We start from the raw sequence: 230,686 nt of genomic DNA, 5'->3' as shown, positions 1-230,686 counted from the left end.
GCAAGGCGCCGCGCCTGCCCCGCTGTCTGAGCCGTGAGGGCGCCGGGGCCTTCTGCGTCGATCAGGGGGCCACGATGCTGTGCTGGCTTTGTCAAGGTAGGCGAGGTCCGTCCGTCGAGTACCTCTGAGGCAGCCGGTTGTCATCTGACCGTGCGAGCGGAGCTGTTCAGAACTTCTTTACTCGATCAAGGGCGTCCCGCTGACGCGGGCCGCTGCCCGCCGGCGGTCGGTGACCGCCGCCCGCTCCTGTCTGCCGCCCCGCTGGCGACGGCCACCGGCCCCTCGGCGCGCAGAGCCCGAAAGCGTTCGCCGGGCCACCCGTCGGAAGCCACGGTCCGAACGCTCAGCAGAAAACTGGCCGGGCACCTGAGAGGCCGCCCGGCGGGCTCGCGCCGTCCCGGGGACCATGGTTGCTGCCTGGCTTGGGGCCGTGACGATGGAGACAACGGGGCTGATGCCGGTGCGGGGCTGGGCTGGGCTAGACACCCGTGACGGATGATCGGTCGGCGTGCCCACCGTCGTGGCTGACTTTCTGTGGCAGAGGCCAGAGCCTCACAGCCATGAGCACACCACGCACGTGGGCCCCGCCCCTGCCGGGGCTGACGAGGACGGGGGAGCCTCGAACGGTTGCGCCCGGCAGGTACGGGAGTCGGGTGGGTCAGCGTGGTGCGGCGCCTGGGCGAGCGGGGCGGGTCACGTCTGGCGCCAGGTCCGCCAGGGGCGGGTGATGGTCTCCCGGTAGGTGTGGTGGGACGGGTTCTGGCCGCAGTGCCGCAGCACCCAGTTTTGCGGTTCGGCGAAGTCCTCGCTTGTCGGTGAGGTCTCTCCGTCCACGGCGCACTGCATCGCGTACAGGACTGGCTCCGCGTCCGGTTCGCGGTCGGGCTGGACCGTCCAGGTCTCGTAGCGCAGGACCGGGCGAGGGGTCACCGTCCCCACCTCCGGTTGGCCACGGCCACCTTCGCGCTCAACTCCTCGGCCTGGGTCGGCGGGCGAACGTCCTCGGGCGGTACGTCCCACTCCCGGCCACCGCGCGGTGGCCGAAGCTGCATGTACGGCCCCACGTGCCCCGTCACCACGCCCATCTTGCCGCTCCGCCGGTCGACCACCAGGGCGTCGGCATCGGGCGAGACGGTGTGCCCGTCGGCATCTGGGGTGGGGGCCGTCATCGTGACCACCCTGGCGAGGCGGTCCGCGACCGGGCGTGCAGTCGCAGGGCGGGAGCACATGGGGTGGCGCTCATTCGCACGGTGACGCTCCTCGGCGGCGTTGATGCGTGCCCCTGGGCCTGTTGGTGCCGCAGGGTCGGCACCGATCCTCACGCCGGTCACCGGGACGAAGGAACCTCCCCCCAAACCCACTTCGGGACGTCCCGCGCCGTGTAGAACGTCCCTGGTGCCGTCCCGCGACGAAAGGGGAGACTCGTGCCGAACGAGAGACTACGAGCCGTCATGGCGGCGGGAGGTTGGACGTACGCCGCACTCGCCCAGCAGGTCGAGATCGACCCCAAGTCGGTCGAGCGCTGGGTAAACCTCGGGCGCACCCCACGTCGTGCCACCGCCCTCCAGGCGGCCAAAGCCCTGGGAGAAGACGTGCACGCACTCTGGCCGGCACTCCGCCAGGCCCGCCCCGCCCGCGCCATCAGCCCCGAACTGGTCGCGCTCTACCAGCAGCGGGCCGACATCCCCGTCTCGGCGTTCACCGACCTGATGGCCCAGGCCCGGGAACGGATCGACATCCTCGTCCACGCGGCCGTCTTCCTCCACGAGGCGTACCCGCGGCTGAACGAACTCCTCACCGAACGCGCCGCCCACGGCTGCACCGTCCGCATCGCGATCGGGGACGCAGCCAGCGACAACGCACAAGCCCGCGGCCAGGAGGAGCGGTTCGGCCACGGCATCGAATCCCGCTGCCGCCTCGCACTCATGCACTACAAGCCGCTCACCGGCACCCCCGGCATCGAAGTCCGCACCCACAGCACCACCCTCTACTGCGCCGACGATCAGCAACTCGTCAACGCCCATGTCTGGGGCGTCAACGCGTACGCCGCCCCCGTATGGCACCTTCGCCGACACGAGACAGGCGGCATGTTCGACACCTACGCCGAGAGCTTCGACGCGGTGTGGGCGACGGCAACCCCCGTACGAGAGGAAGGCTGACCGTGGCCCGCACCGAGTTCTACGACGACCCGAACGCGCCCAAGCCGAACAGCATGGTCGTCGCCGCCTCCGCCGTCGTCACCGACGACCACGGCCGCATCCTCCTCCAGCGCCGACGCGACAACGACCTGTGGGCCCTGCCCGGCGGAGGCATGGACCTCACCGACTCCCTGCCAGGCACGGCCGTCCGCGAAGTCAAGGAAGAAACCGGCCTCGACGTCGAGATCACCGGTTTGGTCGGCACCTACACCGACCCGAAACACATCATCGCCTACACCGACGGCGAGGTCCGCCGCCAGTTCAACGTCTGCTTCACCGCCCGCATCACCGGCGGCCGACTGGCAATCTCCGACGAGTCCACCGAACTTCGTTTCATACCGCCGGAAGAGATCGAGCAGTTGCCGATGCACCACACCCAACGGCTCAGGCTCCAGCACTTCCTGGAACAGCGCGCGACGCCCTACCTGGGCTGAACCGCCTGACGGCAGTAGCTGACGGCAACAACCCCGCACAACCACAGACGCCCACGCACTTCAACGGACCAGCAGATCTCCAAGCTGCCGAGCGCGGTGCTGAGGGTGTCGATGGCGTCGCGCTGGAGGCGGAGTCGGACGTGGGCGTAGACGGTGGCGGTGACGCCGATGTGGGCGTGGCCGAGGAGTTCCTTGATGACGACGAGTTCGACTCCCTGTTCCAGGAGCAGGGTGGCGGTTGAGTGGCGGAGGTCGTGGAAGCGGATGCGTCGGAGTCCGGTCCGGCCGAAGAAGCTGTGGAAGCGGCGTGTGAGGTTGGCAGGGGCGAGAGGCCGTCCGGTTGGCGTGGTGAAGACGAGGCTGCTGTTTCTCCAGGCTGATCCTGCCGTTTCGCGTTCCTCGTCCTGCCGTCCCTTGTGCTCCTTGAGGGAGAGGAGGCATTCGGCGGGGAGGGCGATGCGACGCTCAGACGCCCGGGTCTTGGTGGGCAGGTGGGTGAGGCCGCCGGTGCGAGTTCGCTGGAGCGAGTGGCGGATGCTGGCCGTTCCGGTGGTGAGGTCGAGGTCTTCCCAGTGGAGGCCGAGGAGTTCACCCTTGCGGAGGCCGGTGCGCAGGGCGAGTTCGTACAGCGCGTGGAGCCGATCGGCGCGGGCCGCGTCGAGGAACTGACGGGCTTCTGCCGCAGTGAGCGGACGGAAACGCCTGGACTGGTGCGTGGTGGTCTTGACGTTGCGGGCGACGTTGCGGGGCAGCTCGTCTTCGCGGACAGCGTGTTCCAACGCCGACTTGAGGACCGAGTACACGTAGGTCGGTCGAGGGAGACAGCCGGTTGTGGCAGCACTCGCCGACCGCGCAGCATGCCTTCCGTTCAGTGTCCGGCCCCTGGGCACAGCACTGGCAGGTCGTGCGGAGCTGGTTGAGCCAGGTGCGGATGTCCTTCGCGTCTGACCCCGCCGACTTGAAGGTGAAGTACAGGGAGACCGCGCGCGGCCTCGCGGTGAACATCATCGAGTGCTCACGAGATAGGCTCTGATCAGCAGTTTCCCGTCTTTAGCACGGGCACGTCGGCGTTGGGTGCCCCTATCTCTTTGGTCAAGCTGTTGGGGTGTCCCCGGTGGCGGCGGGGGCGTGCGTCAGCCGTCCGCCGTTGTGTCGATGCCTGCGTATTCGTAGGTCCAGCCCGCAGTGGTGTCGGGGGCTCGAACTGCCAGGTAGATGTGTTTGGCGGCGGAGTTCCAGGGTCCTGATGTTCGACCGGGGCGACCTCGGAAGCCTGCGGGCGGCAGTCCTGATGGGTCGAGTTCGACGATTTTGGTCCGTCCGTGGAAGGGGCCGCTGACGACCTTGATGCCGATGGTGTTGTTGACGGTTTCGCCCGCGAGCCAGCGCCGGATGAGTGCCAAGTGCTCGGAATTCTCGTCCCCCATGGCCGTAGCTGACCATGGGCTTGGGCGGAGGGCAAGCAGGTCTCAAGTGGCTCGGATGGGCTGGGGTTCGTAGAAAATTCCGTCCCGGAGCATCGCGAAGGGGATGTCGGCCCGGCGTCGTGCGAGGCAGAGCAGGGCTTGGGTGTTTGTGTCCTGAACGCGAAAGGGATCTGTTTGTAGGGCAGCTCCCAGAAGCGATGCTGTGCGAGAGATGAAGGTGTGGCCCTTCGAAGTCGCCCTGCGGGGGGAGGCTTCAAACCGCCTCATGCTGCGTTGGCTGAAGACCGTCGTGGTGAGCGATGAGGAAAAGGCATCCAAGAGGTGTCAGGTGGGGACTGGGAAGACGAGTGCAAACGATTTACCGCTGACGTGTCGTAAGACCTTCAGATGGCATCAAAACCGGGGTGTATACCCAGCTCCGGGATAAGCCTGGCGGGTGCCCGTCTATTGGCCAGGTGGTGTCCGGCATGCAGGTGACGTGAGCCCAGTCTGCTGCTTTCGAACGGAACAGGAGAAGGAATGTCCCGACACTGTCCGCCTTTCTGGGCGGGCGACAGGGAGAGCTCCAAGCGGCCGAAACCGTGAGGGGTTGAGTACCGAGGCGGGACATGCCGGCGGACCGGTCCGTAGTAGTGGTGAAGCCCCTGTAACGGGGGTGGAGCGAAGGGACCGGGTCGTTCGTGACTGAGTGTGTCGTATCAACCGGAGCTATCCGGGAGGAGTCCGATGGACCAGTTGAAGTCACCAGTCAAACCGTTCGATATCTCGAAGTGGGAAGTCAAGGAGGCGTGGGAGGAAGTCAGAGCGAACAAGGGCGCACACGGAGTGGATGGGCAGAGCATCGACGACTTCGAGAAGGACCTGAAGAACAACCTCTATAAGGTCTGGAACCGGATGTCATCGGGCTCATACTTCCCCCCTCCCGTGCGTGCGGTGGAGATTCCAAAGCCTCATGGCGGCGGCATGAGAATGCTCGGCATTCCCGCAGTCGCCGACCGTGTGGCCCAGACCGTGGTGGCCAGGCATCTGATGCGAAGGGTGGAGCCTGTTTTCCACCAAGATTCCTTTGGATACCGGCCCGGGCGGTCTGCGCTGAACGCGGTGGAGCGTTGCAGAGAACGCTGCCGGAAACGGGACTGGGTGGTGGAGTTTGACATCGCCAAGTTCTTCGACAGTGTGCCCTGGGACCTCCTCGTCAAGGCGGTGGAAGCTCACACCGATGCCGTTTGGGTGAAGTTGTATGTGGAGCGGTGGCTTGCTGCCCCGCTCAAGATGCCCGACGGCTCCCTGATGGACCGCGAGTGCGGGACTCCGCAAGGGGCTCCTGTCTCGCCTGTTCTGGCGAACCTGTTCCTGCACTATGCGTTCGATCTCTGCATGGACCGGGAGTTCCCCACCGTCTGGTTCGAACGGTATGCGGACGACGCGGTGCTGCACTGCATCTCGGAGCGGCAGGCCGTCAAAGTGCTGTCCGCTCTGGAGAACAGGATGGCCGAGGTCGGATTGCGACTGCATCCGGACAAGACCCGGATCGTATACTGCAAGGACGGGAAGCGCCGGGGCTCCTTCGGAGTCACGGCATTCACCTTCCTCGGGTTCACGTTTCGCGCCAGGTGCAGTCAGGATCGCAACGGCAAGCTCTTCTTGTCGTTCGACCCCGGCATCAGCAAGGACGCTCTGAAGAAGATCAGCGGCGAAGTGCGGTCCTGGCACCTGCACACGCGCTCGGATCTGTCCTTCACCGACCTCGCCCGCAGGATCAATCCTGTGGTGGCGGGGTGGATCAACTACTACGGCCGGTTCAGGCCGAGCGAGTTGACCCGCTTCTTGAAGCGCATCAACGCCTACTTGGTGCGTTGGATCCGCCAGAAGTACGAACGGCTCGCGCCACTGCGGAAGGCCCTTGCGAAGCTGCGGGAGATCGCTCAGCGGTATCCCCGCATGTTTACGCATTGGCGCTGCACGACGGTGGCCGCGTCAGGTTGGTGATCAGAACGGCAAGAGCCGTGTAACGGGAGACTGTTACGCACGGATCTGTGAGAGCCGAGGGGTGAGACTCCCCTCGGCTACTCGGCGGTGCTTGCCCTGGGCGATCTTCTTGTCGTCGTAGTCCCCGGATGCCGGGTCGCCCGAAGCGGCGAACGCGGAGAGAAAGAATGCGCGTTTGAGCTGCTTGTTTCCCCGTCTGGAGGGCTGTTCGCCGCGGATCGATGAGCCCGAACTGCGGGTCGCCGGTGCAAGTCCTGCGTAGGCGGCGAGGTGGCCGGCGGTCGGGAAGGTGCTGCCGTCGCCGACCTCGATCAGGATCCTGGCTCCGGTCCTGAGGCCGACTCCCGGCATCGACCTCAGGACCTTGGAAGGAGGGTGTGCCTCCGGGAGTTCCTCGATCCGGCCGGCCAGCAGCTTGCGCTGGTCAAGGACGGCGGCGAGCGATCCCGCCAGGCTCGGGACGATCAGTGGGGCCGCCTCGGTGCCGGGGACGGTGACGGTCTGCTCGTCCAGGGCGGTGAAGATGTCCTCGACCAGCCGCTCGGCCGTCCTTGGGGCCTTGGGCCGTGACAGCGTGACCAGGCGTCGCCTGCCGGCCTTGCGTATCTGTGCCGGTGACCCGAACCGCTCCAGCAGCATGAGGACGGCCGGATGTTGCGGCCGCGGCCCCGGCACCCGTTCCAGCGACGGATGGATCTGGGTCAGCAGACCGTGCAGCCGGTTCGCGACTCGCGTGGCCTCGCCGGCCAGATCGTCGTCGAAGCCGACGATCATCTCCAGCTCGGCGGTCGTCTCGTCCTCGCCGTCGGTGGCCCGCAGCGTGTCGGGCATCGCGCGGGCCGCGTCCGCGATGATGAACGCGTCCTTCGCGTCCGTCTTGGCCTCGCCCGGGTAGAGGTCGGCGATCCGCCGCATCGTCAGCTCCGGAAGGTAGGCCACGGGGCAGCCCATGTCCCTCGCAACGGCCGGCGGCAGGGCACCGATCGAGGTCGGCTGATCGACCACGACCAGCACCGTTCCGTGCTTGGCCCGCAGCTTGGCGAACAGCTTGCGGAGCTTGGGTTCGGTGTTGGGCAGCCGTTTGTCGAAGGCCTTCTTGCCGGCCGGGGTGACGGCGGTGGCGTGGTGTTCGCCCTTGCCGATGGCCAGGCCGAGGAAGACGTCGATGTCGCCGGTGTCGATCACGTGCAGGTCTCTCCATCACGCCTTCGTCCGGCCTTGCCTCGGCACCGAGCTGCCACATCCACGTTACGGAGAGCTCTTCCGGCCTAGGTGAAGCCGGTGCTCAAGCCCCTCATCAGCGGTCCGTCGACGCCTCCGGGCCCGGTGACACCACCCCCCGGATCATCAGCAACAAGGGGGGGAAGTCATGCCGGACCCGAAGGCCGGTAGCCCCATTGCGGAGCCACGAAAAAGGTAACGGGGGGCGGATCGACGGCGGCCCCGTACTCGGCGGTGCGGCTGGTCAGGACGAGGGGCGCTCCCGGAGGCAGGGCGCGGTTCACGGCGTCCAGAGCCACGGCTCGGGTGTGCGCGGGCAGTTCGTCCAATCCGTCGAGCAGGGGAACGATCAGGCGCTGGTCCAGCAGAGCGCGGGCACGCGACGTGACCTGCCTGGGTCCGCCTGCGGCTGGAGCTGGAGCGGGAGCGGCAAGCCCGGGGAGTTGGTGGCGAGACGTTCGGCCAGCCATGCGTCGTGTTCCCGGCGGTCGGGGTCCCAGGAGGCCAGCGGGAAGATGACCGGGACCGGTGAGCCCGCCTCGCGTGACTGGAGCAGACCCAGTAGGAGACGTACGGGCATCATCGTCTTGCCCGCGCCCGGCTCACCGAGGATCAGCAGGCGTCTGCCCGGTACACGGGTGGTGAAGACCTCGACAATCTCGTCGTCGCTGCCGGCCAGGCTCTCGGGGCCGCCGGCCCAGGCGGGTGGCAGTGCGGCCCGGGCGGCGGGTGCCCCGGTAGAAGTACGCACGAGTGTGTCCCGGGGTTCCACCACGTCGGCACGGGCAGGCCGCCAAGGGACCGGCAGTGCGTACGCTTCAACGAGGCGCCGGACTCTCGCCTCCGCCTGCCACTGCGTGCGCACCGCCGGCGCCAGTTCGTCGGCCATGGCCGTCAGACCGAGGCTGTCGGCGTGTTCGCGCCGGTCGGCCCGGCAGCCGAGCCACGAAATGCACAGCGACGCCACACCGACGACGAGGCCCGCGGCGGTGCCGACGACCCCCAGCAGGTGTTCTGCGCCCGCTCCTCCGCCCCAGTGAGCCGACTTCGCGAAGATCAGTCCGACAGCGGCGACAGCTCCCGCAACCAGGGCCCATGCTCTGTAGTGTCCGCGCCTGCTGTTGCCGCCGTCTCCACGTGTGTCCCCCGTTCGCACGGGCATGAGGATGCCCTATCGCGCCGCAGGGCGAGGACGAAGAGCGGGGTTGGGGTTTTCCGAGGAGCCTCAACAGTGTCAAGGAGTCTGGTCACCCGGCCCACAGCCCCCCGCCAAGTCCAGAAGGATCTCCTTACGGGCCTGGGCGTCCACTGCCTTGTCCCAGCGGTCGGCCTTGTCCCAGCGGTCGGCGACGGTGTCACCTGTCGGCCGGCGCACCATGCCCGGCACACGCTGCGGCTCGGCCGCAAGTGCCGCCCGTTCTCGCCCCATTGCGGCATACCGATCACGAAACCACTTGGCATCGTCGGGCGCGTCGTACAACCCCGCCTCGCGGTCAGCACGAAGCCGCTCCCGATTGGCCCGGACCTCAGCGACACGCTCCGGCACCCCATTCCCCGGGTCATGGACCGTCTCGAAAATCGCGCCGTCACCGAACTTCCGCAGAAAGCACTCTTCCACGTACGCGTCCAGAGGATGTTCCGCAAGCCTGTCGCGGCTATACCACAGGAGGGTCGAGCCGCCCCGTCGGCTCAAAGCTTGGTTCACCCTCGACAACAGGGAGGAACAGCTCCTCCTGGAGCGCCTTCCACAGGAAGTCCGTAAAGGAAAGATCGAAAACAGCCCACTCACCCATATCCACCGCCACTCCCCAGGAACCCTTCTCAGCATGAGGCGGCACAAGGTAGAGTGTATTGCCGGAAATTGACCTGCCTACCGCAACGAACCCGCCGACGGCCGGATGCAGTGGATATGGAAATTCCTCCGAATTATCCTGCGAGAGTGCGTCATGAGCAAGGGCTGTCTGGTCCCACAATTCCACCAACCGCAGCCCCGCCCCGCCCGCCTCGCCCTTCGGATGGTACAGATAGAACTGCTCATTAACACACCCCGGACCGTATGCCGAGATAAATCCCTTGTAATCTTCCGGGAACTCGATTCCAGCGTCCCGCTCAGTCGCTCCCCAATCCCCCTCGACTTCGCGGTTGCACTGCGGCGATCCAAGCAAATCACGGAATTGAGAGAGTTCCACCGGATAACCTTTCCGTACACAAGCACCCGTCGACCGTGCGATTTTATACGGTGCAGTTAAATCGATAGCCCTTGTCGTCGACAGCATACATCTTGATCTCGTCGGTATCGCGGGATCGTTTCCGTTGCACACCGGAACAACTCCGAAAGCAGACGTCTGACCATTTTTCACGGCCGCAGTTATATCATTTTCGAGTCCACGCATGTGCGGAGTATTGGCAGGACTCTGATATCCGGGACGAAGTTGTACAGGGTATCTCTGGCACCACCCATCTGGTTACCTATCAGATGCAATGCGGCCCTATTGTCCACAGGTAGTCTCTGAAATCCCGCCGGCTGCCACTTCGGATCCAATCACCAAGGCCTCAGGTCGAAAGTGTCCGTGTGCGCGACAGCTCCCGTAGCACGGCAGTCCTCAGCGTCAGGACCGAAACGCGTCATGTGCGCACACCTGAATCTCGGTCCTCCAGGAAAAGACGATCGGCCTCGATCGTATGCCCCCCCAGAAGCATGCCTCCACGCCGCAAGCCCCGTCCTGCGGAAGGACGACGTACTTTTAGAACATGTCCTAGTCGAACTCTCCCGCGTAAGGATCCGGCAGCCCGGTCCACGGATCAACACCCTCATTCATCAGGCGCTCCTCCTCGCGCACATTCAAGAATCGCGGAGATTCCGCACCCCAGAGACTCAGATCGCTGACCGGGCAGGAATCGAACTCCGCTGTTAGGACACGGACCAGAAACTCCACCATGCCGCAGTCGTAGAGGCTCCAACCACCACCTTGCCGTGCCCAGACGGCAACCGGCCATTCCTGCGGATCCTCAGACTCGGTCAGCCAGCCCATGGTGTCGGCTGATGCTGTCAGGCCCCAGACCAGTACGTCCTCGACCGAATGTCCCCGGCCCTGTTCCGGGCTGTTCCAGCGCCTCATCGTAGGTTCCGCCAGTTGCTCCGCCCCGAGCCACGAGACCGGCATCACTGACGGAGCCTCGGGATCGGGGCTCAGCACGATGAGAGACTCATCCACCGTGCCGGCCCCGTAAGTCGCCAGGAACCGGCGGTAGTCATCAGGCAGCGGGACACCAAGCCGGTCCGTGGCCGCTCTCATGTCCACGATGTCGCCGGCGCCCGCATGCGGAGGCAACAACCGCAGCAGTCGGTCCAGCGATCGATCGGCTCGCTCGCCCTCAGCCATTGGCGCAATTCCTTTCACTCGACCCACGGTCGGTTCGCAACATGCTCATTGCATCCCGCCCGTCGGTACAGGCTGTCCATTGTGGGACACAAGACCAAGATTGAAGTGCAGCTTATTTTTCGTGCTGTACATCATGTTGGGAACGACCTCGTCAAGCACCAGTCCGAGCCGACCGCCGGCCGTGATTCCACGGGCAGCGATCTCGTAAGAGACAGGCACCGTACGAGTATCCGCGTACTTCGGCACGACGTGGTAGCTGACCGTTTGCCCCTGGACAACGGCTTCCTGTACCTGACTTTCAAAGGTGTACATGTGCTGAGGAAGCCCGGGATCACCTGAGGCTACCGGATTCGCGTTGGCGGCACGCGAGCAGGTGGACAGGTTTCTCAGGTCCAGACCGTCACCGCCAAGCTGCTTGCCCAGCAAATGGCAGGCGCTGCGCCAGAAGTAAGGCGACTTATTGCCGTGAAAGGCGGCCGCCCGATTCGCCCAGTGGTATCCGGGGGGAGCCACCTTCTTGGTGTTGGTGTCCGATCCTGGGTTTTCCTTGATGAATACCGTGTTCAGACATGCCTCCACACCGGTGGACCGGTTGCCGTTCGCGACATCAAGGTCGCCATATTCGCGCCACCCTTGGCGGGCGGACGGGTTTGGTCGGGGTGGAGCCGCGGGGGGTGCTCGCGGAGGGGCTGGTGGGGGTGGTGGCGGGGCGTACGCCGGTGCCGCAGTTGTAGGTGCAGCGGCCGCCTCCGGAGGAGCGTCCGGTCCCACTGGCGCGTGCGGTGGTGTACGGCTTGCCGGTGTATGAGTACGACATCCCGACGCCGCCCCGCGGCACGCCGCCCAGCGCGATGCTCTTGTGCCCGCTGGGATCGATGCCGTTGAGCGGGTCGCCGTTTCCGTAGAGATAGAGGTTGGCCTGCGCCGACGGACCCGATTCGGGCCGCAGGGTGTCGCGGGAGCTGAAGCCGCCCGTCCCCGGCTGGTACCAGCGGGCGGCCATGTTGACGTCGCCCGAGGCGGGGTCCGTCCAGCCGGACTGGTAGCCGAGGGCGGATGTGGTGCCGGCCGAGGCGGTCTGCTCGCCGAAGGGGTCGTAGGACGTCGAGCCCGTCACCGTCGTTCCGTCGGGTGAGAGACCGGCGACCAGATCGGTGTGCTGGTCCGTGACGGCCCACTGTCTGGTCGTGCCCTTGGCGATGGCCAGCAGGGAGCCGTCGGGGGTACGGGAGTAGCGGCCCGTGCCGTCGGTTGCCAGGTTGTTGGAGCCGCCGTCGTAGCTGAAGGACGTCTGCCCGCTGCGGAGCACGCGGTCGAGTGAGTCGTAGGCGAAGGTGGAGGCGCCGTCGGTGATCTTGCGCTCGAAGGCGTCGAACGACACGGTGCGGGTGTCCTGGGCCGGTGCGGTCACCGAGGACAGGGTGCCGCGAGGCGTGTAGCCGTATGCCGAAGTGCCGTCGGTCAGCAGGCGGTTGCGTGCGTCGTACGTGGAGACCGCGTTCCCGGCCCCGGTCCGGTTGCCCGCGTCGTCCCACTCGTAGGACGTGGTGGCCGGGCCGTTCGTCCAGGCGGTCAGCCGGCCCGCCCGGTCGTATGCGTAGGTGTGGTCGGAGGCTCCGGCGACGCCCTGGGTGGACTTGCTGGTGAGCCGGTCGTCGAGGTCATACCCGTAGCTCGTCGACGCGGTCTGCGTGACGCCGGTCGGGTCGGTGATCCTGTCGCTGGTGAGCCGGCCCAGGCTGTCATAGCCGTAGCTGCGGCGAGCGGATACCGTCCAGTCCGTGGAACCCGCCGGCAGTACGGCGTACTGCTCGACGGTCGGGCGTCCGGCCGCGTCGAAGTCGTACCAGATGTCGTTACCGGTGATCTCGTCCCACAGCCAGTCGATCCGGCCCGCGCTGTCGTAGCCGTACTCGGTCGTCCAGCCCCCGTTGGTCCGCGCGGTCATGCCGCTGTCGGCGTCGTACGTGTACGAAGAGGTGCCACTCGGCCCCTGCGCGGTCAGCAGCAGGCCCCGGTCGTCGTAGGTGAACGTGTCCTGGGCGAGGAGCGAGTCGGTGCCCTGGGAGATCATCCGGTCCGCCAGGTCGTAGGCGAAGGTACGGGTGCTGGTGGCGGCTTCCGCGCCGGTGCCGGTCTCCCCGGTCAGCCGGCCCAACGCGTCGTAGGTCCGCTCCCGCCTGACTCCGCCGGGCAGCAGCTCGGCCACATCCTGGCCCGCCGCGTCGTAGACGGTGGTGAAGGTACGGTCGGCCAGGGCCGGGTGCGCGGCCGTCACCGGTTCGACGGTCGACTCCGGCAGCCCCCAAGGAGTGTAGGTGTACGTGGTGGTGTTGCCGCGGCCGTCGGTCGTCCGTGTGCGGTTGCCCGCGGCGTCGTAGCCGAAGGCCATCGTGATCGACCGGCCGTCGGCGACAGGCTCCGCCTGCCCGGTCATACGGCCCAGGGCGTCGTACGTGTATGTGGTGCGCGCACCGGTGGCGGAGACGGCGGCGAGAAGGTTGCCGTTGACGTCGAACTCCGCCTCGGTGGTACGCAGTACGGTGCTGCCGGTGCCGTAGTCGGCGATGCTGGTGACGTTGTCGAGCGCGTCGTAGGCCATCATGGTCCTGCGCCCGGTGGGGTCGGTGGTTTCCGTTGTCCGGCCCAGACCGTCGTAGCCGAACCTGGTCACTCCCTGGGCCGCGTTGGTCACCGTCACCGGCTCTCCCGCGGCATTGAACGTGCCGCGAGTGATACGGCCGGCGGGAGTACTGGAGTCGGTCTGGTTGCCCGCGTCGTCCCAGGTGTAACGGCTCGTCAGATTCCGAGGCGATGGATAGCGCTCGACCACCGTCGCGGTGAGCTGCCGACCGAGTTCGTCGTACGTGGCCTCCGCCCTGGCCCCGGTCGGATCGGTCACGGAGAGCTGGAGACCGGTCGGCGTCCAGGCGTACCGGGTGATCCCGCCTCCGTCGAGCGAGAAGGACCCGCCTGGCAGGAGCGGGGACTCCTCGTACAGCTGGGAGGCCGGCGACTGCGCCGCCGGGTCCGTCCGCTCGACGATCCGGCCGAGCTGGTCGTACGCGTAGCGGGTCGTGCGGCCCAGTGCGTCCGACTCGGCGATGACCTGCCCGAGCGCGTCATAGGTGGTGTGTTCCACCGCGCTGATCCCGCTGCCGCCCGGAGGGGTGTAGTCCGGCAGTGTCACCGAGGTCGGGCGGCCTGACCGGTCGAGCGCGGTACGGGTCACGGCGCCCCGTTCGTCCCGGCTCCCGGTCTCCTCCCCGAAGGTGTTGTAGCCGGTCAGTGGAGGCGGGGGCCGGACCGGGCCGGGTGGCGCGGCCGACTTCGCCCCGGCCCTCCGCCCGAAGCAACGCCCTAGCCCAGGAAGCTCAGTCGAACCTGGCGGTCGGGGTTGTCGGTGTTGGTGTCGACCAGGCAGACCGACTGCCAGGTGCCCAGGGCCAGGCGGCCGCCGATGACGGGGAGGGTGGCGTGTGGGGGGACCAGGGCGGGGAGTACGTGGTCGCGGCCGTGGCCGGGGGTGCCGTGGCGGTGGCGCCAGCGGTTGTCGGCGGGGAGCAGGGAACGGAGCGCGGTGAGCAGGTCGTCGTCGCTGCCGGCGCCGGTCTCGATGAGGGCCACCCCGGCGGTGGCGTGCGGTACGAAGACATTGAGCAGGCCGTCCCGGCCCGCCGCGGTCTGCTGGAGGAACTCCTCGCAGACATGGGTCAGATCGGTCACGGCCTCATGCGTGCCGGTGGTGATGTTCAGGATTCTGGTGGTGAACGCGTCGGACATGCCCCCCATCCTGCCGCCCGGTCCATGGGATCGCTCGTCCGCGTGCCGAGACACCATTGACCGGATCCGGAAACGCTCGCTACGTTCTGCGCCATGTTGCGTTCAGCTCTGCTCACCACGCGCGGTCATATCGACCTGCTGCGGGTGGCGTCCGCCGCGTGTTGTCGCGGCCGCTGATCCTTTTCAGGCGTCCGCGCCGTTCTTCTCGCCGGTCATGCCCCGGCTTCCTTCCCGGATGAGTGCCGTAACCCCCTGACCGTGTGCCGTCGTCGTACCGGCGCACACGGACGTCGAGCCGCGTCTTCCCCCTTCCGCGTGCTGTCGCCCCCCGTGGAGCTGTTATGACTCTCGGCCATGCCCCGCCGGATATTTCCGTCCTGTCCAAGAGCCGGCAACCCGATCTGGAGCCGATCGTCCCCGCCTCCGCGCCCGGCTCCCGGCGGCGCTCCGTACCCCGGTGGCTGCGCCGCACCGTCGGGCCGCTGCTGCTTCTGCTCGCCTGGCAGGTGCTCAGCGCGACGGGCGTGCTCCACGAGGACATCCTCGCCTCACCCGGCACGATCGCCGGCGCCGCGGGCGATCTGATCGCGGACGGGACCCTGCCCGCCGCCATGGGTGTCTCACTCCAGCGTGTCGCCGTCGGGCTGCTGCTCGGCGGGGTCATCGGTATCTCCCTCGCCCTCGTCTCGGGGCTCTCCCGGCTCGGTGAGGATCTGGTCGACGCGACCGTACAGATGCTCCGTACCGTGCCGTGGGTCGGGCTGATCCCGCTCTTCATCATCTGGCTCGGTATCGGCGAGGCACCCAAGATCGCGCTCATCGCGCTCGGTGTCGCCTTCCATCTCTATCTCAACGTGTACGCGGGAATTCGCGGAGTCGACGAGCAGCTCATCGAGGCGGGGCAGTCGTTGGGGCTCGGCCGGTGGGGACTGGTCCGGCATGTCGTACTGCCGGGCGCGCTGCCAGGGGCGATGACCGGTCTGCGGTACTCGCTCGCCACCGCCTGGCTCGCGCTGGTCTTCGGCGAGTCCATCAACGCCGACGCCGGTATCGGCTTTCTGATGAACCAGGCCCGGGAGTTCTTCCGTACCGATGTCATCGTCGTCTGCCTGGTCGTCTACGCCTTTCTCGGTCTGCTCGCCGACGCCGTCGTCCGCACTCTCGAAAGGCTGCTGCTGCAATGGCGACCGACCTTCCAGGGCCAGTGAGTCCGAGTCCGCGCGGCGGCGCGGCCGACAGCACCGCGGTACGGGTCGAGGGACTGACCCGCGCCTTCGACGGACGGCCCGTGATCGACAAGCTCGATCTGACGCTGCGCCCCGGGGAGTTCACGGTGCTGCTGGGCCGCAGCGGCTGCGGCAAGTCGACGCTGCTGCGGGTGCTCGCGGGACTCGACCGCGATATCGAGGGCACGGTGCTCGTACCGAAACGGCGTGCCGTCGCGTTCCAGGCACCACGGCTGATGCCATGGAAACGGGTCTGGCGCAACGTACTGCTCGGTCTCGACGGCAAGCCCCAACGAGCCGTCGCCGAGAGCGCGTTGGAGGAGGTGGGGCTCAGCCATCGCTCCGGTGCCTGGCCCAAGACACTGTCGGGCGGCGAGGCCCAGCGCGCCTCGCTGGCCAGGGCGCTCGTACGGGAACCCGATCTGCTGCTGCTCGACGAGCCGTTCGGCGCGCTGGACGCGCTGACGCGGCTCAACGCCCAGCGGCTGGTGGCCGAGTTGTGGCAGCGGCGCGGCTGCGCGGTCCTGCTGGTCACCCATGACGTGGAGGAGGCGTTGCTCCTCGCGGACCGGGCGCTGGTGATGCGTGACGGTGTCATCGCGTACGAGACGGATGTCGCGCTGGACCGTCCGCGCTCCGTGGGAGATCCCGGCTTCGCGGCGCTCCGCTCACGCCTGCTCACCGAACTCGGAGTCGACGAACCGGCCGCCCCCAGCGCCGTCGCGTAGTGGTGGACGACACCCGCGCGGTGCCGCGCACCACCGCCCCGCGCACCACCGCCCCGTTCGACACCACCTCGATCGACACCGCCCCATTCGACACCGCCCCGTTCGACGTCCGACCTTCTCGCGCGCTCCGGCGCACTCTCCCCACTCCCCGCGCCCCCTCCCCCCTCCCCAGAAAGCGACTCGCCCCATGAAACGCTTCCTGCCCGCCGTCCTCCTCCCCCTCACGCTCCTGCTCGCCGCCTGCTCCGGCACCTCGTCCGCCGACGACTCGGGCGGCGGGGGCGGCTCCGTCGACGGCAAGGGTTCCCTGACCCTCAACGTGGGTGACCAGAAGGGTGGTTCCGAGGCCGTCCTGCGCGCCGCCGGTGAACTCGACGATCTTCCCTACAAGATCAAGTGGTCGACCTTCACCTCCGGTCCGCCCATGCTCGAAGCCGTCAACGCCAAGGCCGTGGACGTCGGTTCCGTCGGCAACACTCCGCCTGTCTTCGCCGCCGGAGCCGACTCGAAGATCACGATCGTGGCCGCGACCCACGGTTCCTCCCGGGGCGAGGCCATTCTCGTACGCGAGGACTCGCCGCTCACCAGGACCACCGATCTCAAGGGGAAGTCGGTCGCGGTCGCCCAGGGCAGCTCGGCGCACTACCAGCTCATCGCCTCGCTCAAGGAGGCCGGTCTCACACTGGACGACATCGAGGTCACGCTGTTGCAGCCGGCCGACGCGCTCGCCGCGTTCACCAGCGGCAAGGTGGACGCGTGGGCGGTCTGGGACCCGTACACCTCACAGGTGCTCCAGGCCGGACAGGGGCGGGTGCTGACCGACGGCGAGGGCGTCGTCAACGGTCTGAACTTCCAGGTCGCCGCGCCCTCCGCCCTCGCGGACAAGGCGAAGGCGGATGCCATCGGTGACTATGTCGAGCGGCTGCGCCGGGCCCAGGACTGGGTCTTCGACCACCCCGAGGAGTGGGCGAAGGTCTGGGCGAAGGAGACGGGACTGCCGTACGAAGTGGCCCTGGACGCCGTGAAGCTGACCCATGGCACCCGGGTGCCGGTCGCCCTCGACCAGCTCGCCGTCGACTCCGAGCAGGTCATCGCCGACACCTTCGCCGATCTGAAACTCATTCCCCGCCGGTTCGACATCGCCGACTACGTGGACGACCGCTTCAACAAGGACCTGCCGCCGTCGACCTCGCCGGCGCGCAGCTACGGAAAGGCCACTTCCCGATGAGCATCCATCTGCACTGGTTCCTGCCGACCGGCGGCGACGGACGTACGCTCGTGGACCGTCACGCGTACACCGACGGCGGCATCAAGCGCTCCAGGATCACCCCGGTGAGCGGGGTCAGGGCGCCCGACATCGAGTATCTCGCGCAGATCGCCAAGGCCGCCGAACAACTCGGATTCGAAGCGGTGCTGACACCGACGGGCACCTGGTGCGAGGACTCCTGGCTGACGACGGTGGCGCTCGCGCAGCAGACGGACCGGCTCAAGTTCCTGGTGGCCTTCCGGCCGGGGCTGATCTCGCCGGTGCTGGCGGCGCAGATGGCGGCCACGTATCAGCGGGTCACCCGTGGCAGGCTGCTGCTCAATGTGGTGACCGGCGGCGACTCGACCGAGCAGCGGCGCTTCGGGGACCATCTCGACCACGACCGCCGCTACGCCAGGACGGCGGAGTTCCTGTCCGTGATCCGGGGTGTCTGGGGCGGGCGTCCGTACGACTTCGACGGCGAGCACTACCAGGTGGAGGGCGGGCTCACCGCGCTGCCGCCCGACCCGCTGCCCGAGATCTTCTTCGGCGGTTCGTCCGCCGCGGCGGGACCCGTCGCCGCCGAGCACGTGGATGTGTATCTGACCTGGGGCGAGCCCCCGGCCCAGGTGAAGGAGAAGATCGACTGGATCCGGGGGCTGGCCGAGGAGCGTGGCCGTACGGTCCGCTTCGGCATCCGGCTGCACACCATCTCGCGGGACAGCGCGAAGGAGGCCTGGGCGACGGCCGACCGGCTGCTGGCCGATCTCGATCCCGACACGGTCGCGGCGGCCCAGCAGGCACTGGGCAGGAGCGAGTCGGTGGGCCAGCAGCGGATGCTCGCCCTGCACGGCGGATCCCGTGACGACCTGGAGATCTCGCCCAATCTCTGGGCCGGGGTCGGTCTGGTCCGGGGCGGCGCGGGCACGGCGCTGGTGGGCAGCCATGCCGATGTCGCCGACCGGATCGAGGAGTACCACGAGCTGGGCATCGAACACTTTGTGCTCTCCGGCTATCCGCATCTGGAGGAGGCGTACTGGTTCGGCGAGGGCGTGACCCCGGAGCTGGCGAGCCGTGGACTCCTGGCGCAGATCCCGGCCTCGCCGCTGCTGGGCGTGCCCGCGGCGAACGGCCGTCCGGCGTCCGCGCCCGGTGGCGCGCCCCTGCTGCTCGCCGGGGGCCGCTGAGCGGGCCGGGCCGACCGAACCCGAGCCGTAACGGGCCGGGCCCTGGCCGAGGCACACGTCTCGCATCACGAGCCGACGCACACGTCGCGCATCATTGAGCCGGGGCAAACCGGCACCCCTCCGATGGGCGGGAAGATTCCCCGTCCCGACGCTGTTCGTAGAACCGTGAACGACTTCGGGGTACGGGACATCGATGTGGTGGTCGTGGGCGCCGGACAGGCAGGACTGTCCGGCGCCTACCATCTGCGGCGGTCCGGGCTCGAACCGGACCGCGACTTCGTCGTGCTCGACCATGCCCCCGGGCCGGGCGGCGCCTGGCAGTTCCGCTGGCCCTCGCTGACCTACGGCAAGGTCCACGGCATGCACGCGCTCCCCGGTATGGAGCTGATCACCGGACCGGCCGACGACGGCCGTCCCTCCTCCGAGGTGATCGGCGGCTACTTCACCGCGTACGAGAGTCGCTTCGGCCTCCGGGTCCACCGGCCCGTCGATGTCACGGCCGTACGCGAGGGCACCGGCGGCCGGCTGCTGGTGGAGACCTCCGAGGGGAACTGGTCGGCCCGTTCGCTGATCAACGCCACCGGGACCTGGGACCGCCCGTTCTGGCCGCGCTATCCGGGCCAGGAAACCTTTCTGGGACGCCAGTTGCACACGGCGAACTACCCGGGCCCCGAGGAGTTCGCCGGTCTGCGGGTGATCGTGGTGGGCGGCGGGGCCTCGGGCACCCAGCATCTGATGGAGATCGCGAAGGTGGCGGCGGACACGACCTGGGTGACCCGGCGTCCGCCCGTGTTCCGCGAGGGTCCGTTCGGCGAGGAGCAGGGGCGGGCCGCCGTCGCGCTCGTCGAGGAGCGGGTACGCCAGGGGCTGCCCCCGCAGAGCGTGGTCTCGGTGACCGGACTGCCGCTGAACGACGCGATCATCAGGGCGCGTGAGGAGGGCGTACTCGACCGGCTGCCGATGTTCGACCGGATCACCCCCGCCGGGGTGGCCTGGGACGACGGGCGGACGGTGGAGGCCGATGTGATCCTCTGGGCGACCGGCTTCCGTGCCGCCGTCGACCATCTCGCACCGCTGCGGCTGCGGGAGCCGGGCGGCGGCATCCGGGTCGAGGAGACGCGCGCGGTACGGGACGAACGCGTCCATCTCGTCGGATACGGCCCCTCGGCGTCCACCATCGGCGCCAACCGGGCGGGCCGGGCGGCGGTACGGGACATCAAGCGGCTGCTGGAGCGGGCGCCCGCGGCGGCGGTCTGAACACGGCCGCTCTCAGCCGTCCGTGTCGCCGTCCGTGTCGCCGTTCGCGTGGGCACGTTTCTCGTTGAACTCCTCCACGTTCTTCTGGTGCTCGGAGTAGTTGTTGGTGAAGCGGGTGTCTCCCTCCGCCACGGTGACGAAGTACAGCCACTCGCCGTGTGAGGGGTTGAGCGCCGCGTTCATCGCCTCCTCGCCCGGATTCCCGATCGGTGTCGGCGGCAGCCCCTTGCGCTGATAGGTGTTGTAGGGGTTGTCGATCTTCGTGTCGGCGTGCGTGGTGTCGAGTGTGTTGCGGTTGAGCGCGTAGTTGAGGGTCGAGTCCATCTGAAGCGGCATGCCCAGGGCGAGCCGGTTGTGCACGACCCTGGAGACCTTGGCCATATCGGTCGGTGAATCGGCCTCGGCCTGCACGATGCTGGCGATGGTGACCGACTGATAGGCCGTCATACCGTTGCGCTCGGAACCGGCGGTGACCTGGTCGCCCGTGAACTTCTGGTTCGCGGTGTTGACCATATAGCTCAGCAGCCCGGCCGGAGTGGTCGAGGAATCGATGGGATAGGTGGCCGGGAAGAGATAGCCCTCGGGGTTGCCCTTGGCCGCCCCCGGCAGTTTGAGCCGCGCGGCCTTCGCCGCGGCGGTCGCGGCGTCCTTGGTGGTGCCCATCGGCAGTTCCAGGGCCTTGTCGACGGACGCGAACACCTCGGAGGCGCGTCGCCCTTCCGTAATGACCAGTCTGGAAATCTTCTCGTCGCCGCTCTCCCCGCCCATCAGGAGTACGGGCACCAGCACCGCCGCCCCGACGGCGAGGGTGGTGGCCACCAGCAGGACCAGCCGGCCACGGCGGGTCAGACGGAGTCTGCGACCGGGTCTCGCCCCCGGAGGCTCGTTCATCATATGGGCACGGTAACCCGGAGTGATCACCGATCCCGGTACCTGAGGTGCGGCGACACGGATGGCATACGTACGGGGGTGGTCCGCCTACGGGAGGTATCCCACGGGAGCTGTCCCATGGGAGTGGCGGTGCTGCCGCGTTCACGCCGGGAACGCGGCAGAGCGACGACCACGCTCAGGTGGTGACCGGCGCCAGGTCATCGGCGTGTCCCGGCAGGCTGTCCCTGCGGACCAGGGCCGCATAGCGCCCGTCCTGGCGGAGCAGCTCGTCATGGGTGCCCCGCTCGGCGACACGGCCCCCGTCGAGAACGACGATCTGGTCCGCGTCCCGGACGGTGGAGAGCCGGTGCGCGATGGTGATGGTGGTACGCCCCCGGGAGAGCGCGTCGATGGCCTGCTGCACCGCGTGTTCGGTACGGGTGTCCAGCGCGCTGGTCGCCTCGTCCAGGATCAGCACCGGCGGGTCGCGCAGGATCGTACGGGCGATCGCGAGCCGCTGCTTCTCTCCTCCGGAGAAGCGGTATCCACGCTCGCCCACCAGGGTGTCGTAACCATCGGGGAGCGAGACGATGTGGTCATGGATCTGGGCGGCCCTGGCGGCCGTCTCTATCTCCTCGTCCGTGGCCGCCGGTTTGGCGAAGCGCAGATTCTCGGCGACGGAGGCATGGAAGAGATAGGTCTCCTGGGAGACCACGCCGACAGCGCGGGCGAGTGTGTCGAAGTCCAGCTCGCGCACATCGACACCGTCGAGCAGGACCCGGCCGCCGGTCACGTCGTACAGCCGGGGTACGAGATAGCTGAGGGTCGATTTGCCGGAGCCGGTGGGCCCGACCACGGCGAGGCTGCCGCCGGACGGAACGGTCAGATCGATCCCCTGGAGATTCAGCTGTCCGCCCTTCTCGTCATAGCTGAAGTCGACTCCGTCGAACCGCACCTCCCCGCGGGCCCTGTCGATACGGACCGGCCGCTCGGGCTCGGTGATGTCGACCGGCAGGTCGAGATACTCGAAGATGCGCTGGAACAGGGCGAGCGAGGTCTGCATCTGCACCCCGGTGGCGAGCAGGCTGACGGCGGGACGGAACAGGCCCTGCTGGAGCGAGACGAAGGCGACGAGCGTACCGATGGAAACAGCGGTGCCGCCGGCGCCCATCGCGAAACCCGCGGCCCAGTAGATGACAGCGGGCATGGCGGCCATGACGATGCCGATGGTGGACATGCGCCAGCGCCCCGCCATGTTCGAGCGCACTTCCAGATCGACCATCCGCTCGGACTCGTCGGCGAAGGACTTGGTCAGCGAGTCGGCACGCCCCATCGTGCGGCCGAGCAGAATGCCGCTCACCGAGAGTGATTCGGTGACGGTGGCCGCCATCGTGGCCATCTGACGCTGGCGCTCCGTGGTGATCTTCTTCCGCTCGCGGCCGACGATACGGCTGATCCAGACGAAGAGCGGCAGCAGAAGCAGTGAGACGACGGTGAGCCGCCAGTCCAGGGCGAGCATCGCGACGACCGAGGCGACGACGGCCGTGAGATTGGAGACCAGGGAGGTCGCGGTCGAGGTGACGGTCGCCTGCATTCCGCCGATGTCATTGGCGATACGGGACTGGACCTCGCCGGTCCTCGTCCTGGTGAAGAAGGCGAGCGGCATGCGCTGGAGCTGGGTGTAGACACCGGTGCGCAGATCGTGCATGACCCGCTGGCCGACCGTCGTGGAGATCAGCGTCTGGAGCACGCCGAAGACGCTGTTGACGACGGCGGTGGCGATCATGCCGAGGGCGAGCAGGCTGAGCAGTCCGGTGCGGCCCTGCGGGATCGCGGTGTCGAGGATCTCGCGGAGCAGGAACGGAGAGGCTACCGAGACCAGCGACGAGGCGGCGACCAGCAGCCCCACGATCGCGAGCCGGCCGCGATAGGGGCGGAAGAGACCGAAGATGCGCCGGAGCTGCGCGGGCGGCTCCGACTGCCCCTCACGCTTCGGCCGGGGCGGGGGTGTCCAGGTGGATTCGTCGGGTTTCATGGGCTCCTTCGAAGGGCGGGAGGGCTTCCGCGGAAGCGTGGATCGGATACGTTTTCCAAGGTCGGCTTCAGAGCCTAGCTCACTGTTACCTATGTACACAATGAACGGGGTCCTGATATTGTTCCCGTATGAGCACCCCCGACGCCGACGGCATGCTGGCCGAGCAGTTGCTGCGGTTGACCCGTCGGCTCCAGCGCGCCCAGAAGCGGCAGATGGAGCCGATCGGTATCACCCCCGCGCAGGCGCGGCTGCTGCGCACGGTCGCGTATTACGACCAGCCGCCGCGGATGGCCGATCTGGCCGAGCGCCTCGAAGTGGTGCCCCGGGCCGTGACCAGCCTCGTCGACGGGCTGGAGGCGAGCGGCTGGGTCCGGCGCGCGCCGGACCCGACCAACCGCAGGGTCGTCCGTATCGAGCTGACCGACAGCGGCCGGGCCACGCTGAGGTCGCTGCGCGGCGCGCGGCGGACCGCGGCGGAGGACATCCTCGCGCCCCTCACCGCCGATCAGCGCGAGGTGCTCGGCGGACTGCTGTCGACACTGGTCGACGGGGGTCGCCACCACCACTGTTGAGCCGCGCCGCCGCCGAGCACCCGGGGCGGGTGCCCCGGGGAGCGGTCGGCCTTCCTCGCGGCTGCCCGCCGTAGACCCGCGCCGCTGATCCGCACCACAGATCCACGCTGGGACCACAGATCCACGCTGGGACTACCACCGGGACACCTCACAGGTAGGGGCGGAAGCGCGCCGGCCGTTGCCGGATCGGACCAGGCCGACGGGTTCCGGCCAGCCCTCCGGGTTGTCTCCGGAATGTCCCCCCGGCATGGCCCCAACTGGCTCGATCTGGCGCTCAGCGCGGAAAACCCGTTGCCCCCGGCCCTCCACCAGGGCGAACCTTGCACGGTTTGGGCCACTCCACGAGTCATGGGACATCATGCAGATTCGCGACCTTCCGTATCCCGATCCAGGGATCCCCGACGCTCGGTCAGGCCCCCGGTTCCTGCTGTGGCTCGGACGTAAACAGCTCGGCGGCCAGCTCAAGGCCCTCGCCTGGGGGCTGGTGCACTTCACCGGTATCGGCGGTCTCTCGGTGGGCGCCGGCCTCGCCGTCCAGGCGGTCGTCGACCGCTCCGGCGGCCGGCTCGCCCTCGCCGGCGCCCTCATCGCGCTCTTCGGAGCCGCCATCGCCGTCGGTGACACCATGCTGCACCGCTCCGCCGTCACCAACTGGATCACCGCCGCCGCGCGTCTCCAGCAGCTGCTGGCCCGCAAGACCGCGGACCTGGGCTCCGCGCTGACCCGCCGGGTGGCCGCCGGTGAGGTCGTAGCCGTTTCAACCGGCGATGTGGAGAAGATCGGCTGGTTCGTCGAGGCGCTCTCGCGCTTCCTGGCCGCCGCCATCGCGATCGTGATGATCTGTGTGGGTCTGGTGCTCTATCTGCCCGAGCTCGGGACGCTGGTCGCCGTCGGTGTGCCGGTCCTCGCCCTCGCCGTACTGCCGCTGCTCCCCCGCGCCACCCAGCGGGCCGATGTCCAGCGCGAGAAGGCCGGCAAGGCCACCGAACTGGCCTCGGACACCGTCGCCGGGCTGCGGGTACTGCGCGGCATCGGCGGCGAGGAGCTGTTCCTCGGCCGCTACCGCGCCGCCTCGCAGGAGGTGCGCGAGGCCGCCGTCCGCAGCGCCCGTATGTGGTCGCTGATCTCGGCGATCCAGGTGCTGCTGCCGGGCGTCATGCTGATCTCCGTCATCTGGTACGGCTCCCGCCTCGCCCTGGACGGACGGATCGAGGTCGGCGGTCTGGTGACCGTCTACAGCGCGGTGACCCTGCTGCTCTTCCCGCTGCGGCACTTCGAGGAGATCGCCATGGCGTACTCCTTCTCCCGGCCCTCCGCGAAGCGCGCGGCGCGCGTGCTGTCGCTGGAGCGGACGGCGTACGAGGACGAGCGCGGCGGTCTCGACGACGCCAGGCCGACCGGGGATCTGTACGACCCCGCCACCGGGCTGCTCGCCCCGGCCGGACTGCTGACCGTCGTGGTCTGCGGCGATCCGGACGCGGCGGGAAGGCTCGCCGAACGGCTCGGGGGCCATGCGGCCGAGGAGGAGAAGAGTCCGTCCGTACTGCTCGGCGGGGTGGCGCTGGACGATCTCCCGCTGGACGCCGCACGGGCCAGTGTTCTCGTCCAGGACAAGGATCCGGTGCTGCTGTCCGGCACGCTCACGGAGCTGCTGGACATCCCGGCCTCGGGCGCGGTCGATCCGGAGAAGGCACTCACCGCCGCCCAGTGCGCGGATGTCCTCGACGCGCTCGCCCAGGCGTCGGTGGACGGCAGCGGTGACCCGATGCGGTCCAGGATCACCGAACGCGGCCGTTCGCTCTCCGGCGGGCAGCGCCAGCGGCTGGCGCTGGCCCGTTCGCTGGTGACCGACCCGGAGGTGCTCGTGCTCGACGAGCCGACGTCCGCCGTGGACTCGCACACGGAGGCACGGATCGCCCAGGGCGTGAAGGAGCTGCGGGCCGGCCGTACGACCGTGGTGTTCGCCTCCTCACCGCTGCTGCTGGACCACGCGGACCGTGTGGTCTTCCTCCACGACGGCGAGGTCGCGTCGGTGGGTGTCCACCGCGAGCTGGTGCGGAGCGACGCCGCTTACCGGGCGGTCGTCACCCGCGAGACCGAACACGAACAAGACCACGCACAGGATCAGGGACGAGAACAGGAACGAGAACAGGCACCGGAACAGCGGGAAGAGACCGGACGGGAACAGCGCCCGGAGCGAGAGCACATCATGGAGCCGGCGTCGCCGCGGGCCCGGGAAGAGATCGAGGAATCAGCATGATCGGCGTGGCGCCACCGGCGTACGACCCGGCGGCACCGGAGTCGGCGACGACCCTGCCGGTCGGGACCCCCGCGACCGTACGGGCCTATGTGAGCGAGCTGCTGAGCCGGCACCGCAAGGCGTTCATCCTGCTGGTCGCCGTCAACGCGGTCTCGGTGATCGCCTCGATGGTGGGCCCGTTTCTGCTGGGCGGCATCGTCGAGGATCTGGCCGACGGGGCGCGTGAGCTGCATCTGGAGCGCACGGCGGCGGTGTTCGCCGTCGCGCTGCTGATCCAGACCGTGTTCACCCGGCTGGTACGGCTGCGCGGGGCGATGCTCGGCGAGGAGATGCTCGCGGATCTGCGCGAGGACTTCCTCGTCAGGGCCGTCGGGCTGCCGCCCGGTGTGCTGGAACGCGCGGGGACCGGCGATCTGCTCTCCCGTATCACCACCGACATCGACCGGCTCGCGAACGCCATGCGCGAGGCCGTACCGCAGCTCGCGATCGGCGTGGTGTGGGCCGGACTGCTGATCGGCGCGCTGGCCGTCACCGCGCCGCCGCTGGCGCTCGCGGTGCTGGTGGCGCTGCCGCTGCTGATCGTCGGATGCCGCTGGTACTTCCGGCGGGCGCCCTCGGCGTACCGCTCGGAGGCCGCCGGGTACGCGGCCGTCGCGGCCATGCTCGCCGAGACCGTCGACGCCGGCCGGACCGTGGAGGCGCACCGCCTCGGGGAGCGCCGGGTGGCGTTGTCGGAGCAGCGGATCGCGGAGTGGACGGCGTGGGAGCGGTACACGCTGTGGCTGCGGTCGGTGCTGTTCCCGGTCATCAATCTCACCCATACGACGATCTTCCTGGCCGTGCTGGTGATGGGCGGCGTCTTCGTCCTCCAGGGCTGGATCTCGGTCGGGCAGCTCACGACGGGCGCGCTCTTCGCCCAGATGCTGGTGGACCCGGTGGGTCTGATCCTGCGCTGGTACGACGAACTCCAGGTCGCGCAGGTGTCCATCGCCCGGCTCGTCGGGGTACGGGACATCGAGCCGGAGGCCGGCGACGCGTCGGTCGTGCCGGACGGCCGGGACGTCAGTGCCGACGAGGTCCACTTCGGCTACCGCGAGGGCGTCGACGTACTGCACCAGGTGACGCTGGACGTCAGCCCCGGCACCAGGCTCGCCCTGGTCGGCCCCTCGGGAGCGGGGAAGTCGACACTGGGCCGGCTGCTCGCGGGGATCTACGGGCCGCGACGGGGCCGTATCACCCTCGGCGGGGCGGAGCTGTCCCGGATGCCCGCCGAGCGGGTGCGGAAGCATGTCGCCCTGGTCAACCAGGAGCACCATGTGTTCGTGGGCTCGCTGCGCGACAATCTCCTGCTGGCCCGTACGGGCGCGGCGGACGCCGAGCTGTGGGCGGCCCTCGGGGCGGTCGACGCGGACGGCTGGGCGCGGGCGCTGGACGCCGGTCTGGACACCGGGGTCGGCTCCGGCGGTACGGCCCTGACTCCGGCGCAGGCCCAGCAGATCGCGCTGGCGAGGCTGGTGCTCGCGGATCCGCACACCCTGGTGCTCGACGAGGCGACCTCGCTGCTGGACCCGAGGGCGGCCCGGCATCTGGAGCGCTCGCTGGCCAAGGTCCTGGACGGCCGTACGGTCGTGGCGATCGCCCACCGGCTGCACACCGCGCATGACGCGGATGTGATCGCGGTGGTCGAGGAGGGCCGGATCAGCGAGCTGGGCAGCCACGACGAACTGGTGGCGGCCAACGGCGCCTACGCGGCGCTGTGGCGCTCCTGGCACGGCTGACGCGAGCGGCGTCCGGTGCGTGGAGGTGCCGGACGCCCCGCCGCCGGACACGGCGGTGGCGGACCGCTCCCCGGACCGGGCCCGCGGCCCGGCCCGGTCCCGGTCTGCCGCCAGTCCCTATATGACGCCCAGTGCCGCCGCCGCGCCCGCGCCGCCCAGGAGCATGAACGCCGGCATCAGTACCTTCAGCTCCACCCAGCTGCCGGCCCGGAATCGCATCGCCTTCGGCGGGCCTATCGGGTACCAGCGCTTGCGGCCCAGCGGGATGGGCCACAGGATCGGGCAGCCCGACACCGTCAGCGCGTCCCCGATGTCGTGCACCAGCGCGCCCAGGACGATCGGCAGGCCCAGCCAGAGGTACTCCTGTCCCGGGGCGGTGAACAGCCAGTCGGCGCCGTTGCCCGGCTTGTCCAGGACGTCGGCCAGGATCCAGGCGCTGGTGGCGCCGAGCAGCCAGACGAGCACATCGCTGGAGACCCGCGCGGCCCGCCACAGCAGGCCCTCCACGGCGAGCACAAGATGGACGAACAGGATCGCGAGCACCGCCCAGCGTCCGCCCGCGTACGCCACCGCCGAGGCGCCGGCCCCGGTCAGCACCGCCCAGAGCCAGGTGTGGGTCAGTGTGCGGTGGCCGCCGCTCCTGCGAGGGTCGCCCGGCTTCCTCGTGGCCTTGTAGACGGCGTACGAGAGCTTGTCCACGATCTCGCAGAGCGTCCGTGACACCGGGCCGAACGCCCGGGAGATCGTCGCCGCCTTGTGGTCCAGATCGGGGGCGAGCGCGGCGCCCGCGCAGATCAGCGCGCCGACCACCAGGACCGGCCAGGGCATACCGTGGCCCGCGGCAGCCGTCGCCGCGCCCACCCCCAGCCAGGCCGCGGCCCCCGACAGAGAGTGTGCCGGTCCCATCATGCTTGTACCCGCCCCGGTGCAGTTGTGGTGAAGCCCCGCGTACGGGGGCCCAGTTGACAGGCCAGGGTACCGTCCGTGATCTTCGCTTCCCCGGCCGGTTCCCGTATCCAGGGGGAAGACAGGCAAGATGGGGGCGTGACCCTTATCGATCAGCTCCCGCCGGACGCCGACCCCGATGCCCTCTTCGAGGCCTTCTCCTCCTGGGCCGAAGGCCAGGGCATCACGCTCTATCCGGCTCAGGAGGAGGCGCTGATCGAGGTGGTCTCCGGAGCCAACGTCATCCTGTCCACCCCCACCGGCTCCGGAAAGAGCCTGGTCGCGGCGGGTGCGCACTTCACGGCGCTGGCTCAAGACAAGGTCACCTTCTACACCGCGCCGATCAAGGCACTGGTCTCGGAGAAGTTCTTCGACCTCTGCAAACTCTTCGGCACGGAGAACGTCGGCATGCTGACCGGCGACGCCTCCGTGAACGCCGACGCCCCGGTGATCTGCTGCACCGCCGAGGTGCTGGCGTCGATCGCGCTGCGCGACGGCAAGTACGCGGACATCGGCCAGGTCGTGATGGACGAGTTCCACTTCTACGCCGAGCCGGACCGCGGCTGGGCCTGGCAGATCCCCATCCTGGAACTGCCGCAGGCCCAGTTCATCCTGATGTCGGCGACCCTCGGCGATGTCTCACGCTTCGAGGAGGACCTGACCCGCCGTACGGGCCGGCCCACCTCCGTCGTTCGGTCCGCGACGCGCCCGGTCCCGCTGTCGTACGAGTACCGCCTCACCCCGATCACCGAGACGCTGACCGAGCTGCTGGAGACCAAGCAGGCGCCGGTCTATATCGTGCACTTCACCCAGGCCGCAGCCGTCGAGCGGGCGCAGTCGCTGATGAGCATCAATATGTGCACGCGCGAGGAGAAGGACCGGATCGCCGATCTGATCGGCAACTTCCGCTTCACCACCAAGTTCGGCCGCAATCTCTCCCGCTATGTGCGCCATGGCATCGGGGTGCACCACGCGGGCATGCTCCCCAAGTACCGGCGACTGGTGGAGAAGCTCGCCCAGGCCGGTCTGCTGAAGGTCATCTGCGGTACGGACACACTCGGCGTCGGTGTCAACGTTCCCATCCGTACGGTGCTGTTCACCGCGCTCACCAAGTACGACGGCAGTCGCGTCCGCACCCTGCGCGCCCGGGAGTTCCACCAGATCGCGGGCCGGGCGGGCCGCGCCGGATTCGACACGGCGGGGCTGGTCGTGGCTCAGGCGCCCGAGCATGTCGTGGAGAACGAGAAGGCGCTCGCCAAGGCGGGGGACGATCCGAAGAAGCGCCGCAAGGTGGTGCGCAAGAAGGCCCCCGAGGGCTTTGTCGCCTGGTCGGAGACCACGTTCGAGAAGCTCATCGGTTCCGATCCCGAGCCGCTGACCTCGCGCTTCCGGGTCACCCACACCATGCTGCTGTCGGTGATCGCGCGGCCGGGCAATGCCTTCGAGGCGATGCGCCGGCTGCTGGAGGACAATCACGAGCCGCGTCGACAGCAGCTCCGGCACATCCGGCGGGCCATCGCGATCTACCGTTCGCTGCTGGACGGCGGGGTCGTGGAGCGGCTGGAGACCCCGGACGCGGAGGGCCGTATCGTCCGGCTCACGGTCGATCTCCAGCAGGACTTCGCGCTCAACCAGCCGCTGTCGACCTTCGCGCTGGCCTCGTTCGAGCTGCTGGACCCCGAATCCCCCTCGTACGCGCTGGACATGGTCTCCGTCGTCGAGTCCACGCTGGACGATCCGCGGCAGATCCTCGCGGCCCAGCAGAACAAGGCGCGCGGTGAGGCGGTCGCCGCGATGAAGGCGGACGGTGTCGAGTACGAGGAGCGGATGGAGCGGCTCCAGGACGTCTCGTACCCCAAGCCCCTCGAAGAGCTGCTGGTCCACGCGTACAACACCTACCGCAAGAGCCATCCCTGGGTGGGCGACCATCCCGTCTCGCCCAAGTCGGTGATCCGGGACATGTACGAACGGGCGCTGTCCTTCACCGAGTTCACCTCGTTCTACGAGCTGGCCAGGACCGAGGGCATTGTGCTGCGCTATCTGGCGGGCGCGTACAAGGCGCTGGAACACACCATTCCGGACGATCTGAAGTCGGAGGACCTGGAGGATCTCACCGCGTGGCTCGGTGAGATGGTGCGTCAGGTCGACTCCAGTCTGCTCGACGAGTGGGAGCAGCTCGCCAATCCGGAGGTGGAGACGGCCGAGCAGGCGCAGGAGAAGGCCGATCAGGTCCGGCCGGTCACGGCCAACGCCCGCGCCTTCCGGGTCCTCGTACGCAACGCGATGTTCCGCCGTGTCGAGCTGGCCGCCCTGGACAAGGTCGGCGAACTGGGCGAGCTGGACGGCGAGTCGGGGTGGGACGCGGATGCCTGGGGCGAGGCGATGGACGCGTACTGGGACGAGTACGAGGACCTGGGCACCGGGCCCGACGCCCGTGGCCCCAAGCTGCTCGCCATCGAGGAGGACCCGGCGCACGGTCTGTGGCGGGTCCGCCAGACCTTCGCCGACCCCAACGGCGACCATGACTGGGGCATCAGCGCGGAGGTCGATCTGGCGGCCTCCGACGAGGAGGGCCTGGCCGTGGTGCGTGTCACATCCGTGGGGCAGCTCTGAGTGCGGCGGACGGCTCCGGGCACGGCCATGAGCCGCCGGCCGGGCACCCGGCGGCACGGGGGAGACGGGACCGGGACGAGACCTGGACCGGGAACGGGAACGAGACGGAGAACGGAGCACACCGCGTCATGACGAACCCCGCCGAGCGGCTGGTCGATCTGCTCGATCTGGAGCGGATCGAGGTCGACATCTTCCGCGGGCGCAGCCCTCAGGAATCGCTGCAACGGGTCTTCGGCGGCCAGGTGGCGGGCCAGGCCCTGGTGGCGGCGGGCCGTACCACCGACGGGGACCGGCCGGTCCACTCGCTGCACGCGTACTTCCTGCGGCCGGGCCGCCCAGGTGTGCCGATCGTGTATCAGGTCGAACGGATAAGGGACGGCCGGTCGTTCACCACCCGCAGGGTCACCGCCGTCCAGCAGGGCCGCACGATCTTCAATCTGACGGCGTCCTTCCACCGTCCGGAGGAGGCCGGCTTCGAGCACCAGCTCCCGCCCCGGCTGGAGTTCCCCGACCCGGAGACCCTGCCGACGGTCAGCGAGGAGGTGCGCGCCCATCTGGGCCGGCTGCCCCAGCCGCTGGAGCGGATGGCCCGGCGCCAGCCCTTCGACATCAGATATGTGGAACGGCTGCGCTGGACCCAGGAGGAGATCAAGGACGCGGATCCGCGCAGCGCGGTGTGGATGCGCGCGGTGGGGCCGCTGGGCGACGATCCGCTCGTCCACACCTGCGCGCTGACGTACGCGAGCGACATGACGCTGCTGGACGCGGTACGGATCCCCGTCGAGCCGCTCTGGGGGCCGCGGGGCTTCGACATGGCGTCGCTGGACCACGCGATGTGGTTCCACCGCCCGTTCCGCGCGGACGAGTGGTTCCTGTACGACCAGGAGTCCCCGATCGCGACGGGCGGCCGGGGACTGGCGCGGGGCCGGATCTACGACCGCGAGGGCCGGCTGCTGGTCTCGGTGGTGCAGGAGGGTCTGTTCCGGCGGCTCGACCCGGCCGTGCCGTAGGTCTCAGACGCCGGGGAGCGGATCCTGGTCGGCCTCGCGCCGACGGGTCCTGATGTCCGGCGCGGGCGGATGGAGCTTGGCGTCACAGGCGGGCCCGAGGCCGGTACGGCGCGATGCCGTACCGGTGAGCGGCCGGCCGCACATACCGCATCTGATCTCGCGGCGTGGATCCGGCGGGCCGGGGTCGGGCTCCGAGCCCGGCAGCCGTCCGAAGTCGTCCGGGCCCTCGCCCGGACCGTCGTCGTCGATCCCGGATACACGCATGTCCCAAGATCTATCAGCCCGCCGGAGGCGGCCGTCGTGCGCGGGTCCACAATGGGGAGGAACGCCGGAGACCGAGGAGATCTTGATGACTCTGTACGACATCCCGCTGCACACCCTCACGGGTGAACCCACCTCCCTGGCCGCCTACGAGGGCAAGGCCGTACTCGTGGTGAACGTCGCGTCCAAGTGCGGCCTCACCCCCCAGTACGCCGGTCTGGAGCGGCTCCAGCAGCAGTACGGCGAGCGGGGCTTCACCGTCCTCGGCGTACCCAGCAACCAGTTCGCGGGACAGGAGCCCGGCACCGCGGAGGAGATCCAGACCTTCTGCTCGGCGACGTACGGTGTCACCTTCCCGCTGCTGGAGAAGACGGATGTGAACGGGGAGACCCGGCATCCGCTCTACGCGGAGCTGACGAAGTCGGCCGACGCCCAGGGCGAGACGGGGGACGTCCAGTGGAACTTCGAGAAGTTCCTGCTCTCCCCCAAGGGTGAGGTCGTCGCCCGGATCCGGCCGCGTACGGAGCCCGAGGACCCCGAGGTCATCGCGGCGATCGAGGCGCAGCTTCCCGGCTGACCCGTCCTCGCCGGGGCCGCCGCGCGCGTGGCGGCCCCGGTGCGTGGCCGTAGCAGTAGCAGTAGCCGCGGCATCGGCTTCGGCATCGACTACGACCCTCAGCGGATCGGCATGCCCGACAGGGTGCGGGCGATCACCAGACGCTGGATCTCGCTCGTCCCCTCGAAGATCGTGTAGATCGCGGCGTCCCGGTGCATGCGCTCCACCGGGTACTCACGGGTGAAGCCGTTGCCGCCCAGTATCTGCACGGCCTGGGCCGTGACCTGCTTCGCCGTCTCGCTGGCGTACAGCTTGGACATCGAGCCCTCGGCGGAGGTGAACGGCTTTCCGGTGGCCGCCATCCAGGAGGCCCGCCACACCAGCAGCCGGGACGCGTCGATCCGGGTCCGCATGTCGGCCAGTTGGAAGGCGATGCCCTGGTTGTCGATGATCGGGCGGCCGAACTGGCTGCGTGTCCTCGCGTAGTCGAGCGCGACCTCGTACGCCGCACGGGCCGTGCCCACCGCCATCGCGCCGACCGCGGGGCGTGAGGCCTCGAACGTGGCCATGGCCGCGTTCCTGACCCGCTCACCGCCCGGCGCCGTCCTCGCCCGCTCACGGGCCCGTGCGAGCCGCTCGTCCAGCTTCTCCTTCCCGCCGAGCAGACAGTGCCCGGGGACCCGGACGTCCTCCAGGACGACCTCGGCGGTGTGGGAGGCGCGGATACCGTGCTTCTTGAACTTCTGGCCCTGGGAGAGACCGGGGGTGGCCGGCGGGACGATGAAGGAGGCGTGGCCCTTCGAACCGAGTTCCGGGTCGACGACGGCGACCACGACATGGACATGGGCGATGCCGCCGTTGGTCGCCCAGGTCTTGGTGCCGTTCAGCACCCACTCGTCCTTCGCCTCGTCGTACACCGCGCGGGTGCGCATGGCGCCGACATCGGAGCCGGCGTCGGGCTCCGACGAGCAGAAGGCGGCGAGCTTCACCTCGTCCACGTCGCCGTACATCTGCGGAATCCAGGTACCGATCTGCTCGTCGGTACCGTTGGCGAGGACACCCACGGCCGCCAGGCCCGTACCGACGATCGACAGGGCGATGCCCGCGTCGCCCCAGAACAGTTCCTCCATGGTCATCGGGATACCGAGACCGGTGGGGTCGAAGAACTGCTGGGCGTAGAAGTCGAGGGAGTAGACACCGATCTTGGCGGCCTCCTGGATGACCGGCCAGGGGGTCTCCTCACGCTCGTCCCACTCCGCGGCGGCGGGACGGATGACGTCCGCGGCGAAGCCGTGCAGCCAGTCACGGACCTGCTTCTGGTCGTCATTGAGTTCAAACGTGAACTCGGCCACGGTTCCCCTCCCACACTGCGTCACCACGGTGCCGCTCACACATGTTACCCACGGTAACGCCAGTCTGTTACCGGTAGGTAGAAAATGTCAACCGGCCATGGTCTGATCAGCATTGATCTCGGCCAGGGTGTTACGTTGCCGGTGCGTCAGGCAATCGCATGGGCGGGGAGACATCAGCTATGGAGACCACACAGCAGGCCGAACAGCAGCGGTCGGCGCGACAGCGCAGACGCCAGTTGCTGGAGGCCGCCGACCGGGTCGTGCTCCGGGACGGCCCGCACGCCTCCATGAACGCCATCGCCGCCGAGGCGGGCATCACCAAGCCCATTCTCTACCGTCACTTCGGCGACAAGGGCGGGCTCTACCGCGCGCTCGCCAAGCGCCATACCGACGCGCTGCTCGACGCCCTGCGGACCGCGCTCGACGCGCCCGCCGAGCGCCGCCGGCGCGTGGAGGCCACGCTCGACACGTATCTCGCCGCGATCGAGGCGCGCCCCCAGGTCTACCGGTTCCTGATGCATCCCGCCGAGGACACCCAACTGCCCGAGCAGGGCTTCGACGTGGGCCGCCACTCGGCTCCGCTGCTGCGGCGTCTCGGCGAGGAGCTGGCCAAGGTCATCGAGGAGCGGGTCGACCTCGGTCCGGACAGCGGGCAGCTCTCCCGGGTCTGGGGCCATGGCATCGTCGGGATGATGCACGGGGCCGGTGACTGGTGGCTCGGTGAACGGCCCTGCTCACGCGAGCAGTTGGTACGGAGCCTGGCGGATCTGCTGTGGGGCCGGCTGGCCTCGGTGGACGACCGCGAAGGCGGACCCGGGTTCTGAACGCTCCATCAGACGTACGAGTCCGCCGTGGCGGCGGACCAGGGCGCGCGGCGTGCGGCGCGCAGCACTCTGGAGCGGCGCCTGCCGGTGAGCCGGTCGGGGTAGACCGTGCCTTCCAGATGATCGCACTCGTGCTGGAGACAGCGCGCGAAGAAGCCCGTTCCCTCGATCCGCAGCGGTTCACCGTGCCGGTCGACGCCCTCCGCCACGGCATGGTCGTACCGCTCCGTACCCGCCTCGATGCCCGGCAGCGAGAGACAGCCCTCGGGGCCGCGCAGAACGATCTCGTCCGCCCGGGTCAGCCGCGGATTGACGAGGTGTCCGAGATGGCGGACGTCCTCGTCGTCCGGGCAGTCGTACACGAACACCCGGAGCGGTACGCCGATCTGGTTCGCCGCGAGCCCGACCCCCCGAGCGGCGTACATCGTCGCGAACAGGTCCTCGATCAGCTCCGACAGCGCGGGACCGAAGTCCGTGACAGGCTCACAGCGGGCGTGCAGCACCGGATCGCCCAGCATTCTCAAGGCACGTACTCGTCCGGTGCTGCCGGGGATCGAACGGTTTCGCATGCCGGTCAGGGTACGGTCACGGTGACCTCCGCCTTCCCGCCCGGTGCCGCGGTTCGGGCCCTTGGCCGGATCTCGATAGGCTGACCCCGGACCGACGCAAGGAGGATCAAGGACGATGGCAGGCAACACGGACCCGCTGACGCCACGGGCCAAGCTGGCCGTGACGGCGGGCAAGGCCGCTGCGGCGGTGTCGCGCGCCGCCGGCCGCGGCAGCGGATCGGTGATCGGCGGCAAGGTGGCGCTCAGACTCGACCCCGATCTGCTGGGTCGGCTCGCGCAGCACCTCGACGTCATCCTCGTGTCGGCGACGAACGGCAAGACCACCACCACCCGGCTGATCGCCGAGGCACTGCGGGCCGCCGGGCCCGTGGTCTCCAACGCGCTCGGCGCCAATATGCCGGCCGGCATCACCTCCGCCCTCGCGGGCGGTTCCGACGCCAAGTACGGCGTGATCGAGGTCGACGAGAAGTATCTCGCCGGTGTGGCGCGGGACACCACGCCGAAGGCGATCGCGCTGCTCAATCTCTCCCGCGACCAGCTCGACCGCGCCGCGGAGACCCGGATGCTCGCCGAGAAGTGGCGCGAGGGCCTCGCCGGCACGAAGGCCGTCGTCGTCGCCAACGCCGACGACCCGCTGATCGTCTGGGCCGCCTCCTCCTCCCCCAATGTGGTCTGGGTGGCCGCGGGACAGGAGTGGAAGGACGACGCCTGGTCCTGCCCCGCCTGCGGCGGTGTGATGCAGCGCCCCGGCGACGACTGGTTCTGCGGTGAGTGCGGCTTCCGCAGGCCGTCCCCGAGCTGGGCGCTCCACGGGGACCATGTCCTCGACCCGCACGGCTCCGCCTGGCCGATCCATCTCCAGCTCCCGGGGCGCGCCAACAGGGCGAACGCCGCCACCTCGGCCGCCGTCGCGGCCACCTTCGGGGTGCCGCCGCAGGTCGCGCTGGAGCGTATGTACCAGGTACAGGCCGTGGCCGGCCGGTACGACGTGGTGTCCTTCCTCGGCCGGGATCTGCGGCTGCTGCTCGCGAAGAACCCCGCGGGCTGGCTGGAGACGTTCTCGCTGATCGACGCGCCCCCGACCCCGGTCATCCTCGCCGTGAACGCCCGTGGCGCCGACGGCACGGACACCTCCTGGCTGTGGGACGTCGACTACACCCGGCTCGCCGGCCATCCGATCTTCGTCATCGGCGACCGCAAGCTGGACCTCGCCGTACGCCTTGAGGTCGCGGGGCTGGACTTCCGGGTCTGCGAGACGCCCGACGAGGCCGTACGGATGGCACCGCCGGGGCGGATCGAAGCCATCGCCAACTACACATCGTTCCAGGATCTGCGCAGACGGGTGGGGAACTGACGCCATGTCGGGATACACAGGCTCACGGACGTCCGAGGGACGAGGGAGAATGAGCGACAACAGCCTTCGGCTGGTGTGGATCTACCCCGATCTGCTCAGTACGTACGGGGATCAGGGAAACGCTCTGGTGGTGGAGCGCCGGGCACGGCAGCGCGGTCTGAACGTCACCCGCGTGGACGTACGCAGCGACCAGCCGGTACCGACCTCCGGCGACATCTATCTGATCGGCGGCGGCGAGGACAGGCCGCAGCGGCTGGCCGCGGAGCGGCTGCGCCGTGACGGCGGGCTCAGCCGGGCCGTCTCCAACGGCGCCATCGTCTTCTCCGTCTGCGCGGGCTATCAGATCCTGGGCCATGAGTTCATCAACGACCTGGGCGAGCGTGAGGCCGGGCTCGGACTGCTCGATGTGGTCTCCACCCGGGGCGAGGGCGAGCGGTGTGTCGGCGATGTGCTGGCCGACATCGATCCGCGGCTGAATCTGCCGCAGCTCACGGGGTTCGAGAACCACCAGGGCATCACGCATCTCGGGCCGACGGCGAGGCCGTTCGCGCGGACCCGGCTCGGCCGCGGCAACGGCACGGGCGACGGCACGGAGGGCGCGTACAACGACACCGTCTTCGGTACGTACATGCACGGACCGGTGATGGCCCGCAATCCGCAGATCGCGGATCTGCTGCTGAAGCTGGCCCTCGATGTGAACGCGCTGCCGCCGACGGACGACCGCTGGTACGAGGCGCTGCGCACCGAGCGGGTGACGGCCGCGATGCAGCCCTCCTGACCGTCCCCGCCACCGCTCCCGCCCTCCGTGCCGGCTTCCGGGGCCGGGCGGGCGGGGTGGTGGCGGGCGGGGTGCGGAAGCCGTACGTCCGCGCGCCGGGACCGTACGGACGCGTGTCCAGCAGTCGGACGTGGGTTTCGGTCACGCCGCCGCCCGCCGGTAGGCTGATAAAGATCTGTCCGGACGATGGGGTCCGGCCGTCGGCCCACGTTGCAAAGGTATCCCGGGCAATGCGAATTGGTGTGCTCACCTCAGGCGGCGACTGCCCCGGCCTCAACGCCGTGATCAGGTCCGTCGTACACCGCGCCGTCGTCGACCACGGCGACGAGGTGATCGGATTCCACGACGGCTGGAAGGGCCTCCTGGAGTGCGACTACCGCAAGCTCGACCTGGACGCGGTCGCCGGCATCCTGGCGCGCGGCGGCACGATCCTGGGCTCGTCACGGGTCCAGCCCGCGCATCTGCGGGACGGTGTGGAGCGGGCCAGGGGCCATGTGGCCGAGCTGGGGCTCGACGCGATCATCCCGATCGGCGGTGAGGGCACCCTCAAGGCGGCCCATCTGCTCTCGGAGGCCGGGCTGCCGATCGTCGGTGTACCCAAGACCATCGACAACGACATCGCCGCGACCGATGTGACGTTCGGTTTCGATACGGCCGTCGGTGTCGCCACGGAGGCGCTCGACCGGCTGAAGACCACCGCCGAGTCCCATCAGCGGGTGCTGATCGTCGAGGTCATGGGCCGGCACACCGGCTGGATCGCACTGCACTCCGGGATGGCCGCCGGTGCCCACGCCATCGTCGTGCCCGAGCGTCCCTTCGACATCGGCGAGCTGACCGCGCTGGTCGGCAAGCGCTTCTCGGCGGGCAAGCGGTTCGCGATCGTGGTGGTGGCGGAGGGCGCGAAGCCGCGCGAGGGCTCGATGGAGTTCGACGTGGGCGGCAAGGACGTCTACGGCCACGAGCGGTTCGCGGGTGTGGCCCGGCAGCTCTCCATCGAGCTGGAGGAGCGCCTCGGCAAGGAGGCCAGGCCGGTGATACTCGGCCATGTGCAGCGCGGTGGCACCCCCACGGCGTACGACAGGGTCCTGGCGACCCGTTTCGGCTGGCACGCCGTCGAAGCCGCGCACCGGGGCGAGTTCGGGATGCTGACGGCGCTGCGTGGCACGGACATCGTGATGGTGCCGCTGGGCAAGGCCGTGGAGACGCTCAAGACGGTGCCCGCGGAGCGGTACGCCGAGGCGGAGTGCGTGCTCTGACCGGCCTGCCGCCCGGTCGCGAGGCTCCAGGTGCCCGGCCGCGGCGGCGAACCGCCCCCGGTCGCCGTCGCGGCCGGGGGCGGTTCTAGGCTGGTGCGGACAACCGGCACGAATCCGGCCGGGGTGAGCGGTCACGTCCCACGGGAGCACACGGATGGATCACAGCGGGCACGGCACGACCATGGATCTGCCGCCGTTCACGCTGGGACGGGCGCTGGAGTACTCCCCGGACCTCTTCTTCCTGATCGGATGCCTGCTGGCGCTCGCCCTGTACGGCTGGGGGGTGCTGCGGCTGCGCCGGCGCGGTGACGCCTGGTCCGCCGGCCGTACCGTCGCGTTCACCGCCGGTGTGCTGACCGTGGCACTGGTGATGTGCACCAAGCTGAACGACTACGGCATGGTCATGTTCAGCGTGCACATGGTCCAGCACATGGTGATCAGCATGGTCTCCCCGATCCTGCTGCTGCTCGGCGCTCCGGTGACCCTGGCCCTGCGCGCGCTGCCGGTGGCGGGCCGCGGCCACAAGGGACCGCGCGAGCTGCTGCTCATGGTGCTGCACAGCCGTTACGCACGGATCGTCACCCACCCCGCGTTCACCATCCCGCTCTTCATCGCGAGCCTCTACGGGCTGTACTTCACCCCTCTCTTCGACTTCCTGATGGGGTCCAGGACCGGGCATGTCGCGATGATGGTGCACTTCCTCGCGGTCGGTCTGATCTTCTTCTGGCCGATCATGGGCATCGACCCGGGGCCGCACCGGCCGGGCCATCTCATGCGGATGCTGGAGCTCTTCGCCGGGATGCCGTTCCACGCCTTCTTCGGGATCGCGCTGATGATGGCGAGCGAGCCGATGGTCGCCGCGTATCGCGATCCCCCGGGCTCGCTCGGGATCGACGCCCTGACCGACCAGAACGCGGCGGGCGGGATCGCCTGGGCGTTCAGCGAGATCCCCTCGGTGCTGGTACTGATCGCGCTGGTCTACCAGTGGTACCGCTCGGAACAGCGGCAGGCGCGGCGCTCCGACCGGGCCGCCGACCGCGACGGTGACAAGGAGCTGGCGGAGTACAACGCGTATCTCGCCTCGCTCCGGGCCCGGAGCCAGTAGCGCGAACCCCTTGTCGCGGGCGACGATGGGCGTCACAGCCCCGGCCCGGAGGAGGACCAGATGTCCGGATCCACCAAGACGATGGGTGTGGTGACCGTCGGTGCGCTGGTCCTGGTGACGGGTTACACCGCGGTGCTCGGCAGCAACGGGTGGCTCTGGTTCGGGTGGGTGGTGCTGGGGCTGATCACCATCGCCATGATCGCCTCACGCGGACGCTGACAGGTCACTGACGGACGCTGACGGGCGCTGACCGGCGGTCCCTCGGCCACAGCACCAGGGACGCTAGAGCGCTCCGGCGTCCCTGGCCGTCCAGACCGACGGGTAGAGCGGGCGGAAGCCCAGTTCGTCCCGGATGCGGAGGGTCGAGGCTATGCCGTACCAGGGGTCGGGATCGGTACGCCCGGCCAGTCCCGGGGGTACGGGGACGCCGTTGATCTGGTGTGCCTCCACTGCCGTCAGCGGCGCGTCGTCCGCGATGTTGTACTTGCCCGCCGCCCTCCCCGGTGCGTACAGCAGCCGGATCAGCCCCTGTGCCACATCGGCGTGGTGGACCATCTGGAGCCGCTGGTTGCCCGCCCAGTGGGCCGCCCACCGGAGCGCCTGCGCGAGATGCGGGTCGCCGTCCCCGTAGACGAAGGCGAGCGCGCCGATCCGTACGGCCATGCCCTGCCCGTCCGTGACCCGTCCGTCCACAATCCGCTCGCCGTCGTGCAGCGCGAGCAGTCCCGCCTCCGCCTCGGCCTTGGACTCGCTGTACGCGCCCCACAGCGGGCCGCCGGGCACGGGCTCGTCGTCCTCGGTGAGCGGTCTGCCCCGGCCCGCGCCGTACACGAGATTCGTGCTCACCTGGACGAACCGCCGCACCCCGCTGTCACGTGCGGCCCGTCCCAGTGTGAGCGCGCCGTCGCGGTTGACGGCCCACGCCTCCTCGTCCGGCACGCCGCGGAAGGCCGCCGCGATGTTCACCACCGCGTCCGCTCCCCCCAGGGCGGCCAGGACGCTCTTCTCGTCGCGCAGATCGCCGACGGCGACCTCCGCGCCCAGGGCGGCGAACGGCGCGCCGCGCTCCTCGTCCCGTACCAGCACCCGGACGGTGTCGCCCGGGGCCGTACGCCGGAGCAGCCGCGGTACGAACCGGCGGCCGACCTCACCCGTCACTCCTGTCACCAGAGTCAGCATCGCTCTCTCCTTCTCCCCTTCTCCGTCTTTTCCGTCTTTCCCGCCCCGCCTCTCGGCCGTCGCCTCTCCGGCAGTTGCCGAGTGGTCCCGGCGTGGCGAGTGGTCCCAGCGTGGGCGGGGCGCGGCGGCGACGGGAGAGACGTCCCTGTCCTGGGACCGGCTCTCCCTGGATAGAGCGCGGGCGAGGGCCCATGCTGGGGATGTGGACCGAGAAGAGACCGCGGACTTCCTGCGCCGCTGCCGGGCGCGGCTGGATCCCGGGGACGTGGGGATGGAGGCCGGGCCCCGGCGCCGTACACCCGGGCTGCGGCGTGAGGAGGTGGCCCAGCTCACCGGGATGTCCGTGGACTACTACACACGGCTCGAACAGGGCCGTGGCTCGCGTCCGTCACGGCAGATGCTCACCGCGCTCGCGCGGGCGCTGCGGCTGAGCGAGGACGAGCGCGACCATCTCTTCCATCTCACGGGCGAGGAACCGCCGCGCGACACCCATGCCTCCACCCATGTGCGGCCGGGGCTGATGATGATCCTCGACCGGCTGTACGACGCGCCCGCGCAGGTGATGAGCGACTGGGGCGAGGTGCTCGCGCAGAACGCCATGGCGGCGGCGCTGACGGGCGAGTCGGAAGTGGGCCGCAACATCGTCCTCCGCTACTTCACCGAGCCCGCGGTCCGTGCGCTCTTCCCGCCCGAGACCCATGAGGAGCACGCGAGAAGCCATGTCGCCCAGCTCCGTTCCGTGCTCGCGGCCCGGCCCGCGGATCCGGGCCCCGCGGCTCTGGTGGCCCGGCTGCGGGCGGTGAGCGAGGAGTTCGCGGCGCTGTGGGAGGAGCACGAGGTGGCCATACGGCGGTCTTCGGCGAAGAGCTTCGTCCATCCGGTGGTCGGACGGCTCGATCTGGACTGCGAGGTGCTGCTCAGCGGCGATCAGGGCCAGTATCTGATCGTCCACTCGGCCCGTCCGGGTACCGGGACCCATGAACGGCTCCAACTGCTGCGTGTGGTGGGCCTCCAGGATCTGACGCCGGAACGGTAGCCGCGCAGGAGTCGGCGGGCCCGCCCGAGTGGGCGGACCCGCCGGAACTTCGGGGGTCAGTTGGACTCGGTGACGCGGAGCGCGGGCTTGCCGTTCACGCTCGACGCCTTGGCGGCCCCGAGCGCCCCGCTCCGCAGCGAGTTGAGGATGGCCATGCCCTGGCCGACCAGACCCGCCGCCATGTCGTTGACACCGTCGGTGCCGTTCAGCACGGTCAGGTTGGCACCGGACATGCCCCGGGATGCCGCGTCGGCCAGCACCGGCAGATTCTCCACGAGGCGGTTGGCCGCGATGAGTTCCTGGTTGCCGTCCTTCAGCGACGCGGCACGGGCGGTGTTCGCGTCGGCCTGCGCCTGGGCGAGGGCGCGCTCGGTGTACGCGCTGCCGTCCGCCTCGAACTTCGCCCGGTCACGGGCCGCTTCCGCGAGGGTGCGCTGCCGGTACGCCTCCGCGTCGGCCGGACGCCTGACCTCGGCCTCCAGCCGCTGTGCGGCCAGCTGCGCCTGCCGCTCGGCCAGATGCGTCTGCTCCTCGATGGTCTCCTGCGAGGAGCGGGCCTCGGCCAGCGGTCCCGCCTGCGCGGCACGGGCGTTGACCTGTTCGGTCTCGGCGTGGAAGCCGGCCCGTTTGATCGCGGTGTCCCGTTCGTACTCGGCCTTGAGCGCGGCGGCCTGCTGCTCGCGCTCGGCCGCCTGCTGGTCCGACCTGGCCTGCGCGATCCGTGCCTGGCTCGCGACGGCCGCCGCGTGCGGGGCGGCCAGATTGTCGATATAGCCGGTGGTGTCGTCGATCTCCTGGATCTGGAGCGCGTCCACGACGATGCCGAGCTTCTCCATCTCGCTGTGGCTGCCCTGCTTCACTTCCTGGGCGACCCGGTCACGCTCGCGGATGATCTGCTCCACGGTCAGTCCGCCGACGATGGAGCGGAGGTGACCGGCGAAGATCCGGCCCACCAGTTCCTCCATCCGGTCCTGTTCCGCCAGGAAGCGGCGGGCCGCGTTGGCGATGGACACGGCGTCGTCGCCGACCTTGAACACCGCGACCGCGCGGACCCTGAGCCGGATGCCCTGCTGGGTGACGCAGTCCTCGACGATCTCCGCCTCCCGCAGCGCGAGGGACAGCATCCGCGCCTTCTGCTTGATGGGCATCACAAAGCTGCCGTGCCCGGTGACGATACGGAACTGAGTGTCCTGCGCCTGCCGTTTGGAGCCGGATATCAGCATCGCCTCGTTCGGCGCGGGAACATGCCAGAACAGCATGGTGGACTCCTGTCGTACTGCTCAGTCGTACTGCTCGTACTACTCAGTCGTACTGCTGAGAGGAAAGCTCAAGAAAACTCAGGCGGGGAAGGGCTCCACGATCACCGAACGCGCCGAGATGCACTCCACGACGATCACACGAAGGTTTATGCCGATCGGGTGGTCCGCCCAGGCCGCGTACGCCTCCGAACCGCCCCGTACGGACACCAGGACCTCACCGGGTCCGTCCGCCGGGATCGGGACGGTCACCCTGCCGATCGCGCCGACCGGGCTCTGCGCGGATTCATCTGCCGCGCACATACGTCGTTGCCCGCGCCCGTACGCCGCCCGGTTCATCAGCCGCGATCATGGGACCACGCCTCCTGGAGGGCTGTGCCTCCGACCTCGTCCTTCATCGAGGACGCCCCCGGCGGAGCGGCCGACGGCGACATCCCCTCGATAAACTCACAGTACTCCGCGGCCATCGGGAGGGCGTCCCGACGGCGTACCGGCCGAACCGACGGGATTGGCCGCAGCGCCCTCCGTGCTCAGCAGAACGACCGTCGCGTCGGGTCCGATCCCAAGGGCGTCCCTGCGGCCGGCGCCGGTGCCGGTGCCGACCAGGACGGCGCGGGCCCCGGCCAGCGAGGCCGCCCCGCAGGGGCCCGACGAGACTCCGAGCGCGGCGAGGTCACGGACCGCGAGCGCGCTCTCCTCGTCGGTGACGGCGACAGCGGCGTCCAGACCGGCGCGCAGCAGGGGCCAGGCGAGGGTGGAGGGGGTGCCGCAGTTCAGTCCCGCCATGCTCGTGGCCCCGGTCGCCACGGCGACCCGCCGCCCCTGGACCAGGCTCGCCAGCACACAGGCCGCCGTGTCGGGCTCCACCGACAGCAGGGCGGGCCTGGCGGGACGGCCGCGGTGGCGGGCACCGCCGCGGTAGTGGGTGACGGCGGCCTGGGCGAGCGAGCCGACCCCCACCGGGACGGCCACCAGGCCGGGCGGCCCCGCCCCCGCCCCCGCTGCGGACAGTTGCGCGTCGATCTCGGTGAAGAGCGTGGAGTAGCCCTCGACGATCCAGCCGGGAATCTCCTCGTAGCCGGGCCAGGCGGTGTCCTGGACGAGCACGGCGTCCGGCCCCGCCGCCGCGTCGGCGGCGCGGCGTACGGCTTCGTCGTACGGTCCTGGGACCAGGGTGATCCGCGCTCCCTCGGCCTCGATGGCGGCCACGGCCGCCGGGTGCACACTCCGGGGCACGAACACATGGGCGCGCTGTCCGAGCAGCCGCGCCGTCCGGGCCACGGCCCGGCCGTGGTTGCCGTCGGTGGCGGTCACCAGTACCAGGGGCGGGCCGGGCGTCCGGCCCGCCGGTGGGCCGGGTGCCCGCCGCGCGAGCACCCGACGGACCGCCCAGGACGCGCCGAGCGCCTTGAACGCGGGCAGCCCCAGCCGGGCCGACTCGTCCTTGACGAACACCCGCCCGACCCCCAGTTCGGCGGCGAGGGAGGGGAGTTCAGTCAGCGGGGTGGGGGCGTAACCGGGGAGCCCGGCATGAAAGTCAGGTACCTCGGCCGGGGCGGGTGCGCAGATCCAGCCCCGGTCGGCGGGGCGTGCGAACCAGGTCGTGGCGGGAGCGGGGGGCACAGGAGCCACAGTGCCGCCCCGCCCCGCCATCGGTCCAGCACACCGTGGCCGTGGCCGGTCCGCTTCTCAGCCGGCCTTCTTGACGAACTCCGTGGTGAAGGTCTTGCTCAGATCGACCGTGGCGTTCTGGAGGTTGGGGTTGAACGCCTTCAGTACGCGCTCGACGGTCTCCGGGCCGTCGGCCGGCATGACACCGTCCGTGGTGAACATCGGCAGGGTGCTCCTGATGGACTGCGCGTACAGTTCCTTGCCGCCCTGCGCGTAGTCGGCGGGCATCTTGGCGGCGATCTCCTCCGGCGAGTGCGTGGACATCCACCGGAGCGTCTTCACAAAGGCGTTGGCCAGCTTCTGCACCGTCTCCTTGTGGCCGTTGACCCAGTCGGTGTTCATATACAGGCTGGAGGAGGGGTAGGGGCCGCCGAGCGCCGCCTTCGAGCCTTCGGGCGTCCGCATGTCGATCAGGACCTTGCCGAGCTTCTTGTCGAGGATCTGCGCGACCGTCGGATCGGTCGTCATACCTCCGTCGATCGAGCCCTGTTGGAGGGCCGAGATGAAGGTCTGGCCCGCTCCGACCGCTACCGAGGTGAACTCCTCCGTCTGTACGCCGTCGTTGACCGCCAGGTACTTGGTGAGGAAGTCGGTGGACGAGCCGAGGCCGGTGACCCCGAGCTTCTTGCCCTTGAAGTCCTTGGGTGAGGTGATACCGGCGGCGGCCTTGTTGGAGACCACCTCGACCTCACCGGAGGCGTGCGAGAACTGCACGACGGACTCCACCTGCTTGCCCTTGACCTGGAGGTCGAGCGTGTGGTCGTAGAAGCCGACGACGCCCTGCACATCACCGGAGACGAGCGAGGTGGTGGCCTGCACACCGGCGGGCTCCGTGAGGAGTTCGACGTCGACGCCCTCGTCCTGGAAGTAGCCGAGCTTCTGGGTGAGCATCGCGGGCATGTAGATGACCTTGTCGAGACCGCCCACCATGATCTTGACCTTGCCGCCGGAGCCGGAGTCCGAGGAGTCGCCGCCACAGGCGGTCAGGGTGCCGAGGGCGAGCGTCGCGGCGAGCGCGGCGGCCGGGATCCCGAGATGTCTGTGCATGGTTCACGTCCTTGTGAAGAGGTGCTGGGGCGCGGAAGGGCCCGGGAGGGCTGGAAAGGCCTGGAAGGCCCTGGAAAGGGCAGGGAGAGCAGGGGCGGGGCAGGGAAGTGGGACGGGACGGCCCGGGGTCAGCGATCGGTGCCGGCCTCGACGGGCTTCCAGCGGAAGAGCCGCCGCTCCAGGAACGACAGCAGCCCCTCGGCGAGCAGCGCCACCACGGCGAGGATCACCATGGCCGCGTACACACCGGCCGCGTTGAAGGTGCCCTGCGAGGCGGAGACCAGCAGGCCGAGCCCCTTGGTCGCGCCGATGTACTCGCCGACGATCGCGCCGATCAGCGCGAAGCCGAAGCTGACATGCAGGCTGGTGAAGATCCATGAGGTGGCCGACGGGATGACGACCTGGAGCGTGACCTGCCGGTTGCTCGCGCCGAGGATCCGGGCGTTGGAGACCAGATTGCGGTCGACCTCCCGCGCGCCCTGGAAGGCGTTGAAGAAGACGGGGAAGAAGACGAGCACGACGGCCGAGGCGATCTTCGAGGCCGGGCCGAGACCGAACCAGATCAGGAAGATCGGGGCGAGGACGATCCTCGGCAGCGCGTTGAGCACCTTGATGTACGGGCCCAGGACCTCGGCGAGAAAACGGATCCGGCCGAGCGCGATCCCCAGCACCACTCCGCCGATGACCCCGATGATCCAGCCGAGGAGCGCTTCGTAGAGCGTGTACCAGATCTGCTCCCAGAGGGTGCCCTGCGGGGTCCCGTGCAGGGCCCACTGGCGCATCTGGTCCCAGATCTTCGACGGCATCGAGAAGTTGAAGGGATCGATGACGGCGCTTCTGGCCAGCCACTCCCACAGCCCGATCAGCGCGATGAGAAGCAGTACGCGGGCGCCCTGGACCACGATCCGGTGCTGACGGGCGGCCCGCGCCCTGGCCTGGGTGCGCTCCCCGCCGCCACCGCCGCTGGTGGCGGCTTCGGCCTTGCCGGTCTTCCCGGGCTTCTTCCCGGTCTTGCCGGGCTTGCCGGCCTTGTCCGCCTTGCCGGCGCCGGCGGACGGAACAGTGACGGTCTCAGGCGGCATCGGCCGCACCCCTCTCGCGGGTGATCCGTACCTCTTCACCGAGCGAGGACCAGATCTCCCGGTAGATCTCGACGAAGCGCGGTTCGAGCCGTACGGACTCGACCTTGCGGGGACGCGGCAGGTCGATGGTGAAGACCTCCTTGACGGTGGCGGGGCCCGCCGTCATCACCACGACCTTGTCGGCGAGGGCGATCGACTCCTCCAGGTCATGGGTGACGAAGACGACCGAGGCGCCCGTCCCCGCCCACAGCTCCAGCAGTTCGTCCGACATCAGGGCCCGGGTCTGCACATCGAGGGCCGAGAAGGGCTCGTCCATGAGCAGGAGTTCGGGATCGTTGACAAAGGTCGCCGCGAGCGCGACGCGCTTGCGCTGACCGCCGGAGAGCTGGTGCGGATAGCGGTCCTCGAAGGACGAGAGCCCGACCCGGGCGAGCCACTCACGGGCCCGCTCCCTCGCCTCGCCCTTCGGTACACCGCGGAAGCGCGGTCCTGCCATCACATTGGAGAGGACGGTGCGCCAGGGGAAGACCGCGTCCTGCTGGAAGACGAAGCCGATCTTGTCGCCGATACCGCTGACCGGCTCACCGGCCACCAGCACCTCGCCCTCGGTGGGCTCCTCCAACCCGCTGACCAGCGTCAGCGTCGTCGATTTACCGCAACCGGTGGGGCCGACCACCGCGACGAACTCGCCGCGCTCGACCGTCAGATCCAGATCCCTGACGGCGGTGTGCAGCGCCCCCGACGGAGTCCGGAATGCCTTGCTCGTTCCCCGCAGCTCGATGGCGGGGCTCGTATTGCTGCTCATGGGCCGGGAGGCTAGGAGCGTCATGGGCCGGGGCGGCAGTCTTGTGGGCGCAATCCGTCTTTGTGCGCGCAAACCCCGTTCTGCTCATTCTGCTCACCCGGGAACCACAAAAGCGTGGCACGGGGCTGGGCAGCCGCTCCCCGGCGGCTTACGTTGCGTGCACAGCGATGTTAAGCGGACCGGCCTGTTCCGCGCGGGGAGCGGCCGGGTGATCCCGAGGGCCGGGAGCGATCCGGAGAGCCGGTACTGATCCGGAGAGCCGGGGAGAGGGAGGGAGACGGGATGCGGTTGCGCTGGCCCCGGCGGGTCGCCGCCCAGGTCCTGGTGGTGCAGCTCGCCATCACCACGGGGGTGATGGTGCTGGCCACCGGGCTCTTTCTCGCCCCGCTCGGCTCCGAGCTGGACGACGCGGCCACGCGCCGCGCCCTGGCCATCGCCGAGACCACCGCCGCCGATCCGGACATCGCCGAGGGTCTGCTCACCAGCGCGCCGACTCCGGCCGGTCCGGTGCAGACCGAGGCGGAGCGGATCCGCCGGGCGACCCAGGCGCTCTATGTGGTGGTGCTGGACACCCATGGTGTGCGCTGGTCCCACACCACCACCGCCGAGATCGGCCGGCATGTCTCCACCGACCCGAGCGTCGCGCTCTCCGGTCATGAGATCCGCCAGATCGACAACGGCACACTGGGCCGCTCCGCCCGCGCCAAGGTGCCACTGCTCGACAGCGGCGGAAGGATCGTCGGCGCGGTGTCGGTGGGTATCGCGTACGACAGTGTGCGCCAGCGGCTGATCGGTGCGATTCCCGGACTGCTGCTGTGCGCGGGCGCGGCGCTGGGCGCGGGCGCGCTGGCCGCGCTCGCCGTCTCGCGGCGGCTGCGCCGTATCACGTACGGTGTCGCCTTCGCCGATATCTCGGCGCTGCTGGACGAGCGGGAGGCGATGCTCCACGGGGTCCGTGAAGGGGTCGTCGCCTTCGACCGGCAGGGCCGGATCCGGCTCGCCAACGACGAGGCGGTACGGCTGCTCGGGCTCGACGCGGACGCCACCGGCCGCGCGCTGGACGAGGTGCTGGCGCCGGGCCGTACGACGGACGTACTGGCGGGACGGGTGGACGGCACGGATCTGCTGACCGTCAGCGGCGGCCGGGTCCTGGTCGCCAACCGGATGCCGACCCGGGACGGCGGGGCCGTGGTGACCCTGCGGGACCGGACCGAACTGGAGCTGCTCGGGCGTGAGCTGGACAGCACCCAGGGGCTGCTCGACGCGCTGCGCGCACAGGACCACGAGCACGCCAACCGGCTGCACACCGTGCTCGGACTGCTCGAACTCGGCCGTCATGAACGGGCGGCGGAGTTTGTCGCCGGTGTCGCCAACGCGCACCGGGCCTCGGCGGAGCAGATCGCCGAGCGGGTACGCGATCCGCTGCTCTCGGCGCTGCTCGTGGGCAAGGCGGCCGTCGCGGCCGAGCGCGGTGTCTCCCTGCGGGTCTCCCCCGCCACCCTGCTGCCGGACCGCGTGGTCGATCCGCGCGATCTGGTGACCGTACTCGGCAATCTCATCGACAACGCGCTGGACGCCACCGCCGGGTGCCAGGCCGAGCCCTTCGTGGAGGTCGAGCTGCGTGCCGAGCGCACCACCGTGGTGATACGGGTCTCCGACTCCGGTCCGGGAGTACCGCCGGAGCTGCGCGAGCGTGTCTTCGCGGAGGGCTGGTCCACCAAACGGCCCGCCGCTCCCCCGCTGCCGGAGGAGCCGTCCGATCCCCCGCGTCCGGCCTTCCGGCGCGGCAGGGGCATCGGGCTGGCCCTCGTACGCCGGCTCTCCGAGCGGTACGGCGGTATGGCCCGGGTGACGGCACGCGCGGGCGGCGGCGCGGTCTTCACCGTCGTACTGCCCGAGGCACTCGCCCCGGACGACCTGGCGGGGGACGCTCCGCCCGTCGCCGGGGACGCCTCCCCCGCGCCTCAGCTCACTCCGGCGGGAGAGTCACGGTGATCGATGTACTCGTGGTGGACGACGACTTCCACATCGCCGAGATCAACGCCGCGTATGTGGCGCAGGTGCGGGGCTTCCGTGTCATCGGCCGCGCCCATACCGCCGCCCAGGCCCTGGCCACCCTGGAGCGCGCCCATGTCGATCTCGTCCTGCTCGACCACTATCTGCCGGACGAGACGGGCCTGACGCTGGTGCGGCGGATGCGGCAGCTCGGCCACCACGCCGATGTGATCATGGTGACGGCGGCCCGTGATGTGGCCACGGTGCAGGCCGCGATGCGGTACGGAGCGCTCCAGTACCTGGTCAAACCGTTCAGCTTCGCCGGGCTGCGGGCGCGACTCGACGGCTATGCCGCCATGCGCCGCACCCTCGACGGTGTCGGTGGGCGCGGGGAGGCGGGCCAGGAGCAGGTGGACCGTATCTTCAGCGCGTTCAAGATCGCGGACGCCCCTCGCTCGGAACTTCCCAAGGGCCACTCCGTGGCGACCGTCGCCCTCATCCGGCGCACGCTGGGCGAGGCCGAACACCCGCTCTCCGCGCACGAGGTCGCCGAACGCACCGGTGTCAGCCGCTCCACGGCCCAGCGCTATCTCAAGTATCTGGAGCGGACCGGGCATATCAGTCTGACCCTGAAGTACGGCGACACCGGCCGCCCGGAACACCGCTACGCGTGGGCGCCCACGAGCTGAGAGCGGCGCCGACGAGCGGGCGCCGACGAGCCGGGACCCGTGGGCACGCGTCGTACCGGGCCGGCTCCGAAGGCCGGCGCGGTACGACGGAGGCGCGGGTGGTCAGCCGCTCTTGCGGGCGACGGCGCCGTACATGGCTATGTCACGGTCGTCTATGGGTTCCTGGTCGGGGTCGGGCCGCCAGTGATGGACCTGCGTCAGCCCGGGTTCGACCAGATCGAGGCCCGCGAAGAAGCTCTCCGCCTCGGCATGGGTACGGAGCTGCATGGGCATACCACGGCTGGCGTACTCGGCGGCGACCCGGCCGACCTCGACCGGAGCGAAATCGGCGGTGCCGATGGTCATGGCCAGAAAGCTGCCCACGGGCAGCGGGTCGAGCAGCCGCTGGACGAGGCCGTGATCGTCGTCGCTGTCGAGAATGAAGTGCAGAATGCCGATGATCATCAGTCCGACCGGCTCCTTCAGATCCAGGAGTTCCTGAAACTGGGGGGAGCCGATGATGGCCTCGGGGTCCCGCATATCGGCGTCGACATACGCCGTACGGCCCTCGGGGGAGCTGGTCAGCAGCGCGCGGGCGTGGGCCAGCACGATCGGGTCGTTGTCGACATAGACGATCCGGGCGTCGGGGCGTTCCTGCTGCACCACCTCGTGCACATTGGGCGAGGTCGGCAGGCCTGTGCCGATGTCCAGGAACTGCCCGATGCCCTCCTCCCGCGCCAGATGGCGGGCCGCGCGGTGCATGAACTCCCGGTTGGCGCGCATATGGACCGGCAGCGCCGGCCACCCCTCGCACATCGCGTCACCGGCCTCCTGATCGACCGGATAGTTGTCCTTGCCGCCCAGGATGTAGTCGTAGACGCGCGCCGAATGCGCCTCGCCGGTGTTGAAACGGTCGTCCGGAGAGCCCTGCGGTGCCACCTTCACTCCTCCCGGGTACCGGGACCCGCGTCATGGGGTACCCGTGTACCAGTCCCGGTCCCATCGGCGCCCGGCCAGGCCCGGCCCCGATCAAAGCCTTGGCCCGAGTCTAAGCGCTCAGTGATCTTTTGCGGTATGGCCGGTATGGCCGGACCGGCACCGCAAGGGGAGTGACGGAGGGTGGCGGCAGGGGCCGGGGAGGGGCCGTCATCGGCGAGCGCCCGGCGTGACGCCGAGCGCGCTGGGTACCGGTGCGCCGCGCGTGCTATTTCGCGAGCGCCGCGCGTTCGATGCTGGCGGCGAACAACGGGGTTTCACGGTTGTTGTGGTCACTGGAGGCCAACTGACGCTCGTGCGCCGCCTGTTCGAAGGAAATGTCATGTTCCTTGAGGAAGACGAGGAATTCCTCCGTGGGATGCGAGACCACCGAATTGGCGTATTCGCAGCGGTCGTCGTCGATCGGCCTGGCGCTCAGATCCCAGACCACCTGCACCTGCGTCCGCCCCTGGAGGGTGTAGACATCGGAGGTGGAGACCATATGGCAGTGGTCGGCCTGGGTGATCTCCCCGACATAGTGCTGGATCACCAGTCCGGTACCGATCATTTCGACATTGATCGACATAGGACGCCCGTCGTCGGTCGTGGTGGCTCCGGCGGCTATGTGATCGGGGGGCGCGCAGCGCTGATATTCGGCGTCCGGAAGACCGAAGAGCCAGGTGGCGATATCCACTTTCCCGATCGGCGCACGGATCGGGGCGTGGACGGTCGATTCCGAGAGAACGAGATCGGAACGCACGGTCGTCATGTCCTTACCTCCTTGACATGGACTGTCGGTGGCAAGGACGTCGTTCTTCGCATTCTCTGCCGCCATACGGGCCCATTTCCGTATCACTTTATTTTGCGGGCCGACCGTCCACATCTTGAGCGCCCCGAGCCGCCCGGCACGACCACGCTCCGCGACCGGACACTCACGGAGCGGCGGCTTGACAGACAGTCAGGTGCGCCACTAAATCTAGCGACATGACATTCATTTCCAATAGAAGAGACCAGTGATGCGTGTCGCGTTCGTCGGAAAGGGCGGCAGCGGCAAGACCACGCTGTCGGCCCTCTTCTCCCGTCATCTCGCGCGCTCCGGCGCGCCCGTACTCGCCATCGACGGCGACATCAACCAGCATCTCGCCGATGCTCTCGGCTCCGGTGCGGACGAGGGCGCGGGCGGAGACGGAGGCGGGAGCGGCTCCTTCACCGCCCCGCCGCTCAGTGCGCGGCTGGCGGAGATCAAGGACTGCCTGCGGGGCGGCAATCCGCTCATCGCCTCACGGGAAGCCATGATCAAGACCACTCCGCCGGGACGCGGCTCCACCCTGCTCCGTCTGCTCGGTGACGATCCGGTGCACACCCGCCATGTACAGGAGGTGGGCGGGGTTCCGCTGATGGTGACCGGTGAGTTCGACGAGAGCGATCTGGGAGTGGCCTGCTACCACTCCAAGCTCGGCGCGGTGGAGCTGTATCTCAACCATCTCGTCGACGGGCCAGGCGAGTATCTCGTCGTCGACATGACGGCGGGCGCCGACGCCTTCGCCTCCGGTCTGTTCACCCGGTTCGACCTGACGTTCCTGGTCGCCGAACCCACCCGTAAAGGTGTCTCGGTCTACCGCCAGTACCGCGACCACGCACGGGAGTTCGGGATCCCTCTCGCGGTCGTCGGCAACAAGGTCACCGGGGAGGACGATCTGCTCTTCCTCAAGGAGCATGTCGGCGACGATCTGCTGGCCCACTGTGTGCACTCGCCGTTCGTACGGGCCCAGGAGCAGGGGCGGGCCCGGGGAGATCTGGAGGCGCACAATCTCCACGCCCTGGAGCGGCTGCGCTCCGCGCTCGACGCCCGTACGAAGGACTGGACGGCCTTCCAGAAGCATGCCGTCGAATTCCATCTGCGCAACGCCACGGCCTGGGCCAACCGGGCAACGGGCATCGACCTCGCCACCCAGATCGACCCCGGCTTCGAACACGGCCCGGCCGCCCTGATGTCCGCGCTCTGACGCCGACGGCCTGACGTCGATGGTCTGACGTCGACGCTCCGATGGCCACGGTCCGATGCCGACGGTCCGGCCGCACTCCGGCCGCGCCCGTACCCCCATCAACACCTAGCGAGAGGACACCTCCTCATGTCACTCGATGTCTCCCCCGAACTGCTCGCCGACGCCGAGCGGGGCGAAGTCCGCGAAGACGACTTCGTGACCACCGTGCGTACGTCCCTTCCGTACGCGTACGACCTGATCGCCGGACTCGTCGAAGAACTGCGGGCCGGTACGGGCGAGTTCGCCGACAACCACACCCCGCCGCCCTCGGAGAAGGACCGCGGCCAGCTTCTGCGGGCACTGTCCAGCGACGCCATCCGCGGCAGTCTGGAGCGGCACTTCGGTGTGGGCCTGGCCTTCATGAACTGCCACCGGGTCGCCGTCTTCCGGCCCGAGGCGGTCGGCGGCGGTACGCACACCCGGTTCACCTCGCTGCGCTCGCAGATCCTCAACCAGTCACCGGAGTTCCGCGACTGCTGAGCCCGCCGCGGGTGGCGGGCGGCGGGCGGCCTGGGCAAGGGCCGTCCGGGCAGGGACCGTCCGGGCAGAGACCATCTGTGCGAGGACCACCCGAGCGAGGAGCGGGCCCCGGCTGCGCCCCGGGGCCCGGTCTCCTTCAGTGTCGCAGTTCCCGGTACGACGGTGCCACCTGGTGAGCGCGCGTATCCTCTCCGACACCTGTACGCATACCGGCAGTGCCCACCCTCCGGAGTGAAAGGCTCCGAACTCCCTGTCGCGGCAAGGCGGTCTGTCTAGGCTGAGGCGCCCATGGAGCGACAAGGGGAGGCCATGCCCATCCCGATCATCACCGCGGACCCGGCGCGGGCGGGGAACGCGGACGGACGGCGAAGGTCCTCGGCAGGCGGCCGGAAGACCGCCCGATGACACTGCCCGACCCCGCCGCCTCCCGCGCCGTGCTCATCGGCGTCGACGAGTACACGGTCCTGGACCCACTGCCCGCGGTGGCCAACAACATCGCCGGTCTCGCCAGGCTGCTCACCGGACCCGGCTCATGGGGCCTGCCGGCCGAACACTGCGTCGTACTGTCCAACCCGCGGACTCCCGGCGAGGTCCTCGACGCGGTCCACACCGCCGCGGCCCAGGCGAAGGACGCGTTCCTCGTGTACTTCGCGGGACACGGACTGCGGGCGCGGGACATGGATCTCCATCTGGCACTGCCGGACTCGCGCCCCGGTCGTCTCTACCACGCGGTGGACTACGACGACATCCGCGAGCAACTGGTCCATGAGTGCAGGGCGCTGAGCCGTGTCGTCATCCTGGACTGCTGCTACGCCGCCGCCTCCATGCGCGGCTATATGGGCCGGCCGGACGACCTCGCCGATCTCGCCGACCGCAGCAGTGTGGAAGGCACCTATGTGATGGCGGCGTCGGGCGAGACGAAGCCCGCCCTCTCCCCGGCGGGCGAGCACCACACCGCGTTCACCGGCGAGTTGCTGAAGGCGGCCACCGAGGGGGTGCCCGACGGCCCGGAGATCCTCGATATGAGGACGCTCTTCCGGCATGTGCGGCGGGAACTGGTCGCGAAGAGCCGCCCGGTGCCCCAGCAGCGCGCCCGCAACGGCGGCCACAGCATCGCCCTCACCCGCAATCGCTGGTCCCCCACCCCGGGTCCCGAGGCCGCCGCCTACGCCTCGGCGCTTCGGGAGCTGTTCCGGTCGGCCACCGAACGAGGCGCCGCTGCCGGTCCAGGGACTCCCGCCGGTCGGGGAGCTGACGCCAGGTCAGAGACCCCCTCCGGTCGAGGAGCTGACGTCGGATCAGGGACCCTCGCCGGTCGAGGAGCTGACCTTGGACCGCTCGCCGCCCGAGCCTCGGTCACCGTCAGCACCGTTCAGCGGTATTTCCGGGGAGAGCGCGTCGCCCCGAGGGAGTTCCTGGCACGGCTCGCCGAGATGTCGGCCGCCCATGGTGCCGTACCGTCCGCGGCGGAGCTCGACCGTATCCACGGCCTGCGGCGTGCGGCGCAGAAGGCCGCGCCTGACGACTCGACGCGACTGCTGTACTGGCAGGAGGAAGTCGAACGGCTCCAGGCCGCACTCGCCATGGCGCTCGACCGGCTTCATGGTCAGGAGCGGAGCGCCGGCCGTGCACTGGCCCTGGTCGAGGAGCGGCTGGCCGGGCTCGGCCGTGAACTGGCCGACGCGCACGTCCGTATGCGGCGCGCGGAGAGCGAGCGGGACGAAGCGATCGCGCTGGCCGACGCGCGACGGCACCAGCTCGATCACGCGCGCGACTACACCCGCCGGATCGAGGACGAACTGACGCGGCAGACGGGCCTGGTCCAGCGGCTGGAGACAGAGGTGAAGGTGCTCCAGGGGCAGGTGGGCCGACTCCTCGCCGCGGAAGCCCCGCCCCGGACCGGGGAACCGGAGTCTCTGGTCGGCGCCGTTCCCCGGGCCACCGACGCGCACGCGACGGCGGGCGCCGGGACGCGGACGCGGGAACGTCCGCCGCAGGCCTCCGGGCAGCCTTCCGCCCCCGGGGAAGGAACCACCACATCCGCCACGGGACCGGTCAGGGGCGGCTGTCTGTTCGGCGCCCTCATCACACTCGGCCTGCTCTACACCGTGGCCTCCTGCGAGGTCAGTACCTGGGACGTACCGCTGAGGTTCGACAGTGGCAGAAAGCCCGCCTCGGTGGAGAAGCCGCACTACTCCGCCGTGTCAGGACCGCGCCATGTCTGGGATGTGACGGAGCGGGTCGACAGTACCTTCCGGCCCGACGGCGACGGCGCGGCCGACACCCTGCGCGGCGACCTCACCGTCTCGCTGCCCGCCGGGTGCGAGGACAGGACCGTCGACTGGGAGATCGCCGTCGACGGCGTGCGTACGGGACACGGCTCACTGACCGGGAAGCGGGAACACCTGGTGCCCGTCGAGTACGGCCTGCCGCGCACCCCCGAGACCGTCACACTCACCGCCCGGTGGGACGGCGGCACCGGCTCCTGCGGCGACTTCGGCCTGGTCTGGAACATCCCTCGGCTGACCAAGGACTTCACGTTCCTCGGCTTCTGAGCCGGTCGAGGACAGCACGGGCGGCGACCGACGAGGAAGGGCGAGCGGGGAACGCGGGTGGGGGCACGGGTGGAACACGGAAGCAAGCGGGGAGAGTTCTGGGGAGCGGGCGCTCTGGGCCTGCTCGCCTGTACGGTCTTTCTCGCCATCAATCTGGGGTCCTGCACCACCACCCCGCTGCCGCTGGAGCACTCCGGCGGCGCGTCGCCCCTCGTCGAGTCCAGGACCGTGGGGTCGAGACCCGCCGCTCGTACGGTGGATCATCACCTATGGGACGTACGAAAGCGTCTCACCAGCTCCTTCACGGTGGAACAGCTCTTCGGCGATGGTGAGATCACCCGTCTGCTGGGCCACTTCGACATCTCGGTGCCGCCGGGCTGCGCCGACCGGACCGTCCACTGGGAGATCACCGCCGACGGCGAGCGGATCGGGCAGGGCCGGCTGCGCTGGCTCCGGAAGTACGAGGTCCCCACCGAACTGCCGGTCCACGGCGCCCCTGCCACGATCACGGTCACGGCGTGGTGGAACGGCGGCACCGGTACCTGTCCGTCGTTCGCCCTGGGCTGGGACGACGCGGGTCTGGACCGGGAGGCGGACTTCAACTTCCTGGACCCGGACTTCTACCCCGGCTGAGACCCGGGCCCCTGCCCCGGCCACGGACTCCTGCCCCGGCTGAGATCCGGACTTCCACCCCGGCCGCGGACTTCTGCCCCGGCAGGCCCCGCCGCCGATGCGGTGGATACGGGGCCTGGTGCCGGGGCAGGCAGGCCCTACCGGGCTCCCGCCGGAACCGGTGTGCCGCCGGGGACGTTGTTGAGCGGGCGGCTTGCCCGGTCCTTCTCCGCCGACCGCGTGAGCGACGGCGTCGGTGACGGTGACGGTGACGGGGCGAAGACGCCCGTGACGCACCGGCCCTCGACATCGGCGCGCGGTGCGAACACCACGTCCAGGCAGTCGTCGTCGGTCGGCGACCAGGTGATCGCCGTCCAGTGGCCGAGGCGGTCGCCCAGCTGGTGGAACTCCTCCGGGTCCGGGGCCGGGGGCCTGGTCCCGGGAGCGCGAACGGTGCCCACGTCAGCACCCGCGCCGGCGCCGGCGCCGGACAGTTCGTCCAGCGTGGCGAGGTCTTCGCGCAGGCGGGTGTTGGGCACTCCCGTGACACGGACCGGAAGGGTCCGCGCGAGTCGGGCAGCGAGGTCGTCCAGGGTCGTCACCTCGGTACCCCAGGCGAGCGTCGGCACGGAGGCCATCGGGACGGTATCGGCCGGGGGCGTGGCCAGGAGCACGTCGTAGCGGTAGCGGTTCAGCTCGTTGTGGGCCGCGCCCCGCTTCGTGCGTACGTCGACGGCGACGACCCCGCCCGACCGCTCGGCGAAGGCCGTGAAGTACGCGGGATCCAGCAGCAGTTCGTTCTCCGTCTCCATCGCCCGGTCGACCAGGGCGCGCCGCGTCACCGCGTCGGTTCCGGCCGGTGCCCGTCGCCGCTGCACCGCGCTGGTGAAGCACTCCTGGAGCCGCAGGTTGCGGACATCGCCGATGAAGACCCGGCCGCCGGCGGCCAGCAGGGGCAGCACGCCCGTCAGCACACCGGTCAGATAGTCGCCGCTCGGGAAGTACTGGACCACCGAGTTGATCACCACAGTGTCGAAGTAGCCGTCGGGCAGTCCGGTGGTCACATGGGCGGGCTGGGCTCGCAGCTCCACCCGCTGCCGGAGCGCGGGATGGGCTTCGAGTTGCCGGTCGAGTGTCTCCACGGCGACCGGCGACAGGTCGGTACCCACGTACTTCTCACAGTGCGGGGCGATACGTGCCAGGAACACCCCACTGCCGACGCCGATCTCCAGGACCCGGCGCGGGCGGGTCTCCAGGATGCGGTCGACGGTGGCGTCCCGCCATTCGCGCATCTCCGCGACGGGGATGGCCGATCCGTCGTAGCTGCTGTCCCAGCCGGTGAAGTCCTCCCCCATCGCGTCCCAGGAGCCGGCGTACGAGGTGTCGTACACCGTGCGCCAGGTGTCGAGCCACTCGTCCTCCGCCGTCGCCGTGGTGCCGGTCGCGATGGTGCCCGTCGCAGTGGCGGGAGCCGTGGCGGAACCCGCCGCGGAAGCCGTGGCGGGAGCCGGGACGGCGGGCGCTCCCGTCGGCGGGGGGCCGTCGAGCGCCGGCAGCAGTCTCTCGTCCGCGCGCCGCTGCTCGGTGTCGCGGTCCTCGATCTCCGGGTCCGGGACCGCGTCCGGCAGGGCGTCCTCGACGAAGCGCAGCTTGCGGTTGAACCACGCCCGGACGGTCCAGAGCGTGAGCAGCAGACCGCTGACGACGACGACCAGGGCGAGGCCACGGCCGGGGCCCGTACCCAGCACGGTTCCGAAGGAGCCGGCCAGCGCGCCGTCCGGCATGAGCATCGGACGGAAGACATGGTCGGCCAGCGGCCCGACGACCAGATAGCCGAGCGGCATGGTGGCCGTGACGACCGTGATGAAGATGGCCAGTACCCGGCCCTGGAGTTCCAGGCCGACCTTCCGCTGGAGCAGCGCGATCCAGTGGCCGTTGATGAGCGACTCGGTGAAGGCCATGCCGAACATGCCCGCGACCAGCAGCCACGGCCGGCCGGCCAGCCCGATCACCAGCAGCCCGAGGTTGTTGGCGCCCATGAAGAGGAGCATGCCGTCGGTACGGCGGCGGGTACCGCCCCACACGCTCATGGCGAGGGAGCCGAGCAGCGCGCCGAGGCCACCGCCGCTGAGCACCACACCGAGGGTGGCGGTGTCGTACTCGATCAGCACCAGCGGGGTGATCAGCGCGAACCCGACGGCGTACAGGGAGTGGTCGACGACGAAGTACCAGAGGACCGACTTCAGTCCGGGCCGCCGGGTGATGTAGCGCCAGCCGTTCAGCATCTCCGAGCGGACGGGCTCCTCACGGCGGCGGAACAGCCGGTCGGGGAAGCGGACCAGGAGCAGTGTGGCCACGGCCACGCCGAAGGTGGCCAGATCGATCAGAAGGATCACCGGCAGCGGGACGACGCTCAGCAGACCCGCGCCGAGCATCGGGGCGAACAGCGCGCCCGCTCCCGTACCGAGCTGGGTGATACCGCCCGCGTGTCCGAGGAACGGTTTCGGTACGAGCTGGGCCACGGCCGCCAGATACGCGGGCCGTTGGAAGGCGCTGGTGACGGAGGTCAGCCCGCAGAGCAGATATACGTAGGGCATGCTCACGCGGTCTCCGGTGAGCAGCCCGATCATGCCCAGCACGGCGAGTCCGGCGGCCAGGTCGCTGAAGAGCATCACCTTCCTGCGGTCGTAGCGGTCGGCCACCACACCGGCGAGCGGTCCGACCAGCAGGCCGGGCAGCAGCGAGACCGCGGCGACGAACGCGAAGGCGGTCACCTGGCCGGTCCGCTGGTACACCCACAGGCTCATGACGAGCTGGCTCAGCGCGCTGCCGACGGTCGACACGAACTGGCCCGCCGCGACGGCCGAGAACCGGCCCAGACTCGGCTCGGGTCCGGACGGCGCCGGACGGGCGGCCGGAAGCGGTGCCGCCCGTGAGGCCCGCGCGCTCCGGGCCGCCCGCGCCGCCTGCCCGGTCGGGACCGCCTGCCCGGTCCGGGACGCCTGCCCGGTCTGGGCCTTCTGCTCGGTCAGGGCCGTCCGCTCGGTCCGGGCCGCCTGCCCGGTCAGGGCCGCCTGCTCGGTCTCCTCCGTCGCGGGGGCCCGTGTCCGTGCGCCGGGGTCCTGCGGGGAGGCGTCCGGTGCGGCTCGGCGCCCGGCCCAGGCCGCCACCTCCTCCGCCAGTTCCACCGCCTGGTGCTTGAGGAAGCCGTGCCCCGCCTTCGGGATCACCGCCAGTTCGACATCGTCCGCGTAGTGCTCCCACTCGCGGAAGCGTTCGGTGTACAGCTCGGTGACGCGGTCCTTGGAGCCGACCACGCTCAGCAGCGGGGCCTTCAGCACCTGGCTCCGTCCCCGGCTGAGCGTCCGGGCGTAGTAGTGCTCGGAACCGCGCTCGTCATGCCGTACCGAGCGCATCGCGAAGGCGTACTCCGCCGGGTCGTCGAATTCCGACATCCCGCCGCCCAGCGCGCGGATCTCCTCCAGGATGGCGCGGTCCGACACCAGCCGGTCGACCGGGAAGTGCCGGTAGACCCAGTCGAAGAACCGTCCGGGCAGCCGGGCCATCGGGAACATCGCGCCGATCGCCACACCCGCCAGCGGCAGACCCGCCGCCTCGGCCCGCATACCCAGTTCGAGGGTGATCGCCGAGCCGTGGCAGTGCCCGTACAGGTACACCGGGCCCGGCAGTTCACGCATCTCGTCCAGGCAGCGGTCGATCAGTTCGTCGAACGGCAGCGCCTCCTCGTCCGGACGGCTCCAGTCACGGCCCGGACTCTGGAGCGCGTACAGCGACCAGTCGTCCGGCAGCGCCTTGGCGACCGGCTCGAAGGCGAGCGCGTGGCCGCCCGAGTACGGGATGCAGACGAGGGTGGCCGCGGCGGGGCGTTCGCGGTCCGGGGTGAGCCGGTGGAGCAGTGATCCCTCACCGCCGGAGCCGGCCGTCCCGGCCCGCGCCGGGTCCACGGGGTTCGCGGGGTTCACGGGGTTCGCGGGGTTCACGGGGTTCGCGGGGTTCACGGCACCGGTGCGCAGAGCGATGTGCTCGGCGAGCCGCTCGACCGTCGCGTTGCGGTACAGGTCCAGCAGCGCGACCCGGACACCGCAGCGCTGCTCGACGAGGCGTACCAGGCGCAGGGCGGCGAAGGAGTCGCCGCCGAGATCGAAGAACCCGTCGTTCAGCGCGATCCGCTCGCGGCCCAGCACCTCGGCCCAGAGGGCGGCGAGTTCCTTCTCGGTGCCGGTGCGCGGCTCGGTCCTGGCGCCGCTCTCCAGTTCCTCGGGAGGCTGCGGCAGCGCCTTGCGGTCCACCTTGCCGTTCGCGCCGAGGGGCAGCGCGGGCAGGATCACCGTCCTGGCGGGTATCGCGTAGTGCGGAAGGATCTCCTGCACGCCCCGGCGCAGCGCTTCCGCGGTCGGCGGCAGCGCCGGGTCGGCCGGAACGGCGTACCCCACGAGCCGGGAGACGCCCCGGGTGTCGGGACGGACCGCGACCGCCGCGGCACGCACGCCGGGCTGGGCGGCCAGCGCCGCTTCCACCTCGTCGAGTTCGATGCGATGACCGTTGATCTTGACCTGGTCGTCCAGACGGCCGAGGAACACCATCACCCCGTCGGCGCGCAGCCGCGCGCCGTCGCCGGTCCGGTACATCCGGCCGCCGGGCTCCGGGGCGAACGGGTCGGGGCGGAAGCGCTCCTCGGTGAGGTCAGGCCGGGCGTGGTAGCCGGTGGCCACGCCCGGCCCGCCGATCCACAGCTCGCCGGGGACGCCGAAGGGCAGCGGACGGCCGTGCGTGTCGAGGACGTACAGCCGGTTGCCCGGGTACGGGCGGCCGATCGGCAGCGGTGCCTGCGCCGGTTCACCGCTGACGTCGCCCTCGAAGTAGGCGTTGTCGACGGTGGCCTCGGTGACACCGTACGAGTTGACGACCCGTCCGCCGGGGCCGACCAGGGCCAGGGCGCGACGGTACTCGTGGACGTACCACTTCTCGGCGCCGCCGGCGAGCAGCCTCAGCTCGGGCAGCGGCTGCGGGGTCGGCGCTGATGGGCCCGCTCCGTGTCCGCCTTCGTGCCCGGCTCCCTGTCCGGCTCCGTGTCCGGCTCCCGACCGGGTCTCGGCGTGGTCGAGGAGGCCGCGCAGCACGGTCGGTACCAGCTCGGCGACATTGACCCGCTCGTCGCACAGCAGGCTGTAGAGCGCGTCCGGGTCGAGCAGGGTCTCGTGCGGGCAGACGACGATCCGGCCACCGGTGCCGAGGGCACGCAGGGTCTCGCCGACGAAGACGTCGAAGGAGGAGTTGGCGGCCTGGAGATGGGACAGGCCGGGAGTCAGCCCGTACGCCTCCCGCCACATGGCGACGGCGTGGTGGAGGTTGCCGTGCGAGACGACGACGCCCTTGGGCAGGCCGGTGGTGCCGGAGGTGTAGAGGACGTACGCCGGGTCGGCGGCCGTGATCCGGTGTCCGGCCGGGGCGGCCGGTGTTCCCGGTGCGACCCGTGTTCGTGCGGCGTCCGGTGTTCCTGCGGCGTCCGTGTCCGGGGCGGCGGGCTCAACTCCGGCTCCGGGTCCGGGTCCGACCACGGCTCCGGCTCCGACCACGGCTCCGGCTCCGGCGCCGACTCCGGTCGTGAGGATGACCGGGACACCGTCCGGTGCGACGAACCCCGTCGGGTCGCCGGGCCCGTCGGTGAGCAGCACGCACGCACCGCTGTCCGTGAACATGTGCCGCAGCCGCTCGGCCGGGTAGCGGGGATCGAGCGGGACATATGCCGCGCCCGCCTTCCAGACCGCGAGCACCGCCGCGTACACCGCCGGGCCCTGCGGCAGATGGATGGCGACCCGGTCGCCGTTGGTGACGCCGGCGGCGCGCAGCGCGCGGGCGAGCCGGTCGGCCTCCTGGTCCAGCCGGGCGTAGCTCCAGTGCAGGCCGCCCTGGGTGACGGCGGGGGCGTCCGGAGTGCGACGGGCGTGTTCCTCGAACAAGGTGTGTACGCCGCCCTGCTCAGGCACGGCCGAAGCGCTCTGCCGCCCGTCCGCCGGGACCGTCACCTGCTCACTCGCCGGAGCCGTCGCCTGCCCGTCCGCCGAGGCCGTCATCTGCCCCTCCGCCGGGGCCGTCGGCGCGTGGCCCGCGGCCAGCACCTCCTGGCGCCTCTCCGGCGACAGCAGCGTAAGGCGGCTGATCGCGGCGGTGGGCTCGTCGAGCGCGCTCCCCAGCAGTGTCAGCAGGTTTTCGAGCAGCCGCTGTGCGGTGGCGCGGTCGAACAGCTCGGTGGCGTATTCCACGGACAGCACCGGCCCGGCGGCCGGGAAGTCCAGGGTGACGGTGAGGTCGAGCTTCGTGGTTCCCGGGAAGGTGTCGCCGAGGTGTTCCACGGTCACCGCGCCGTGCCGGGCCACCGAGGCGGGTGTGTTGACGACGATCAGCATCACCTGGGTGAGTGGTCCGCGGTCGGCGCGAGGCGTCACCGGCAAGGCGCGGACCAGCTCGGACAGTGACTGGTCCGGGTGGCTGAGCGCGTCCACGACCGTTTCTGTCGCGCGGCGCAGCGCCGTCCGGAAGTCGGGGTCACCGGAGAGATCGGTGCGCAGCGGAAGGATGTTGATGAAGGCGCCCACACCGCGCTCGCTGTCCGGGGCGTCGCGGTGTGCGACCGGGGCGAGCACGGTGATGTCGGTGCGCCCCGTCAGCCGGGCGACGAGGGTCTGCAGCGCGGCGAGAACGAAGGTGTGCGTCGTGGTCCCGGACGCGCGCGCCGCTTCGTCGACGCGGGTCAGCAGTGCCGGGTCCAGCCGGTGTTCGATCTTGGCGCCGGTGAAGGACCGTACGGCGGGACGCGGCCGGTCGGCCGGTATCTCCGCATCCGTGTCGACACCGTTGAGCCGGTCGGTCCAGTGGCTCAGCAGGGCGGCCCGCCGGGCGGGGTCCGAGGCGGACCGCAGGGCCCGGCGCAGATGCGGGGAGAAACGGTCTGCGGGGGCGGGCGGGGCGCCGTCGAGGAGGTGCGCGAGGTCGTCGGCGAGGACGGAGGCGGACCAGCCGTCGAAGACCAAGTGGTGCACGGCGACGACGAGTTCCCGGACATCGTCGTCCAGCCTCAGCCAAGTGGCGGCCAGCAGCGGGCCGGTGGCGAGGTCCAGGACCGTACGGCCGCGGGCGTCGGCGAGTTCGCCACGCCGGATCTCGCGTTGTTCGGGCGGGAGTTCCCTCAGGTCGTGGGCGGAGACCTCGATGTCCGGCGTCCGTCCGCCGAACGCCATCAGCGGCCCGTCGTCCGACCGGCCGAAGACCGCGCGCAGCGCCTCGTGCCGCTCGGCCAGTCGCCGCAGTGCGGCGGTGAGGGCGTCGGGGTCCACGGGGCCGGTCACGCGGTAGCGCAGCCCGAGGGTGTGCATGGGCGTGCCGGGGTGCAGTTGTTCGGCGAGCCAGGCGTCCTGCTGGAACGGTGTGAGCGGCAGCCGGTCGTCGGCCCCGGCCCCGGTGCCGGCCCTGGCACTGGCCTCAGGGCCGGTGCCGGTTTCGGACACGGACTCCCCCGGGTCCGGGACGGTGTTCGGCTCGGCCTCGGCCAGAAGGGCGGACAGTGCCGCCACCGTGGGGTTCGCGTACAGGTCGGCGAGGGTGAACCGGACACGGAACGCGCGCTCGATCCTGGTGACGATACGAATCGCGGTCAGTGAGTTCGCGCCGAGCAGGAACACGGAGTCGGCCGCGCCGACGGACTCCACGCCCAGTACGTCGGCGATCAGATCCGCGAGCGTCCCCTCGGTGCCGGTCAGGGCGTCCGGCGCCCCGGGGCTGGAGGCGGCGCCGGTGGGGTGGCCGGTGGGGCGGAGGGCAAGCGCGGCGAGCGCCTCGGCGTCCACCTTGCCACGGGAGTTGAGGGGGAACGCCTCGACCGGTACGAGCCGGGACGGAACCGCGTACGCGGGCAGCCGGTCCGACAGGTGCGCGGTCAGCTCGGCCAGGTCCGGATCCGTCAGCGCGGACGGGGCCGCCGAGCCGTCTCCGGCGGGCAGCAGATAGCCGACGAGCGTGGCCCGTCGGGCGTCGTACCGCACGACGGCGTCGCGGACCCGGGGATCCGCGAGGAGCACCTGCTCAACCTCGGTGGGCTCGACCCGGAACCCGCGCACCTTGATCTGCCGGTCCATCCGGCCCAGATAGACGAGGCTGCCGTCGGACAACTGCCGGACCCGGTCGCCGGTGTGGTAGTAGCGGACGCCGTCCGGGCCGGTGCCGAACCGCTCGGCGGTCAGCTCGGGCAGATTCACATACCCGACGCCGACGGTGGGGCCGCCGATGTGCAGCTCACCCTCCTCGCCCGGGGCAACGGGACCCTCGCTTCCGACGATCCGTATCCGTACACCCGGCAGCGGGCGGCCGATCGTCGCCGGCGCGTCCACGGGGCGGACCCCGGCGAGCGGTCCTGCCAGATCGTCCCAGGTCGCGACGACGGTGGTCTCGGTCGGACCGTAGACGTTGACGAGGCGTACCGGGGACCCGGCGTGCAGCCGGCGCCAGTCGGCGACGCGGTCCTGCCGGATCTCCTCACCGCCGACGCTGACGATACGGGCCGAGCCGGGCAGCCGCAGACCGTCGTGGACCATGGCGTCCACGACCTCGTGCCAGTACGCGGTCGGTATGTGCAGGACGGTGAGGCCCAGTTCACCGCACCGGTCGAGGAACGCGCCGGGGGACGCGAGCATCCCCTCGCCCCGTACGACGACGGTGGCGCCCGCGTACAGCGGCGGGAAGATCTCCTCGACGCTGCCGTCGAAGGAGATCGAGGAGAACTGGAGCACCCGGTCGCCGGGCGACAGACCGTACCCGGCGGCGATCTCCCGGCTGAAGTGGTCCAGCGCCCGTCGGGGGATGGCGACGCCCTTGGGCTGTCCGGTGCTTCCGGAGGTGTGGATGATGTACGCGAGATCGTCCGGACCGGGGTCCGTGTCTGGGGACGCGGGCGGTGGCACAGTCGCTGGTACGACCGGGGGTACCAGCGGAGGCACAGTCGGTGGTACGACCGGGGCTACCAGCGGCGGTACGGGTGGCAGCACACGCAGCCCGGCCCGCTCGAAGTCCGCCGCCCAGCGCTCGGGGGAGACGGCCGCGCGGACACCGCCGCGCTCGGCGATCGACCGCAGCCGCTCGGCCGGATCGGCCGGGTCGAGCGGTACGAACGCGGCACCGGCCCGCAGCAGACCGAGCATGGCCACCACGGTGGCCGGTCCGCGCCGGGCGCACAGACCGACGTTGTCGCCAGGCCGGACACCCGACCGCCGCAACTCCTCGGAGTAGCGGTGGACCAGTGCGTACAGCCGCCCGTACGAGATCTCGTCCGTACCGTCGGTGACCGCTATGCCGTCGGGACGGCCCTGCGCGTGCCGGGCGATGGCCGCCAGTACGTCGAGGGCGGCCGGCGGGCCATCGGGTCCGGGGGGAGAAGGCGGGGCGGGGGTCGGTGGGAGGAGCACGGTGGTTCCTTGCCTTCGGTACATGACGGGCGGGGTGGGGCTCGAAACGCGGGGTGGGACAGTGCGGGAGGGAACAGCGCGGGGTGGCCGGCGCCGGGCGCGGACCCGTGGCACTTCGGGACGGGACGGGACGCCGTGCGGCGGGAGCACGGTGGAGCGGTGGCCGGCCGGTGCCGCAGTGAGCGGTCGGTGGCGTGGTGAGCGGTCGACAGCCGGCCGTCGACGGTCGGTGACCGACCGTCACGGCAAGGGTCGGCCGTCCCCGCAGGGGCCGGCGGGCACGGCAGAGGCCGGCTGTCATGGCAAGGGCCGGCGGGCAGGGCTCAGCCGTCAGCCGGCGTCGGTGTCCCGGGCGGCCAGCAGGTAACCCAGTTCGAGCGCGGTGGAATCGACGCGTACGTCCGGGTGCGCGAAGTCGACGACGTCCAGCCGTGCCCGGTCGAACAGCTCGTCCCAGAACGCGCGCTTCTCCAGCCGCTGTTCGGTGATGACATGCAGCAGGAAGTACGGGTTGTAGTACGAGAGCCCGAGCGCGTGGGCCATGGTGCCCGGGTCGTCCAGCTGATGGTCCACCTCGATGACCAGCCAGTGGGCGCCCGGGTGGTTCTCCATGGTCTTGCGCAGCAGTTCCTCGACCGCCGCCTCGCTCTCCTGCTCCAGCATCTCCTGGAGGACGAAGGCGGTCAGGAAGCAGAGGGTGCCGTCGGTGGGCAGTTCGAAGGCCGCGGCGTCGGCCGCCCGGCCCCGGTGGATGGTGATCCGGTCGGACAGCCCCTCGGCCTCGACGCGCTCGGCCGCCAGCCTGCTGCCCACCTCGTCGGGCTCGATGCCCACCCCGCGCAGACCGGGGCGGCGGCGGACCAGCTCGGTCAGGAACGCCGCGTCCCCGCAGCCGAGGTCGACCACGGTGAGGCCCTCGCCGGGCAGCATGTCCAGCAGCCGGTCGGCCAGCGGCAGCGCGTCGAACATGCTCATCCCGCACGATCCGGCGCCCACCTTGGCGCCGTCACGGCTCGCGAACGGAGCGCCCTTCTTCAGTACGTCGCCGAGCTGGCCGAACGTCTGCGCGTATCCGCCCACCAGAAGTGTGTACCAGGGCTGGAACGGCGCGAGGGCCGCCGCCTTGTCGGTGAGGTGCCAGCCTTCGTCGGCGTCTTCGTCCGCGCCTTCGGTCCGCCGGGCGAGGTAGCCCTCGTTGGCGAGATAGAGACAGAAGCCGGCGAACCGCTCGGCATCGAATCCGTGCCGTTCGGCGAGGGCGGCGGAGGTGAGGCCGGGTACCGCGGTGAGGGTTCCGTACACCCCGCTGTCCATCATGGTGTACAGCGCGTGGGCGAGCGCGAGGTGACGGATCGGCTGGATCGCCTCGACGAGCCGGTGCTCGAAGTCGGTCGGTACGGCGGTGGCGTCGTTCATGAAACGTTTCTCCAACTTGCTGGTGGCGAGGTCAGACGCGCTGGGGCGCGGTGCGCGGGGGTGTGTGCGCAAAATCGATCGCGCTCAGCTCGTGGATGAGCCGATCGAGGTCGTCAGGGGTCCCGACGGAGATACGCAGCCATCCGGGCAGGCCGAGCGGCCCGCAGTCCTTGACCCATACGTCCCGGTCGCCCAGCCGCCGGACGACATCGGCCGAGGACAGTCCGTCCCGGCAGCGGGCGACGACGAAGTTGGTGTGCGTGTCGCGCGCCTCGGCGAACACCGGATGCGAACCCAGCGCCTCGACATACCGAGGACGGTCGGCCAGCACCTGGGCACACAGCCGCAGCCGGTGTGCGGGGTCTTCGAGGGAACCGGCCAGGGCGTGCAGGGCGATGGAGTTGACGGAGTGGAAGCGCTGCCGGGGGCGCAGCCGGGAGATGAGTTCGGGCGTGCCGATCAGCGCGCCGAGCCGCACACCGGCCAGGCCGTGGCTCTTGGAGAAGCTGCGGAAGAGCAGTAGCCCGGGGTGGGTGCCGAGGGGGTACGGATCGGTCAGCGCACTCCGTACGTCCGGGGCGGCGAAGTCGGCGTACGTCGTGTCGAGGAAGGCCACCTCCGCGCCGGCGACCACCGCGTCGACCCACTCGGAACGGAACAGATGACCGGTCGGGTTGTGCGGCTGGGCGAGGAACAACGCGCCTCCGCGGGCGAGTTCGGCGGGCGCGACAGCGGGTTCCCAGTGCTCGTCCAGCGGGATCGCCCGAGCCGTACGGCCGAGCACCAGGGCCCGGTCGAGGTAGGCGTCGAAGCCGGGCGAGACGAAATACGCGGTGTCGACCAGGGACAGCGCGAGGTCGACGGCCTCGTCCACACCGTTCGTCAGGAGTACGGACTCCGCCTCCACCCCGTTCTCCCGGGCGACGGCCTCGGTCACCTCACCCAGCAGCCCGCGCGGATACCGGTGGAGGTCGGCCGCGTTGGCGACGACGCGGGCGACCGCCGCCGGAGAGGGTCCGGTGGCGCACTCGTTCCAGTCGAGGCGCAGGCCGGAGGTCCCCCCGTGAACAGTGCTCTGCATATTCGTTCCGTTCCATGGGGTGTTTCCGCGGCCACCGGAGAGTTTCTGCTCAAGGTGAACTCCCCCATGGAGAAGGGTGAATTGCCGACCACGGGGCGAAGATCATTTCCGCGCCCGACCTGGCGGTTCTCAGCTGTCGGCGGCCGTGATGTGCACGTGATCGATGTCTTCGTCCAGGAAGGTGGCCAGGGCTTGGCCTTCGGTGTGGACGGCTTCCTGTTCCGCGGTGGAGAGGGAACGAAGTGGGGTGATGGCGAGTCGGCTGTCGCGCACGGTCCAGGTGGCGGAGACGCGTCCGTCGACGAGAACGGCGCGCAGACCGGCGACGGACAGACCGAGGTGGGCGTCGTCGATGATGCGACCGCGGTCGTGGTAGCCGAGGATCACATTGTCGAAGGCCGGGAGGAAGCGGACGGGTGCGGGGGTGTCGGGGTGCGGGCGCGGCGCATCGGGCAGGTCGAGGAGTTCGCGGCCGCGTTCGTCGCGGAAGGTGACGAGTTCCTCGCGGACGGCCCTGACGGCGGCGGGGAGTCCGGCGAGGCCGCACCAGGCGCGGATGTCCGCTGTGGCGGCGGGCCCGTGGACGGCGAGATAGCGCCGTACGAGCTGTTGCCCGGCCGGGTCGGTCGCGTCTGCCGGGTCGGCCGGGTCGGTCCCGTCGGTCGCGTCGGGGGAAAGCGGATCGATGTCGCGTCCGAGCCAGGTGGCCAGGGGCAGGTTACGCACGCCTGACCTGCTGTGCCACAGCCCGCGGGGCGGGAGCTGGACCATCGGAATCAGGGCGGCGACGAGCAGTTCGCCCAGGGCGCGGCGTGGTGGCGTGGGCCAGCGGTCCTGGAGCGCCTGCACGAGTTCGGCCATGGTGCGGGGCCGGTGGTCGGCCATGACCGCCCTGCCCGCCGCGGCGACCTCGTCGAGGTCGATGCCGGCGAGTTCGCGTCGATAGGTCGCCAGCACCCGCCGGCGCAGCATGGAGTCATGGCGGGCGCGCCAGGCCAGCGCGTCGTCGGCGGTGACGAGATGGACGGTACGGCGCATCAGATGTGTGCGCACGACCTCCCGCCCTGTCAGCAGATCGTCCAGCGCGTTCGGCTCGAAGCCGCGGAGCCGGGACCACAGACCGATGAACGGCTCCTGCGGTTGTTGTGCCTGCATCCCGCACAGATGGGCCACGGCGTCGCGGACCGGTGTGTCGGCACGGTCGAGCAGATACTGACGGGCGAGGGTCGCGCGGTTGAGGGCGCGGCTGTCAAGGATGGTCATGTCTCCCTCGGACAGCGCCCCGCGCGCCAACGGGACGCCGGCGCGGAGCGGTTCGGGCGTTGGAGGGGTCGGCGCATGGACCACGATCACAGGGATAGCGGACAGACCGTGTCCTATACAGAAGACAGAACGGCGGACGGCGGAAACGTCCGTGGGGTTCGCGGCGCGTCGTACTGGTGGTGCTCGGTACCGCCGGTGAGGCGCTCAGTCGGGCGGCCGGTCAGGCCCGGCTCCCGTGCTCGTGCTCGTGCTCGTGGAGGATGGCTTCGACGATCCGGCGCGACTGTGCCACCCGCGCGGGGTCGGAGCCGGCGAACTCGACCCAGGTGATCAGGGCTTTCCACAGTGCCCAGCCACGGCCACGGACCCAGGTGCCGTGGTCGGCCCGCAGCGCGGTCCGGAACGCCTTGCGGCTCGTCCCCGACAGCAGCGTCCAGGCGATCACCACATCGCAGGCCGGATCACCGACACCGAAGCAGCCGAAGTCGATGACGGCGGCGAGCCGGCCATCCCTGACCAGCAGGTTCCCCGCCGCGACATCTCCGTGGAACCAGACCGGCGCCTCCTCCCGGACCGCCGCGAGAGCCGCCTCCCACACCGCCGTGGCCGCCGCCCCGTCGATCAGATCCCCCAGCGTGCCGATCGCCCGCCGGGTTTCCTCGTCGTAGACCGAGGGCGGAGCACCGCGGAAGCCGGAGTGCGACGCGGGCGGCGGTCCGCCGGACGCGTCGATCCGCGCCAGCGCGTTCAGGAACCCGGCCAGCGTGACGGCGAACCCGGTCAGGTCGTCGATACGACCGGCATCGGCGCTCTCCCCCTCCAGCCAGGGGTAGACGGACCAGTGCAGCGGATAGCCCTCGCCGGGCGCGCCCTTCGCCAGCGGAACGGGCACGGGGAGCGGGAGGCGCGGTGCGAGGAACGGCATCCACCGCTGTTCCTGGCCGACCTGCCCCGCGTACCCGGGACCGCTGGGAAGCCGAACGGTCATGGTGTCACCGAGGTGAAAGGTCCGGTTGTCGTTCCCGCCGACCGCGACAGGCCTCACGGGGAGCCCGGACCACCGGGGAAACTGCGTGCCGACCAGCCGCCGTACCAGCGCCGTGTCGATCGGCGGCACAAGGAGTCCCGTCGCCCCGTCCCCCGACCCGTCCCCCGGTCCTGCGCCCCGACTGTCCCCCGGCCCGTGCCCCGGTCCGTGCCCCTGCCCGTCCTCCGGCCCGTCCTCCGGTCCTTCGCCCGCTCCGGGCTGTCCGTTGTCGCTCATACGCCCCAGAGTGGTCAGCCTGCCCGCCGGCTGACAACCGAATTCCGCAGGTGCCGAGTCGTCAAAAGCCGGTCCTGGTCTTCTCGTCGTAAGGGACGCGAGGGATACGGATGTCCGCGACGTCGTCCGTGCGTGCTCCCGAGCCACGGCTCCCGCATAGGCTGGGACAGTGCCGAGCCTGCCAGTGCGAGATTACGGTCGAGTCGTAACTGTTGGGGCGTGGGCGGTCATCGCGACGATCTTTCTCGGATGGGCGAGCTTTCTGGTCGCCTTCGGCGTCTTCGAGCTCGGCCGGACGGGCGAGACGGAGCGCGTCAAGATCTCGTCGTGCCACTCGGAAGGGGGCGGGCGAGGGCCGAGCTACGTCGTGTGTGTCGGACGCGCTGTGGATGGCGGGACACAGGACGAGGTATCGGTGCGTTACGACGGCAGGCCGGGCGAGACAGTGGTGGTGGAGGAGACGCTGTTGGGCCCCAGCCCGGTTGTCGAGAAGGGCTTCGTCGAGTGGGCGGTGATCCTGGTCTTCCCGCTGCTCCCGCTGGGGATCGGCGTCCTGTGTGTGGCTCTCGCCGTGCTTGCTGCCCGGAGGCCGTGACTCCGTTCAGGCGTGCGCCGTCTCCCGCGAGCGCGTGAGCCGGACCGGGGCACTCCGACCGGGGCACCGGTCACGTACGGCCGCCCGCCCGGGACCGCTCCGCACCCGGTCACGCCCCGCACCCGGTCACGCACAGTTATCCGGATCGACCGCGTGTCTCATGTCACATTCCGGAATGTGAACAGAGGTGACCAGGAGGTTGCCCGCGCTCTAGCCTGGCTGGTGCAGCTGGTTCGCCCTGCCCGCCAGGCAGACGCGTCGTAAGAGGGAACCCGGTGGGAATCCGGGACTGCCCCGCAGCGGTAAGTGGGAACGACCGCCGTCATACGCACTGGATCCGGGCCGGATCTGGGAAGCGACGGCCAGTAGGAATCTGTCTCGGCAGATGTGCCCACGAGTCCGAAGACCTGCCCGTTGCCCGTACGCGAACGATCGCGTGCGGCCATCCCGGTGACCTCGTGGGCGGGTCGGCGTACATACCAGACGGACAGGCGCGCGCGACGGCGCGGAACTGTGCCGCTCGGTTCGTCACCCCTTCGCGCTCGCGTCCCGTCTCCGGGATCCAAGGAGACATCTCGCGAAGGAGATTTCCGTGACAGCGAAGTCCGCGGCCGCGGCAGCACGGGCCACCGTGTACGGCTACCCCCGCCAGGGCCCGAACCGGGAACTGAAGAAGGCCGTCGAGGGGTACTGGAAGGGCCGCGTCACCGCCGACGCCCTCCGGGAGACGGCGGCCGGCCTGCGCCGGGCCAACTGGCGGCAGCTGGCGGACGCCGGCGTCCACGAGGTGCCGACCGGCGACTTCTCGTACTACGACCATGTCCTGGACACCAGCGTCATGGTCGGTGCCGTACCGGCGCGGCACCGTGACGCCGTCTCGGCCGACGCGCTCGACGGCTACTTCGCGATGGCCCGCGGCACCCAGGACGTGGCGCCGCTGGAGATGACCAAGTGGTTCGACACGAATTACCACTACCTCGTCCCCGAACTCGGCCCCGACACGGTCTTCACCGCCGACTCCGCCAAGCAGGTCGCCGAGCTCAAGGAAGCCCTCGCGCTCGGTCTCACCGCCCGCCCGGTGCTCGTCGGCCCCGTCACCTATCTCCTGCTCGCCAAGCCCGCCCCCGGGGTGGCCGCCGACTTCGAACCGCTCACCCTGCTGGACCGGCTGCTGCCGGTCTACGCCGAGGTGCTCGCGGACCTGCGCGCCGCCGGCGCGGAGTGGGTCCAGCTCGACGAGCCCGCCCTCGTCCAGGACCGCACCCCGGCCGAGCTGAACGCCGCCGCACGCGCCTACCGTGATCTCGGCGGCCTCACCGACCGCCCGAAGCTGCTCGCCGCTTCCTACTTCGACCGGCTCGGTGACGCCCTGCCCATCCTCGCGAAGGCCCCGATCGAGGGCCTGGCGCTCGATTTCACCGACGCCGCGGCGGCCAACCTCGACGCCCTGGCCTCGGTGGGCGGACTGCCCGGCAAGCGGCTCGTCGCCGGTGTGGTCAACGGCCGCAACATCTGGATCAACGACTACGAGAAGTCCCTGTCCATCCTCGGCACCCTCCTCGGGCTCGCCGACCGGGTCGATGTGGCCGCCTCCTGCTCCCTCCTGCACGTACCTCTCGACACGGCCGCCGAACGGGACATCGACCCGCAGATCCTTCGCTGGCTCGCCTTCGCCGTGCAGAAGACCACCGAGATCGTCACCCTGGCCAGGGGACTGGCCCGGGGAACCGGCACCATCGCCGCCGAGATCGCGGCCAACCGCGCCGACCTCGCCTCCCGGACGAACTCCCCGATCACCCGCGACCCGGCCGTACGGGCCAGGACCGCCGCCGTCACCGACGCCGACGGCCGCCGCTCCCAGCCCTACACGGAGCGTGCGATCGCCCAGCGCGCCCATCTCAAGCTGCCGCTGCTGCCGACGACCACCATCGGCTCGTTCCCGCAGACCGATGACCTGCGCACGGCCCGCGCCGCGCTGCGCACGGGACGTATCGACACCGCCGGATACGAGGAGCGCATCAAGGCCGAGATCAACGAGGTCATCGCCTTCCAGGAGAAGACGGGCATCGACGTCCTGGTGCACGGCGAGCCCGAACGCAACGACATGGTCCAGTACTTCGCCGAACAGCTCACCGGCTACCTGGCCACCCAGCACGGCTGGGTCCAGTCCTACGGCACCCGCTACGTCCGCCCGCCGGTCCTCGCCGGCGACATCTCCCGTCCCGAGCCGATGACGGTGCGCTGGACCTCCTACGCCCAGTCGCTCACCGGGCGCCCCGTCAAGGGCATGCTCACCGGACCCGTCACCATGCTGGCATGGTCGTTCGTCCGCGACGACCAGCCGCTCGGCGACACCGCCCGCCAGGTCGCCCTCGCCCTGCGCGACGAGGTCGACGACCTTGAGGCGGCAGGCACGTCCGTCATCCAGGTCGACGAGCCCGCCCTGCGCGAGACGCTCCCCCTGCGCGCCGCCGACCACGCCGCCTACCTCGACTGGGCCACCGAGTCGTTCCGCCTCACCACCAGCGGCGTACGCCCGGACACCCAGATCCACACGCACATGTGCTACGCCGAGTTTGGCGACATCGTCCAGGCCATCGACGACCTCGACGCCGACGTCATCAGCCTGGAAGCCGCCCGCTCCCATATGCAGGTCGCGCGCGAACTCGCCGTACACGGCTACCCGCGCGAAGCGGGCCCCGGTGTGTACGACATCCACTCCCCGCGCGTGCCCGCCGCGGAGGAGGCGGCGGCCCTGCTCCGCAAGGGACTGGAGGCCATTCCCGCCGAACGGCTGTGGGTCAACCCCGACTGCGGGCTGAAGACCCGCGGCTGGCCCGAGACCCGCGCCTCGCTGGAGAACCTGGTCACCGCGGCCCGCACAGTCCGCGCGGAACTGCCCGCCTCCTGATCAGGAGCTGCCCGTCTCCTGACCCCCCGGCGGCCGGGGAGGACACGTCTCGTGTCCTCCCCGGCCGTCCCGCGGAGCTTTCCGCGGCGGAGGGCAGGGAAGCCAGGCCCCCCGCCAGGCCTCTTGTGCGAAGGCCGGGGTAGGCGGACGGCACCGAGCCGCTACCTCCCGGAGGACGAGTGAACCCCAGCGACACATCCCCAGAAGCCGCTTCCCCGGAGGCGCGGTCAGGCACCGGTGCCCGGAGAGGCCGCGAGGAGACCGCCGATGAGCGGGCCGACAGGCGCTGGCAGGAACTCATCCAGGAGATACGGGTGACGCAGACCGGGGTGCAGATCCTCTTCGGATTCCTGCTGACCGTGGTCTTCACACCGCACTTCCAGGCCCTGGAGCAGACCGACAAGACCATCTACATCGTCACCGTGGTGCTCGGCGCGCTCGCCACGGGAGCGCTGATCGGGCCGGTGGCCTTCCACCGGATCGTCTCCGGACGGCGCATCAAACCCCAGGCCGTCGTGTGGGCTTCGAGGCTGACGTTCACCGGTATGGTCCTGCTGCTGGCCACCCTGACGTCCGCCCTCTTCCTGGTACTCCGCGCGGCCACCCACAACGGGTTCGTACCATGGCTGGTCTCCACCGTGGTCGCCTGGTACCTGCTGTGCTGGTTCGCCCTCCCCCTGTGGGCCCGCTACCGCCTCACCGACAACGACTGACCGAAGACACCTGTCGGTACGGCGCGACCGGCCGGGCCTGAGCAGACCCGGCCGGTGCCGTCAGGGCAGGGCGGCCAGTGTGAAGGGGTGTCCGGCCGGGTCGGAGTAGATCCGTGTGTCGCGCGGGCCGCCGTTGTCCTTCGTCTCCAGCGGCCTGGCGCCCAGGCTGATCGCCTCGCGCTCCGCCTCGTCCATGTCGTCCCGGGCCACCAGGATCCGCAGATGCGCCTGCTGGGAGCTCTCGGGACGCGGCCAGCTGGCGGGCGCGTGGCCATGATCCCTGCGGATCGCGAGATGGACCCCGTCATGGCCGACGATCTCCACGAAGTCCGGGTTCTTCCCGATCCGGGTCTCGGCGTCGAGGAACGTCGCGTAGAAGCCCGCGAGTTCGACAGGTTCGGCACTGTCCAGGACGAGCACGCTGGTCTTGGTCACCGTCATGGGGGAACGCCTGCCCGCTGTTACGGCGCACACACGTGGCGCAGCTCCGGCCCGCTCGGCGTGGGCGGCGGATCCCGCCGGGGGTCAGCGGCCGAGGGCCTTGGCGAGCTGCTCCTTGGTCATGGTCGAGCGGCCTTCGACACCGCGCTTCCGCGCCTCGGCGTAGAGCTGGTCCTTCGTCGGCCCCTGAGCGCCGGTGTGGGAGCGCTGTCCGCCACGCTGGGACGCGGACTTCGGGTCCCGGAGCGATGTCCGGCTCGCCGTCCTCGACTCGCCCGCCCTGGCACGTTCCTTGTTCACGGTGCGCGCCGCGATCTCCTTCGCCCGGCCCTCGGACTCTCCGCGCTCCTCCGCGCTCTCCTTGATGTGCTCGTACTGACGCTCCCGCTTGGGACTCGAACCACGCGGCATGACGCTCCTCCTCCTCGCATTCGCGTTCGGCCCGTCGTGGACCGAAAGCTTCCACCACGGGCGCGTACCCGCGGAAGCACGGGGCTCACATCCATCCGTCGATCGTCCCGCTCCTTCCCACTGCACATCCTCGGCCCGGCCGCCGCCACAGGAGAGGGCCATGCGCGAGAGGGCCATGCGCGGACACCACACGCCGCCGACGCCATGGCTGCCCGGAGACGGTTACAACTGACGACACCTGCACATACACTTGCGTCCGCCGGGAACCCGGTTGACCTGGGACAACGCCGTCCTGGAGCCGGTCGGGCCAGTGAGGAGCGCACCCTGTGTTCTACTACGTGCTCAAATATGTGCTGCTGGGTCCCCTGTTGCGCGTGCTCTTCCGGCCCCGGATCGAGGGGCTCGAACACATTCCGGCCGAGGGCCCGGCGATCATCGCGGGCAATCATCTGTCGTTCTCCGACCACTTCCTGATGCCCGCGATCCTCAAGCGGCGTATCACCTTTCTCGCCAAGGCCGAGTACTTCACCGGTCCCGGTCTCAAGGGGCGGCTGACCGCGTTCTTCTTCCGCGGCGCCGGGCAGATCCCCGTCGACCGCTCCGGGAAGGAGGCCGGAAAGGCGGCGATCCGGGAGGGGCTGGGGGTGCTGGCCAAGGACGAGCTGCTGGGGATCTATCCGGAGGGCACCCGCTCGCACGACGGACGGCTCTACAAGGGCAAGGTCGGGGTCGCGGTGATGGCGATCAGGGGGCAGGTGCCTGTGGTGCCGTGTGCCATGGTCGGTACGTTCGAGATCCAGCCGCCCGGTCAGGTCGTACCCCGGATCAGAAGGGTCACGATCCGCTTCGGTGAGCCGCTGGAGTTCGCGCGCTACGCCGGTCTGGAGAACCAGAAGGCCGCGGTACGCGCGGTCACCGACGAGATCATGTACGCGATCCTCGGGCTGTCCGGACAGGAGTACGTCGACCGCTACGCGGCCGAGGTGAAGGCCGAGCAGGCGAAGAGCGAGCCGGCGCGAAAGTTCCGGCGGCGGCCACGCTGACAGCGGATCCGCCACCGGCGAAAGCCCCTGGGCGCGCACCGCCGTCTGCCTTTAGCGTCCCCGTATGACCAGGGGAAACGCAGTGGTGATCGGTGCGGCGGGACAGACGGGCCGCGTCGCCGTACAGGCTCTCGCCGAGGACGGCTGGGAGGTGACCGCCGCCTCCCTCAGCGGCGGCAGGGACGAACGCTGGCCCGGTGAGGTACGGGCGGTACGGCTGGACCGGGAGGACGGCACGGCACTGTCCGCCCTGCTGGGCGACGGCACCGATGTGCTCGTCGATCTGGTGGCCTACGGGCGGAAGCACGCCCATCAGTTGACGGGACTCGCGGACCGGATCGGCTCCGCGGTCGTCATCTCCAGCGGCGCGGTGTACGAGGACGGCCAGGGCCGTGGTTTCGACACCCAGGACGCGCCGGACGGCGCTCCGCGCTACCCGGTGCCGATCCCGGAGACCCAGCCCACCGTGGCCCCAGGCGACACGACGTACAGCACGGGAAAGGTGCTGCTGGAGCGGGAACTCCTCGCCGCGGGCGAGGCGTTGCCGGTGACCCTGCTGCGGGCGGGCGCGATCCACGGTCCGTACTGCCGTTCACCGCGCGAGCTGTACTTCGTCAAGCGGCTGCTGGACGGCCGTACACGGCGCGTGCTGGCGTACGGCGGCCGGAGCCGCTTCCATCCCGTCCATGTCGCCAATCTGGCCGAGCTGATCAGACTCGCCGCGCTGAAGCCCGGCTCCCGGGTGCTCAACGCCGGGGATCCGCAGGCGCCGACGGTCGCGGAGATCGGCGGGGCGATCGACGCGGTGCTGGGCCGGGAGACGGAGACGGTGCTGCTGGACGGGCCGCCGCAGGGCACCGTCGGGGACCACCCCTGGGCCATCGAGCACCCGGTGATCTACGACATGACCGCCGCGGAGCGGGAGCTGGGGTATCGGCCGGTCAGCGGCTACACCGAGTCGCTGCCGGAGACGGTCGCCTGGCTGACCGGCGAGCTGCGCGGCCGGGAGTGGACGGACGCGTTCCCCAAGATGGCCAGGAACTACGGGCCCGACGCGCTCTTCGACTACGCGGCGGAGGACGCCTGGCTGAAGGGGTACGACCAGGGCGCCGGGTGACGGAGAAGCCGGGTCACGGAGAAGCCGGGTGACGGAGAAGCCGGGTGACGGAGAAGCCGGGTGACGGAGAAGCCGGGTGACGGAGAAGCCGGGTGACGGAGAAGCCGGGTGACGGAGAAGCCGGGTGACGGAAAGGGGGCGGCCGGTAGGACCGGCCGCCCCCTCGTTTCGGCTCCTGGGACAGGTGCTACGGCTTCGGCGTGGCGTGCGGAGCGCACGTCACATCGGCGCGGTCCAGCGCGCCGGTCAGCAGATAGGCCTTGACCCGGTCGTTGATGCACGGGTTGACCACATTGGTGATGCCGTGCGAACCGGCGTCCCGCTCGGTGATCAGACGCGAGCCCTTGAACCGCTTGTGCAGCTCGACCGCGCCCTCGTACGGCGTGGCCGCGTCACGCGTGGACTGCGTGATCAGCACCGGCGGCAGTCCCTTGCCGGTCTTGACCTCCACCGGGGTCTGCTGCTTGACACCCCAGGTGGCGCAGGGCAGGTTCAGCCAGGCGTTGGCCCAGGTGAGGAACGGGTGATCGCGGTGGAGCCGGGTGTTGTCCCGGTCCCAGGTCCGCCAGCTCGTGGGCCACTGGGCGTCGGCGCACTCGACGGCGGTGTAGACCGCGTTGCCGTTCTCCGCCGAGGCGTTGCCCTTGGTGTCGGACAGATCCGGCGCGGCGGCGTCGATGAGCGCCTGGGTGTCACCGGCGAGATAGTCGCTCCAGACCGAGGCGACCGGCACCCAGCTCGAATCGTAGTAGGGCGCGCCCTGGAACAGACCGATCAGCTCGGCGGGACCGACGACCCCGCCGATCGGGCTCTTCTTGGCCGCGGCCCGCAGCTTCTCCCACTGCCGCTCGACCTGGGCGGCGGTGGCACCGATGTGGAAGGTCGCGTCGTTCTGGGCGACCCACTTCATCCAGTCCTGGAACCGTGTCTCGAAGGCGACGTCCTGGTCCAGATTGGCCTGGTACCAGATCTTCTCCTTCGACGGGTTCACCACACTGTCGACGACCATACGGCGCACATGGGTCGGGAACAGCGTGCCGTAGACGGCGCCGAGGTAGGTGCCGTAGGAGACACCCAGGTAGTTGAGCTTCTTCTCACCGAGCGCGGCCCGGATGACATCCAGGTCCCGTGCGGTGTTGGGCGTCGTCATATGCGGCAGCATCCAGCCGCTGCGCTCCTTGCAGCCGTCCGCGTACTCGGCCGCCAGCTTGCGCTGGGCGCGCTTGTCGGCCTCGCTGTCGGGGACGGGGTCGAGCTTGGGCGCCTTGACGAACTCCGTCGGGTCGACACAGGAGATGGGTGTCGAGCGGCCGACTCCGCGCGGGTCGAAGCCCACGAAGTCGTACGCCTTCGCCGCGTCCGCCCAGATGGCGTTCTTGGTGACGACACGGCGGGGGAACGCCATGCCGGAGCCACCGGGACCGCCGGGGTTGTAGATCAGCGCGCCCTGGCGCTCGTCCGCTGTGCCGGTGTTGCCGATACGGTCGACGGCGAGCTTGATCTGCCGGCCGTTCGGCTTGGCGTAGTCGAGCGGCACGGTGACATAGCCGCACTGGATGGGCTGCTCCAGTGACCAGTCGGCCGGACAGTCCTGCCAGTCGATGCCCTTCTTCGCGGCCCGGTCCGCGGCGACCGTGACGCCGGACGCGGCCGGATCGCCGTGGTGACGGCCGTCGGCGTTCGCCGGAACGGTCATCGCGCTCGCTATGAGCGCGCCCGCGAGCAGAGTGCCGGCCGAACCGAGCACTGCTGTGCGTCTCAAGTGGAACCTCCCCCTTGTGTGCCGCGCGCCGCTCACGCAACGCGCGTCGATAGGACTCCCCGGGATCCTTTCTCTGTGAGGTCACTGAGAACAGGCCGTACCGGCGTTTCTTTACCGAAGCGATAACCGGTGAACGCCGTCCCGCTCAGCGGTACGCGACGGTGCCCAGCGCCTCGTCCAGTACACGCCGCAGCCGCAGGGCGTCGGGCGCGACGGCCGTGATCAGTACGGCGGGTCCGGCGAGCGGGGTGAGTACGGCGGTCTCCCCCAGCAGCCGCGGCACGCCCGGTTTCTCCTCGAACTCCGGTCCGGCGAGGAGGAGTTGGCCGACGGCCCGGTGGCCGCCGAGGACCGCCCCACCGTCCCAGCCGACGGGTGCCCCGGGGCCGTAGGCGAGTTCCTGGTCGAGCAGGGGACGCCCGGCGCGCACCACCGTGAGCCGGGTGAACAGGGTGCCTGGCTCTTCACCGTGGCGTCCGAGGATCTGTTCCTCGCGCAGTGTCAGGCGCCCGGTGGCGGCGAGTTCGACACGGGTACGCATCCGCAGCTCGCTGCCGTGCGCGGAGACGAGCTGCTCCGGCAGCCAGCTCAGCTCGGCGTTCTCACCGACCGTCAGCCGCACGTCGTAGTGGGCGGGTCCGGCCGCCCGGCCGGGCAGGGCGACCGTCGCCGCGGCGGCGTCGACGGTCAGCCGGGCCCCGTCGCGTACCTCGGTCTCGATGGCGAGCCGGTCGCCGCCGAGCGGTGCGCTCATCGCGCCGACGACGGTGACACGGGCGCCGGGGCCGGTGGCGCGGGTACGGCGCAGCGCGAGCGGTCCCTCACCGGCGAGCACCGGCAGTCCGGCGGGGGTCGCGACGATACGGGCGGTGGCGCGGACGCTCATGCGGTCCAGTCGGACAGCCGCCCGAGCACCCAGTCCGTGACCGGCCCGACCCCGCCCTCGTCCTTCAACGAGGTGAAGGCCACGGGGAGTTCACCCCGCTGCTCCTTGGCGTCGCGGGCCATCCTGCCGAGGTCGGAGCCGACATACGGGGCGAGGTCCGTCTTGTTGACCACCAGCAGATCGGCGGTGGTGACACCGGGCCCGCCCTTGCGCGGGATGTCGTCGCCGCCCGCCACATCGATGACGAAGATCTGCGCGTCGACGAGGCCCTTGGAGAAGGTGGCGGTGAGATTGTCGCCGCCGGACTCGACCAGGATCAGATCGAGTGGTCCCACCGCGTCCTCCAGATCCTCGACGGCTTCGAGATTGGCGGAGATGTCGTCGCGGATAGCGGTGTGCGGGCAGGCGCCGGTCTCCACGGCCTGGATCCGCTCGGGCGGCAGAACGGCCTCACGCAGCAGGAACTCGGCGTCCTCGCGGGTGTAGATGTCGTTGGTGACGACGGCGAGGGAGAGCCGGTCGCGCAGGGCTCGGCAGAGCGCGGCGACGGTCGCGGTCTTGCCCGAGCCGACGGGGCCGCCCAGACCGATACGGAGCGCGCGCCGCCGGCCGTCCGGCCGGGTGGCGTCCGCGCTGACGGCGGCGGGGCCGTGGTGACTGTGGTCGAGATGCATGGTGCGGCTCCTGTCGGGGGTTCGCGGGGACGGTACGGGGGGCCGGGATCAGTCGGGAGCCCGGAGGCGCGGTGCCGGCGGCGGGGAGCCGGGAGACCGGGTACCGGGCGGGGTCATGAGGCGAACAGCCTTACGGGCCAGGCGGCATGGGCCTCCGCGGTGATGTCGAGCAGGGGCGCCGAGGCGGCGGGCAGCGCCCCGGTCCCCTCGTGCGCCGCGCGCCGCGCGTACCCGGCGGCCCGCTCCACGACCGTGTCGAGGTCGGGTGCGAGCCGGGCGAGGACCGCGGTGGCCTCGAACGGGTCGAGGCCGAGGAGCCGTACGACCGCGGTCGTGGGCCCGCTGACCGTCTCGTACACCGCGCAGTGCGCGGCGTCCTCGGCGGTGAGCCCGGCGGAGCGCGCGGTGAGGCCCAGCACCACCGGCTGGTGCGCCCCGCGCGGCCGGGCGGCGGCGAGCGCCTCCAGCTCCGGTCCCGGCCAGACGGCGCGGGCGGCGCGCATCAGCTGACGGCCGAGTCTGCGCCCGGTCGCCCGTAGCGCGGGTGAGGGGGTACGGGCGTCGGCCGCCTCGTCCAGTTCCAGCGGATCCATCCCCCCGGCCGCCGCGGCGGCCAGTGCCGCCGCGGTCAGTCCGGTGGTGTGCAGCCGGCCCCGGCAGAAGACGGCCAGGTCCCGTGCGTCACGGATCCTGCCCGCCTTCACGGCCGCCTCCGCGCCGCCCGAGTGGGCATGGCCGCCGGCGGGGAAGCGTCCGTCGGCGAGCACCAGCAGCGCGGCGCGGCCCGCGGGGGCCGGAGACACGCTCATCAGAAGAGGAAGTAGCGCTGGGCCAGCGGCAGTTCGGCGGCGGGCGCGGGCTCGACCGGCTCGCCGTCGATGGTCACCGTGAAGGTGTCGGCGTCGACCTCGACCCGCGGCAGCGCGTCGTTCTCCCGCATATCGGCCTTGGTGATCCGCCGGGTGTTGCCGATCGGCGTGAACTCCTTCGCCAGACCGAGCCGTTCGGGCAGTCCGTCCTCGATCGCCGCCTCCGCGACGAAGTTGAACGAGCCCGCCGCCGCCGCCCGGCCCAGCGCGCCGAACATCGGGCGCGGCAGCACCGGCTGGGGGGTGGGGATGGAGGCGTTGGCATCGCCCATCTGCGCGTAGGCGATCTGTCCGCCCTTGATGACGAGCTGGGGTTTCACCCCGAAGAAGGCCGGGTCCCAGAGCACCAGATCGGCGAGCTTGCCGGTCTCGACGGAGCCGATCCGGTGGTCGAGGCCCTGGGCGATCGCCGGGTTGATGGTGTACTTGGCGACATAGCGGCGCGCGCGGTGGTTGTCGGCCCGGCCGTCCCCGGGCAGCGCGCCCCGGCGCTTCTTCATCACATGCGCGGTCTGCCAGGTCCGCATGATCACCTCGCCGACCCGGCCCATGGCCTGGGCGTCGGAGGAGATGATCGAGATGGCTCCGAGGTCGTGCAGGATGTCCTCGGCGGCGATGGTGGACGGCCGGATACGGGACTCGGCGAAGGCGAGATCCTCGGGCACGGCCGGGTTGAGATGGTGGCAGACCATCAGCATGTCGAGGTGTTCCTCGATGGTGTTGACGGTGTGCGGCCGGGTCGGATTGGTGGAGCTGGGCAGTACGTACGGCTCCCCGACGACGGTGATGATGTCCGGCGCGTGCCCGCCGCCCGCGCCCTCCGTGTGGTAGGCGTGGATCGTGCGCCCCGCGATCGCCGCGAGGGTGTCCCCCACGAAGCCCGCCTCGTTCAGGGTGTCGGTGTGGATGGCGAGCTGGACACCGGACTCCTCACAGACACTCAGACACGCGTCGATGACGGCGGGGGTGGCGCCCCAGTCCTCATGGATCTTGAACCCGAGCGCGCCGCCCCGCAGTTGGGCGCGCATCGCGTCGCGCGACATGGTGTTGCCCTTGCCGAGCAGACCGATATTGACGGGAAAGGCCTCCAACGCCTCGAACATCCGGGCGAGATGCCAGGCTCCCGGTGTGACGGTGGTGGCCTTGGTGCCCTCGGCGGGTCCCGTACCGCCGCCGACCAGGGTGGTGACCCCGGTGGCCAGCGCCTGGTCGACGATGGTCGGCGAGATGAAGTGGACGTGCGCGTCGATCGCCCCCGCGGTGACGATCTTCCCGTTGCCCGCGATGACCTCGGTCTCGGGACCGATGACCAGATCGGGGTGGACCCCGTCCATGGTGTCGGGGTTGCCGGCCTTGCCGATACCGGTGATCCGGCCGTCCCGTACCCCGATGTCGGCCTTGACGACGCCCCAGTGGTCGATGATCAGGGCGCCGGTGATCACGGTGTCGGGCGCGCCCTCGGCCCGGGTCGTACGGGACTGGCCCATCGACTCGCGGATCACCTTGCCCCCGCCGAACACCGCCTCGTCCCCGGCGCGTCCGGGCCCGCCGGAGCGGTCCTCCTCGATCTCGACGAAGAGATCGGTGTCGGCGAGCCGGATCCGGTCGCCGGTGGTGGGGCCGAAGAGATCCGCGTACACGGCGCGGGACAGCTCAGTCATCGAGAGGACCTCCGGTCTCTCCCCGCAGTCCCGGTACGACACGCAGACCGGCGAGGGGTACGAGTGCGATGTCGACGGGGATTCCGGGTTCGAAGCGGACGGCGGTACCCGCGGCGATGTGCAGCCGCTTGCCGCGCGCGGCGGCGCGGTCGAACTCCAGACCGGGGTTGGCCTCGGCGAAGTGGTAGTGGGAGCCGACCTGGACGGGGCGGTCGGCGACATTGAGCACGGTGAGCCGGGTGACCTCACGGCCCTCGTTGAGGGCCACGGGTTCGTCGGCGTACAGGATCTCCCCGGGAATCATCGGCGTTCCTTCCTCACACGATCGGGTCATGGACGGTGACCAGCTTGGTGCCGTCGGGGAAGGTGGCCTCCACCTGTACGTCATGGATCATCTCGGGGATGCCTTCCATGACATCGGCCCGGCCGAGCACCTTCCGTCCCGATGCCATGAGTTCGGCGACCGTACGGCCGTCCCTGGCGCCTTCGAGGATGTGCGAGGTGATCAGCGCGACCGCCTCGGGGTGGTTGAGCCGCAGCCCACGCGCCCTGCGCCGGGCCGCCACATCCGCTGCCACATGGATGAGCAGGCGTTCCTGTTCGTGCGGGGTCAGTTGCACGCTTCCACCTCATCGTCTCCGGCCCGGTGACGGCCGGGCGCAGCGGAACCCCAGCCAACATCAACACTCTGTTGAACCGCAACAGGGTGCCGGGAATCGCCGGCGGTCAGGGTTGGCACGTTAGGGCGGAAGTTTTTCCGGCGCGTTAACTGGCCTCCGGTGCGACCGTGGCCGGTCCACCCATGGACATCAGACCCCGTACCCCGTTCTGAAGCACCTTGATGGGCACCTCGCCGAACAGCGCGTGCTGAGCGGCGAACCCCTGGCAGGTGGCGATCATGGTCCTGGCGATATCACCCGCGGGGATGTCCGCGCGCATCAGCCCGGCCTCCTGATAGGCCTCCACCACCTTGATCCACGCCGCGCGGACCTTCTCGAACCCTTCGCGCATCAGCGCCGCCAGTTCCTCGTTGCGCAGCGTCTCGGTCCACACCTGGATGAGCAGACGCGCCAGGCCGGACGGACCGCCCACCTCGACCCCGGCGTCGGTGGCCAGCACCCGTTCCATCACGCGCTCGACCAGGATGTCGGGGGTCTCCGGCGGCCGTCGCTGCGCCGCCGTCTCGAACGCGTCCCTGATCTCGTCGAGCACCTCGGTGACGATGGCCCCGATCAGCTCCTCCTTGCCGCTGAAGTACCGGTAGACGGCGCCAGCGGAGAGATCGACCTCGCGCAGGACGTCCTGCATCGACGTGGCGTGGAAGCCGTTACGGGCGAAGCAGTGAGCGGCGCCGTCGAGAATCTGCCGGCGGCGGGCGTCGAGGTGTTCCTGGGATACACGGGCCATGCGGTCAACGTAAAACGAACATTCCTTCTTGACAAGATTCCGGCCCTCTGGGGACAGTGACGGAGTAAGAAAACGAACGATCCTTCTCTTTGATCTCCCCCCGACGATTTCTGAATCGAGGCGCACCATGTCCGCTCCAGCCATGTCCGCTCCAGCGATGACACGGCGCATGATCGCGGTGATGGTCCTTGTCCCCGTCGCCGTGGCGCTGGCCCTCTGGGTCTTCGCCTGGCCCGCCGCCCGGATCGCCCCCCAGGACCTGCCGGTCGGGATAGCGGGGCCGGCCACCGCGACGGCTCAGCTGGAGAAGGGTTTCGGGCAGCAGGAGGGAGCCTTCGAGGTCCACCGTTACGCCGACGAGGCCGCCGCCCGGCAGGCCGTCGAGGACCGGGTCGTATACGGCGCGGTGGTGGCCACCCCGGAGGGGACGCGGCTGCTGACGGCCACGGCGGCGGGGCCCATGGTGGCCCAGTTCCTCACCCAGGCGGTGACCGCGCAGGCCTCGGCCGGCGCGGAGATACCGGTGACCGATGTCGTGCCCACGCCGGCCGGGGACACCCGGGGCAGTGTGCTGGGCGCGAGCGTCCTGCCGCTGTCGATGGCCGGGATCGCGACCGGCGCGGTGGTGACCCTCCTGGGACTGCGCGGCGCGCGGGCGGCCGTCACCCTCGTCGGCGCGGCGGCACTCGTCGGGATCGCCGCCACCGCGGTGGCGGGCAGCTGGCTGGAGGCGATCACCGGTGACTGGTGGACGGAGGCCGGGGCGATCGGGCTGACCGTTCTGGCCATGAGCGCGGGGGCCGCCGGGCTCGCCGCACTGCTCGGACAGGCGGGGCTCGGCCTCGGGGGTCTGCTGATGGTGTTCCTGGGCAACTCGTTCTCAGGGGTGACGAGCGCGCCCGAGATGCTGCCGGAGCCCATCGGGCTGATCGGCCAGTTGCTGCCGCCGGGCGCCGGAGGCTCGCTGATCCGTTCGGTCGCGTTCTTCGACGGCGCCGGCGCCGGGGCGTCGCTGCTGACGCTCTCGGTATGGGTGGTGCTCGGTCTCTCGGCGGTGCTGGTGGGCGCGCGCGCCCGGAGGCCGGCCCCCGCCGCCGTGGAGACCCGCGCGGCGGAACCGGCCCTGGTCGGCTGAGCCCCGGCCGAAGGAGTCCTGTCCGGCCGGAGGCCGACGAATCCAGGCCAGCCTCCAGACGAGGCCGCGCGCCCCCGTTCCAGCGGACGGGGGCGCGCGGTCTTTCCGTACGCCCTCGCCCGCCTCGCCCCGCCCGCCGGAGCCGTCCGCGCTTCCCGGCGCTTCCCGGATCTACTCGCGCTCGGGGCCGCGGTGTTCCGAACGGTGCCCGGGGCGGGCGTCGGACCGGGTCTCGGACCGGAGCTCGGTGCCGTGCTCGGCCGCGATGCCGAAACGCCGCCGTTCGCCCGGAGCGGACGGCGCGGAACGGATCGCGGAGACCGCGCTGATCACCCGTTCCTCGGCCGCCTCCTGCTCGCGTTCGAGTCGTTCCAGGTCAGCGGCGGAGACCAGGGCGACGAGCGGCTTTCCGTGCCGGGTCACGACCACTCGCTCACCGCCGTACACGACACGGTTGATCAGATCGGCTAGCTCTGCTCGGGCTTGCGTCACCGGAATCTCGTAGGCCATGGTTCCATCATAACTGTCTGTACGTCCTGTACATTTTTTACAGGGCCGTGCATGAGGAGAGGTACGCCATGAACCATCCTTCGGCCCGCTATGTCCTGCCCGAGTTCACCGAGCGGACGGCCGGCGGGACCCGCACCCTCGATCCGTACTCCAAGCTCCTGGAGGAGCGGATCATCTTCCTCGGCACCGCCGTCGACGACACCGCGGCCAACGATGTGATCGCGCAGTTCCTCCATCTCGAGTACGCCGCGCCCGACCGGGACATCTGCCTCTACATCAACTCCCCCGGCGGCTCGATCAGCGCCATGTCCGCGATCTACGACACGATGCAGCTCGTCACCTGCGACGTGGAGACGACCTGTCTCGGGCAGGCCGCCTCGACCGCCGCGGTACTGCTGGCGGCCGGCACCCCCGGAAAGCGGATGGCACTGCCCGGCGCCCGTGTCGTCGTCCAGCAGCCCGCCATCGAGGAGCCCGTCCGGGGCCAGCCGTCCGATCTGATGATCCACGCGGAGGAGATTCTGCGGCTGCGCGCCGTGCTCGCGTCGCTGCTCGTACGGCACACCGGCCAGAGCGAGCCGCGAATCGCCGAGGACATCGAACGGGACAGGATCTTCACCGCCGCCGACGCGAAGGCGTACGGTCTGATCGATCACGTGGTCCAGAACCGCAAGACGTCCCTCGGCGCGACCCACCCCTTCGGATCCCCCGGCGGGCGGTGACACGCCGATGCTGCCACCGGAACTGCCCCCGCTGCCCGCACTGACCCGCGCCGAGGGAGATCTCGTCGACAGCTTTCTCCATGTCCTCGATCTGCTGGGCCGGATCAACCCGGCGCGCGGCTCGGACACCTACAGCGCACTGCGCGCGGCCCAGGCGCTGCCCGCGCAAGCGGTCGCGCTGCGGGACGCCCTGACGGCGATGCACATGCGCGGTGAGACAGAACTGCACGCGGCGACGCTCGCCCGTGCGCTGCGCGTGCTCGACGGTGAGCGACGCGCCGGGCGCGTCACGATGCCCCCCGAAGACACGACTTGAGCCCGTTTCCGTTCCCGTATGGACGCGTCCGTACGGGAGCGGCTCGGCCTTTCGGGGGACGGATCTTCCGGACACTCCGGGGGACCCAAGTTGCGCGAAGCGGCCGGACGCGGGAAGCACCTCCCAACCGCCGCGCAGGTATGGGCCTCATCAGGGTCCGGGCCCCCGGTACGACACACCGCTTCGCCACCCGTACGGATCAGACGTGACGAACTTCACATAACGTCGTTGCGTCTCGGAAATCATCTGATTACGCGTCAAGATCCCTGGGACGACAAGCCCCCGCCACCCCCGGCGGGGCGGTCCGGGCGGACGCCGAGTCCTGCCGCCGTTCCGGATGTCTGGTCGACAGGAGTGGATCGGCAGGAGTGGAGGACCCGAGCAGTACGGGACGACCACGTATGCGTACATGGGCCGTCCCTTGGGGTGAAGCCGCTCACGCGGCCGGGCATCTTCGCCTGTCCGAACCCGACAGGTCATCCTTCACAGGCGGCTGACGAAGGGTTGCGCATGAATGCGCAGACATATGTCCCGTCTCTGCTGTCCCGGGCCGGTGCCGTATCGGTCCTCACCCTCGCTACGGTCGGGGGAACGATACTGGCACCCGGCGCCACGCCCGAGGCCCATGCCGCCGCACGCGCCGTCAAGGCGCTCCGGGTGGCCGCCTCCAAGGAAGGTTCGCCGTACCAGTGGGGGGCCACCGGACCCCATCGCTTCGACTGCTCGGGCCTGACGCTCTACTCGTTCAAGAAGGCCGGCAAGAAGCTCCCGCGCACCGCTCATCAGCAGTACAACGGGACCCGCCATATCTCGGCGTCCCACCGGCGCAAGGGCGACCTGGTGTTCTTCCACGCGGGTGGCTACGTCTACCACGTCGGTATCTACGCGGGCCGCGGGAAGATCTGGCACTCGCCCAAGACCGGTGCCCTGGTAAGGCTCGAACGGATCTGGTCCCGGAGCGTCATGTACGGCCGGGTGAACTGAGCGTGGCACGTTCCGCACCGGCCGGTGCGCGCCCGGCCGGTCCGGAACGGCCCCCCGAGAAACATGTCCGGTCCCCCCCTGGACCGGCGCACGGCACCCGCCCGGTCCTGACCGGGCGGCCCACCACCCCGCCGGTGACCACCGGCGTACGGAACACACGCGGCCGGTCCCAGGCCGTCGTGGAACAGCACGCGTTCCGTCCCCCCGCCGGCACGGGGACGGAACGCCCGGATCCCCGGCCGCACCAGGCCGGTACAAGGAACACACGCGGCCCGTCCCAGGCCGCCGCGGAACGCCCCGTGTCCCGTCCCTGGCCAGGACGGGACACGGGCCCGCGCCGACAGCACAGCGCCGGACACGGACCGTGCGCCGGCCCGTCCCCCGCCCTCTCCCCACCGGGAGGCGGGACATGGGACACCGGACGTGCGGCACGGGACACGCACGCGGATGTCCGCCGCCGTGGGCCGGTCAGCTCTGGACCGGGACCGTCCAGGGCAGCGCGATCCAGACCGTCTTGCCGCCCTCCGAGGTCGGTGTGACGGACACTTCCCCGCCGCTCTCCGCCGCCAGCGAGCGGACGATCACCATGCCCCGGCCGTTGTCCTGCTGCACGGCCGCCGGCAGCCGCTGCGGCCAGCGCGGATGGCTGTCGGTGACTCCGACACGGAGTCGTTCGTCCCGGTCGAGCACGATCTCCACGGTGAACGTGGGCGACTGGCCGAAGGTGTGCTGCACGGCGTTGGTCGCGAGCTCAGAGACGATGAGCCGCACCGTGTCGGCCGTCTCCGCCCGGCCCGGCAGACCCCACTCCGTCAGCAGGTCCGCGACATATCTTCGCGCCGCCGGTACCGACGCGGGATCGCTCGGAAGCGTGATGGATGCTTCCTGATGGTCTGCCATGGCGACGCCGTCCCTTTCCCGCCGGACCTGACTCCGCCGCAGTGCGGATGACTGCGCGGACGGCCTCGGACTGTGCTCAGCGTGCCACTCATCCTGCCGTTCACACGGCCGATCCACCGAGATCTGCATATATCTGTCGCTCGAAGTGGTGAACTCTGCTACGCGAGACCGTATTTGGGCGGCGAAAAGATAACTTCTCCGCCGCGGCGCACTCGGCGCCCACGGACGCTTACCGGAGCGGGTCGGCGAAGGGATCTATTCATGCGGCATATTCCGGCGGTACGCCGGCGCAGGCTCGGGGAGGAATTGCGCAGACTGCGCCAGCGGGCGGGGCTGACGAGCGGCGAGACGGCGCGGCTGCTGGGCTGGCACCAGTCGAAGGTGAGCCGGATCGAGACGGGCGTCAGCGGGGTCAAGGACGAGGACCTGGAGGGGCTGCTCGACGCCCTGGGTCTCACCGATCCCCAACTGCGGGCGCTGCTCGGCGCCTTGGCGGGAATCGCGGGCGGCGGCCCCGGGTGGTGGAAGGCGTACGGAGGGGTGATCCCGCCCCGCTACCGGGACTTCATCAGCCTGGAGTCACAGGCCTCCACGGCCCGTACGCTGGAGACTTCGGTGATGCCGGGGCTGCTCCAGACGCCCGACTACGCGCGTGCGGTGACCAGGGCGGCGCTGGACGGTCTGCCCGCCACGACGGTCGACTCCCTGGTCGAGGTACGGCTCGCCCGCCAGGAGTTGCTGCACTCCGCGACCCCGCTCGAACTCCACGCCGTACTCGACGAGGCGGTGCTCCGGCGCGAGGTGGGCGGTCCCGGGGTGATGCGGGGTCAGCTACGGCGTCTGTCCGAGCTGGCCCGGCTTCCGCAGGTCTGTCTCCAGGTCCTTCCGTTCACTTCGGGCGGCTATGTGGGACTCACCGGTCCTTTCGTTATCTTCTCATTCCCGGGCATTACTGATCTGGATTTGGTCGTTCTCGACCATTTGACGAATAGCCTCTATCTGGAACGGAAAGAAGACCTTGAGGCGTACTGCGCCGCGTTCCGTACGATGCAGGCGCATGCCCTCTCGCCCGAAGAATCATTGGATCTCATCGCCGGGATCGGTGACGGCGCGTAGGGAGCATCATGACCGCTTACCTCGCACAGCCCCCTGTCCAGACTCCATCCTCCGCCCCCCTCACACCCCCCGCCCCTACAACGACTTCCCCGGTGGCCCCCCTGGCCACGGCCGCCACGGCCGCCCGCTGGCGGCGCAGCAGCTACAGCACCGGGGCGAACAACTGCGTCGAGTCCGCGCGCGTCGGCGCGGACGCACTGGCTGTACGGGACTCGAAGAACGTGACCCGGCCTCACCTCTCCTTCTCGGCCGCCGCGTGGACGTCCTTCGTCACCGCGCTGCGCGAGGAGGACATCGCGTACTGACCGACCTGCCCGACCGGCCCGACCGGGCAGGACCAGGTCAGACGGCGGTCGCGTCCGCGGGCGCGACCGCCGTGATCGTCCGTACCGCCGTATCGATCTGATCCTCCGTCAGATCAGCGCGCGCGGTGAGCCTGAGCCGGGAGATGCCGTCCGGCACCGACGGCGGGCGGAAGCACCCCACGGCCAGCCCTCCGCCCCGGCAGTCGGCGGCCCAGCGCACGGCCGCCTCCGGTGACGGCGCCTGTACGGAGACGACGGCGGCGTCCGGTGGCGCGGCGGTCAGCCCCGCCGCTGTCAGCCGTCGGTGCAGCGTACGGGCGACCTCACGGGCACGGTCCGCCCTGCCGGGCTCCCGGCGCAGCAGCCGCAGACTCTCCAGCGCGCCGCCCACGGCCGCCGGCGCGAGTCCCGTGTCGAAGATGAACGTCCGCGCGGCGTTGACGAGATGCTCGATGACCCGGGCCGGGCCGAGTACCGCACCGCCCTGGCTGCCCAGGGACTTGGAGAGGGTGAGGGTGGCGACCACGCCGGCCGCGCCCGCGATGCCCGCGGCGTGCGCCGTACCCCGGCCGCCCTCGCCGAGCACGCCCAGACCGTGCGCGTCGTCGACGACCAGCGCGGCTCCCCGGGCCCGGCAGACCCCGGCCAGTTCCGCCAGCGGCGCGGCGTCACCGTCCACCGAGAACACCGCGTCGCTCACCACCAGCGACCGCCGCCCCGGATGCGCTTCGAGTGTCTTGCGCACGGCGTCGGGGTCCGCGTGCGGTACTACCACGGTCTCGGCACGAGAGAGCCGGCAGCCGTCCACGATCGAGGCGTGGTTGCCCGCGTCGGAGAGGAGCAGCGAGCCACGGGCCGTCAGCGCGGTGAGGGCGGCGAGATTGGCGGCGTAGCCGGAGGAGAGGACGAGCGCGGCCTCGAAGCCGCAGAACTCGGCCAGTTCACGCTCCAGTTCGGCATGGAGGGCGGTGCTGCCGGTGACCAGCCGGGAGCCCGTGGCGCCCGCGCCCCAGCGGCGGGCGGCGTCCGCCGCCGCACCGGTCACCGCGGGATGGCGGGCGAGGCCCAGATAGTCGTTGCTCGCCAGATCCAGCAGGGCGGAGTCGGCCGGGCGCGGGCGGAGCGTACGGACGAGCCCCGCCGTCCTGCGGCGGCGCGCCTCGTCGTCGGTCCAGTCGAAGGGATCCGCCCGGTCGGAGGAATCGGTCCGGTCGGAGGAATCGGTCCGGTCGAGGGGATCCTGCGCCATGGTGCGGTCCTTTTGTAGGGTGCGCACAGACTTTAACCGTGGCCGGACCGGGTCAGGATGTGGCCATGCACACACTTCGTTCTGGTGGTGTTGTCAGGTTCCTCCCTGGCTTCGAGGTGCCCGGTTAGGCCAGGATCGGCACCATGGACCTGCTGAACACACTGGTGGAGAAGGGCCTGCGGCGCGAGCTGCCGACCCGCGAAGAAGCGCTCGCCGTACTGGCGACCTCCGACGACGATCTGCTCGAAGTGGTGGCCGCGGCCGGGAAGGTGCGCCGCCAGTGGTTCGGGCGGCGGGTGAAGCTCAACTATCTGGTCAATCTGAAGTCCGGGCTCTGCCCCGAGGACTGCTCGTACTGCTCGCAGCGGCTCGGATCCACGGCGGAGATCCTCAAGTACACCTGGCTGAAGCCCGAAGAGGCGTCGAAGGCGGCGGCGGCCGGTGTGGCGGGCGGGGCGAAGCGGGTCTGTCTGGTGGCGAGCGGACGCGGTCCGACGGACCGTGATGTCGACCGGGTCTCGCGGACGATCGAGGCGATCAAGGAGCAGAACGAGGACGTCGAGGTGTGCGCCTGTCTCGGGCTGCTCTCGAACGGGCAGGCGGAGCGGCTGCGGGCCGCGGGGGCCGACGCGTACAACCACAACCTCAACACGTCCGAGGGCACGTACGGGGACATCACCACCACCCACACCTACGCCGACCGGGTGGACACGGTGCGCCAGGCGCAGTCGGCCGGTCTCTCCGCCTGCTCGGGTCTGATCGCCGGCATGGGGGAGAGCGACGCGGATCTGGTCGATGTCGTCTTCTCGCTCCGTGCGCTCGACCCGGACTCGGTGCCGGTCAACTTCCTGATCCCGTTCGAGGGCACACCGCTCGCCAAGGAGTGGAACCTCACCCCGCAGCGCTGTCTGCGCATTCTGGCGATGACCCGGTTCGTCTGCCCGGATGTGGAGGTCCGGCTCGCGGGCGGACGTGAGGTGCATCTGCGCTCGATGCAGCCGCTCGCGCTCCATCTCGTCAACTCGATCTTCCTCGGCGACTACCTCACCAGTGAGGGCCAGGAGGGCAAGGCGGATCTGGAGATGATCGCGGACGCGGGCTTCGAGGTGGAGGGCGCGGGCACCACGACGCTGCCCGAGCACCGGGCGGGCGGCTGCGGGCCGTGCGGGGACGGTGAGGCGGGGGCCGGGGCCTGCGCGGATCTGTCGGACCGTACGCCCGCGGCAGCCGCGGCGACCGCGGCGGGCGGCGAGGAGCCGCCGGCCGGAAACGATCCTGCGGCCCGCCGGGATCTGGTCGCCGTACGCCGCCGTGGCGCCGGCACGGATCTGGCGCCCAATGCCTGAGCTGTCCCCCGGCGAACTGCTGGACCTGGACCGGGCCCATGTCTGGCATCCGTACGGGCCCATGCCGGGCCGCGTCGCGCCGCTGGTCGTGGAGTCCGCGTCCGGGGTACGGCTGCGCCTGGCCCAACCCGCGCACGGACAGCGCGAGTTGGTCGACGGCATGGCGTCCTGGTGGTCGGCGGTCCATGGCTACAACCACCCGGAGCTCAACGCGGCGGCGCGCGGTCAGCTCGACCGGATGAGCCATGTGATGTTCGGCGGGCTCACCCATGAGCCCGCCGTACGGCTCGCCTCCCTGCTGGTGGAGATCACGCCCGAGCCGCTGCGCCATGTCTTCCTCTCCGACTCGGGCTCGGTGGCGGTCGAGGTCGCGGCGAAGATGTGCCTCCAGTACTGGCGGTCACTGGGACGTCCCGAGAAGCGGCGGCTGCTGACCTGGCGCGGCGGCTACCACGGCGACACCTGGACGCCGATGTCGGTGTGCGATCCGGACGGCGGTATGCACGAACTGTGGTCGGGGCTGCTGCCCCGGCAGATCTTCGCGCGGACGCCGCCGGCCGGGTACGAGGAGACCTACGCGGAGGAGCTGCGCACACTGATCGCCCGGCACGCGGAGGAGCTGGCGGCGGTCGTCGTCGAGCCGGTGGTACAGGGAGCGGGCGGCATGCGCTTCCACTCCCCCGAATATCTGCGGGTGCTCCGGGAAGCGTGCGACACGCACGGTGTGCTGCTGATCTTCGACGAGATCGCGACCGGGTTCGGGCGTACGGGCACGCTCTTCGCCGCCGATCAGGCCGGTGTGTCGCCCGATGTGATGTGTCTGGGCAAGGCGCTGACCGGGGGCTATCTCTCCATGGCGGCGACGCTGTGCACCGCGCGGGTGGCCGACGGCATCTCGCGCGGGGAGGTGCCCGTACTGGCCCATGGACCGACCTTCATGGGCAATCCGCTGGCCTCGGCCGTCGCCCGCGCCTCGATCGAGCTGCTGCTCGGCCAGGACTGGGAGGGGGAGGTCAAGCGGATCGGCACGGGCCTGCGCGACGGGCTCGCCGAGGCCGCCTCCCTGCCGGGGGTACGGGATGTCCGTGTGCTCGGCGCGATCGGTGTCGTCCAGCTCGACCACGAGGTGGACATGGCGGCGGCGACCGAGGCGGCGGTGCGCGAGGGTGTCTGGCTGCGGCCGTTCCGCGATCTCGTCTACACGATGCCGCCGTATGTGACGGGTGACGACGATGTCGCACGGATCTGCCGCGCGGTGACCGCGGCGGCGCGGAAGGGCTGAGCCATGCCCGTGTTGATCGTGACAGGAACCGGGACGGAGATCGGCAAGACCGTGGTCACGGCGGCGGTCGCTGCGGCGGCGCTGGCGCGCGGACGGACGGTCGCGGTCCTCAAGCCCGCGCAGACCGGGATCGGTCCGGGCGAGCGGGGCGACGTGGCGGAGGCCGTCCGGCTGGCGGGCCCGCTGACGGCGGCCGAACTGGCCCGGTTCCCCGAGCCGTTGGCCCCGGCGACGGCGGCACGCCGGGCCGGGGCGGCGCCCGTGCGCCCCGACGAGGTGGCCGTGGCGGCCGAGAAGCTGGCCGCCGAGCACGATCTGGTGCTGGTCGAGGGCGCGGGCGGACTGCTCGTACGCTTCGACGAGCGGGGCGGGACGCTCGCGGACGCGGCCCGGCTGCTGGACGCTCCGGTGCTGGTGGTGGCCCCCGCCGGGCTCGGCACCCTCAATATGACCGCGCTCACCGCCGAGGCGCTGCGGACGAGATCGCTGACGCTCGCGGGGGTGGTGATCGGGAGCTGGCCGGCCGTGCCCGGTCTCGCGGAGCGCTGCAATCTGGCGGATCTGCCGGAGGCGGCGGGGGCTCCGCTGCTGGGCGCCGTACCGGAGGGCGCGGGCTCGCTGGATCCCGTCGAGTTCCGGGCGCGCGCACCGAGATGGCTGGCGCCCCGGCTGGAGGGCCACTGGGACGCGGCACGGTTCGAAGCCGAGGCGGGGGCCGGGGCGCGCTCCGGGACCAGATCCGGGCCGGGGCGGAAGTAGCCCGTACGACGGGGTACCGGACATCCGCCGGTACCCCGTCACCCGTCACCCGTCCCCCGTCACCCGTCCGTCCGCTGTCCGCTGTCCGCGGACGACCGTACGGGAAACGCCTGACAGCCTGGGGGCAATCGTGCGGTGACGCCTCCCCTCCTCCCTACCGAAGATCCGTTCGCGCCGTCACGCTGAGACGGGTGTGCCGTATGGCGAATGTGTGACGGCTGAGCGGGGGGACTGTGGTGGGGGTACTGGCGCGGGCGCGACTGGTCCTTGTTCTCATGTCGGCGCTGATGCTGCTGACCGGTCTGCTGTCCGACGCGACGTTCGCCGCCGCTCCACGGGAGGCCGCCCGCGCGGAGTCGGAGCCGCTGCCACCGGGCCGGGTGAAGGGGCCCGGCCGGCCGGACATCGACCGCGTCACCCAGCCTCCGGCGGCGCCGGGTACACCTCGGGACCGGGCGGCCGACAAGCTGCGTACCGCGGACGGTGACCGCCGCACGGCCTCGGACCCGGGTCCGTCCGTACTGCCCCGTCCGCTGCGCGAGGCCGCCGCCAGGGAGAAGATCCTCAGGGCCTCGGGCGTCGGGCCCGTCGCGGTGCTGCCCGGCGAGCCCGAGCACGACCGTGAGATCGAGCGGCGCGGGCGGAAGCCCGGCAAGGAACCGTCACTGGCCGCTCTGGCCGCCCCGCCGGGCGACCGGCCGGGCGACCGGGCGGGTGCGGGCGCGGTCGCCGCGGCCACGTACGGGGCCTCGTACCCCACCATCTCGGGCTGGGATCCCGCCCCGTCCTACGCGCAGTTCGGCCGGATCAGGGTGACGGTGTGCAACGAGTCCAGCTTCACCTGGACGACGTCGAACCACGCACTCGGCTATCACCTGTACAACGCGAACGGTGACGTCTACAACTTCACCGGCGGCTGGACGGCGTTCGCGAGCAATGTCGGGAGCGGCAGCTGCGCCGCCGTGTGGCTGTGGACGGAGGAGCTCCCGACCGGCTCCTTCAAGATCGTTTTTGATATGTACGAGTACTCCACGCACTCGTGGTTCAGCGAGCAGGGCGTGCCCGCGTCCCGGGCCGTGGCGTTCACGGTGCCGCACTACGCGCCGAGCGCGTCTCTGGAGTACCCCGCGAACCTGTCCACCACCGAGACCCTGAACCATCAGTTCATCGCGCTGGTGGAGCACGACGCGAGCCGTGCCGTCGACGTCTACTACGAGATGTGCGGCACCATCGAGCGCGTCCGTCAGTGCTGGAACTCCAACTGGCTTCCGGTCGACGTCTATCCGAGCTCCTACGACTCGCTCACCACCTGGAAACCGCCGGCCGCGGCGATGCGCTGGAACATCACCTACGAGTGGCGGGTCAGGGTGCGCGACAACTCCGCCACCACCCCGTTCAGCTCCTGGGCGTACTTCACGCCCGTCGTCACGCCCCCGACGGCCGGTCAGTTCGGCGCCGACCCCTCGTCCATCGACGCGGCGGGCGTCAATATCTGGCTCGGCGGTTTCACCCGGGTCGAGAAGGACCTCACCCTGCCCGGCATCGGGCTGCCCCTGGAGATCACCCGTACCTACAACAGCACCAACACCGCCGTCGGGCTGTTCGGCACCGGGTGGAGTTCCTTCCTCGACATGCGCTCGGTCCAGGAGACCGGCGGCTTCATCAGAATCGTCTACCCGGACGGCAAACAGATCCGTTACGGGCGCAATCCCGACGGCGGCTACGTTCCGCACTACGGGCAGGGCGCCGGAGCCACCGTGCTCGACGCGCAGAATGTGACGCTGCCCGGCGGCACCCGGTATGTCTTCAACACCAACGGAACCATCGCCCGGATCACCGCGCCGAACGGCGACGCCCTGGAGATCGGCTATTCCGGCGGTGTACCGGTCAAGGTGACCAGCACCCGGTCCGGCCGGGCGATCCATCTCACCGTGGTGGACGGCCACATCACCCGGGTGTCCACCCATCCGGCGGGCACCACCGGCGCGGACGTGATGACCTGGACGTACACGTACTCCTTCGACCTCCTGACGCGCACCTGCGACCCGCGGATCGAGACACGGTGCTGGACCCGGTACAGCTACAGCGGAGCGCAGGGGCAGCTGTCGGACATCGCCCTGGCCTCCAACCGGCATCCGGTCCGGATCACCTACGACGGTTCCCGCGTCTCGCACGTCGACCTCCTCGACACCTCCGACACGGAAGTGGACGGGGGCTGGAGTTATGTGCGTGAGGACCCGGACACCGACGCCGGTACACAGGTCGTGCGGGTCCTGGATCCGCGCGGCAACACCATGTCGTACGAGTTCGGTCCCGACGGCGAGCTCTGGCAGCGCTGGTACAACAGCCTCTCGCCGCTGGAGGGCAACACCCGGATCTGGCTGTACCACGGTGACGGCCGGCTCTGGGGAATGATCGACGAGAACGGCAACTCCACCGAGTACTTCTGGGATTCGCTGACCGGCCAGCTCGCCGATGTGAACCGCTGGCGCGACGACGTCACGATGACCAACACCCACACGGACCACCTGTGGTTCGCGGCGGGCGATCCGCGCAACGGGCTGCCGGAACTCGTGAAGGACGCCAACGGCAACGAGTCCCGGTTCACCTACGACACCAACGGGCGTCTGCTGACGCGTTCCGAGCCCGCCGCCCCTCCGGGTACCGGAGCACTCACCCGCTACACCTACACCTGTCAGGGCGGTGCCGCCGCGCCTCCCGTGGTCAACGCGCCCGACGCCCCTCCAGGAGCGCTCCAGCCCTGCGGACTGCTCGCGAGCGTCACCGACCAGGAGAACAGGGTCACCCGGTACGCGTACAACTCCCACGGCGACCGCACGCGCGTGGTCACCCCCACGGGGCTGACCACGGACACCACGTACCACGGCCTGCTGGGCCGTGTGACCTCCGTGATGACGGACGACCTCGACGGCTCCGCGATGATCACGGCCCATACCTACGATGAACTCGGCCGCCCGTATCAGACGACGGAATCCCCCGTGGTCAACCCCGTCAGCGGGGTCGCGCACCGCAAACAGACCACCACCAGATACGACCTGTACGGCAATCTCAGCGAGGTCACCACAGCGGACCTGACCCCGGCGGCCGAGGGCGGCGACCCCGCGCGCACGGTCGCCTACGCGTACGACGCCCGCAACCGGCTGACCCAGGTGACCGAGAACGGCACCATCACCCAGCGTATGCGGTACGACGGACTCGGCAATGTCATCGAGAGCTGGAGCCCGGAAGGCGCGCGCTACACCTTCTTCTACGACACGGCCAATCTGCTCTCCAGCGTATGGCTGAACGACTTCACCGACGACCCCGCCGGGGGCGGCACACCGCGTGACGTCCCTCTGGCCTGGTACGGCTACGACTTCGCGGGACGCGCGTCCTCGGTGACCGACGAGATGGGCGCGACCGTCCTCTACGACTACACGGCGGACGATCTGATGCTCCGTCAGAGCGTGCTGGGCGAGGGCCCCGGCGGTACGGACCTCCTGCTGCACGCCTACGCGTACGACGCCGCCGGGAACGTGGTGCAGGACACCACCGGAGCCGGCCAGGACGCCCGTACGGCCCGGATGGCGTATCTGGCGAACGGCCGGCTGTCGAGCACGACGGTCGCGCCCGGTGTGGACCAGCGAGTCACCACGTACTCCTTGACGGCCGCGGGCAATATCTCCAGGACCCTCTTGCAGGGCCAGGACTCGGTGCGCGAAGCCACCATCAACAGGTTCGGCCTGGCCGGCGTGCTCCAGTCCGCGGTTCTCACCGGCGAGAATCCCATCACTCTTCAGGCGACGCGGTTCACCCGCGACGCGGCCGGCCGGGTGACCTCCACCACCGACCCGCGTGGAGTCACCTTCCCCGAGTCCGGTACCGACGCGTCCTCGGCCCTGGGCACCACCGACCCGGCCTACACCACCACGTACACCTACGACCTGACGGGACGGCTCAGCAGCACGGTCCTCCCGCCCGTGCGCGCGGAGGACGGCGGCGAGCCGGTGACGGTCTCCCCGACGACCGTCAACGGCTACAACACCTTCGGTGAACTCACCCATGTCCGCGACGAGGCGGGGAAGGTGACGGTCCACGAGTTCGACGTCCGGGGCCGACGGACCAGCACCACACACCCCGCCTACACCCCGCCCGGCGCGAGCCAGGCGATCGTTCCCAAGGAGACGTGGAGCTACGACGTCTCCGGCAACACGAAGACGTACACCGACCGGCTCGGGCGCACCACCGACTACACGTACGACGTCCGCAACCGTCTCGTCAGGATCACCCGGCCCGCCGCCGAGGAAGGCGCCGAACGCGGTGTGATCCGGATGGTCCACGACGACGGCGGACGCCTGCTGTCGACCGTCGACGCGACCGGCGCCCAGGAACTGCGCGGTTACGACGGGCTCGGTCAGGTGACCAGCGTCACCCGCGTCGTACGCGACGGGGCGGCCACGCCCAAGAGGTACACGACCACCTATGCGTACAACCAGTTCGGCCAGGTCACCCAGGTCAGCCCGGCGCCCGGGGACTTCACCACCTACTCCTACGACCATCACGGCGACCTGTGGCAGATCCGCGACAACAACACCACCTACCTCTACCGCGACATCGCGGGACGGCTCACCAGCGCCGTCTCGGGGGACCGGGCCAGACACTGGGACCGGGACAGGACGGGGCGCGTCACCGCCGTATGGGACGACAACGGGGTCGGCCAACCGCTGGCGAGGACGGAGTACCGCCGTGACGGAGCCGGCAACGCCACCGAGGTGACCGACCCCAACGGCGGTGTGTGGAAGGCCGCGTACGACGCTCTCGGCCGGCTCACCAGTCTGACGGACCCGCCCACCACGGCGGCGGACGGTACCGTCCGGGCGGGCGCCCGGACCCAGCTCGGCTATGACGTCATGGGCAACAACACCCGGGTCACGGACGCCGGGAACCATGTCCGCGCCACGACGTTCAACACGCTCGGCCTGCCCGAGCGGGTGACGGAGCCCAGTACCGAGGCACATCCCGATCCCGCCCAGCGGACCTGGACGACTTCCTACGACGCGGCCGGCAACACGACCAGGACCGAGGCACCCGGCGGTGTCGTGCGCACGGCACGGTACGACCGTCTCTCGCGGCCCGTCTCCGTCACCGCGACCGGCGGGGACCGGAGCGGAGAGCGCCTCTTCGGCTACGACCTGGCCGACCGCCTGACCTCGGCGGGACTCGCCGGACAGCAGGCGCAGACCTTCGCCTACGACGACCGGGGGCTGCTGACGAGCAGCGGCGGCCCCGCCGGCGCGTCGTCGTTCGCCTACGACGCCCTGGACCGGGTCACCCGGCAGACCGACGCGGCGGGCACCGTGGACTACACCTACGCCCAGGGAATGGCACGGCTCGGTCCGAGCACCCGGACCGACTCGGTGACGGGCACGACCACCACGTACGGCTACGACCATTCGTACGGGCTGCTCATGAACGAGGAGACCAGGTCCGCGGCCGGCACGGTGGTCCAGAAGCGCGCCTACACCTATGACAACCAGCATCGCCTGCTCACGGACACGGCGACCGGACAGGAGAACGTCACCCAGAAGTACGGCTGGGACAAGGCCGGCAATCTCGTCTCCGCCACGTCCGGGGGCACCGTCGCCTCACCACGGACCGAGGAGTACGACTACGACGAGGCCGGGCGGCTGATCCGGGCGTCCGACACGACCCATGGCACCGGAAGCGACTACTTCTGGGACGCCGTCGGCAACCGCACCCGTACGGTCGACTGGACCGAGGACGCCCAGGGAGACCGCACCGACACCGGCACGGTCACGGCCGAGTACGACGCCCGGGACCGGATCCTGTCGGCCACCGGCTCCGACGGGACGGCCACCGCCTACGAGTACACCGCGCGCGGCACCCTCGACCGCACCACCGTGACGACGGAGGACGGCTCCACCACGACCGGCACGTCGTTCGACGCCTTCGACCAGCTCATCGCCGACGGCACCGCCCGCTACGGCTATGACGCCCTGGGGCGCCTCGGCGGCGCCGCGCAGGAGGGAACGGCCCCCGCCGGCTTCACCTACGCGGGCATGTCGAAGGAGGCGTCCACCGACGGAACCTTCGCCTATGTACGCGGACCGGACAGCGGACCGGTCGCGGCGAAGCCGCTGGCGGGCGGCGCCCCCTCGATGCTGCTGTCCAATCTCCACGGGGATGTGATCGCCCAGCGCGATCCGGCCACCGGGAAGATCACCGGATCGCGGGAGTACGACCCCTTCGGCGCGGTGGACGCCACCCTGGGGGATTCCGCGAACACCGGGTTCCAGGGGTCCTGGACCGATCCCGCCACCGGCCGGGTCAACGCCCAGGCCCGCTGGTACTCCCCGGACACCGGGACCTTCGCGTCGGCCGACAGCGCCGCCGTGCCCCTCACCGACGCGACATCGGCGAACGCGTACACCTACGGCAATGCCAACCCGGCCACCCTCAGCGACCCCTCGGGATACTTCTCCATCGGCGGATACGACGTCGGCATCGACATCGGAAAGTACGGCGGCCGGCTCCTCGGCGCGGCCGAGGACGCGGCGGGCAAGGTCGGCTGGCGCGGCGCCGTACGTGCCGGAGCACGCGTGGGCTCACGGTTCGTACCCGTCGTCGGATGGGTCATGCTCGCCGCGGACGTGGCCGGTGTCGTCGCGTACATCGTCAACGCGGACGGGTCGATGACCCGGACCAAGGACGCGTACGACCCGGAGATGGATCCCTGCTACATCACGCCCGACGACTGCCGCAGACCCACGGAGGCCGCCCCGCGGAAGATCCCCGTCCCCAAGGTCGAACCGAAGAAGGTCACCCCGCCCCCGGTCCATGTCACCGGGACGCGCACCACCAGCAGCACCAAGGCGTGGGACACCTCGAAGACCTGGTGGGACAACACCTATCTGTACAACCGCACCGACAACTACACCTACACCACGCAGTACTTGTGGACGTACTTCTCCAACGGCGACTGGAACAAGAAGGTCTCCGGCACCTCCTGGACCCACTTCTACGAGATCACCAGACGCCTGCTGATCGATCTGTCGGACCCGCTCGTCCTGGACACCCCGACCGTGGGCGCGCCGGTCGCGCCGGAGTCCCCCGACAGTGCCACGCCCACCGGCTCCTGCACAGGCGGCGGCAGCATGCTCGACTGCGCGGGACTGCAACGCGCCGGCACGCTCCCACCGGGCGCGCTCACCGGCGGCAGCGGCTGCTCCGGCGGAATGCTCGGATACCAGTGCACCGCGAGCGGCAACCTGCTCGACCCGGAGACCGGCACCACGTACTGCAACCCCGGCGGCGCCGCGACCGGTTCGGTCTGTACACCCTCGTCGCCGGGGGCGGGGCCCGGTCCGTCCGGCGGAGGAAGCTGCGAACGCAACAGCTTCACCCCGGACACCCCCGTCCTGATGGCCGACGGTACGACGAAGCCGATCAAGGACGTCGAGACCGGCGACCGGGTTCTCGCGACCGACCCGGAAACCGGGATCTCCGAGGCGAAGACCGTCACGGCGACGATCACGGGCGAAGGCGCCAAGCGCCTCGTCGAGGTCACGATCGACACCGACGGTGACTCCGGCACCGCCACGGCCTCGGTGACGGCCACGGCCGGTCACCCCTTCTGGGTGCCGCGACTGAACGAATGGATCACGGCGGACCGCCTCGAACCGGGCGCGTGGCTCCGCACGAACACCGGCACCTGGGTCCAGATCACCGCGGTCGACCGCCACGGGGAACAGGCCACGGTTCACAACCTGACGGTCGAGGACCTGCATACGTACTATGTGCTGGCGGGCGGCGTCCCGATCTTGGTCCACAACGCGGATTGTGGAGCGAACACCGATGGGTATCTCTATCGTGGTCTGGCCAAGGGGCACCATGCTTACGGTGACGCTGTCAACGGTCGCGCGACACCTCTCGGGAAACACACAGACATCGCGGATCATGTGGGCGCCAATAACACGGATTCCATTTTCACGTCGTGGACCGATGAAATTGAAACCGCCATTGACAGCGCCGAGCATCTGGATGACACGTGGGTCGGGGAAGGCGTCATGTTGCGTATCAAGGTGGCAGATATAGACCCCCTCATTGGGCCATCGAGAAATATCCAGATCCACGGCGGCAAGCATGACCAGCTCGAATACGAGCATCTCCTTGTCGGGGGAATTATGGCCAGTGATATCAGTTTCGACTTCGGGGTAACGTGGAGAAGCGTCACGGGAGAATGAGGTGAACCAGGTGTCCGCCAGCGACTTGATCTCCGCGTTCGGAATCGAATCCGAGGCCAGGGGGCGGGTGGAGGATGCGCTGAACTCCGGAGCGAACTTCCATGTCGGGCTCACACCGATTCCGGCATCGAGACTCCGGGGTATCTGTCAGGGGAGGGTGAGAGCCGCGCAAAGGCATGGCAAGCCGACGATCGGGGCTGCGGAATGCCTTGCGGGCCTCGCCGGAATGGGCGAGCGAGGCCTTCACGTGGTCCACGTGGACGATCGCAGGCGAGCGGGGTATTTCTTCAATCTCTACCTCGACCCGCACCCGCTCAAAGTCATCGGATGCTATGGAGTCAACATCTCCCCCGAAGACCCCGCCACCGCCCCGCTCTGAGCGGCGGAGGAACGGTTCACCGTCCGATGGTGCCCGCCCCCCGATGAGGACGCGCCCCCATGCCTGGCGCGCGGCGGGGTACGCACCTCAGCAGCGGCGGACGCGCCGAGTGAAGCCACCGACCGGCCGAGCCCCCGGACTCCACCGGGGCCGACGCCGCGCGGTCCTCCTGCCGCTGACCGAATATGGGACGGAGGTGAACCGATGACCGAAGTGCTGCTGCTCCTGGTGGCGATCCTGCTGTCGCTCGCCTGCGGGGCCTTCGTCGCGGCGGAGTTCTCCCTGACCACCGTCGAACGCGGTGAGCTGGAGCGGGCCGCCGAGCGCGGGGAGCGGGGCGCGGCGGGCGCGCTGAGAGCCGTACGGAGTCTCACCTTCCAGCTCTCCGGCGCGCAGCTCGGTATCACCGTGACCAATCTCGTCGTCGGCATGCTCGCCGAGTCGTCGATCGCGAAGCTCATCCGCGGTCCGGTGGAGGCCGTGGGGCTGTCCCCCTCGGTGGCCTCCTCGGTGGCGCTGGTCATCGGTACGGCCCTGTCGACGCTCTTCCTGATGGTCGTCGGCGAACTGGTGCCGAAGAACTGGGCGATCTCGTCACCGCTGGCCGTCGTCAAGGTGGTCGGCACCCCGCAGCGCTGCTTCTCGTCGGCCTTCCGCCCGTTCATCCGCCATCTCAACAACATGGCGAACCGGATCGTACGGGGGTTCGGACTGGAGCCCACCGAGGAGCTGGCCTCCACGCGCAGCCCCCAGGAACTGGTCGCGCTGGCCCGCCACTCGGCGAAGGAGGGCGCGCTGGAGCAGGACACCGCCGAGCTGTTCGTACGGACCATGAGCCTGGCCGGACTGACCGCGGAGAATGTGATGACCCCGCGGGTGCGCGTGATGGCCCTCGACGAACGCGCCACGGCGGAGGATGTCGCCAACGCCACCCGCGCCAGCGGTCTGTCGCGCTTCCCCGTCTACCGGGACAGCCTCGACACGGTGGTCGGGATCGCGCACATCAAGGACGTTCTGGCGGTTCCCGCCGCGAGCCGGCCCCGGCGCACGGTGGCCGAACTGCTGCGCGAACCGCTGCTGGTGCCCGAGACACTGACGGTCGACCGGCTGCTGGACCGGCTGTCGGGCGGCGCCACCATGGCCGTCGTCATCGACGAGTACGGCGGGACGGCGGGGGTCGTGACATTGGAGGACATCGTGGAGGAGGTCGTCGGCGAGGTACGCGACGAGCACGATCCGCAGGAGACCGCCGATCTGGCCCCGGTGGGCGAGGACGCGGAGGGCAGGGCGCTCTGGTCGGCGGACGGCGCGGCGCGCGCCGACCAGTTGCGGACCGTCGGCCTGCGGATGCCCGAGGGACCTTACGAGACGCTCGCCGGGCTCGTCGCCACCGAGCTGGGCCGTATCCCGGCCGAGGGCGACCGGCTGTCCCTGGACGGCTGGCTGCTGGAGGTCGTGGACGCCACGGGCCGGCGCGCGGCCCGGCTGCTGCTCCACGCGCCCGTCCGGGCGGCCGAGGAGGAGAAGGAGACCACATGATCACCGCGATCCAGCTCTTCGTCGGTCTGCTGACCCTGGTCGTCAACGCGTTCTTCGTCGCGTCCGAGTTCGCGCTGGTCTCCGTACGGCGCAGTCAGATCGAGCCGGAGGCCGAGGCGGGCAACCGGCGGGCACTGCGGGTCGTCTGGGGTCTTGAGCATGTGTCGGCGCTGCTGGCGGCGGCCCAGCTCGGCATCACACTCTGCACGCTGGTGCTGGGTATCGTCGCCGAGCCCGCCATCGCGCATCTCCTGGAGCCCTTCTTCGACGCCGTCGGGGTGCCGCACGGTCTGGTGCATCCGTTCTCGTTCGTGATCGCGCTCGTCCTCGCGACCTATCTGCACATGCTGCTGGGCGAGATGGTCCCGAAGAACGTCGCCCTCGCGGGACCGGCACGGGCCGCGCTGCTGCTCGGTCCGCCGCTGGTGGCGCTGGCGCGGGCGCTGCGGCCGGTGATCTTCACCGTCAACGCCTTCGCCAACGCTCTGCTCGGACTGCTGCGGGTGGAGACCAGGGACGAGGTGACCGCGGCTTTCTCCGACGACGAGCTGTCGCGTCTGGTCACGGACGCGGGCGACGCCGGACTGCTCGACGACCGTGCCACCGAGCGGCTGCACGACGCGCTGGAGCTGGGACGGCGGCCGGTGAGCGATGTGGTGATGCCGCTGGAGCAGGTGGTCTCCGTACGGCTCGGGGTCACGCCCGAGGAGCTGGAGAGCCTCTCCGCGCGGTCCGGTTTCTCGCGCTTCCCCGTGGTGGACACCACCCGGCGGATCCTCGGCTATCTGCATGTGAAGGACGCCCTGGACGCGGCGCCGCGCGACGATCCGTTCCCGTTCTCCGCGATGCGCGCCGTCGCGCGGGTACGGGCGGAGACCCCGATGGACGACGTGCTGACCGCGATGCGCCGCAGCCGGACCCATCTCGCCGCCGTGCTGGACGAGGACGGGAGGCTGGAGGGCCTGGTGACGATGGAGGACGTCCTGCGCCAACTGGTGGGCAGACACGCGTGAGCCGGGCGCGCCCGGGGGCCGTTCAAGTGCGCTCCCCGGGGGCCGTTCGGCTGCGCCCGGGGCCGGGGTACGGCCGTACGTACCGCGCGGTACGATCGCTCCGCCATGGAGATGAATGCCAACTACACCAGCCTGGTCGCGGTCGGTGACTCCTTCACCGAGGGCATGTCCGACCTCCTCCCCGACGGTTCGTACCGCGGCTGGGCGGATCTGCTCGCCGGACGTCTCGCCGCCCGCGCCACCGGCTTCCGCTACGCCAATCTCGCCGTACGCGGCAAGCTCATCGGCCAGATCCTCGACGAGCAGGTGGACATCGCCGCGGCGATGTCGGCCGACGTGGTGACGCTGGTCGGCGGACTCAACGACACCCTGCGGCCCTCGTGCGACATGGGACGGGTCCGGGGACTGCTCACCGAGGCCGTGGAGCGGCTGGCGCCGTCCTGCGGACAGCTCGTACTGATGCGCAGCCCCGGCCGCGACGGCCCGGTGATGGAGCGTTTCCGGCCGCGCATGGAGGAGCTGTTCACCTGTATCGACGAGCTGGCGGCCCGGCACGGCGCGCTGGTCGTCGATCTGTACGGGACCCCGGCGCTCGGCGATCAGCGGCTGTGGGACGTGGACCGGCTCCATCTCACCGCGGAGGGGCACCGCCGGGTCGCCGAGGCGGTGTGGCAGACGCTGGGGCTGCCGGCCGAGGACGACTGGCGCGTGCCGCTGCCCCCGGCCGAGACCGTACGGTGGCTGACGCGAAGGACCGAGGACGCGCGCTTCGCGCGGCAGCATCTCGGACCGTGGATCGTCCGCCGGGTGACCGGCCGCTCCTCCGGCGACGGCAGACCCGCCAAGCGCCCGGAGCTGCTCCCGTACGGAACGCCGGAGCTGGACGGCGCGCCCTCGCCGCTCTCGTGAACCCGCTCACCGGGGTGTGGCGGCCCGCTCCCCCCGGGGGCGGCGCCGACCTGCGCGAACCGCCAGTAGACTCAGCTCACGTGACTGCCGTGTCTGCGAAGCCTCGCATCCCCAATGTCCTTGCCGGCCGCTACGCCTCGGCGGAGCTGGCCGTGCTGTGGTCCCCCGAGCAGAAGGTCCGTCTGGAGCGTCAGCTCTGGCTGGCGGTGCTCCGGGCGCAGAAGGACCTCGGGATCGAGGTGCCCGACACGGCGCTCGCCGACTACGAGCGGGTGCTCGACCAGGTCGACCTGGCCTCGATCGCCGAGCGCGAGAAGGTCACCCGGCACGATGTGAAGGCACGGATCGAGGAGTTCAACGCCCTCGCCGGCCATGAGCAGGTGCACAAGGGCATGACCTCCCGCGATCTGACCGAGAATGTCGAGCAGCTCCAGATCCGGCTGTCGCTGGAGCTGACACGGGACCGTACGGTCGCGGTGCTGGCCCGGCTCGGGAAGCTGGCCGGCGAGTACGGCGAGCTGGTCATGGCGGGCCGCTCGCACAATGTCGCCGCGCAGGCCACCACCCTCGGCAAGCGCTTCGCGACGGCCGCCGACGAGCTGCTCGTGGCGTACGGACGGCTGGAGGACCTGCTCGGCCGCTATCCGCTGCGCGGGATCAAGGGACCGGTCGGCACCGCGCAGGACATGCTCGACCTCCTCGGCGGCGACACCTCGAAGCTGGCGGAGCTGGAGCGGCGGATCGCGGGCCATCTCGGCTTCGCGCAGGCCTTCACCTCGGTCGGCCAGGTGTATCCGCGCTCGCTCGACTACGAGGTGGTGACCGCGCTGGTGCAGCTCGCCGCCGCGCCGTCCTCGGTCGCGAGGACGATCCGGCTGATGGCCGGGCACGAGCTGGTCACCGAGGGCTTCAAGCCGGGCCAGGTCGGCTCCTCCGCCATGCCGCACAAGATGAACACACGCTCCTGCGAGCGGGTCAACGGGCTGATGGTGATCCTGCGCGGTTACGCGTCGATGACGGGCGAGCTGGCGGGCGACCAGTGGAACGAGGGCGACGTCTCCTGCTCGGTGGTCCGCCGGGTGGCGCTGCCGGACGCGTTCTTCGCGTTCGACGGACTGCTGGAGACGTTTCTGACGGTGCTGGACGAGTTCGGCGCGTTCCCCGCGGTCGTGGCGCGTGAGCTGGACCGCTATCTGCCGTTCCTCGCCACGACGAAGGTCCTGATGGCCGCCGTACGGGCCGGGGTGGGGCGTGAGGCCGCGCACGAGGTCATCAAGGAGCACGCGGTGGCATCGGCGCTGGCGATGCGCGAGCGCGGCGCGGAGCGCAACGAGCTGCTCGACCGGCTGGCGGCGGACGAGCGGATCCCGCTCGACCGCGCGGCGCTGGACGCGCTGATGGCGGACAAGCTGTCCTTCACGGGCGCGGCGGAGGACCAGATCGCGACGGTGGTGTCCCGGATCGAGGAGATCGCCAAGCAGCACCCGGAGGCGGCGGCGTACGCGCCGGGCTCCATCCTGTGACGCGGTGACGGCTCCGTCCTGTGCCGCGGTGACGCCAGTGCCGCGGCGCGTCCCTTCGAGAGGCTGGACGACGTACCGATGACTCCTCTTCCCCCGCTCCACGGCACGGTGGCCCGATGAGCGGGACCGACACGATCGTCGCCGCCGACGTCGTCATCACCAGCCCCGGCCGTAACTTCGTCACGCTCAAGATCACCACGGCCGAGGGGCTGGTCGGCTGGGGCGACGCCACGCTCAACGGCCGTGAACTCGCCGTCGCCTCCTACCTCCGTGACCATGTGGCGCCACTGCTCGTCGGCCGCGACCCGGCGAGGATCGAGGACACCTGGCAGTACCTCTACCGGGGCGCCTACTGGCGGCGCGGTCCGGTGACCATGACCTCCGTCGGCGCGGTCGACCTCGCCCTGTGGGACATCAAGGGCAAGGCCACCGGACAGCCCGTCTACCAGCTGCTCGGCGGCGCGGTCCGCGACCGGATCCTCGCCTATACGCACGCCAGTGGCTGGGACGTGCCACGGCTCCTCGACGCCGTCGACGCCCGGCGCGAGCACGGCTTCCTCGCGGTACGGGCGCAGAGCGGGGTGCCGGGGCTGGGCACGGTGTACGGGGTGAGCGAGGCCGCCGCCGGACACGAGCGGCCGGACAGGCACGGCACGGGGCCGGACGAGGAGATCTGGGACACCGACTCGTATCTCCGGCACGCCCCCGAGATGCTCACGGCGGTCCGCGAGCATGCCGGACCCGGGCTGAAGCTGCTGCACGACACGCACCACCGGCTCACTCCCGGCGAGGCGGCCCGGCTCGGCAAGGCGCTGGAGCCGGTGAATCTCTTCTGGCTGGAGGATGTGACCCCGGCGGAGAACCAGGAAGTGCTGCGCCATGTCCGGCGGCACACCACCGTGCCGCTGGCGATCGGCGAGGTGTTCAACACCGTCTGGGAGTGCCAGACCCTGATCACCGAACAGCTCATCGACTTCGTACGGACCTGTGTCACGCACGCGGGCGGGATCAGCCATCTCCGGCGGATCGCGGCCCTGGCCGAGATCTGGCAGGTACGGCTCGGCCCGCACGGTCCCTCGGACATCTCACCGGTGGCGCTGGGCGCGTCGCTCCATGTCGGTCTGTCGACACCGAACTTCGCGATCCAGGAGTACATGGGGTACGAGCCGGTCGTCCACGAGGTGTTCCGCCACGCGTGGAGCTACGAGGACGGCCATCTGCACCCGGGGGACGAACCCGGTCTCGGGATCGAGGTCGACGAGGCGCTCGCCGCCCGCTTCCCGTACGAGCCCGGCTATCTGCCCGTCGCCCGGCGGCGCGACGGCTCGGTGACGGACTGGTGACGACCGCTCCGGCGGGCGGTCCGCCGGCCACGCGGGAGCGGACGGCCCGCGGCCGACGCCCCGCCCAAGGCCCCCGGTCCGCCTCGACGGCAAAACCCGGGGGCCATGGTTCAGCGCCTCAGTCCGCCACGCGCGTCAGCCGTACGACCGGGATGTCCCGGTCGGTCTTCTTCTGGTACTCCTCGTACGGAGGGAACAGTTCCACCAGTCCCGGCCACACCCGGGCCTTCTCCTGCGCCGACAGGGTCTCCGCCCGCGCGGCGAAGCGCTCGGCGCCCACCCGGAGCCGTACATCCGGGTTCGCCTCCAGATTGAGGTACCACAGCGGGTGCTCGTCGGCGCCGCCCTTGGACGCCACGAGCAGATAGTCGTCGCCGTCACGCCCGTAGATCAGTACGGTGCGCCGCAGCTGTCCGGTGCGCCGGCCGCGGTAGTCCAGCAGCAGACACCGCACTCCCTGGATCGTCGTGCCGCGGGCGCCGTCGGACTCCTCGTACGTCCTCGCCTGCTCAGCCACCCAGCCCGTGGGGCTGATCACCACATCTTCGTCCTGCGCCATCCCGGCTCCTCGGCCTCGTCCGTCGCCAACGTGTCCCACCCTAATCAGCCCCGGGCACCCGCTCATCGGCCCTGGGGCCTCGTGACTCGCCGCGCGGTCAACCACCGAGTAGCATCCGCCGAACACGCGCGAACTGGGAGGACATACCGTGGGGCGGCTGACCGGCGGAGACCCTTCTCTCCTGCGGCGGATCAACTCGGCCGTGGTGCTGCACGCCCTGCGGGGCGCCGGTCCTCTCACCCTCACCGATCTCACCCGGATCACGGATCTGTCCCGGCCGACCGTCGAGGGTGTGGTGGAGGGGCTGATCGAGACGGGCCTGGTCGTGGAGTGCGCCCCGGAGGAGGGCGAGACCCGTAAACAGGGCCGCCCCGCACGGCGGTTCCGGTTCCGCGCCGAGGCGGGCCATCTGCTGGGGATCGAGATCGGATCGCACCGGATCGCCGCGCTGCTCTCCGGACTGGACGGCAGGATCATCGGCGCCGGGACGCGCGAGGTCTCGGAGAAGGCCGACGCGGACGAACGCCTGGAGCGGGTACGGCTGGTCGTCGCCGATCTCCTGCGGCGCACCGGTGTGCCGCGTGGCTCCCTGCGGGCGGTGGGTGTCGGCAGCCCCGGCATCGTGGAGGCCGACGGAACCGTACGGCTGGGCACCGCGCTCCCCCAGTGGACCGGGCTGGCGCTCGGTGAGCGGCTGCGCCGCTCGTTCCGATGTCCCGTCCTGGTGGAGAACGACGCCAACGCGGCGGCGGTGGCCGAGCAGTGGAAGGGCGCCGCCACCGACTCCGACGACATCGTCTTCGTACTGGCCGGACTCAGTCCCGGGGCCGGCGCCATGATCGGCGGCCGGCTGCACCGGGGGTTCGGCGGGGCGGCGGGCGAGATCGGCGCGCTGCATCTGCTGGGCCGCGATGTGACGCCCGAGAAGCTTCTGTCGACGACGGACGAGCCGCTGCATCCGCTCGACGAGCAGGCGGTGGCGAAGGTCTTCGCCCATGCCAAGGAGGGCGACATACGGGCCCAGGAGGCCGTCGAGCGGTTCATCCAGCGGCTGGTGCACGATGTGGCGGCGCTGGTGCTGGCGCTCGACCCGGAGCTGGTCGTGATCGGCGGCTGGGCGGCCGGGCTCGACGGCGTACTGGACCCGCTGCGCGGTGAACTCTCCCGCTACTGTCTGCGCCCGCCCCGGGTGACGCTCTCGCTGCTCGGTGAGGCGGCGGTGGCGACGGGCGCGCTGCGGCTGGCCCTCGATCACGTCGAGGAGCAGCTCTTCGCGGTGGAGAGCACGGTGACGTCCCGCCGGGACCGGTGAGGTCGGCCGGGGCCGGTGAGGTCCGGCCTGGGCCGGTGAGGTCCGGCCTGGGCCGGTGAGGTCGGCCGGGGCCGGTGAGGTCGGCCGGGGCCGGTCGGATCGGCCGCGACCGGCGGTCAGGTCGGCCGGGACCGGCCCATGGACTGACCCCGCGGCTCCATGAACTCCCGCGCGGGTGCCCGGTTTCAGGGCTTCAGGACGCCCTGCGCTCCTGCGGGTGATCGCCGGCGTGGTCGCTGATCTCCAGGTCGCCGGAGGCGCCGAAGGTCAGCCGGCAGGTGTCGGCGCGGTAGGTCGCCACCGAGACCGCGGCCGTACGCCCGTCCACCACATAGCGCGTCGTGACCACGAGCACCGGAGCGCCGGGCAGCCGGTCCAGCGCCTTGGCGTCGTCCGCGCGCGCGGAGCCCAGCTCCACCGCGCGGTCCTGCCCGTCGAGGCAGAGCCGCTGGAGCTCACGCAGCACGCTACGGGCGCGGGCGGGGCCGGACGGCGAGTCGATCGCCGACAGCTCGGGCACGGACGAGGACGGTACGTAGAGCAGCTCGGCCGCGACGGACTGGCCGTGCGTGACCCGGATCCTGCGGACCGTGTGGACCTCTTCGCCGGTCTCCGTCTCCAGCAGCCGGGCCACTCCGGCGCCGACGGGCGCGAGGGAGCAGTCGATCGGCTGCCAGGCGTCCTGGGCGGCGCCCGGCCATTCGTGCTGGGCGGTCGAGACGTCCACGCCCACCCGGGGCGGCGCGACGGTGGTGCCGACGCCGCGGCGGCGCTGGAGCCGGCCCTCCAGCTCCAGCTGTTCGAGCGCCTGCCTCAGCGTGGCGCGCGCGACCCCGAAACGAGCGGCCAGTTCACGCTCGTTGGGCAGGATCTCACCCACCGCGAAGTCGGAGTCGAGTGCTTCACCGAGAACGGTCTTGAGGTGCCAGTACTTAGGCTCCGGCACTGTTTCAAGCTGCGTGGTCCCCACCCTGATCCTCCGCAATCGCCGTGTCCCCGGCGGGTTTTCCGTGCAATGTTTATTAAAGGTTCCTGCACTAACTAGCGACGATAGGACCGCCCATCCAGTTGGTCAAGACCAATCCTGCTTCGGTCACCGAGAGAAGTCACTCCCCGACTCAGGGTGTTCACAGTACGTTCGTACGCCGGTGAGAGGCGGGGAACACGGAGACCCGCGGCCGGAATGGACGCGGGGTCCCGTAACGCGTGGAGCGGCGAGCAGGGCTTACAGGGCCGGGCGCTCCGATGTGACGCCACTGAGCTTGTCCGGATTCCGCACGATGTGGACGGCGCGCACCTTGCCGTCGGCGATCTCCAGCTGAAGGACAAGATCCGGCTTTCCCTCGCGGAGGAACAGCAGCGCCACGGCGCCGTTGATCTCCACGGTCCGGCTCTCGTAGAGGGCCGCGTCGCCCGCGACGCCGGTGAAGAACCGCGCCACCTTGTCGGCGCCTTCGACGACCCGCAGCGGCGCCTTGGCCTTGCCGCCGCTGTCGCCGACGAGCCGGACGTCCGGCGCCAGCAGACCGATGAGGGCCTCCATGTCGCCGCCGCCCGCCGCCGCGAGGAACCGCTCGGTGAGATCGCGGCGTTCGGCGGGGTCCACGTCGTAACGGGGCCGACGCTCCTCGACATGGCGGCGGGCCCGGCCCGCGAGCTGACGGACCGCCGTCTCGCTCCGGTCCAGTACGGCGGCGATCTCGCCGAAGGGGAAGCCGAAGGCCTCACGCAGGACGAACACCGCGCGCTCCAGGGGCGAGAGTGACTCCAGGACGATCAGTACGGCGAGCGAGACCGAATCGGCCAGTACGGCACGCTCGGCCGTGTCCGGCGCGGCCGGACCGTAGTCGGTGACGACCGGCTCCGGCAGCCAGGGGCCCACATAGGCCTCGCGCCGCGACTGGGCCTGGCGCAGCCGGTCGATGGCGAGACGGGTGGTGATCCGTACGAGATAGGCGCGCGGCTCGCGGACGTCCGTGCGCTCCTGCCCGCTCCAGCGCAGCCATGCCTCCTGCACCACGTCCTCGGCGTCGGCGAACCGGCCCAGCATGCGGTAGGCCACCCCGGTCAGTACGCTCCGGTGCCTCTCGAACTCGTCGGTGCTCGTCGTCTCAGTCGCCACCGTCCCATCCCAGCCCACGGTCTGTCGGCTGTCCAGGTGACGCGCGCGTGGCCGTACGTCTTCGAGACGCGGGGCGACGGGTTGTTCATACGGGGTTCGCGCGGTGGCCGCCACCGGGGACTAGGCATGGCACGACACCCCGGCGTCCACCTGCCCAGGAGGCTCATCGATGTCCAACAGCCCCGGAAACAACGCCTCTCCGTCCCCGGCCGCGGACGCCGCCGGCGCCGCCGGCGCCGCGGACTCCCCCGCCCGCCGCAGTGTGCTGCGCGGGTCGCTCGCCGCCTCGGCCGCGCTGGCCCTCCCCGGTGCCGCGCTCGCCACCGCCGCCCCGGCCCAGGCCAGGTCGGGACGGCCGGGTGCCGCCTGGGGCGTACAGACCGGTGACATCACCACCTCGACCGGGCTGGTGTGGGTACGGTCCGACAGGGCCGCCCGGATGACCGTGGAGACCTCGGCCACCGAGTCGTTCCGCCATGCCCGGACCTGGCACGGCCCCCTGCTCGGCCCCGGCAGCGACTTCACCGGCACGGTCCCGCTGAGCGGACTGCCCGCCGGTGAGCAGGTGCACTACCGGGTGACTCTCGCCGACCCGCACGACCCCCGCCGTACCGGCGAGCCGGTGTACGGCACCTTCCGTACCGCGCCCGCGAAGCGCCGGCAGGGTGTGCGCTTCCTCTGGTCCGGCGACATCGCGGGCCAGGGCTGGGGCATCAACCCGGACATCGGCGGCTTCCGGGTGTACGAGGAGATGCGCCGGCTCGACCCGGACTTCTTCCTGTGCAGCGGGGACACGATCTACGCGGACGGCGTGATCGAGCCGAGCGTGACGCTGCCCGACGGCCGGGTCTACCGCAACGTCACCACCGAGGAGAAGTCCAAGGTGGCGGAGACCCTCGACGAGTACCGGGGCAACTTCCGCTACAACCTGCTCGACGCGAACGTCCGCCGGTTCAACGCGCAGGTGCCGTCCATCGTCCAGTGGGACGACCACGAGGTGCGCAACAACTGGTACCCCGGCCAGATTCTCGACGACGTGCGCTACACCGAGAAGAACGTGGACGTGCTCGCCGCACGCTCCACACAGGCGTTCCACGAGTACTTCCCCATCTCCGGCGGGGGCGCGCGCGGGACGGACCGGCGTGTCCACCGAGTGGTGAACCACGGGCCGCTGCTGGATGTGTTCGTCCTCGACATGCGGACGTACCGCAACGCCAACTCGCCCGGCCGGCAGTCCGACGACACGACCGGCATCCTGGGCGCGGAGCAGCTCCACTGGCTCAAGCGCGAACTGTCGCGGTCCCGGGCGGTGTGGAAGGTGATCGCCGCCGATATGCCGATCGGTCTGGTCGTACCGGACGGTACGGCGAACATCGAGGCGATCGCCCAGGGCGATCCCGGCGCCCCGCTCGGCCGGGAACTCCAGATCGCGGAACTGCTGCGGTACATCAAGCACCGGCGGATCACCGGCACGGTGTGGCTGACGGCGGATGTGCACCACACCTCGGCGCAGCACTACGAGCCGGAGCGGGCCGCGTTCAAGGACTTCGCGCCGTTCTGGGAGTTCGTCTCGGGACCGCTCGCCGCGGGCCAGTTCCAGGCCAGTGCCCTGGACGGCACGTTCGGCCCTGACCGGGTGTATGTGAAGGCTCCTGACCGGGCGAACGTCTCGCCGATGGAGGCGCCGCAGCTCTTCGGCGAGGTCGACATCGACGGCGGCAGCGGTGAGCTGACGGTGCGTCTGCGGGCCGAGGGCGGCTCCGTGCTGTTCACCAAGGTGCTCCAGCCGGGCCGGGTCGGGCAGTAGCCGGGGCAGTCGGCCGGACAGTAGTCGCGGTAGTCGGTCGGGCAGCAGTCGCGGTGGTCAACGGGGGCCGGGGCACGGGCGGTTGGCGTCCACCGCCGCCCGTGCCCGGCCGTGCCGTGCCCGGCCGTGCCGTGCCCGGCGAGGGCGTTCGAGCGCCCGCGCTCCCTCGTCCGAGGCCGATTGTCAGTGCCGGGATCTAACGTCTTTTCCATGACGCGATCCACGCAGGCCATCGCCTACTCCCGTCCGTCCGCCCTGGAGAGCGCCCCGGGCGGGCGGCTCCTCGGGCTGGAGACCTCCGGCGGGCTGACCCCCGCCGGCGCCGAGGCGCACCCACGGTTCTTCTCGGGCTTCCTGGCCTCGCCCAGGGCCGCCGCCCGGGGGCTGCTGGCGGTCGCGGATGTCGCCGGCGCGCGCTACTACCAGCGGATACCGGGCAGTTCGCTGGACCCGGTGGTGACGGGGAACGGCGACCGGCTGCGCTTCGAGTCGTTCTCCGGCTGCTGCGGGGTGTACGCGCGTCTCGATGTGGAGCCGGACGGGCTCGACGGCGCGCGGACGGGGCACGGCACGACCAATGTGGATGTGAACAGCCCGCTGCGCGAGGCCCTGTCCCGGATGACCGGTGACGATCCGCTCCATCTGCGGGTGGGTCCGGACTCGCTGGCGGTCACCACGGTCCGGGGGCCGGTCGTGGAGAAGAAGGTTCCGCTGCCGGACCGCTGGCTGCGGGGCTTCGCCGAGGCCCAGGTCGTCTCCGCGGGGTTCGATCTGCGGGCCGAGCTGTCCGCCGGGGAGGCCGTCCGTTTTCTGCGCTCGCTGCCGCGCGGCTCGGGCACGGCCTCGCGCGGTGCGCGCTGGGTCGTACCGGCGGGGAGGACTCTGCGGCCGACCACCCGGCCGGTGCCGGGAGCCGTCTGTCTGCCGGGTCCCGAACGGCTGGCCGCCTTGCAGCGCGTGCTGCGGGACGCCACGGCGCTGCGGGTGTACGGGCCGGTGACGGACGGGGCGCCGACGGCGAGTGCCTGGGAGGCGGTGCTCCCGGGGATGCGGCTGACGCTCACCCTGTCACCGAGCGCGGCGCGCGGGTTCTCGGGCGAGGGCGGGGTGCTGGAGTCGCTGGCCACCGGAGAGGCGGCGGAGGACGCCGAGCTGGTGTCCGTACTGCTGGCGTGGGAGCCGCGGATCGACCCGGCGGAGCTGGCCGGGCAGGCGGGGCTGACGGCCGGGCGGGTTCGGGCGGCGCTGACCCGGCTCGGTACGGCCGGCCGGGTGGGCTACGACCTCGCGGACGCGTCGTACTTCCACCGTGAGCTGCCGTACGACGCCGATCGCGCCGAGCGGCACAATCCACGGCTGGTCTCGGCCCGCGCCCTGCTCTCCTCGGGGGCGGTGACACTCGACGGTGAACTGGCCGCCGTGGCCTCGGGCGAGCGGCGCTACCAGGTGCGGGAGGCCGACGGAGTGCTGAGCTGCACCTGCCGGTGGTGGGCGGAGTACCGGGGCCGACGCGGTCCGTGCGCCCACGCGCTGGCCGTCCGGATGGCGCGGCGCGAGTCCGTCGTGATGAGCGGGGCCGCGCGATGAGCGGGCTTCTCGACGCCGTACGGGCCGGCCGGGTCCAGGACGTTCCCGCACTGGTCGCCCCGCTGAGCGCGGCGGACAGGAAGACGGAGCTGGCCGCGCTGAAGGCGTTCCGTACGGAGATGCGCGGCTGGCCCTGGGGGCGGTGGCGCGAGCGCACCAAGGCGGGGTACGCGCTGCTGGTGGCCGGGGCCGGCTGTCATACGGGGGCCGCGGCGACGGCCGCCTGGATCGGTGCCCGCGATCTGCGCGAGGGGCGCGGGGTGCCCCATCGTGAGCTGCTCGGTCTGCTCGCGGAGCGCGATCCCGGCTGGCTCGGGGATGTGGCACACCGGCTCGCGGGCCGGGCGTCGACCGCGCAGCTCGACTATCCGCTGATCGCGGGCCTGGTGCGGCTCGCGGGATGTCCGGTGCCGGCCACCGACGCGTTCGTGCACGGCTGGGCGGAGGCCACACCTTCGCACGGCAGGCTCCTGCCCGCCCTCCGGGCGGATCCTCTGGTGCGGACCATGGTGCCCCGGCTCTTCGGGACAGCGGAACTCTCCTCGCCTCTCGGCTGGTACGGCGATGCCGAGGAACCGCACCACTGGCCGACGGCACTGACCGTTCTCGCCGAGGAGGGCGTGGTGGAGCGCGGTCTGCTCGTCGACTCCGCCATCGCGCGTCTGCTGCGCGGCGGCACACCAGGTGATCTGGGCTTCTTCCTGAATCTGCTGCGCCGGCTCGCGCTGACCGCGGACGAGGAGCGGGAGCATCTGACGGACTGGATCGGTATGGCGGCGGACGGGTCCTCGACCGTCGCGGGGTACGCGCAGGGCGTGCTCGGCAGGCTGGCGCTCGCCGGTGATCTGCCGGTGCGGAGCCTCGCGGACATGTCCCGGTCGGTGCTGTTCCGGCCGGAGAAGAAGCTCGTCAGGGCCCAACTGGTGCTGCTGGGCAAGGTCCTGCGCGCGGACGGCGGCTCCGCCGGTGAGCTGCTGCCCGCCGTCGCCGACGTCTTCGGACACGAGGACACCACCGTCCAGGAGCGCGCGCTGAAGCTGATGGCGCGTCATCTCCCCGCCGCCGGTGCCGAGATGCGGGCCGAACTGGCCCTGGCGGCGGCCTCGTTGAGCCCGGTCCACCGGGCGCGGGCCACCGAGGTGTTCGGTGAACCGGCGCCGGAGCCGGATCCGGTCCCGTACGAGGAGATCCTGCCGCCGGTGCCGGTCCCGGCTCGGCTCGCTCCCGCCCCGGCGGGCCTCGCCGAGCTGGTCGAGGAGGTGGTGGCACTGGTCGTCTCGAGCGAGCGCGAGGAGGTGACCTCGTTCGAACGGACGCTGGACGGGCTCGTACGCCATGCCTACCGGGACCGGGCGGCGCTCGCCGACGCGCTCAGGCACGCGCTGGCCGACCGCTGGTGGCTCGAAGGCGATTCGGAGCAGGACCGCGACCGGCGGTTCTCCAGGATCCCCCATGGAATCGAGGTGGTGGCCGCCTCCATATGCGAGCGGGTCTCCGTCACGGCGCTGTGGAACACCAGGGCTCGGGCGGCGGTACGGCAGTCCTGCGCGCACACCGTGCTGAACGGAGTCACCGAGGCGCGGCTGTGGGAGGCCGCCCATCTGCTGCGCACCCGACCGCTGCCCTTCCTGCTGGCCACGCCGACCTGGCGGACGGGTGCGCTGGATCCCGATGTCCTGGTCGAGCGGCTCAGCGAGTACCAGCGGCTCTGTGCCACCCCGGCTCCGGTGGACCTCGCCCAGGCCCTCCTGCGGGTACGGCGCGAGACCGACCCGGAGGCGGCGCGCGCGGCGGCGGCGCTCGGCTCCCCCGAGGGCGGCCGGATGGCCGCCTGGCTCAGCGGGGACGGAACGGCACTGCCCGCGCTCGAACCCGCCGGGGAGCCCCGGCAGCCGGAGGCGGACGAGTCCGCCGGGGAGGGCCGCCGCCGGCTGGGGTCGGTGACGGGCCGGATGGGCGCGGTCAGGGAGCGGCTGGCGATCCACCGGGAGTTCCCGCCGGCCTTCCGCTGGCTGGGCAGTCCCGTGCGGCCCGCCGGATCGGGGTGCCGTCACTGGATCGGTGGCGAGAACGCCAACTGGCCCGCCGTACTGCCCGAGGACCGGGAGACACTCGCCGGGTGGCTGCTGCCCACGGTGGCGGCCTGCGCGGAGCACGACCAGCGGGGCGGCTCCTGGTGGCTGCCGGTGCTCGCCGAGAGCGGAGGTCCCGCCGGCACCGGCCTGCACCGGGGGCTTGCATACGGTCTGGGCGCCCGGCATCCGGACGACCGGCTGTCGGCCGTGGACGCGCTGCTGGTGCTGGCCGCCCGCGATGACCTGGACGGACCGCTGCTGGGGCGGGAACTGGCCACCCTGGTGACCTCCGGGGCGGTCAAGGTCAGCCGGCTGGCCGACGCCGCTCGCACGGCCGCGGAGACCGGTGCGTATGCCACGGTCTGGTCGGTGCTCGGCGCCGCGCTGCCCGGTCTGCTGGCCGCCGGGGCCGCGCGACCGGGGGCCGGGGCGGGGGCAGCGGGGGTCGGTACGGCCCTGGCCGCGAGGACCAGGACCGGGAAGGCCGCCGCGGCGACACGTCCGGGCCTCGGGGAGCTGCTGTCCGTGGCCGCCGAATGTGTGGAGCGCTGCGGCGCGCGGGACGGGATACCCGGTCTGGCCGAATCGGCGGGCCGCGGGGGCTCGTCACGTCTCGCCTCCCAGGCGGCCCGGCTGCTGGCCGCATTGCGTCAGGGAGACGATCACTACAGGCCAGAATTGGCCAAAGATCGCCCAAATGGGAACAGATCCATCCTTAACCCATCAGTCACAAACCGTTCGTGATCACGCAACACCATTCCGTCAAAGTGAGGTCATGACCAATGTGACGTCCGCGAAGAGTGTCCGCCGCCCCCACCACTGGCGACGGGACCTTGTCGAACTGGCCGCCCTGTTCATCGCGGTGGCGGTCGCCGACTCCGTGGCGAACATGATCGCGCATGGACCCGACGGTACGTTTCTGCTGTTCGCCTCCGCCCTGACCCTGATCGCCACCGCCGCCTTCCACACCTGGTGGGCGCGGAGACACGGTCATACCCCACCGGCCTCCGCCCTCTCCGATCCCGGTCCGACCGTGGCCGGCGGGACCGTGACCGGCGGGGCGGGCGTCGGCGCCCTGCCCGTTCCGGCCCTTCCGGACCCCCGCCGGGGAGCGGTACCGGCCGAGACGGTGGAGACGGTGCTCTGGCGGATGCGGACCACCGTGCGGGACGAGCCGGGCAGTCTGGCCGCGCTGTGCACGGCGTTCGCCGCACTCCATGTGGACATCCTCACCCTCCAGACCCATCCGCTGGCCGAGGGCACGGTGGACGAGTTCCTGCTGCGCGCCCCGGCCGCGCTCCAGGCGAAGGACCTCATCGGCGGGGTCTCGGCGGCGGGCGGCAGCGGCACCTGGATCGAGCGGGCCGACGCGCACGACCTGGTGGACACCCCGACCCGGGTGCTCGGTCTGGCCACCCGTACGGCGCTGGACGGCGCCGAGCTGCCCCTCGCGCTGCGCCAGTTGCTGGGCCGCTGCACGATCCACTCACGGCCCGGTGTCCCGGTCACCGGACGTGGCGCCGGTGAGAGCGCGCCGGTCGAGGGCGTGCTGGACGGGACGGAGATGCGGCTGCACGACCCGAACGGCGGAAGCATCACCGTCGAGCGCCCGTATCTCGCCTTCACGCCCACCGAATTCGCCCGAGCCCGCGCCCTGGTCGAGCTGGACGCCCGGCTCGGCCCTCGTATCCCGCGCAGCCAGGACGTGCTGACGCTCCCGGAAGGCGAGGAGATCACCGTACGGCGCGCCGACCGCGACGACCTCGACGCGGCGCTCGCCATGCACGGCCGCTGCTCCGAGCGCACTCTGAGCCAGCGCTACCACGGCCCGGTGGGCGACGCGGACCGCTATCTCCAGCATCTGCTCAGCCCGCGCTTCGGGCGTACGCTCGCGGTCGAGTCGGCCTCCGGACGGCTGGTCGCCCTCGGGCATCTGCTCTGGGACGGCGACGAGACCGAGGTCGCGCTGATCGTCGAGGACTCCTGGCAGCGGCGCGGTATCGGCTCCGAGCTGCTCGGCCGGCTGGTCGCGCTCGCCGTGGAGGCGCACTGCACCAGCGTGTACGCGGTCACCCAGGCGTCCAACACCGCCATGGTCGCGACCATGCGTGACCTGGGTCTGCCGCTGGACTACCAGATCGAGGAGGGCACGCTCGTCATCACGGCCCGGCTGGACCCGACGTCCCTGTCGATGCTGCCGCCGTACGGGGACTCCGGTCTCTTCGACCACGAGCAGGCCGACCGCTGAGCGACCGAACCCGCCCTGTCCGAACCCGCCCTGCCCGAACGAACCCCCGCCCCATCCGAACCCGCCATATCCGAACGCTCGCCCCGTAGGGACCGGACGCCCGCGCACCGCCCCGGCGCGGCCGACCGCGCCGCCGTCCACCGCCCGCTCCAGCGGGCCGAACGTCTCGATCCGGCCAAACTCGAAGGGAGGCCGGAGTCCGCTCCGGTCCCCGGCCTGCCTGTCTCCAAGCGGAACGAATCCGGCTCTTGGCCCGAAGTCGCCCCCGCCACCTCCCGGGCTCCTGCCTGGCGCTTCTCAAGTGGCCTTACTGCGGGGGGATCAGGAGCCGCTCAAGCCTCCGTCGTCGGCCAATCCGCCCATGCCACGGAATCCATGATGTGACGGAGGCGTCTCTCTTGGAGAGGATGGCCCGCATGTCAGACACAGCCGGCAGCGCGCTGCCCCGCCAGGTCGCCGACGCCTACGTCGACGCACTCATCGAACTCGATCCCATCACCGGCACCTTTCTGGGCGTCGCGGAGAGTTCCCGTCGCCTTCCCGATTTCTCCCCGGCCGGTCAGCAGGCGCTCGCCGATCTCGCCCGGGAGACCCTCGCCCGGCTCGACCGGGCCGAGACGCTGCCGGGCGCGGACGCAGATGCCGAGCGGTGCTGCGGCCGGCTGCTCCGTGAGCGTCTGACGGCGGAACTCGCCGTCCATGACACCGATGAGGGGCTGCGCAAGGTCAGCAATATCCACTCGCCGGCGCATCACATCCGCGATGTGTTCACCGTGACACCGGCCGAGACGGACGAGGACTGGGCGGCGATCGCCGAACGGCTCCGGGCCGTGCCCGCGGCGCTGGAAGGTTTCCGCGCCTCGCTCGCCCTCGGGCTCGAACGCAAGCTGTACGCCGGGCCGCGCCCCACCGCGACCTTCGTCGGCCAGCTCACGGAGTGGGCCGGCGAGGAGCGCGGCTGGTTCGAGGACTTCGCCTCGGCGGGCCCGGACCCGCTCCGTACCGAGCTGGACGACGCCGCGCGCCGGGCCACCGCCGCCGTCGTCGAGCTGCGCGACTGGATCCGCGATGTGTACGCGCCCGCCGTCGAGGACGCGCCGGACACCGTGGGCCGGGAACGCTACGCCCGCTGGTCGCGCTACTTCAACGGCACCGATCTGGATCTGGACGAGGCGTACGCGTACGGCTGGTCCGAGTACCACCGGCTGCTGGCCGAGATGAGGACCGAGGCCGAGAAGATCCTGCCCGGCGCGGGTCCCTGGGAGGCGCTCGCGCATCTTGAGGAGCACGGCGAGCACATCGAGGGGGTCGACGAGGTCAGGGAGTGGCTCCAGAACCTGATGGACGAGGCCATCGAGGCGCTGGACGGCACGCACTTCGAACTCGCCGAGAAGGTACGGAAGGTGGAGTCCCGGATCGCCCCGCCCGGCGGGCCCGCCGCGCCGTACTACAGCAGTCCGTCCGAGGACTTCTCGCGGCCCGGCCGCACCTGGCTCCCGACCATGGGCGCCACCCGCTTCCCCGTCTACGACCTGGTGTCCACCTGGTACCACGAGGGGGTGCCCGGCCACCACCTCCAGCTCGCCCAGTGGACACTGGTCGCCGATCAGCTCTCCCGCTACCAGGCGACCGTCGGCATGGTCAGCGCCAACGCGGAGGGCTGGGCGCTCTACGCGGAGCGGCTCATGGACGAGCTGGGCTTCCTGCCGGACGCGGAGCGCAGGATCGGATATCTGGACGCGCAGATGATGCGTGCCTGCCGGGTGATCGTGGACATCGGTATGCATCTGGAGATGGAGATCCCGGCGGATTCGCCCTTCCACCCGGGCGAGCGCTGGACACCGGAGCTGGCGCAGGAGTTCTTCGGGAACCACAGCGGGCGTCCCGCGGACTTCGTGGAGAGCGAGCTGACCCGTTATCTCTCGATGCCGGGCCAGGCGATCGGCTACAAGCTGGGCGAGCGCGCCTGGCTGCTCGGGCGGGAGAACGCCCGTAAGGCACATGGCGACGCGTTCGACGCGAAGGCGTGGCACATGGCGGCGCTGTCACAGGGCTCCCTGGGTCTGGACGATCTGGTGGAGGAGCTGTCCAAGCTCTGAGCGACGATCGACGGTGGCGGTGGCCGTGGCCGTAGCGGTGCTGGTGGCGGTGGCGGTGGCGGTGGCGGTGGCGGTGGCGGTGGCGGTGGCGGTGATTGATACGGCACGCCGACGCGCGGCTGCCGGGCCCGGCCGAGAGGCACGGGCCCGGCGGCGTCCGGCCGGCTCAGCGGCGGAAGCCGCCCTCCGAGTCGATGACCTGACCGGTGATCCACTCCGCCTCGTCGGTGGCGAGCCAGGCGATCAGCCGGGCCGGTTCGTCGGGCATGCCCCAGCGTCCGGCCGGGAATCGCGCGGCGACCGCCTCGTACGCGGATCCCGTCAGATAGCCGGTGTCGACGGGACCGGGGTTGACGGTGTTGACCGTCACCGCGAGATCCGCGAGCGAGGTGGCCAGGGACCGTGTCGCCGAGGCGAGGGCTCCCTTGGCCAGCCCGTACGCGATCTCCTCCGGCATACCGCCCCCGAGATCCTGACCGGACGTCATCATGACGACCCGGCCACCGGGTGTACGGGCGGGGAGCTTCGCGCGCAGCCGTGCGTACGCCTGGACGAGCAGGATCACCGACCGGGTGTCGGTCGCCCAGTGCGCGTCGAGCATCGCCGCGTCGACGGTGTCGAGCGTGCCGTCGAAACCGCTGAGCGCGTGGTTGGCGACAAGGATGTCGAGCCGTCCGCCGAGCGCCTCGGCGGCGGTGCCGATCAGTTCGGCGGGTGCCCCGAGTCCGGACAGATCCCCGGGCCCGTGCGTCACCCAGGCCGCCGGATCCGCCCGTGCCTCCCGTACATGGGCGGCGACTCCCTCCGGCCCCTCGGGATCGGCGCCCCAGGGCCGGTCGGCGTCGTGCGGGACGTGGTGATGGAGATGGACGCTCGCGCCGTACGCGACCAGCCGCCGCGCGACCGCGCAGCCGATACCGCCACGGCGGCTGGCCCCGGTCACCAGCGCGGTCCGGCCGCGCAGCGGCAGCGGATCACGGCGAAGGGACAGGGGGGCGGGGGAATCGGCGGGGGAATCAAGTGCGGACATGGGCGCCCATGTTCGTCGGTACGGCGGTGGATGTCATCCGGGTTTCCCGGCCCCGGGCACACCCCGTGCCGTACAGCACGGGGTGTGCGCCGTACGACACGGGAAGCACGCCGTACAGCACGGGAAGCGTGTCGTACGGCCGGTCAGCAACCGCAGTCCGCCGCGCCGACGGGTGCGGTCAGCGGATCGGCGTCGCGCCGTTCGGGTCCCTCGGCGGTCTCGGTCTCGAAGCCCTCCCGGATCCAGTACTCGATGCCCCCGAGCATCTCCTTCACCCGGTAGCCGAGACCGGCGAGGGCGAGCGCGGCGCGCGTTCCGCCGTCGCAGCCGGGGCCCCAGCAGTACGTGACGACCGGCACCGCCTTGTCGAGAAGCCGCTCGGCCCGCCCGGCGATCAGCGCGGTCGGCAGATGAACGGCTCCCGGAACATGTCCCTGGTCCCAGGACTCGGTGGAGCGGGAGTCGAGCACGACAAAGCCGGGGTCACCGCCGGCGGCCAGCGCGGCGGCGACATCGGAGACATCCGTGTGGAAGGCGAGGCGCGCGCCGAAGTAGGCGACGGCCTCCCCGGGCGAGGCGGGCGGCACCCGCAGCACGGGACCGCCGGCGGCCGACGGAGCGGAGGCGGAAGCGTGCGCATGAGTGCGGGCGGAAGCCTGGGAAGAAGTGCGGGAATGTGTGGTCATGACCAGAAATCTACGGTCGTCGTCCCGTCCTCTGAAGAGCGATTCCCCGGTCATCGCCTTGATGGACGGGTGCTTTCCCTGCTATTTCTCGTTGATGACCGAGTTTTCGCCGGACGCCACCGACTGGCACCTGCTGGATGTGCTGCAACGGGACGGCCGGATCAGCTTCGCCGAACTGGCCAGAGCCGTCTCCATGTCCGCGAGCGCCGTGACCGAGCGGGTGCGCCGGCTGGAGGAGTCGGGGGTGATCTCCGGCTATACCGCGGTGGTCGACCGTGAGCGGCTCGGCCGGCCCATCCTCGCCTTTGTGCGGCTGCGCTATCCGAACGGCAACTACAAGCCGTTCCACGATCTGCTGGAGGCGACCTCCGAGATTCTGGAGGCCCACCATGTGACGGGCGACGACTGCTTCGTACTGAAGGTCGCCGCCCGTTCGATGAGCCATCTCGAAGAGATCTCCGGCCGGATCGGCGCCCTGGGCTCGGTCACCACCAGCGTGGTCTACTCCTCGCCGCTGCCCCGCCGCTCCCTCAGCCGCTGAGACCCCGCCGCCGCCGTGGGAATCCACCCCGCGCCGCTCCGTCGGTCAGTCGCCGAGCGCCCCCGCCACGCGCGGGCGTACCGCCGAGCCGTGCCGTTCCTTGACGATCTCCAGCTGGGCGGGGATGCGGCGGCGCAGGTCGGCGACATGGCTGACGATGCCGACGCTGCGGTCGCGCTCCCGCAGCGCGTCCAGGACGTCGAGGACCTCGTCCAGCGTCTGGTCGTCCAGGCTGCCGAACCCCTCGTCGATGAAGAGGGTGTCCAGCCGTACGCCACCGGCCTCGTCGGTGACGACATCCGCGAGACCGAGCGCCAGGGCGAGGGACACGAAGAAGGTCTCGCCGCCCGAGAGCGTCGCCGTGTCGCGCGCGCTGCCGGTCCAGGCGTCGATGACCTGGAGCCCCAGCCCCGACCGGCGGAGGCCGCCCGCTCTCGCGTCGGAGTGGACGAGGGCGTACCGCCCGGAGGACATGCGCTGGAGCCGTACGGTGGCCGCGGCGGCGACCTGTTCCAGCCGGGCCGCCAGGACGTAGGACTCCAGGCGCATCCTGCGTTCGTTGTCGGCGGAGGTGCCCGCGGTGAGCCCGGCGAGGCGTGCCACCCGGTCGTACTCCTCGCGCACCGGGCCGAGCGCGCGTACCTCCGTCTCGGCCAGCCGGGAGAGTCTGCCCAGTTCGGCGCGGCGGTCCCGGGCGGTGGAGGCGGCGGCCGACGCGTCTCTCAGGGCTCGTTCGGCCCGGTCGTGGGCGGTCCGCGCGGCGTCGGTGGCGGCGGGCGGACGCGCGGCGGCGTTCCTGGCGTCCGGTTCGGCGAGCCGGTCCGCGAGCGCGGCGGACTCGGCCTGGAACGCGTCGAGCCGGTGCTGGAGTTCGCGCCGGCCGGTATCGGTGAGCAGGGCCGCCGCCGCGGCCTGCGGGGTGTCGAAACCGGCCCGGAAGGCGGCGGTCGCGAGCCTGCCGTCGGCCTCCTTCAGCCGTAGCGCCGTGGTGTCGACCTCGCGCACGGCCTCGGCGGCCTCGGCCAGCCACCCGGCCCGGCGTTCGAGCTGTCCGGCGCGCTCCGCGACGGTCTCGGCGTCTCCCCTGGCGCGGATCAACTCGGCGCGCAGAACGCTCTGTTCGCGGTCGAGGGCTTCGCGCCGTGAGGTACGGGCGGCGACCCGGCGTTCGGCGTGCTGCCGCGCGGCGAGTCGCTTCTCGTGTTCGCGCTCGGCGCGGTCGAGGGCCTCGCGGGCCGCGTGCGTACCGGCCGCGAGCCGGTGGGCCTCGGTGTACTCCCGTTCCAACTCCTCGGTGAGCGAGGTGAGTTCGGCGACACCGGCACCCTGGCCCGAGTCCCCGCCGACACCCCCGCCCACGTCCTCGCCCGCACCCCCGGCCGTCTCGCCCGCGCCCCCGGCGGCCTCGCGGGCCGCCGCGTACCGCTCCATGAGCGCGACATGCTCGCGCTCGACCGTGTCACGGGCCTTCGCCGCCCCCTGATGGGCCGTCAACGCCGCTTCCTCGGCGGCCGGTTCGACCTGTCCTTCGGTGGCGCGGGCGGGCCCGGGGTGGGCCTCGGAGCCGCAGACCGCGCACGGTTCGCCGTCCACGAGCCGGGCGGACAGCTCGGCCGCCATGCCCCGCAGCCGCCGTTCCCGCAGTTCGAGCCAGGTCTCATGGGCGGTGTTGGCATGCTCCCTGGCCTGCCGCAGCCGTCGCTCGGCGTCGTCGGCCGCCGCTTCGAGACGGTCGCGCCGGACGGCGGCTTCGAGCCGCCGCCGGGCGGGTTCGAGCCGCCCCGCGAGCTGTTCGGCGCGTGTCGCCGCGTCCTGGGCGGCCTCGATACGGTCCCGCAGCGCCTGGCGCTCGGACTCCCAGTCCGCCAGCCAGCCCGCCGCGTCCTGGAGGATCTCCTCGTCGGCGCGCGCCTGCCGGTCCAGTCCGGCGCGTTCCCCGCTGATCTCGGCGCTGCGCGACTCCGCGCGCCGGGCCGCGTCGAGAGCGCCCAGCTCCTCCCGCATGGTCCGTTCCAGCGAGGCCAGTTGCTCGGCGCCCGCCTCGGCGAGATCGGGCGGCAGGAGCGCCCGGGTGCGGTCGTACTCGTCACAGGCCTCCCGGTGCGCCTCCTCGGCGTCGTCGCGCAGGGCGAGCGCCGGGGCCACCAGCTCGGCCTTGTGCGCCCGTTCCAGCAGCGCCTGGCCGCGGTCGCGCTCGGGGCGGCGCGCTTCGAGCGCCTCGGCGCGCAGCCGGGTGTCGGCGAACCGCTCTTGCAGCCTGGCCAGTTCGTTCGCGGCGTCCAGCTCGCTCCGGGCGGCGGCCCGTCGGCTCTCGGCCGCCGCCAGCGCCGACTCGGCGATATCGGTCCGCTCCTGGGCGGTGGAGCGGGCGACCGCGGCCCACTCCAGGACGGCCTGGGCGAGCCCCGCCTCACCCGGCCGGCTTTCCGGGAACGAACTGCCGTCCGCGGCCTGGGCGATGCGCTGTGCGACACCGAGCAGCCGGTCGTCACCCGCGCGTACCCGGTGTTCGGCGGCACGGCGCAGTTCCGCGAGCCGTTCCTCCACCGCGGCGAACCTGCGGGTGTCGAAGAGGGTACCGAGGAGCTTGCCGCGCGCCTCGGCGTCGGCGCGCAGGAAACGGGCGAAGTCGCCCTGGGGCAACAGCACCACCTGGCAGAACTGCTCACGGCTCATCCCGAGCAGTTGGCCGATCTCCTCGCCTATCTCCTGGTGGGAGCGGCTCAGTGCCCGCCAGTCGGCGCGCTCGGTGTCGTGCTCGCGCAGCAGGCTCTGTGCCTTCTCCGTGGTGAAGCCCTTGGCGCGCTTCTTCGGACGCTGCTGGGCGGGCCGCCGGGTGATCTCGAACCGCCGTCCGCCCACGGTCAGTTCGAGTGTCACCTCGGTGGCGGTCCCGGGGGCCGCGTGGTCGCTGCGCAGGGAGGCGCCGGGGCTCTGCCGGGCCCCGGGGACCGCTCCGTAGAGCGCGTAGCAGACCGCGTCGAGCACGGAGGTCTTCCCCGCGCCGGTCGGGCCGTGCAGCAGGAAGAGCCCGGCGGTGGAGAGCGCGTCGAAGTCGACGGTCTGGGTGGTGGCGAAGGGGCCGAAGGCGGTGATCGTCAGCCGGTGCAGTCTCACCGGCTCACCTCGCGCTTCGCGGCGTCGACCCGTACCTCGTCGAAGGCGTCGCGCAGCACGGCGCGTTCGCGGTCGTCGGGCCCGGCCCCGCCCCGTACATGCGCCACGAAGTCCTCCGCGATCTGCTGGTCGGTACGGCCCGCGAGCCGCTGGGCGTAGGAGGCGAGCGGGTCGTCCTCACCGCGTTCGGGGGCGAAGACCAGGCTGAGGGTGTACGGGAAACGCTCGGTGAGCCGTGCCATGGGTTCGGCCGGGCGCACCGGATCGGTGAGGGTCGCCTCGACCCAGGAGTCCTCGTGCCGGGCGAGCCCGGGATCGTCGAGCAGCGCGTCGAGCGGGCCGCGGATCCTGGCCAGGGGGCGCGGCACCGGGCAGTCGACGCGCTCGGCGTCGATCCCGCCGTCCGGTCCCAGCTCCACCAGCCACATGGTCTTGCGGTGAGCGGTCTCCGAGAAGGAGTACGCGAGCGGGGAGCCCGCGTAGCGGACGCGCTCGGTGAGGGTCTGGCAGCCGTGGAGATGGCCGAGTGCGGCATAGTCCGCGCCGTCGAAGATCCCCACGGGTACGGAGGCCACTCCCCCGACGGTGATGTCGCGCTCGCTGTCGCTGGGCGCCCCGCCGACGACGAAGGCATGGGCGAGGACCACACAGCGGGTGCCGGGGGCGCGTCGCGCGAGGTCGGCCCGTACCCGTTCCATCGCGGCGCCGAGCACCGCCTCGTGTGCGGCCTTCGCCGCCTTGAACTCGGCACACACCAGGGCGGGTTCGAGATACGGCAGTCCGTAGAAGGCCACCTCGCCATGGGCGTCGGAGAGGAGTACGGGGGTGTCGCAGCCGGCCGGGTCGGTCCGCAGATGGATCCCGGCGTGCTCCATCAGTCCGGCGCCGACGCCGAGTCTGCGCGCCGAGTCGTGGTTGCCGGAGATCATGACGGTCGGTACGCCGGCCTCGGCGAGGCGGTGCAGCGCGCGGTCGAAGAGTTCCACGGCGGCGAGCGGCGGTACGGCACGGTCGTAGACGTCGCCCGCGACCAGGACCGCGTCCACGTCACGGTCCCGGACGGTCGCGACGAGATGGTCGAGGAAGGCGGCCTGGGCGTCGAGCAGGCTCACGCGGTGGAACGACCGGCCGAGATGCCAGTCGGATGTGTGCAGAATCCTCAAATGAAGGCCTCGCCGCCCAGTTCCAGTACGGCCGCCCCGGCCGTGGTGTCGGCGAGCCAGGCGCGGAAGGACGCCAGGTCCGCGTCCGGCAGGCCGATGTCGATGGTGACCGTCTCGCCGTACCGCACCTCGCGCACCGTACGGCCCGTGGCGCGCAGATCGTTCTCCAGCCTGCCCGCGCGCTGGTGGTCGACGGTGACGGTGGCGAGCCGGAAGCGCTGCCGTGTCACCGTCCCCAGGGCGTCGAGGGTCTCACCGACCACTCCGCCGTACGCGCGGATGAGTCCGCCCGCGCCGAGCTTGACCCCGCCGTAGTAGCGGGTGACGACCGCCGCGGTGTAGCGCACCTCGCGCCGTATCAGCATCTGGAGCATCGGCACCCCGGCCGTCCCGCCGGGCTCTCCGTCGTCACTCGCCTTCTGTACGGAGGCGTCGGCGCCGATCACATACGCGTAGCAGTTGTGGGTGGCCGTCGGATGCTCCTTGCGGACGCGCGCGACGAACTGCTGCGCCTCCCGCTCGCTCGCGGCGGGTGCCAGCGCGCAGAGAAAACGAGACCGGTTGATCTCGGTCTCGTGCGTACCCGCGCGGGCGACGGTCCGGTACTGCTCCTGCATCTCCCCACCCTATGCGGCGGGGCCGGACGGTGCTGGCCGGGGCGTACGGTCCGTCCCGCGGGGGTGCGCACCGCGCGCGTACCGGTCGGCAGGCCGTGGAGTTCCCGGCCCGTCTTCAGGCATTTTGGTCACACGGTCATCAACCGCGCTGCTAAGAAAGCTGGATGGGATCGGCGGGGCGGGGTCTCACAACAGGAAGACCGGCCCGGTGTCTTGGGCGTTGGGGGAGAGTCTTGACGGAGGTACGGGGCGTACTGCGGGTCGTGGGCGGTGCGGCGTTGACGGTCACGGTCGGCGTGGCGGTGAACCAGATCCTTTCCGACGGGAAATTCAGCTGGACATGGCTGTACGCCTCGCTGGGGGTGGCCGTGCTGGCCTTGCTGTTCACGGAGGTGGCCGCCGCTCCCTCGGGCGGGGTGCGGGACACGGCGCGTGGCAGCCGACAGGTGTATCTGCGGCAGTTACGGGCGAGTGTCCGGGACATGGAGACCGTGGGCGTCGCCACACACGGCGAGTTCGTTCTGCGGATGAACCAGGTGTACGTGGATGTCAGCCTGGCTCCGCAGGCGTTGCACGCCGCCGCGGGCGAGCCGTATCTGGGGACGGTGCCCGGCGGTGCTCCGGCGGCGGGTCCGGGCGAGCGGCGGAGTCTGGAGTCGGTGCTGCGGGACGCCGAGCAGAACAGGGCGGCACGGGTTCTGGCGGTGATCGGCGGACCGGGCTCGGGCAAGACCACGCTGGCCCGTAACACGGCCCTGGGACTGTGCAGGAGCCGATGGCGGGGGCGGCTGCCGGTGCTGCTCTTCCTGCGCGACCACGCCGGGGCGCTGCTGGCCGACGAGGCACCGGGGCTGGGGGAGGTCGCCGTCTCGGCGGGCTGGCTGGAGGGGAAGGTGTCAGCCGGCTGGCTCGAACGCAGGCTCGACGCCGGTGGGTGTGTGGTGCTGCTGGACGGGCTGGACGAGGTCGCCGACCCGGCGGAGCGCGGCAGGGTGGTGTCCTGGATCGTCAGACAGACCCAGCGCCACCCCCGCAACATCTATGTGGTGACCTCGCGTCCGCATGGTTACCAGTCGAATCCGCTGCCCAGGGCCGAGGTGCTCCAGGTGCGCAGATTCACCAGGGAGCAGATCTCCCTGTTCCTGCATCAGTGGTCCTTCGCGACCGAGAGCCGGGCGCGGGCCGGCACGGGGCGCGAGGTGCGGGCGGTCGCCGACAGGAACGCGGAGGATCTGCTGGCCCGGCTGCGGGCCCGGCCTGCGCTGTACGACCTGGCCGCCAATCCGCTGCTGCTGACCATGACCTCGAACGTCCACCGCTACCGCGGTCAGCTGCCGGGCAGCCGTGCGGAGCTGTACGCGGAGATGTGCGACGTGCTGCTGCACCGCCGCTCGGAGGCCCGCGGGCTGTCCGACGCCACCAGCCTGGGCGGTCCGCACAAACAGCACATCGTCCAGCATCTGGCGCTCGCCATGATGAAGGCGAAGGTCCGGGACTGGCCGCTGCGCGACGCGGTCAGGGCGATCCGCCGTCCGCTGCGGCAGGTCCCCGGCGATGTGGACCCCGAGGTGTTCCTCGAAGAGGCGCGGAAGAGCGGACTCCTGGTCGAACGGGAGCACGGCGTCTACGGCTTCGCGCATCTGACCTTGCAGGAATATCTGGCGGCCGCGCAGCTCGGCACCCCGCGCGCCGACACCGGTCTGCTGAGCGGGAACGTCAACGATCCATGGTGGCGCGAGACGATCCTGCTGTGGGCCGCCGGCAATGACGCCACTCCTGTCATCACCGCCTGCCTGGAGTCCGGTACCGTCTCCGCCCTGGCCCTGGCCTTCGACTGCGCCGACCAGGCACAGATCGTCGACCCGGCCACGCGTGACCGCCTCGACGCCCTGCTGGAGCCTCCCGCCCCCGGTGAGACCCAGGACCCCGCCCGCCGGCGGCTGCTCGCCGGTGTCCAGGCCACCCGCACCCTGCGTGAAACCGTCGAACTCAGCGACACCGCCGACCTGTGCGCACGCCCGGTGCCCCAAGCCCTGTACGAGCTTTTCGTCCGCGAGGAAGAAGCGGAAGGACGCCATCACCCCTCCGTCGCGAGTCCCGCCGACGATCACGCGGACGGCGACACCGCGGTCGGGATGGAGGCGGGCGACGCCGAACGCTTCGTCGACTGGCTCAACACCGTCACCGGCGACACCGTCCACCGGCTGCCGACACCCGAGGAGCTCCGCGACCCGGCCGCCGGGATGGTCGCCGACCTGACCCGCCACACCGTCTGGGCCCACGACGGCACCCGTACCCTCCTCCACCAGCCACCAGGGGTGTCCTGGCCCTACGCCGACCCCGGCCTCCACCACTACCGCCTCGTCCCCGCCCCCGTCACCGACCGCCGGCAGAACGCCGATGCCGGCCTACCCCACTTCTCCCTCGTCTCCTCCCCCGTCATCGACCGCCGGCGGATCGCCCCCTACCTGCGGCTCCTCCTCGCCCCACCCGAGAACCGCACGCGGATCGAGGCCTGGAGCAGAGTCCTCACCAACGCCCTCACCCGCGCTCCGGAACTCCGCGGCACACCTCACCTCGCACCATTGGAACTCGCGCTCGTTCTCTCCCTCGACCGCGACCTCGCCCACATCCGTGCCCGCACCCTCGCCCACACCATCAACGGCGCCCGCTCCATCAACGCCACCCACGCCATCAACCTGGCCCACGCCCGTGCCCGCACCGTCGCCCGCGCACTCGGCCTCGGCTCCGACCTCGACCTCGACCGCACTCGCGACATCTCCGTCCTCCGCACCCTCGCCCGCGCCCGCGGCCGCAGCCGCGAGCTCGCCCGCGCCATCGACGGCGACCTCGCCACGGGCATCGGCATCGACAACGCCATCGATCTCGCCCTGGTCATCGACCGCCTCCTCGTCATCAACCGCCCTCACGACGGCGTCGACCGCACCATCGATCTCGCCCGCACCATCGATCACGCCCTCGCCCTCGATCACGCCCTGGCCATGCTGCTCGACCTCGCCATCGACCTCGCGCTCGACCGCGCCCCTGGCCTCGCTCCCGACCGTGACCTCGCCATCAACCGCGACCGCGAGAGGGACCGGGATCTCGCCATCGCTCTCGACCGGGACCTCGCCGTCGACCTCGACCGCGACCTCGCCCTCACCCTCGGCCGCGCCTACGACCTCGGCACAGCCGTCGCCCTCGGCATCGACCGCGACCTCGCCATCGACCGGGACCTCGCCATCGACCGCGCCGTCAACCGCGCTCTCAACCCCGGCCGGGCCCTCAGCTCCGACCGTGCCATCGACCCCGCTCTCGCCCTCGCCATCGACCGCGACCTCTCCCTCACACTCGACCGCGCCTACGACCTCGACACAGCCCTCGATCTGGCCTTCGACGCACACGCCGGAGAGCTGGGACTCGCTCTCTCCGCTTTCCGTGTCCTCTTCACCACGTGGACATCGCTCACCGACACCGCCCCGGCCTCGGCACTCACGAGTTTCGACGACTTCTTGACACGTACGTCAACGGAGGGCGTTGCCCTGGAGCAGCAGCCCCCGGAAGACCCGGCCGGCACCTTGCGCCAGGCCCACGACCTCCTCCGGGCGGATCATCCCCTGTATGAACAGACCCGGCTGCTGACAGGCGGCGCCCTGGAACTCCTGATCGCGATCCGTGACCGACGGCATCCCCTCGGTACCCGGGCACCGGCCTGTATCCGCACCGCACTGCTCGCCGCCGCGGCGGCCCTGCGGAAGACGGGCGACCATCACGAAGCGGACGAGCTGCGCCGGGTCTGGCAGAGTCTGATCGCACACAGCACCCCCGCGCCGACCGGCAACCAGATCCTCCTGCTGATCCGCACCCGCCAGTAGGCACGTTTCCGGAGTCCGCCGGGAATGGCGCGCGGCCGGTGGTCGTTGCCCTGTGTGACGAACATACGACCCGTGGAGGTACGACGTGCACAGCGATCCGGACACGGTCCGCAAGATCCTTGAACAGCTCGGCGACACATGGGCGATCGTCGGTCTCTCCTCGAACGAGCGGCGCCCCGCCTACGGTGTCGCGAAGGTCCTCCAGCGCTACGGCAAGCGGATCGTTCCCGTGCACCCGAAGGCCGAGACGGTACACGGTGAACAGGGCTATCCGTCGCTCGACGCCATTCCGTTCGACGTCGACGTGGTGGACGTCTTCGTGAACAGCGACCTGGCGGGCGCGGTCGCGGACGAGGCGGTGACGATCGGTGCGAAGGCCGTCTGGTTCCAGCTCGACGTGATCGACGAGGCGGCGTACGACCGCACTCGCGCGGCAGGCCTCGACATGGTCATGGACCGCTGCCCGGCCATCGAGCTTAACTCCTGATGTAGCATTCCTGCCCGCGCGAAAACCCCGGCCATCCCCCTGGGGGAGAGCAGCCGGGGCTGTGGACGGAGGAAGCAGGGTTGCCGACCTCATGCCCCCTCCGTCCCCTTCCCTCGCGCCATCCGTGACGTGCTGCGCGCGGGGGCTGGATAATCCGGTTCCCAGGACCGGAGCGTGTTCCCTCACTGCCTGGGCAGCACCCCAGTCAAGGAGCGGACCGGGGCTGGAGCCGACTCGTCACTCGGCTCACCACTTGTCCGATCGGAGGCTTGGTGCTCCGTCCACGCGTTACCGGGGCGGGGACGTGGACGGAGCCGTCATAGGGGTTACTCGTCGGCGGGTGTGTCGTCGACGGGCTGTGCGCTCAAGTCCTCATCGGGTGTGTGCGCCCGGAGATATCGGTCCATCAACGCGTCCTGAGTGGTCTGCGACGTCTTCTTGCGGTCCTTCGTCTCACGCGTTGCGGTCCTTCGTCTCACGCGCGATTTCCCCACGCGCGACCCTGACGGTGCTCCCGCCCTTGCCCACGGACTACTCCTCGTCTGCCGGCAGATCCGCGACGTCGCCGTCCGTCGGGAACACCCGCCAGACGGTATGGCTCGACGCGGCGTACTGGCGGTGCGACGGGTTCGCCCCCGTGTGCGTCAGCGTCCAGACCTCCGGGCCCACGCGGCTGCCATGTGCGACATCCGACGTCGCCCCACACGTCAGGCATTCGACGTCGTAGACGATCCGATCAACGCCGCCCTGCTCGGGGTCCGGCCGCACGGTCCATCTGACGGAGCGCATGATGCTCTTCAGGCTCACCGGGCGCTGCTCCTCGCGTGAGGATGACGCCCGATCTCCACAGCCAGGTCGATCGCGTGCGACGGGTCGTGCGCCGGACTGTCCGCCTCCATCGCCTGACGCCACTGCTGCTTCAGGACCGCACAGATGTCACAACCGGGGTGAGGTTTGGGGGGCTGGACTACCGCAGGCTCCATCAGATGTACCGCGCGGGGCTGCTTCGTGATCCTCTGTATGCCTGCGTACTGATGGTCCGGGGTCGCCATCTCGTCACACCTCCGCCGTGTCGATGACGACAGCTTTGCGACACGGGGAGATGATCTACAGGGATGCTGCGCCCTACTTTTCCGATGCTAATCGGCTACGCCGACAAATTCCGCCAGGGACCGGATACCCGTCGGCTTGCTCGGCAACTCCCACAGGTCCCGGATGATGGACACAGCAAGCGTGTGGTGGCGCATCCATGCCGGCGCCACCCGGCGGAGAGATTCAAGGGCCTTGACGGCTCCTTCGGCGTCCCCCAGGTCTGTGTGTGCCCGAGCGACGTCCAGAAGCAACCACGTGCGCCACGAGGGCGGCGTGTCTTTCGACAGGCGCATTCCCTTGGCCAGCTTCAGGGCGTCTTCGGGGTGACCGTGCTGGACGGCGAGACGGACGCGTTCGATACGGACGGACGAGTTACTGAAGACCGACACCATGCGGTTGTCCTCGGACGCCGGGAGCGTACTGACGCGTTCCGCCTCCTTCTCCGCGGCGCGCATCATCCGGTCGGCTTGCTCGTAATCGCCGCTTCGGGCGTAGCTGGTAGCAGCGGACATCATCAGCCCGCCCCACACTTTGACGCTTTCGGCCGTCGCCAGCCCCCCGGACTTCACTCTGTCGGCTGCGTACCGCGCAACGGAGATTGCGTCGGTGAGTCGATTCTGGCGCTGATACGCCCACGCCACCGAGTTGCAGACCATCGGCGTCAGAAGGGGGTCCGACGACATCTCCGCCTCTGCTATCGCGCGCTCCAGACTGATGATGGCAAGGTCCGTCTTCCCCAGCCGGACGGCAAGGTGCCCACCAAGCTGGAGCGACTTCCCGAGGGCGGCGTGCGCTCCGTCTCCGCCTGCGGCCACGAGACGTCGCGCGTCGGAGATGATGTCCGGAAGCGACTTCATGAGGCTGTCGAACTCCGCAGCATGGTACTCCGACCATGCATCGGCGATGCGGTCACGGACGGCGGCTACTGACAGCCCCTCTGCCTCCGCGGGATCCGGTCCGGGGGCGAATGGCGCTGGGGTGATTGCCCGCCTGACGGCAACGAGGGCCGGTGAGTCCCCGTCGCCCTCCGACCGGGCTCCCGGAGGATCCCCCAGCAGCGTCGTCAGCTCGACACCAAGACCTTGGGCCAGGGCGTGCAAGGTTGGCAGGCGGGCGGAGGACGTCCGCTTCTGCTCCAGCTTTCTGATGACGTCAACGGACACTTCAGAGGCTTCGGACAGCTCTTCTTGAGTCAGTCCGGACAGCTTACGGAGGCGACGCAGTGTGTCACCCAGATGCTCGCTCACCCTGAAACGGTACGTCGGCAGGGCACTGCGGGGGAACCGACGCAAAAGCCCCCTGCCTCGTGTGCCTGGGTTCCAGTGGTCGTCGCAACACCCCAGCCAAAGGGGCGCGATGGACATCCAGACCCGAGACAACCGGGCGGTCGCGCAGGGGCGCAAGAAGCTGATCCACGAGCGGGACCAATACTTCCGGCTCGTGGATCAGGGCTACAGCAACCACAAGGCATCCCGGCTGGTCGGCGTCAATGAGCGGACAGGCCGTGAGTGGCACAACGGCCGGGATGCCCCTGACAGGTTCAGGCCGGCCGCCCGGTCGTCAGGGCGGACGCCTGTCCCCGTCTCATCGGGCCGGTATCTCAGCCAGGGTGAGCACCTCCATACCGCCGACCGGCTACGGACAGAGCGTCTCTCCCCGTGATCGCCGCGGAGCTGGGCAGAGAACTGGTTGCGGCCCTGCGCATGGGGCGGACCCGGCGCAGGCCCCACCGCCAGTGCGACAAGCGTCGGCCGCGCTTCACCGCACCGATGGTGATGATCAGCGACCGGCCCGCCGAAGCGGAAGACCAGGCCGTCCCAGGACACTGGGAAGGCGATTGCATTGTCGGCACCGGCCACCGCTCCGCGATCGGCACACTCGTCGAACGCTCCACCCGCTTCCTGAGAATCTGCCCCGCCGCCGACGCCCCGGCTCAGACGCCGAGACCCTCCAGGACGACCGCGCCGGGCAGGTCCGCGAGGGACTTGCCCGGGACGATCAGTTTGCCGCGGCGGCGGCCGCTGCCGATGAGGATCCACTCCGTGTCGAGCACCGCGGAGTCGATCAGCAGCGGCCAGCTCGTGGGCAGTCCGATCGGGGTGATACCGCCGTATTCCATGCCCGTCGCGCCGACCGCGGTGTCCATCGGGGCGAACGAGGCCTTTCGCGCGCCGAGTTGGCGGCGGACCGCGCCGTTGACGTCGACGCGGGTGCGGGAGAGGACGACACAGGCCGCGAGCGTGGTCTCGCCGCCGCGCTTGCCCGCCACGACCACGCAGTTGGCCGACCGGTCGAGCAGTTCGGGGCCGTAGTGCTCCGCGAAGACCGCCGTGTCCGCGATCGCCGGGTCCGTGTCCACGTACACCAACTGCTCGGCCGGCACATCGCCCCGCCATGCGCGTACGGCGTCCGCCACGGGCGGGGTCAGCAGGTCGAGGCAGTCGGGGGCGGGGACGGCGTTGTCGAAATGTCCGAGAGGAGCGCGCATGGATCTCACGCTAACAGCCGCCCCGGAACGGACCGGCCCGGCGTCTCACGACCGGCCCGGCACCTCACGACCGGCTCTCCCACCACCGGTCGCCGCACGACCAGCCGCCTCAGCGCACCAGCCGCCTCGGCGCCCCGGTTACCTCGGCGCGCCGGTCGTCTCAGCGCACCGGCGGGATGGAGATGGCCATGACCAGCTCGCAGATGTCCGCGCCGTCGTTGCGGTAGGTGTGCGGGACGTTCGCCTCGAAGGTCGCGGACGCGCCGGCCGGTACGGGGTGCGGCTCGCCGTCCACGACGAGGGTCAGCTCGCCCGCGGTCACATGGATCAGTTCGGTCGTGCCCGGCGGATGCGGGTCGGAGGAGCTGCCGTCACCGGGCATCAGCGCCCACGACCACATTTCGAGCGGCCCGCGCGCCTCGGCACCGATCAGCAGGGTCGTCCGGCTGCCCGCAGGCGTGGACCACATCCGTACGGCCTGGCTCTCGGGCACCACCCTGACCTGGGGACCCTGCTCGTAATCGAGGAGGGTGGTGATGGAGACACCGAGCGCGTCGGCGAGCTTGACCGTGGTGCCGACGCTCGGGTTCGTCCGTGCCTGCTCGATCTGGATGATCATTCCGCGGCTGACCCCGGCGCGGGCGGCCAGGGCGTCGAGGGTGAAGCCCCGTTCACCTCGCCAGCGTTTGAGATTGCGTGCCAGCGACTGTGTGAGCTGATCGAGGTCAGACACATTCCGTCCAATATGCGATGAGGCGGTTCAACGGGCCGCACTACGGTGTGGTGCACCCAGTCGTACATCGCACTGTACTGCGAGGCCCTTCCCGACCGCGCTGTCCGCCCTGGTCACCGGCGCGCGCCCCAACGGAACCGGCGCCGGTCGCGTACGTCAGGACGGGCGCTCCAACTCCCCCAGCGCCAGAAGCTGTTCCGGTGTGATCCCCTCCGGGATCGGCACCGGCGCGGGGGTGCGCAGCGGCGGATCCCAGCCGCGCTCGGGGTCCCAGCTCCGTACGACCCGCGCGGGCGCCCCGGCCACCACCGCGTGGTCGGCCACCTCTCCCCGTACGACGGCGCCCGCCGCGACCACCACATTCCGGCCGAGCCGCGCGCCGGGCAGGATCACCGCGCCGGTGCCGAGCCAGCAGCCGGGCCCTATCTCCACCGGTTCCATCCGGGGCCACTGCTTGCCGACGGGCGTCTTCGGATCGTCGTAGCTGTGATTGGTCGACGTGATGTAGACATACGGCCCGCAGTAGGTGTCCGCGCCGATGGTCACCGTGGTGTCCGCGATCACATGGCTGCCCCGGCCGAGGACCACCCCGTCGCCGAGCGTCAGCACCGTCCCGGGGCCGAGGTCGAGTCCGGGCATCATCCCCGCGGTCAGGGTGACGTGTTCGCCTATGACGCAGTGTTCGCCCAGCTCGATCCATGGCTCGCCGAAGACCGTGCCCTGCGGGAAGGCGAGCCGGGTGCCGGTGCCGATCCGGCGGAAGCGCAGCCGTCCCGGGCGCTCGGCGCTGACCGCGCCCGTCTCCTGGATCCAGCGCCAGCCGTCCTGGACGGCCCGGGAGAGAAGACGGCGCCGCCAGGAGGTCAGCGATGAGAACGTGTTTCTCTTCTTCGGCACCCACCTCACCGTAGTCGGCGGGGAACCGGCCGGACCGGGCCCTTCCCTGTGACGTTCACCCCACGACGCCCCACGACGCCCCTCATGACACCCGCCGCGCACGGCGTCGTACCCCCCTTACGGCGGCCCTGGTTGGCCGAAATCCGTTGACCACTGGGCGCGTTGAGTCCGCGCGACGCCATCCCGGACGGCTTCCCGGGAGCCGAACGGGCAGCATGTGCCCCAGATCGGGCAGGGCAGGCCCGCACGACAGGCCCCATAACGGGCATCGCCATTTATCACGCCACCGCCGTCCGGTAGGTGACTTCGGGACGAACTCCCCCGTTGTGTGGGCTCCGGCCTTTCCACGGCCTTCCGTGCCACTCCGCGTGGTTAGCATGAGCGCCACATGTGGTGCGGAAGATCGCCGTCCCCATCGGTGTCCGATCCCGCCCGTGCGGCCGAACCGCGCTGGTCGGCCGGTCTGTTCCCCCCGCACTCAAGTACCGAGGGACCGCGGAATGTCAGTGCCTGTCGCCCCCAGCCCGCGCCGCATACGCACCACACGGTCGTCACTCGCCGTACCCCTGACGGTGGTGGTGGTGACCGGCGCGGTCGCGGGCGCGGTGGCCGCGTCGGCCCCCGCCGCCGCCCGTGCCTGGGTGGCCGCCACCGTCGCGGTCGCCTGGGCGTGTGTGGCGGTCGCCGTCGTCACGGCCGCGCTGCTGGTCCGCCGCGGCCGGCGCGGTACGGCCACGGCGGAGGGCGAGATCAGGACGGCGCAGACGCGGCTGGCCCAGTCCGGCGCGGAGGCCGCGCATCTCCTGAACGTCACGCTGCCCGCCGTGATCAAGAGACTCCGCGACGGCGCGAGCGCCCCGGAGACGCTCGCCGCCACCCCCGCGCCGTCCGATCCCCAACTCCGCCGTGTCCTGGAGATGTTCACCGCCGAGCTGGCGGACTCCGAGGGGCGCGCGGCCAAGGCCGCCGCCGACAGCGCGACCGCCCTGAGCCGGCTGGCGCAGGCCGCCGACGATCTGGATCTGCTCACCACGAGGACGCTCCCCGCCGCGCTCGGCGGGCTGCGCTCGGGCGGCTCCGCCGACACGGTGCTCGGCAGGATCGATCCGCCTGCCGATCCGCGGCTGCGGGTCCTGGTGGACACGGTGGTACGGCAGTTCGCCACCAGCGAGCGGCGCGCCGCCGCCGCGCAGGCGGCCAGCGCCAAAGCACTGAGCCGGGTGCAGGCGAAGGCGGTGAGCATGCTGGCCGATCTGCGGGAGATGCAGGACCGGCACGGCGAGGAGGTCTTCGGGGATCTCCTCAAGCTCGACCACAACACCTCGCAGCTCGGACTGCTCACCGACCGGCTGGCCCTGCTGATGGGCGGACGCGCGAGCCGCGCCTGGAACAAGCCGATCGGCATGGAGAGCATCCTGCGCGGCGCGGTGGGCCGGATCGCGGCGTACCAGCGGGTGCGGCTGCACTGCTCCAGCACCGCCGCGATCGCCGGGTTCGCCGCCGAGCCGGTGATGCATCTCCTCGCCGAACTCATGGACAACGCGGCGAACTTCTCCCCGCCCATCGACGAGGTGCATGTCTATGTCGAGGAGCGCACCGCCGGGCTCGTGGTCACCATCGAGGACAGCGGGCTGAAGATGGCGGACGCCGCGATGCGGCGCGCCGAGGAGTCCGTGTCGGGGCGGGTCACCGACCTGGCGATGCTCCAGGGCACCCGGCTCGGTCTGGCCGTGGTCGGCAGGCTGGCCGCCAAGTACCACATCAGTGTCAACTACCGGCCCTCCTCGCGCGGCGGCACGGGTGTCGTGGTGCTGTTCCCGCCGCAGGTCATCGCCCAGCAGCGGGTGCTGACCAACGAGCAGTCGCTGCGGCGCCCGGCGCCGGAGACGACGCTGCCCGCCCCCGCCGGACCGGCGGCCGCCTCCACGCCGCCCTCACCGTCCTCCCCTTCGTACCCGTCCTCACCGTCCCACTCGTCCCCCACGGCCGACCCCACCCCGACCGGCCGCGTCCCCGCCACCCCGTCCGTCCCCGGGGACGGACCCAAGGTGGCCACGCCCAACGGACTGCCGGTGCGTCCGCCGGGACGCACCATGGCCGCGGCCGACCGCGGCAGGCCGCAGCCGGACAGCGAGTCCGGTGAGGTACGCCCCAGCCGTGACGCGGGCTCCCAGTTCGGGGCCTTCCACCGCTCGCGCCGCGCCGCCGACAGCCTCTCGGGGGCCGGGGACGCGTCCGCGACGGGAACCTCCGCGGCCGGCGGCCCGTCCGAGTCCGCGGACCCCTCCGAAGGCGACGTCCCCGGCACTCCGGCCGGCTAGGGCCCGTGCTCTCCCCGTACGGCGCCCGGGGAATCGGCGCCCACCCCCACCCGAACGCGAGATTGGAGGCACGGGCTGGTGACCGGTTCACCGGTGAGAAACACCCGCCCCACGCACACCATGCAGCAGACCACTGACAACAGCCTGACCTGGCTCCTTGAGAACCTCCTGGAACGCACCCCCGGTACGCGGCATGCCCTGGTGCTCTCTCGTGACGGGCTGAAGCTCTGCTGGAGCCGCCATCTCACCCTCGACCAGGCCGATCAGCTCGCCGCCATCTGCTCCGGTATCCAGGCACTCGCCCAGGGCGCCTCGGTGGAGTTCGGCAACGGCACCGGCGGCGTACGGCACTCGATGACCGAGTTCCACGGCGGTCTGCTCTTCATCGTCGAGGCCGGCGACGGAGCCCATCTCGCGGTGGTGGCCGAGGACGGCGCGGACCCGGGTGTGGTGGGCCATCAGATGACCGAACTGGTCGAGCAGATCGGTGAACATCTGCGGGCCGAGCCGCGTACTCCCCTCCAGGAGAGTTCACCGTCATGATCCGCCGGCCCGTCGACATCGGGGATCCGGACCGGCTGTACACCGTCACCGGTGGCCGCAGCCGGGCCGACGACGACTCGTTCGACCTGGTCACCCTGATCGTCAGCGAGTGCGAACCGACGGCGGGGATGCAGTCGGAACACGTCAAGATCCTCGGACTGTGCCGCCATCCCACCGCGGTCGTCGAGATCTCCGCCGAGCTGAAGCTGCCCATCACGGTGGTACGGATCCTGCTCGGCGATCTCCTCGCGACGGGCCGGATCACCGCACGGCACCCGCGCGCCGCGCGCACCGCCGAACTCCCCGACTCCGCCCTCTTGAAGGAGGTGCTCCTTGGACTCCGCAACCTCTGAACTCCCGGCCCGTACTCCACTGGCCGATGCCGCCGAGACCGGGCTGAAGATTGTCGTCGTGGGCGGATTCGGGGTCGGAAAGACCACCCTCGTCCGCTCGGTCAGCGAGATCCGTCCGCTCAACACCGAAGAGGTGATGACACAGGCCGGGATCGGTGTCGACGAGACGGCCGGGCCGACCAACAAGACCACCACGACCGTGGCCTTCGACTTCGGCCGGATCACTCTCAACGAGCTGATGGTGCTCTATCTGTTCGGAGCGCCGGGGCAGGAACGGTTCTGGTTCCTCTGGGACCGGCTGTTCTCCGGCACGCTGGGCGCGGTCGTCCTGGTGGACACCCGGCGGATGAGCGATTCCTGGTACGCCATCGACCGGCTCGAACACCACCGGACCCCGTTCGTGGTCGCCGTCAACCGGTTCGACGACGACATCTCCGCGTTCTCCCTGGACGAGATCCGGCAGGCGCTCTCGCTGCCGGACCATGTCCCGCTCATCGACTGTGACGCCCGGGTGCGCTCGTCCGGCAAGAACGTCCTGATCACCCTTGTGGACCACCTCTACGAACTGGCCATGGCCCGGGAGATGACACCATGACCGACCCCACGGGCTCCGGACCCGACCAGACCCCGCCGCCTGAATGCCCCGCGCACGCGGGGGCCGTGCCGCTCAGCGGTCTGGAGTACCAGCAGACCCCGTCCCAGCTCTACCGCACCCTGCGCAGGGAGCACGGCGCGATCGCGCCCGTCACGCTCGACGGCGGGATTCCCGCCTGGCTGGTGCTCGGCTACTCCGAGGTCTCCTATGTGACGAGCCACGACGAACTGTTCGCCCGTGACTCGCGGCGCTGGAACCAGTGGGAGTCCATCCCCGCCGACTGGCCGCTCATGCCGTTCGTCGGCTACCAGCCGTCGGTGATGTTCGCGGAGGGTCCCGAACACCAGCGGCGGGCCGGGGTGATCACCGACGCGCTGGAGGCCATCGACCAGTTCGAACTGGCCCATATCTGCCGGGAGATCGCCGAAGGGCTCATCGACGCCTTCGCCGGCAGCGGTCAGGCCGAGCTGATGGCCGCGTACGCGCACGCCCTGCCGATGCGGGCCGTGGTCCAGCTCTGCGGAATGCCCGCCGACGGTGTGGACACCGACGATCTGGTGCGCGATCTGCGGATCTCGCTGGACGCCGACGAGGGGGACGACCCGGTCGCCGCCTATGTGCGGGTCATGGAGCGGATGCAGCGACTGGTCAAGGACAAGCGGGACAATCCCGGCTCCGACCTCACGTCGCGGATGCTGGGCAATCCGGCCGGGCTGACGGACGAGGAGATGGTGGTCGATCTGATCACCGTCATCGCCGCCGCCCAGCAGCCGACGGCCAACTGGATCTGCAACACCCTGCGTCTGCTGCTGACCGACGACCGGTTCGCGCTGAATGTGTCCGGCGGACGGCTCAGCGTCGGGCAGGCGCTGAACGAGGTGCTGTGGCTGGACACCCCGACCCAGAACTTCATCGGCCGCTGGGCGGTGCGCGACACCCAGCTCGGCGGCCGGCACATCAAGGCGGGCGACTGTCTGGTGCTGGGGCTGGCGGCGGCCAACACGGATCCGCAGATCTGGCCCGAGGGCCATATCGGCGCGGAGAACTCCGCGCATCTCTCGTTCAGCAACGGGGAGCACCGCTGTCCCTATCCGGCTCCGCTGCTGGCCGATGTCATCGCCCGTACCGCGATCGAGACGCTGCTGGAGCGGCTGCCCGACGTGGTGCTGTCGGTGGAGCCGTACGAGCTGACCTGGCGGCCCTCCATCTGGATGCGGGGGCTGACCGCGCTGCCCGTGAGCTTCACACCCGTCGTGCAGTAGCGGCCGGGGCCCCGGGCCCGGCCGCCGGGCCCGGGGCATGCCCTCGGGCCCGGCGGATGCCTTCATGCCGTGACGGGCGTGAACTCCACCGGCAGTGTCTGCGGTCCACGGGTGAACACGCCCCGCTCGACCGGGTCGAACCCGTCGGCGAGCCGGACGTCCGGCATCGCGTCCAGAAGCTGGTCGACCCCGGTCTGGACCTCCGCCTTGGCCAGCAGCGCGCCGACACAGAAGTGCCGGCCCAGTGCGAAGGCGAGATGGTCGGCGGCGGCGGAGAAGGCCGTCGTCGTGGTCAGATCCTCCCGGAAGATGTCGAAGCGGTCCGGCTCCTGGAAGCGGGACCCGTCGCGGTTGGCTGAGCCGATGAGACAGGTGACCGTGGCGCCGGCCGGTACGGTACCGCCGCTCAGCTCGACGTCCCGTGCGGTCTGGCGCATGATCATCTGTACCGGCGGGGTGTACCGGAGCGTCTCCGCGAAGGCCCGGTCGATCAGGGTGCGGTCCTCCCGTACGGCCGCGAGCTGGTCGGGGTGGAGCAGCAGATTCGCGAAGATGCTGGCGATGGCCTTGTCGGTGGTCTCGCCGCCCGCGGCCAGGAGCAGGCTGCAGAATGCCTTGATGTCCTCGTCGCTCATCCGGACGCCGTCGACCTCCGCGGCACAGAGCGTGGAGAGCAGATCGTCGCCCAGGTTCTCCCGCCGGTCGCGGATGACCGGGAACATGTACTCGGCGAACTCGATCCTGGTGCGCTCGCCCGCCGCCGTGACCTCCGCGTCGCCGGACAGATTGCCGAGGAAGGCGATGACCGCCGTGTACCAGCCGTGGAACCGGTCGTGGTCGGCCTTGTCGAGCCCCAGCATGTCGGCGATGACATTGACGGGGAAGCGGGTCGCGTAGGCCCCCACCAGGTCCACGGAGCCGGTGTGCCGGAACCCGTCGATCAGCTCGCGGGAGTTGCGCTCGATGACCGGCAGAAACTTCTGCTGGAGATCGCTGCCGCGGAAGGCCGGGGCGACCAGCGCCCGGCGCACGGAGTGCTCACGCCCACTGAGTTGAAGGATCGTTTTGCCATGGACGGGCTCGATCTGCCAGTCGTAGTTGTCGGTGGTGAAGACCGACTCCTTGTCCTTGAAGGCGCGCTCGACATCCTCGTACCGCGAGATGATGTAACTCTGCGTGGCCTCGTGCCAGATGAGCGGGGCGCTGTCCCGCATCACACGGTAGGCCGGATAGGGGTTCTCGGCGAACTCGGGCGACAGGATGTCGGGGACCTGCTGTGCGGTGGCCATGAAGCTCCTTGTTCGGTACCGGCCCGATCGGTAACGGGCAACGCGCTTAAGGTTATTGATCATCTGTCACCAGAAATAGCCAACTCCTGGCCGACCTGGTGGACGCGAGCGGACCCGGTCATGACCGGTCGGCACCGAGGAGAGACGGTATGACGGAACAGGCACTGATCAGGGGCGTGGGCGGCAAGGAGCCCGCCGTCGACCCCTCGGCGTTCACAGCGCCTACCTCGGTCGTACTGGGCGAGGTCAGTGTGGGCGCGGGGGCGAGCGTCTGGTACCACGCCGTGCTCCGGGCCGATCACGCGCCGATCACCCTGGGTGCCGGAAGCAATGTCCAGGACAACTGCACCCTCCACGCCGACCCGGGCTTCCCGCTCACCGTCGGCGAGCGCGTCTCGATCGGTCACAACGCCGTGCTGCACGGCTGCACGGTCGAGGACGAGGTGCTGATCGGGATGGGCGCCACGGTCCTCAACGGCGCGCACATCGGCGCGGGCTCGCTCGTCGCGGCGCAGTCGCTCGTACCGCAGGGTCTGCGCGTACCCCCGGGTTCCCTGGTCGCGGGCGTGCCCGCCAGGGTCAAGCGTGAGCTGACGGAGGAGGAGCGCGCCGGGATCAGGCGCAACGCGGCGGGGTACGCCGAGACGGCGAAGATCCACCGCGAGGCCTACGAGAGCTGAGAGACGCCGGGGATACGGCGGTGGCCGGGCGGGCGCGCGGGCCGGGCGGCCGGTCGCCAGGCGCGATTTCCGGTCAGTCGGCGGCGGGTACGGCGTCGGGCTCCCCGGTCGGCGTGGTCACGCTCTGTGCTGTCGGCGCCGTCTCCGGTTCGGCCGGCGGCTGCCCGGCGGCCTTCTTGGCGCGGTTCCGTACGACGAGCATGGAGCCGATCCCGAACAGCACGGCGAGCACCAGACCGAGCCAGGAGAAGCGCTTGAGCCAGGCCTCGGCGACGACGCCCACCGAGTAGATGACGGCGGTCGTCCCGCCCGCCCAGACGATTCCGCCGAGCACATTGGCGATCAGGAACTTCCAGTACGGCATCCGCAGCACGCCCGCGAGCGGTCCCGCGAAGATACGGAGCAGGGCGATGAAACGGCCGAAGAAGACCGCCCACATCCCCCACTTCTCGAACGAACGCTCCGCCATGGCGACCTGTGGCTCACCGCAGTGTCTGGGGAACCGTACGGCGAGCCAGGCGAGCAGCGGCCGGCCGCCCTTGCGGCCGATGGCATAGCCGATCGAGTCCCCGATGATCGCACCGGCCGTGGCGCAGGCGGCGAGGATGTACGGATCGATGTCGCCGTGCTGGGAGGCGAGGAGCGCCGAGCTGACGAGAACGATCTCGCCGGGCAGCGGGATACCGAGGCTTTCGAGGCCGATCACCACCCCGACCAGGAGATAGATACTGACCGGGGGGATGGTCTCGAGCCACTCCTGGACGTGCAACGCCGGTTCCTTCCGTACTTCCGTGACCGGATTCCTCCGACCGTCCACGGGCGGCTGCCCGGCGCGCGCGGGCGCACGCCGGGCAGCCTACCCGGTGGCCGGGGTCGGTCAGGAGTGCGGGCGGAGGGTCCAGAGGACCGTCATCTCACCTGTCACCGCGCCGTCCGCTCGCGTCAGGGAGACGGTCACGGGGAATTCAGGACGCTCCCCCGCGTCCAGTTCGGCGACGACCTCGGCCACGGGGCGGCCCAGGGCCGCGGTGGCGGTGACGGCCCCCATGGCGAGTTTCCTGTAGCCGATTTCCGCCTTGACAGCGAGCGGAACCGCTCTGTCGAGCTGGTCTCCGAAGGCGGCGAGCACGATCGCGCCACTGGCGGACTCGCCCAGGGTGAACATCGCGCCGGCGTGTGGTCCGCCGACATGGTTGTGATACGCGGGCCGGTCGGGCAGCCGGACGACGGCACGCTCCGCGGTGGTCTCCAGGAATTCCAGTCCCAGGGTCCCGGCCATGGGGACCGTGGCGGCGAGCATCTCGCCGACGGACATCTGATCAGCGCTCATGGAACGCGATGTTACCCACGGGTAGAAGAGCTTGGCCATCCCCTGCCGGGGCGGACGTGGCAGCGGTGGGACGACCCCTCTATGGTTACTCGCCATGTGGCCAGGACAGCAGCCGCCCGGGGGCGAGCAGAACCCGCAGGACCAGCAGCCCAATCCGTACCAGCAGCCCGGATACCAGCAGCCGAATCCCTATCAGCAGCCCGGGTACCAACAGCCGAACCCCTACCAGCAGCCGGGACAGCAGCAGCCCGGACAGCCGCCGCAGGGGTATCCGCAGCAGGGGTACCAGCAGCCCGACCCGTACCAGCGGCCGACCACCCCGCAGTACGTCGTGTCCGGGCAGCAGGGACAGCCAGGACCGCCCGGACCGCCCGGACCCTCGCCGGACAGGAGGAGCACGACGGTCATCGCCGTGGTCGCCGCCGCGGTCGTGGTGGTCGCCGCCGCGGGCACCGCGTTCTTCGTGATGAACAAGGACGACGGAACGGCCGACAAGGCCGGCGACGATCCCAAGGCCTCGGCGTCCGCCTCCGGGCCCGCGGAGCCGAGCGCGGACGCGCCCAGCGACAACCCCCGGGCCGGCGAGGAGAGCAAGCCGCAGATCGAGGGCTGGAAGGTCGTCACCAACCCGAAGCACGGAACACGGTTCGACGTCCCCGCCGACTGGGAGGTCGCGGGCACCGGCGTCATATCCGGCTTCGAGGACCACAAGAAGAACGACGGCATGCCCGTCATCTCCTTCTCCGCACCCGCCTTCTACAAGTCCAAGTGGTGCTCGCAGGACACCGACAAGGACGGGAAGCCGGAGGACAGCGGCCTCGGCGGCACCGGTACCAAGGGCGGCGCGGGTGCCAAGGACACGGCGACGGCCGCGAAGAACGAGGCGGGAAGCTGGGCCTGGGCCGCGTACGCCCAGCAGGAGCCGGAGGACAAGGTCAAGGAGAAGGTGAAGGTCACCGACGCCCAGCCGTACACCACCACGTCCGGGCTCAAGGGGCACTACGCGACGGCCGCCACCTCGGGTGTGACCAAGACGAACAAGTGCGACACCGACGGCAAGTCGATCGCCTTCACCTTCACCAACGCCAAGGGCGACTACGCGACCTGGGTGCTCTACGCCAACAAGGGCGTGCCGGACGAGATCCCGGACGCGACGATCAAGCAGATCATGAGCACCGTACGGCTGACGGGCTCCTCGTCGTGACCGGCCGGCGTCCGGGCGCGGAGCCGCGGACAGGCCCCAGGTGAACTCTCCCGCCGACGGGGACCCCCGTTCCGCCCGCCGTGCCTTCCGGCGCCCTGCCCGGCGTCCCGGCCGCCGTCCCGCGTGGGCGGGGCGCAACTACACACTGCTGACGGCCGCGGCGGTCGTCACCAATGTGGGCAGCCAGGGCGCGCTGGTGGCCTCGGCGTTCGCGGTGCTGGAGTCGGGCGGTGACGCGGGCGATGTCGGCCTGGTGGCCGCGGCGCGTACGGTTCCGCTCGTCCTCTTCCTGCTCATCGGAGGCGCGCTCGCCGACCGGCTGCCCCGGCACCGGGTGATGGTCGCGGCCAACGCGCTCAACTGTGTCTCACAGGCGTCCTTCGCGGCGCTCGTACTCGTCGGTGAGCCACGGCTGTGGCAGATGATGGTGCTGGCCGGTCTGGGCGGTACCGGCCATGCCTTCTTCGGCCCGGCCTCCGAGGGCATGCTGATGTCCAGCGTCAGCGGTGAGCACGCGGGCCGTGCCTTCGCCCTCTACCGGATGGCGATGCACGGCGCGGGAATCGGCGGCGCGGCCCTCGGCGGCGCGCTGATCGCGGCGTTCGGGCCCGGCTGGGTCCTGGCCATCGACGCCGCCGCGTTTCTGGTGGCGGGATCGCTGCGTGCCTTCATCGATGTCAGCCATGTCCCGGCGCGTGAGCCCGGCGGCGGGATGCTCGCCGATCTGCGCGACGGCTGGCGGGAGTTCAGCGGAAGACCCTGGCTCTGGAGCATCGTCGTGCAGTTCGCCGTGGTCAACGCGGTCGTCGTCGCGGCCGAGGCGGTGTACGGGCCGCTGGTCGCCAGGGACGAGCTGGGCGGCCCCGGTCCCTGGGGCCTCGCGCTCGCCGCCTTCGGCGCGGGCACCGTCGGCGGCGCGCTGCTGATGATGCGCTGGCGACCGCGCAGACTGCTGCTCGCGGGCACGCTCTGCGTCTTTCCGCTCGCCCTTCCGTCGGCCGGGCTCGCGGTGCCGCTGTCCGCCGCGGGACTGGCGGCGGTGATGTTCCTGACGGGGGTCTCCGTCGAGGTCTTCGGTGTGTCGTGGATGACGGCTCTGCATCAGGAGATTCCCGAGGAGAAGCTCTCCCGGGTCTCGGCCTACGACTGGCTGGGGTCGATCGGTATGGTCCCGCTGGCCACCGCGCTCGCGGGACCGGCGGAGAGTGTCTTCGGGCGGAGCGCGGCGCTCTGGGGCTGCTCGGCACTGATCGTCCTGCTGACGGCCGCGGTCCTGACCGTCCCCGACGTACGCCGGCTGACCCGCCGCACCACGAAGGTCGCCGCCGATCCGTCCTCGGTCACCGGAGCGGCCGATTCGGCCCGCAGTCCGGGCTGACCCGCACCCGCCGGGCCGGACCGCCCAAGTGCCGTGCCCCGCAAGGCGGTCGTCCGCCGGCTCCGGGCGTGCCGGATACTGGGCGGCATGGTCCACGACGACGAACCGGTACTGCTCGGCCGGGCGGGTCGCACCGCCCACATCACACTCAACCGCCCCCGCGCCCTCAACGCCCTCACCCACCCCATGGTCCTGCGGATCTCCGAGGCCCTCGCGGAGTGGGAGGACGACGAAAGCGTCACGGCGGTCCTGCTCTCGGGCGCGGGCGAGCGCGGGCTGTGCGCCGGTGGCGACATCCGCGCGGTCCATGAGGACGTGCGCGCGGGAGGCTCCGCCTCGCCCGCCTTCTGGCGCGACGAGTACCGGCTCAACGCCCGTATCGCCCGCTTCCCCAAGCCCTATGTCGCGCTGATGGACGGCATCGTGATGGGCGGCGGTGTCGGTGTCTCGGCGCACGGCGGTCCGCGGATCGTCACCGAACGGTCCTCGGTCGCCATGCCCGAGACCGCGATCGGTCTGGTCCCCGATGTGGGCGGCACCTATCTGCTCTCCCGCGCGCCGGGTGAGCTCGGCACGCATCTCGCCCTGACCGGCGGGGCGGTGGGCGCGGCGGACGCGCTGCTCTGCGGGCTCGCGGACCACTTCGTACCCTCGGAGCGGCTCGCCGCTCTGCGCGCCGCACTGGCCGGACCCGCGGTACGCGAGGCGGCGGACGTCATCCGGACGGTACGTGAGTACGGGACGGCCGCGCCCGAGGGCCGGCTCGCCGCGGACCGCGAGTGGATCGACACCTGTTACGCGGCCGGCACGGTGGAGGAGATCGTCGAGCGGCTGCTCGCCGCCGGCCTGCCCGCGGCGAAGGAGGCCGCCGAGACGATCCTGACCCGGTCGCCCACCGCGCTCAAGGCGACCCTCGAAGCGATGCGCAGGGCACGCCGGCTGCCGACGCTGGAGCGGGTGCTCGACCAGGAGTACCGGACCTCCTGCGCCGCGCTGGCCACCCCCGATCTGCTGGAGGGCATCCGCGCGCAGGTCGTCGACAAGGACCGCAGACCGCGGTGGTCACCGAGGGAACTGGCGGAGGTCACCGAGGCGGATGTGGCGCGGTTCTTCACCCCGCCGCCGGGCGGCGACCTCGGACTCGGCGACGAAGCGCCCGGGGACTACGGACTCGGTGGCGACGGGTCCGGTGGCGGGGCCCCGGCTTCGGTCTCGTAGGGGCAGATCCGTACGGACACGGCGCGGGGGCGCGGGGGCTCGGGACTCGGGTCAGCGGCGGAGGTGGTGGCGCTTGCGCCAGGCGACCACCGCCGCGACCAGACCGGAGATCACGATGAAGCCCATGGCGATCAGGAACACCGGTGACGTCGGCGAGGCGGCCCGGCTCCCCGCCACCACATAGGCCGCGTTGTTGGGGATCGAGCCGATGAGCGTCGCCAGCAGGAACGGTGTCCACCGCATATGGGAGACGGCCGCGCAATAGTTGCTCGGGGCGAACGGCACCCCGGGGAAGAGCCGGATCGCCAGCATCGACCGGAAGCCGTGGGCGCTGAGCAGCCGGTCGGCGGCCTTCAGCCAGCGGCCCCGCAGCAGCGGGCGCAGCGCCTCCTGCCCGAGGAAGCGGCCGAGTCCGAAGGAGAGCGCGGCGCTCAGCACCGTCCCCGCGAGCGCGGCGGCCAGCCCGAGATAGGAGCCGAGAAGCGCGCCGGAGGCGATGTTGAGCAGCGGGCGCGGTACGAACGCCGTCGCGCACAGCCCGTACGCCACGGTGAACAGCACCACGGCGATACCGCCGCTGACATGCGGCGGCCAGCCGTCGGCGAGCAGCTTCTGCGGCTCGTACAGCAGCACCATGACGGCCGACGCGCCCAGCAGGGCCACGAGTACGGAGAATCGCGCCCAGGGCGAGAGAAGCGCCCGGTAGCAACGGAGCGCGAGGCTTGGCGAGGACCGGGGTACGGGGGCGAGCACCCGGCGAGCGTAACCGACGAAGATGACCGGTCGCCGGGCGCGAGATGGCGGTCACCCCCCAGCGGGCGCAACAGGGCGGACGGCTCCGGGGGGAACGTCCGGAGAACGCGCAGGTCCCGGCGCAGGTCCCGGCACAGATGTCCGAGGGGGCCCGTAGGGTGCCCGTATGACGTCAGTGGTCACGCGGAAGCCGGCCGTACCGGACAGCGCGCTGTCCGACACCGTGCTGGAGAGGCTCACCGCCGTGTACCCCACGGCGGCCGATCCGGTGCGCGCCGAGAAGTCCTTCGCGTACATGAAGGGGATCGGGCCGTTCCTCGGCATTCCCGCGCCGCGCTGCCGGGCACTGGCCCGTACGGTCCTGGAGGGCACCGCGCGCCCCGACGAGACGGACTGCGCGGCGATCGCCCTGCGCTGCTGGGAGCTGCCCGAGCGGGAGTACCAGTACTTCGCCGTGGACTATCTGCGCCGGTACAGCGGGCGCTGCTCGTCCGGGTTCCTGCCCGTCGTACGGCATCTCGTCAGCACCGTCCCCTGGTGGGACACGATCGATCCGCTCGCCGCGCATGTCGCGGGCGCGCTGGTGACGGCCGATCCCGCGCTGAAGGCCGACATGGACCGGTGGATCGACGACGAGAACCTCTGGGTCGCGCGTACGGCCCTGCTGCACCAGCTCGGTTACAAAGGCGGCACCGACGCGGAGCGGCTCTTCGACTACTGCCTGCGCCGCGCCGGCCATCCCGACTTCTTCATCCGCAAGGCGATCGGCTGGTGTCTGCGGGAGTACGCGAAGACGGACCCAGCGGCGGTGCGGCAGTTCGTCGAGGGGGCGAGGGACCGGCTGTCCCCGCTGTCGGTACGCGAGGCCCTGAAGCACCTCTGACGGCAGCACTTCTGACGGCCACCCGTCAACCGGCCACGGATGGAAAACCATTCGACGCGGCGGCCGCCATGGGCGAGGATCGGCGACATGTTCCGGTACGCCTTCCTCGCAGCGCCGTCCGCAGTCGCGGACGCGCCGAAGGCTGCCGCGTTCCCCTTCCTCTTCCCCTTCCTCGCGGCGTGCGTGGCCGCACCGGCCGTCGAAACCGCCCTGGCGGCCGCGATCGCAGCGGCAGCGGTCGCGGCGGCGGTCGCACTCGCCGCGGCGCCCGTCGACGGCGCCCGAAGCTGACCCTTCCCGGATCGTCCGGCGGACCCCGCAGGGGGAGGGTCGGCAAGGCCCGGGGGTCCCTCTCACGCTTCGAGTTCCTGGAAGGAACCATGCCCAAGACGGCATACGTGCGCACCAAGCCGCATCTGAACATCGGCACCATGGGCCACGTCGACCACGGCAAGACCACACTGACCGCGGCCATCACCAAGGTCCTCAGCGACCGCGGGACCGGCACCTTCGTACCGTTCGACCGGATCGACCGGGCGCCGGAGGAGGCCGCCCGGGGGATCACCATCAACATCTCGCACGTCGAGTACGAGACGGACACCCGGCACTACGCCCATGTGGACATGCCGGGCCACGCCGACTACATCAAGAACATGGTGACCGGCGCCGCCCAGCTCGACGGGGCGATCCTCGTCGTCTCCGCGCTCGACGGGATCATGCCGCAGACCGCCGAGCATGTGCTGCTCGCCCGCCAGGTCGGTGTCAACCACATCGTCGTCGCCCTCAACAAGGCCGACGCGGGTGACGACGAGCTGAGCGACCTGGTCGAGCTGGAGGTGCGCGAACTGCTCACCGAGCACGGCTACGGCGGCGACGCGGCGCCCGTCATCCGGGTGTCGGGGCTGCGCGCCCTTGAGGGGGACCCGCGCTGGACCGCGGCCGTGGAGGCGCTGCTCGACGCCGTCGACACCTATGTGCCGATGCCGGTCCGGTACACGGACGCGCCGTTCCTGCTCCCGGTGGAGAACGTGCTCACCATCACCGGGCGCGGCACGGTGGTCACCGGCGCCGTCGAGCGCGGCACGGTGCGCGTGGGTGACCGGGTGGAGGTGCTGGGCGCCGGTGTGGAGACGGTGGTCACCGGTCTGGAGACCTTCGGCAAGCCGATGGAGTCCGCCGAGGCCGGGGACAATGTCGCGCTGCTGCTGCGGGGGATGCCGCGTGACGCGGTGCGCCGCGGCCATGTGGTGGCGGCGCCGGGCAGTCTCGTACCGAGCAGGCGCTTCACCGCGCAGGTGTATGTGCTCTCGGCGCGCGAGGGTGGCCGCACCACCGCGGTCGGCAGCGGGTACCGGCCGCAGTTCTACATCCGTACGGCGGACGTGGTCGGCGACATCGACCTCGGCGAGAGGGGGGTCGCGCGCCCCGGGGACACGGTCACCCTGACCGTGGAGCTGGGCCGGGACGTACCGCTGGAGCCGGGGCTCGGCTTCGCGATCCGTGAGGGCGGCCGTACGGTCGGCGCCGGTACGGTCACCTCGCTGCTCTGACGGGTCCGGCGGACCTCCGGGTCCATGGGTCCCGGGTCCGTCCCCCCTCCCGGGTCCGTCCCCCTCCCGTGTCCGTCTCCCCGCTCCGGGGAGGCGGGCGCGGGACCGTACGCGCGCACGGCGCACAATGGGACGGTGAACGAGCCGATCCCCGTCATACGCGCCGTGGACCGCGGCACCGCGAAGCTGCTGCCCGATGTGGACCGGGAGCGGGCCTGGCTGCTGACGGTCGACGGAGCGCCGCAGTCGTATGTCGATCTGGACGACCCGGCGCATCTGGAGTTCGAGTACGTACGGCGTCTCGCCCATGTCGTCGACTGCGCCGCCGCGGACGGTGAGCCGCTCACGGTGCTCCATCTCGGCGGCGGTGGCTGCACACTGCCCCGCTATGTGGCCGCGACCAGGCCGGGCTCGGCGCAGTGTGTGGTGGAGGCCGACGCGGGGCTGCTGGCGCTGGTCGCGGAGCGGCTGCCCCTACCGGACGGCAGCGGGATCACCGTACGGGGCGCGGACGCCCGTCACTGGCTCGAAGCCGCGCCCGCGCGCTCGGCGGATGTACTGATCGCGGATGTGTTCGGCGGTTCCCGGGTGCCCGCGCACATCACCTCCGTCGAGTACGCGCGGGAAGCCGCGCGGGTGCTCAGGGCGGACGGGGTCTATGCCGCCAATCTCGCGGACGGCGCGCCCTTCGGCTTCCTCCGCTCCCAACTGGCCACCTTCGCGGCGGTCTTCGCGGAGCTGGCCCTGATCGCGGAGCCGGGCGTGCTCCGTGGCCGGCGTTTCGGCAATGCCGTACTGGTCGCCTCGCAGGAGCCCATCGACACGGCCGCGCTGGCCCGCCGTACCGCGTCCGACGCCTTTCCCGCCCGGGTCGAACACGGCGCGTCGCTACGGCGGTTCACCGGGGCCGCGACGGTGGTACGGGACAGCGGGGCGGTGCCCTCGCCCCGGCCGCCGGAGGGAGCTTTCAGCATCGGCTGAGGCCTGGCGTCGACAGGAGCGGCCGGAGCACCGGCCCCGGCGGGACACCCGGGGCCCATGACACCGGTATCACTCCTCGATGGCTCCGCCCACGGCCCGCAGATGGTCGCGGAAGGTCAGGGAAGGCGTCCGCCGACGGGCGGCGAGATAGGCGTCGAACCGTACCTGGCCGCGCAGGGACTCACCGGAACGGATGCGCTCGGCCTGGCGCCGCTCGGTGTCACGGATGGTCTCCGCGAGCGTCAGAAGGTCCTCGGCGCGGTCGGCCGGTACGAAGAGCACACCGTCGTCGTCGCCCAGGACCAGATCCTCGCGCCCCACCGTCCACTCCCCCACGGTGGCGGACTCCACCGCGCCGTCGGGACGGGCGTCGAGGCGCTGAGGGCCGGTCGGGGTCGCTCCCGTGCTGAAGACCGGCAGCCCGATCTCACGGATGTCGGCGGTGTCGCGGTGCAGCCCCCAGATCACCACGCCCGCCAGCCCCGCGGCCCCGGCCTCCAGCACCACGAGATCGCCGACACACGCCTCGTCGGTCCGTCCGCCGTTGTCGACCACCAGCACATCACCGGGCGAGGCCTCTTCGAACGCCTCCAGAAAGATGTCGACACTGCCGGCGTGACGGGCGGGACACACCCGGCCCGCCACCCGGCCGCCCGGCACGACAGCCCGTACGGACGGCGGCGCACAGCGCACCGGGACCTGTGCGCGGATACAGGCGTCCGCGACATGGGCGGTGGTCAGGGTCGCGAACCGCCGGCCGAGCTCCTGGTGATCCATACGGTGTCCCCTCTCGCATACGCACACGTCCGAGGCCCTCGGACGTCGTGTCCGAGGCCCTCGGACACGACATCCAGCCTTTCACGGCGCGACCTGGCCGGAGAGCGGCGGATCCCGCCCTGGTATGCGGCCCCGTCCTGGAATGCGGCAGGAGCCGCCGGGACGGAGACTGGAGTGACCGGTACACGCCCATGAGCGGCGCCTACGGGCGCGCAGAACGGCCGGCGAACCGCCGGCCCGCGCATGGACATCCCCAGACGTCATGGGAGCCAGCGATGACCAGCACCAAGACCCGTACCTACCGCGCCATGCAGGTCGACCGGCCCGGTGCGGCTCCGCACCTCGTCGAGAAGGAGTTCCGCGAGCCCGGCCCCGGCCATGTGCGGGTGGCCGTCGAGGCCTGCGGCGTCTGCCACACCGATTCCATGATGATCGACGGCGGGTTCCCCGAGGCGTCGTTCCCCCTGGTCCCGGGCCATGAGATCGCCGGACGGATCGACGCCGTCGGTGACGGTGTCGAGGAGTTCGAGCCGGGGCAGCGCGTCGCCGTCGGCTGGTTCGGCGGCAACTGCGGGCACTGTGTGGCGTGTCGTGACGGTGACGCCATCAACTGCGCCACCCTTCAGACCCCGGGTCTGTCCTATCCCGGCGGCTACGCCGACACGGTCGTGGTGCCGGCCTCGGCCCTGGCCCGTATCCCGGACGGCTTCAGCTTCGTCGACAGCGCGCCGATGGGCTGCGCCGGTGTCACCGTGTGCAACGCGCTCAGCCGCAGTGCCGCGCGCCCCGGTGATGTCGTCGCCATCCTCGGTGTCGGCGGACTCGGTCATCTCGGCGTGCAGTTCGCGGACAAGATGGGATTCGAGACCGTCGCCATCGCACGCGGAGAGGACAAGGAACCGCTCGCGCGTGAACTGGGGGCGCGTCACTACATCGACAACCGGTCCCAGGACGTCGCGGCGGAGCTGCGGGCCCTCGGCGGGGCCAAGGTGGTCCTCACCACCGCGACCAACAGCGAGGCGGCGACCGACACCCTGGCCGGGCTGGACCACCGGGGCGAACTGATCGTCATCGCGCTTCAGCAGGAGCCGCTCCGGATCGGCACGAACCAGCTGGTCACCGGGACCCGCAAGGTGTACGGACATGCCTCCGGCACCTCGCGCGAGGTCGAGGAGACCCTGCGCTTCGCCGCCCTCACCGGCGTCCGGCCCATGACCGAGGAAGTACCGCTCACCGAGGCCGGCCGGGCGCTGGACAAGATGCTCGCGGGCAAGGCCCGCTTCCGTATGGTCCTGACCTCCGGCCCCGGTCACTGAGATACCGGCCGCCGACGTCCCGGACACTGAGGTCCCGGACACTGAGCGCTCGCTGAGCGCTCATACGGGGGCGGCCGCCGGGGCGCGCCGCTGGTCCGGGGCGCGCGAGGTGATCCGGTACTGGCCGGGAGCCTGGGAGCGGGCGCGCCGGAAGGCACGGCTGAAGGCGTACACCGAGGTGTAGCCGACGGAGCGGGCGATGGCTTCCAGCGGTTCGTCGCTGTCCCTGAGCCGCACCGCGGCCAGATCCATACGCCATCGCGTGAGATAACCGCCGGGTGTCTCGCCGGCCACGCTGAGGAACCGCCGCGAGAGGGTGGTGCGTGACACGGCCAGCTCCGCCGCGAGGCTGTCCACGGTCCAGGCGCGGGCGGGGTCGTGATGGAGTTTCGTCATGGCGACGCTGACGAGCGGATCGCCGAGCACTCCCAGCCATGTCCCGCGCAGTTCGTCCGCCTGTCTGGTGAGCAGGACCCGCAGGAGCTGTACGAGGAGGACGTCCACGAGACGGTTGAGGACGACGGCGGTCGCGACCTGGGTGTGGACGAGTTCCCGGGCGAGCAGCCGGACGGTGTCGTCCAGGCCGCTGCCGCTGTTGTCCGCGCGGAGGTGGACGACCTCCGGGAGCAGCGTCAGGATCTGGATGGAGACCGCCGGGTCGTACTCGTAGGAAGCCCCCAGGATATGGGTCTGGACGTCCCCGGAGCCGAAGCGCAGCACTCCCGCCTCGGCCTTGGCCTGGGCCGCCGCCTCGCAGTCACATGCCCGGATCTCGGTGTCCGGACCGCTGCTGAGTGTGTGCTCGGCTCCGTTCGGCAGGAGCACGACGTCTCCCGGCATGAGCTGGAACGGCGGCCGGCCGGGCAGCCCGAGCCAGGCGGTGCCCGCGGTGATGGCGTAGAAGGCCGCGCCGCGGATGCCGCTCCACCGGACGCCCCACGCGTCGGCGGCCTCGATCCTGGCTCCCAGAGTGCCGCGGACACCGGTCACCGCCAGTACGTCGGAGAGGAGGTCCATGAGGGTGACCGTAGACCGCTCCGTGTGCCACGTCCATCTTCCGTGGTGCCCATTGGTGTCGGCGATTCGGTGAGCGTGCTACAGACGGATATGTTCGCGCCCCTTTCAGGTATCGCCCGTGCTCCTCCGCTCCCCGTACGTTCGATGGCGTACCGGCCCGTCGGGGCCGGTGATCGGATGGAGGAACAGGGCATGCGAATTTCCGGCTCGACCGCGCTGGTGACCGGCGCGAACCGTGGCATCGGCCGTCATCTCGCCGAGGAGCTGCTGAAGCGGGGCGCGAAGGTCTACGCGACGGCGCGACGTCCCGAGAGCGTCGGCATTCCGGGCGTGGAGGTGCTCAAGCTCGACATCACCGACCCCGTGTCCGTCAAGGCGGCGGCCGCGGCCGCCCAGGACGTCGATCTGCTGATCAACAACGCGGGCATCGCCACCGGCACGAACCTTGTCACCGGCGATGTCGACACCATCCGCCGGGAGCTGGACACGCACTTCTGGGGCACTCTCGACATGGTGCGCGCCTTCGCCCCCGTGCTGGCCGCCAACGGCGGGGGAGCGATCGTGAACGTGCTGTCCGCCGCGTCGTGGTTCTCGTACGACGGGAACAACGCCTACAGCGTCGCGAAGTCGGCCGAGTGGAGCCTGACCAATGGCGTCCGCCTCGAACTCGCCGGTCAGAACACCCTGGTGACCGGTGTGATCCTGGGCGCGGCGGACACCGACATCATGTCGGGCGTCGACTACGACGGGCCCCTGCTCGACCCCGCCGATGTCGCCCGCGCGGCTCTGGACGGTGTGGAGGCGCGCGAGGTCGAGGTCGTCGTCGGCGACTGGAGCGCCCACGTCAAGGCGTCGCTGGCCGCGGACCCGAGCGAGTTCTACGGGCGGCTCCCCGCGGCCTCCTGATCCGCGCCGGTCGCGGCCCGATGGCCGCCGGGTGACGGTCAGACAGCGTCAGGAGAGACATCCGGCAGGGCGAGCCAGTCCTGCCAGGAGAGATCGCGGCCGATGTGGCGCGGCCGTTCGAAGGGCCAGGTCTCGGCGATCCAGCGCGGCACGAGTTCGTCCAGGTCGGCTTCCAGCCGGGTGCCGACCCGGGCGTCCACGACCCACCACGAGATCTCGGCGTCGGCACCGGTCTTCTCCGGCGGGTCGATGTACACACAGCCGAGGAGAGCGGTGCCAGCGTCGTCGAACAGCGCGTAGTTGAAGGACTTGTGCGCCGCGATCTCGACCTCGTGGCGCACCAGGTCGGCCCGGTCCTCCTCGTATGTCATGGTCGCCGGCGGCCAGCCCCACGCCTTTCCGAAGATCGACCAGAGACGTTCGCGCGAACCCATCACGGCCGGGTAGTCGAGGTCGGTGTCCGCGCCCGATATCGGACGCAGATGGTAGCCGCCGGGAAGCGCGACACGGACGGGATGGACGAAATCAGCGGGCAGCCAGCTCATGCCCCGGAGGCTAATCGCCGGCTCCCCACCGCGCATCCGGTTAAACCCCACGCCCGCGCCGCAGGCGCACACCGCCCCGCACCAGGCCCCCGCACCAAGCCCCGGCCAGGAGACGCTACGCCGGGAGGCGCAGCGCCTCGATGATCCGTTCCGCCGCCAGCGTCGCCGTCAGCGTCCCTTCCCGTACGCCCTGTTCCAGCGCCGGTGTGATCTCCCGTACCCCCGGATGCTCCCGCAGCCGGTCCAGGAGGTGGTCCCGGACCATCGACCAGGTCCAGTCGACCTGCTGATCGCTCCGCTTCCTGGCCAGCCGACCGTCCGCGCCGAGGACCGCGCGGTGCTGTTCCAGCCGCTCCCACACCGCGTCCAGGCCCGTGCCCTCCCGCGCGCTGCAACTGAGCACGGGGGGCGTCCATGCCGCGTCGGCCGGGTGCATCAGCCGCAGCGCGCCGGCGAGTTCACGCGCGGCGGAGCGCGCGTCGCGTTCGTGCGGGCCGTCGGCCTTGTTGACGGCGATGACGTCCGCCAGTTCCAGCACGCCCTTCTTGATGCCCTGGAGCTGGTCGCCGGTACGCGCGAGGCTGAGCAGCAGGAAGGAGTCGACCATATTGGCCACCGTCGTCTCCGACTGGCCGACGCCCACGGTCTCCACCAGGACCACGTCGTACCCCGCGGCCTCCATCACGACGATGGTCTCCCGGGTCGCCTTGGCGACGCCCCCCAGGGTGCCCGCCGTGGGCGACGGGCGTACGAACGCCGCCGGGTCCACCGCCAGCCGCTCCATCCGGGTCTTGTCGCCCAGGATGGACCCGCCCGTCCTGGTGGAGGACGGGTCGACGGCGAGCACCGCGACCCGGTGGCCGAGGCCCGTGAGCAGCGTCCCGAGCGCGTCGATGAAGGTGGACTTCCCGACGCCGGGCACCCCGCTGATCCCGATCCTGCGCGCCTTCCCCGAGTGCGGCAGCAGCTCGGTCAGCAGCTTCTGGGCCAGCCCTCGGTGATCGGGTCTGGTGGACTCGACCAGGGTGACGGCACGGGCGATGTACGAACGGGAGCCGTCCAGCACACCCTTGGCGTAGGTGTCGATGTCGATCCGTGGTGCCACGCGCTCACCGCTCAGGGCCGGAGCCGGAGACGGCGGACCCGTCATCCGCTCCCCCGGAGATGGCGTCATGCCCCAGCGCCGTCCCCAGCGCGCTCAGCAGATCCCGCGCCGCGTCCGGGATCACCGTGCCCGGCGGGAAGACCGCCGCGGCGCCCGCCCGGCGCAGTTCCTCGATGTCCTGCGGCGGGATCACCCCGCCCACGACGATCATGATGTCCTCCCGGCCCTCGGCCGCGAGCTGCTCGCGCAGCGCCGGTACGAGCGTGAGATGCCCGGCCGCCAGCGAGGAGACACCGACGATATGGACGTCCGCCTCGACCGCCTGCCGCGCGACCTCGGCCGGCGTCTGGAACAGCGGGCCGACATCGACGTCGAAGCCCAGGTCCGCGAAGGCCGTCGCGATCACCTTCTGGCCGCGGTCATGCCCGTCCTGCCCCATCTTGGCCACCAGGATGCGCGGGCGGCGCCCCTCGGCCCGTTCGAAGTCCTCGACCACGGCACGGGTCTGCTCCACGGCCGGGGAGGTGCCTGCCTCGTTCCTGTACACACCGGAGATCGTACGGATCTGGCCCGAGTGGCGCCCGTACACCTTCTCCAGGGCGTCCGAGATCTCGCCGACGGTGGCCATCGCACGGGCCGCGTTCACCGCGAGTGCCAGCAGATTCCCGTCCAGGCCGTCGCCGGCGCCGCCTCCCGTGCCCGTGCCTCCCCCGCCGCCACCCGCCTCCGCCGCCGCGCTGAGCGCGCGCAGCGCGTCCTGGCAGGCGTTCTCGTCGCGCTCGGCGCGCAGCCGGCGCAGCTTCTCGATCTGCTGGGTCCGTACCGATGAGTTGTCGACCTTGAGGACGTCGATCTTCTCGTCCGTCTCCACCCGGTACTTGTTGACGCCGATGACGGGCTGACGCCCCGAGTCGATCCGCGCCTGGGTACGGGCGGCGGCCTCCTCCACGCGGAGTTTGGGGATTCCGGCGTCGATGGCCTGGGCCATGCCGCCCGCCGCCTCGACCTCCTCGATGTGCCGCCAGGCACGCCGCGCCAGGTCGTACGTCAGTTTCTCGACATACGCGCTGCCGCCCCAGGGGTCGGTCACCCGGCATGTGCCCGACTCCTGCTGGAGCAGCAACTGGGTGTTGCGGGCGATACGGGCCGAGAAGTCGGTGGGCAGGGCCAGCGCCTCGTCCAGCGCGTTCGTGTGCAGCGACTGGGTGTGCCCCTGGGTGGCGGCCATCGCCTCGACACAGGTGCGGGTGACGTTGTTGAAGACGTCCTGCGCGGTGAGCGACCAGCCGGAGGTCTGCGAATGGGTGCGCAGGGAGAGCGACTTGGCGTTCTGCGGGTCGAACTTCTTGACCAGCTTGGCCCACAGCAGCCGGGCCGCCCGCAGTTTGGCGATCTCCATGAAGAAGTTCATGCCGATGGCCCAGAAGAAGGAGAGCCGCGGCGCGAACGCGTCCACGTCGAGCCCCGCCCCGATTCCGGCGCGCAGATACTCCACCCCGTCCGCGAGGGTGTACGCCAGCTCCAGATCGGCCGTCGCGCCGGCTTCCTGGATGTGATAGCCGGAGATGGAGATGGAGTTGTAGCGCGGCATCTTCCGCGAGGTGTACGCGAAGATGTCGGAGATGATCCGCATCGACGGCTTCGGCGGATAGATATAGGTGTTGCGGACCATGAACTCCTTGAGGATGTCGTTCTGGATGGTCCCGGCCAGCTTCTCGGGCGGTACGCCCTGTTCCTCGGCGGCCACGATGTAGAGGGCCAGTACGGGCAGCACGGCGCCGTTCATCGTCATCGACACGCTCATCCGGTCCAGCGGGATGCCGTCGAAGAGCTGCCGCATGTCGTAGATGGAGTCGATGGCCACGCCCGCCATACCGACATCGCCGGTCACCCGTGGATGGTCGCTGTCGTAGCCGCGGTGGGTCGGCAGATCGAAGGCGACGGACAGGCCCTTCTGCCCGGCGGCGAGATTGCGCCGGTAGAAGGCGTTGGACTCCTCGGCGGTGGAGAACCCCGCGTACTGCCGGATCGTCCAGGGCTGGTTGACGTACATCGTGGGGTACGGGCCGCGCAGATACGGCGCGATGCCCGGGTAGGTGCCGAGGAAGTCCAGGCCCGCCGTGTCCTGCGCGGTGTAGAGCGGTTTGACGGCGATGCCCTCGGGGGTCTCCCAGACGAGTTCGCCGTCGGCGCGGCCGGTCCGCTCCTTGACGGCCGTACGCCACTGGTCCTCGGTCACGCCGGCACCGTCACCGGGGACCGGTCCGCTGTCGGTGAGGCCGATGCCGGCGAAGTCGGGGATCCCCATCACGCCACTCCCATCCGGTCGAGGACGGAGGTCAGGACGGCGACCGCGTCGCCGCCCGCGACGACGAACTCGTCGACCCCGGCCTCCAGATATGTCTCACGGTGCTCGCCGGGCCGGCCGGCGAGGAAGACCCGCGGCGCGCCGGCGGACTTGAGCGCCGCGGCGACGGGCGCGGCCAGTTCGGTGTAGAGCGCGTCGCTGGAGCAGAGGCAGGCGACGGACGCTCCGCTGCGGGTGAAGGCGTCGGCGGCGGTGTCCGCGTCGACCGACACCGGATCATGGACCGGTTCGATCCCGCCGGCCTGGAAGAGGCTGGCGGCGAAAGTGGCCCGTGCCGTGTGCGCGGCGGCCGGTCCGAGAGCCGCCAGAAAGATCCGGGGCCGGGCGCCGGTGGCGGCGAGATACGCGTCGGAGCGGGCGCGGAGCGCCTCGTACGCCTCGTCGCGGCGGACGACGGGCAGTCCGCCACCGGGGGGTTCGGGCGCCGGGTCCCGCTCCACCGGAGGCTGCGAGAGCTGCGGGAACTCGCTGACCCCGGTGATGGGTTCACGCCGCCGTGCGAGCCTGCCGGAGCGCTCCCGCCAGGTGCCGGAGAGCCGCTCCTCGATCAATCCGCCGCGCAGGGCGGCGCGTTGGCCACCGGCGCGCTCGATCTCCTGGAACCACGCCCAGGCCGCGTGGGCGAGATCGTCGGTGAGCCGTTCCACGTACCAGGAACCGCCCGCCGGATCGATGACCCGTCCGAGATGCGACTCCTCCAGCAGGATCGTCGAGGTGTTGCGCGCGATCCTGCGGGAGAAGGCGTCGGAGAGCCCGAGGGAATGGTCGAACGGCAGTACGGTCACGGCGTCGGCGCCGCCCATCCCGGCCGCCAGCGAGGCGACGGTGGTACGCAGCATGTTCACCCAGGGGTCGCGCCGGGTCATCATCACCGGGGAGGTCACGGCGTGCTGACGCTGTGCCCCGGCGGCGGGGGCGCCGCAGACCTCGGCCACCCGGGCCCAGAGCCTGCGCGCGGCGCGGAGTTTGGAAATCGTGAGGAACTGGTCGGCGGTGGCCGCGTAACGGAATTCGAGCTGCCCGCACGCGGCTTCGACGGAGAGTCCGGCCGCGGTGAGCTCACGCAGCCAGCCGACCCCGGTGGCGAGCGAACAGCCCAGTTCCTGGGCGTCCGAGGCACCGGCCTCGTGGTACGGCAGCCCGTCGACGGAGATGGCGCGCAGACCGGGGTACTCACGGTCGCAGAGCGCGGCGAGTGCCACGGCCTCCTCGGTGTGGCCGTCCGTCTCCCGTCCGGTACGGGCGAGCAGCGCGACGGGGTCGGCGCCGAGGGTGCCGCGCGCCTGATGACGCGCCACCCCGCGCTCGTCGTAGAGCCGGAGCAACTCCCGTGCGGCGGGCCCGAATTCGTCGCCCGCGTCGAGGGCGACGGGAGCCAGGTCGAGATAGACGCCCGCGAGGGCGGTGGCCAGAGCGCTCACCGGGACTCCGGCGGCGCCGACCCCCAGCCACAGGGAGGTGACGCCGTTCTCCAGGTCGGCGAGCACGGCTTCATTGGCCTGCGCGGGATCGGGACGCGTATGACGCTGCCGTACGTCCCAGCCGGAGACGGCACCGCCCTCGGGCCGGCCACCCCGGGTGAACGGCGCGAAACCCGGATAGCCGGCGGCCCCGGGAGAGCCGAAGGAACCCGAGGAGCTCACGGAACCTGACGAGCCGTCGCCGGGCGCGTCCTCGGCGGTGTAGAGCGGACGGGTGATGAGCCCGTCCTGAAGCGTTGTGGCAAGTGCCTCCTCGGCGGCCGGCCCCGAGACATCACGACCCGATTTACGCAGAACGCCTGCCACCAGGCTCTGCCAGTGCTCGCGGGTCGCGTCGGGAAACTCGGCGGCCAGGGAAAGCCCGTCGTCAGGCAGGACCGTCATGCCCAGATATTAGGACAGCACGCCGAACGAGCAGCAGAGCGCGCGCCTGTGAGCTATCCCTCCCCCTAATAAGCCATGTGTAGGGCTTTCACCGCATGGAAATGCCCTATGTGAGCACGTCTGACAAGGAGCGCGGCCGACCGCCGGTGACAGGGGACCCGGCCCGTCGATGACGGGGTCGCCGCCCGCCGATGGCAGGGGGCCGACAGCCGTGTCGTCATCTTCAGACGCTACGCTGCCCCAACCCGGTATGTGATCGCTGATCGATGGTCGCTGATCGCCATGCCATCGGCCTCAACGACGCCACGCCCGTAGTGACGAGCAGGCGCGAGACGTAGGACCACGTGAGTAGGACAACCTGCCCATCCATATGATCTAACCGCGCATCGACCGTCAGCTCTCAGTCCGCCACTGTGCCCGCGGCTCCGCCGGCCAGTGCATGATCCTCTCTTGGATGGCGTAGTACCCCATGTCTTGGTTCGAATCTTTCGTCCTCGGGCTCGTCCAGGGACTGACCGAGTTCCTGCCCATCTCCTCCAGCGCGCATCTGCGGCTGACGGCGGCGTTCGCGGGCTGGCACGACCCGGGCGCGGCATTCACCGCGATCACGCAGATCGGTACCGAGGCCGCCGTCCTGATCTACTTCCGCAAGGACATCGCCCGTATCGTTTCCGCATGGTTCCGCTCGCTGACGAACAAGGCGATGCGCGGCGACCACGACGCCCAGATGGGGTGGCTGGTCATCGTCGGCTCGATCCCGATCGGGGTGCTCGGAGTCACCTTCAAGGACCAGATCGAGGGCCCGTTCCGTGATCTGCGGCTGATCGCCGTCACACTGATCGTGATGGGCATCGTCCTCGGTGTCGCGGACCGGCTGGCGGCGCGTGACGAGACCGGCGGCAAGCACCGGGCCATCAAGGAGCGCAAGTCCCTCCAGGAGCTGGGGGTGCGGGACGGTCTGATCTTCGGTATCTGCCAGGCGATGGCACTTGTCCCGGGCGTCTCCCGCTCGGGCGCGACGATCAGCGGCGGTCTGCTGATGGGGTACACCCGCGAGGCGGCGGCGCGTTACTCGTTCCTGCTCGCGATCCCCGCGGTCCTCGCCTCCGGCGCCTTCGAACTGAAGGACGCGAGCAACGGCCATGTGTCCTGGGGCCCCACGATCTTCGCCACGATCATCGCGTTCGTGGTGGGATATGCCGTTATCGCCTGGTTTATGAAGTTCATTACGACCAAGAGCTTCATGCCGTTCGTGATCTACCGGATACTGCTCGGCATCGCCCTGTTCGTACTGATCGGAACGGACACCCTGAGCCCCCACGCGGGCGAATCGGCGGGCTGACGCCACGATTTCCGACGGGGGCGGCAGCGAGGACGGGGGCCTGTGCCGGCAGGCGGTCGGCTACGGTGATGTCCACAACCGTCACCAGGGGGCGACGTGATCAGGTTCTGGACCATCCTCGCCGTCCTCTTCGCCGCTCTCACCGTTGGCGCCCTCGCGACGGCGAACCGGACCAGAGGCATCGACGACCTCGCGATCGCCGCGATCCTCGCCTGTCTGGCCTGGGGAAGCTGGAAAGCCCGGCGGTAGTTACGCGATCGCCCTTCTGCTGTCGCGGGGTGAGGTGGGGCGGTGGGGTGTGAGCGAGTGTGAGCAAGGACGCGCTCCGAACGGCGTCCCGGCATCCGTCCTGCCTCTACGCTTGTCATATGTCCTCCACTCGTGCCACCGCATCCTCGGCCCGTGACGCCGTCGCGGCCAATGAGCGGATCCGCGCGCTTGTCGACGCGGCCGACGCCTCCGACGGCACGTGGCCCTCGGAGGCGTACGAAGTGCTTCTGCGGGAGTGGGCCGCCGCCCTGCACAAGGGCGTCGGTCATGTCGACGAGGCCGCGTAACCGCTTCCCTCACGCGTGACCGGCTCGCGCGTGACCGGGAGAAGCAGTTCGGGGCGGTCCCACATCACGGCGGGCGGATTCGCGGCCTCCGTGCCGGTCCGACGGGCGCCCACGCTGCGGTAGAAGCCCTCGGCGGGCGGGTGCGAGACGATACGGACACGATCGAGCCCCGCCTCGCGCGCCCCCGCCTTCATATGCTCGATCAGCCGACGGCCGATACCGAGACCCTGCGCGTCGTCGGCCACGAACATCAGGTCGAGTTCCGCCGTGGCGGGAGTGGCTGTGACGGGAGCGGGAGTGGCAGGAGTGAGCAGGATGAGGGCGTAGAAGCCGAGGATCCGGTCACCCGGGCCGATGGCCACGAAGACCTCATGGGCCTCGATGTAGTCGGGGCCGACCCGGTACCCGGCGATCATCGGCGCGTACGGGCCCTCGTAGGCACGGGAGCGGCGTACGAGGGTGGTGAGCCTTTTGGCGTCGCGGGCGACCGCTCGTCTGATCCGTACGGCTTCGCCCCCGAACGTCTCGCCGCGCACGTCCCCGGTCTTCCCCGTAATCTTCGCGCCCATGAAGTGAGTATTACCTACCCATGGGACACGGGAGTCAGGAGGGTCTCCGGACGCCACCCGGGTCTCATCCCGGCACGGTGGCCGCCTCCGCCTCTCCTGCCGCCTCTCCTGTCGCCGCCCGCAGTGCCAGCGCCGCGAGTGCCTCCGGCGCACCCGACTGTCCCCTGACACCGGGAAAGGCGTTGATGTCGACGATCAGCGGGGCACCGCCGCCCGCGTCGATCAGATCCACGCCGTAGACGTCGAGCGCGAAGACGGAGCCGACCCGGCGGACCAGGTCGAGCCATCCGCCGGGCAGATCGGCGAGGGCCAGCGGGAGGGTCGGACCACGGCTCCCGGAGCCAGGGCCGGGGTCGGGGCCTGGGTTGTGGTCGGCAGCGGTCACGGCTCCCGCTCCGGTCATATCTTGTGAGTCGGGCACGGACCGGGAATCGGGCTCGGACCGGGAATCGGGCTCGGACCGGGAATCGGGCTCGGACCGGGAATCGGCCAGCTCCGAGCGGCGCAGCGCCGCGAAGACCTGGCCGGCGATCACCCACAGCTTGTGGTCCCAGCCGCTGTTCGCGGTGAACGGCTGGACCACCACCGGCTCGTCGGGCCACTCCGCGCACAGTCGGCGCATCCGTACGGCGTCGTCGACGCGGGCGACCAGATCGTGCCGTCGGCTGTACCGGCTCTTGACCACAAGCGGATACGGTAGGGCCGGTTCCGCCGCGAGTTGGCGCAGGGCCGCCACCGTCCGGGTGCTCGCGAACGGCAGCCCCGCGGACCCGGCCAGCTCGGCCATCGCCGTACGGTCCTGGCAGAGCCCGGTCGCGGCGGCCGAGTTGACCACGGGAGCGCCGCGCTCCTCGAAGGACCGGGCCAGGGCCAGCGCGCGCGGTGTCCGTGCCTTGAGGAGATAGACATCGGCGAGCGCGCCCCCGGACACCGACGGCCGGGACGCGTCGTGCCCCGCCTCCGGATCGATCGAGTCCACCTCGTGCCGCGGTGTCAGCAGCGCGGTGGTGGCGGCCAGCAGCGGATGGCCGGGCCTGGATGTGATCAGACAGACCCTCATCTGCCGTCACCGGCCGCGGTGGCGCGGAACCGCACGGAAGCGCGTGCCGGTTCGGGGAGGGGGATGATCTCCGCCGTGCCCGGCTCCGTCCCGTCGGCGCTTGCCCCGGTTTCGTCGGCGCTCGCTCCGCTCCCGTCGGCGCTCGCTCCGCTCCCGTCGGCGCTTGCTCCGGTCCCGTCGGCGCTTGTCCCCGTCCGGTCAGTACTCGCCCCGGTCCCGTCGGCACTCGCTGCCGTCCGGTCGGTGCGCGGTCCTGTTCCATCAGTACGCGAACCGGCCTCGTCCATATCCGGTCCGGTCCTGCCCTCACCGGTCAGGGCCCCCGCCCCGCCCGTACCCGATACGGCCCCGCCCTCACGCGCCAGTACCAGTACGGCCCTTGCCACCCGTTCCGCCGCGTCGGGCACGAGCCGGAAGCTCGGGAAGTCGTTGACGTCGACGATCACCGGGCCGTCGGGGCCCAGCAGTACGTCCACGCCGTACAGATCGAGCCCGTACACGACCCCGACCTCCGCCGCCAACCTCGCGACCTCGGCGGACAGCGGTACCCGCCGCTCGTGCGCGGGCCGGTCGGGGTGGAGCGGTGAGCAGCGCTCGGTCGCGTACAACTCACCGCCGACGCAGTACACCTTGAGGTCGATCCCCGAGTTGCGCACATACGGCTGGGCGATCAGCATCCCCTCGCCGGACAGTTCGCCCGCCAACTCGGCCAGCCGGTCCGGCGAGGGCACCAGCCGTACCGCACGCCCCGAGCTTCCGTCGGCGGGCTTGACCACCAGCGGGAACTCCGTCTCCGGCAGCTCCCCCAAGGCCTCCGGCCGCGCCGCCGCGTACGTCACCGGCATCGGCAGCCCCCGGCTCCGTCCGATCACCGCCGCCAGTACCTTGTCCCGCACACCACGGATCGACCGCGCGTCATTGACCGTTGTCAGCCCGACCGCCGCCGCCGCTTCGAGCAGCGAAAGCCCCGGTCCCCCCGACACCGTCTTGAGCACCCAGGCGTCATGGCTGCCCGTCCGCACCGCATCCGACAGCCGCACCAGCGAACTGCCGGGCCGCAGCACATCCACCCGGTGTCCCCAGGCGGTGAGTTGGCGGATCACCTCCACGGGCATCCCGTCGTACCGGTACTGCTCCTCCACCAGAAAGCAGAGTCTCATCGATCTTCCTCGTAACCCCGGACGTCCGAGCGTCCTGTCCGGCACTCTGTGGAACCCTCACCGGCCATGATCCGCCCTTTCCCGGCCATCGCCCCCACCAGGGCCGCCCGACACCCCCGCCGGGCGGCCCGACACACCCACGGGATGTTCGGACATCTCCGTCAGGTGCGCCCGGCATCGCCGGTGCCGCCGGGGCGTCCGTGTTGCCCCAAGAGGCAGGGCGGAGTGCCCCCGGGCCGTGGAGACCGGGGCTGGACGGTCCGCCGCGCGCGCCGCGAGGGTGGGACGGTGGAGGTATCGGACAGACCGGCAGGCTGAGCGGAGAGGTCCGGGGAGACCGCTATGCGCGCACACGACCAGGAGTACGAGCAAGGCCACGAGCACGACGAGTCCTTCCGGTCCGCGAGGACCACGGGCACGGCGGACATGGTGGACGGAGCGGGCGGGGCGGACGCTCGGGAGTCCGCCGGCGCCGCGCGTCTCTTCGAGGCCGCCGCGACGGGACGGTCCGATGTGGTCGGACCCGCCGGTATGGCGGGCCTCCAACGGGCCGTCGGCAACAGCGCCGTGGGATCGATGCTCGCCATGAGCCGCGCGTCCACCGGAGCCGGGGAAGCGGAGGCCGAGGAACCCCAGGCGGAGACGCGGACCGAGGAGGGACGCTCCTCTGTGCACGACGTCGTCTCCTCCGGTGGCGGACAGCCCCTCGACACCGACACCCGCACCGACATGGAGACGCGGATGGGCGCCGACTTCTCCGACGTACGCGTGCACACCGACTCGGCGGCGCACGAGTCCGCGAAGGATGTCGGGGCGCACGCCTACACCGTGGGCAACCATGTGGTCTTCCAGCGGGACAGTTACGATCCGTCGTCGCCCGGCGGACGCACCACCCTGGCACATGAGTTGACGCATGTGGTGCAGCAGCGGAACGGGCCCGTCGAGGGTATGGAGGCGCCCGGCGGTATCCGGGTGAGTGATCCGTCCGACCGGTTCGAGCAGGAGGCCGTCGCCAACGCCGACCGGGTGCTGTCCGAGCCGAGCCCGGCGCCAGCTCCTGCTCCTGCTCCTGCTCCTGCTCCTGCTCCTGCCGCGGACGTGCAGTCCGTGCGATCCGTGCAGTCCCTGCCTGCCGCGCCTTCGGTGCCGTCCGTACAACGCCAGGACGCGGAGGGCGAGGACGAGGAACCGGCCGATGTACAGGGCTCCTTCGTCCAGCGGGCGGAGGAGGGGGCCGAGGAGGAGGAAGAGGCTCCGCCCGCCTGACCGCGCCCTCTCCGTCCTCCCGGCCGTCTCCGCCCTCTCCGCCCTCCCGGCTCTCCCGGCCGTCCCGGCCGTCTCTTCGGCTCTCCGTCGGCCGTCTCCCTCCGCGCGCGCCGCGTCACGCGCCCCCGACCCGCCGGTCCGCTACTGCGCCGCGCCTGTCCGGAGCGTGCCGCCCAGCAGCAGCGACTCCGCGCACCTCGACGGCGTCGGCGCCTGCACGGGCCTGCCCACCTGCCGGCAGTCGACGGTCATGGCGATCTCGCCACCCGCCGGCACCAGGATCGGTGTGACGAAGTGGTAGTCGGTGTCACGGAAGTTCTCCAGGGCCAGCCGCAGAACGGGAGCGTCCTGGCTGGAGACGACCAGTGTGCCGGCGTCACCCTGCGGGTTCTGCACCACGATGTCGGTGAGTTCGAACGTACTGCCCGCGGGCACCTGATACGCCGATCCCCTGCTCGTTCCGCCGCCGACCGCGTCCCTGACCTCGACCCGTGCGCTGGTGGGGGCGCCCGCGCCCTGCGCGCTGCCGGCCCCTGATCCGGCATTCGCCCCGGCCCCGGCCCCCGCTCCCGAGCTGCTCTGCTGTCCCTCTCCCGACGCTCCTCCGTCGGCTCCGGCCGTCGAGCCGCCGTTCGCCGCGCCGGTGCCCCCGTCCGCGGCCCCGGCGTCCGGTGAAGGAGTGCGCTGCGCGGCGGACGCGACCACCTCCGGGGTCACCGCCTCCCTGGCCGTCGACTTCACCGCCGGCCGGAGCAGCCCGTACCAGAGACCCACCAGCGCGAGGATCACCACCGCGGCGAGGATCAGCGCGCGAGGCAGCCAGCGCGGCAGGATGGCCTGCTGCTCGTACGAGCCGTCCAGGACAAGCGGCTCGAATTGCGGCCGGGTCTCCTGCCGGACGTCCCGCTGACCGTCCGGCCGACCGTCCGGCCGACCGTCTTGCCCACCATCCTGCCGACCGTCCGTCACCCGCGGTGCCACGAACGCCTGGAACGGATGCGTCACCGGCGTTCCGCGCCAGATCCGCTTGGCCGGCCGTACCCGTAACTTCCCGAAGTCCGCGTGTCCCGCCGGGATCACCAGCTCCGTGGCGGCGAAGTCGACCCGCGCGCGTTCGGAGCCGGTGCGGGCGCTCAGCTGTACGGTCACCGGAGCGTTCCCCCGGTTGTCCACGGCGAGCTGATGCCGCCCGCGACGGGCGCCGGCCGAGCCGCGCGGCACGAGTTCCGCCGTCACCTCGGTGAACGGCGCCACGGTCACCCGGCCTTCGGGCACCACCGCCTCGCCCGGCTCGCTCGTCGGCAGCACACGTACACCGAAAGGGGTCTCCCCCGCGGGCACCGACGGGTCGCGCGGCGGGCTCAGCCGCAGCGCGACGGTACCGGAGGCTCCCGGATAGAGGGACAGGGTCGGGGGTTCCACCGTCGACCAGGCCGCGCAGGCCCCGACCACCTCGAAGCGGTACTCCTCGACGGTGCTGCCGGAATTCAGGATCTGTAGGGGTACGTCCGTCGCCCCGCCCGGCTCGGCGGTGACAGTCGCTGCGTCGAGGCTCGCCGTAACACTCATGGCCCGCACGGTAGGACCGCTCACAGTCGCGAACAGCGGCCGGACAGGAACACTTTCGGGCAGATGTGATGCCCATCCAGTGGAGCTGATTTCGTCTCAGCCGTTGATGGGAAAGGAGTCACTACCGATGCGTATGGCGACTGAGACCGAAGCCGCACAGGTCCGATTCCGCCCACGATGACGCCATCGGTTCGCATATGCGGAGGGGGAAATTCATGACAGAACGCACCATTGTCGGTTTATGCGCGCAGGATCCGATCTCCCAGGCCGGGGTGGCGAGCCAATTGCGGACCAGACCGGAGGTGAAGCTGGCCGGCGGCGACGAGGGAGAGGTCGCTCCGGAGGTGGTCGTGGTGGTGGTGGACGTGATCGACGACGAAGCGTTGCGGATGCTGCGCAACATCCAGCGCAGCGGTACCTCCCGCGGCGTGCTGGTCGCCACCGAGATCGATGAACAGAAGCTGGTCAGCGCCGCGGAGTGCGGTGTGGCGGGCGTGGTACGGCGCTCCGAGGCGACATCCGAGCATCTCGTACGGGTCATTGTCGCGGTGGCGAACGGGGAGGGGCATGTGCCCGCCGACCTCCTCGGCAAGCTGCTCGAACAGGTGGGGAAATTGCAGGGGCAGGTGCTCGGGCCCCGTGGTCTGCACTTCACGGGCCTGTCGTCGCGGGAGATCGACGTACTGCGGCTGGTCGCCGAGGGGTATGACACCGCCGACATCGCGATGAAGCTCGCCTACTCGGAACGCACGATAAAGAACGTGCTCCACGCGGTGATGACCCGGCTGCAATTGCGTAATCGTTCCCATGCGGTGGCGTACGCGCTGCGTCAGGGTCTGATCTGAGCTGATCGGGACACGGACGCGGTACGGCACCGGGCAGCGCCGGAAGGGACCGACCCGCGGGTGGCGGTTGCTCTTACCGTTCGCGAAACGCCCGCCGCGACGCTCGTCGAACGGCACACGGTACAGCTCGTCGAACGGCACAACGAACGGCACGTGGTACAGCTCGTCGAACGGCAATCGAACGGCACATCGAACGGTTCAACTCGGAACCACTGCCCGAAAGTGCAGAGTCGGGTTCCCGCAGGACTGACTCGCGCCCCTCTGCCCGCGGGGGCGCGAGCAGGGGATGGTGAGGGTCGGCGTGCCGATCTGGGGAGGGTTCCGTGCGGCGGTCTCAGCGATCCGGGGGGTCGGCGCGGACGCGGCTCCGGCAACCGGCACGGATACGGACACGGACACGGCGGACGCGGTGGCCGGCACGGACGCCACAGACGCGGTGGCCCGTACGCACACGGCAGACACACCGACCGCGCGTCGGGGCCGCTCTGCGCGTGCTCCCCTTCGTACTGCTCCTGCTGGCGGTCGGGAGCCTGCCCAGCACCGCCGCCGCGCCGGTCGCGGCCGTTCCCGAACCGCCCGTCACACCGGCCGTGGTGGAGGAGAGCCTGGACCCGGGTGGCATCCTCGCCGTCGACAAGCGGGTCCGCACGCCCGCCATCCCTCCGAAGCCCGACATCGTGCTGCTGGTGGACGGCACGCGCAGTATGGAGGGCGACCCCCTGGAGAGCGTGCGGACCAATCTCAACCTGATCACCAGCAGGGTGCTCGGCGAGCAGCCCGAGTCCAGGTTCGCCGTCGCCTCCTTCGGTGACCAGGAAGGCGACGGCGAGAACGTCTACACCGTGCACCAGCCGCTGACGGCGGACCTCACCGAGGTGCAGGAGGGCGTGGACGACCTCCCCACCGACCGTGGCCGACTGAGCCGGGGCCCCTCGGAGGACTGGGGAAACGCGCTGTGGGAGATCGCGCACGGCAGCGACGGCCGGACCGTGTTCCGCGAGGACGCGAGCCCGGTGGTCGTTCTGGTGGGTGACGCCTCCACCCACGATCCGAGCATGGAGCACTCCCTCACCGATACGATCTCCGCCCTCCAAAGCCAGAACGTCCGGGTACTGGCCGTGGACGTGGCGACCGACATCGGTGACGGGCTGAACGGCAACGGCGACGCGGGCGACCCCGACTACATCGAGGACCCGCTGCACGAGCCGGGCCAGGCCACCCGGGTCGTGGAGGCGACCAATGGCAGGCTCCTCGAAGGCATCGAGGAACAGGCCGTGGCCGAGGCCATCGCCGAAGGCCTCGCCAATCTGCCCACCTCGGTCGCCTACCAGCTCGACGACTGCGACCCCGCCCTCACCGTCACCCTCGAACCGCCCGTCCGGAACCTCGTCAGCGGCGGGACCGCGGCCTTCGACGAGACCGTGGAGGTCGCCGAGGACGCTCCGCAGGGGGCGACGCTGACCTGTACGGTCCAGTTCCTGCTGGGCGCCGACATGGCCGGTACGGGAGGCGCGGGCCCGACCGCCGTACCGGATCCCGCGCTGACGCAGACGATCAGTATCGGCGTCAATGACGTCGAGGCGCCGGTGGTCACCGTGGACGACCGTACGGTGCGGACCAGGAACCCGGACGGCGCCCGCGTCTCGTTCACCGTCACCGCCGAGGACGCCCACGACGGCCCGCTGCCCGCCCGGTGCGCGCCCGCCTCCGGCTCGCTCTTCCCGGTCGGCCGTACGACGGTCACCTGCTCGGCCACCGACTCGAACGGCAACACCGGTACCGATACGGCGGCGGTGGAGGTGCTGGAGGAGCCCGTTCCGCCGCTGCCGCCCCTTCCGCCGACGGCCGATGTCGCCGTGGACGTACGGATCGAGCCGCAGCGTACGTACACCGGGCGCGACGCCCGCGCCCGTTTCGTCCTCACCAACGCGGGACCGGACACGGCGACCGGTGTCATCCTCACCACCGCCTGGCCCAGGACACCCGACCCCGGCAGGCGCACCCTGGCGGGACTGCCCCGCTGCACGCCGACCGCGCCGTGCACCATCCGGCCGGGTGGCCGTATCGAGGTCACGCAGACGGCCACGTACCGGACGGCGATCAGCGCGGACGTGCACGGGAGCGTCGTCGCCACGCTCCCCGACCGGCGGGCGGCCGACAACAGGGACCAGGCGCGGCTGCGTGTCCTCCAGCCGAGGCTGACGGTCACTCCGGCGGTCGCCACACCGGGACAGGTCGTCCTGGCGCGCGGCACGGACTTCCCGCCGGGGGCGCGCGTACGGCTGAGCTGGAGCGCGGGCATCACGGCCGCGGGAGCACCGGTGACGGTCGGCGGCGACGGTACCTTCGACGCGCAGATGTTGGTGCTGCGCAAGGACCGGCTCGGGCAGCGGCGGCTCCGCGCGGATGTCACGGATCTCGACCGGCTGGAGAAACCGGTGCTGGTGGTCCAACGCAAGCTCCAGCCACCGGATTTCGCGGGGCGCGGATGACGGGGGTCCGCAGGGTCTCGATGACGGGGGTCCGCAGGGCCCGGACGGCACTTCGCCGGGGACGGGCGACGGGGGTCCGGTCGTGATCCATGAGGTGGACGACGCGCTGCGCGCACTGCTCAGGGCCGAGGTGCTCGAAGGCGCCCAGATCGCGGTGGTGTTCGACGCGCCGACCCGCGACTGGGCCGCCAAGGTCAACGCGCCGACGGTCAATCTGTATCTGTACGACATCCGCGAGGACATGCGGCGGCGCGAGCGCGGACTGTACAACGAGTACGACGAACACGGCACCGTCGTCGCACGCCGCAGACCGCCGCGTTTCTTCAAGCTCTCGTATCTGATCACGGCCTGGACCAAGCGCCCCGAGGACGAACACCGGCTGCTCTCCTCGCTCCTGGGCTGTCTGCTGCGGTACGAGGCGCTGCCGCCCGCGCGGTTGACGGGTGCCCTCGGGGAGATCGGAGTCGCCGTACCGATGACCATCGCGCTGCCCCCGCCGGAGGACCGCTCCTTCGCGGATGTGTGGAGCGCGCTCGGCGGGGAGTTGAAGCCGTCGCTGGATCTGGTGGTGAGTGTGCCGGTGACGGAGTCGCCGACGTATCCGGCGGGTCCGCCCGTGGGCGACGAGGGACTGCACGCGCGCTTCGGGGACCACGCGCCGGAGGGGCGAGAGCGTACGGATACGAGGCGGGCGGGTGCGACACGGGCGGGTGCGACGCCGCCGACGCGGCCGATGCCGGGGCGCGGGGCGATCCCGGTGTACGGGCGCGGGGCGGGAGACAGGGGCGGGGTGGGAGACGGGCGCGAGTCGGACGCTCCGGCCGGTTCGGATCCCGCAGCCGGTACCGCGCACCCGGGCCTGTCACTCCGCATCACGGAGACCAGAGGCGATGTCTGACGAGCCTCAGCGGTACGAGGACCCGAACCTGAGGCACCTGCTGGCCCGTGCCGTCGTCGTGGAACAACGCATTCGCCGTGCGGTGGAGGCGCGTCAGCTCACCGATCCCCACCCGGACGACGCGTTCCGCGGCCTGTACCTCACCGAGGAGACGATCACACGGCTGCTGGACGAGGGCCGTACGTTCCCGGTGCCGGACGGGGCCGAGGCCTCGGTACCGACATCGACACTGGCGCCGACTGGCGAGCCTCCGTCCCGGCTGACGTCCCTGGCAAGGGAGTTCGGTCTGTCGCCCCTCGATGTGGAGATCCTGCTCATCGCGCTCGTACCGGATCTGGACGACCGCTTCGAGGCGTTCTACGGCTACCTCAACGACGATGTGACCCGCCGCCGTCCGAGCATCGGTCTCGCCCTCGGACTCTGCGGCCTACCGCCGGCCGACGCGAGCGCCCGCGCCCGACTGGGCCCGCACGCGCCACTGCGTTCCGGCGGGCTGCTGCTGGTGGAGGAGGCGGAACGGCCCTTTCTGGGGCGGGCGTTACGGGTTCCCGACCGGGTCACCATGCATCTGCTCGGCGACGACACGCCCGATCCACGGCTGGCGGATCTGCTGGCGCCCTGGCACGCGGTCGAGGGGGTCGGCGATCCGGGGCCGCTGGCTCGTACGCTCGGTTCGGGCGTCCATCTCGCGTATCTCCGCGAGGACCAGGGCGGCGCGGGTACGGCGGTGGCCGCGTCCGCGCTGAGCCTCGCGGGGCGGGGCGTACTGGGCCTCGACCTGTCCCGGCTGGCGGAGGACCCGACGCCGGTCGAAGCGGTACGGGCGCTGGTGCGCGAGGCGCGGCTGACGGGAGCGGGGCTGATCTGCGCGCCGCTGGACGCGCTGGCCCGTGACCGGCCGGAACTGCTGCGTCTGCTGACCGGTACTCCACTGCCCACCGTGCTCGTCGGCCGGGTTCCATGGGACGCGGCCTGGTCGGCCCGTCCGCCGCTGCTCCTGCACGCGCCGCGAGTGGAACCGTCCGTACGGGCCGCGCTGTGGCAGGACGTGTACACCTCCCCCGTACCGCCCGGCCTCGACATCTCCGTACTGCTCTCCCCGTTCCTCCTCACCCCGGACCAGATCGAGGGCGCGGCACACGGCGCGGCTCAGACGGCCCGGCTGGACGGCGGGATGCTCACCCCCGACCACGTACGGCAGGGCGCCCGCGCCCAGAACGCCGCGGGCCTGGACCGGCTGGCCCGCCGTATCGAGCCCGCCGTGACCTGGTCCGATCTGGTCCTTCCCCCCGACACCCACGCCCAGCTCCGCGAACTGACCGCCCGCGCCCGCTACCGCGACCAGGTCCTCGGCGCATGGGGCATGCGGCCCGGCGGCGGACGCGGCCGGGGAGTATCGGCGCTCTTCGCCGGTGACTCGGGCACCGGCAAGACGATGTCGGCCGAGGTGATCGCGGCCGATCTGGGCCTGGACCTCTACACGGTCGACCTCGCCACGGTGATCGACAAGTACGTCGGCGAGACCGAGAAGAACCTGGAACGCATCTTCTCCGAAGCGGCCGGCGTGAACGGCGTCCTGCTCTTCGACGAGGCGGACGCGATCTTCGGCAAACGCTCCGAGGTCAAGGACGCCCATGACCGCTACGCCAACGTCGAGAGCGCGTATCTCCTGCAACGCATGGAGTCCTTCGACGGACTGGCCATCCTGGCCACCAATCTCCGCGCCAACCTCGACGACGCCTTCACCCGCCGTCTGGACCTGGTCATCGACTTCCCCATCCCGGACCCGGCCCAGCGCCGCCTCCTCTGGGACCGCTCCCTGGGCCCCACCCTCCCCCGCGCCCCCGACCTGGACCTGGACTTCTGCGCGGAATCCTTCGAACTGGCAGGCGGCAACATCCGCTCCGTAGCGGTCACCGCGGCCTACCTCGCAGCCGAATCGGCCACCCCGGTCTCCATGCCCACCCTGATCCACGCGATCCAACGCGAATACCAAAAACTGGGCCGCCTGACCCTGGCCTCGGAGTTCGGCCCGTACGTACACCTACTGACGTGAGCCATCACAACATCAGACAGCGACGAGGGTGACCCGTCCTCCGCAGAGCTTGGCCATGTCGTCCACATCCGAGGTGAGCATCACCACCGGCCCGGTCTGATGCATCGCCGTGACGGCGACCATCGCGTCGATGGCGTACTTGTGGCCGTGCAGTCCGGTCTCCTGGAGCAACTGCGCGGCTTCCTTGGACCACCCCACGCTCAGCGGCTCCACACGCACCTGCGAGAGGACATAGTTCCAGTGAGCGCGCTTGATCCGACCGTGCTGGGCTTCGATGAGAGTGGCGCCGCTGACCACGCGATCAGCCCCACGGTCCAGCGCCGACCGGACCAGGTTCAACACCGCCCGGTCCTGCTCCAGGTAGAGCGACAGCCCCTGACTGTCCAGAACGAGGCTTCCCCCGCCCGTCAGCCGGCCTCGCGCCACTGCCCCTCCCGCTCCTCGGCCCGCGCCCAGACGTCTGCGGCTTCCCGCTTCTCCTCGCCGGTGAAGGCACCATGCTCCTGCTCGTACTCCGCGAGGTACTCATGCGTGGCCTGATTACGCAGATGCTCCTCGACAGCCGCAGCCACTATGGCCGACACACCACGCCCACCGGCACTGTCCCTGAGGGCCCGAACAGTGCCCTCAGGAAGCGACACACTGATCGCCTTCGCCGGCCCCTCACCAATCCCTGGTCCCGCCTGCTCATCCGCCATGAGACAAGTTTAGCAATCGATTTCACAAACAGCAGACCCGGCGGTACGCACAACGGCTCGGGTGCCGTTGAAGTCCGCGAGGATCTCCAAGCTGCCACCGAGCGCCGCGACCTGAGCAGTGATCGTTCAGACCTCGGTTGCCGACACCGGCTCCAGTCCCACCAGCACACAAGCGCCCACTTCGCCCCTGCGCGGCCCGAGCTGCCTGCACACTTCGGCAACCTTGTACGAACGGACCGGGGGTCACCATGCGCCGAGCCCCAGCCGTAATCTCACCGAAGTCTAGGGATCAAAAACCCGGCATCTTACACTGTCGCGTTCCAAGAGTGCCGCAGGCAACGCAGTCACGTCGTTTTGCTTCATCGGTAGGGTTCAGGCAGGAACGCCCACTGATCAACCGGCCGACCATGCGGAAGGAATGCAAGCTGCGGCATCATCTCAAGCAAGTAGGCAGCAACCCTGGATGAGACCAATGGCATGCCCTGGCCGTACACAGTGCTCCAAGACCATTGGCGTGGCTTGCAGTCGAAGCTCAGATCAAAGGCGTAATTCGGTCGCACGAACCGCAACTTTCCGTCGACCCACCGGGAGGCACGACCACAGACCTCGCAGGGTTCAGGTCCGAAGGGATAAGCGGGACCGCCAAGTGAAGCCTCCGACCAGATGAGAAGGGCATCACCCTGAGGGTCCAAGGGATGGGTGACCAACCCATCACTCAATCCTTCGGCCCGCAGGCCGGCAACCAGATCCGGCCGCGCTGCCACGCAACTGGTGCTGAGGTAGCAGAGAGGAATCTGCTCAAGTTTGCCCATCAGGAGAGAAACACTATCGGCATCGACATCTACCGACGGCCGCACCGAGATAATGGGCAAGTTGCACCCGTGGCAAGGTTGTGATCGCGTGAGATCCCCCTTCCCACCCCGCCAGGACAGCCACCCTGGCATCTCCGAGCACCAGTACGGCTCTCTACGAGGAGGCAGCGGCTCATCCCAGACGGTAATTCCACGCTCCCCGATATCATCGATGCCATGGTCGTGCAGCCACCGACGCAGGATGGGCACATCGGAGAACTCAGCTTCGGGTACGTCCCACTCCACTTGGACCAACCGTCGACTTTCCGGCCGTGGCGCAGTACCAGCAGCGTCAACTAAGACTGGATCAGCACTAATACGATAGATGCGTACGGTCATGCGACCTCCGCCATCTTGAGTAGGTGTTTTTCCGCTTCGTCAGTGAACGCTTTCAGCGCCTGCTGACCGACCTCACCAAACGGTTCAAAAATCTTCTTGTACGCCTCTATTATCAAAGGGTTTAGTCTATCCACGGCATCCGGGGAAACTCTAGTCTCCGCGTCCCAAGCCTCCCTCTTATTGATACTGACACCTGGGAAGTTCGCCCGGATGAGTCGATTGAGTTCCTGATGGAAACCGCCGGGGAAGTTCTCGTCATCAGTAGAAATACCGTCGAAGTTGTGCAATATTCGAGGCAGGTAGATAACAGTCTGATTAAATTCCCCACCGAGCCATTGAGGCCACGCATGGTGCCACTCAGGCTGCAGGATATTATTACGCCACCATTCTAGAGACTTCCCCACTGCCGGATCAGTGGCCTTTGCGGCCTCGCCTTGAAGATAGTCTGTAATCCTCTTTGCCGAGGCCGGCTCCAACTGAATGCGAACGGCATCGGTCCCCTGAGGAATGGCGAGCTTCGCCTGTGCAAGCAACCGTAAAACGTGCGCACGGATTTCCTTTGACAGTTCCGGCGGAGGCGGCGAACCGACTCCCATCTCGATCCGCTTTATCATGGTCTCTCGGATCCGATTGGCTGCGCTTGGTTCGACCAAGCCAAGCCAGATCATCTCCTGAACTCTCTCGACCGGGGGTGGGCTGGCATCGAACGGTTTATCCTTCTGGTGTATCTGCGTCTTGTAGTTGATCAGATACCTTTCCGCCCCAGCGCGGTCAATCCCGCCGTTTGGGTTTACAGATTTCAGTGTGGCTTTGATCCTTTCACGTACAGGGGACGCCGCAGTCACGCACGACACCTCTGCAGCAATTAGCGCACTGCGGGTTTCTTCCACTGCCCAGGAATGAGTGAAAGACTTACCGAAGCCGTGCGACTGATTTAACGGAACCGAATGCATATCAGCTAGGGTACCGTCACGCCCCTTCATCATATCTTGAGCGGAATCCCACCGTTGCGGCAGTTCAGAGGCGAGCCCCTTCAACGCACTCTCAATCGCCGGACGCGCCGCTTTATGGGTACGCGCCAGTTCGGACGAAAATCTTTTCAACGGATCCGAGTCGATCGTGCTCTTAGGTGAACCCTTCTTCATTTTTGGCGGCGACGCAGTATAAACATAGTCCCATGTATGGCCGCCGTCTACGACCGTGAGCGACTTGAAGACAGAATGATCGCGCTTCACGCCAGTCGCAACGTCCATGGCGTCCTCTTGCGAGATTTCGCCGTTCTTCAACCGAGACCGTTGTTCCCTATCAATCTGCGTTAATCCTTTCCTTATCCTAGCCCTCTTGTCTCCTTCTTCCCGTTTATTATCGTGCTTGAGTTTCTCCTTACCGAGAGGGCGCTTTGGCTCGTTCCGAAACTTCTTAGCCGCTCTGGCTATTTTGTCGACCAGTTTGTCTATGGCTCGGTTTACCGGGCGGGAGACCTTTTGGAAGGCCTGGCGGACCTTGTTGGCCAGGCCGCCTATGCCCAGTAGGGAGGCCAGGAGGCCGATCAGGAGGGGGATGCTGGTGGCGAGGGCTGTTTCTATGGCTTTGGGGACGCCTGCCTGGGCGCCGTTGGCTATGGCTATGACCGCGTCGAGGACCGCGTTCACGAAGGCGGCTATCTGCGCGCCCTGGGTCACGATGAAGGTGACGATGTCGATGATTGCCTTGACGGCGCGGATGAAGGCGGAGGCGGGGTTGAGGAGGGAGAGGATCCAGGTGATGCCCGCGATGAGGACCGTGGGGATGAGGTAGGACTTGAGGTCGTCGAGGATCGTGGTTTTGAGGTCGCCCGTCTCGGCGGTTATTTCCTGGGCGGCGCCGGCCGGGCCCTCGCGGGCCAGGGCGCCGGCGACCGGGACGGATTGTTCGACCTTGGCCATCGCCTGTTCGGGGACGCCCTTGCGGGTGATGCGGGCGCGGATGTTGTCCCAGGTCAGACCTAGGAGCGAGGCGATGAGCTGGATGATGCCCTTCAGGTCGAAGCGCGAAGGGATCGCCAGGCCGGTGCTGACCGCCGTGCCCAGGAGCCAGGAGACCAGACCGGTCTTGAGGTGATCGGCGATGTTCCCGATGAACAGGTTCAGGCCCGCGCCGACGGAGGAGACCAGATTCCTGAGGAAGCCGATCGGGTCCTTGATGATCTTTGTAATGGCGCTCGCGGCCTTGGCGAGAATGCCCATCAGGAGGTTCTTGAGCTCCATGATCGTCTGAATGACGCCGACCACGGCGTCCACGACCATCGCGATCAGGCCCTTGTTCTCCTCTTCGAGCTTCTTGATCTCCTCGTCGACCGAGTTGAGGGCCTCGGTGTATTTCTGGGCCAGGGTCTGCACCAGTTCCTGGGACTTGTCGTTGACCTGCGACTCCAGGTCGTCGAACTTCCCCGCGAAATCGGCCGCCGCCTCCTCGCCGAACTGCCGCAGATCCGCCGGGAGCCGGTCGACCTCCGCCTTCAGTTCATCGCGGCCCGTGGCGATACGGATCTTGGCCCGGCCCAGTTCGGTGCCGATCGTGTCGGCGATCGTCGAGATGACCGCCTGCATCTTCGTCACATACAGCTCACGTGACTTCTTGAAGATGTCCAGGCCCTCCTGGGGCAGGCCCTTCAGCTTGTCCCTGCCCCAGCGGAACGGGCCCCGCCAGCCCGAATAGCGCCTGTCCTTGTACTCCTTCATCCGCCGTTTGTGATCGGCGGTGAAATCGTCGCGGGCCCTCTTCTCGCCCTCCGTGAACTGCCGGTCGACCTTCCCGTCCAGATCGCCGAGGATCTTCTCGACATCCTTCTGCGTGGCGTCGAAGACTTTCTGAAGTCTGGCGGTGACCTGCTCGCGCTTCTTCTCGTCCGCCGACTTCGTCTCGCCCTTTCCGCTGTCCACCGCGCGGCCCGCGGCGCCGCGGTCCGCGGTCATGGCGTTCATCGCCTGCGCGCCCGACGCCGCCGCGCCCGCCTTCGCCGCCGCGAGCTGCTCGGCCTCGGCGGCCCGGCCCTTGGCAGGAACGGCGGCGGTCTGCTGCTCGCCCTTCTTCTTCTCCGCCAGCGCGCGGTCGAACTGCGGCTCGTTGCCCCGGGCCAGCTGCTCCTCGGTCACCTCGGCATCGGCCATCTGCTGATCGACCTGCCGCGGGCCCTCGGAGAAGTCCAGAACCTCGTCCGGCTGCCGGGCCGGCACCGCGTCCGCCGCACTGGGCGCGCCAGGATTGCCCGGAGGCTGGTCCGGGCTCATCGGCGTGACCTGCTTCTCCTTGGCCCGCGAGGTGTCCGGAGCGGCCGTGGTGGCGGTCTCGATCTCCTCGGCGGAGGACTCCTTGCCGTCCTTGACCTTGCCGTCCACCGAATCCTTGATGGAGTCGGCCCGGCCAGAGTCCGCGAAACCGTCGGCCTCTTCGAGGTTCTTCGGCGCCTGCGCCGCGATCGCCTCGTTCACCGCCCCGATGAACGCGCCCTTGTCGAACTCGCCCGGCTTCGCGTCGTTCATCTTCTCGGCGTTGGCCGCCTTGCCCTGCGCCTGCCTGTCGTCCGGCGGGGCCAGCGCCGCGTCCTGCGCCGACCTCGACTCCAACGCCGCCGGCCGATGCCGCTTGAGCTTCGTCTGCTTCGCCGCGACGTCCGAACGCACCCTGCGGAAGCCCGGCGCCTGCGACGGCGGCGGCTTGACCACCTCGGCATACCGCTGCGCCACCAGCCGCGCCACCGCCGCGTTCCCGGCGCCCGCCTGAAGCCGCCGCACACTCCGCACATCCAGACCCGGGCCGGTGGGGGATACCGCTGGGGTGGTGGTGCCCGTGTCGGACAAGGAGCCCGGCACATCCGCGAGCGGCACATCCGCGCGCGACACATCCGCGCGCGCGACGTCCGTCTGCCGCGTCGCGGCGGTGCGCGCCGCCACGGCGGAGCTCTTGTCCGGAGTCGCCTTCACCGTCGCTCCGGGCCGCGGATCGCCGACATGTCAGCCAGGGTGCGGGGCCGGACCGTACCCGGAGCAGCACGCGCGGGACAGCACCGAGGGCAGTGTTCACTGCCCGATCAGATGGCCCGACGGCTCTGCCTCTTCGGGCAGTCGGTTCGGTACGGCGAGGCGGCCGTACGCCCGTTCCCGGTGATCGCCCCCACGGCGAGAATCACCCCCGTCCCCTGGTCAAGACGCCCTCGTTCCCGGTCAAGGAGAGTCGCATGCCGTCGTATCTGTCCCCGGGCGTCTATGTGGAAGAGATCCAGTCGGGCTCCCGGCCGATCGAGGGCGTGGGTACGTCCGTCGCCGCCTTTGTCGGCTTCGCCCAGCGCGGTCCTTTCAACGAACCGACGCTGATCACCAACTGGACCCAATTCGTCAGCCTCTTCGGAGAGTTCGTCGAAGGGGCCTATCTCGCCTCCTCCGTCTACGGCTTCTTCGCCAATGGCGGTGGCATCTGCTATGTCATCCGCGTCGGCGGCGGTGGCGGTACGGGCGGGGGCGACGGCGAGGGATCCGGGGCCGGGACAGCCGGGAAGCTGCCAGCCGGTTCGGAAAGTACGGACGGTACAGGCGGTACGGACGGTACAGAGGCGCGGCTCGGGCCGTACACCGTACGGGCGCTGCCCGGTGTGACCGGCGAGATCACCGTCTCGGTGGCCGATCCCGAGGGCGAGGACCCGCCCCAGGACGTGTTCACCCTGGTGGTGGCGCGCGACGGCAAGGTCGTGGAGACCTATCCAGCCGTCTCGTCCAAGCGCAGCAAGGACAATGTCGCCTCGCAGGTGAGGGCTCGGTCGCAACTGATCGAGATCCGCGAGCCTGGGCGCGGGCCCGCGCCCACCAGGCCCGAGGCCCAGAGCGTGACGCTCCGCCCCGCGGACGACGCCGGCGGCGCGTCCGGTCCGCTGTCGGCGGAGGAGTACGTCGGTGACCCCGACCGGCGCACGGGTCTGGGCGCGCTGGAGGCGATCGACGAGGTCACCATGGTCGCCGTACCGGATCTGATGAGCGCCTACGAACGCGGCGATCTGGATCTGGAGTCCGTGGTCTCGGTGCAGCGAAGCCTGATCGACCACTGCGAGCTGATGGGGGACCGGATCGCGATCCTCGACCCGCCGCCCGGTCTCAGCCCCCAGCAGATCAAGGGCTGGCGGACGGAGACGACCGGCTTCGACTCAAGGTTCGCGACGCTCTACTACCCGTGGATCAAGGTCTTCGACCCGGCGGTCGGCCGTAACGCCTTTGTGCCGCCGAGCGGTCATGTCGCCGGGGTATGGGCCCGTAACGACGCCTCCCGTGGAGTCCACAAGGCCCCCGCGAACGAAGTCCTACGCGGAGCGGTCTCCCTCCAGACCCAACTGACCAAGAACGAGCACGATCTGCTCAACCCGATCGGTCTCAACTGCATCCGTGCCTTTCCGGGGCGCGGTATCCGGGTCTGGGGCGCGCGCACCCTGGCCGCGGACCCCGCCTGGCGCTATCTGAATGTACGACGGCTCTTCAACTATCTGGAGGAGTCGATCCTGGCCGGTACCCAGTGGGTCGTCTTCGAGCCGAACGACGACGCGCTGTGGGCACGTATCCGGCGTACGGTCTCGGCCTTCCTGGTGAACGAGTGGCGCAGGGGCGCGCTGTTCGGGCTGACGCCGGACGAGGCGTTCTACGTCAAGTGCGACCGCGAGACGAACCCGCCCGAGAGCATCGACGCCGGACAGGTCATCTGCGAGATCGGCGTGGCACCGGTGAAGCCGGCCGAGTTCGTGGTGTTCCGGCTCTCCCAACTGACCGGCGGAACCGGCGCGGTCGATGAGTGAGACGGGCGAGACGGGCGAGACGCGCGAGACGAGATGGCCAAGACGCGCGAGGACGGTCCGGATGCCCGGCAGCGGATGACCAGTAGCGCCAACAGCGAGTGCTTAGGAGGCTGGTAGTGCCACTTCCCGATCTCGACAGTTCCGTCGGACACTCCTTCGGTCTGGAATTCGACAGCGTCCTCATCAAGCAGATTACCGAGGTGAGTGGTCTGAAGATGGAACAGGACGTCATCGAGCTGAAGCAGAACACCGCCGACGGAAAGTACGCCATCAAGAAGCTGCCGGGGCGCCCCAAGGCGGGTGAGGTCACCGTCAGCCGCGGACTGACCGAGGACAACAGCTTCGAGCAGTGGATCAAGGACTCCCGGTTCGGCCGGATGACGGACGCCCGGCGCAACGGAGCGATCATCGTCTACGACTACGAGGGCATCGCGATCAAGCGCTACAAGCTGATCAACGCCTGGCCCAAGTCCCTGGAGATCGGCACGCTGAAGGCGGGCGACACCTCCGTTCTCACGGAGAAGCTGGCCATCACCTACGAGAGCATGGAAGTCGACTGATGCGGCGCGTGCTGTCCCCCGCCGCACGGCCGGACGACGACACCGCACCGGGCAGGCCGGGTAGGTCGGGCAGGTCGGGCAGGTCGGGCAGGTCGGGCAGGTCGGACGATCAGGAGCGGGAACGGGAACGGGAACGGAGTCAGGACCGGGAACACCGTGACGGCCACGGGGCTCGCGAGACTCTGCGTACCGAGTTCCCGTTCGAGCTGCCACGGGGATACGTGGACGGGTCCGGCACCGTGCATCGCTCGGGGGTGATGCGACTGGCCACCGCCCGCGACGAGCTGATCCCGCTCAGGGACGACCGGGTACGGGAGAACGCCGCGTATCTGTCGGTCGTACTGATCGCCCGCGTGGTCAGCAGGATCGGCACCGTCGAGGACATCCATCCGGGCGTCATCGAGGACCTGTTCGCCTCCGATCTCGCCTTCTTGCAGGACTTCTACCGTCGGATCAACGCCGAGGGGCACACCCGGGCCGCCGTCACCTGCCCGTCCTGCCAGGAGAGCTTCGCCGTGGATCTCGCCGGAGGTGGTCGCCCGGGGGAATCGTGACGTACGCGGCCGACCTGCTCTACGAGGAGGTCGCGTACCTCGCCTACCACTTCCACTGGCCGCTCGACCAGTTGCTCGACCTGGAGCACGGCGAACGGCTGAAGTACGTCGCACAGATCGCCCGGCTCACCGGGCAGTAGGGCAGAGCGGGGCGAGAGGGGGGACGAGGCACTATGGGACTGCTTTCCTGGCTGCGCGGCGACCGGGCCGAGCTGTCGGACTCACCGAACGCTACGAACTCATCGGACTCATCGGGCGCGACGCACACGGTGGACGCGACGCACGCGGTCGACGCGGTGGACGCCACCGACACGGCCCGCGGCGCGGCGCGCGACGCGTCCGCGCCCGAACGCCCGGTGGCCGGCTGGCGCGAACTCCCCCCGGTGCAGCGCGCTGTGACCGCTCCCGGGCTGGTGACGGACCCCGACGGCTTCCGCAGCTCACTCAGCAGTTGGCAGGACACGACGCTCACAACTCCCCTCGGGCATCTGGTCAGCCCGCAGGCGCCCTCCGGACTGATGCACGGGCTTGTCGCGTCCAGCGGTCCGACGACGGTGAGCCGCGATGCCGATGGCCGAGGTGAGAGTGTTGTCGTCGCCTCCTGGCCCACGGCTGCGGGACGGATACAGGCGCAGGGACGGATACAGGCGCAAGGGCGGATACAGGCGCGGGCACAGCCCGCAGCCGTGCCCCTGCAACGGAGCGCAGCCCTCGACTCGTTGGTCTCGGCCGGGGCTTCGCCCGCTGAACTGCCCGTACGCCAACTGGTGGGTGAACGCCGTGTCGAGCCTTCGCTGCCCCAACCGTCCGAGCGGTCCGGGGCGTCCAGGCCGTCTGGAACGTACGGGCCGTCCGGAACACCTGAACCTTCCGCGACTCCCCCCATACCCGCGATGCCCTCAGCGACCGCGCTGTCCGGATCCGCCACCCCGCCCGTACGGGACAGCTCCCGTACGCCGGGACTCGGCGCGCCGCTGACCGGGCTGCCGCCCACCGCACAACGGCAGATCGCCGCCCGTGCCCCCGGGCCGACCGCCGAACCGAACGAACCGACCGGCCCCGGCTCCGACCCCGGCCCCGGCTCTTCACCGGACGCGGAAACTCCGGCACGGCCGCTCCTGGGCAATGCGCCATCCCTCGTACAACGGCAGACACAACACGTACCCCGGCACACCGCACCGCCGTCGCCCGACCGCGCGCCCGTACCGATCCAACGCCTCGACGGCCCGGACACACTTCGCCACCGCACGGGTCATCCCACCGAAACAGCGTCCGGGCCGGTGGCGCCGCTCGTCGCACAACGAGCGGTACCCCTCTTCGCCACCGGGCCGGACGCGCCCACGTCATCCCTCATGGCTTCGGTCTCCGGGGGTACGGAACCCGAACCGTCCGTCGTACCGGTCCGCTGGTCCGCCCCACACCCGGAGACGGCACTCCAGCGCTCGTACGGCGCGGGCGACCGAGCGGCCCGTACGGCGATGGCGCCCACATCGACACACGCACCGCGCGCAGTGCAGCGACAGCAACAGAAACCAAGGCAAGGACAGGGGCAAGGACAAGACCAGAAGCAGGGGCAGGGACAGCGACAGCCGCAGACCTTCGGAGGCCCTCCGCCGCCCCGGTCGGTGTCCGGCTCCCTCCCTGGCCCCGCCCCGGCGTTCTCCGACGCCGGTTCCGTCGCCGTCGCCGCCGGGGTGGCCCAGCGAATGGCCGACGGCAGCGTGGTCTTCGGCGGACCGGCAACGGCCCGCACAGCCGAAGCAGCCCAGGTCCTCCAAGCCGCCCAGGCCGCCCGATCGGTCCAGCGCCAAGCCATGACCGCCGATACACCACCGGAACCGATCCCCGAACCCACGCCCATCCCCGAGGGATCCGAGGAATCCGAGGGAACCGGGGAACCCGCCTCCGATCCCGACCCCGCGTTCCCCGACGGTGTCAGCGCCGTACCGCCCGGAACCATGGGGTCCGCCGCGGCAGGCTCTTCGGCCAACGGCAGCCCGCCCGTCACCGACGAGCTCGTACGAGCCCTGTACGCGCCCCTCAGCCGACTGCTCAAGGCAGACCTGCGGCTGGAACGCGAACGCGCCGGATTCCTGATCAACACCAGACACTGAACCGACATCAGGCACTGAGAGGTCCGCCAAGTGACAGCTCCCATGACAACGACCGACAACGACGATCCGGCCGTCAGCGTCTGTTTCGTCGTCACGATCGACGACATCGAACTCGGCTCGTTCAACACCTGTGACGGTCTCGGCTGTGAAGTGGTGCTCGAAGCGCGCGAGGAGGGCGGCAACAACGGCCATGTCTGGCAGCTCCCCACCCGTCTCAAGTACTCGAACGTGAAGCTCTCCCGGCCGCTGACCCGCGAGACCGAGAAGGTCGCCAAATGGTTCGCCAGCATGACCACCGGCTTCAGCCGTAAGACCGCGCATATCGAGGCCCGCACGGGCGACGGCCGCAAGGTCGCCCAGTGGGGACTGCTGGAGGTCGTACCGGTGCGCTGGACCGGCCCGTCGTTCACGCCGGAGTCGCCCAAGGTGGCGATCGAGACGATCGAGATCGCCCACCACGGCTATGTGATGGAGGGCTGAGAGCGGTGAGCGGGCCCATCGCGTTCAGTGCCGCCGGCACCTCCGGTACGTCGTCCTCCGCCCGTGCGGCGGGATCGGCGCGGCCCAAGCTGGAGCACGCGTATCTGGAGCTGCGTACCCCGCCGGCCGGCGGCGGTCTCACACCCGGCGGGCCCTACGGCCGTATCGACTTCCAGTTCAACCCGAAGGAACTGAGCCTGACCAAGGCGGCGGCCTGGAAACGTACGCCCGCCAAGGGGGCGAAGAGTTCCGGGCCGCCGGAGTACCAGGGCCCGCAGCCCAGCAAGCTCACCGTGGAGATGTTCTTCGACGCGAGCGACACCCAGGACAGCAGTGTCGTGACCTCGGTCGAGAAGCTCTTCGCCTGCTGTGTGCCGACCAACGAGACCCGGCAGCAGCAGCGGTCCTCGCCGCCCTGGGTGGTCTTCCACTGGGGCGGACTCACCGGCTTTCCCGGCTATGTCAGCCAAGTGCAGGCGAAATACACCCTCTTCACCACCTCCGGCGTGCCGATCCGGGCGCTGTGCCAGGTGACGATGGAGGAGATCAGCGGTGAGACTCCCGGCCAGAACCCGACGTCGGGAGCGCTGGCGGCACGGCGGGTGCACCGCGTGGGCGCCGGGGACTCGCTCCCCGGACTGGCCCATCGCGAGTACGGGGATCCGGCCGCCTGGCGGGTCATCGCCGAGGCGAACGGGATCGACGATCCGATGCGGCTGACCAACGGCCAGGAGCTGCTGCTGCCCGCCCTCGACGAGCTGGGGCGGCTCCAGGACCGCAATTCCGGACGCGAACGCCCGAGGTAGGCGACCGGCACACCAGGCGAACAGAGTTGAACCGATTTGCGCCGAGCTGAACCGAGTCGAACCGAGGCAAGAGGTACGAGGCACGAGGCAAGTGGCACGAGGTGCCCGGTACGAGGTAAGGGGTGGTGAGCGCGGATGGCCCAGCAGAGTGTCGCCAAGACGCTGGTGGTCGAGTTCGAGGGCAGCCCGCTGCCGCCCGCGCTCGCCGGCACCCTCGTCGAGGGGTACGTGGACGACAGCCGCACGCTGCCGGATCTCTTCGTCCTGCGCTTCCGCGATCCCGACCGGGTACTGCTGGAACGGACCGGGCTCAAGATCGGCGGTGAGGTCCGGCTGCTGGCCCATGCCGGCGCCGGTCCCTCCCCCACCCCGCTGCTGACGGGGGTGGTGACCGCGCTGGAGCTGGAGATCGACGACACCGGCACCTTCACGGTGGTACGCGGGCTCGACGAGTCGCACCGGCTCTTCCGGGGCCGCCGGGTCGCCGGCTACCAGAACATGACGCTCGCCGATATCTGCGCGCGGGTGGCGCAGCGGGCGGGGCTGCGTCCGGGCACGGTGGATGTGGCGGGGCCCGTGCTCGAACATGTCGCCCAGCCCAACATCAGCGACTGGGAGTTCGTCCGGGGACTGGCCGAGGAGGCCGGCGCGCAGGCGTATGTCCTGGACGGCGAGCTGCACATCACCAGGCCCGCCGAGGCGTCCGGCGCGCCGGACGGTTCCGCGCGCGCCGAGCAGAATCCGCTGGTCCTGGAGATGGGGAGCAATCTGATCCGCTGCCGGGCCGGGGTGTCGTCGGCCGAGCAGGTCTCCGAGGTGGAGGTACGCGGCTGGGACGTGGCCGCCAAGCAGCCGCTCGTGGGCCGGGCACCGGCGGGCAGTACGTCGACACTCGACCTGGGGGTGACGGCCGCCGAGGTGTCCGCGCCCTTCGGCGAGGCGAGCTTCGTCGTCACGGACGCGTCGTACGGGACACAGGCCCAGGTGGACCAGGCGGCGAAGGCACTGGCGGAGCGGATCGCGGGGTCCTTCGCCGAGCTGGAGGCGGTGATCCGGGGCAACCCGGAGGTACGGGCGGGCAGCGCGGTGGCGCTCAACGCCGTGGGGGCGCCCTTCGAGGGGCGTTATACGGTCACGTCCTCGCGGCATGTCTTCGACTCCGTACGCGGCTACGAGACCTGGATCACCGTCTCGGGGCAGCAGGAGCGTTCCCTCTTCGGTCTGACGGGCGGCGGCGCGGGTCCGGCCGGCGGGGGCGGCGGTCCGGCGGCGGGCGGACGCTGCGCGGGACTGGTCAACGGGACGGTGACGGACACCCAGGATCCGGAGGGGCTGGGGCGGGTGAAGGTCCGGTTCCCCTGGCTGTCGGACGAGTACGCGAGCGACTGGGCGCGTACGGCGCAGTCCGGCGGTACGAGCGGCGGTGAGGCGTTCATCCCCGAGGTGGGGGACGAAGTGCTGGTCGGTTTCGAGCAGGGGCATCTCGACCGGCCGTATGTCCTGGCGGGTCTCTACAACGGTCAGGACAGACCGGCCCAGGGCGGCGGCGCAGGCGGCGCGAGCGGCTCAGGAAACCCCGGTGCAGCAGGCAGCACAGGCGGCCCCGGCGCAACAGGCGGCACGGGCAGCTCAAGCGGAACAGGCGCAGGCGGAGGCGCAGGCACATCCGCAGGCACATCCGCAGGCGCCGAGCTGGTCGATCCGACGACCGGCGCCGTCAACCGCCGTGCCTTCGCCTCCAGGAGCGGCAATCAACTGGAGCTGCTGGACGCGGCGAACGGCCCGCAGGGCGTACGACTCCTCACGGGCGACGGCAAGTTGAAGATCGACCTCGACCGCAGAGGTACCACCATCGTCGTCAACAGCGACGGCAGCGTGGAGATCGAGGCACGCCAACAGGTGTCGATCAAGGCGGGCAGCGGCGTGGCGATGGACGCGGGACAGGGTGTGCTCGAACTCAGCGGCGACTCCGTGAAGCTGACGGCGCGTACGGGAGTCCAGGTGGACGGCGGGACCGGCCGGCTCCAGCTGGCGACCGGTGGCACGCTCGATGTGCAGGGCGGCCAGGTCGCGGTCAACGGCACCTCACGCACCGAGATCAAGGGCGGCAGCACCTGCTCCATCAGCGCACCACTCGTCAAGATCAACTGAAGCAGGACACAGAGAGCACGCAGGACACAGAGGGCACGCACCGCACGACAGAGGGCACACACCGCACGGAGGGCACGCACAGCTCGTACGACACGCACCGCACGCGGAACACACGAGAGGAGCACCCGGACATGTCGGCAGCCGCACGCGTCGGCGACCCCACCGGCCACCCGGGCACGGTCGGCCCGCCCGGTGTGCCGTCGGTACTGATCGGCGGCAGACCGGCCGCCACGGTCGGCACCCCTCACCACTGCTCCGTACCGCCACCGGCCGTCCATCCGCCGTCCGCGATCGCGGGACCGGGCAGCTCGACCGTACTGATCGGTGGCAGCCCGGCCGCCCGCGTCGGCGACCTGTCGGCCTGCGGCTCACCCGTCGTGTCCGGCTGTCCGAGCGTCGACATAGGGGGCTGAACGCCGGCATGGGAGAACAGTTCATCGGCGCGGGCTGGGCCTTCCCGCCCCGTACGGACGCCACCGGCAGCATCGCCCTGGTGGGCGGGGAGCGCGCGCTGGAGGAGTCGATCCGGCTGATCCTGGCGACCTCACCGGGCGAGCGGCCGATGCGTCCCGAGTTCGGCTGCGCCGTCAACGACTACGTGTTCGCACCGGCCGACGCGGGTACGGCGGGCCAGCTCGCCTACGAGGTACGGCTCGCGCTGGAGCGGTGGGAGCCCCGTATCGAGGTGGCCGAGGTGACCGTCCGCTTCGACGAGGCGGACAGGGGGGTGCTGTACATCGACATCGGCTACACGGTGCGCGGCTCCAACGACCCCCGGAATCTGGTGTTCCCGTTCTATGTGATCCCGCAGCACGAGGAGGACGGACCGTGACGCTGCCCAGCCCCGATCTGGACGACCGTCGCTTCCAGAGCCTGGTGGACGAGGCCAAGCGCCTGGTGCAGCAGCGCTGTCCGGAATGGACGGACCACAATGTCTCCGACCCGGGCGTGACCCTGATCGAGGCCTTCGCCACCATGGTCGACCAGCTCGTCTACCGGCTCAACCGCGTGCCGGAGAAGAACTATCTGACCTTTCTCGATCTGATCGGCGTACGGCTGTACCCGCCGACGGCGGCCCGTACCGAGGTCACCTTCCGGCTCTCCGCGCCCCGGCCGGAGCCGATACGGGTCAGGGAGGGCACCGAGGTCGCCACGGTCCGTACGGAGACCGAGGAGGCGGTGGTCTTCACCACGAGCCGGGAACTGTCCATCGTGCCCTGCCGGTTCGAGCATCTCGCGACCCGTTCCGCGGACGGCCGGGCCGTCGACCGTACCGAGGAGCTGGCGCTCGGCCGGGACGTGCCCTGTTTCGGCGGCACGCCCACCCCTGGGGACACGCTCTATGTGGGGCTCTCCGACGCGGTGCCCGCGGGGGTCGTGGTCCTCCGTCTCGACTGCCGGGTCGAGGGCGTGGGTGTCGACCCGCGGCGCCCGCCGCTGCGCTGGGAGGCCTGGGACGGCACGGAGTGGCGGGCCTGCGAGATCGAGAAGGACGACTCGGGCGGCTTCAACAGGTCCGGCGAACTGATCCTCCATCTTCCGCGCACGCACACCGCGTCGGCCGTCGTACGGCGCACCGGCGGCTGGCTGCGCTGCCGGCTGCTGGAGCCCGAGCCCGGTCAGCCCACCTATGTGGCGCCGCCGACCGTCCGGCGGATCACGGCCTTCACGATCGGCGGTACGGTCGAGGCCGCGCACGCGGAGACGGTGCGGGACGAGATCCTGGGCCCGGCCGAGGGCGTTCCGGGGCAGAGCTTCCTGCTGGCGAGGCCGCCCGTGGTGCCCGGCGACTTCGTGGTCGAGGTGGCGGACCCGGACGAGGGTTCCGGCTGGGCCGACTGGACGCGTGTCGACGACTTCGCCCACTCGGGACCGGACGACCGGCACATCACCCTGGACCCCAACTCGGGCCGGGTGGACTTCGGTCCCGCCGTACGGGAGCAGGACGGCGGTCTGCGCCATTACGGGGCGGTGCCGCGCAAGGGCAGCCCGGTGCGGGTGCGCGGCTACCGTACGGGCGGCGGCCGGCGGGGCAATGTGGCCAGGGGCGCGCTGCGGGTGCTGCGCGGCTCACTGCCGTATGTGGCCCGGGTGGAGAACCGCCGTCCCGCGCTCGGCGGTGTCGACGGCGAGAGTGTGGAGAGCGCCCGGGTGCGCGGGCCGATGACCCTGCGCACCCTGCACCGCGCGGTCGTTCCGCGCGACTACGAGCTGCTCGCCCGTGAGGTGGCGCCGGACGCGGCGCGGGTGTACTGCGTACGAACGGGTCCCGACCCGGCGGCGGGCGGGGTACGGCTGCTGGTCGTCCCGTCGGGGAGCGGTGACGAGCAGGGCCGGATCGGCTTCAACGAGCTGATCCCGCCGCCGGACACCCTGGAGCAGATCAGCAGCCATCTCGAAGAGCGGCGGCCGATCGGCGCCCGGCTGATGGTGGAGCCGCCGTTCTACCAGGGGGTGACGGTCGTCGCCTCGGTGCAGGCACGCCGGGGCGCGGTGCCCGAGCGGCTGCGCGAGGCCGCGCTGGCCGCGCTGTACGGCTACTTCAACCCGCTGACCGGCGGTCCCGAAGGCCAGGGCTGGCCGTTCGGGCGGCCGATCCAGTCGGGCGAGGCGTTCGCGGTGCTCCAGCGGGTGCCGGAGGTGGATCTGGTGGAGGAGGTACGGCTGTTCCCAGCGGACCCGGTGACCGGGCAGCGCGGCGAGGCGACGACCAGGATCACGCTCGACCGGCACGCGCTGGCGTTCTCGTACGAGCACCAGCTGCGGATACGGGAGGTCTGAGCGATGCGCGGAACCGTGGCGGGACTGCCCTCACCGCATCCGCTGGTCGAGCTGCTGCCCGCGCTCTATCTGGAACAGGACTTCCTGCGGCGCTTCCTCTCCGCGCTGGACGATGTCCTCGCCCCGATCCTGCTGACGCTCGACAATCTGCCCGCGCATCTCGATCCGCGCAGCGCGCCGGAGGATCTGCTCGACTGGGTTGCCCAGTGGGTGGCCGCGGAACCGCACCGGGACGAACCGGTCGAGCGGCGGCGGACAGCGGTGACGGGGGCGGTGGACCGGCACAGCCGCCGGGGTACGCGCGGCGGGCTGGCGGAGGCGGTCCGCCGGCAGACCGGGGTCGAACCGGAGATCGCGGAGAGCGGCGGCTCGGACTGGTCGGCCACACCGAACACGGAACTGCCGGGCGAGGAACGGCCCTGGGTGACCGTACGGCTGAGGGTGGCGGAGCCGGAGGCGGTGGACCGGGTCGGGGTGGAGGAGCTGATCGAGGGGGAGATCCCGGCGCACATCGGCTACGAGCTGGAGATCCTGCCCCTCGCGGCGGAAGCGCCGGGCCCGGCCGGGGAGCGGCCGGCCACGGAGCCGCCGTCCGGGGAGCGGCCATGAGATGCCCCGAGTGCGGGCACCTCAACGCCCCGGGCACGGCCTTCTGCGCGTCCTGCGAAACGTTCCTGGAGTGGGGCGATCCGGAGCCGTCGGGGACCGGGACGGGAGCCGGGTCCGGGACGGGAGCCGGGTCCGGATCCGGGCCTGGGGCCGATGGTACGAGCGGCCCCGACCACCCGGCGCCCCCACCCGCACCCGTAACAACGCCCCGCACAGCCACACAGCCCACGCCACCACCGGCAGCACCACCACCGGCACCACCGGAAGCACCACCGACGCCGACACCGGCAGCGGCGGACACGGGAGCGCCCCTACAGGAACCGCCGTCCGCCCCGCCCCCGCGAACCCCACCGCCCCCACCATCCCTGTCATCCCCGTCATCCCCGTCATCCCCGTCACCCCTGCCGGTCCCGCCCGTCGCCGCCGGTCCGCGCAGGCCCGGCGACCGGCTGGACACGCCCGTACCCGGCCCTGGGGAAGAGCCCGCCGGGCCCGAGCCCGCGCCCCGGTCGGCACCCGCCCCTCGGGGCGCTCCCGTCCGCTGCCCCAACTGCCGTACGGAGAACGCCCCGGAGCGTGTCCTCTGTCTGCGCTGCGGTCTGCTCCTCGACCCCGGCCCGCCGCCCGACGTACCGCCCCCGTGGTGGCGGCGGATCCTCGCCCGCAGACGCCGTGCCCTGCCGACCGCCGGGACCCGTCCCAAGCGCCGTCTGTGGCGGCGCCCCGGTCTCGCCGTCCCGCTCACCCTGGTGATCCTGGCCGCGGCGGTCTGGTTCGCGCACCCGTATCTCTCCGACGCTCTGGACTTCACCCGGGACCGCACCGGCACCCCCGAGGAGTTGCGTCCCAGCCTGGTCCGCGCGTCCAGCGCGCAGCCGGACCATCCGGCGGACGCCGCGTTCGACACGTACTCCAACCGGTTCTGGGCACCCGCCGAGGCGGGCCCTGGACAGGGCGAGTTCCTGGAGGCCGACTTCGAGCAGCCGGTGCGGATCCTGAAACTGGTCGTCTTCTCCGGCCGTTCGGCCCAGGAGGACGCGTTCCTCTCCCAGTCCCGGCCGGCGGCGCTGACCGTCACCCTGCGGGCCTCGGACGGCACGCCCACCGAGCGGCGTATCAGGCTCAGGGACGAGCCGGGCCAGCAGACCTTCGACGTCCGGGGTAGCGATGTCGTCCGGATACGGCTGGCGATCGACGGTGTCCACGGCGGCGGGCAGGGCCGCCGTCCCGCCGTCGCCGAGATCGAGTTCTTCGGCCGCCGATGAGACATCGCCGCCCGGAGCAAGGGAGCCACCCGACGGGTGACCGGTGTGCGCGGCACTTGGCCCGGGGCTCTTCCTGCCGGAGACTGAGCCGATGACACAGCGCGTGGATCTCGCGACCGTGATGGGCCGTCTCGCCATCGATGAAGTGATCACCAATTACGCGGTGGCCGTGGACGACGCCGACTGGCCCGGGTACCGGGCCCTGTTCACCACGGACGGCCGCGTCGACTACACGGCGGCGGGCGGTATCGAGGGTTCGGCCGCCGAGGTCGCCGACTGGCTGGCCGGCACCCTGCGCCCGTACAGCGTGCACCAGTTGCTGATCGTCAACCGCCGGCTGCGTATACAGGGTCCCGACGGATATCCGGGCGACCGCGCCGAGCTGAGCGCGGACTATCTCAGCCCGCGGCGGCACGAGTCGGGCGAGGAGCTGATGAGCGGCGGACGGTACTCGTTCGGGCTGCTGCGGGGCGACACGGGCTGGCTGGTGCGGACGGTGTCCGTCCACGAGAAGTGGCGGCGCGTCTCGGCCGCCACGGACACCGGCCGACCCGGCATCGGCTGACCGGCATCGGCCGACCCGGGCAGGCATTGGCCGGCCCGGGTGGGACTGACACAGCATCGACCGACGCGAAGGGCCCGCCTCTTTCTCCCGCTCTCCTCCCGCTTCAGTGCGGTTTCCCGGGGGAAGAGAACAGCGGGGGCGGGGCGGCAGGGCAAGGAGGCGCTTGGGATGCGGACCCCGGTCGGCCGGAGCCTGGCGTCGCCGTGGTGGCGCGGCGCCGCCGCGATGGTGGCGGGCTCACTGCCCGCCCTCGCGTTTCCCGAGCCGTCCCTGTGGTGGCTCGCGTATGTCGCGCTGGTGCCCTGGATGCTGCTCGTACGGTCCGCTCCGACGGGCGGTCGCGCCGCCCTGGACGGCTGGCTGGGCGGCATCGGCTTCATGATCGCCGTGCATCACTGGCTGGCGCCGAGCCTGCATGTGTTCCTCGTCGTGCTCGCCGCGCTGCTCGGGCTGCTGTGGGCGCCCTGGGGGTGGCTGGTGCGGTCCATGCTCGGCGGGACACCGTCCCCAGGCCGCGCCGCGGCGGCCGTCGCGGTGGTGCCCTCGGGGTGGCTGGCGGTCGAACTGATCAGGTCCTGGCAGGGACTCGGCGGCCCCTGGGGACTGCTCGGCGCCAGCCAGTGGGAGGTCGCTCCCGCCCTGCGGCTCGCCTCGGTGGGCGGTGTCTGGCTGGTGAGTCTGCTGGTGGCCGCCGTGAACACCGCGCTCACCGCGCTGCTCCCGCTCCCCCGGACAGGACCGCGCCCAGGCCCTGTCCGGTCGAATTCCGTGGGCCCGGGACGCCTGGCACGGCATCTCGCCGCTGCCCTGTCCCTCCCGCTGTGCGCGCTCACCGTGATCTCGGTGTGGATCTGGGCGCCGGAGCCCGAGCGCTCCGGCACGGCACGGATCGCGGTCGTCCAGCCGGGCGTCGTCGAGGGCGCCGATGCCCGCGAGCGCCGGTTCGCGCGGGGCGAGACCCTGACCCGCGCCCTGGCCGGGCAGGATCTCGATCTGGTGGTCTGGGGGGAGAGCAGCGTCTCCGCGGATCTGGCGACCAGACCCGATCTGGCGGCGCGGCTCGCCGTGCTCTCCCGTGCTGTCGGCGCGGAGATACTCGTCAATGTCGACGCGCGCAGCACGGACGCGGCGGGGACGGCGGGGATATTCAAGCGCGCCGTCCTGGTCGGTCCGAACGGCCTGACCGGGGATACGTACGACAAGATGCGGCTGGTGCCCTTCGGCGAGTACATACCGGCCCGTGCCGCCCTGGGCTGGGCCACCTCGGTGGGCAGGGCGGCGGGTGAGGACCGCGTGCGCGGCACCCGCCAGGTGGTGATGGTCCTGCCGGGCGAGGGCAGGGGCGGGCTGCGGTTCGGGCCGCTGGTCTGCTTCGAGTCGGCGTTCCCCGACATGAGCAGACGGCTGGTCCGGGACGGCGCGCAGCTCCTGGTCGCGCAGTCCTCGACGTCCACGTTCCAGGGGAGCTGGGCACCGGAGCAGCATGCCTCGCTGGCGGCGCTGCGGGCCGCGGAGACCGGCCGGCCGATGGCGCATGCCACGCTGACGGGCACCAGCGCGGTGTTCGGGCCGGACGGCGAGCGGGTGGGCGCCGGGATCGGTACGGACCGGAGCGCCACCGGCGTGTTCGACGTTCCGCTGGCCCGGGGCACGACTCCGTATGTCGAGTACGGCGACTGGGCGGTCTACGCGGCCCTCGCCGTGCTGGCGGCGCTCTGCGCCACGGACGGCGCGCGCTCGTTCAGGAAGCGGCCTGGTCCAGTACCGCTCGTACCACCCGCTCGCACAGCTCATGAGTCCGCAGCGCATCCTGTGCGCTGACGAGCTGTCCGGCCCGTACGGCGTCGAGGAAGTTCAGTACGCACTGCTCGATCCCGCGCTGGCGCGCCACCGGCACCCAGTCGCCGCGCCGCCGCACGCTGGGCTGTCCCTTGTGGTCGACGACCGTCGCGAGATCGTGGACGGCCCGCTTGGTGTCCTGCCCGGACACTTCGAGGATCTCCTCGGTGGAGCCGCTGAGCCGGTTCATCACACCGATGGCGGTGAAGCCGTCGCCGGAGAGCTGGAGTACGACATGGTGCAGCAGCCCGTCCCGTACCCGTGCCCGTACGTCGGTGTGCTCGACGGGTCCCGGGAGCAGGAAGCGCAGGGTGTCGACGACATGGATGAAGTCGTCCAGGACGAAGGTGCGGGGGTCCTCGGGCAGACCGACGCGGTTCTTCTGTAGCAGGATCAGCTCGCGCGGGTGCTCGACGCACTGGGCGTAGCCGGGTGCGAAACGGCGGTTGAAGCCGACGGCGAGGCTGACGCCGCGCTCCTCGGCGAGGGCCACCACGCGCTCCGAGTCGGCGAGTTCGTACGCGATCGGTTTGTCGACATAGGTCGGTACGCCCGCCTCCAGCAGCCGGGTCACGATCTCGGCGTGCACGGCGGTCGGCGCGTGGACGAACGCGGCGTCGAGTCCCTGGGCGAGGAGCGCGTCGAGACCGGAGTGGCAGTGCGCTGCCGGGACACGGTAGGTCTCGGCGGTCCTCGCCAGGGTGGCCGGGGTGCGGGTGTGAAGATGCGGCTCGACCCCGGGCAGGGTGGTGAGTACCGGCAGATACGCCTTCTGCGCGATGTCGCCGAGCCCGATGACGCCGACCTTCACGGGAGCCTCCCTCTTCCTGTCCACGCCGGTGCGTTCCGGTCTTCGCCCGACGTGGTGCCCCGGAAGCATACGTGCGCTGTCGGGCGAAGAGGAGTGCTCGGCGGGCGCGCGGGTGCTCGGTCGGCGCGCGGCAGGTACGCGGCGGGTGCGCGGCGGGTGCGCGGCGAATAAGGCTTCGCGACGACACCGGTCCGTACGTGAGGATGACCGCCATGACGACAACCGAACGCACCGAACCCTCCACCCTCGCGGACGAACGCGAGATGCTGGAGGGCTGGCTGGACTACCACCGCGAGACACTGGCGCTGAAATGCGCGGGGCTGGACGAGGCACAGCTCCGGGAGGCCTCCGTACCGCCCTCGGGACTCAGCCTGCTGGGTCTCGTACGGCACATGGCCGAGGTGGAGCGGACATGGTTCCGCAGAATACTGGCCGACGAGCAGGCCGGGCCGATCTACTGCACGGACGCCGATCCGGACGGGGACTTCCATCCCGGCGAGGACGACACCTGGGACGAGGCGCACACCACCTGGCGGGCCGAGATCGCCCGCGCCCGTGAGCTGGCCGCTCCGCACTCCCTCGCCCACCTGGGCGCCGGCCGGCGGAACCGGGACACGGGCGAGCCGTTCAGCCTCCGCTGGATCTACACCCACATGATCGAGGAGTACGCACGGCACAACGGCCACGCGGACCTCATCCGGGAGCGGATCGACGGCGTGACGGGCGACTGACCCGCGCCCACGGGCCCACGGCCTCGGCGCGGTGTCACCCGTCCGGGCCAATCCGCGCCCTTACGCTCCCCAACGGCCGTCCCGACCAGCAGAGTTGCGCGAGTGCACCGAACGAGAAGCGCAGCGATGGTCCTGATGGGAATGGTGGTCACGGCCGTCTCCGGATGTGTGTCCGTGGAGGGGCGGCCGACGCCCGTATCCGTACCCCGGCCGGGGGCGAGCAGCGGGGCTCCCGGGGCCGGCGGCGCGCGACCGCAGATCGTCCAGGCACCGGCCAGGGAGGCGCTGGAAGCGATCTTCCCCACCCGGAGCCCGGAACCCGCCCCGCTGTCCTCCCCCGAACCTCGCCGGTCCGCCTCCGAGCGGACCGTCTCCCCCGGCCGGACGTCCGGCCCCGAGCGGTCCCGGGGCGGGCACACGTCCGTACCGCCGCGGAAGGAACGCCCCCGCGAGCGGCCCGAGCGGCAGCGCGCCCCCGAGCCCGTCGAGGCACCGGCCACCTTCGCCGATCTCTGCGCCCTCGGCGAGACCTACGGCCGCTGGTCCGCGGACAGTCCCGAGGCCCGTATCTGCGCCCGGACCTACCGGAATTGACCGCCGTCCCGGGCGTCACCGCTCCGGAGCCCACCGCCCCACGGCTCACCGCTTCCGGAGCCGCCGCTCCAGGCGGTCGATCCCCGCCCGTACGGCATGGCCGTATCCGTCCTCCCCCAGCGCGTCCGCCGCGTCGCGTGCCCGGTCCAGATGGAGCCGGGCCGCGTCAGGCCGCTGGAGCTTCATATAGTCGGCGGCGAGATTGAGATGGAGCGCCGGATAGAAGGCGCGCACGGCCGGCCCGCTCCCGGCCCGCGCCGGCCGTCCCCCGCCGGCACCCCGTGCCCCGCCCCCGCCGGCATCCCCCGCCCCACCCCCGTCCGCTCCCCCGTCGGTGCCCGCATCGCCGTCGGCGCCCGCCGCCGTCTCCCCGTCCCCCTCCGCTCCCCCGTCCCCGTGCAGTCCCTCCATCCCGTCCGCGGCGGTCAGCGCCCTGAGATCCCAGGCCAGTTCATCACCCGGGTCGTCCTGTGTGTCCGCCATGTAGTGCGCGAGCGTGCAGCGATGGAGCGGGTCCCCCGCCTCCCCGATCTCCGTCCAGAGCGCACCGAACCGGTTCCGTGCCTCCTCGCGGTCGCCGCCGTGGAAGAGCATGACCGCCTGCCCGATCCTGGTCATGACAGCGTCCTCCGACGCCTCCTGCCGCTCCCTCACAACCGCCTCCGCATGCCTGTCCGATAAATCCGACAAACATGACGCTAGCTCCCGTGGTGAACAATCCCCTTCAGGCTCGGGCGGCGGACCCGAGCCTGTCGGCCGCCTGTCGGCCCCACGCCGTAACCGGGCGTCGTCGGCCGAGGTCCGGCGTGGTCAGCCGAGGTCCGGGCGTGGTCAGCCCAGGTCGGGGATGCGCCAGTCGATGGGCTCGTGGCCCTGCGCCGCCACCGCCTCGTTGATCTGGGTGAACGGACGCGACCCGAAGAACTTCTTCGCCGACAGCGGGGAGGGGTGCGCCCCCTTCACCACCACATGGCGCTCCTGGTCGATCAGCGGAAGCTTCTTCTGCGCGTAGGCACCCCAGAGGACGAACACCGCCGGGTCGGGCCGCTCGGCGACCGCGCGGATCACCGCGTCCGTCACCTTCTCCCAGCCCTTGCCCTTGTGGGAGTTGGCCTCGCCCTCGCGGACCGTCAGCACCGCGTTGAGCAGCAGGACCCCCTGCTCGGCCCACGGCATCAAATAGCCGTTGTCCGGGACCGGGTGGCCCAGCTCCTCCTTCATCTCCTTGTAGATGTTCCGCAGGGAGGGAGGCGTCCTGACACCCGGCCGGACGGAGAAGCACAGCCCGTGCCCCTGCCCCGCGCCGTGATAGGGGTCCTGGCCCAGGATCAGCACCTTCACCTTGTCGTACGGCGTGGCGGCGAGGGCGGCGAAGACCTCCTCGCGCGGCGGATAGACCGGCCCCTTCGCCCGCTCCTCCTCGACGAAGTCGGCCAGCTCCTTGAAGTAGGGCTTGTCCAGCTCTTCGCCGAGGACGCCACGCCAGGACTCGGGCAGCATGTCGGTGTCGGTCACGTCAACAACCTCCGGTAAGCGATCACTTGTGCACCACTGAACCTACCGGTGGGCACTGACAACGGCCCCCGCCCCCGACCCGGAGGCCGGCCAGGGCGCCGGGGCGCCGGAGCGCCGCCCAGGCCCTGTCCGCCCGCCCTCCCGCCGGCCCGCCCGCCCGTCGGCGGCTCGCTACCAGCTCGCCTTGCGGTACAGCTCCCACATCTGCATCACCGTCTGCGGATCGAGCGCGCGCTCGCCGCCCGCGATGTCGTCCCTGGAGGCGACATACAGCTTGCCCTGCCAGAGCGGCAGCAGCCGTACGTCCCCGACGAAGATCTCCTGGGCCCGCGCGAAATGCCTGTTGACCGCCGCGCGGTCGCTCACCTTGCGCGACTGGGGCAGCAGGGTCTGGGTGATCTCGGGGCTCTCGTACGGCGTGCTCAGCGCGTTGTGCTTGCCCACGAAGGGGGCGATGAAGTTGTCCGGATCCGGGAAGTCGGGGAACCAGCCGCGGCCGAAGACGGGGTACTGCCCCTTCTGGTAGCCGGCCTGGAACTCCTTCCACGGCTTGCCGCGCAGTGTGATCCTGAACAGCCCCGACGCTTCGAGCTGGCGCTTCAGCTCGCCGAACTCCGCCGCCGTGCCCGATCCGTACCGGTCCGTCGTGTACCAGAACGTGAGGGGTACGGGGGTCTCGATGCCCTGCTCCGCGAGAATGGCGCTCGCCTTGTCCACATCGGGGTCGCCGTACTGGTCGAAGAAGCTGGTGGCGTGGCTCGCGATGCCCTTGGGAACCATCGAGTAGAGCGGCTCCGCCGTGCCCTGGTAGACCTTGGCGACCAGCGCGTCACGGTCCACGATCTGGGCGACCGCCTGCCGTACGGCGAGCTGCCCGGCGGCCGGGTCCGCGGGGTTGAACACCAGATAGCGGATGTCGGCGCCGACCGTCTCCACCAGTTGGAGCGCCTCGTTCTCCCGCTTCTTCTCCTCCAGTTCGACGACCTGCTCCGAGGTGAGACCGCGGTAGATGGCGTCGATCTCCTCCTTCTTCAGCGCGTCGAAGAGGGTGCCGGAGTCCTTGAAGTACTTGATCGTGACGCCGTTGTTCCTGCGGTCGGCGAACCCCGCGTACCGCTCGTTCCTGGTCAGTTCCGCCTGGTCGCCCGTGGCGTAAGAGGCGAGTTCGTACGGTCCCGAACCGCTGACCTTGCCGTCCTGTCTCAGCTTGCCCAGCGGGTACTCCGCCGGGTTCACGATGGACATGGCGGGTGTGGCCAGGATGAAGGGGAAGGTCGCGTCCGGCTTCTTCAGCCGGAAGACGACGGTGTCGTCGCCGCGTGTCTCCACCCGCTCCAGGGACTCCAGCAGACCGGCGGGACCACCCTGTACATTGATCTTCAGGATCCGGTCGAAGGAGTGCTTGACCGCCGCCGCGTCGAGCTTGTCGCCGTCCGAAAACGTCAGCCCCTCGCGCAGTGTGCAGCGGAAGACCTGGTTCGACACATCGGCGAACTCACAGTGCCGGGCGGCGTCCGGCTGGGGATACGAACTGCCCGTGGGAAAGGCGACTAATGTCTGGAAGACGTTGCGGAACATCTCCCAGCCGTTGTCCCAGGACGCCGCGGGATCGAGCGTAGGCGGCTCACTGGTCGTACCGACGGTTATCTTCTGCGCCGCCTCCTCCTCGTCGTCCGAGAATAAGCCGCATCCCGCGAGAAGGGACATGGACGCGAGGGCCGCGGCGGCCTGCCGACTGGTCCGGTTGAACACTTCACACTCCTTGTTCAGCCATGGATCGGCAGACCATACCGCAGCGTTGGCCGAATCAATACGGTGATCCGGTGGGGCTTTTGGAGAGGTCGTCCACGCCCCTGTTCACCGGCGCGGGCGGGTGTCCGCTCCCGCGCTCACCCCACCCCGGCGTTGAGGAAGATCCCGCCGTCGACCACCAGGGTCTGACCGGTGATCCAGTCCGACTGGTCCGAGGTGAGGAACGCCGCGGCGCCCCCGATGTCCTCGGGCACCCCGAGCCGCCCCAGCGGATAGGCGGCGGCCACCTCGCTCTCCCTGCCCTCGTAGAGCGCCTGCGCGAACCGTGTCTTGACCACGGCGGGCGCGATCGCGTTGACGCGCACGGCCGGTGCGAACTCGTGCGCGAGCTGGAGGGTCAGATTGACCATCGCGGCCTTGCTCATGCCGTACGCGCCGATGAACGGGGACGCCGAGATCCCGGCGACCGACGCGATGTTCACGATCGCGCCGCCGTTCTCCCGCTGCCAGGCCCGCCAGGTGAGCTGGGCGAAGCCGAGCGCCGAGACGACATTCGTCTCGAACACCTTGCGGGCCACATTGAGGTCCAGCTCGGCCATCGGGCCGAAGACCGGGTTCGTACCGGCGTTGTTGACCAGATAGTCGACCCGGCCGAACGCCTCCATGGCGCGCTCCACGGCGACCGCCTGGTGCGCTTCGTCATGCGCCTTGCCCGCCACCCCGATCGCCCGGTCGGAACCGAGCCGTTCCACCGCCTCCTTGAGCGCCTCCTCGCCACGGCCGGTGATGCACACCCGGTCGCCACGGGCGACGAACGCCTCGGCGACGCCGTATCCGATGCCCCGGCTCGCGCCCGTGATCAGCGCGACCTTGCCGCTGTCGGGCGCCCGCCGGCCCCGCTCCGTCCCGTCGGTCATATCCCTGCCTCCCTGCCCTGTCCCCATGTCCCTGTCCCCATGTCCCCGCTTGCCCGCCTCAGTTGAGGAGTCCGCCGACTCAGTTGAGGGGTCCGCCGGCCACATACATGACCTGGCCGGAGACAAAGCCCGCGTCGTCGCCCGCGAAGAAGGCGATGGCGTTCGCCACGTCCTCCGGCCTGCCCACGCGCTGGACGGGGATCTGGCTCGCGGCGGCGGCCTGGAAGTCCTCGAAGCCCATACCGACACGGGCGGCGGTCCGGGCCGTCATCTCGGTGACGATGAAGCCCGGGGCCACGGCGTTGGCGGTGACACCGAACTTGCCCAGTTCCTTGGCGAGGGTCTTGGTGAAGCCCTGGAGACCGGCCTTGACGGCGGCGTAGTTGGCCTGGCCCCGGTTGCCCAGCGCGGAGCTGGAGGAGAGGCTGACGATACGGCCGAACCCGGCGTCCACCATGTACTTCTGACAGGCGCGGGCCATCAGGAACGCGCCCTTGAGATGGACGTTCACCACGGTGTCCCAGTCGGACTCGCTCATCTTGAAGAGCAGATTGTCGCGGAGCACCCCCGCGTTGTTGACAAGGACCGTCGGCGGCCCCAGTTCGGCGGCGACCCGCGCGACGGCGGCCTCCACCTGCGCGCTGTCGGAGACGTCACAGCCCACGGCGAGCGCGGTACCGCCCGCCGTGGTGATCTTCCCGACGGTCTCCTTGCAGGCCGCCTCGTCCAGGTCGAGTACGGCGACGGCGCGGCCCTCCGCCGCCAGTCGCAGCGCGGTGGCGGCGCCGATGCCACGTGCCGCCCCGGTCACGATGGCTACGCGCTGCTCGGTGGTGGACATCCTCTGTTCTCCTCGCCTCAGGGATCCGCGACTCTCAAGCCTGAGCGACCGCTTAGTCGCTTCAGCATTCGAGACGCTAGAAGGCACGGCACCCGGTGTCAACGTCCCATGGGACCGACAGGGGGACGAGAAGCCGAAGTCACACGGCCGCCGTGCCCGTCGGCGCGGGCCGCTCGGCGTCAGCGCCGCTCGGTGTCAGGGCCGTTCGGCGTCAGGGCCGTTCGGCGTCAGCGCACCAGCAGCTCCAGCAGCCGTTCCGCCTCGGCCCTCGGGTCCGCCGTCAATCCGGTGTGTACGGGACCGGGCTGTACGACCGTCGAGCGCGGCGCGATCAGCCAGCGGAACCGCCGGCCCGCGTCGTCCCCCGCCGCCTGCCCCGCCAGCTCACCGCCGCGGCAGACGCTCTCGACCGCGTGCAGGGCGGCCCGTACCCCCACCACATCGGCCCGCGGATCGAGGGCCGTCAGCTTGGCCTCGTCCAGATGGGTCCTGGCCGCGACATAGGACTGGGCACGGCAGTAGACGAGTACCCCCGCGTTGAAGCACTCACCGCGCTCGACGCGTGGCACCACGCGCAGCAGCGCGTACTCGTAGACGTCCTTGTCGCTCACTGGGCGCCGTCCTTCTCGTTCTTCGACTGCTCGTCCGGCGTCCGCCGCGTCCGGGAGTGCGTGGTGCGCGCCGTGGGGTCCAGCCGGCCGGCCAGCCAGCCGGGCGCCCGCGAAGGACCGTCCGGCCTGGTGGGCGCGTCGAGAACGATCCGTTCATGGACCGTGGCGGCGCGCGCGAGCAGCGGCTCCACATAGGCACGGCGCAGCGCGTCGGTCGAGTCGAAGCCCGGCTCGTCGACCAGCCACTCGTCGGGTACGTCGGCGGCGATCCCGGTCAGCAGTTCCTCGGTGACCAGCGGCGCCAACTCGGCGGAGGCGGAGGCGAGATCGGGTGCGAAGGGTGCGAGCGCGTGGTCGGAGGCGTTGTACGGCTTCGCCGCCGAGGCCTCGGCACCGGGCCAGTTGTGGTGCCAGATCATGGTGGCGCCGTGGTCGATCAGCCACAAGTCACCGTGCCAGACCAGCATGTTGGGGTTGCGCCAGGAGCGGTCGACGTTGTTGATGACGGCGTCGAACCAGAGGACCCGTCCGGCCTCCTCGGGACCCACCTGGTAAGCTAGCGGGTCGAAGCCGAGCGATCCCGGCAGATAGTCCATACCGAGATTCAGCCCACCGCTCGCCTTCAGCAGCTCCTGTACTTCCTGGTCCGGCTCCGAGAGTCCGATGACCGGGTCGAGCTGCATCCGCACCAGCGTGGGGACGCGCAGGCCGAGCCTGCGGCCGAGTTCCCCGCAGATCACCTCCGCGACCAGGGTCTTCCTGCCCTGTCCCGCGCCGGTGAATTTCATGACGTATGTACCGAGATCGTCGGCCTCGACGATCCCCGGAAGCGACCCGCCCTCACGCAACGGCGTGACATAGCGGGTCGCGGTGACTTCGGTGAGCATTGCGCCAGGTTACTGCGGGGGTGACGGCCGCTCGATCCCATGTCCGACGGCACCGTACGGTGCCGTGTTTTCCCGCCCCGCCCCTACAGAACCCGGAGATCACACCGATCATGCTGCCCGCACCGTCCACGCGGACCGTGGAAGACAACGCGTTCCCCCGTCAGTTCGCCCGTACCCGGCGCTTCACGCTCGGTGTCCCCCGCCGGTTCACGGTCTCCCCGGACGGCGAGCGCGTGCTGTTCGTACGGTCCGTCTCCGGCGTCGATCCGCGCACACCTCTGTGGCTGTACGAGAACGGCGAGGAACGGATGCTCGCCGACCCGGCAACGCTCAGCGGGTACGGGGATGGTGGCGGGTACGGGGACGAGGACGGACCCGAGCCGCTGTCCGAGGAGGAGCGGACCCGGCGCGAACGGGCGCGCGAGACCGCCACGGGGGTGGTGGCGTACGCCACCGACCGTGAGGCGCGCGTGGTGGCGTTCGCGCTGGGAGGCGCGCTCTGGGTGGTACGGACGGACGGTGGCACGCCCCGGCGTATCCCCACCGCCGGACCGGTGACCGACCCGCGCCCCTCCCCGGACGGAACCCTGGTCGCCTATGTGACCGGGGGCACCCTCCGTCTCGTACGGACCGACGGCGGTCAGGACCGGCCGCTCGCCGAGCCCGAGGCGCCCGAGGTGACCTACGGTCTGGCCGACCACACCGCCGCGGAGTCCATCGGCAGATCGCGCGGCTACTGGTGGTCACCCTCGGGCGACGCACTCCTCGTGGCCCGGGTCGACACCTCGACGGTGGCGCGCTGGTACATCGGTGATCCGTCCGACCCCGCCCGGCCGCCCCGCTCGATCCCCTATCCGGTGGCGGGCACGGCCAACGCGCGGACAACGCTGTGTGTTGTCACGGTCGAGGGCGGCCAGACACCGGTCCTGCTCCCCGAACGGGCACCCGAGGAGGAGGCGCCGAAGGGGCTCTGGCAGGACCTCGCCTTCGAGTACGTGGTGAGCGCGGAGTGGGAAAGCGTCGGCCCGGTGATCAGCCTCCAGACCCGGGACCAGCGCACGGTGTGGATCCTGCGCGCGGATCCGGCGACCGGAGCCGTCGAACCGCTGTCCCGCCACACCGACACCCACTGGGTGGAGTTCCCGGCGGGAGCGCCGCTGCACACCGCGTCCGGCGTGCCGGTCCTGCCGTACGTACACGGCGACGCCCGCTCGATCCGGATCGGCGGGGTCCCCGCCCCGGCCGGGCTCCATGTCCGTGAGGTGCTCGGCGCGGCCGGCGAACGGGTCTGGTTCACCGCGAGCGAGGAGCCGACCGAGGTCCATGTGTGGTCGTACGGACCGGAGCGCGGCTTCATCAGGGTGACCGACGAGCCCGGTGTGCACCGGGCCGCCGCCGGGGGTGACACGCTCGTCCTCGACAGCGGAACTCCGGACGGCCGGCGGGTGACGGTGCTGCGTGGCGGCGAGCCCGCCGGCCGGATCGCGGTCCTCGCCGAAAAACCCCTGGTCACCCCCCGGCCGGTCCATCTCGTGCTGGGCGAGCGGGAATTGCGCACCCGGCTCCATCTGCCGTCCTGGTACGAGAGGGGCTCGGGCGGACTGCCGGTGCTGCTCAGCCCGTACTCCGGACCCGGTATGCAGGTCGTCACGCGGGCGAGCGCCTGGTACACCGCCGTGTGCCAGTGGTTCGCCGAGCAGGGCTTCGCGGTGCTGGCCACCGACGGGCGCGGCACTCCGGGGCGCGGGGTGGAGTGGCAGCGCGCCATCTCCGGTGACCGGCTGACGCCTGTCCTGACGGACCAGATCGACGCGCTGCACGCGGCGGCCGAGCGGTACGACGCCCTGGATCTGGCGCGGGTCGGTATCCGTGGCTGGTCGTTCAGCGGCTATCTGGCGGCGGGCGCCGTGCTGCACCGCCCCGATGTGTTCCACGCCGCCGTCGCGGGCGCGCCCTCGGCCGACCGGCGGCTGTACGACACGTACTGGGAGGAGCGCTACCTCGGCCATCCGGATCTCCAGCCCGACGCGTACGAGCGCAGCTCACTGCCCCCGTACGCCGAACGGCTGACCCGTCCGCTGCTGCTCGTCCATGGACTCGCCGACGACAATGTGGTCCCGGCACATACGCTCCGTCTCTCGGCGGCCCTGCTCGCGGCGGGCCGGCCGCACTCCGTACTGCCGCTGCCCGGTACGGGCCATCTCGTGGCCGAGGAGGGTGTGGCGGACCGGCTGCTCCTGCGGGAGCTCGACTTCTTCAGAAAGTCTCTGGGTGCTTGAACATCACAGTATTCGTGTGCGTATCTTCCGGTGAACCGGCCGACCGAGAGCCGGCCGTCGGAACGGAGCTGGGTATGACCGCATGGCAGGGGTCCGCACGGATCGTGACGCGGAGGACCGTGGTCGCCGCGGCCGGAGCTGCGGGGCTGGGCGCGGCGCTCGTCGCGTGCGGCGGTTCGGACAGCACGTCTTCGGACAGCGCGCCGGGGTCGGACCCGGCCGCCGACTCGCCCGCGGCCGGGGATCCGGCGGCGGGCGGGGACAGCGCGGACGGCGCCGGCGGGGGTGATGTCCTCGCGAAGACCACCGACATCCCGGAGGGCGGCGGAATGGTCTTCGCCGACAAGGGGGTGGTGGTCACCCAGCCCGCGGCGGGCGAGTTCAAGGCCTTCTCGTCCAAGTGCACACACCAGGGCTGTGCCGTGAAGGACATCTCCGACGGACTCATCCACTGCCCGTGCCACGGCAGCCAGTTCAGTGTGACCGACGGCAGTGTGAAGTCCGGGCCCGCGACGCAGCCGCTGCCGGCCGCGTCGATCACGGTCACCGGCGACTCGATCACACTCGCCTGACGGCGGGCAACAAGACCGGCGGCTGACGGGCCCCACTCTTCGTCGGCAGGGAGTGGGGCCCGTCGGCCGCCCCCGTCCCCGCCTCGCCCCGCCGTTGCGCACATCAGCCGCCCATCAGCGGTCCTGGGACCGTCAGCCGCCGTCCACCATCCGCGCCGCTTCGCACAGGGCCTCGACGGCCGCCCTGATCGAAGGACGGCGATCCGCGTCGATCCGCCACACGGCGTGGATATGGCGGCGCATCTTCTGCCGTACGGGAACGACCGCGACCCCCTCGGGGACGGCCCCGCGCCCCAGTCTCGGCGCGACACACACTCCCAGTCCGGCCGCGATCAGGGCGAGCTGGGTGTGGTACTCCCCCGCGAGATGCGCGATCCGCGGCTCGAACCCCTTCGAGCGGAGTGTGAACATCAGCCAGTCGTGGCAGAACTCGCCCTCCGGCCAGGACACCCAGTCGTCGTCCGCGAACTCCTCCAGATCCACTTCCTGGCGCCCCGCGAGCGGATGGTCCACGGGCATGGCCACATCGGCGGCGTCGTCGAGGAGGTGGGCCGTGGCCAGACCACCCGGCACGGGCAGCCGTTTGTTGCTCCAGTCCAGCACCACACCGAGATCGAGATCGCCCCTGATCACTCCCCGGATCCCGGCCTCGGGCTCCAGTTCGCGCGAGCGGACCCGCAGTTCGGGATGGCCCTCGTGCAGGGCGCGGATCGCCGCCGGGAAGAGCCCCCGGGCCGCTGTCGGGAAGGCCGAGATCCGCACCTCCCCCACCACCCGGCCGCGCTGGGCCTCGATGTCCGACTGCGCCACCTCGACCTGGGAGAGGATGCGCGCCGCGTGATCGGCGAGCAGCCTTCCCGCGTCGGTGAGCCGCACACCGCGCCCATTTCTGGCCAGGAGCTGCTGGCCCACCTCACGCTCCAGTTTGGCCATCTGCTGGGAGACGGCCGAGGTCGTGACATGCAGCCCCTCGGCGGCGCCGCTCACCGAGCCATGGCGGGCCAGGGCATCCAGGGTCCGTAGCCGCTCCAGATTCAACATGTAAGCGATACTAACCAGAAGGGTGGACATAATCTCGCTTGTTCTACGAGATGGACCACGACATCGTGTGCGCTATGAGCACCGCCACCCCGCCACGCCCCGGCCCGTCCTCCGCCACGGTCACCCCGTCCACACCTTCTTCGCCGTCCGCGCCTCTCTCCCCGTCCGCGCCTTCCTCCCCGTCCGCGCCCTCGACGCCCTCGACGCCGGCCCGGCCCCGTACCCGCCTCGCCTTCGACTGGCGTGTCCGGTTCGCGGCGCTCGCGGTCATCTGGGGCTTCAGCTTTCTGCTGATCAAGGTCGGCACCCATGGCTTCGCGCCGTTCCAGGTCACCTTCGGCCGACTGCTCTTCGGTACGGCGGTGCTGGCCGTCGCGATGGGCGTCAAGCGCGAACGGCTCCCCCGGGGCCGGCGCACCTGGGTCCATCTCACCGTCGCGGCCTTCCTCCTCAACGCCCTGCCGTTCTCGCTGTTCGCCTACGCCGAGCTGACGATCCCCTCGACACTCGCGGGCATCTGCAACGCCACCTCGCCGCTGTGGGGCATGGCGCTCTCCCTGGTCGCCCTCTCCGAGGACCGCCCCACCCGCCGCCGGGTCGCCGGCCTCGGCCTGGGTTTCCTCGGCGTGCTGACCGTACTGGGCGCCTGGCAGGGCTTCTCCGGACTCGACCTCACAGGTACGGCGATGGCCCTGCTCGCCTCGCTGAGCTATCCGGTCGGCTGGATCTACGTACGCCGTACCCTGGCGGGCAGCAGCAGTTCCCATCTCTCCCTGACCGGTGCGCAGCTCCTGATCGCCACAGCGCAACTGGCCCTCGTCACACCGCTGTTCACCACACTGCCGACCTCGTTCCCGGCGCTCCCGCTGCTCTCCGTGTTCGTGCTCGGCGCGCTGGGCACCGGTCTGGCGATCCTGCTCCAGTACGGGGTGGTCGCCGAGGTCGGACCCACGACCGGCACGATGGTCACCTACTTCATCCCGGTCATCGCCACCGCGGCCGGAGTCACGCTCCTCGATGAGGAACTGACCTGGAACACCCCCGTCGGCGCTCTGATCATCCTCGCCGGGGCCGCGCTCACCCAGAGCCGGGCCAGGAAGCCCGCGGGCGGTCGGCCGAAGTCCACGGGCGGTCGGCCATAGGTGTGCGGGTGATCAGCCGCAGCTGCGCGCCGGCTCAGCCGTGACCGCGCGGTCAGCATCCGCGCGGTCAGCCGTAGCTGCGCGCGGGCGCGGGTCCCGCCGCCGCGGCCAGCGCGTCGGCGACAGGGCCGATGTCCTCGTCCGTCAGGGACGACACCGTCAGCCGTACGCCCGGCGGCGCCGCCATCCGGAAGCGCGCCCCGGGCGCGACCGCCCAGCCCGTGTGCAGCAGCCGCGCCACCGCGCCGGTCTCGTCGGCCACCGGCACCCAGACATTCATCCCGCTGCGGCCGTGCGCCTCGACTCCCCGCTCCGCCAGGGCCGTGACGAGCGCGTCCCGGCGCAGCCCGTACGACCTGGCCACCACCCGCGCGTCCACGGCTCCCGAGGTCCACAGATGGACGACGGCCCGCTGGAGGAGCCGGCTCACCCAGCCGGGGCCGAGCCGCTGCCGACCCAGGACCCGGTCCACGGTCTCCGTGTCGCCGGTCAGCACCGCGAGCCGCAGATCGGGCCCGTACGCCTTGGCGGTGGACCGTACGAGCACCCAGCTCTCCGTGGCCCCGGCGAGCGGGTGCAGGGGCACATCCACGATGCGGTGGCCGTGATCGTCCTCGATGAGCAGCACCTCGGGACGGGTCGCGAGCAGGGCGCGCAGTTCCTCCGCGCGGGCCGCGCCCACCACGGCCCCCGTGGGATTCTGCGCGCGGTCGGTGATCACGACCGCCCGGACCCCGGCCCGCAGCGCGCGGTCCAGATCGGCGGGGAGCGGTCCGTCGTCGTCCAGCCCCACCGGTACGGGCCGCAGTCCGAGCGCCGGTACGAGATCCAGCAGACTGCCCCAGCCCGGATCCTCGACGGCGACCGCGTCACCCGGCCGCAGCCGGGCGGCCAGTACCCGCTCGATCGCGTCCAGCGACCCCGAGGTGACGGCGACGGGCCCGGCGGGCACCCCGTCGGCGTCGAGATCCGCGCGGGCCAGCCGCGCGAACTCCGCGTCCACGGGCGGCTGTCCGTACAGCCCCGGCTCCCGCGCGTCATGGCGCGCGGCGGCGGCGAGAGCGTCGTGCAGGGGCGGCAGCAGGGCCGGATCGGGATTGCCCTCCGAGACATCCCGTACGCCCGGAGGCGCGTCGACCCTGATCGATCCACGGGCCGTACTGGCCGGGCGCGGTCGCACCCGGCTGCCCCGGCGCCCCGCGGTCTCGATCACCCCGCGCTCACGCAAGGTGCGGTAGGCCGCCGCGACGGTGTTCGGGTTGACCCCGAGCCGTGTCGCCAACTCCCGCAGCGGGGGCAGCAGCTGACCTGGAGTCAGCTCACCCGCGCCGACCGCGCGCTCCACGCTCGCGGAAATCTCCGCCGCGCCCCGACCCGCAATCCGATACTCTCCTAGCACAAAGCATACTATGCACTAGTGCAATGGAGGACGCAATGCCGGAGACCGCGCCACCGAGCGCCCCCGCCGCCTACCGGCCCACCGCACGGACCGTCCCGACCCGGGCCAGGGAGCGGGCGGCGTACGACCATGAGCTGGTGCACGCCATCCTCGACGAGGCGTATATCTGCCATCTCGGTTTTGTCCGCGACGGAGCACCGGTCGTCCTTCCGACGCTCTACGGCCGGGTGGGCGAGCGGCTGTACGTCCATGGCTCGACCGGGTCGCGTCCGCTGCGTATGGCGGGCGGTACGGACTCGGGACGTACGGAGGCTCCTGGGCTGGCGGTCTGTCTGACCGTCACCCATGTCGACGGTCTGGTCCTGGCCCGATCCGCCTTCCACCACTCGATCAACTACCGCTCCGTCGTGGTCCATGGCATCGCCCGCCAGGTGACCGACGCCGAGGAGCGGCGCGCCGCCCTCGACGCGATCGTCGACCATGTCGTGCCCGGCCGCTCGTACGACTCGCGCCGCGCCAACGACCGTGAGCTGGCCGCGACCGCCGTGATCCGCCTCGATCTCGACGAGGTCTCCGCCAAGGTCCGTACCGGCGGCCCCAATGACGACCCCGAGGATGCCGGACTGCCGCACTGGGCCGGGGTGGTGCCCCTGGCGCGCGGCTACGGCGCTCCGGTGCCGGCCGACGATCTCGACCCGGCCGTCGCCCTTCCCGACTATCTCTCCGTGCTCTGAGGTATCCCTCCGTGCGCTGAGGCCATGCGCTGAGGCCGCTCCGTACGGCGTGCTCAGAGGGCCCCTCCGTACCGCGAGTCGTTCTCCGGCGCGGAGGCGCCCTCCCGCACGGTGGGGACGCGGGTGACGGACATGAGATCCGCGCGCAGGGCGAAGACGCGGATCATGGACATCAGCTCCGCGCGCACGGCGGGGACGCGGATCACGGACATCGGATCCGCGCCCCCGCCGTCGTCCTACGTCAGACCAGCGCCGCCGCGGCCCTGCGCCGGACTGCCGCGGTCCTGGCCTCCGCCAGTGCGAGCCCCGCCACCGCCGCGAGCAGCAGCAGCGTGCCGGCCACGGTGGCGACGGTCAGCCGCTCATCGAGCAGGACGACCGCGATCACCGCCGCGCTCACCGGCTCCAGCAGCATGATCACGGAGACGGTCGCGGCACGCACCACCGCGGCCCCCGCGAAGTAGAGGGCGTAGGCGAGCGCCGTGGGCACGGCCGCGATGTACACCAGCAGCCAGATCACCCGCACCGGTTCCGCGGTGTGCGGCATCAGACCCTCGCCCACGGCGAGTGGCAGCAGCAGGACCGAGCCGATGGCGAAGGCCCAGGCGGTGGTGGTCATGGCGTCGGCTCCGCCACCGTCCCGCCCGAGCCGCCGGGTGAGAAGGGTGATCCCCGCGTATCCGGCCGCCGACAGGATCGCCAGCGCCACCCCGGCGGGGCGTACGGTGCCGCTCTCCCCGCCCAGTACGAGCACTCCGAGACCGGCCAGCGCGCCGGTCACCGCGATCAGACCGCCACCGCCGAGCCGCTCCCCCATCGTGAGGCGCGCGCCGAGCGCGATGAGCACGGGACCCGCGCCGAGGGTGACCACCGTGCCGACCGCGAGACCGGTCGCCTCGACGGCGGCGAAATAGGCGCTCTGGAAGACGGTCAGACCGACGCCGGTCGCGACGGTACGGAGCAGCCGCCGGCGCGGTGACTCCGCGGACAGCGCCGGCTCCGCGGACAGCAGTGGCTCCGCGGGTACGGGCGCACGGCGCCGCCGCAGCGCGAGCGCGCCGAGCAGCAGGACGAGCCCGCCGGCGGAGCGCCAGAAGGAGAGCGCGAGTGGGCCGAGATCGCTGATCCGGTAGACCAGTGAGCCGGCGGCTCCCGCGGTCCCCCAGGCGATCCCGGCGATGATCAGAAAGAACAGGCCCCGCCCGACGGGCAAGCCGGGCCCGGACACGCCGGATCCGGCGGGCATGCCGGAAGCGGGCGCGGAAGAAGGATTCGACACGTGACGTCTCCGTGTGAAGAACGGGTGGATGGTCGCTCAGCTCCGTCACGCGGGCAGCGACGAACCGTACGGGAACCAGTGGCTGTCCGGCGGACAGCCCTGCCCCGGCCCGGTCTTCGTCAGCGGATGGCCGCCCGCGCTAAGCGGCGGGAGGCGGCAGTACGGTCGAATGCATGATCGGCACCCTATGGCGTGGTGCGCTCGGCGGACAACCGTGTCTCGCCCATGGACGTCTTCGCCGTCCGCTCCCCGCCGGGTCCGCCCGCCACCGGTCCCGACGGCGTACTCGGCGCCACCGGTGTCGTCGACTGCGCGATGAAGGCACCGACGAGCACGACGGCGCCGCCGACGATCTGCGGCGCCGAGAGATGCTCCCGCAGCAGCACCCACGCCAGTACGGTCGCGACGACCGCCTCCAGACAGGCGACCACGCCCGCCACCTGCGGGGAGAGTCTGCGCACCGAGACGACACCGGTCACATAGGCGAGCACGGTCGCGATCAGCACGATCCAGCCCAGCAGCAGACCGGCGGACACCTCGGAGCCGCCCATGTCGGCACTCCCGCCGAGCACGGACCAGTCCATGTCCCAGGGGCGGGCGAGGACGGTCAGTACGACGGCGCCGACGAGGAGCCCGTACGCGATCACACCCAGCGGGTCCGGCGCGTCCTCACCACCGCTGCCCTGGTCGGCCAGGATGAAGTAGAACGCCTGGCAGCCGGCGGCGCCGAGCCCGAGCAGCAACCCGATCGGGTCGACACTCAGCCCGGCCCAGACCTCGACCACGCAGGCGAGTCCGCCCACCGCGAGCACCACGCCCACGGCGGCGGCGCGGGTGACATGCCGGCGCTGGACGAAACGCACCCAGAGCAGGACGATCACCGGCCCGAGGTACTCGATCAGCAGCGCGACCCCGACGGGCAGACGGGAGATCGAGGCGAAGTAGAAGGCCTGTACGCCGGCCACCGCGAAGAGACCGAAGCCGGCGAGCAGCGCGGGCCTGCGCAGCAGCAGGGCACGGTGGCGCCAGGCGAGCGGCAGCATGACCATCGCGGCGCCGGTCACCCGTAGCCAGACCACATGGAGCGGGTCGAGCCCCGCTTCGATGAGCGGCTTGGCCGCGACACCCGAACCGCCGAACGCGAACGCCGACGCCAGGGCGATGCCCAGGCCGACGCTCCTCCCCTGAGACGCATGCATGGCGTCATCATGACAGGTGGCGTCAGGAGCGACATCCTTGTCACACCTGTCGGTTACACCTGTCGAGCGCCCTCCCCCCGCTCCCGGGACAGCCGTCCGGCAAGCGACTCCGCGTCCACCCCCGCCCGTACGAGCACATCGACCGCCCGGCACTCCCGGTCCGAGACGAGCGCGGCGAGCAGATCGAGCCCGCGGGCGCGCGGTTCGCCGTGGCGCGCGGCATGTTCCAGCGCGCGCCGCATGGCGGTGACGGCCTGTGGCGACCAGCCGCTCATGGCCCGCTCCCGCACCACGGGTACGGCGCCCGAGTCCTCCACCGTCCGCTGCCAGCGCAGTCCGTAGCCGATGCTGCGCTGGACGAGATAACCGAGCACCCTGACCACCTGGTCATTGCTGTCGAACGCCGCCTGTACCTCGGGGTCCGCCTCCAGCAGCGAGTGCAGCAGATGAGCCGTGTCGATCTGCGCGTCACCGTCGCGCAGCGCCCTGCGGCGCGATCCCGCGAGGGCGGCGGCCAGTTCCGCCGTGAGCCGGGCCTCGGCCGCGGCGCGTCTCCGCTCGGCGCCGGCACGCGCCGGCGCGCTGTGGGCTCGGGTCGGTGCGGTCTGGTCCGGCACCCGCGGAAGAGGGCTTTGCACCCTCCCACCCCATCAGACCCCCTCCGCGCGTGACATCCCCGGTGGGGAGCATTTCCGGGTCCCACCGGAGTTGGGTGCGTGCGGTCGGGTTCTCCTCCTTACGTAGGAGATCGCGGCCTCTCTCCCCCAGGGGACTCGCGCCGCCTTGCCTTCCCGACGCGCTTTCCCGACCCTGCCGCCCTTCACCGCAGCCCTTCACCGCAGTACTTCACCGCTGTCCTTCACCCGCCCTCCCCCGTCTCCCCCCGCCTTCCCCCCTGTCCATGCGCAACCGTCATGGAGCGCCCTCGCGTCCGACACGTACGGACGCGCCATCACCGCGGCGGCCAGGAGGAGAGTCTCGTTGTACTGGATGGTCGCCCTGCTCGCCGTGGACGGGCGACAGTACGTCTACCGCGTGTACGCACCGCCCGACGCGCTGCGCGGGGACATCTTCTGGGCGGCGTTCCACTGCCATGACGAGGGGCCGTATCCACGGGCCTCCGACTGGTTCGACTCGGCGGTGTTCTGGCGGCTCGGCTCGACCGACCGGGTCTGACGGCCGGACACGGGCACGCGCATGGGCCCCTGGAATTCGCCCGGAGCCGCGGGGCCCATGTCCGTACGTACCGCGCGCGCCGGACGAACCGGCGGGCGGAACATCGGTCCTCGTCGGTGCTGGTCAGTCCTCGTCGGCGAGGATCAGATACAGCTTCTTCCGGGACTCGTTGATGATCCCGAGTGCCTTCTGGCGCTGCTCGGGCGTACCGGTCTTCCAGACCTGCCCGAACGCCTCCATCAGCCCGAACCCGGCCTGACGGATCTCGTTCACGGTGTCCCAGTCGAAGGTGCGTCCCGCTTCCTCCCATGGGGCGTCGGGCCCCGATTCGGCCTCGGCGCGCCCGGTCTCGGTGAGCGTGAACAGATTCTTGCCGCCCTCGCTCCGGCTGGCGATCAGACCCTCGTCCTCCAGCAGTTGGAGTGTCGGATACACCGATCCGGGGCTGGGCCGCCAGGCCCCGCCACTGCGCTCGCCGATCTCCTGGATCATCTCGTACCCGTGCATCGGCCGGTCCTTCAGCAGCGCCAGGATCGAGGCGCGCACATCGCCGCGGCGCGCCCGGCCCCGGCCACCGCCGCGACCACGTCCGCCACCACCGAACGGACCACCGAAGGGCGGACCGAACGGCCCGAAGGCCCCGCGCCGCCCCTCGAAGTCGCCGCGGCCCTGGTGACCGGGCCCGCAGTGACCGGATCCCGGCCCGTGATGACCATGCTCATGTCCATGTGAACGCATCGCTACGCTCCTCTCATGTTGATCTGTCGCGATGCGTCAACGATATATCGGAACACATCGAACGGCAAGCATTCCCTTCACATCGACGGTTGTCCTGTCTCAGCGAAGATTCACCGGTCTCACCGAACATTGACGACCGCCTGCTTCGTCTCATCGAAGGTTGACCAGGCAGGCAGGCCACTGCCGCGGGTGATCTGGTGCCGCTCTCGATGCTCTAGTCCGTCTTGGCCAGGCGACGGGGGGCGCCTGCGGCGCGCCATACTGCACGTCGTGAATCGCGCAGACCTGGCCACTGCCCTCGAACGACATGCGACCGATGCCGCCAATGCGGCTGCCCTAGCCTTGCGGGCCGGGGCAGCCTTCAAAGTGTGGGAGAAGCTGCAGTCGGCTCACCGATACCTCGACATCTACGTATGGCGGGAGGAATGCATGGCGCTGGACGCCGTCTCCACCTGCAAGGACTTCGAACAGGGGTTGCCGAATCTTCGGCGTGCGGGAGATGACCCCGTCGCCTTGGGACAAGTCGATACTGCGGAAGGCACCCACCTGGTCTTCCTGGCCGCTGATCTGAAGTCATGCGTTGCCGTGCTGTAGGAGCAGCACTCCCAAGCAGGGCGACGGGCAGCCGAGGCTGGGCAGCGAAAACCCCTTTGCGATCATGTCCGTATGGACATTCAGCTCGTCCCGCCCAGAGGTGTCGGCCCTCTGGTGCTCGGCATGCCGCGCCAGGAGCAGACGCAGCACTGCTGTCACTGCGTGACCCGTCAGTGATGTCCGACTCGGACCGGCCTGGGCAACACGTCTTCCGGCGTGACCTCCCCAGCCAACCAACCAACATGTCCGGACCGTCTGGCTCTCCGGGCCCACTCCCTGTTGGCCAGAAGTCCGGTAAGAGCGACGATCTGGGGGTGGAAGAGGATCCCGAGGGTCGTGGACGGCGGAGCCGGCTGGCCACCAACGTCACGTAGGTGGAACTGCGCCTCGGCGATGCCCCCGAAGGGATCGGCGGAGCGATCTTCGGGGCACGGGTGAGGGAGGCTGATGCCGGGTGTGGCAGGTTGTCGATGAGGCCGAGCGGGCGCGGTGGGACTTCACCCCATTCGTGAGCGTGGGACCGTTGCGCTTCGGCATGAGCCACCAGCAGTCGGTCGCGGCGATGGAAGCCCAGGGGTTCACCAGCCCCCTGCTGCAGACCGAAACACGCCATGGCGCCCTGACCCGGCGTGCCGACTTCCGGGCGGCGGCCGCGCCCGGATGGTCGACCGCTGTCACGCTCTACTACCGGGACTCCGACGTCTTGGCCTGCGCAGCCGTCGACGCTCTATGGGGTCCCCAGGTATGGCTGGACACCCTCCGGCTGGTCGGGCAGAAGCCGTCCGAGCTCACTGAGCGGGTCTTCGACTACGTGACCGAGCAGGGCATGAGTCCCGCGATGTCCGTCGAGGGCGACGCGGTATCGGACGAGTTCGGCTTCATGGTGCGCGCTCAGCGGGCAGGAGACGTCCTTCTGACTCGCATGTTCCTCGTTGCGAGGTTCGACGACTGGGCCGGCACGATGCACGACTGCGTTCCGACCAGCGAGTGGGATGTCCGCTAACGCTCCGCTTCGTGACTCGGCTCCGGCTTCCAGCTGATCTGAACACGGTCGAAGACTTCCAACCCGGGGGCCACGGTCAGTTGTGTGTCTTCGGTTTCTCGGGCCAACCTCGGGAGAGCCGGTAGCAGGTGAGCGAGCACCAGCGCCGAGCCCCGCCGTCCCTTGGGCGGTCGAATTCACCGAGATGAGTCAGACGGTCCGCCACCGCACCCGTCCCGCCCGCCCCCACCCGTGTCGGCACGGGTGCCCATGCCGCTCCCCGCGCGTACGCCTCCAGGAGCGGACAGGGCCTAGGCTCGGAAGATGCGGATTCGAATCGTCGACGCCTTCACCGACCGCCCCTTCGCGGGCAACCCCGCCGGAGTCGTGCTCCTGGACTCGGACGGCTTCCCCGACGACGGGTGGCTCCAGCGGGTGGCGGCCGAGGTGAACCTCTCGGAGACGGCCTACGCCCACCCCCTGCCGCCCGGTGGCGACGCCGACTGGGCGCTGCGCTGGTTCACACCGGCCGTCGAGGTGGACATGTGCGGCCATGCCACGCTGGCCACCGCCCATGTGCTGCGCTCCACCGGACGTGTGAAGAACTCCGTACGCTTCGCCACCCGCTCCGGTGTGCTCGGTGCCACGGCGGACGAGGACGGCACCTTCACCCTCGACTTCCCGACGTCGTCACTGACTCCCGTGGAGATCCCGGAGAAGGTCGCGGACGCGCTCGGCGCCTGGCCGGTCTCGGTGCACGACACCTCCGAGCAGGTCGGCGATCTGCTGGTCGAGCTGGCCGACGAGCGGACCGTGCGCTCCCTCGTCCCCGACTTCGCCGCCCTCGTCGGTTCCTCCCGGCGCGGCATCATCGCCACGGCCGCCGCCGAGGATCCGGGCAGCGGCTACGACTTCGTCTCCCGGTGCTTCTTCCCCGGGGTCGGGATCGACGAGGACCCGGTGACCGGCAGCGCGCACACGGCGCTCGCTCCGTTCTGGTCCGCGCGGCTGGGCCGTACGGAACTGACCGGCCTCCAGGCATCCGCCCGTACCGGACTCGTCCGTACCTCGTCGCGCGGCGGACGGACACTGCTCACCGGCCGGGCGGTGACCGTCATCGACGGCGAACTGCTCGCCTCCCCCTGACCAGAGGCCCTGATCCGAAGCGCGGGAACGCACACCCGCCACGGAGGACGGCCACAGCACTGAGGGGCGTACGGAGTCTCCCGTACGCCCCTCAGCTACGTCCGCCGGCGCCGCTTCCGTGGCCGCTACACCGTCGGCAGCCAGTCCACCTTCCCCGCCAGCAGCGCGTACCCGACGAACGCCCCGATGTCGAGCAGCGCGTGCGCCGCCACCAGCGGACCGACCCGCCCCCACCGCCGGTAGAGCAGCACGAACACCACGCCCATCACCATGTTGCCCACGAAGCCGCCGATCCCCTGGTACAGGTGGTACGAGCCGCGCAGCACCGAGCTGGCCGCCAGCGCCGCCATCGGAGTCCACCCGAGCTGTCCGAGTCTGCGCAGCAGATATCCGACGACGATGACCTCCTCCAGTACGGAGTTCTGCACCGCCGAGAGAATCAGGACCGGGAACTTCCACCACACGTCCGGCAGTGACTCCGGCACCACCGTGAGATTGAATCCGACGGCCTGCACCACCAGGTAGAACGCCAGTCCGGCGCTGCCGATACCGGCCGCCACCAGCGCTCCCCGGCCCAGATCCGACCAGGGCCGCCGGGCATCGAAGCCGATGGCGCGCAGTCCGCTGCGCTCCCTGATCAGAAGATGCGCGACGAGCGCGACCGGCACCAGGGCGGTGGTGATCCCGAAGAGCTGCCAGGCGAGATCGAGCCAGGGCCGCCCGGGGGCCGCCGACGAGTTGAGCGTGGCCGCCTGGTCACTGAGCGCCCCCGGCCTCGTCAGCGAGCCGATGAAACTGATGAGCGCGGACACCCCGCTCGCGCCCAGCGACAGGGCCAGCACGAGCACCGTCTCGGTCCGCAGAGTCCTCCGTGAGATGGCCTCCTCGGGAAAAGACCCGGCCACCCGTCCCGCCTCCGCCTGCACGCCCGCCTCCAAGTGAGTATCCCGTCCCACGCCATTCCCGCCCCATGCCGTGCGCGGTGCCGCTAGGGTCTCGAATGCAGGTACGAAGATCGCGTACGACAGGCCGGGGACCATGGGACGTCACAGCTTGCCCCACCAGCCCGTGAGGAGAGCGGGCAGGGCCGGTTCGCCGCGCCGCCGCCGCCGCGTCGCCATCGCCGTCTCGCTCGTCCTCGCCGTGACGGCGGGGGCCGGGATCGCGGTGGGCAGCGGACTGCTCTCCTTCGCCGGCCCCTGCGAGCGCGCTCCGGTCCGGGTGGATCTGGTGGCCTCGCCCGATATCGCCCCGGCCCTGCGCGCCGTCGCGGACCGCGCCCGCCGGGACCAGGTGACCTCCGACGGCCGCTGTCTCGACGTACGGGTCGAAGCCCGCGAGAACTACAAGGTGGCGGACCTGCTCGCGGCCGGCACCGCCGTCCCCGACTTCCAGATATGGGTGCCCGACTCCGATGTCTGGGTGGACCGCGCCACGACCGCGAGCGGCGGCGTCGCGCTGACCCCGGCCGGCAATGTGGCCGGCTCACCGGTGACCCTGGCCGCGGTGCCGGCGTCGGCGCGAGCGCTGGGCTGGCCCCGGAAGACCTATACCTGGGCCGGTCTCGCCGCGATGGCGACCGAGACGGACCGGCTGCTCCTCGGGTCGGCGGATCCGGCGCGCAGCGCCACCGGTCTGCTCGCGCTCAGCAGCATCTCCGAGTCCTCCCGGCAGGAGGCGCCGAAGAGTGACACCCGGACCGCCGCCACCGCCAAACTCCTGACCCGGCGCGTCTCCGACACCGACGCCCAGGTGCTCCAAACGCTCGCGGCCGACGACTCGGCGGGCGACGACTCGGCCGGGAACGGCTCGGGCGGTGGGAAGGGCGCTCCACGGCCCAACGAGGCGGTACTGCTCTCGGAACAGGCGGCCTACGCCCACAACTCGGCCGGCGACGGCTCGCCGAATCTCAGTCTCTTCTATCCCACCGACGGCGCGCCCGCGCTCGACTATCCGTACAACCTGGTCGATGTGACCAAGCTGACCACCGACCAGAGCCGCGCCGCCATGCGGTTCATGCTGCTGCTGGGCGAGAAGTCCTCGTACCGGACGCTGGAGCGGCACGGCTTCCGGGTGGCGGACGCGGCGGAGTCGCGGGTGCCGGCCGCGCTGGTCCGTACGGCGGGCGGGCGCTCCCCGCAGCCGTTCGCGGCGGGCGACACCGCCCCGCCGTCGTCCGAGGCGGTCCAGCAGGCCCTGGGTCTGTGGACGGTGACGGTGCAGAGCGCCCGGCTGACGACGGTCGTGGACGCCTCGGCCTCGATGACGGCGCCCGTGCCGGGACGGAAGGGGCAGAGCAGGATGGAGGTCACCAAGGCCTCGCTGCTCGAAGCCCTCGCCACGTTCACACACGAGGACGAGATCGGCCTGTGGGAGTTCAGTACGCGGCTGGACGGCTCCAAGGACTACCGCAAGCTGACGGAGACGGTCCGGCTCGGCGCCCCGGTGAAGGGCCGCACCCACCGCGAACGGCTGTCGGACGCCATCACCGCGCTCAAGCCCATCCCGGACGGTGACACCGGTCTGTACGACACGGCCCTGGCCGCCTACAAGGAGGCCCAGGCGGGCTACGTACAGGGCAAGTTCAACGCGGTCGTCCTGCTCACCGACGGCTCGAACCAGGACGACGACGGCATCTCCCGCGGCGAACTGATCGAGCGGCTCAGGGACCTCGTGGACCCCGGACGCCCGGTGCCGCTGATCGCGATCGCCGTGGGACCCGACGCGGACCGGCGTGAGGTCGACCAGATCGCCGGGGCCGCGGAGGGGGCGGGGTACGAGGTGAGCGACCCCGCCGACATCCGGGCCGTGATCCTGCGGGCGATCATGGCGGTCGGCCACCTCCACGAGTCCTGAGCCCGGCCTGCCGGGCCGGACCCGCCGCCGTCCGTCCCACGCACCCCGCCGCCGCCCGCCCCACGCACCCGACCGCCGCCCGCCCCACGCACCCGACCGCCGCCCGTCCCACGCGCCCAACCGCCACCCGCCCCGTAGCGCCCCGTACCGCCCCTCCTCGTACCTCTCCGCCTTATCCCGGCCTCCCGGCGGCCGGGGCTGGCAGCCCCACCGGCCAGGTGTGCACCGGCTCCCCTCGGTGCATGAGCTCGGCGTAACGGCGGGTGGTGGCCGCGAGCGCGGCGTCCCGCTCCAGACCGGACTCCAGCGCCTGGTGGAAGGTCTCCACCTGCCACGAGGCCCCGTTCATCCGCCGGTTGCACCGTCCCTCGATGACCCCGAGATAGAAGTCCCGGTCCGCGGGCTCGATCTGCCACGCGTCGAGCCCGGCCGCGGCGAGCGGCAGCAGCTCGTCGCGTACGAGCTTGACCACCGGCACGGTGGTGATCCCGGCGGCCCGCCCCGGGCGCGGCCAGCGCAGCTCGGCGTCGATGCCATGACGGCACGCGGTGTCGAAGTTCGCGGCGGCCTCGGCGAAGGGCAGTCTGGTCCACACCGGCCGCGCGTCCTCGGCGAGCGCGCGCACCAGTCCGTAGTAGAAGGCCGCGTTGGCGATCACATCGGTCACGGTG

200 protein-coding genes, 2 pseudogenes and 2 riboswitches (1 of these 204 cut by a window edge) are annotated in these 230,686 nt (G+C 70.6%); of the genes and pseudogenes, 109 read left to right on the top strand and 93 right to left on the bottom strand.

Annotated features, from left to right (window positions below; genetic code table 11):
- Positions 1-693: 693 nt before the first annotated feature.
- Positions 694-939: a hypothetical protein gene (locus OG214_RS33500; RefSeq protein WP_405986832.1), complete on the bottom strand. Its 246-nt coding sequence runs from the start codon at positions 937-939 to the stop codon at positions 694-696.
- Positions 927-1,178 (bottom strand): hypothetical protein, encoded by a 252-nt coding sequence (locus OG214_RS33495; RefSeq protein WP_363086288.1) that lies wholly within the window; start codon positions 1,176-1,178, stop codon positions 927-929. Before OG214_RS33495 ends, OG214_RS33500 begins: the two co-directional genes overlap by 13 nt.
- Before the next feature lie 273 nt (positions 1,179-1,451).
- Here OG214_RS33495 and OG214_RS33490 point away from each other — a divergent pair, with 273 nt between their 5' ends.
- Together OG214_RS33490 and OG214_RS33485 are read left to right on the top strand one after the other, a co-directional pair.
- Positions 1,452-2,159, top strand: a complete 708-nt coding sequence (locus OG214_RS33490; RefSeq protein WP_405987682.1) for an XRE family transcriptional regulator — start codon at positions 1,452-1,454, stop codon at positions 2,157-2,159.
- Positions 2,160-2,161: 2 nt separating this feature from the next.
- Positions 2,162-2,632 (top strand): NUDIX domain-containing protein, encoded by a 471-nt coding sequence (locus tag OG214_RS33485; protein ID WP_363086134.1) that lies wholly within the window; start codon positions 2,162-2,164, stop codon positions 2,630-2,632.
- Here the strand turns inward: OG214_RS33485 and OG214_RS33480 are convergent.
- Positions 2,620-3,586, bottom strand: a pseudogene (locus OG214_RS33480) (tyrosine-type recombinase/integrase); the annotation flags it as partial. The gene OG214_RS33485 and the pseudogene OG214_RS33480 sit on opposite strands and share 13 nt — an antisense overlap.
- Before the next feature lie 179 nt (positions 3,587-3,765).
- The gene (locus tag OG214_RS33475) at positions 3,766-4,059 is read right to left on the bottom strand and encodes a hypothetical protein (protein ID WP_405986831.1); all 294 of its coding nucleotides are present in this window, start codon (positions 4,057-4,059) and stop codon (positions 3,766-3,768) included.
- A gap of 726 nt (positions 4,060-4,785) precedes the next feature.
- On the opposite strand from OG214_RS33475, the gene ltrA reads away from it, so the two are divergent.
- The gene (gene ltrA / locus OG214_RS33470; RefSeq protein ID WP_405986830.1) at positions 4,786-6,048 is read left to right on the top strand and encodes a group II intron reverse transcriptase/maturase; all 1,263 of its coding nucleotides are present in this window, start codon (positions 4,786-4,788) and stop codon (positions 6,046-6,048) included.
- A 33-nt stretch (positions 6,049-6,081) separates the two neighbouring features.
- On the opposite strand, the gene OG214_RS33465 is transcribed toward ltrA, so the two are convergent.
- The 8 genes from OG214_RS33465 to OG214_RS33430 all read right to left on the bottom strand — a co-directional run bounded on the left by OG214_RS33465 (position 6,082) and on the right by OG214_RS33430 (position 14,435).
- Positions 6,082-7,233 carry an IS110 family transposase gene (locus OG214_RS33465; protein WP_405986829.1) on the bottom strand — a complete coding sequence of 384 codons (1,152 nt, stop codon included), beginning with the start codon at positions 7,231-7,233 and terminating at the stop codon, positions 6,082-6,084.
- A gap of 385 nt (positions 7,234-7,618) precedes the next feature.
- Positions 7,619-8,425, bottom strand: a complete 807-nt coding sequence (locus OG214_RS33460) for a hypothetical protein (protein WP_405986828.1) — start codon at positions 8,423-8,425, stop codon at positions 7,619-7,621.
- 78 nt (positions 8,426-8,503) lie between these two features.
- Complete coding sequence (locus tag OG214_RS33455) at positions 8,504-8,887, bottom strand: hypothetical protein (protein WP_405986827.1); 384 nt, start codon at positions 8,885-8,887, stop codon at positions 8,504-8,506.
- 37 nt (positions 8,888-8,924) lie between these two features.
- Positions 8,925-9,458, bottom strand: coding sequence for a hypothetical protein (locus OG214_RS33450; protein ID WP_405986826.1), 534 nt, complete (start codon positions 9,456-9,458; stop codon positions 8,925-8,927).
- Between the two features lie 567 nt (positions 9,459-10,025).
- Positions 10,026-10,652, bottom strand: coding sequence for an SMI1/KNR4 family protein (locus OG214_RS33445; RefSeq protein ID WP_363084054.1), 627 nt, complete (start codon positions 10,650-10,652; stop codon positions 10,026-10,028).
- A 45-nt stretch (positions 10,653-10,697) separates the two neighbouring features.
- Positions 10,698-11,231, bottom strand: a complete 534-nt coding sequence (locus tag OG214_RS33440) for a DNA/RNA non-specific endonuclease (RefSeq protein ID WP_405986825.1) — start codon at positions 11,229-11,231, stop codon at positions 10,698-10,700.
- 28 nt (positions 11,232-11,259) lie between these two features.
- A complete protein-coding gene (locus tag OG214_RS33435) occupies positions 11,260-13,884 on the bottom strand; it encodes an RHS repeat-associated core domain-containing protein (protein WP_405986824.1) in 2,625 nt (874 codons plus the stop codon).
- A 128-nt stretch (positions 13,885-14,012) separates the two neighbouring features.
- On the bottom strand, positions 14,013-14,435 hold the full coding sequence (locus OG214_RS33430; protein WP_363084056.1) for a YjbQ family protein: 423 nt from the start codon (positions 14,433-14,435) through the stop codon (positions 14,013-14,015).
- 93 nt (positions 14,436-14,528) lie between these two features.
- Here OG214_RS33430 and OG214_RS33425 point away from each other — a divergent pair, with 93 nt between their 5' ends.
- The 6 genes from OG214_RS33425 to OG214_RS33400 all read left to right on the top strand — a co-directional run bounded on the left by OG214_RS33425 (position 14,529) and on the right by OG214_RS33400 (position 20,079).
- Entirely contained in the window at positions 14,529-14,612 is an 84-nt protein-coding gene (locus tag OG214_RS33425; protein ID WP_329223698.1) for a putative leader peptide, read from the top strand.
- Between the two features lie 164 nt (positions 14,613-14,776).
- Entirely contained in the window at positions 14,777-15,643 is an 867-nt protein-coding gene (locus tag OG214_RS33420) for an ABC transporter permease (protein ID WP_405986823.1), read from the top strand.
- On the top strand, positions 15,616-16,389 hold the full coding sequence (locus tag OG214_RS33415) for an ABC transporter ATP-binding protein (RefSeq protein WP_363084058.1): 774 nt from the start codon (positions 15,616-15,618) through the stop codon (positions 16,387-16,389). Before OG214_RS33420 ends, OG214_RS33415 begins: the two co-directional genes overlap by 28 nt.
- 187 nt (positions 16,390-16,576) lie before the next feature.
- The gene (locus OG214_RS33410; RefSeq protein ID WP_405986822.1) at positions 16,577-17,617 is read left to right on the top strand and encodes an ABC transporter substrate-binding protein; all 1,041 of its coding nucleotides are present in this window, start codon (positions 16,577-16,579) and stop codon (positions 17,615-17,617) included.
- Positions 17,614-18,822 carry an LLM class flavin-dependent oxidoreductase gene (locus tag OG214_RS33405; RefSeq protein ID WP_405986821.1) on the top strand — a complete coding sequence of 403 codons (1,209 nt, stop codon included), beginning with the start codon at positions 17,614-17,616 and terminating at the stop codon, positions 18,820-18,822. Before OG214_RS33410 ends, OG214_RS33405 begins: the two co-directional genes overlap by 4 nt.
- Positions 18,823-18,987: 165 nt before the next feature.
- A complete protein-coding gene (locus OG214_RS33400) occupies positions 18,988-20,079 on the top strand; it encodes an NAD(P)-binding domain-containing protein (protein ID WP_405986820.1) in 1,092 nt (363 codons plus the stop codon).
- Between the two features lie 12 nt (positions 20,080-20,091).
- Here the strand turns inward: OG214_RS33400 and mltG are convergent, their stop codons facing one another.
- Both mltG and OG214_RS33390 read right to left on the bottom strand, forming a co-directional pair.
- Complete coding sequence (mltG, locus tag OG214_RS33395; protein ID WP_363082415.1) at positions 20,092-20,973, bottom strand: endolytic transglycosylase MltG; 882 nt, start codon at positions 20,971-20,973, stop codon at positions 20,092-20,094.
- Between the two features lie 172 nt (positions 20,974-21,145).
- Positions 21,146-22,984 (bottom strand): ABC transporter ATP-binding protein, encoded by a 1,839-nt coding sequence (locus OG214_RS33390; RefSeq protein ID WP_405986819.1) that lies wholly within the window; start codon positions 22,982-22,984, stop codon positions 21,146-21,148.
- A gap of 128 nt (positions 22,985-23,112) precedes the next feature.
- Here OG214_RS33390 and OG214_RS33385 point away from each other — a divergent pair, with 128 nt between their 5' ends.
- The 3 genes from OG214_RS33385 (at position 23,113) to OG214_RS33375 (ending at position 27,594) form a co-directional block, all read left to right on the top strand.
- Positions 23,113-23,556, top strand: coding sequence for a MarR family winged helix-turn-helix transcriptional regulator (locus tag OG214_RS33385; RefSeq protein ID WP_382855661.1), 444 nt, complete (start codon positions 23,113-23,115; stop codon positions 23,554-23,556).
- Between the two features lie 358 nt (positions 23,557-23,914).
- Entirely contained in the window at positions 23,915-25,816 is a 1,902-nt protein-coding gene (locus OG214_RS33380) for an ABC transporter transmembrane domain-containing protein (protein ID WP_405986818.1), read from the top strand.
- Positions 25,813-27,594 (top strand): ABC transporter ATP-binding protein, encoded by a 1,782-nt coding sequence (locus OG214_RS33375; protein ID WP_405986817.1) that lies wholly within the window; start codon positions 25,813-25,815, stop codon positions 27,592-27,594. The genes OG214_RS33380 and OG214_RS33375 overlap by 4 nt, the downstream gene beginning before the upstream one ends.
- 117 nt (positions 27,595-27,711) lie before the next feature.
- On the opposite strand, the gene OG214_RS33370 is transcribed toward OG214_RS33375, so the two are convergent.
- Positions 27,712-28,503 carry a metal-dependent hydrolase gene (locus OG214_RS33370; RefSeq protein ID WP_363082420.1) on the bottom strand — a complete coding sequence of 264 codons (792 nt, stop codon included), beginning with the start codon at positions 28,501-28,503 and terminating at the stop codon, positions 27,712-27,714.
- Between the two features lie 75 nt (positions 28,504-28,578).
- Here OG214_RS33370 and OG214_RS33365 point away from each other — a divergent pair, with 75 nt between their 5' ends.
- Together OG214_RS33365 and OG214_RS33360 are read left to right on the top strand one after the other, a co-directional pair.
- Entirely contained in the window at positions 28,579-31,152 is a 2,574-nt protein-coding gene (locus OG214_RS33365; protein ID WP_363082421.1) for a DUF3516 domain-containing protein, read from the top strand.
- Between the two features lie 128 nt (positions 31,153-31,280).
- Positions 31,281-32,162 carry an acyl-CoA thioesterase gene (locus OG214_RS33360; protein ID WP_383034680.1) on the top strand — a complete coding sequence of 294 codons (882 nt, stop codon included), beginning with the start codon at positions 31,281-31,283 and terminating at the stop codon, positions 32,160-32,162.
- Between the two features lie 3 nt (positions 32,163-32,165).
- On the opposite strand, the gene OG214_RS33355 is transcribed toward OG214_RS33360, so the two are convergent.
- Positions 32,166-32,426: a DUF6011 domain-containing protein gene (locus OG214_RS33355; protein WP_363082423.1), complete on the bottom strand. Its 261-nt coding sequence runs from the start codon at positions 32,424-32,426 to the stop codon at positions 32,166-32,168.
- A gap of 85 nt (positions 32,427-32,511) precedes the next feature.
- Between OG214_RS33355 and OG214_RS33350 the strand changes: the two genes are divergently transcribed.
- On the top strand, positions 32,512-33,000 hold the full coding sequence (locus OG214_RS33350) for a glutathione peroxidase (protein ID WP_363082424.1): 489 nt from the start codon (positions 32,512-32,514) through the stop codon (positions 32,998-33,000).
- A gap of 98 nt (positions 33,001-33,098) precedes the next feature.
- Here OG214_RS33350 and OG214_RS33345 read toward each other — a convergent pair whose 3' ends face one another.
- Positions 33,099-34,331 carry an acyl-CoA dehydrogenase family protein gene (locus OG214_RS33345; RefSeq protein WP_382855640.1) on the bottom strand — a complete coding sequence of 411 codons (1,233 nt, stop codon included), beginning with the start codon at positions 34,329-34,331 and terminating at the stop codon, positions 33,099-33,101.
- A gap of 179 nt (positions 34,332-34,510) precedes the next feature.
- Here OG214_RS33345 and OG214_RS33340 point away from each other — a divergent pair, with 179 nt between their 5' ends.
- The gene (locus tag OG214_RS33340; RefSeq protein WP_363082426.1) at positions 34,511-35,155 is read left to right on the top strand and encodes a TetR family transcriptional regulator; all 645 of its coding nucleotides are present in this window, start codon (positions 34,511-34,513) and stop codon (positions 35,153-35,155) included.
- Positions 35,156-35,163: 8 nt separating this feature from the next.
- Here the strand turns inward: OG214_RS33340 and def are convergent, their stop codons facing one another.
- Positions 35,164-35,724: a peptide deformylase gene (gene def, locus OG214_RS33335; RefSeq protein ID WP_405986816.1), complete on the bottom strand. Its 561-nt coding sequence runs from the start codon at positions 35,722-35,724 to the stop codon at positions 35,164-35,166.
- A 115-nt stretch (positions 35,725-35,839) separates the two neighbouring features.
- Here def and OG214_RS33330 point away from each other — a divergent pair, with 115 nt between their 5' ends.
- The 5 genes from OG214_RS33330 to OG214_RS33310 all read left to right on the top strand — a co-directional run bounded on the left by OG214_RS33330 (position 35,840) and on the right by OG214_RS33310 (position 40,436).
- Positions 35,840-37,078, top strand: coding sequence for a MurT ligase domain-containing protein (locus tag OG214_RS33330; protein WP_363082428.1), 1,239 nt, complete (start codon positions 35,840-35,842; stop codon positions 37,076-37,078).
- Positions 37,079-37,127: 49 nt separating this feature from the next.
- Positions 37,128-37,856, top strand: coding sequence for a glutamine amidotransferase (locus tag OG214_RS33325; protein ID WP_363082429.1), 729 nt, complete (start codon positions 37,128-37,130; stop codon positions 37,854-37,856).
- Positions 37,857-38,086: 230 nt separating this feature from the next.
- Positions 38,087-39,112 (top strand): 6-phosphofructokinase, encoded by a 1,026-nt coding sequence (locus OG214_RS33320; RefSeq protein WP_363082430.1) that lies wholly within the window; start codon positions 38,087-38,089, stop codon positions 39,110-39,112.
- Between the two features lie 154 nt (positions 39,113-39,266).
- On the top strand, positions 39,267-40,217 hold the full coding sequence (locus tag OG214_RS33315; RefSeq protein ID WP_405986815.1) for a cytochrome c oxidase assembly protein: 951 nt from the start codon (positions 39,267-39,269) through the stop codon (positions 40,215-40,217).
- Between the two features lie 60 nt (positions 40,218-40,277).
- Positions 40,278-40,436: a hypothetical protein gene (locus tag OG214_RS33310; protein WP_169922709.1), complete on the top strand. Its 159-nt coding sequence runs from the start codon at positions 40,278-40,280 to the stop codon at positions 40,434-40,436.
- A 63-nt stretch (positions 40,437-40,499) separates the two neighbouring features.
- Here the strand turns inward: OG214_RS33310 and OG214_RS33305 are convergent, their stop codons facing one another.
- Complete coding sequence (locus OG214_RS33305) at positions 40,500-41,396, bottom strand: NAD-dependent epimerase/dehydratase family protein (RefSeq protein ID WP_405986814.1); 897 nt, start codon at positions 41,394-41,396, stop codon at positions 40,500-40,502.
- A gap of 202 nt (positions 41,397-41,598) precedes the next feature.
- On the opposite strand from OG214_RS33305, the gene OG214_RS33300 reads away from it, so the two are divergent.
- Complete coding sequence (locus tag OG214_RS33300; RefSeq protein WP_405986813.1) at positions 41,599-42,432, top strand: helix-turn-helix transcriptional regulator; 834 nt, start codon at positions 41,599-41,601, stop codon at positions 42,430-42,432.
- A gap of 56 nt (positions 42,433-42,488) precedes the next feature.
- Here OG214_RS33300 and OG214_RS33295 read toward each other — a convergent pair whose 3' ends face one another.
- The 6 genes from OG214_RS33295 to OG214_RS33270 all read right to left on the bottom strand — a co-directional run bounded on the left by OG214_RS33295 (position 42,489) and on the right by OG214_RS33270 (position 48,293).
- Entirely contained in the window at positions 42,489-43,691 is a 1,203-nt protein-coding gene (locus tag OG214_RS33295; RefSeq protein WP_363085496.1) for a flotillin family protein, read from the bottom strand.
- 78 nt (positions 43,692-43,769) lie between these two features.
- On the bottom strand, positions 43,770-44,027 hold the full coding sequence (locus tag OG214_RS33290) for a hypothetical protein (RefSeq protein ID WP_363085497.1): 258 nt from the start codon (positions 44,025-44,027) through the stop codon (positions 43,770-43,772).
- Between the two features lie 108 nt (positions 44,028-44,135).
- On the bottom strand, positions 44,136-45,341 hold the full coding sequence (locus tag OG214_RS33285; RefSeq protein ID WP_405986812.1) for a diaminopropionate ammonia-lyase: 1,206 nt from the start codon (positions 45,339-45,341) through the stop codon (positions 44,136-44,138).
- A gap of 36 nt (positions 45,342-45,377) precedes the next feature.
- Entirely contained in the window at positions 45,378-46,406 is a 1,029-nt protein-coding gene (locus OG214_RS33280; RefSeq protein WP_405986811.1) for an ABC transporter substrate-binding protein, read from the bottom strand.
- Positions 46,407-46,534: 128 nt separating this feature from the next.
- Positions 46,535-47,488 carry an ABC transporter permease gene (locus OG214_RS33275; RefSeq protein ID WP_405986810.1) on the bottom strand — a complete coding sequence of 318 codons (954 nt, stop codon included), beginning with the start codon at positions 47,486-47,488 and terminating at the stop codon, positions 46,535-46,537.
- On the bottom strand, positions 47,478-48,293 hold the full coding sequence (locus tag OG214_RS33270) for an ABC transporter ATP-binding protein (protein ID WP_363082974.1): 816 nt from the start codon (positions 48,291-48,293) through the stop codon (positions 47,478-47,480). Before OG214_RS33270 ends, OG214_RS33275 begins: the two co-directional genes overlap by 11 nt.
- A gap of 282 nt (positions 48,294-48,575) precedes the next feature.
- Here OG214_RS33270 and OG214_RS33265 point away from each other — a divergent pair, with 282 nt between their 5' ends.
- Positions 48,576-50,288 carry an ATP-binding protein gene (locus tag OG214_RS33265; protein WP_405986809.1) on the top strand — a complete coding sequence of 571 codons (1,713 nt, stop codon included), beginning with the start codon at positions 48,576-48,578 and terminating at the stop codon, positions 50,286-50,288.
- Entirely contained in the window at positions 50,285-50,977 is a 693-nt protein-coding gene (locus OG214_RS33260; RefSeq protein ID WP_363082976.1) for a response regulator, read from the top strand. The genes OG214_RS33265 and OG214_RS33260 overlap by 4 nt, the downstream gene beginning before the upstream one ends.
- A 102-nt stretch (positions 50,978-51,079) precedes the next feature.
- Here the strand turns inward: OG214_RS33260 and OG214_RS33255 are convergent, their stop codons facing one another.
- Both OG214_RS33255 and OG214_RS33250 read right to left on the bottom strand, forming a co-directional pair.
- On the bottom strand, positions 51,080-51,895 hold the full coding sequence (locus OG214_RS33255) for an SAM-dependent methyltransferase (RefSeq protein WP_405986808.1): 816 nt from the start codon (positions 51,893-51,895) through the stop codon (positions 51,080-51,082).
- Between the two features lie 265 nt (positions 51,896-52,160).
- A complete protein-coding gene (locus OG214_RS33250) occupies positions 52,161-52,700 on the bottom strand; it encodes a hypothetical protein (protein ID WP_405986807.1) in 540 nt (179 codons plus the stop codon).
- A gap of 247 nt (positions 52,701-52,947) precedes the next feature.
- On the opposite strand from OG214_RS33250, the gene OG214_RS33245 reads away from it, so the two are divergent.
- The 4 genes from OG214_RS33245 (at position 52,948) to OG214_RS33230 (ending at position 57,644) form a co-directional block, all read left to right on the top strand.
- Positions 52,948-53,937 (top strand): ATP-binding protein, encoded by a 990-nt coding sequence (locus tag OG214_RS33245; protein ID WP_405986806.1) that lies wholly within the window; start codon positions 52,948-52,950, stop codon positions 53,935-53,937.
- Between the two features lie 126 nt (positions 53,938-54,063).
- Entirely contained in the window at positions 54,064-54,456 is a 393-nt protein-coding gene (locus tag OG214_RS33240; protein WP_363082979.1) for an SCO5389 family protein, read from the top strand.
- A 401-nt stretch (positions 54,457-54,857) separates the two neighbouring features.
- Positions 54,858-57,011, top strand: a complete 2,154-nt coding sequence (locus OG214_RS33235; RefSeq protein ID WP_405986805.1) for a caspase, EACC1-associated type — start codon at positions 54,858-54,860, stop codon at positions 57,009-57,011.
- Between the two features lie 69 nt (positions 57,012-57,080).
- Complete coding sequence (locus tag OG214_RS33230; protein ID WP_405986804.1) at positions 57,081-57,644, top strand: hypothetical protein; 564 nt, start codon at positions 57,081-57,083, stop codon at positions 57,642-57,644.
- Between the two features lie 137 nt (positions 57,645-57,781).
- Here the strand turns inward: OG214_RS33230 and OG214_RS33225 are convergent, their stop codons facing one another.
- From OG214_RS33225 to OG214_RS33205, 5 genes are all read right to left on the bottom strand, one after another.
- Positions 57,782-67,099 (bottom strand): amino acid adenylation domain-containing protein, encoded by a 9,318-nt coding sequence (locus tag OG214_RS33225; RefSeq protein ID WP_405986803.1) that lies wholly within the window; start codon positions 67,097-67,099, stop codon positions 57,782-57,784.
- 330 nt (positions 67,100-67,429) lie between these two features.
- Complete coding sequence (locus OG214_RS33220) at positions 67,430-68,515, bottom strand: 2-ketoarginine methyltransferase (RefSeq protein WP_405986802.1); 1,086 nt, start codon at positions 68,513-68,515, stop codon at positions 67,430-67,432.
- 31 nt (positions 68,516-68,546) lie between these two features.
- The gene (locus OG214_RS33215; protein ID WP_405986801.1) at positions 68,547-69,596 is read right to left on the bottom strand and encodes a pyridoxal phosphate-dependent aminotransferase; all 1,050 of its coding nucleotides are present in this window, start codon (positions 69,594-69,596) and stop codon (positions 68,547-68,549) included.
- Positions 69,597-69,725: 129 nt separating this feature from the next.
- A complete protein-coding gene (locus OG214_RS33210; RefSeq protein WP_405986800.1) occupies positions 69,726-70,859 on the bottom strand; it encodes a winged helix DNA-binding domain-containing protein in 1,134 nt (377 codons plus the stop codon).
- Positions 70,860-71,079: 220 nt separating this feature from the next.
- A complete protein-coding gene (locus OG214_RS33205; RefSeq protein ID WP_405986799.1) occupies positions 71,080-72,123 on the bottom strand; it encodes an aminoglycoside phosphotransferase family protein in 1,044 nt (347 codons plus the stop codon).
- A gap of 169 nt (positions 72,124-72,292) precedes the next feature.
- On the opposite strand from OG214_RS33205, the gene OG214_RS33200 reads away from it, so the two are divergent.
- The 3 genes from OG214_RS33200 (at position 72,293) to OG214_RS33190 (ending at position 76,342) form a co-directional block, all read left to right on the top strand.
- A complete protein-coding gene (locus OG214_RS33200) occupies positions 72,293-72,718 on the top strand; it encodes a hypothetical protein (RefSeq protein ID WP_405986798.1) in 426 nt (141 codons plus the stop codon).
- A 212-nt stretch (positions 72,719-72,930) separates the two neighbouring features.
- Positions 72,931-73,148: riboswitch (cobalamin riboswitch) on the top strand.
- A 162-nt stretch (positions 73,149-73,310) separates the two neighbouring features.
- Positions 73,311-75,629: a 5-methyltetrahydropteroyltriglutamate--homocysteine S-methyltransferase gene (gene metE / locus OG214_RS33195; RefSeq protein WP_405986797.1), complete on the top strand. Its 2,319-nt coding sequence runs from the start codon at positions 73,311-73,313 to the stop codon at positions 75,627-75,629.
- A gap of 179 nt (positions 75,630-75,808) precedes the next feature.
- Entirely contained in the window at positions 75,809-76,342 is a 534-nt protein-coding gene (locus tag OG214_RS33190) for a DUF6328 family protein (protein ID WP_363083488.1), read from the top strand.
- 60 nt (positions 76,343-76,402) lie between these two features.
- On the opposite strand, the gene OG214_RS33185 is transcribed toward OG214_RS33190, so the two are convergent.
- Positions 76,403-76,783 carry a VOC family protein gene (locus OG214_RS33185; RefSeq protein ID WP_363083489.1) on the bottom strand — a complete coding sequence of 127 codons (381 nt, stop codon included), beginning with the start codon at positions 76,781-76,783 and terminating at the stop codon, positions 76,403-76,405.
- 84 nt (positions 76,784-76,867) lie between these two features.
- Complete coding sequence (locus OG214_RS33180; RefSeq protein WP_383034728.1) at positions 76,868-77,194, bottom strand: plasmid stabilization protein; 327 nt, start codon at positions 77,192-77,194, stop codon at positions 76,868-76,870.
- Between the two features lie 326 nt (positions 77,195-77,520).
- Here OG214_RS33180 and OG214_RS33175 point away from each other — a divergent pair, with 326 nt between their 5' ends.
- On the top strand, positions 77,521-78,237 hold the full coding sequence (locus tag OG214_RS33175) for a lysophospholipid acyltransferase family protein (RefSeq protein WP_405986796.1): 717 nt from the start codon (positions 77,521-77,523) through the stop codon (positions 78,235-78,237).
- Positions 78,238-78,301: 64 nt separating this feature from the next.
- Entirely contained in the window at positions 78,302-79,354 is a 1,053-nt protein-coding gene (locus tag OG214_RS33170) for an NAD-dependent epimerase/dehydratase family protein (RefSeq protein ID WP_405986795.1), read from the top strand.
- A gap of 187 nt (positions 79,355-79,541) precedes the next feature.
- Here the strand turns inward: OG214_RS33170 and OG214_RS33165 are convergent, their stop codons facing one another.
- The 8 genes from OG214_RS33165 to OG214_RS33130 all read right to left on the bottom strand — a co-directional run bounded on the left by OG214_RS33165 (position 79,542) and on the right by OG214_RS33130 (position 86,613).
- On the bottom strand, positions 79,542-81,101 hold the full coding sequence (locus OG214_RS33165; protein WP_405987681.1) for an alpha/beta hydrolase: 1,560 nt from the start codon (positions 81,099-81,101) through the stop codon (positions 79,542-79,544).
- Between the two features lie 160 nt (positions 81,102-81,261).
- A complete protein-coding gene (locus OG214_RS33160) occupies positions 81,262-82,002 on the bottom strand; it encodes an urease accessory protein UreD (protein WP_383034732.1) in 741 nt (246 codons plus the stop codon).
- Positions 81,999-82,676: an urease accessory protein UreG gene (gene ureG, locus OG214_RS33155; RefSeq protein ID WP_363086390.1), complete on the bottom strand. Its 678-nt coding sequence runs from the start codon at positions 82,674-82,676 to the stop codon at positions 81,999-82,001. The genes OG214_RS33160 and ureG overlap by 4 nt, the downstream gene beginning before the upstream one ends.
- Before the next feature lie 113 nt (positions 82,677-82,789).
- Positions 82,790-83,485 (bottom strand): urease accessory protein UreF, encoded by a 696-nt coding sequence (locus OG214_RS33150; protein ID WP_405986794.1) that lies wholly within the window; start codon positions 83,483-83,485, stop codon positions 82,790-82,792.
- Positions 83,485-85,206: an urease subunit alpha gene (locus tag OG214_RS33145; RefSeq protein ID WP_382855550.1), complete on the bottom strand. Its 1,722-nt coding sequence runs from the start codon at positions 85,204-85,206 to the stop codon at positions 83,485-83,487. The genes OG214_RS33150 and OG214_RS33145 overlap by 1 nt, the downstream gene beginning before the upstream one ends.
- On the bottom strand, positions 85,199-85,510 hold the full coding sequence (locus tag OG214_RS33140; RefSeq protein ID WP_093599025.1) for an urease subunit beta: 312 nt from the start codon (positions 85,508-85,510) through the stop codon (positions 85,199-85,201). Before OG214_RS33140 ends, OG214_RS33145 begins: the two co-directional genes overlap by 8 nt.
- Positions 85,511-85,523: 13 nt before the next feature.
- Complete coding sequence (locus OG214_RS33135) at positions 85,524-85,826, bottom strand: urease subunit gamma (protein WP_066955873.1); 303 nt, start codon at positions 85,824-85,826, stop codon at positions 85,524-85,526.
- Between the two features lie 145 nt (positions 85,827-85,971).
- Complete coding sequence (locus OG214_RS33130) at positions 85,972-86,613, bottom strand: TetR/AcrR family transcriptional regulator (protein ID WP_363085315.1); 642 nt, start codon at positions 86,611-86,613, stop codon at positions 85,972-85,974.
- Positions 86,614-86,755: 142 nt separating this feature from the next.
- Here OG214_RS33130 and OG214_RS33125 point away from each other — a divergent pair, with 142 nt between their 5' ends.
- On the top strand, positions 86,756-87,748 hold the full coding sequence (locus OG214_RS33125; RefSeq protein ID WP_405986793.1) for an ABC transporter permease: 993 nt from the start codon (positions 86,756-86,758) through the stop codon (positions 87,746-87,748).
- 171 nt (positions 87,749-87,919) lie between these two features.
- On the opposite strand, the gene OG214_RS33120 is transcribed toward OG214_RS33125, so the two are convergent.
- Positions 87,920-88,258 carry a type II toxin-antitoxin system Phd/YefM family antitoxin gene (locus OG214_RS33120; protein WP_405986792.1) on the bottom strand — a complete coding sequence of 113 codons (339 nt, stop codon included), beginning with the start codon at positions 88,256-88,258 and terminating at the stop codon, positions 87,920-87,922.
- A 68-nt stretch (positions 88,259-88,326) separates the two neighbouring features.
- Between OG214_RS33120 and OG214_RS33115 the strand changes: the two genes are divergently transcribed.
- The 3 genes from OG214_RS33115 (at position 88,327) to OG214_RS33105 (ending at position 90,280) form a co-directional block, all read left to right on the top strand.
- The gene (locus OG214_RS33115) at positions 88,327-88,980 is read left to right on the top strand and encodes an ATP-dependent Clp protease proteolytic subunit (protein ID WP_382855537.1); all 654 of its coding nucleotides are present in this window, start codon (positions 88,327-88,329) and stop codon (positions 88,978-88,980) included.
- Positions 88,981-88,987: 7 nt separating this feature from the next.
- Positions 88,988-89,296 (top strand): hypothetical protein, encoded by a 309-nt coding sequence (locus tag OG214_RS33110; RefSeq protein ID WP_363085311.1) that lies wholly within the window; start codon positions 88,988-88,990, stop codon positions 89,294-89,296.
- Positions 89,297-89,599: 303 nt separating this feature from the next.
- Positions 89,600-89,803, top strand: a riboswitch (cyclic di-AMP (ydaO/yuaA leader).
- Positions 89,804-89,806: 3 nt separating this feature from the next.
- A complete protein-coding gene (locus OG214_RS33105) occupies positions 89,807-90,280 on the top strand; it encodes a C40 family peptidase (protein ID WP_363085310.1) in 474 nt (157 codons plus the stop codon).
- Positions 90,281-90,748: 468 nt separating this feature from the next.
- Here OG214_RS33105 and OG214_RS33100 read toward each other — a convergent pair whose 3' ends face one another.
- A complete protein-coding gene (locus OG214_RS33100) occupies positions 90,749-91,180 on the bottom strand; it encodes an ATP-binding protein (RefSeq protein WP_363086327.1) in 432 nt (143 codons plus the stop codon).
- A gap of 261 nt (positions 91,181-91,441) precedes the next feature.
- Here OG214_RS33100 and OG214_RS33095 point away from each other — a divergent pair, with 261 nt between their 5' ends.
- Together OG214_RS33095 and OG214_RS33090 are read left to right on the top strand one after the other, a co-directional pair.
- On the top strand, positions 91,442-92,296 hold the full coding sequence (locus tag OG214_RS33095) for a helix-turn-helix domain-containing protein (RefSeq protein WP_405986791.1): 855 nt from the start codon (positions 91,442-91,444) through the stop codon (positions 92,294-92,296).
- 92 nt (positions 92,297-92,388) lie between these two features.
- Complete coding sequence (locus tag OG214_RS33090) at positions 92,389-92,601, top strand: DUF397 domain-containing protein (protein ID WP_382855530.1); 213 nt, start codon at positions 92,389-92,391, stop codon at positions 92,599-92,601.
- Positions 92,602-92,638: 37 nt separating this feature from the next.
- Here the strand turns inward: OG214_RS33090 and OG214_RS33085 are convergent, their stop codons facing one another.
- Positions 92,639-93,850 (bottom strand): 8-amino-7-oxononanoate synthase, encoded by a 1,212-nt coding sequence (locus tag OG214_RS33085; RefSeq protein ID WP_405986790.1) that lies wholly within the window; start codon positions 93,848-93,850, stop codon positions 92,639-92,641.
- A 143-nt stretch (positions 93,851-93,993) separates the two neighbouring features.
- Here OG214_RS33085 and bioB point away from each other — a divergent pair, with 143 nt between their 5' ends.
- From bioB to manD, 10 genes are all read left to right on the top strand, one after another.
- Positions 93,994-95,196 (top strand): biotin synthase BioB, encoded by a 1,203-nt coding sequence (gene bioB / locus OG214_RS33080; RefSeq protein WP_405986789.1) that lies wholly within the window; start codon positions 93,994-93,996, stop codon positions 95,194-95,196.
- Positions 95,189-96,478: an adenosylmethionine--8-amino-7-oxononanoate transaminase gene (locus tag OG214_RS33075; RefSeq protein WP_363081924.1), complete on the top strand. Its 1,290-nt coding sequence runs from the start codon at positions 95,189-95,191 to the stop codon at positions 96,476-96,478. Before bioB ends, OG214_RS33075 begins: the two co-directional genes overlap by 8 nt.
- Before the next feature lie 3 nt (positions 96,479-96,481).
- Positions 96,482-97,237 (top strand): dethiobiotin synthase, encoded by a 756-nt coding sequence (gene bioD, locus OG214_RS33070; protein ID WP_405986788.1) that lies wholly within the window; start codon positions 96,482-96,484, stop codon positions 97,235-97,237.
- Between the two features lie 275 nt (positions 97,238-97,512).
- A complete protein-coding gene (locus OG214_RS33065) occupies positions 97,513-105,501 on the top strand; it encodes a polymorphic toxin-type HINT domain-containing protein (RefSeq protein ID WP_405986787.1) in 7,989 nt (2,662 codons plus the stop codon).
- Between the two features lie 10 nt (positions 105,502-105,511).
- Entirely contained in the window at positions 105,512-105,880 is a 369-nt protein-coding gene (locus OG214_RS33060; protein ID WP_405986786.1) for a hypothetical protein, read from the top strand.
- Positions 105,881-106,084: 204 nt separating this feature from the next.
- Positions 106,085-107,419, top strand: coding sequence for a hemolysin family protein (locus OG214_RS33055; RefSeq protein ID WP_363081928.1), 1,335 nt, complete (start codon positions 106,085-106,087; stop codon positions 107,417-107,419).
- Positions 107,419-108,432 carry a hemolysin family protein gene (locus tag OG214_RS33050; protein WP_363081936.1) on the top strand — a complete coding sequence of 338 codons (1,014 nt, stop codon included), beginning with the start codon at positions 107,419-107,421 and terminating at the stop codon, positions 108,430-108,432. Before OG214_RS33055 ends, OG214_RS33050 begins: the two co-directional genes overlap by 1 nt.
- 105 nt (positions 108,433-108,537) lie before the next feature.
- A complete protein-coding gene (locus OG214_RS33045) occupies positions 108,538-109,341 on the top strand; it encodes an SGNH/GDSL hydrolase family protein (protein WP_363081929.1) in 804 nt (267 codons plus the stop codon).
- Between the two features lie 80 nt (positions 109,342-109,421).
- Positions 109,422-110,864 carry an adenylosuccinate lyase gene (gene purB / locus OG214_RS33040; RefSeq protein ID WP_363081930.1) on the top strand — a complete coding sequence of 481 codons (1,443 nt, stop codon included), beginning with the start codon at positions 109,422-109,424 and terminating at the stop codon, positions 110,862-110,864.
- Positions 110,865-110,980: 116 nt separating this feature from the next.
- Complete coding sequence (gene manD, locus OG214_RS33035) at positions 110,981-112,207, top strand: D-mannonate dehydratase ManD (protein WP_405986785.1); 1,227 nt, start codon at positions 110,981-110,983, stop codon at positions 112,205-112,207.
- Between the two features lie 118 nt (positions 112,208-112,325).
- Here manD and OG214_RS33030 read toward each other — a convergent pair whose 3' ends face one another.
- On the bottom strand, positions 112,326-112,766 hold the full coding sequence (locus OG214_RS33030) for a nitroreductase family deazaflavin-dependent oxidoreductase (RefSeq protein ID WP_363081932.1): 441 nt from the start codon (positions 112,764-112,766) through the stop codon (positions 112,326-112,328).
- Between the two features lie 148 nt (positions 112,767-112,914).
- Here OG214_RS33030 and OG214_RS33025 point away from each other — a divergent pair, with 148 nt between their 5' ends.
- A complete protein-coding gene (locus OG214_RS33025; protein WP_363081933.1) occupies positions 112,915-114,078 on the top strand; it encodes an ROK family transcriptional regulator in 1,164 nt (387 codons plus the stop codon).
- Between the two features lie 193 nt (positions 114,079-114,271).
- Here the strand turns inward: OG214_RS33025 and OG214_RS33020 are convergent, their stop codons facing one another.
- The gene (locus tag OG214_RS33020; RefSeq protein WP_363081934.1) at positions 114,272-115,048 is read right to left on the bottom strand and encodes a GntR family transcriptional regulator; all 777 of its coding nucleotides are present in this window, start codon (positions 115,046-115,048) and stop codon (positions 114,272-114,274) included.
- A gap of 255 nt (positions 115,049-115,303) precedes the next feature.
- Positions 115,304-116,200, bottom strand: coding sequence for an RNA polymerase sigma factor SigJ (sigJ, locus tag OG214_RS33015; RefSeq protein WP_405986784.1), 897 nt, complete (start codon positions 116,198-116,200; stop codon positions 115,304-115,306).
- 169 nt (positions 116,201-116,369) lie between these two features.
- Between sigJ and OG214_RS33010 the strand changes: the two genes are divergently transcribed.
- The 5 genes from OG214_RS33010 to OG214_RS32990 all read left to right on the top strand — a co-directional run bounded on the left by OG214_RS33010 (position 116,370) and on the right by OG214_RS32990 (position 126,016).
- Positions 116,370-118,007: an alkaline phosphatase D family protein gene (locus OG214_RS33010; RefSeq protein WP_405986783.1), complete on the top strand. Its 1,638-nt coding sequence runs from the start codon at positions 116,370-116,372 to the stop codon at positions 118,005-118,007.
- Positions 118,008-118,217: 210 nt separating this feature from the next.
- Positions 118,218-119,594, top strand: a complete 1,377-nt coding sequence (locus OG214_RS33005) for an SWIM zinc finger family protein (RefSeq protein ID WP_405986782.1) — start codon at positions 118,218-118,220, stop codon at positions 119,592-119,594.
- On the top strand, positions 119,591-122,413 hold the full coding sequence (locus tag OG214_RS33000) for a DUF6493 family protein (RefSeq protein WP_405986781.1): 2,823 nt from the start codon (positions 119,591-119,593) through the stop codon (positions 122,411-122,413). Before OG214_RS33005 ends, OG214_RS33000 begins: the two co-directional genes overlap by 4 nt.
- A gap of 31 nt (positions 122,414-122,444) precedes the next feature.
- A complete protein-coding gene (locus tag OG214_RS32995; protein WP_405986780.1) occupies positions 122,445-123,917 on the top strand; it encodes a GNAT family N-acetyltransferase in 1,473 nt (490 codons plus the stop codon).
- 416 nt (positions 123,918-124,333) lie between these two features.
- Complete coding sequence (locus tag OG214_RS32990) at positions 124,334-126,016, top strand: DUF885 domain-containing protein (RefSeq protein WP_363081184.1); 1,683 nt, start codon at positions 124,334-124,336, stop codon at positions 126,014-126,016.
- A gap of 166 nt (positions 126,017-126,182) precedes the next feature.
- On the opposite strand, the gene OG214_RS32985 is transcribed toward OG214_RS32990, so the two are convergent.
- Both OG214_RS32985 and OG214_RS32980 read right to left on the bottom strand, forming a co-directional pair.
- Positions 126,183-127,046, bottom strand: coding sequence for an SDR family oxidoreductase (locus tag OG214_RS32985; protein ID WP_405986779.1), 864 nt, complete (start codon positions 127,044-127,046; stop codon positions 126,183-126,185).
- Positions 127,047-127,189: 143 nt separating this feature from the next.
- Positions 127,190-127,732: a rhodanese-like domain-containing protein gene (locus OG214_RS32980; protein WP_405986778.1), complete on the bottom strand. Its 543-nt coding sequence runs from the start codon at positions 127,730-127,732 to the stop codon at positions 127,190-127,192.
- A 94-nt stretch (positions 127,733-127,826) separates the two neighbouring features.
- On the opposite strand from OG214_RS32980, the gene OG214_RS32975 reads away from it, so the two are divergent.
- Positions 127,827-128,273, top strand: coding sequence for an Lrp/AsnC family transcriptional regulator (locus OG214_RS32975; RefSeq protein WP_405986777.1), 447 nt, complete (start codon positions 127,827-127,829; stop codon positions 128,271-128,273).
- Positions 128,274-128,318: 45 nt separating this feature from the next.
- Here the strand turns inward: OG214_RS32975 and OG214_RS32970 are convergent, their stop codons facing one another.
- The 3 genes from OG214_RS32970 to OG214_RS32960 are packed head-to-tail and all read right to left on the bottom strand — an operon-like array spanning position 128,319 to position 133,170.
- Positions 128,319-131,390, bottom strand: a complete 3,072-nt coding sequence (locus OG214_RS32970; RefSeq protein ID WP_405986776.1) for an AAA family ATPase — start codon at positions 131,388-131,390, stop codon at positions 128,319-128,321.
- A complete protein-coding gene (locus tag OG214_RS32965; RefSeq protein ID WP_405986775.1) occupies positions 131,387-132,553 on the bottom strand; it encodes an exonuclease SbcCD subunit D in 1,167 nt (388 codons plus the stop codon). Before OG214_RS32965 ends, OG214_RS32970 begins: the two co-directional genes overlap by 4 nt.
- Positions 132,550-133,170 carry a YigZ family protein gene (locus tag OG214_RS32960; protein ID WP_405986774.1) on the bottom strand — a complete coding sequence of 207 codons (621 nt, stop codon included), beginning with the start codon at positions 133,168-133,170 and terminating at the stop codon, positions 132,550-132,552. The genes OG214_RS32965 and OG214_RS32960 overlap by 4 nt, the downstream gene beginning before the upstream one ends.
- Positions 133,171-133,403: 233 nt before the next feature.
- Between OG214_RS32960 and OG214_RS32955 the strand changes: the two genes are divergently transcribed.
- Positions 133,404-137,045, top strand: a complete 3,642-nt coding sequence (locus tag OG214_RS32955) for an NACHT domain-containing protein (RefSeq protein WP_405986773.1) — start codon at positions 133,404-133,406, stop codon at positions 137,043-137,045.
- Positions 137,046-137,130: 85 nt separating this feature from the next.
- Positions 137,131-137,532, top strand: a complete 402-nt coding sequence (locus OG214_RS32950; protein ID WP_405986772.1) for a CoA-binding protein — start codon at positions 137,131-137,133, stop codon at positions 137,530-137,532.
- A gap of 531 nt (positions 137,533-138,063) precedes the next feature.
- On the opposite strand, the gene OG214_RS32945 is transcribed toward OG214_RS32950, so the two are convergent.
- Positions 138,064-138,339, bottom strand: a complete 276-nt coding sequence (locus tag OG214_RS32945) for a hypothetical protein (RefSeq protein WP_363081194.1) — start codon at positions 138,337-138,339, stop codon at positions 138,064-138,066.
- Positions 138,340-138,671: 332 nt separating this feature from the next.
- On the bottom strand, positions 138,672-139,871 hold the full coding sequence (locus OG214_RS32940; protein WP_405986771.1) for a helix-turn-helix domain-containing protein: 1,200 nt from the start codon (positions 139,869-139,871) through the stop codon (positions 138,672-138,674).
- 109 nt (positions 139,872-139,980) lie between these two features.
- Here OG214_RS32940 and OG214_RS32935 point away from each other — a divergent pair, with 109 nt between their 5' ends.
- Complete coding sequence (locus tag OG214_RS32935; RefSeq protein ID WP_405986770.1) at positions 139,981-140,286, top strand: hypothetical protein; 306 nt, start codon at positions 139,981-139,983, stop codon at positions 140,284-140,286.
- Positions 140,287-140,294: 8 nt separating this feature from the next.
- Positions 140,295-140,529: pseudogene (locus tag OG214_RS32930) on the top strand (transposase); the annotation flags it as partial.
- A 28-nt stretch (positions 140,530-140,557) separates the two neighbouring features.
- Here OG214_RS32930 and OG214_RS32925 read toward each other — a convergent pair.
- The 3 genes from OG214_RS32925 to OG214_RS32915 form a co-directional block, all read right to left on the bottom strand.
- Positions 140,558-141,112 (bottom strand): YbaK/EbsC family protein, encoded by a 555-nt coding sequence (locus OG214_RS32925; RefSeq protein ID WP_405986769.1) that lies wholly within the window; start codon positions 141,110-141,112, stop codon positions 140,558-140,560.
- A 160-nt stretch (positions 141,113-141,272) separates the two neighbouring features.
- Entirely contained in the window at positions 141,273-141,845 is a 573-nt protein-coding gene (locus tag OG214_RS32920; RefSeq protein ID WP_363081198.1) for an XRE family transcriptional regulator, read from the bottom strand.
- A 156-nt stretch (positions 141,846-142,001) separates the two neighbouring features.
- Positions 142,002-142,742 carry an acyltransferase gene (locus OG214_RS32915; protein WP_365902853.1) on the bottom strand — a complete coding sequence of 247 codons (741 nt, stop codon included), beginning with the start codon at positions 142,740-142,742 and terminating at the stop codon, positions 142,002-142,004.
- Positions 142,743-143,242: 500 nt separating this feature from the next.
- On the opposite strand from OG214_RS32915, the gene OG214_RS32910 reads away from it, so the two are divergent.
- The 5 genes from OG214_RS32910 (at position 143,243) to OG214_RS32890 (ending at position 147,816) form a co-directional block, all read left to right on the top strand.
- Complete coding sequence (locus tag OG214_RS32910; protein ID WP_405986768.1) at positions 143,243-145,063, top strand: sensor histidine kinase; 1,821 nt, start codon at positions 143,243-143,245, stop codon at positions 145,061-145,063.
- 120 nt (positions 145,064-145,183) lie between these two features.
- Entirely contained in the window at positions 145,184-145,606 is a 423-nt protein-coding gene (locus OG214_RS32905) for a roadblock/LC7 domain-containing protein (RefSeq protein ID WP_363081201.1), read from the top strand.
- The gene (locus OG214_RS32900; RefSeq protein ID WP_363081202.1) at positions 145,603-145,959 is read left to right on the top strand and encodes a DUF742 domain-containing protein; all 357 of its coding nucleotides are present in this window, start codon (positions 145,603-145,605) and stop codon (positions 145,957-145,959) included. Before OG214_RS32905 ends, OG214_RS32900 begins: the two co-directional genes overlap by 4 nt.
- On the top strand, positions 145,940-146,554 hold the full coding sequence (locus OG214_RS32895; RefSeq protein ID WP_363081203.1) for an ATP/GTP-binding protein: 615 nt from the start codon (positions 145,940-145,942) through the stop codon (positions 146,552-146,554). The genes OG214_RS32900 and OG214_RS32895 overlap by 20 nt, the downstream gene beginning before the upstream one ends.
- On the top strand, positions 146,551-147,816 hold the full coding sequence (locus tag OG214_RS32890; protein ID WP_365902850.1) for a cytochrome P450: 1,266 nt from the start codon (positions 146,551-146,553) through the stop codon (positions 147,814-147,816). Before OG214_RS32895 ends, OG214_RS32890 begins: the two co-directional genes overlap by 4 nt.
- A 62-nt stretch (positions 147,817-147,878) precedes the next feature.
- Here the strand turns inward: OG214_RS32890 and OG214_RS32885 are convergent, their stop codons facing one another.
- The gene (locus OG214_RS32885; RefSeq protein WP_405986767.1) at positions 147,879-149,105 is read right to left on the bottom strand and encodes a cytochrome P450; all 1,227 of its coding nucleotides are present in this window, start codon (positions 149,103-149,105) and stop codon (positions 147,879-147,881) included.
- A 149-nt stretch (positions 149,106-149,254) separates the two neighbouring features.
- On the opposite strand from OG214_RS32885, the gene OG214_RS32880 reads away from it, so the two are divergent.
- Complete coding sequence (locus OG214_RS32880; protein WP_383034799.1) at positions 149,255-149,785, top strand: gamma carbonic anhydrase family protein; 531 nt, start codon at positions 149,255-149,257, stop codon at positions 149,783-149,785.
- 73 nt (positions 149,786-149,858) lie between these two features.
- Here the strand turns inward: OG214_RS32880 and OG214_RS32875 are convergent, their stop codons facing one another.
- Both OG214_RS32875 and OG214_RS32870 read right to left on the bottom strand, forming a co-directional pair.
- Positions 149,859-150,554 (bottom strand): VTT domain-containing protein, encoded by a 696-nt coding sequence (locus OG214_RS32875; RefSeq protein ID WP_405986766.1) that lies wholly within the window; start codon positions 150,552-150,554, stop codon positions 149,859-149,861.
- 108 nt (positions 150,555-150,662) lie between these two features.
- Positions 150,663-151,115: a DUF4442 domain-containing protein gene (locus OG214_RS32870; RefSeq protein WP_405986765.1), complete on the bottom strand. Its 453-nt coding sequence runs from the start codon at positions 151,113-151,115 to the stop codon at positions 150,663-150,665.
- Between the two features lie 94 nt (positions 151,116-151,209).
- On the opposite strand from OG214_RS32870, the gene OG214_RS32865 reads away from it, so the two are divergent.
- From OG214_RS32865 to OG214_RS32855, 3 genes are all read left to right on the top strand, one after another.
- Positions 151,210-152,319: a hypothetical protein gene (locus tag OG214_RS32865; RefSeq protein WP_405986764.1), complete on the top strand. Its 1,110-nt coding sequence runs from the start codon at positions 151,210-151,212 to the stop codon at positions 152,317-152,319.
- Between the two features lie 40 nt (positions 152,320-152,359).
- Positions 152,360-153,697, top strand: coding sequence for an MFS transporter (locus OG214_RS32860; protein WP_405986763.1), 1,338 nt, complete (start codon positions 152,360-152,362; stop codon positions 153,695-153,697).
- An 87-nt stretch (positions 153,698-153,784) separates the two neighbouring features.
- Positions 153,785-154,915 (top strand): enoyl-CoA hydratase/isomerase family protein, encoded by a 1,131-nt coding sequence (locus OG214_RS32855; protein WP_405986762.1) that lies wholly within the window; start codon positions 153,785-153,787, stop codon positions 154,913-154,915.
- 51 nt (positions 154,916-154,966) lie between these two features.
- Here OG214_RS32855 and OG214_RS32850 read toward each other — a convergent pair whose 3' ends face one another.
- The gene (locus OG214_RS32850; protein ID WP_363085970.1) at positions 154,967-155,668 is read right to left on the bottom strand and encodes a TVP38/TMEM64 family protein; all 702 of its coding nucleotides are present in this window, start codon (positions 155,666-155,668) and stop codon (positions 154,967-154,969) included.
- 166 nt (positions 155,669-155,834) lie between these two features.
- On the opposite strand from OG214_RS32850, the gene OG214_RS32845 reads away from it, so the two are divergent.
- From OG214_RS32845 to OG214_RS32830, 4 genes are all read left to right on the top strand, one after another.
- A complete protein-coding gene (locus tag OG214_RS32845) occupies positions 155,835-156,551 on the top strand; it encodes a DNA alkylation repair protein (RefSeq protein WP_363085971.1) in 717 nt (238 codons plus the stop codon).
- A gap of 87 nt (positions 156,552-156,638) precedes the next feature.
- A complete protein-coding gene (locus OG214_RS32840) occupies positions 156,639-156,842 on the top strand; it encodes a hypothetical protein (RefSeq protein ID WP_405986761.1) in 204 nt (67 codons plus the stop codon).
- Between the two features lie 89 nt (positions 156,843-156,931).
- Entirely contained in the window at positions 156,932-158,101 is a 1,170-nt protein-coding gene (gene tuf / locus OG214_RS32835) for an elongation factor Tu (protein WP_363086040.1), read from the top strand.
- Positions 158,102-158,236: 135 nt separating this feature from the next.
- The gene (locus OG214_RS32830; protein ID WP_382855390.1) at positions 158,237-159,082 is read left to right on the top strand and encodes a spermidine synthase; all 846 of its coding nucleotides are present in this window, start codon (positions 158,237-158,239) and stop codon (positions 159,080-159,082) included.
- Positions 159,083-159,151: 69 nt separating this feature from the next.
- On the opposite strand, the gene OG214_RS32825 is transcribed toward OG214_RS32830, so the two are convergent.
- Positions 159,152-159,859 carry an RraA family protein gene (locus OG214_RS32825; protein ID WP_382855387.1) on the bottom strand — a complete coding sequence of 236 codons (708 nt, stop codon included), beginning with the start codon at positions 159,857-159,859 and terminating at the stop codon, positions 159,152-159,154.
- Between the two features lie 275 nt (positions 159,860-160,134).
- Here OG214_RS32825 and OG214_RS32820 point away from each other — a divergent pair, with 275 nt between their 5' ends.
- Complete coding sequence (locus tag OG214_RS32820) at positions 160,135-161,175, top strand: alcohol dehydrogenase catalytic domain-containing protein (protein ID WP_405986760.1); 1,041 nt, start codon at positions 160,135-160,137, stop codon at positions 161,173-161,175.
- Positions 161,176-161,235: 60 nt separating this feature from the next.
- Here the strand turns inward: OG214_RS32820 and OG214_RS32815 are convergent, their stop codons facing one another.
- Entirely contained in the window at positions 161,236-162,192 is a 957-nt protein-coding gene (locus OG214_RS32815) for an AraC family transcriptional regulator (protein WP_405986759.1), read from the bottom strand.
- Positions 162,193-162,384: 192 nt separating this feature from the next.
- Between OG214_RS32815 and OG214_RS32810 the strand changes: the two genes are divergently transcribed.
- Positions 162,385-163,098 (top strand): SDR family oxidoreductase, encoded by a 714-nt coding sequence (locus OG214_RS32810; protein ID WP_363082025.1) that lies wholly within the window; start codon positions 162,385-162,387, stop codon positions 163,096-163,098.
- A gap of 38 nt (positions 163,099-163,136) precedes the next feature.
- On the opposite strand, the gene OG214_RS32805 is transcribed toward OG214_RS32810, so the two are convergent.
- The 4 genes from OG214_RS32805 to OG214_RS32790 all read right to left on the bottom strand — a co-directional run bounded on the left by OG214_RS32805 (position 163,137) and on the right by OG214_RS32790 (position 168,981).
- The gene (locus tag OG214_RS32805; protein WP_363082024.1) at positions 163,137-163,643 is read right to left on the bottom strand and encodes an N-acetyltransferase; all 507 of its coding nucleotides are present in this window, start codon (positions 163,641-163,643) and stop codon (positions 163,137-163,139) included.
- Positions 163,644-163,758: 115 nt separating this feature from the next.
- On the bottom strand, positions 163,759-164,748 hold the full coding sequence (gene meaB / locus OG214_RS32800) for a methylmalonyl Co-A mutase-associated GTPase MeaB (RefSeq protein WP_363082023.1): 990 nt from the start codon (positions 164,746-164,748) through the stop codon (positions 163,759-163,761).
- Positions 164,749-164,752: 4 nt separating this feature from the next.
- Positions 164,753-167,056, bottom strand: coding sequence for a methylmalonyl-CoA mutase (gene scpA / locus OG214_RS32795; RefSeq protein WP_405986758.1), 2,304 nt, complete (start codon positions 167,054-167,056; stop codon positions 164,753-164,755).
- Positions 167,056-168,981: a methylmalonyl-CoA mutase family protein gene (locus tag OG214_RS32790; RefSeq protein ID WP_405986757.1), complete on the bottom strand. Its 1,926-nt coding sequence runs from the start codon at positions 168,979-168,981 to the stop codon at positions 167,056-167,058. The genes scpA and OG214_RS32790 overlap by 1 nt, the downstream gene beginning before the upstream one ends.
- Positions 168,982-169,450: 469 nt before the next feature.
- Here OG214_RS32790 and OG214_RS32785 point away from each other — a divergent pair, with 469 nt between their 5' ends.
- The 3 genes from OG214_RS32785 (at position 169,451) to OG214_RS32775 (ending at position 170,880) form a co-directional block, all read left to right on the top strand.
- Entirely contained in the window at positions 169,451-170,323 is an 873-nt protein-coding gene (locus tag OG214_RS32785) for an undecaprenyl-diphosphate phosphatase (RefSeq protein ID WP_363082020.1), read from the top strand.
- A 96-nt stretch (positions 170,324-170,419) separates the two neighbouring features.
- Positions 170,420-170,572, top strand: a complete 153-nt coding sequence (locus OG214_RS32780; protein ID WP_363082019.1) for a hypothetical protein — start codon at positions 170,420-170,422, stop codon at positions 170,570-170,572.
- 119 nt (positions 170,573-170,691) lie between these two features.
- Positions 170,692-170,880: a hypothetical protein gene (locus OG214_RS32775; protein ID WP_405986756.1), complete on the top strand. Its 189-nt coding sequence runs from the start codon at positions 170,692-170,694 to the stop codon at positions 170,878-170,880.
- On the opposite strand, the gene OG214_RS32770 is transcribed toward OG214_RS32775, so the two are convergent.
- The 3 genes from OG214_RS32770 to OG214_RS32760 form a co-directional block, all read right to left on the bottom strand.
- Positions 170,859-171,449: a GNAT family N-acetyltransferase gene (locus tag OG214_RS32770; RefSeq protein WP_405986755.1), complete on the bottom strand. Its 591-nt coding sequence runs from the start codon at positions 171,447-171,449 to the stop codon at positions 170,859-170,861. The genes OG214_RS32775 and OG214_RS32770 overlap by 22 nt on opposite strands.
- A 64-nt stretch (positions 171,450-171,513) precedes the next feature.
- A complete protein-coding gene (locus OG214_RS32765) occupies positions 171,514-172,509 on the bottom strand; it encodes a RimK family alpha-L-glutamate ligase (RefSeq protein ID WP_405986754.1) in 996 nt (331 codons plus the stop codon).
- The gene (locus OG214_RS32760) at positions 172,506-173,669 is read right to left on the bottom strand and encodes a RimK family alpha-L-glutamate ligase (RefSeq protein ID WP_405986753.1); all 1,164 of its coding nucleotides are present in this window, start codon (positions 173,667-173,669) and stop codon (positions 172,506-172,508) included. Before OG214_RS32760 ends, OG214_RS32765 begins: the two co-directional genes overlap by 4 nt.
- 342 nt (positions 173,670-174,011) lie before the next feature.
- On the opposite strand from OG214_RS32760, the gene OG214_RS32755 reads away from it, so the two are divergent.
- Complete coding sequence (locus OG214_RS32755; RefSeq protein ID WP_405986752.1) at positions 174,012-174,935, top strand: DUF4157 domain-containing protein; 924 nt, start codon at positions 174,012-174,014, stop codon at positions 174,933-174,935.
- A 141-nt stretch (positions 174,936-175,076) separates the two neighbouring features.
- On the opposite strand, the gene OG214_RS32750 is transcribed toward OG214_RS32755, so the two are convergent.
- Positions 175,077-176,504, bottom strand: coding sequence for a hypothetical protein (locus OG214_RS32750; RefSeq protein WP_405986751.1), 1,428 nt, complete (start codon positions 176,502-176,504; stop codon positions 175,077-175,079).
- 215 nt (positions 176,505-176,719) lie between these two features.
- Here OG214_RS32750 and OG214_RS32745 point away from each other — a divergent pair, with 215 nt between their 5' ends.
- From OG214_RS32745 to OG214_RS32730, 4 genes are all read left to right on the top strand, one after another.
- The gene (locus OG214_RS32745; protein ID WP_405986750.1) at positions 176,720-177,349 is read left to right on the top strand and encodes a response regulator transcription factor; all 630 of its coding nucleotides are present in this window, start codon (positions 176,720-176,722) and stop codon (positions 177,347-177,349) included.
- A gap of 491 nt (positions 177,350-177,840) precedes the next feature.
- Entirely contained in the window at positions 177,841-179,841 is a 2,001-nt protein-coding gene (locus OG214_RS32740) for a VWA domain-containing protein (RefSeq protein ID WP_405986749.1), read from the top strand.
- An 82-nt stretch (positions 179,842-179,923) separates the two neighbouring features.
- The gene (locus tag OG214_RS32735) at positions 179,924-180,739 is read left to right on the top strand and encodes a DUF4255 domain-containing protein (RefSeq protein ID WP_405986748.1); all 816 of its coding nucleotides are present in this window, start codon (positions 179,924-179,926) and stop codon (positions 180,737-180,739) included.
- Entirely contained in the window at positions 180,732-182,795 is a 2,064-nt protein-coding gene (locus OG214_RS32730) for an AAA family ATPase (RefSeq protein ID WP_405986747.1), read from the top strand. The genes OG214_RS32735 and OG214_RS32730 overlap by 8 nt, the downstream gene beginning before the upstream one ends.
- Before the next feature lie 12 nt (positions 182,796-182,807).
- On the opposite strand, the gene OG214_RS32725 is transcribed toward OG214_RS32730, so the two are convergent.
- From OG214_RS32725 to OG214_RS32710, 4 genes are all read right to left on the bottom strand, one after another.
- Entirely contained in the window at positions 182,808-183,221 is a 414-nt protein-coding gene (locus tag OG214_RS32725) for a PIN domain-containing protein (protein WP_405986746.1), read from the bottom strand.
- Positions 183,203-183,367 (bottom strand): hypothetical protein, encoded by a 165-nt coding sequence (locus OG214_RS32720; protein WP_405986745.1) that lies wholly within the window; start codon positions 183,365-183,367, stop codon positions 183,203-183,205. Before OG214_RS32720 ends, OG214_RS32725 begins: the two co-directional genes overlap by 19 nt.
- A 485-nt stretch (positions 183,368-183,852) precedes the next feature.
- A complete protein-coding gene (locus OG214_RS32715; RefSeq protein ID WP_405986744.1) occupies positions 183,853-184,365 on the bottom strand; it encodes a hypothetical protein in 513 nt (170 codons plus the stop codon).
- Positions 184,366-184,679: 314 nt separating this feature from the next.
- Positions 184,680-188,645: a hypothetical protein gene (locus OG214_RS32710; protein WP_405986743.1), complete on the bottom strand. Its 3,966-nt coding sequence runs from the start codon at positions 188,643-188,645 to the stop codon at positions 184,680-184,682.
- Between the two features lie 254 nt (positions 188,646-188,899).
- Between OG214_RS32710 and OG214_RS32705 the strand changes: the two genes are divergently transcribed.
- The 15 genes from OG214_RS32705 (at position 188,900) to lnt (ending at position 204,201) form a co-directional block, all read left to right on the top strand.
- The gene (locus OG214_RS32705; protein ID WP_405986742.1) at positions 188,900-190,495 is read left to right on the top strand and encodes a phage tail sheath family protein; all 1,596 of its coding nucleotides are present in this window, start codon (positions 188,900-188,902) and stop codon (positions 190,493-190,495) included.
- A gap of 116 nt (positions 190,496-190,611) precedes the next feature.
- A complete protein-coding gene (locus OG214_RS32700) occupies positions 190,612-191,055 on the top strand; it encodes a phage tail protein (protein WP_093595899.1) in 444 nt (147 codons plus the stop codon).
- Positions 191,055-191,609: a hypothetical protein gene (locus OG214_RS32695; RefSeq protein ID WP_405986741.1), complete on the top strand. Its 555-nt coding sequence runs from the start codon at positions 191,055-191,057 to the stop codon at positions 191,607-191,609. The genes OG214_RS32700 and OG214_RS32695 overlap by 1 nt, the downstream gene beginning before the upstream one ends.
- On the top strand, positions 191,606-191,749 hold the full coding sequence (locus OG214_RS32690; protein WP_405986740.1) for a DUF6760 family protein: 144 nt from the start codon (positions 191,606-191,608) through the stop codon (positions 191,747-191,749). The genes OG214_RS32695 and OG214_RS32690 overlap by 4 nt, the downstream gene beginning before the upstream one ends.
- A 33-nt stretch (positions 191,750-191,782) precedes the next feature.
- Positions 191,783-193,723, top strand: a complete 1,941-nt coding sequence (locus OG214_RS32685) for a hypothetical protein (RefSeq protein ID WP_405986739.1) — start codon at positions 191,783-191,785, stop codon at positions 193,721-193,723.
- A gap of 42 nt (positions 193,724-193,765) precedes the next feature.
- Positions 193,766-194,203: a phage tail protein gene (locus tag OG214_RS32680; RefSeq protein ID WP_382855307.1), complete on the top strand. Its 438-nt coding sequence runs from the start codon at positions 193,766-193,768 to the stop codon at positions 194,201-194,203.
- Positions 194,204-194,208: 5 nt separating this feature from the next.
- A complete protein-coding gene (locus OG214_RS32675; RefSeq protein ID WP_405986738.1) occupies positions 194,209-195,009 on the top strand; it encodes a peptidase M23 in 801 nt (266 codons plus the stop codon).
- 135 nt (positions 195,010-195,144) lie between these two features.
- Positions 195,145-197,160: a VgrG-related protein gene (locus tag OG214_RS32670; RefSeq protein ID WP_405986737.1), complete on the top strand. Its 2,016-nt coding sequence runs from the start codon at positions 195,145-195,147 to the stop codon at positions 197,158-197,160.
- A 131-nt stretch (positions 197,161-197,291) separates the two neighbouring features.
- Positions 197,292-197,573 carry a PAAR domain-containing protein gene (locus OG214_RS32665; protein ID WP_363082798.1) on the top strand — a complete coding sequence of 94 codons (282 nt, stop codon included), beginning with the start codon at positions 197,292-197,294 and terminating at the stop codon, positions 197,571-197,573.
- Between the two features lie 8 nt (positions 197,574-197,581).
- Positions 197,582-197,992, top strand: coding sequence for a GPW/gp25 family protein (locus OG214_RS32660; RefSeq protein WP_363082797.1), 411 nt, complete (start codon positions 197,582-197,584; stop codon positions 197,990-197,992).
- Entirely contained in the window at positions 197,989-199,941 is a 1,953-nt protein-coding gene (locus tag OG214_RS32655) for a putative baseplate assembly protein (RefSeq protein WP_405986736.1), read from the top strand. Before OG214_RS32660 ends, OG214_RS32655 begins: the two co-directional genes overlap by 4 nt.
- Before the next feature lie 3 nt (positions 199,942-199,944).
- Positions 199,945-200,550, top strand: coding sequence for a phage tail protein (locus tag OG214_RS32650; RefSeq protein WP_405986735.1), 606 nt, complete (start codon positions 199,945-199,947; stop codon positions 200,548-200,550).
- A 749-nt stretch (positions 200,551-201,299) separates the two neighbouring features.
- A complete protein-coding gene (locus OG214_RS32645) occupies positions 201,300-201,815 on the top strand; it encodes a discoidin domain-containing protein (protein ID WP_405986734.1) in 516 nt (171 codons plus the stop codon).
- A 91-nt stretch (positions 201,816-201,906) separates the two neighbouring features.
- On the top strand, positions 201,907-202,380 hold the full coding sequence (locus OG214_RS32640) for a nuclear transport factor 2 family protein (RefSeq protein WP_405986733.1): 474 nt from the start codon (positions 201,907-201,909) through the stop codon (positions 202,378-202,380).
- Between the two features lie 168 nt (positions 202,381-202,548).
- Positions 202,549-204,201 carry an apolipoprotein N-acyltransferase gene (gene lnt / locus OG214_RS32635; RefSeq protein ID WP_405986732.1) on the top strand — a complete coding sequence of 551 codons (1,653 nt, stop codon included), beginning with the start codon at positions 202,549-202,551 and terminating at the stop codon, positions 204,199-204,201.
- Here lnt and OG214_RS32630 read toward each other — a convergent pair.
- Positions 204,122-205,030 carry a Gfo/Idh/MocA family oxidoreductase gene (locus OG214_RS32630; protein WP_365902805.1) on the bottom strand — a complete coding sequence of 303 codons (909 nt, stop codon included), beginning with the start codon at positions 205,028-205,030 and terminating at the stop codon, positions 204,122-204,124. The two genes, lnt and OG214_RS32630, sit on opposite strands and share 80 nt — an antisense overlap.
- A 212-nt stretch (positions 205,031-205,242) precedes the next feature.
- Here OG214_RS32630 and OG214_RS32625 point away from each other — a divergent pair, with 212 nt between their 5' ends.
- The gene (locus tag OG214_RS32625; RefSeq protein WP_405986731.1) at positions 205,243-205,761 is read left to right on the top strand and encodes a DinB family protein; all 519 of its coding nucleotides are present in this window, start codon (positions 205,243-205,245) and stop codon (positions 205,759-205,761) included.
- Between the two features lie 126 nt (positions 205,762-205,887).
- Entirely contained in the window at positions 205,888-206,355 is a 468-nt protein-coding gene (locus OG214_RS32620; RefSeq protein ID WP_405986730.1) for a hypothetical protein, read from the top strand.
- A gap of 45 nt (positions 206,356-206,400) precedes the next feature.
- Here OG214_RS32620 and OG214_RS32615 read toward each other — a convergent pair whose 3' ends face one another.
- The 7 genes from OG214_RS32615 to OG214_RS32585 form a co-directional block, all read right to left on the bottom strand.
- Positions 206,401-206,973 carry a hypothetical protein gene (locus OG214_RS32615; protein WP_405986729.1) on the bottom strand — a complete coding sequence of 191 codons (573 nt, stop codon included), beginning with the start codon at positions 206,971-206,973 and terminating at the stop codon, positions 206,401-206,403.
- Between the two features lie 213 nt (positions 206,974-207,186).
- Positions 207,187-207,870, bottom strand: coding sequence for a uracil-DNA glycosylase (locus OG214_RS32610; RefSeq protein ID WP_363082932.1), 684 nt, complete (start codon positions 207,868-207,870; stop codon positions 207,187-207,189).
- A 171-nt stretch (positions 207,871-208,041) separates the two neighbouring features.
- On the bottom strand, positions 208,042-209,622 hold the full coding sequence (locus tag OG214_RS32605; protein WP_363082931.1) for an ABC transporter substrate-binding protein: 1,581 nt from the start codon (positions 209,620-209,622) through the stop codon (positions 208,042-208,044).
- 137 nt (positions 209,623-209,759) lie between these two features.
- The gene (locus OG214_RS32600; RefSeq protein ID WP_382855266.1) at positions 209,760-210,539 is read right to left on the bottom strand and encodes an SDR family oxidoreductase; all 780 of its coding nucleotides are present in this window, start codon (positions 210,537-210,539) and stop codon (positions 209,760-209,762) included.
- A 79-nt stretch (positions 210,540-210,618) separates the two neighbouring features.
- Positions 210,619-211,380: a 3-oxoacyl-ACP reductase FabG gene (fabG, locus tag OG214_RS32595; protein WP_363082929.1), complete on the bottom strand. Its 762-nt coding sequence runs from the start codon at positions 211,378-211,380 to the stop codon at positions 210,619-210,621.
- A gap of 227 nt (positions 211,381-211,607) precedes the next feature.
- A complete protein-coding gene (locus OG214_RS32590) occupies positions 211,608-211,991 on the bottom strand; it encodes a DUF3037 domain-containing protein (RefSeq protein ID WP_363082928.1) in 384 nt (127 codons plus the stop codon).
- Complete coding sequence (locus tag OG214_RS32585; RefSeq protein WP_405986728.1) at positions 211,988-212,878, bottom strand: HipA family kinase; 891 nt, start codon at positions 212,876-212,878, stop codon at positions 211,988-211,990. Before OG214_RS32585 ends, OG214_RS32590 begins: the two co-directional genes overlap by 4 nt.
- A 110-nt stretch (positions 212,879-212,988) precedes the next feature.
- On the opposite strand from OG214_RS32585, the gene OG214_RS32580 reads away from it, so the two are divergent.
- A complete protein-coding gene (locus OG214_RS32580) occupies positions 212,989-215,157 on the top strand; it encodes a prolyl oligopeptidase family serine peptidase (protein WP_405986727.1) in 2,169 nt (722 codons plus the stop codon).
- A 74-nt stretch (positions 215,158-215,231) separates the two neighbouring features.
- Positions 215,232-215,729 (top strand): Rieske (2Fe-2S) protein, encoded by a 498-nt coding sequence (locus tag OG214_RS32575; RefSeq protein WP_363082925.1) that lies wholly within the window; start codon positions 215,232-215,234, stop codon positions 215,727-215,729.
- 132 nt (positions 215,730-215,861) lie between these two features.
- On the opposite strand, the gene OG214_RS32570 is transcribed toward OG214_RS32575, so the two are convergent.
- Positions 215,862-216,770, bottom strand: coding sequence for a LysR family transcriptional regulator (locus OG214_RS32570; protein WP_363082924.1), 909 nt, complete (start codon positions 216,768-216,770; stop codon positions 215,862-215,864).
- Positions 216,771-216,844: 74 nt separating this feature from the next.
- On the opposite strand from OG214_RS32570, the gene OG214_RS32565 reads away from it, so the two are divergent.
- On the top strand, positions 216,845-217,912 hold the full coding sequence (locus OG214_RS32565; protein WP_405986726.1) for a DMT family transporter: 1,068 nt from the start codon (positions 216,845-216,847) through the stop codon (positions 217,910-217,912).
- 67 nt (positions 217,913-217,979) lie between these two features.
- Here OG214_RS32565 and OG214_RS32560 read toward each other — a convergent pair whose 3' ends face one another.
- Positions 217,980-219,311 carry an aminotransferase class I/II-fold pyridoxal phosphate-dependent enzyme gene (locus OG214_RS32560; protein ID WP_405986725.1) on the bottom strand — a complete coding sequence of 444 codons (1,332 nt, stop codon included), beginning with the start codon at positions 219,309-219,311 and terminating at the stop codon, positions 217,980-217,982.
- 35 nt (positions 219,312-219,346) lie between these two features.
- On the opposite strand from OG214_RS32560, the gene OG214_RS32555 reads away from it, so the two are divergent.
- Positions 219,347-220,045: a pyridoxamine 5'-phosphate oxidase family protein gene (locus OG214_RS32555; protein WP_363081638.1), complete on the top strand. Its 699-nt coding sequence runs from the start codon at positions 219,347-219,349 to the stop codon at positions 220,043-220,045.
- A gap of 53 nt (positions 220,046-220,098) precedes the next feature.
- On the opposite strand, the gene OG214_RS32550 is transcribed toward OG214_RS32555, so the two are convergent.
- The 4 genes from OG214_RS32550 to OG214_RS32535 form a co-directional block, all read right to left on the bottom strand.
- Entirely contained in the window at positions 220,099-220,257 is a 159-nt protein-coding gene (locus tag OG214_RS32550) for a hypothetical protein (RefSeq protein WP_405986724.1), read from the bottom strand.
- A 29-nt stretch (positions 220,258-220,286) separates the two neighbouring features.
- Complete coding sequence (locus OG214_RS32545) at positions 220,287-221,291, bottom strand: DMT family transporter (protein ID WP_405987680.1); 1,005 nt, start codon at positions 221,289-221,291, stop codon at positions 220,287-220,289.
- Between the two features lie 218 nt (positions 221,292-221,509).
- Complete coding sequence (locus tag OG214_RS32540; protein WP_405986723.1) at positions 221,510-222,523, bottom strand: EamA family transporter; 1,014 nt, start codon at positions 222,521-222,523, stop codon at positions 221,510-221,512.
- A 53-nt stretch (positions 222,524-222,576) separates the two neighbouring features.
- On the bottom strand, positions 222,577-223,161 hold the full coding sequence (locus tag OG214_RS32535; RefSeq protein ID WP_363081642.1) for a Clp protease N-terminal domain-containing protein: 585 nt from the start codon (positions 223,159-223,161) through the stop codon (positions 222,577-222,579).
- Between the two features lie 343 nt (positions 223,162-223,504).
- Between OG214_RS32535 and OG214_RS32530 the strand changes: the two genes are divergently transcribed.
- Positions 223,505-223,699 carry a hypothetical protein gene (locus tag OG214_RS32530; protein ID WP_363081644.1) on the top strand — a complete coding sequence of 65 codons (195 nt, stop codon included), beginning with the start codon at positions 223,505-223,507 and terminating at the stop codon, positions 223,697-223,699.
- A gap of 123 nt (positions 223,700-223,822) precedes the next feature.
- On the opposite strand, the gene OG214_RS32525 is transcribed toward OG214_RS32530, so the two are convergent.
- Positions 223,823-224,437, bottom strand: coding sequence for a PadR family transcriptional regulator (locus OG214_RS32525; protein WP_363081645.1), 615 nt, complete (start codon positions 224,435-224,437; stop codon positions 223,823-223,825).
- Positions 224,438-224,707: 270 nt separating this feature from the next.
- Here OG214_RS32525 and OG214_RS32520 point away from each other — a divergent pair, with 270 nt between their 5' ends.
- The 3 genes from OG214_RS32520 to OG214_RS32510 all read left to right on the top strand — a co-directional run bounded on the left by OG214_RS32520 (position 224,708) and on the right by OG214_RS32510 (position 227,159).
- Positions 224,708-225,031: a hypothetical protein gene (locus OG214_RS32520; RefSeq protein WP_363081646.1), complete on the top strand. Its 324-nt coding sequence runs from the start codon at positions 224,708-224,710 to the stop codon at positions 225,029-225,031.
- 454 nt (positions 225,032-225,485) lie between these two features.
- A complete protein-coding gene (locus OG214_RS32515; RefSeq protein ID WP_405986722.1) occupies positions 225,486-226,034 on the top strand; it encodes a hypothetical protein in 549 nt (182 codons plus the stop codon).
- 303 nt (positions 226,035-226,337) lie between these two features.
- Positions 226,338-227,159 carry a PhzF family phenazine biosynthesis protein gene (locus OG214_RS32510; RefSeq protein WP_405986721.1) on the top strand — a complete coding sequence of 274 codons (822 nt, stop codon included), beginning with the start codon at positions 226,338-226,340 and terminating at the stop codon, positions 227,157-227,159.
- Positions 227,160-227,284: 125 nt separating this feature from the next.
- Here OG214_RS32510 and OG214_RS32505 read toward each other — a convergent pair whose 3' ends face one another.
- Positions 227,285-228,085 carry a type II CAAX endopeptidase family protein gene (locus OG214_RS32505; protein WP_363081659.1) on the bottom strand — a complete coding sequence of 267 codons (801 nt, stop codon included), beginning with the start codon at positions 228,083-228,085 and terminating at the stop codon, positions 227,285-227,287.
- A 112-nt stretch (positions 228,086-228,197) separates the two neighbouring features.
- Here OG214_RS32505 and OG214_RS32500 point away from each other — a divergent pair, with 112 nt between their 5' ends.
- Positions 228,198-230,015 (top strand): VWA domain-containing protein, encoded by a 1,818-nt coding sequence (locus OG214_RS32500; protein WP_405986720.1) that lies wholly within the window; start codon positions 228,198-228,200, stop codon positions 230,013-230,015.
- Positions 230,016-230,187: 172 nt separating this feature from the next.
- Here OG214_RS32500 and OG214_RS32495 read toward each other — a convergent pair whose 3' ends face one another.
- Positions 230,188-230,686: the 3' end of a glutamate--cysteine ligase gene (locus OG214_RS32495; RefSeq protein ID WP_382855159.1), read on the bottom strand. Its footprint extends 1,025 nt past the window's final position; the window shows 499 of its 1,524 coding nt (coding positions 1,026-1,524); the start codon falls outside the window, past its right edge — the gene reads right to left on this strand; the stop codon is at positions 230,188-230,190.

Source organism: Streptomyces sp. NBC_00872 (genome assembly GCF_045161915.1).
GTDB lineage: Bacteria > Actinomycetota > Actinomycetes > Streptomycetales > Streptomycetaceae > Streptomyces.
This window is presented reverse-complemented; position numbering and strand designations above follow the sequence as displayed.

Coding starts and splice junctions, on each gene's coding strand:
- OG214_RS33275 (WP_405986810.1), bottom strand. CDS start 47,488: ATGCCGCCTGAGACCGTCACTGTTCCGTCCGCCGGCGCCGGCAAGGCG.
- OG214_RS32555 (WP_363081638.1), top strand. CDS start 219,347: ATGCCGGAGACCGCGCCACCGAGCGCCCCCGCCGCCTACCGGCCCACC.
- OG214_RS32790 (WP_405986757.1), bottom strand. CDS start 168,981: ATGACGGTCCTGCCTGACGACGGGCTTTCCCTGGCCGCCGAGTTTCCC.
- scpA (WP_405986758.1), bottom strand. CDS start 167,056: ATGGGGATCCCCGACTTCGCCGGCATCGGCCTCACCGACAGCGGACCG.
- OG214_RS33475 (WP_405986831.1), bottom strand. CDS start 4,059: ATGGGGGACGAGAATTCCGAGCACTTGGCACTCATCCGGCGCTGGCTC.
- OG214_RS33420 (WP_405986823.1), top strand. CDS start 14,777: ATGACTCTCGGCCATGCCCCGCCGGATATTTCCGTCCTGTCCAAGAGC.
- OG214_RS32960 (WP_405986774.1), bottom strand. CDS start 133,170: ATGCAGGAGCAGTACCGGACCGTCGCCCGCGCGGGTACGCACGAGACC.
- OG214_RS32865 (WP_405986764.1), top strand. CDS start 151,210: ATGTGGCCAGGACAGCAGCCGCCCGGGGGCGAGCAGAACCCGCAGGAC.
- OG214_RS33280 (WP_405986811.1), bottom strand. CDS start 46,406: ATGCACAGACATCTCGGGATCCCGGCCGCCGCGCTCGCCGCGACGCTC.
- OG214_RS33160 (WP_383034732.1), bottom strand. CDS start 82,002: ATGAGCGTCCGCGCCACCGCCCGTATCGTCGCGACCCCCGCCGGACTG.
- OG214_RS32600 (WP_382855266.1), bottom strand. CDS start 210,539: ATGACCGACGGGACGGAGCGGGGCCGGCGGGCGCCCGACAGCGGCAAG.
- OG214_RS33490 (WP_405987682.1), top strand. CDS start 1,452: ATGGCGGCGGGAGGTTGGACGTACGCCGCACTCGCCCAGCAGGTCGAG.
- OG214_RS32695 (WP_405986741.1), top strand. CDS start 191,055: ATGCGGCGCGTGCTGTCCCCCGCCGCACGGCCGGACGACGACACCGCA.
- OG214_RS33130 (WP_363085315.1), bottom strand. CDS start 86,613: ATGGCCCGTGTATCCCAGGAACACCTCGACGCCCGCCGCCGGCAGATT.
- OG214_RS33340 (WP_363082426.1), top strand. CDS start 34,511: ATGGAGACCACACAGCAGGCCGAACAGCAGCGGTCGGCGCGACAGCGC.
- OG214_RS33285 (WP_405986812.1), bottom strand. CDS start 45,341: ATGGCGGGGCGGGGCGGCACTGTGGCTCCTGTGCCCCCCGCTCCCGCC.
- OG214_RS32730 (WP_405986747.1), top strand. CDS start 180,732: ATGTCTGACGAGCCTCAGCGGTACGAGGACCCGAACCTGAGGCACCTG.
- OG214_RS33385 (WP_382855661.1), top strand. CDS start 23,113: ATGAGCACCCCCGACGCCGACGGCATGCTGGCCGAGCAGTTGCTGCGG.
- OG214_RS33265 (WP_405986809.1), top strand. CDS start 48,576: ATGCGGTTGCGCTGGCCCCGGCGGGTCGCCGCCCAGGTCCTGGTGGTG.
- OG214_RS32885 (WP_405986767.1), bottom strand. CDS start 149,105: ATGGCCACCGCACAGCAGGTCCCCGACATCCTGTCGCCCGAGTTCGCC.
- OG214_RS33325 (WP_363082429.1), top strand. CDS start 37,128: ATGAGCGACAACAGCCTTCGGCTGGTGTGGATCTACCCCGATCTGCTC.
- OG214_RS33030 (WP_363081932.1), bottom strand. CDS start 112,766: ATGGCGCAGGACGAAGATGTGGTGATCAGCCCCACGGGCTGGGTGGCT.
- OG214_RS32815 (WP_405986759.1), bottom strand. CDS start 162,192: ATGGACCTCCTCTCCGACGTACTGGCGGTGACCGGTGTCCGCGGCACT.
- lnt (WP_405986732.1), top strand. CDS start 202,549: ATGCGGACCCCGGTCGGCCGGAGCCTGGCGTCGCCGTGGTGGCGCGGC.
- OG214_RS33425 (WP_329223698.1), top strand. CDS start 14,529: ATGTTGCGTTCAGCTCTGCTCACCACGCGCGGTCATATCGACCTGCTG.
- OG214_RS32750 (WP_405986751.1), bottom strand. CDS start 176,504: ATGAGTGTTACGGCGAGCCTCGACGCAGCGACTGTCACCGCCGAGCCG.
- OG214_RS32625 (WP_405986731.1), top strand. CDS start 205,243: ATGACGACAACCGAACGCACCGAACCCTCCACCCTCGCGGACGAACGC.
- OG214_RS33295 (WP_363085496.1), bottom strand. CDS start 43,691: ATGCTGTTCTGGCATGTTCCCGCGCCGAACGAGGCGATGCTGATATCC.
- def (WP_405986816.1), bottom strand. CDS start 35,724: ATGCGAAACCGTTCGATCCCCGGCAGCACCGGACGAGTACGTGCCTTG.
- OG214_RS32925 (WP_405986769.1), bottom strand. CDS start 141,112: ATGCGCGCTCCTCTCGGACATTTCGACAACGCCGTCCCCGCCCCCGAC.
- OG214_RS32570 (WP_363082924.1), bottom strand. CDS start 216,770: ATGTTGAATCTGGAGCGGCTACGGACCCTGGATGCCCTGGCCCGCCAT.
- OG214_RS32650 (WP_405986735.1), top strand. CDS start 199,945: ATGCGCGGAACCGTGGCGGGACTGCCCTCACCGCATCCGCTGGTCGAG.
- mltG (WP_363082415.1), bottom strand. CDS start 20,973: ATGATGAACGAGCCTCCGGGGGCGAGACCCGGTCGCAGACTCCGTCTG.
- OG214_RS33380 (WP_405986818.1), top strand. CDS start 23,915: ATGCAGATTCGCGACCTTCCGTATCCCGATCCAGGGATCCCCGACGCT.
- bioD (WP_405986788.1), top strand. CDS start 96,482: ATGCCCGTGTTGATCGTGACAGGAACCGGGACGGAGATCGGCAAGACC.
- OG214_RS33405 (WP_405986821.1), top strand. CDS start 17,614: ATGAGCATCCATCTGCACTGGTTCCTGCCGACCGGCGGCGACGGACGT.
- OG214_RS33330 (WP_363082428.1), top strand. CDS start 35,840: ATGGCAGGCAACACGGACCCGCTGACGCCACGGGCCAAGCTGGCCGTG.
- OG214_RS32775 (WP_405986756.1), top strand. CDS start 170,692: ATGTCCTCCACTCGTGCCACCGCATCCTCGGCCCGTGACGCCGTCGCG.
- OG214_RS32755 (WP_405986752.1), top strand. CDS start 174,012: ATGCGCGCACACGACCAGGAGTACGAGCAAGGCCACGAGCACGACGAG.
- OG214_RS32565 (WP_405986726.1), top strand. CDS start 216,845: ATGAGCACCGCCACCCCGCCACGCCCCGGCCCGTCCTCCGCCACGGTC.
- OG214_RS33055 (WP_363081928.1), top strand. CDS start 106,085: ATGACCGAAGTGCTGCTGCTCCTGGTGGCGATCCTGCTGTCGCTCGCC.
- bioB (WP_405986789.1), top strand. CDS start 93,994: ATGGACCTGCTGAACACACTGGTGGAGAAGGGCCTGCGGCGCGAGCTG.
- OG214_RS33375 (WP_405986817.1), top strand. CDS start 25,813: ATGATCGGCGTGGCGCCACCGGCGTACGACCCGGCGGCACCGGAGTCG.
- OG214_RS32975 (WP_405986777.1), top strand. CDS start 127,827: ATGACCGAGTTTTCGCCGGACGCCACCGACTGGCACCTGCTGGATGTG.
- OG214_RS32905 (WP_363081201.1), top strand. CDS start 145,184: ATGCAGCAGACCACTGACAACAGCCTGACCTGGCTCCTTGAGAACCTC.
- OG214_RS32810 (WP_363082025.1), top strand. CDS start 162,385: ATGCGAATTTCCGGCTCGACCGCGCTGGTGACCGGCGCGAACCGTGGC.
- OG214_RS33215 (WP_405986801.1), bottom strand. CDS start 69,596: ATGCAGAGCACTGTTCACGGGGGGACCTCCGGCCTGCGCCTCGACTGG.
- OG214_RS32840 (WP_405986761.1), top strand. CDS start 156,639: ATGTTCCGGTACGCCTTCCTCGCAGCGCCGTCCGCAGTCGCGGACGCG.
- OG214_RS33085 (WP_405986790.1), bottom strand. CDS start 93,850: ATGGCGCAGGATCCCCTCGACCGGACCGATTCCTCCGACCGGACCGAT.
- OG214_RS33150 (WP_405986794.1), bottom strand. CDS start 83,485: ATGAGCGTGTCTCCGGCCCCCGCGGGCCGCGCCGCGCTGCTGGTGCTC.
- OG214_RS32825 (WP_382855387.1), bottom strand. CDS start 159,859: ATGGATCACCAGGAGCTCGGCCGGCGGTTCGCGACCCTGACCACCGCC.
- OG214_RS33250 (WP_405986807.1), bottom strand. CDS start 52,700: ATGACGACCGTGCGTTCCGATCTCGTTCTCTCGGAATCGACCGTCCAC.
- OG214_RS33075 (WP_363081924.1), top strand. CDS start 95,189: ATGCCTGAGCTGTCCCCCGGCGAACTGCTGGACCTGGACCGGGCCCAT.
- OG214_RS32580 (WP_405986727.1), top strand. CDS start 212,989: ATGCTGCCCGCACCGTCCACGCGGACCGTGGAAGACAACGCGTTCCCC.
- OG214_RS33180 (WP_383034728.1), bottom strand. CDS start 77,194: ATGCCGCGTGGTTCGAGTCCCAAGCGGGAGCGTCAGTACGAGCACATC.
- OG214_RS33125 (WP_405986793.1), top strand. CDS start 86,756: ATGTCCGCTCCAGCGATGACACGGCGCATGATCGCGGTGATGGTCCTT.
- manD (WP_405986785.1), top strand. CDS start 110,981: ATGAGCGGGACCGACACGATCGTCGCCGCCGACGTCGTCATCACCAGC.
- OG214_RS33350 (WP_363082424.1), top strand. CDS start 32,512: ATGACTCTGTACGACATCCCGCTGCACACCCTCACGGGTGAACCCACC.
- OG214_RS33095 (WP_405986791.1), top strand. CDS start 91,442: ATGCGGCATATTCCGGCGGTACGCCGGCGCAGGCTCGGGGAGGAATTG.
- OG214_RS33105 (WP_363085310.1), top strand. CDS start 89,807: ATGAATGCGCAGACATATGTCCCGTCTCTGCTGTCCCGGGCCGGTGCC.
- OG214_RS33005 (WP_405986782.1), top strand. CDS start 118,218: ATGACGCGATCCACGCAGGCCATCGCCTACTCCCGTCCGTCCGCCCTG.
- tuf (WP_363086040.1), top strand. CDS start 156,932: ATGCCCAAGACGGCATACGTGCGCACCAAGCCGCATCTGAACATCGGC.
- OG214_RS33210 (WP_405986800.1), bottom strand. CDS start 70,859: ATGACCATCCTTGACAGCCGCGCCCTCAACCGCGCGACCCTCGCCCGT.
- OG214_RS32980 (WP_405986778.1), bottom strand. CDS start 127,732: ATGACCACACATTCCCGCACTTCTTCCCAGGCTTCCGCCCGCACTCAT.
- OG214_RS32935 (WP_405986770.1), top strand. CDS start 139,981: ATGGACATCCAGACCCGAGACAACCGGGCGGTCGCGCAGGGGCGCAAG.
- OG214_RS33360 (WP_383034680.1), top strand. CDS start 31,281: ATGACGAACCCCGCCGAGCGGCTGGTCGATCTGCTCGATCTGGAGCGG.
- OG214_RS32525 (WP_363081645.1), bottom strand. CDS start 224,437: ATGCGTTCACATGGACATGAGCATGGTCATCACGGGCCGGGATCCGGT.
- OG214_RS33010 (WP_405986783.1), top strand. CDS start 116,370: ATGTCCAACAGCCCCGGAAACAACGCCTCTCCGTCCCCGGCCGCGGAC.
- OG214_RS32510 (WP_405986721.1), top strand. CDS start 226,338: ATGCGGATTCGAATCGTCGACGCCTTCACCGACCGCCCCTTCGCGGGC.
- OG214_RS32545 (WP_405987680.1), bottom strand. CDS start 221,291: ATGCCCGCCGGATCCGGCGTGTCCGGGCCCGGCTTGCCCGTCGGGCGG.
- OG214_RS32760 (WP_405986753.1), bottom strand. CDS start 173,669: ATGAGACTCTGCTTTCTGGTGGAGGAGCAGTACCGGTACGACGGGATG.
- OG214_RS32685 (WP_405986739.1), top strand. CDS start 191,783: ATGGGACTGCTTTCCTGGCTGCGCGGCGACCGGGCCGAGCTGTCGGAC.
- OG214_RS33355 (WP_363082423.1), bottom strand. CDS start 32,426: ATGCGTGTATCCGGGATCGACGACGACGGTCCGGGCGAGGGCCCGGAC.
- OG214_RS32845 (WP_363085971.1), top strand. CDS start 155,835: ATGACGTCAGTGGTCACGCGGAAGCCGGCCGTACCGGACAGCGCGCTG.
- OG214_RS32990 (WP_363081184.1), top strand. CDS start 124,334: ATGTCAGACACAGCCGGCAGCGCGCTGCCCCGCCAGGTCGCCGACGCC.
- OG214_RS33185 (WP_363083489.1), bottom strand. CDS start 76,783: ATGACGGTGACCAAGACCAGCGTGCTCGTCCTGGACAGTGCCGAACCT.
- OG214_RS33245 (WP_405986806.1), top strand. CDS start 52,948: ATGCGTGTCGCGTTCGTCGGAAAGGGCGGCAGCGGCAAGACCACGCTG.
- OG214_RS32585 (WP_405986728.1), bottom strand. CDS start 212,878: ATGCTCACCGAAGTCACCGCGACCCGCTATGTCACGCCGTTGCGTGAG.
- ltrA (WP_405986830.1), top strand. CDS start 4,786: ATGGACCAGTTGAAGTCACCAGTCAAACCGTTCGATATCTCGAAGTGG.
- OG214_RS33415 (WP_363084058.1), top strand. CDS start 15,616: ATGGCGACCGACCTTCCAGGGCCAGTGAGTCCGAGTCCGCGCGGCGGC.
- OG214_RS33065 (WP_405986787.1), top strand. CDS start 97,513: ATGTCGGCGCTGATGCTGCTGACCGGTCTGCTGTCCGACGCGACGTTC.
- OG214_RS32575 (WP_363082925.1), top strand. CDS start 215,232: ATGACCGCATGGCAGGGGTCCGCACGGATCGTGACGCGGAGGACCGTG.
- OG214_RS32705 (WP_405986742.1), top strand. CDS start 188,900: ATGCCGTCGTATCTGTCCCCGGGCGTCTATGTGGAAGAGATCCAGTCG.
- OG214_RS32785 (WP_363082020.1), top strand. CDS start 169,451: ATGTCTTGGTTCGAATCTTTCGTCCTCGGGCTCGTCCAGGGACTGACC.
- OG214_RS33110 (WP_363085311.1), top strand. CDS start 88,988: ATGCTGCCACCGGAACTGCCCCCGCTGCCCGCACTGACCCGCGCCGAG.
- OG214_RS32665 (WP_363082798.1), top strand. CDS start 197,292: ATGTCGGCAGCCGCACGCGTCGGCGACCCCACCGGCCACCCGGGCACG.
- OG214_RS32615 (WP_405986729.1), bottom strand. CDS start 206,973: ATGACCAGGATCGGGCAGGCGGTCATGCTCTTCCACGGCGGCGACCGC.
- OG214_RS32985 (WP_405986779.1), bottom strand. CDS start 127,046: ATGTCCGCACTTGATTCCCCCGCCGATTCCCCCGCCCCCCTGTCCCTT.
- OG214_RS33140 (WP_093599025.1), bottom strand. CDS start 85,510: ATGATTCCCGGGGAGATCCTGTACGCCGACGAACCCGTGGCCCTCAAC.
- OG214_RS32670 (WP_405986737.1), top strand. CDS start 195,145: ATGGCCCAGCAGAGTGTCGCCAAGACGCTGGTGGTCGAGTTCGAGGGC.
- OG214_RS32540 (WP_405986723.1), bottom strand. CDS start 222,523: ATGCATGCGTCTCAGGGGAGGAGCGTCGGCCTGGGCATCGCCCTGGCG.
- OG214_RS32765 (WP_405986754.1), bottom strand. CDS start 172,509: ATGAGGGTCTGTCTGATCACATCCAGGCCCGGCCATCCGCTGCTGGCC.
- OG214_RS32660 (WP_363082797.1), top strand. CDS start 197,582: ATGGGAGAACAGTTCATCGGCGCGGGCTGGGCCTTCCCGCCCCGTACG.
- OG214_RS32550 (WP_405986724.1), bottom strand. CDS start 220,257: ATGTCCGTGATCCGCGTCCCCGCCGTGCGCGCGGAGCTGATGTCCATG.
- OG214_RS32910 (WP_405986768.1), top strand. CDS start 143,243: ATGTCAGTGCCTGTCGCCCCCAGCCCGCGCCGCATACGCACCACACGG.
- ureG (WP_363086390.1), bottom strand. CDS start 82,676: ATGCATCTCGACCACAGTCACCACGGCCCCGCCGCCGTCAGCGCGGAC.
- OG214_RS33445 (WP_363084054.1), bottom strand. CDS start 10,652: ATGGCTGAGGGCGAGCGAGCCGATCGATCGCTGGACCGACTGCTGCGG.
- OG214_RS33000 (WP_405986781.1), top strand. CDS start 119,591: ATGAGCGGGCTTCTCGACGCCGTACGGGCCGGCCGGGTCCAGGACGTT.
- OG214_RS33410 (WP_405986822.1), top strand. CDS start 16,577: ATGAAACGCTTCCTGCCCGCCGTCCTCCTCCCCCTCACGCTCCTGCTC.
- OG214_RS32890 (WP_365902850.1), top strand. CDS start 146,551: ATGACCGACCCCACGGGCTCCGGACCCGACCAGACCCCGCCGCCTGAA.
- OG214_RS32880 (WP_383034799.1), top strand. CDS start 149,255: ATGACGGAACAGGCACTGATCAGGGGCGTGGGCGGCAAGGAGCCCGCC.
- OG214_RS33310 (WP_169922709.1), top strand. CDS start 40,278: ATGTCCGGATCCACCAAGACGATGGGTGTGGTGACCGTCGGTGCGCTG.
- OG214_RS33320 (WP_363082430.1), top strand. CDS start 38,087: ATGCGAATTGGTGTGCTCACCTCAGGCGGCGACTGCCCCGGCCTCAAC.
- OG214_RS32870 (WP_405986765.1), bottom strand. CDS start 151,115: ATGAGCGCTGATCAGATGTCCGTCGGCGAGATGCTCGCCGCCACGGTC.
- OG214_RS33270 (WP_363082974.1), bottom strand. CDS start 48,293: ATGAGCAGCAATACGAGCCCCGCCATCGAGCTGCGGGGAACGAGCAAG.
- OG214_RS33220 (WP_405986802.1), bottom strand. CDS start 68,515: ATGAACGACGCCACCGCCGTACCGACCGACTTCGAGCACCGGCTCGTC.
- OG214_RS32745 (WP_405986750.1), top strand. CDS start 176,720: ATGACAGAACGCACCATTGTCGGTTTATGCGCGCAGGATCCGATCTCC.
- OG214_RS33170 (WP_405986795.1), top strand. CDS start 78,302: ATGACCAGGGGAAACGCAGTGGTGATCGGTGCGGCGGGACAGACGGGC.
- OG214_RS33240 (WP_363082979.1), top strand. CDS start 54,064: ATGTCACTCGATGTCTCCCCCGAACTGCTCGCCGACGCCGAGCGGGGC.
- OG214_RS33290 (WP_363085497.1), bottom strand. CDS start 44,027: ATGAACCGGGCGGCGTACGGGCGCGGGCAACGACGTATGTGCGCGGCA.
- OG214_RS33430 (WP_363084056.1), bottom strand. CDS start 14,435: ATGTCCGACGCGTTCACCACCAGAATCCTGAACATCACCACCGGCACG.
- OG214_RS32855 (WP_405986762.1), top strand. CDS start 153,785: ATGGTCCACGACGACGAACCGGTACTGCTCGGCCGGGCGGGTCGCACC.
- OG214_RS33120 (WP_405986792.1), bottom strand. CDS start 88,258: ATGGCCTACGAGATTCCGGTGACGCAAGCCCGAGCAGAGCTAGCCGAT.
- OG214_RS33205 (WP_405986799.1), bottom strand. CDS start 72,123: ATGAGCGACAACGGACAGCCCGGAGCGGGCGAAGGACCGGAGGACGGG.
- OG214_RS32820 (WP_405986760.1), top strand. CDS start 160,135: ATGACCAGCACCAAGACCCGTACCTACCGCGCCATGCAGGTCGACCGG.
- OG214_RS32805 (WP_363082024.1), bottom strand. CDS start 163,643: ATGAGCTGGCTGCCCGCTGATTTCGTCCATCCCGTCCGTGTCGCGCTT.
- OG214_RS33100 (WP_363086327.1), bottom strand. CDS start 91,180: ATGGCAGACCATCAGGAAGCATCCATCACGCTTCCGAGCGATCCCGCG.
- OG214_RS33115 (WP_382855537.1), top strand. CDS start 88,327: ATGAACCATCCTTCGGCCCGCTATGTCCTGCCCGAGTTCACCGAGCGG.
- OG214_RS33145 (WP_382855550.1), bottom strand. CDS start 85,206: ATGACTGAGCTGTCCCGCGCCGTGTACGCGGATCTCTTCGGCCCCACC.
- OG214_RS32500 (WP_405986720.1), top strand. CDS start 228,198: ATGGGACGTCACAGCTTGCCCCACCAGCCCGTGAGGAGAGCGGGCAGG.
- OG214_RS32995 (WP_405986780.1), top strand. CDS start 122,445: ATGACCAATGTGACGTCCGCGAAGAGTGTCCGCCGCCCCCACCACTGG.
- OG214_RS33235 (WP_405986805.1), top strand. CDS start 54,858: ATGACACTGCCCGACCCCGCCGCCTCCCGCGCCGTGCTCATCGGCGTC.
- OG214_RS32770 (WP_405986755.1), bottom strand. CDS start 171,449: ATGGGCGCGAAGATTACGGGGAAGACCGGGGACGTGCGCGGCGAGACG.
- OG214_RS33045 (WP_363081929.1), top strand. CDS start 108,538: ATGGAGATGAATGCCAACTACACCAGCCTGGTCGCGGTCGGTGACTCC.
- fabG (WP_363082929.1), bottom strand. CDS start 211,380: ATGTCCACCACCGAGCAGCGCGTAGCCATCGTGACCGGGGCGGCACGT.
- OG214_RS33370 (WP_363082420.1), bottom strand. CDS start 28,503: ATGATGGGACCGGCACACTCTCTGTCGGGGGCCGCGGCCTGGCTGGGG.
- OG214_RS33315 (WP_405986815.1), top strand. CDS start 39,267: ATGGATCACAGCGGGCACGGCACGACCATGGATCTGCCGCCGTTCACG.
- OG214_RS33305 (WP_405986814.1), bottom strand. CDS start 41,396: ATGCTGACTCTGGTGACAGGAGTGACGGGTGAGGTCGGCCGCCGGTTC.
- OG214_RS32640 (WP_405986733.1), top strand. CDS start 201,907: ATGACACAGCGCGTGGATCTCGCGACCGTGATGGGCCGTCTCGCCATC.
- OG214_RS32680 (WP_382855307.1), top strand. CDS start 193,766: ATGACAACGACCGACAACGACGATCCGGCCGTCAGCGTCTGTTTCGTC.
- OG214_RS33390 (WP_405986819.1), bottom strand. CDS start 22,984: ATGAAACCCGACGAATCCACCTGGACACCCCCGCCCCGGCCGAAGCGT.
- OG214_RS32900 (WP_363081202.1), top strand. CDS start 145,603: ATGATCCGCCGGCCCGTCGACATCGGGGATCCGGACCGGCTGTACACC.
- OG214_RS32620 (WP_405986730.1), top strand. CDS start 205,888: ATGGTCCTGATGGGAATGGTGGTCACGGCCGTCTCCGGATGTGTGTCC.